Source organism: Cryptosporangium sp. NPDC051539 (genome assembly GCF_044454545.1).
In the GTDB taxonomy this organism is placed as follows: Bacteria; Actinomycetota; Actinomycetes; order Mycobacteriales; family Cryptosporangiaceae; genus Cryptosporangium.
Window position 1 is genome coordinate 88,498 of the sequence record NZ_JBITDV010000001.1, and the last position, 225,206, is coordinate 313,703.

The 225,206-nt window shown below is 72.8% G+C and carries 211 protein-coding genes, 5 pseudogenes and 2 riboswitches (1 of these 218 running past the window's edge); of the genes and pseudogenes, 119 read left to right on the forward strand and 97 right to left on the reverse strand.

From position 1 onward, the window contains the following. Positions 1–279: 279 nt before the first annotated feature. Positions 280–1,359 (reverse strand): DNA alkylation repair protein, encoded by a 1,080-nt coding sequence (locus ACIBZJ_RS00430; protein WP_395923859.1) that lies wholly within the window; start codon positions 1,357–1,359, stop codon positions 280–282. Positions 1,360–1,379: 20 nt separating this feature from the next. Beyond that, on the reverse strand, positions 1,380–1,865 hold the full coding sequence (locus ACIBZJ_RS00435) for a carboxymuconolactone decarboxylase family protein (protein WP_395923861.1): 486 nt from the start codon (positions 1,863–1,865) through the stop codon (positions 1,380–1,382). A gap of 115 nt (positions 1,866–1,980) precedes the next feature. On the opposite strand from ACIBZJ_RS00435, the gene ACIBZJ_RS00440 reads away from it, so the two are divergent. Next, on the forward strand, positions 1,981–2,391 hold the full coding sequence (locus tag ACIBZJ_RS00440; protein WP_395923863.1) for a DUF6069 family protein: 411 nt from the start codon (positions 1,981–1,983) through the stop codon (positions 2,389–2,391). Positions 2,392–2,552: 161 nt separating this feature from the next. On the opposite strand, the gene ACIBZJ_RS00445 is transcribed toward ACIBZJ_RS00440, so the two are convergent. From ACIBZJ_RS00445 to ACIBZJ_RS00460, 4 genes are read right to left on the reverse strand one after another with little or no spacing between them, the layout of a single operon-like run. After that, positions 2,553–3,515 carry an NAD-dependent epimerase/dehydratase family protein gene (locus ACIBZJ_RS00445; RefSeq protein WP_395923864.1) on the reverse strand — a complete coding sequence of 321 codons (963 nt, stop codon included), beginning with the start codon at positions 3,513–3,515 and terminating at the stop codon, positions 2,553–2,555. A 4-nt stretch (positions 3,516–3,519) separates the two neighbouring features. Then, on the reverse strand, positions 3,520–4,176 hold the full coding sequence (locus ACIBZJ_RS00450) for a response regulator (protein ID WP_395923866.1): 657 nt from the start codon (positions 4,174–4,176) through the stop codon (positions 3,520–3,522). Next, positions 4,173–5,342 carry a sensor histidine kinase gene (locus ACIBZJ_RS00455; protein ID WP_395923868.1) on the reverse strand — a complete coding sequence of 390 codons (1,170 nt, stop codon included), beginning with the start codon at positions 5,340–5,342 and terminating at the stop codon, positions 4,173–4,175. The genes ACIBZJ_RS00450 and ACIBZJ_RS00455 overlap by 4 nt, the downstream gene beginning before the upstream one ends. Beyond that, positions 5,329–6,822, reverse strand: a complete 1,494-nt coding sequence (locus ACIBZJ_RS00460) for an alpha/beta hydrolase (RefSeq protein WP_395923870.1) — start codon at positions 6,820–6,822, stop codon at positions 5,329–5,331. Before ACIBZJ_RS00460 ends, ACIBZJ_RS00455 begins: the two co-directional genes overlap by 14 nt. Before the next feature lie 131 nt (positions 6,823–6,953). Here ACIBZJ_RS00460 and ACIBZJ_RS00465 point away from each other — a divergent pair, with 131 nt between their 5' ends. Next, the gene (locus ACIBZJ_RS00465; protein ID WP_395923872.1) at positions 6,954–9,038 is read left to right on the forward strand and encodes an MMPL family transporter; all 2,085 of its coding nucleotides are present in this window, start codon (positions 6,954–6,956) and stop codon (positions 9,036–9,038) included. Here the strand turns inward: ACIBZJ_RS00465 and ACIBZJ_RS00470 are convergent. Next, entirely contained in the window at positions 9,014–9,757 is a 744-nt protein-coding gene (locus ACIBZJ_RS00470) for an anti-sigma factor domain-containing protein (RefSeq protein WP_395923874.1), read from the reverse strand. The two genes, ACIBZJ_RS00465 and ACIBZJ_RS00470, sit on opposite strands and share 25 nt — an antisense overlap. Continuing rightward, the gene (gene sigK / locus ACIBZJ_RS00475) at positions 9,754–10,341 is read right to left on the reverse strand and encodes an ECF RNA polymerase sigma factor SigK (RefSeq protein WP_395923876.1); all 588 of its coding nucleotides are present in this window, start codon (positions 10,339–10,341) and stop codon (positions 9,754–9,756) included. The genes ACIBZJ_RS00470 and sigK overlap by 4 nt, the downstream gene beginning before the upstream one ends. A gap of 422 nt (positions 10,342–10,763) precedes the next feature. Here sigK and ACIBZJ_RS00480 point away from each other — a divergent pair, with 422 nt between their 5' ends. Continuing rightward, positions 10,764–11,405: a fasciclin domain-containing protein gene (locus tag ACIBZJ_RS00480; RefSeq protein ID WP_395923878.1), complete on the forward strand. Its 642-nt coding sequence runs from the start codon at positions 10,764–10,766 to the stop codon at positions 11,403–11,405. Between the two features lie 38 nt (positions 11,406–11,443). On the opposite strand, the gene ACIBZJ_RS00485 is transcribed toward ACIBZJ_RS00480, so the two are convergent. Then, positions 11,444–12,301, reverse strand: a complete 858-nt coding sequence (locus ACIBZJ_RS00485) for an alpha/beta fold hydrolase (protein ID WP_395923880.1) — start codon at positions 12,299–12,301, stop codon at positions 11,444–11,446. A 137-nt stretch (positions 12,302–12,438) separates the two neighbouring features. Here ACIBZJ_RS00485 and ACIBZJ_RS00490 point away from each other — a divergent pair, with 137 nt between their 5' ends. Continuing rightward, the gene (locus ACIBZJ_RS00490; RefSeq protein ID WP_395923882.1) at positions 12,439–13,932 is read left to right on the forward strand and encodes a hypothetical protein; all 1,494 of its coding nucleotides are present in this window, start codon (positions 12,439–12,441) and stop codon (positions 13,930–13,932) included. Here the strand turns inward: ACIBZJ_RS00490 and ACIBZJ_RS00495 are convergent. After that, positions 13,929–14,831 (reverse strand): alpha/beta hydrolase, encoded by a 903-nt coding sequence (locus ACIBZJ_RS00495; RefSeq protein WP_395923884.1) that lies wholly within the window; start codon positions 14,829–14,831, stop codon positions 13,929–13,931. The genes ACIBZJ_RS00490 and ACIBZJ_RS00495 overlap by 4 nt on opposite strands. Before the next feature lie 32 nt (positions 14,832–14,863). Beyond that, complete coding sequence (locus ACIBZJ_RS00500) at positions 14,864–15,466, reverse strand: TetR/AcrR family transcriptional regulator (RefSeq protein WP_395923886.1); 603 nt, start codon at positions 15,464–15,466, stop codon at positions 14,864–14,866. Between the two features lie 148 nt (positions 15,467–15,614). Between ACIBZJ_RS00500 and glyA the strand changes: the two genes are divergently transcribed. Genes glyA through ACIBZJ_RS00525 form a run of 5 tightly spaced genes read left to right on the forward strand, consistent with a single transcriptional unit; the run spans position 15,615 to position 21,698 of the window. After that, on the forward strand, positions 15,615–16,922 hold the full coding sequence (gene glyA, locus ACIBZJ_RS00505; protein ID WP_395923888.1) for a serine hydroxymethyltransferase: 1,308 nt from the start codon (positions 15,615–15,617) through the stop codon (positions 16,920–16,922). Further along, the gene (locus ACIBZJ_RS00510) at positions 16,919–18,151 is read left to right on the forward strand and encodes a sarcosine oxidase subunit beta family protein (RefSeq protein ID WP_395923890.1); all 1,233 of its coding nucleotides are present in this window, start codon (positions 16,919–16,921) and stop codon (positions 18,149–18,151) included. Before glyA ends, ACIBZJ_RS00510 begins: the two co-directional genes overlap by 4 nt. Positions 18,152–18,161: 10 nt before the next feature. After that, the gene (locus ACIBZJ_RS00515; RefSeq protein ID WP_395923892.1) at positions 18,162–18,407 is read left to right on the forward strand and encodes a sarcosine oxidase subunit delta; all 246 of its coding nucleotides are present in this window, start codon (positions 18,162–18,164) and stop codon (positions 18,405–18,407) included. After that, positions 18,404–21,202 carry a 2Fe-2S iron-sulfur cluster-binding protein gene (locus ACIBZJ_RS00520; RefSeq protein WP_395923894.1) on the forward strand — a complete coding sequence of 933 codons (2,799 nt, stop codon included), beginning with the start codon at positions 18,404–18,406 and terminating at the stop codon, positions 21,200–21,202. Before ACIBZJ_RS00515 ends, ACIBZJ_RS00520 begins: the two co-directional genes overlap by 4 nt. Further along, entirely contained in the window at positions 21,195–21,698 is a 504-nt protein-coding gene (locus tag ACIBZJ_RS00525; RefSeq protein ID WP_395923896.1) for a sarcosine oxidase subunit gamma, read from the forward strand. Before ACIBZJ_RS00520 ends, ACIBZJ_RS00525 begins: the two co-directional genes overlap by 8 nt. Here ACIBZJ_RS00525 and ACIBZJ_RS00530 read toward each other — a convergent pair. Next, positions 21,695–22,363 (reverse strand): GntR family transcriptional regulator, encoded by a 669-nt coding sequence (locus tag ACIBZJ_RS00530; protein WP_395923898.1) that lies wholly within the window; start codon positions 22,361–22,363, stop codon positions 21,695–21,697. The two genes, ACIBZJ_RS00525 and ACIBZJ_RS00530, sit on opposite strands and share 4 nt — an antisense overlap. 26 nt (positions 22,364–22,389) lie before the next feature. On the opposite strand from ACIBZJ_RS00530, the gene ACIBZJ_RS00535 reads away from it, so the two are divergent. From ACIBZJ_RS00535 to ACIBZJ_RS00545, 3 genes are all read left to right on the forward strand, one after another. Next, entirely contained in the window at positions 22,390–23,751 is a 1,362-nt protein-coding gene (locus tag ACIBZJ_RS00535) for an L-serine ammonia-lyase (RefSeq protein WP_395923900.1), read from the forward strand. A 61-nt stretch (positions 23,752–23,812) separates the two neighbouring features. Further along, complete coding sequence (locus tag ACIBZJ_RS00540) at positions 23,813–25,207, forward strand: NAD(P)/FAD-dependent oxidoreductase (RefSeq protein WP_395923902.1); 1,395 nt, start codon at positions 23,813–23,815, stop codon at positions 25,205–25,207. A gap of 78 nt (positions 25,208–25,285) precedes the next feature. Continuing rightward, positions 25,286–26,326, forward strand: a complete 1,041-nt coding sequence (locus tag ACIBZJ_RS00545; protein WP_395923904.1) for an alpha/beta hydrolase — start codon at positions 25,286–25,288, stop codon at positions 26,324–26,326. On the opposite strand, the gene ACIBZJ_RS00550 is transcribed toward ACIBZJ_RS00545, so the two are convergent. Next, on the reverse strand, positions 26,316–27,362 hold the full coding sequence (locus tag ACIBZJ_RS00550) for an acyltransferase (RefSeq protein WP_395923906.1): 1,047 nt from the start codon (positions 27,360–27,362) through the stop codon (positions 26,316–26,318). The two genes, ACIBZJ_RS00545 and ACIBZJ_RS00550, sit on opposite strands and share 11 nt — an antisense overlap. A 73-nt stretch (positions 27,363–27,435) precedes the next feature. Beyond that, positions 27,436–27,840: a hypothetical protein gene (locus tag ACIBZJ_RS00555; protein ID WP_395923908.1), complete on the reverse strand. Its 405-nt coding sequence runs from the start codon at positions 27,838–27,840 to the stop codon at positions 27,436–27,438. Between the two features lie 129 nt (positions 27,841–27,969). Between ACIBZJ_RS00555 and ACIBZJ_RS00560 the strand changes: the two genes are divergently transcribed. Continuing rightward, on the forward strand, positions 27,970–29,571 hold the full coding sequence (locus tag ACIBZJ_RS00560; RefSeq protein ID WP_395923910.1) for a GH25 family lysozyme: 1,602 nt from the start codon (positions 27,970–27,972) through the stop codon (positions 29,569–29,571). Positions 29,572–29,593: 22 nt separating this feature from the next. On the opposite strand, the gene ACIBZJ_RS00565 is transcribed toward ACIBZJ_RS00560, so the two are convergent. From ACIBZJ_RS00565 to ACIBZJ_RS00575, 3 genes are read right to left on the reverse strand one after another with little or no spacing between them, the layout of a single operon-like run. Further along, positions 29,594–30,244, reverse strand: coding sequence for an SDR family NAD(P)-dependent oxidoreductase (locus ACIBZJ_RS00565; RefSeq protein WP_395923912.1), 651 nt, complete (start codon positions 30,242–30,244; stop codon positions 29,594–29,596). After that, entirely contained in the window at positions 30,241–30,954 is a 714-nt protein-coding gene (locus ACIBZJ_RS00570; protein WP_395923914.1) for a TetR/AcrR family transcriptional regulator, read from the reverse strand. Before ACIBZJ_RS00570 ends, ACIBZJ_RS00565 begins: the two co-directional genes overlap by 4 nt. Positions 30,955–30,985: 31 nt before the next feature. Beyond that, on the reverse strand, positions 30,986–32,131 hold the full coding sequence (locus tag ACIBZJ_RS00575) for a hypothetical protein (RefSeq protein ID WP_395923916.1): 1,146 nt from the start codon (positions 32,129–32,131) through the stop codon (positions 30,986–30,988). Positions 32,132–32,222: 91 nt separating this feature from the next. On the opposite strand from ACIBZJ_RS00575, the gene ACIBZJ_RS00580 reads away from it, so the two are divergent. From ACIBZJ_RS00580 to ACIBZJ_RS00590, 3 genes are all read left to right on the forward strand, one after another. Then, positions 32,223–34,448, forward strand: coding sequence for a LuxR C-terminal-related transcriptional regulator (locus ACIBZJ_RS00580; RefSeq protein ID WP_395923918.1), 2,226 nt, complete (start codon positions 32,223–32,225; stop codon positions 34,446–34,448). Positions 34,449–34,517: 69 nt separating this feature from the next. Next, complete coding sequence (locus tag ACIBZJ_RS00585; protein ID WP_395923920.1) at positions 34,518–34,724, forward strand: hypothetical protein; 207 nt, start codon at positions 34,518–34,520, stop codon at positions 34,722–34,724. Beyond that, positions 34,718–36,139 (forward strand): FAD-dependent monooxygenase, encoded by a 1,422-nt coding sequence (locus ACIBZJ_RS00590; RefSeq protein ID WP_395923922.1) that lies wholly within the window; start codon positions 34,718–34,720, stop codon positions 36,137–36,139. The genes ACIBZJ_RS00585 and ACIBZJ_RS00590 overlap by 7 nt, the downstream gene beginning before the upstream one ends. Here the strand turns inward: ACIBZJ_RS00590 and ACIBZJ_RS00595 are convergent. Then, positions 36,075–36,539 (reverse strand): nucleoside deaminase, encoded by a 465-nt coding sequence (locus tag ACIBZJ_RS00595; RefSeq protein WP_395923924.1) that lies wholly within the window; start codon positions 36,537–36,539, stop codon positions 36,075–36,077. The genes ACIBZJ_RS00590 and ACIBZJ_RS00595 overlap by 65 nt on opposite strands. An 87-nt stretch (positions 36,540–36,626) precedes the next feature. On the opposite strand from ACIBZJ_RS00595, the gene ACIBZJ_RS00600 reads away from it, so the two are divergent. Beyond that, on the forward strand, positions 36,627–37,799 hold the full coding sequence (locus ACIBZJ_RS00600; protein WP_395923926.1) for an LLM class flavin-dependent oxidoreductase: 1,173 nt from the start codon (positions 36,627–36,629) through the stop codon (positions 37,797–37,799). 1,680 nt (positions 37,800–39,479) lie between these two features. Beyond that, positions 39,480–39,533 carry a hypothetical protein gene (locus ACIBZJ_RS00605; protein WP_395925966.1) on the forward strand — a complete coding sequence of 18 codons (54 nt, stop codon included), beginning with the start codon at positions 39,480–39,482 and terminating at the stop codon, positions 39,531–39,533. A gap of 63 nt (positions 39,534–39,596) precedes the next feature. On the opposite strand, the gene ACIBZJ_RS00610 is transcribed toward ACIBZJ_RS00605, so the two are convergent. Further along, the gene (locus ACIBZJ_RS00610; protein ID WP_395923929.1) at positions 39,597–40,475 is read right to left on the reverse strand and encodes an oxidoreductase; all 879 of its coding nucleotides are present in this window, start codon (positions 40,473–40,475) and stop codon (positions 39,597–39,599) included. 92 nt (positions 40,476–40,567) lie between these two features. Here ACIBZJ_RS00610 and ACIBZJ_RS00615 point away from each other — a divergent pair, with 92 nt between their 5' ends. Further along, complete coding sequence (locus ACIBZJ_RS00615) at positions 40,568–41,179, forward strand: TetR/AcrR family transcriptional regulator (RefSeq protein ID WP_395923930.1); 612 nt, start codon at positions 40,568–40,570, stop codon at positions 41,177–41,179. Here ACIBZJ_RS00615 and ACIBZJ_RS00620 read toward each other — a convergent pair. Then, on the reverse strand, positions 41,115–41,675 hold the full coding sequence (locus ACIBZJ_RS00620; protein WP_395923932.1) for a helix-turn-helix domain-containing protein: 561 nt from the start codon (positions 41,673–41,675) through the stop codon (positions 41,115–41,117). The genes ACIBZJ_RS00615 and ACIBZJ_RS00620 overlap by 65 nt on opposite strands. Positions 41,676–41,713: 38 nt before the next feature. Between ACIBZJ_RS00620 and ACIBZJ_RS00625 the strand changes: the two genes are divergently transcribed. From ACIBZJ_RS00625 to ACIBZJ_RS00650, 6 genes are all read left to right on the forward strand, one after another. Further along, on the forward strand, positions 41,714–42,880 hold the full coding sequence (locus ACIBZJ_RS00625; protein ID WP_395923935.1) for an alpha/beta fold hydrolase: 1,167 nt from the start codon (positions 41,714–41,716) through the stop codon (positions 42,878–42,880). 49 nt (positions 42,881–42,929) lie between these two features. Continuing rightward, positions 42,930–45,656, forward strand: coding sequence for an Hsp70 family protein (locus tag ACIBZJ_RS00630; RefSeq protein ID WP_395923937.1), 2,727 nt, complete (start codon positions 42,930–42,932; stop codon positions 45,654–45,656). A gap of 272 nt (positions 45,657–45,928) precedes the next feature. After that, complete coding sequence (locus tag ACIBZJ_RS00635; RefSeq protein WP_395923938.1) at positions 45,929–46,447, forward strand: PadR family transcriptional regulator; 519 nt, start codon at positions 45,929–45,931, stop codon at positions 46,445–46,447. Next, positions 46,444–47,175, forward strand: coding sequence for an ABC transporter ATP-binding protein (locus ACIBZJ_RS00640; protein ID WP_395923940.1), 732 nt, complete (start codon positions 46,444–46,446; stop codon positions 47,173–47,175). Before ACIBZJ_RS00635 ends, ACIBZJ_RS00640 begins: the two co-directional genes overlap by 4 nt. Next, a complete protein-coding gene (locus ACIBZJ_RS00645) occupies positions 47,172–48,956 on the forward strand; it encodes an FtsX-like permease family protein (RefSeq protein ID WP_395923942.1) in 1,785 nt (594 codons plus the stop codon). Before ACIBZJ_RS00640 ends, ACIBZJ_RS00645 begins: the two co-directional genes overlap by 4 nt. Positions 48,957–49,004: 48 nt before the next feature. Then, entirely contained in the window at positions 49,005–49,829 is an 825-nt protein-coding gene (locus tag ACIBZJ_RS00650; protein WP_395923944.1) for an SDR family oxidoreductase, read from the forward strand. Here the strand turns inward: ACIBZJ_RS00650 and ACIBZJ_RS00655 are convergent. Beyond that, entirely contained in the window at positions 49,816–50,769 is a 954-nt protein-coding gene (locus tag ACIBZJ_RS00655) for a DUF4352 domain-containing protein (protein WP_395923946.1), read from the reverse strand. The two genes, ACIBZJ_RS00650 and ACIBZJ_RS00655, sit on opposite strands and share 14 nt — an antisense overlap. A gap of 140 nt (positions 50,770–50,909) precedes the next feature. Then, entirely contained in the window at positions 50,910–51,647 is a 738-nt protein-coding gene (locus ACIBZJ_RS00660) for a GntR family transcriptional regulator (protein WP_395923948.1), read from the reverse strand. Positions 51,648–51,779: 132 nt separating this feature from the next. On the opposite strand from ACIBZJ_RS00660, the gene ACIBZJ_RS00665 reads away from it, so the two are divergent. The 10 genes from ACIBZJ_RS00665 to ACIBZJ_RS00710 all read left to right on the forward strand — a co-directional run bounded on the left by ACIBZJ_RS00665 (position 51,780) and on the right by ACIBZJ_RS00710 (position 65,224). Continuing rightward, a complete protein-coding gene (locus ACIBZJ_RS00665) occupies positions 51,780–53,210 on the forward strand; it encodes an FGGY family carbohydrate kinase (RefSeq protein ID WP_395923950.1) in 1,431 nt (476 codons plus the stop codon). Continuing rightward, on the forward strand, positions 53,207–54,568 hold the full coding sequence (locus ACIBZJ_RS00670; protein ID WP_395923952.1) for an NAD(P)/FAD-dependent oxidoreductase: 1,362 nt from the start codon (positions 53,207–53,209) through the stop codon (positions 54,566–54,568). The genes ACIBZJ_RS00665 and ACIBZJ_RS00670 overlap by 4 nt, the downstream gene beginning before the upstream one ends. Then, positions 54,565–55,791, forward strand: coding sequence for an NAD(P)/FAD-dependent oxidoreductase (locus tag ACIBZJ_RS00675; RefSeq protein WP_395923954.1), 1,227 nt, complete (start codon positions 54,565–54,567; stop codon positions 55,789–55,791). Before ACIBZJ_RS00670 ends, ACIBZJ_RS00675 begins: the two co-directional genes overlap by 4 nt. Positions 55,792–55,948: 157 nt before the next feature. Then, a riboswitch (cyclic di-AMP (ydaO/yuaA leader) is annotated at positions 55,949–56,073 on the reverse strand. A 520-nt stretch (positions 56,074–56,593) separates the two neighbouring features. After that, positions 56,594–57,907, forward strand: a complete 1,314-nt coding sequence (locus ACIBZJ_RS00680; RefSeq protein WP_395923956.1) for a hypothetical protein — start codon at positions 56,594–56,596, stop codon at positions 57,905–57,907. Further along, complete coding sequence (locus ACIBZJ_RS00685; protein ID WP_395923958.1) at positions 57,904–58,920, forward strand: transporter substrate-binding domain-containing protein; 1,017 nt, start codon at positions 57,904–57,906, stop codon at positions 58,918–58,920. The genes ACIBZJ_RS00680 and ACIBZJ_RS00685 overlap by 4 nt, the downstream gene beginning before the upstream one ends. Before the next feature lie 2 nt (positions 58,921–58,922). Next, positions 58,923–60,032: a hypothetical protein gene (locus ACIBZJ_RS00690; protein WP_395923960.1), complete on the forward strand. Its 1,110-nt coding sequence runs from the start codon at positions 58,923–58,925 to the stop codon at positions 60,030–60,032. Then, on the forward strand, positions 60,029–62,290 hold the full coding sequence (locus tag ACIBZJ_RS00695) for a tetratricopeptide repeat protein (RefSeq protein ID WP_395923962.1): 2,262 nt from the start codon (positions 60,029–60,031) through the stop codon (positions 62,288–62,290). Before ACIBZJ_RS00690 ends, ACIBZJ_RS00695 begins: the two co-directional genes overlap by 4 nt. A 2-nt stretch (positions 62,291–62,292) precedes the next feature. Continuing rightward, positions 62,293–63,243: a protein phosphatase 2C domain-containing protein gene (locus ACIBZJ_RS00700; protein WP_395923964.1), complete on the forward strand. Its 951-nt coding sequence runs from the start codon at positions 62,293–62,295 to the stop codon at positions 63,241–63,243. After that, the gene (locus tag ACIBZJ_RS00705) at positions 63,240–64,532 is read left to right on the forward strand and encodes a VWA domain-containing protein (protein WP_395923966.1); all 1,293 of its coding nucleotides are present in this window, start codon (positions 63,240–63,242) and stop codon (positions 64,530–64,532) included. Before ACIBZJ_RS00700 ends, ACIBZJ_RS00705 begins: the two co-directional genes overlap by 4 nt. A 26-nt stretch (positions 64,533–64,558) precedes the next feature. Next, on the forward strand, positions 64,559–65,224 hold the full coding sequence (locus ACIBZJ_RS00710) for an FHA domain-containing protein (RefSeq protein WP_395923968.1): 666 nt from the start codon (positions 64,559–64,561) through the stop codon (positions 65,222–65,224). A 110-nt stretch (positions 65,225–65,334) separates the two neighbouring features. Here the strand turns inward: ACIBZJ_RS00710 and ACIBZJ_RS00715 are convergent. Further along, positions 65,335–65,504 (reverse strand): annotated as a pseudogene (locus ACIBZJ_RS00715) (leucine zipper domain-containing protein); the annotation flags it as partial. 171 nt (positions 65,505–65,675) lie between these two features. Between ACIBZJ_RS00715 and ACIBZJ_RS00720 the strand changes: the two are divergent. Then, complete coding sequence (locus tag ACIBZJ_RS00720; protein ID WP_395923970.1) at positions 65,676–66,827, forward strand: phosphotransferase family protein; 1,152 nt, start codon at positions 65,676–65,678, stop codon at positions 66,825–66,827. Positions 66,828–66,839: 12 nt separating this feature from the next. On the opposite strand, the gene ACIBZJ_RS00725 is transcribed toward ACIBZJ_RS00720, so the two are convergent. Continuing rightward, positions 66,840–68,102 (reverse strand): glycosyl hydrolase family 8, encoded by a 1,263-nt coding sequence (locus ACIBZJ_RS00725; protein WP_395923972.1) that lies wholly within the window; start codon positions 68,100–68,102, stop codon positions 66,840–66,842. 151 nt (positions 68,103–68,253) lie between these two features. Here ACIBZJ_RS00725 and ACIBZJ_RS00730 point away from each other — a divergent pair, with 151 nt between their 5' ends. Both ACIBZJ_RS00730 and ACIBZJ_RS00735 read left to right on the forward strand, forming a co-directional pair. Further along, positions 68,254–68,610: a hypothetical protein gene (locus tag ACIBZJ_RS00730; protein WP_395923974.1), complete on the forward strand. Its 357-nt coding sequence runs from the start codon at positions 68,254–68,256 to the stop codon at positions 68,608–68,610. Between the two features lie 54 nt (positions 68,611–68,664). Next, positions 68,665–69,135, forward strand: coding sequence for a PPOX class F420-dependent oxidoreductase (locus tag ACIBZJ_RS00735; RefSeq protein WP_395923976.1), 471 nt, complete (start codon positions 68,665–68,667; stop codon positions 69,133–69,135). A 36-nt stretch (positions 69,136–69,171) separates the two neighbouring features. On the opposite strand, the gene ACIBZJ_RS00740 is transcribed toward ACIBZJ_RS00735, so the two are convergent. Continuing rightward, positions 69,172–70,305, reverse strand: a complete 1,134-nt coding sequence (locus tag ACIBZJ_RS00740) for a glutathione-independent formaldehyde dehydrogenase (RefSeq protein WP_395923978.1) — start codon at positions 70,303–70,305, stop codon at positions 69,172–69,174. A gap of 155 nt (positions 70,306–70,460) precedes the next feature. On the opposite strand from ACIBZJ_RS00740, the gene ACIBZJ_RS00745 reads away from it, so the two are divergent. Continuing rightward, positions 70,461–70,853, forward strand: coding sequence for a VOC family protein (locus ACIBZJ_RS00745; RefSeq protein WP_395923979.1), 393 nt, complete (start codon positions 70,461–70,463; stop codon positions 70,851–70,853). On the opposite strand, the gene ACIBZJ_RS00750 is transcribed toward ACIBZJ_RS00745, so the two are convergent. Both ACIBZJ_RS00750 and ACIBZJ_RS00755 read right to left on the reverse strand, forming a co-directional pair. Next, positions 70,846–72,087, reverse strand: a complete 1,242-nt coding sequence (locus ACIBZJ_RS00750; RefSeq protein WP_395923981.1) for an MFS transporter — start codon at positions 72,085–72,087, stop codon at positions 70,846–70,848. The two genes, ACIBZJ_RS00745 and ACIBZJ_RS00750, sit on opposite strands and share 8 nt — an antisense overlap. After that, a complete protein-coding gene (locus tag ACIBZJ_RS00755; RefSeq protein WP_395923983.1) occupies positions 72,084–72,509 on the reverse strand; it encodes a MarR family winged helix-turn-helix transcriptional regulator in 426 nt (141 codons plus the stop codon). Before ACIBZJ_RS00755 ends, ACIBZJ_RS00750 begins: the two co-directional genes overlap by 4 nt. Before the next feature lie 1,428 nt (positions 72,510–73,937). Here ACIBZJ_RS00755 and ACIBZJ_RS00760 point away from each other — a divergent pair. From ACIBZJ_RS00760 to ACIBZJ_RS00795, 8 genes are all read left to right on the forward strand, one after another. Next, the gene (locus tag ACIBZJ_RS00760; RefSeq protein ID WP_395923985.1) at positions 73,938–74,231 is read left to right on the forward strand and encodes a hypothetical protein; all 294 of its coding nucleotides are present in this window, start codon (positions 73,938–73,940) and stop codon (positions 74,229–74,231) included. A gap of 99 nt (positions 74,232–74,330) precedes the next feature. Beyond that, positions 74,331–74,969, forward strand: a complete 639-nt coding sequence (locus ACIBZJ_RS00765; protein ID WP_395923987.1) for a DUF4232 domain-containing protein — start codon at positions 74,331–74,333, stop codon at positions 74,967–74,969. Positions 74,970–75,086: 117 nt separating this feature from the next. Continuing rightward, positions 75,087–76,001, forward strand: a complete 915-nt coding sequence (locus ACIBZJ_RS00770; protein WP_395923989.1) for an ABC transporter ATP-binding protein — start codon at positions 75,087–75,089, stop codon at positions 75,999–76,001. Further along, the gene (locus ACIBZJ_RS00775) at positions 75,998–76,741 is read left to right on the forward strand and encodes an ABC transporter permease (RefSeq protein ID WP_395923991.1); all 744 of its coding nucleotides are present in this window, start codon (positions 75,998–76,000) and stop codon (positions 76,739–76,741) included. The genes ACIBZJ_RS00770 and ACIBZJ_RS00775 overlap by 4 nt, the downstream gene beginning before the upstream one ends. After that, positions 76,734–77,942 carry a sensor histidine kinase gene (locus tag ACIBZJ_RS00780; protein ID WP_395923993.1) on the forward strand — a complete coding sequence of 403 codons (1,209 nt, stop codon included), beginning with the start codon at positions 76,734–76,736 and terminating at the stop codon, positions 77,940–77,942. The genes ACIBZJ_RS00775 and ACIBZJ_RS00780 overlap by 8 nt, the downstream gene beginning before the upstream one ends. Then, positions 77,939–78,544 carry a response regulator gene (locus ACIBZJ_RS00785; protein WP_395923995.1) on the forward strand — a complete coding sequence of 202 codons (606 nt, stop codon included), beginning with the start codon at positions 77,939–77,941 and terminating at the stop codon, positions 78,542–78,544. The genes ACIBZJ_RS00780 and ACIBZJ_RS00785 overlap by 4 nt, the downstream gene beginning before the upstream one ends. Before the next feature lie 98 nt (positions 78,545–78,642). Next, positions 78,643–79,320: a hypothetical protein gene (locus tag ACIBZJ_RS00790; RefSeq protein ID WP_395923997.1), complete on the forward strand. Its 678-nt coding sequence runs from the start codon at positions 78,643–78,645 to the stop codon at positions 79,318–79,320. Next, positions 79,317–81,731, forward strand: a complete 2,415-nt coding sequence (locus tag ACIBZJ_RS00795; RefSeq protein WP_395923999.1) for an AAA family ATPase — start codon at positions 79,317–79,319, stop codon at positions 81,729–81,731. The genes ACIBZJ_RS00790 and ACIBZJ_RS00795 overlap by 4 nt, the downstream gene beginning before the upstream one ends. Before the next feature lie 51 nt (positions 81,732–81,782). Here the strand turns inward: ACIBZJ_RS00795 and ACIBZJ_RS00800 are convergent, their stop codons facing one another. After that, positions 81,783–83,009, reverse strand: a complete 1,227-nt coding sequence (locus tag ACIBZJ_RS00800; protein WP_395924001.1) for an alpha/beta hydrolase family protein — start codon at positions 83,007–83,009, stop codon at positions 81,783–81,785. A 169-nt stretch (positions 83,010–83,178) separates the two neighbouring features. Between ACIBZJ_RS00800 and ACIBZJ_RS00805 the strand changes: the two genes are divergently transcribed. Continuing rightward, entirely contained in the window at positions 83,179–83,406 is a 228-nt protein-coding gene (locus ACIBZJ_RS00805; protein ID WP_395924003.1) for a hypothetical protein, read from the forward strand. A gap of 165 nt (positions 83,407–83,571) precedes the next feature. Further along, positions 83,572–84,603: a hypothetical protein gene (locus ACIBZJ_RS00810; RefSeq protein ID WP_395924005.1), complete on the forward strand. Its 1,032-nt coding sequence runs from the start codon at positions 83,572–83,574 to the stop codon at positions 84,601–84,603. Between the two features lie 2 nt (positions 84,604–84,605). Here ACIBZJ_RS00810 and ACIBZJ_RS00815 read toward each other — a convergent pair whose 3' ends face one another. The 3 genes from ACIBZJ_RS00815 to ACIBZJ_RS00825 are packed head-to-tail and all read right to left on the reverse strand — an operon-like array spanning position 84,606 to position 87,747. Beyond that, positions 84,606–86,138, reverse strand: coding sequence for a class I adenylate-forming enzyme family protein (locus tag ACIBZJ_RS00815; protein WP_395924007.1), 1,533 nt, complete (start codon positions 86,136–86,138; stop codon positions 84,606–84,608). Beyond that, on the reverse strand, positions 86,138–86,941 hold the full coding sequence (locus ACIBZJ_RS00820; protein ID WP_395924009.1) for a crotonase/enoyl-CoA hydratase family protein: 804 nt from the start codon (positions 86,939–86,941) through the stop codon (positions 86,138–86,140). Before ACIBZJ_RS00820 ends, ACIBZJ_RS00815 begins: the two co-directional genes overlap by 1 nt. After that, positions 86,938–87,747: an enoyl-CoA hydratase/isomerase family protein gene (locus ACIBZJ_RS00825; RefSeq protein ID WP_395924011.1), complete on the reverse strand. Its 810-nt coding sequence runs from the start codon at positions 87,745–87,747 to the stop codon at positions 86,938–86,940. Before ACIBZJ_RS00825 ends, ACIBZJ_RS00820 begins: the two co-directional genes overlap by 4 nt. A 119-nt stretch (positions 87,748–87,866) precedes the next feature. On the opposite strand from ACIBZJ_RS00825, the gene ACIBZJ_RS00830 reads away from it, so the two are divergent. The 6 genes from ACIBZJ_RS00830 to ACIBZJ_RS00855 all read left to right on the forward strand — a co-directional run bounded on the left by ACIBZJ_RS00830 (position 87,867) and on the right by ACIBZJ_RS00855 (position 92,735). After that, a complete protein-coding gene (locus ACIBZJ_RS00830; RefSeq protein WP_395924013.1) occupies positions 87,867–88,799 on the forward strand; it encodes a Zn-ribbon domain-containing OB-fold protein in 933 nt (310 codons plus the stop codon). Between the two features lies 1 nt (position 88,800). Next, positions 88,801–89,859, forward strand: a complete 1,059-nt coding sequence (locus tag ACIBZJ_RS00835; RefSeq protein ID WP_395924015.1) for a lipid-transfer protein — start codon at positions 88,801–88,803, stop codon at positions 89,857–89,859. Continuing rightward, complete coding sequence (locus tag ACIBZJ_RS00840; RefSeq protein ID WP_395924017.1) at positions 89,856–91,025, forward strand: thiolase domain-containing protein; 1,170 nt, start codon at positions 89,856–89,858, stop codon at positions 91,023–91,025. Before ACIBZJ_RS00835 ends, ACIBZJ_RS00840 begins: the two co-directional genes overlap by 4 nt. A gap of 8 nt (positions 91,026–91,033) precedes the next feature. Then, on the forward strand, positions 91,034–91,618 hold the full coding sequence (locus ACIBZJ_RS00845; protein WP_395924019.1) for a TetR/AcrR family transcriptional regulator: 585 nt from the start codon (positions 91,034–91,036) through the stop codon (positions 91,616–91,618). Between the two features lie 365 nt (positions 91,619–91,983). Further along, the gene (locus ACIBZJ_RS00850; protein WP_395924021.1) at positions 91,984–92,289 is read left to right on the forward strand and encodes an ArsR/SmtB family transcription factor; all 306 of its coding nucleotides are present in this window, start codon (positions 91,984–91,986) and stop codon (positions 92,287–92,289) included. Beyond that, positions 92,286–92,735: an SRPBCC domain-containing protein gene (locus ACIBZJ_RS00855; protein WP_395924023.1), complete on the forward strand. Its 450-nt coding sequence runs from the start codon at positions 92,286–92,288 to the stop codon at positions 92,733–92,735. The genes ACIBZJ_RS00850 and ACIBZJ_RS00855 overlap by 4 nt, the downstream gene beginning before the upstream one ends. Positions 92,736–92,811: 76 nt before the next feature. Here the strand turns inward: ACIBZJ_RS00855 and ACIBZJ_RS00860 are convergent, their stop codons facing one another. Beyond that, complete coding sequence (locus ACIBZJ_RS00860; protein ID WP_395924024.1) at positions 92,812–93,528, reverse strand: GntR family transcriptional regulator; 717 nt, start codon at positions 93,526–93,528, stop codon at positions 92,812–92,814. A 77-nt stretch (positions 93,529–93,605) separates the two neighbouring features. On the opposite strand from ACIBZJ_RS00860, the gene ACIBZJ_RS00865 reads away from it, so the two are divergent. After that, complete coding sequence (locus ACIBZJ_RS00865) at positions 93,606–94,334, forward strand: LysR substrate-binding domain-containing protein (RefSeq protein WP_395924026.1); 729 nt, start codon at positions 93,606–93,608, stop codon at positions 94,332–94,334. Positions 94,335–94,374: 40 nt separating this feature from the next. On the opposite strand, the gene ACIBZJ_RS00870 is transcribed toward ACIBZJ_RS00865, so the two are convergent. From ACIBZJ_RS00870 to ACIBZJ_RS00900, 7 genes and pseudogenes are all read right to left on the reverse strand, one after another. Continuing rightward, on the reverse strand, positions 94,375–95,166 hold the full coding sequence (locus ACIBZJ_RS00870; protein ID WP_395924028.1) for an SAM-dependent methyltransferase: 792 nt from the start codon (positions 95,164–95,166) through the stop codon (positions 94,375–94,377). Between the two features lie 56 nt (positions 95,167–95,222). Then, positions 95,223–95,982: pseudogene (locus tag ACIBZJ_RS00875) on the reverse strand (SDR family NAD(P)-dependent oxidoreductase). 64 nt (positions 95,983–96,046) lie between these two features. Further along, positions 96,047–96,766 (reverse strand): SDR family oxidoreductase, encoded by a 720-nt coding sequence (locus ACIBZJ_RS00880; RefSeq protein WP_395924030.1) that lies wholly within the window; start codon positions 96,764–96,766, stop codon positions 96,047–96,049. Continuing rightward, positions 96,763–98,325, reverse strand: a complete 1,563-nt coding sequence (locus ACIBZJ_RS00885) for a DHA2 family efflux MFS transporter permease subunit (protein ID WP_395924032.1) — start codon at positions 98,323–98,325, stop codon at positions 96,763–96,765. The genes ACIBZJ_RS00880 and ACIBZJ_RS00885 overlap by 4 nt, the downstream gene beginning before the upstream one ends. After that, positions 98,322–99,647 carry a dihydrolipoyl dehydrogenase family protein gene (locus ACIBZJ_RS00890; protein WP_395924034.1) on the reverse strand — a complete coding sequence of 442 codons (1,326 nt, stop codon included), beginning with the start codon at positions 99,645–99,647 and terminating at the stop codon, positions 98,322–98,324. Before ACIBZJ_RS00890 ends, ACIBZJ_RS00885 begins: the two co-directional genes overlap by 4 nt. Next, complete coding sequence (locus tag ACIBZJ_RS00895) at positions 99,640–99,831, reverse strand: bleomycin resistance protein (RefSeq protein ID WP_395924036.1); 192 nt, start codon at positions 99,829–99,831, stop codon at positions 99,640–99,642. The genes ACIBZJ_RS00890 and ACIBZJ_RS00895 overlap by 8 nt, the downstream gene beginning before the upstream one ends. Positions 99,832–99,836: 5 nt before the next feature. Then, positions 99,837–100,280, reverse strand: a complete 444-nt coding sequence (locus ACIBZJ_RS00900) for a VOC family protein (RefSeq protein ID WP_395924038.1) — start codon at positions 100,278–100,280, stop codon at positions 99,837–99,839. A gap of 113 nt (positions 100,281–100,393) precedes the next feature. Here ACIBZJ_RS00900 and ACIBZJ_RS00905 point away from each other — a divergent pair, with 113 nt between their 5' ends. Both ACIBZJ_RS00905 and ACIBZJ_RS00910 read left to right on the forward strand, forming a co-directional pair. After that, the gene (locus ACIBZJ_RS00905; RefSeq protein WP_395924040.1) at positions 100,394–100,624 is read left to right on the forward strand and encodes a hypothetical protein; all 231 of its coding nucleotides are present in this window, start codon (positions 100,394–100,396) and stop codon (positions 100,622–100,624) included. Between the two features lie 21 nt (positions 100,625–100,645). Continuing rightward, complete coding sequence (locus tag ACIBZJ_RS00910) at positions 100,646–101,200, forward strand: hypothetical protein (protein ID WP_395924042.1); 555 nt, start codon at positions 100,646–100,648, stop codon at positions 101,198–101,200. On the opposite strand, the gene ACIBZJ_RS00915 is transcribed toward ACIBZJ_RS00910, so the two are convergent. Together ACIBZJ_RS00915 and ACIBZJ_RS00920 are read right to left on the reverse strand one after the other, a co-directional pair. Next, a complete protein-coding gene (locus tag ACIBZJ_RS00915) occupies positions 101,182–102,147 on the reverse strand; it encodes a 2-hydroxyacid dehydrogenase (RefSeq protein WP_395924044.1) in 966 nt (321 codons plus the stop codon). The two genes, ACIBZJ_RS00910 and ACIBZJ_RS00915, sit on opposite strands and share 19 nt — an antisense overlap. Next, on the reverse strand, positions 102,108–103,424 hold the full coding sequence (locus tag ACIBZJ_RS00920) for an enolase C-terminal domain-like protein (RefSeq protein ID WP_395924046.1): 1,317 nt from the start codon (positions 103,422–103,424) through the stop codon (positions 102,108–102,110). Before ACIBZJ_RS00920 ends, ACIBZJ_RS00915 begins: the two co-directional genes overlap by 40 nt. Before the next feature lie 124 nt (positions 103,425–103,548). On the opposite strand from ACIBZJ_RS00920, the gene ACIBZJ_RS00925 reads away from it, so the two are divergent. The 3 genes from ACIBZJ_RS00925 to ACIBZJ_RS00935 all read left to right on the forward strand — a co-directional run bounded on the left by ACIBZJ_RS00925 (position 103,549) and on the right by ACIBZJ_RS00935 (position 109,823). Beyond that, on the forward strand, positions 103,549–104,871 hold the full coding sequence (locus ACIBZJ_RS00925; RefSeq protein WP_395924048.1) for an LLM class flavin-dependent oxidoreductase: 1,323 nt from the start codon (positions 103,549–103,551) through the stop codon (positions 104,869–104,871). Positions 104,872–104,917: 46 nt separating this feature from the next. Further along, on the forward strand, positions 104,918–107,920 hold the full coding sequence (locus ACIBZJ_RS00930) for a BTAD domain-containing putative transcriptional regulator (protein WP_395924050.1): 3,003 nt from the start codon (positions 104,918–104,920) through the stop codon (positions 107,918–107,920). Positions 107,921–108,113: 193 nt separating this feature from the next. Beyond that, on the forward strand, positions 108,114–109,823 hold the full coding sequence (locus ACIBZJ_RS00935) for a cholesterol oxidase substrate-binding domain-containing protein (protein ID WP_395924052.1): 1,710 nt from the start codon (positions 108,114–108,116) through the stop codon (positions 109,821–109,823). Positions 109,824–109,854: 31 nt separating this feature from the next. On the opposite strand, the gene ACIBZJ_RS00940 is transcribed toward ACIBZJ_RS00935, so the two are convergent. The 10 genes from ACIBZJ_RS00940 to ACIBZJ_RS00985 form a co-directional block, all read right to left on the reverse strand. Then, a complete protein-coding gene (locus tag ACIBZJ_RS00940) occupies positions 109,855–110,628 on the reverse strand; it encodes an MOSC domain-containing protein (protein ID WP_395924054.1) in 774 nt (257 codons plus the stop codon). Between the two features lie 10 nt (positions 110,629–110,638). Further along, positions 110,639–110,718: riboswitch (S-adenosyl-L-homocysteine riboswitch) on the reverse strand. Positions 110,719–110,758: 40 nt separating this feature from the next. Beyond that, a complete protein-coding gene (locus ACIBZJ_RS00945; protein ID WP_395924056.1) occupies positions 110,759–111,676 on the reverse strand; it encodes an NAD(P)H-dependent flavin oxidoreductase in 918 nt (305 codons plus the stop codon). Continuing rightward, positions 111,666–113,243, reverse strand: coding sequence for a class I adenylate-forming enzyme family protein (locus tag ACIBZJ_RS00950; RefSeq protein WP_395924057.1), 1,578 nt, complete (start codon positions 113,241–113,243; stop codon positions 111,666–111,668). Before ACIBZJ_RS00950 ends, ACIBZJ_RS00945 begins: the two co-directional genes overlap by 11 nt. Then, complete coding sequence (locus tag ACIBZJ_RS00955; RefSeq protein WP_395924059.1) at positions 113,227–113,616, reverse strand: nuclear transport factor 2 family protein; 390 nt, start codon at positions 113,614–113,616, stop codon at positions 113,227–113,229. The genes ACIBZJ_RS00950 and ACIBZJ_RS00955 overlap by 17 nt, the downstream gene beginning before the upstream one ends. Beyond that, complete coding sequence (locus tag ACIBZJ_RS00960; RefSeq protein ID WP_395924061.1) at positions 113,613–115,328, reverse strand: class I adenylate-forming enzyme family protein; 1,716 nt, start codon at positions 115,326–115,328, stop codon at positions 113,613–113,615. The genes ACIBZJ_RS00955 and ACIBZJ_RS00960 overlap by 4 nt, the downstream gene beginning before the upstream one ends. Positions 115,329–115,346: 18 nt before the next feature. Beyond that, on the reverse strand, positions 115,347–116,630 hold the full coding sequence (locus tag ACIBZJ_RS00965; protein WP_395924063.1) for an ABC transporter substrate-binding protein: 1,284 nt from the start codon (positions 116,628–116,630) through the stop codon (positions 115,347–115,349). Positions 116,631–116,767: 137 nt separating this feature from the next. Then, on the reverse strand, positions 116,768–117,844 hold the full coding sequence (locus tag ACIBZJ_RS00970; protein ID WP_395924065.1) for a branched-chain amino acid ABC transporter permease: 1,077 nt from the start codon (positions 117,842–117,844) through the stop codon (positions 116,768–116,770). Next, positions 117,841–118,737, reverse strand: coding sequence for a branched-chain amino acid ABC transporter permease (locus tag ACIBZJ_RS00975; protein ID WP_395924067.1), 897 nt, complete (start codon positions 118,735–118,737; stop codon positions 117,841–117,843). Before ACIBZJ_RS00975 ends, ACIBZJ_RS00970 begins: the two co-directional genes overlap by 4 nt. A 9-nt stretch (positions 118,738–118,746) precedes the next feature. Continuing rightward, positions 118,747–119,469, reverse strand: coding sequence for an ABC transporter ATP-binding protein (locus ACIBZJ_RS00980; protein ID WP_395924069.1), 723 nt, complete (start codon positions 119,467–119,469; stop codon positions 118,747–118,749). Beyond that, positions 119,466–120,212: an ABC transporter ATP-binding protein gene (locus ACIBZJ_RS00985; RefSeq protein WP_395924071.1), complete on the reverse strand. Its 747-nt coding sequence runs from the start codon at positions 120,210–120,212 to the stop codon at positions 119,466–119,468. Before ACIBZJ_RS00985 ends, ACIBZJ_RS00980 begins: the two co-directional genes overlap by 4 nt. A gap of 104 nt (positions 120,213–120,316) precedes the next feature. Here ACIBZJ_RS00985 and ACIBZJ_RS00990 point away from each other — a divergent pair, with 104 nt between their 5' ends. Genes ACIBZJ_RS00990 through ACIBZJ_RS01010 form a run of 5 tightly spaced genes read left to right on the forward strand, consistent with a single transcriptional unit; the run spans position 120,317 to position 124,827 of the window. Beyond that, entirely contained in the window at positions 120,317–120,850 is a 534-nt protein-coding gene (locus ACIBZJ_RS00990) for a nuclear transport factor 2 family protein (protein ID WP_395924073.1), read from the forward strand. Further along, positions 120,847–121,617 (forward strand): SDR family oxidoreductase, encoded by a 771-nt coding sequence (locus ACIBZJ_RS00995; protein WP_395924075.1) that lies wholly within the window; start codon positions 120,847–120,849, stop codon positions 121,615–121,617. The genes ACIBZJ_RS00990 and ACIBZJ_RS00995 overlap by 4 nt, the downstream gene beginning before the upstream one ends. Continuing rightward, positions 121,614–122,663, forward strand: coding sequence for a dihydrodipicolinate reductase (locus tag ACIBZJ_RS01000; protein ID WP_395924077.1), 1,050 nt, complete (start codon positions 121,614–121,616; stop codon positions 122,661–122,663). The genes ACIBZJ_RS00995 and ACIBZJ_RS01000 overlap by 4 nt, the downstream gene beginning before the upstream one ends. Continuing rightward, positions 122,660–124,237, forward strand: coding sequence for a long-chain-fatty-acid--CoA ligase (locus ACIBZJ_RS01005; RefSeq protein ID WP_395924079.1), 1,578 nt, complete (start codon positions 122,660–122,662; stop codon positions 124,235–124,237). Before ACIBZJ_RS01000 ends, ACIBZJ_RS01005 begins: the two co-directional genes overlap by 4 nt. A 20-nt stretch (positions 124,238–124,257) precedes the next feature. Next, positions 124,258–124,827 (forward strand): carboxymuconolactone decarboxylase family protein, encoded by a 570-nt coding sequence (locus tag ACIBZJ_RS01010; protein WP_395924081.1) that lies wholly within the window; start codon positions 124,258–124,260, stop codon positions 124,825–124,827. Here the strand turns inward: ACIBZJ_RS01010 and ACIBZJ_RS01015 are convergent. The 4 genes from ACIBZJ_RS01015 to ACIBZJ_RS01030 form a co-directional block, all read right to left on the reverse strand. Continuing rightward, a complete protein-coding gene (locus ACIBZJ_RS01015; RefSeq protein ID WP_395924083.1) occupies positions 124,813–125,649 on the reverse strand; it encodes a GH25 family lysozyme in 837 nt (278 codons plus the stop codon). The genes ACIBZJ_RS01010 and ACIBZJ_RS01015 overlap by 15 nt on opposite strands. A gap of 154 nt (positions 125,650–125,803) precedes the next feature. Then, positions 125,804–126,766, reverse strand: coding sequence for a permease prefix domain 1-containing protein (locus tag ACIBZJ_RS01020; RefSeq protein ID WP_395924085.1), 963 nt, complete (start codon positions 126,764–126,766; stop codon positions 125,804–125,806). 3 nt (positions 126,767–126,769) lie between these two features. Further along, the gene (locus tag ACIBZJ_RS01025; RefSeq protein ID WP_395924087.1) at positions 126,770–127,117 is read right to left on the reverse strand and encodes a PadR family transcriptional regulator; all 348 of its coding nucleotides are present in this window, start codon (positions 127,115–127,117) and stop codon (positions 126,770–126,772) included. A 72-nt stretch (positions 127,118–127,189) separates the two neighbouring features. Further along, a complete protein-coding gene (locus tag ACIBZJ_RS01030) occupies positions 127,190–128,749 on the reverse strand; it encodes an alkaline phosphatase D family protein (protein ID WP_395924089.1) in 1,560 nt (519 codons plus the stop codon). An 81-nt stretch (positions 128,750–128,830) separates the two neighbouring features. On the opposite strand from ACIBZJ_RS01030, the gene ACIBZJ_RS01035 reads away from it, so the two are divergent. After that, positions 128,831–130,630, forward strand: coding sequence for a sensor histidine kinase (locus ACIBZJ_RS01035; RefSeq protein ID WP_395924091.1), 1,800 nt, complete (start codon positions 128,831–128,833; stop codon positions 130,628–130,630). 4 nt (positions 130,631–130,634) lie between these two features. On the opposite strand, the gene ACIBZJ_RS01040 is transcribed toward ACIBZJ_RS01035, so the two are convergent. Together ACIBZJ_RS01040 and ACIBZJ_RS01045 are read right to left on the reverse strand one after the other, a co-directional pair. Further along, positions 130,635–132,188, reverse strand: a complete 1,554-nt coding sequence (locus ACIBZJ_RS01040) for an alkaline phosphatase D family protein (RefSeq protein WP_395924093.1) — start codon at positions 132,186–132,188, stop codon at positions 130,635–130,637. Between the two features lie 21 nt (positions 132,189–132,209). Continuing rightward, positions 132,210–132,830, reverse strand: a complete 621-nt coding sequence (locus ACIBZJ_RS01045) for a TetR/AcrR family transcriptional regulator (protein ID WP_395924095.1) — start codon at positions 132,828–132,830, stop codon at positions 132,210–132,212. A 113-nt stretch (positions 132,831–132,943) separates the two neighbouring features. Here ACIBZJ_RS01045 and ACIBZJ_RS01050 point away from each other — a divergent pair, with 113 nt between their 5' ends. Next, positions 132,944–134,458, forward strand: a complete 1,515-nt coding sequence (locus ACIBZJ_RS01050) for an MFS transporter (RefSeq protein ID WP_395924097.1) — start codon at positions 132,944–132,946, stop codon at positions 134,456–134,458. 50 nt (positions 134,459–134,508) lie between these two features. On the opposite strand, the gene ACIBZJ_RS01055 is transcribed toward ACIBZJ_RS01050, so the two are convergent. The 3 genes and pseudogenes from ACIBZJ_RS01055 to ACIBZJ_RS01065 form a co-directional block, all read right to left on the reverse strand. Next, positions 134,509–135,243 (reverse strand): ABC transporter permease subunit, encoded by a 735-nt coding sequence (locus tag ACIBZJ_RS01055; protein WP_395924099.1) that lies wholly within the window; start codon positions 135,241–135,243, stop codon positions 134,509–134,511. Then, positions 135,240–136,763, reverse strand: a complete 1,524-nt coding sequence (locus ACIBZJ_RS01060) for an ABC transporter permease subunit (protein WP_395924101.1) — start codon at positions 136,761–136,763, stop codon at positions 135,240–135,242. The genes ACIBZJ_RS01055 and ACIBZJ_RS01060 overlap by 4 nt, the downstream gene beginning before the upstream one ends. Before the next feature lie 80 nt (positions 136,764–136,843). Next, positions 136,844–137,494, reverse strand: a pseudogene (locus tag ACIBZJ_RS01065) (ABC transporter ATP-binding protein); the annotation flags it as partial. 105 nt (positions 137,495–137,599) lie between these two features. Here ACIBZJ_RS01065 and ACIBZJ_RS01070 point away from each other — a divergent pair. After that, positions 137,600–138,253, forward strand: a pseudogene (locus ACIBZJ_RS01070) (response regulator transcription factor); the annotation flags it as partial. A gap of 194 nt (positions 138,254–138,447) precedes the next feature. Further along, positions 138,448–139,566, forward strand: a complete 1,119-nt coding sequence (locus ACIBZJ_RS01075; protein WP_395924103.1) for a sensor histidine kinase — start codon at positions 138,448–138,450, stop codon at positions 139,564–139,566. Positions 139,567–139,651: 85 nt separating this feature from the next. On the opposite strand, the gene ACIBZJ_RS01080 is transcribed toward ACIBZJ_RS01075, so the two are convergent. Further along, positions 139,652–140,491 carry a ketose-bisphosphate aldolase gene (locus tag ACIBZJ_RS01080; RefSeq protein WP_395924105.1) on the reverse strand — a complete coding sequence of 280 codons (840 nt, stop codon included), beginning with the start codon at positions 140,489–140,491 and terminating at the stop codon, positions 139,652–139,654. Next, entirely contained in the window at positions 140,485–141,441 is a 957-nt protein-coding gene (locus ACIBZJ_RS01085; protein WP_395924107.1) for a 1-phosphofructokinase family hexose kinase, read from the reverse strand. Before ACIBZJ_RS01085 ends, ACIBZJ_RS01080 begins: the two co-directional genes overlap by 7 nt. Before the next feature lie 75 nt (positions 141,442–141,516). On the opposite strand from ACIBZJ_RS01085, the gene ACIBZJ_RS01090 reads away from it, so the two are divergent. Beyond that, the gene (locus ACIBZJ_RS01090; protein WP_395924109.1) at positions 141,517–142,446 is read left to right on the forward strand and encodes a carbohydrate kinase family protein; all 930 of its coding nucleotides are present in this window, start codon (positions 141,517–141,519) and stop codon (positions 142,444–142,446) included. A 25-nt stretch (positions 142,447–142,471) separates the two neighbouring features. Here the strand turns inward: ACIBZJ_RS01090 and ACIBZJ_RS01095 are convergent, their stop codons facing one another. The 4 genes from ACIBZJ_RS01095 to ACIBZJ_RS01110 all read right to left on the reverse strand — a co-directional run bounded on the left by ACIBZJ_RS01095 (position 142,472) and on the right by ACIBZJ_RS01110 (position 147,166). After that, the gene (locus tag ACIBZJ_RS01095) at positions 142,472–143,293 is read right to left on the reverse strand and encodes a carbohydrate ABC transporter permease (RefSeq protein ID WP_395924111.1); all 822 of its coding nucleotides are present in this window, start codon (positions 143,291–143,293) and stop codon (positions 142,472–142,474) included. After that, the gene (locus tag ACIBZJ_RS01100; RefSeq protein ID WP_395924112.1) at positions 143,290–144,240 is read right to left on the reverse strand and encodes a carbohydrate ABC transporter permease; all 951 of its coding nucleotides are present in this window, start codon (positions 144,238–144,240) and stop codon (positions 143,290–143,292) included. Before ACIBZJ_RS01100 ends, ACIBZJ_RS01095 begins: the two co-directional genes overlap by 4 nt. Next, entirely contained in the window at positions 144,237–145,571 is a 1,335-nt protein-coding gene (locus ACIBZJ_RS01105) for an ABC transporter substrate-binding protein (RefSeq protein ID WP_395924114.1), read from the reverse strand. The genes ACIBZJ_RS01100 and ACIBZJ_RS01105 overlap by 4 nt, the downstream gene beginning before the upstream one ends. A gap of 302 nt (positions 145,572–145,873) precedes the next feature. Beyond that, positions 145,874–147,166 carry an alpha-glucosidase/alpha-galactosidase gene (locus ACIBZJ_RS01110; protein WP_395924116.1) on the reverse strand — a complete coding sequence of 431 codons (1,293 nt, stop codon included), beginning with the start codon at positions 147,164–147,166 and terminating at the stop codon, positions 145,874–145,876. A 92-nt stretch (positions 147,167–147,258) separates the two neighbouring features. On the opposite strand from ACIBZJ_RS01110, the gene ACIBZJ_RS01115 reads away from it, so the two are divergent. From ACIBZJ_RS01115 to ACIBZJ_RS01130, 4 genes are all read left to right on the forward strand, one after another. Next, on the forward strand, positions 147,259–148,041 hold the full coding sequence (locus ACIBZJ_RS01115) for a DeoR/GlpR family DNA-binding transcription regulator (RefSeq protein WP_395924118.1): 783 nt from the start codon (positions 147,259–147,261) through the stop codon (positions 148,039–148,041). A 21-nt stretch (positions 148,042–148,062) separates the two neighbouring features. Beyond that, complete coding sequence (locus ACIBZJ_RS01120) at positions 148,063–148,842, forward strand: maleylpyruvate isomerase family mycothiol-dependent enzyme (RefSeq protein ID WP_395924120.1); 780 nt, start codon at positions 148,063–148,065, stop codon at positions 148,840–148,842. A gap of 73 nt (positions 148,843–148,915) precedes the next feature. Then, positions 148,916–149,179 carry a hypothetical protein gene (locus tag ACIBZJ_RS01125; RefSeq protein WP_395924122.1) on the forward strand — a complete coding sequence of 88 codons (264 nt, stop codon included), beginning with the start codon at positions 148,916–148,918 and terminating at the stop codon, positions 149,177–149,179. Between the two features lie 71 nt (positions 149,180–149,250). Beyond that, the gene (locus ACIBZJ_RS01130) at positions 149,251–151,107 is read left to right on the forward strand and encodes a DUF4062 domain-containing protein (protein WP_395924124.1); all 1,857 of its coding nucleotides are present in this window, start codon (positions 149,251–149,253) and stop codon (positions 151,105–151,107) included. On the opposite strand, the gene ACIBZJ_RS01135 is transcribed toward ACIBZJ_RS01130, so the two are convergent. After that, entirely contained in the window at positions 151,089–151,631 is a 543-nt protein-coding gene (locus tag ACIBZJ_RS01135; protein WP_395924126.1) for an RNA 2'-phosphotransferase, read from the reverse strand. The genes ACIBZJ_RS01130 and ACIBZJ_RS01135 overlap by 19 nt on opposite strands. A 29-nt stretch (positions 151,632–151,660) precedes the next feature. Between ACIBZJ_RS01135 and ACIBZJ_RS01140 the strand changes: the two genes are divergently transcribed. The 12 genes from ACIBZJ_RS01140 (at position 151,661) to ACIBZJ_RS01195 (ending at position 162,183) form a co-directional block, all read left to right on the forward strand. Continuing rightward, positions 151,661–152,200: an AAA family ATPase gene (locus ACIBZJ_RS01140; RefSeq protein ID WP_395924128.1), complete on the forward strand. Its 540-nt coding sequence runs from the start codon at positions 151,661–151,663 to the stop codon at positions 152,198–152,200. 119 nt (positions 152,201–152,319) lie between these two features. Beyond that, the gene (locus ACIBZJ_RS01145; protein WP_395924130.1) at positions 152,320–153,336 is read left to right on the forward strand and encodes a 1-phosphofructokinase family hexose kinase; all 1,017 of its coding nucleotides are present in this window, start codon (positions 152,320–152,322) and stop codon (positions 153,334–153,336) included. Beyond that, entirely contained in the window at positions 153,333–154,349 is a 1,017-nt protein-coding gene (locus ACIBZJ_RS01150) for a LacI family DNA-binding transcriptional regulator (protein WP_395924132.1), read from the forward strand. Before ACIBZJ_RS01145 ends, ACIBZJ_RS01150 begins: the two co-directional genes overlap by 4 nt. Further along, positions 154,346–155,698 (forward strand): L-fuculokinase, encoded by a 1,353-nt coding sequence (locus ACIBZJ_RS01155; RefSeq protein ID WP_395924134.1) that lies wholly within the window; start codon positions 154,346–154,348, stop codon positions 155,696–155,698. The genes ACIBZJ_RS01150 and ACIBZJ_RS01155 overlap by 4 nt, the downstream gene beginning before the upstream one ends. 105 nt (positions 155,699–155,803) lie before the next feature. Further along, positions 155,804–156,724 (forward strand): hypothetical protein, encoded by a 921-nt coding sequence (locus ACIBZJ_RS01160; RefSeq protein ID WP_395924136.1) that lies wholly within the window; start codon positions 155,804–155,806, stop codon positions 156,722–156,724. Continuing rightward, positions 156,724–157,482, forward strand: a complete 759-nt coding sequence (locus tag ACIBZJ_RS01165; RefSeq protein ID WP_395924138.1) for an ATP-binding cassette domain-containing protein — start codon at positions 156,724–156,726, stop codon at positions 157,480–157,482. Before ACIBZJ_RS01160 ends, ACIBZJ_RS01165 begins: the two co-directional genes overlap by 1 nt. Next, complete coding sequence (locus ACIBZJ_RS01170) at positions 157,479–158,573, forward strand: ABC transporter permease (protein WP_395924140.1); 1,095 nt, start codon at positions 157,479–157,481, stop codon at positions 158,571–158,573. The genes ACIBZJ_RS01165 and ACIBZJ_RS01170 overlap by 4 nt, the downstream gene beginning before the upstream one ends. Then, complete coding sequence (locus ACIBZJ_RS01175) at positions 158,570–159,547, forward strand: ABC transporter substrate-binding protein (RefSeq protein ID WP_395924142.1); 978 nt, start codon at positions 158,570–158,572, stop codon at positions 159,545–159,547. Before ACIBZJ_RS01170 ends, ACIBZJ_RS01175 begins: the two co-directional genes overlap by 4 nt. A gap of 205 nt (positions 159,548–159,752) precedes the next feature. Then, positions 159,753–160,037, forward strand: a complete 285-nt coding sequence (locus ACIBZJ_RS01180) for a hypothetical protein (RefSeq protein ID WP_395924144.1) — start codon at positions 159,753–159,755, stop codon at positions 160,035–160,037. A 41-nt stretch (positions 160,038–160,078) separates the two neighbouring features. Next, positions 160,079–161,074: an RNA polymerase subunit sigma-70 gene (locus ACIBZJ_RS01185; protein WP_395924146.1), complete on the forward strand. Its 996-nt coding sequence runs from the start codon at positions 160,079–160,081 to the stop codon at positions 161,072–161,074. Positions 161,075–161,087: 13 nt separating this feature from the next. Beyond that, positions 161,088–161,375: a hypothetical protein gene (locus ACIBZJ_RS01190; RefSeq protein WP_395924148.1), complete on the forward strand. Its 288-nt coding sequence runs from the start codon at positions 161,088–161,090 to the stop codon at positions 161,373–161,375. 46 nt (positions 161,376–161,421) lie between these two features. Then, positions 161,422–162,183 carry an isocitrate lyase/phosphoenolpyruvate mutase family protein gene (locus tag ACIBZJ_RS01195; RefSeq protein WP_395924150.1) on the forward strand — a complete coding sequence of 254 codons (762 nt, stop codon included), beginning with the start codon at positions 161,422–161,424 and terminating at the stop codon, positions 162,181–162,183. A gap of 42 nt (positions 162,184–162,225) precedes the next feature. On the opposite strand, the gene ACIBZJ_RS01200 is transcribed toward ACIBZJ_RS01195, so the two are convergent. From ACIBZJ_RS01200 to ACIBZJ_RS01215, 4 genes are all read right to left on the reverse strand, one after another. After that, positions 162,226–164,217 (reverse strand): serine hydrolase, encoded by a 1,992-nt coding sequence (locus tag ACIBZJ_RS01200; protein ID WP_395924152.1) that lies wholly within the window; start codon positions 164,215–164,217, stop codon positions 162,226–162,228. A gap of 66 nt (positions 164,218–164,283) precedes the next feature. Then, positions 164,284–164,877, reverse strand: a complete 594-nt coding sequence (locus ACIBZJ_RS01205) for a GNAT family N-acetyltransferase (protein WP_395924154.1) — start codon at positions 164,875–164,877, stop codon at positions 164,284–164,286. Between the two features lie 88 nt (positions 164,878–164,965). Further along, a complete protein-coding gene (locus ACIBZJ_RS01210) occupies positions 164,966–165,496 on the reverse strand; it encodes an AAA family ATPase (protein ID WP_395924156.1) in 531 nt (176 codons plus the stop codon). Between the two features lie 72 nt (positions 165,497–165,568). Then, on the reverse strand, positions 165,569–165,889 hold the full coding sequence (locus ACIBZJ_RS01215) for a nuclear transport factor 2 family protein (RefSeq protein ID WP_395924158.1): 321 nt from the start codon (positions 165,887–165,889) through the stop codon (positions 165,569–165,571). Between the two features lie 75 nt (positions 165,890–165,964). Between ACIBZJ_RS01215 and ACIBZJ_RS01220 the strand changes: the two genes are divergently transcribed. Further along, positions 165,965–166,729: a GGDEF domain-containing protein gene (locus tag ACIBZJ_RS01220; RefSeq protein WP_395924160.1), complete on the forward strand. Its 765-nt coding sequence runs from the start codon at positions 165,965–165,967 to the stop codon at positions 166,727–166,729. A 183-nt stretch (positions 166,730–166,912) separates the two neighbouring features. After that, positions 166,913–167,329, forward strand: a pseudogene (locus ACIBZJ_RS01225) (EAL domain-containing protein); the annotation flags it as partial. A gap of 34 nt (positions 167,330–167,363) precedes the next feature. On the opposite strand, the gene ACIBZJ_RS01230 reads toward ACIBZJ_RS01225, so the two are convergent. The 7 genes from ACIBZJ_RS01230 to ACIBZJ_RS01260 form a co-directional block, all read right to left on the reverse strand. Continuing rightward, complete coding sequence (locus ACIBZJ_RS01230; RefSeq protein ID WP_395924162.1) at positions 167,364–169,436, reverse strand: protein kinase; 2,073 nt, start codon at positions 169,434–169,436, stop codon at positions 167,364–167,366. 92 nt (positions 169,437–169,528) lie between these two features. After that, positions 169,529–170,965, reverse strand: a complete 1,437-nt coding sequence (pntB, locus tag ACIBZJ_RS01235; protein ID WP_395924164.1) for a Re/Si-specific NAD(P)(+) transhydrogenase subunit beta — start codon at positions 170,963–170,965, stop codon at positions 169,529–169,531. Positions 170,966–170,982: 17 nt separating this feature from the next. After that, positions 170,983–172,497 carry a Re/Si-specific NAD(P)(+) transhydrogenase subunit alpha gene (locus tag ACIBZJ_RS01240; protein WP_395924166.1) on the reverse strand — a complete coding sequence of 505 codons (1,515 nt, stop codon included), beginning with the start codon at positions 172,495–172,497 and terminating at the stop codon, positions 170,983–170,985. A gap of 320 nt (positions 172,498–172,817) precedes the next feature. Next, entirely contained in the window at positions 172,818–173,072 is a 255-nt protein-coding gene (locus ACIBZJ_RS01245; RefSeq protein WP_395924168.1) for a hypothetical protein, read from the reverse strand. A 63-nt stretch (positions 173,073–173,135) separates the two neighbouring features. Then, the gene (locus tag ACIBZJ_RS01250; protein WP_395924170.1) at positions 173,136–173,732 is read right to left on the reverse strand and encodes a winged helix-turn-helix domain-containing protein; all 597 of its coding nucleotides are present in this window, start codon (positions 173,730–173,732) and stop codon (positions 173,136–173,138) included. A gap of 98 nt (positions 173,733–173,830) precedes the next feature. Beyond that, entirely contained in the window at positions 173,831–175,429 is a 1,599-nt protein-coding gene (locus ACIBZJ_RS01255; protein ID WP_395924172.1) for an alkaline phosphatase D family protein, read from the reverse strand. Beyond that, positions 175,429–176,106, reverse strand: coding sequence for a fatty acid desaturase (locus ACIBZJ_RS01260; RefSeq protein ID WP_395924174.1), 678 nt, complete (start codon positions 176,104–176,106; stop codon positions 175,429–175,431). Before ACIBZJ_RS01260 ends, ACIBZJ_RS01255 begins: the two co-directional genes overlap by 1 nt. 98 nt (positions 176,107–176,204) lie before the next feature. On the opposite strand from ACIBZJ_RS01260, the gene ACIBZJ_RS01265 reads away from it, so the two are divergent. From ACIBZJ_RS01265 to ACIBZJ_RS01275, 3 genes are all read left to right on the forward strand, one after another. Next, positions 176,205–178,361 (forward strand): MMPL family transporter, encoded by a 2,157-nt coding sequence (locus ACIBZJ_RS01265; protein WP_395924176.1) that lies wholly within the window; start codon positions 176,205–176,207, stop codon positions 178,359–178,361. Positions 178,362–178,451: 90 nt separating this feature from the next. Beyond that, positions 178,452–178,643 carry a ferredoxin gene (locus ACIBZJ_RS01270; protein ID WP_395924178.1) on the forward strand — a complete coding sequence of 64 codons (192 nt, stop codon included), beginning with the start codon at positions 178,452–178,454 and terminating at the stop codon, positions 178,641–178,643. 142 nt (positions 178,644–178,785) lie between these two features. Next, positions 178,786–179,637 (forward strand): HAD family acid phosphatase, encoded by an 852-nt coding sequence (locus ACIBZJ_RS01275; RefSeq protein ID WP_395924180.1) that lies wholly within the window; start codon positions 178,786–178,788, stop codon positions 179,635–179,637. An 81-nt stretch (positions 179,638–179,718) separates the two neighbouring features. Here ACIBZJ_RS01275 and ACIBZJ_RS01280 read toward each other — a convergent pair whose 3' ends face one another. The 4 genes from ACIBZJ_RS01280 to ACIBZJ_RS01295 form a co-directional block, all read right to left on the reverse strand. Further along, on the reverse strand, positions 179,719–180,393 hold the full coding sequence (locus tag ACIBZJ_RS01280) for a DUF3618 domain-containing protein (protein ID WP_395924182.1): 675 nt from the start codon (positions 180,391–180,393) through the stop codon (positions 179,719–179,721). Next, positions 180,369–180,779 (reverse strand): phage holin family protein, encoded by a 411-nt coding sequence (locus ACIBZJ_RS01285; protein WP_395924184.1) that lies wholly within the window; start codon positions 180,777–180,779, stop codon positions 180,369–180,371. Before ACIBZJ_RS01285 ends, ACIBZJ_RS01280 begins: the two co-directional genes overlap by 25 nt. Continuing rightward, the gene (locus tag ACIBZJ_RS01290; RefSeq protein ID WP_395924186.1) at positions 180,776–181,804 is read right to left on the reverse strand and encodes a hypothetical protein; all 1,029 of its coding nucleotides are present in this window, start codon (positions 181,802–181,804) and stop codon (positions 180,776–180,778) included. The genes ACIBZJ_RS01285 and ACIBZJ_RS01290 overlap by 4 nt, the downstream gene beginning before the upstream one ends. A gap of 116 nt (positions 181,805–181,920) precedes the next feature. After that, the gene (locus ACIBZJ_RS01295; protein WP_395925968.1) at positions 181,921–181,998 is read right to left on the reverse strand and encodes a hypothetical protein; all 78 of its coding nucleotides are present in this window, start codon (positions 181,996–181,998) and stop codon (positions 181,921–181,923) included. 250 nt (positions 181,999–182,248) lie between these two features. On the opposite strand from ACIBZJ_RS01295, the gene ACIBZJ_RS01300 reads away from it, so the two are divergent. After that, positions 182,249–183,499 (forward strand): FAD-binding protein, encoded by a 1,251-nt coding sequence (locus ACIBZJ_RS01300; protein WP_395924188.1) that lies wholly within the window; start codon positions 182,249–182,251, stop codon positions 183,497–183,499. On the opposite strand, the gene ACIBZJ_RS01305 is transcribed toward ACIBZJ_RS01300, so the two are convergent. Next, positions 183,496–185,166, reverse strand: a complete 1,671-nt coding sequence (locus tag ACIBZJ_RS01305) for a cation:proton antiporter (RefSeq protein ID WP_395924190.1) — start codon at positions 185,164–185,166, stop codon at positions 183,496–183,498. The two genes, ACIBZJ_RS01300 and ACIBZJ_RS01305, sit on opposite strands and share 4 nt — an antisense overlap. A 34-nt stretch (positions 185,167–185,200) precedes the next feature. Between ACIBZJ_RS01305 and ACIBZJ_RS01310 the strand changes: the two genes are divergently transcribed. Together ACIBZJ_RS01310 and ftsH are read left to right on the forward strand one after the other, a co-directional pair. Next, a complete protein-coding gene (locus tag ACIBZJ_RS01310; protein ID WP_395924192.1) occupies positions 185,201–185,518 on the forward strand; it encodes a hypothetical protein in 318 nt (105 codons plus the stop codon). A gap of 47 nt (positions 185,519–185,565) precedes the next feature. Beyond that, positions 185,566–187,464: an ATP-dependent zinc metalloprotease FtsH gene (gene ftsH / locus ACIBZJ_RS01315; RefSeq protein ID WP_395924194.1), complete on the forward strand. Its 1,899-nt coding sequence runs from the start codon at positions 185,566–185,568 to the stop codon at positions 187,462–187,464. On the opposite strand, the gene ACIBZJ_RS01320 is transcribed toward ftsH, so the two are convergent. Continuing rightward, positions 187,452–187,940 (reverse strand): SRPBCC domain-containing protein, encoded by a 489-nt coding sequence (locus ACIBZJ_RS01320; protein ID WP_395924196.1) that lies wholly within the window; start codon positions 187,938–187,940, stop codon positions 187,452–187,454. The genes ftsH and ACIBZJ_RS01320 overlap by 13 nt on opposite strands. Next, entirely contained in the window at positions 187,918–188,283 is a 366-nt protein-coding gene (locus tag ACIBZJ_RS01325; protein WP_395924198.1) for a metalloregulator ArsR/SmtB family transcription factor, read from the reverse strand. The genes ACIBZJ_RS01320 and ACIBZJ_RS01325 overlap by 23 nt, the downstream gene beginning before the upstream one ends. Positions 188,284–188,360: 77 nt before the next feature. Here ACIBZJ_RS01325 and ACIBZJ_RS01330 point away from each other — a divergent pair, with 77 nt between their 5' ends. After that, positions 188,361–189,386 carry a DNA topoisomerase IB gene (locus ACIBZJ_RS01330; protein ID WP_395924200.1) on the forward strand — a complete coding sequence of 342 codons (1,026 nt, stop codon included), beginning with the start codon at positions 188,361–188,363 and terminating at the stop codon, positions 189,384–189,386. A gap of 36 nt (positions 189,387–189,422) precedes the next feature. Next, on the forward strand, positions 189,423–190,103 hold the full coding sequence (locus tag ACIBZJ_RS01335; protein WP_395924202.1) for a peptidyl-tRNA hydrolase: 681 nt from the start codon (positions 189,423–189,425) through the stop codon (positions 190,101–190,103). Between the two features lie 12 nt (positions 190,104–190,115). Here ACIBZJ_RS01335 and def read toward each other — a convergent pair whose 3' ends face one another. Then, a complete protein-coding gene (gene def, locus ACIBZJ_RS01340; protein ID WP_395924204.1) occupies positions 190,116–190,778 on the reverse strand; it encodes a peptide deformylase in 663 nt (220 codons plus the stop codon). Between the two features lie 71 nt (positions 190,779–190,849). Here def and ACIBZJ_RS01345 point away from each other — a divergent pair, with 71 nt between their 5' ends. Further along, complete coding sequence (locus ACIBZJ_RS01345) at positions 190,850–191,137, forward strand: hypothetical protein (protein WP_395924206.1); 288 nt, start codon at positions 190,850–190,852, stop codon at positions 191,135–191,137. A gap of 38 nt (positions 191,138–191,175) precedes the next feature. On the opposite strand, the gene ACIBZJ_RS01350 is transcribed toward ACIBZJ_RS01345, so the two are convergent. Next, on the reverse strand, positions 191,176–191,805 hold the full coding sequence (locus tag ACIBZJ_RS01350; RefSeq protein ID WP_395924208.1) for a TetR/AcrR family transcriptional regulator: 630 nt from the start codon (positions 191,803–191,805) through the stop codon (positions 191,176–191,178). A gap of 69 nt (positions 191,806–191,874) precedes the next feature. On the opposite strand from ACIBZJ_RS01350, the gene ACIBZJ_RS01355 reads away from it, so the two are divergent. The 8 genes from ACIBZJ_RS01355 (at position 191,875) to ACIBZJ_RS01390 (ending at position 199,252) form a co-directional block, all read left to right on the forward strand. Then, positions 191,875–192,852: an ATP-binding cassette domain-containing protein gene (locus ACIBZJ_RS01355; protein ID WP_395924210.1), complete on the forward strand. Its 978-nt coding sequence runs from the start codon at positions 191,875–191,877 to the stop codon at positions 192,850–192,852. Further along, a complete protein-coding gene (locus tag ACIBZJ_RS01360; protein ID WP_395924212.1) occupies positions 192,849–193,709 on the forward strand; it encodes an ABC transporter permease in 861 nt (286 codons plus the stop codon). The genes ACIBZJ_RS01355 and ACIBZJ_RS01360 overlap by 4 nt, the downstream gene beginning before the upstream one ends. Before the next feature lie 217 nt (positions 193,710–193,926). After that, a complete protein-coding gene (locus ACIBZJ_RS01365) occupies positions 193,927–195,399 on the forward strand; it encodes a hypothetical protein (protein ID WP_395924214.1) in 1,473 nt (490 codons plus the stop codon). Continuing rightward, positions 195,392–197,242 carry a sensor histidine kinase gene (locus ACIBZJ_RS01370; protein ID WP_395924216.1) on the forward strand — a complete coding sequence of 617 codons (1,851 nt, stop codon included), beginning with the start codon at positions 195,392–195,394 and terminating at the stop codon, positions 197,240–197,242. The genes ACIBZJ_RS01365 and ACIBZJ_RS01370 overlap by 8 nt, the downstream gene beginning before the upstream one ends. 28 nt (positions 197,243–197,270) lie before the next feature. Beyond that, on the forward strand, positions 197,271–197,714 hold the full coding sequence (locus tag ACIBZJ_RS01375; protein WP_395924218.1) for a roadblock/LC7 domain-containing protein: 444 nt from the start codon (positions 197,271–197,273) through the stop codon (positions 197,712–197,714). 6 nt (positions 197,715–197,720) lie between these two features. Further along, positions 197,721–198,101 carry a DUF742 domain-containing protein gene (locus ACIBZJ_RS01380; protein ID WP_395924220.1) on the forward strand — a complete coding sequence of 127 codons (381 nt, stop codon included), beginning with the start codon at positions 197,721–197,723 and terminating at the stop codon, positions 198,099–198,101. Continuing rightward, complete coding sequence (locus tag ACIBZJ_RS01385; protein ID WP_395924222.1) at positions 198,082–198,675, forward strand: GTP-binding protein; 594 nt, start codon at positions 198,082–198,084, stop codon at positions 198,673–198,675. The genes ACIBZJ_RS01380 and ACIBZJ_RS01385 overlap by 20 nt, the downstream gene beginning before the upstream one ends. A gap of 13 nt (positions 198,676–198,688) precedes the next feature. Further along, a complete protein-coding gene (locus ACIBZJ_RS01390; RefSeq protein ID WP_395924224.1) occupies positions 198,689–199,252 on the forward strand; it encodes a GAF domain-containing protein in 564 nt (187 codons plus the stop codon). A gap of 93 nt (positions 199,253–199,345) precedes the next feature. Here ACIBZJ_RS01390 and ACIBZJ_RS01395 read toward each other — a convergent pair whose 3' ends face one another. Next, positions 199,346–200,614 (reverse strand): acyl-CoA dehydrogenase family protein, encoded by a 1,269-nt coding sequence (locus ACIBZJ_RS01395; RefSeq protein WP_395924226.1) that lies wholly within the window; start codon positions 200,612–200,614, stop codon positions 199,346–199,348. Positions 200,615–201,022: 408 nt separating this feature from the next. Here ACIBZJ_RS01395 and ACIBZJ_RS01400 point away from each other — a divergent pair, with 408 nt between their 5' ends. Further along, positions 201,023–202,249, forward strand: a complete 1,227-nt coding sequence (locus ACIBZJ_RS01400) for an EAL and HDOD domain-containing protein (protein ID WP_395924228.1) — start codon at positions 201,023–201,025, stop codon at positions 202,247–202,249. Here the strand turns inward: ACIBZJ_RS01400 and ACIBZJ_RS01405 are convergent. Beyond that, a complete protein-coding gene (locus ACIBZJ_RS01405; protein ID WP_395924230.1) occupies positions 202,235–204,622 on the reverse strand; it encodes a HelD family protein in 2,388 nt (795 codons plus the stop codon). The genes ACIBZJ_RS01400 and ACIBZJ_RS01405 overlap by 15 nt on opposite strands. A gap of 212 nt (positions 204,623–204,834) precedes the next feature. Here ACIBZJ_RS01405 and ACIBZJ_RS01410 point away from each other — a divergent pair, with 212 nt between their 5' ends. Next, on the forward strand, positions 204,835–205,458 hold the full coding sequence (locus ACIBZJ_RS01410) for a hypothetical protein (protein WP_395924232.1): 624 nt from the start codon (positions 204,835–204,837) through the stop codon (positions 205,456–205,458). A gap of 69 nt (positions 205,459–205,527) precedes the next feature. On the opposite strand, the gene ACIBZJ_RS01415 is transcribed toward ACIBZJ_RS01410, so the two are convergent. Next, entirely contained in the window at positions 205,528–206,670 is a 1,143-nt protein-coding gene (locus ACIBZJ_RS01415) for an HDOD domain-containing protein (protein WP_395924234.1), read from the reverse strand. A 79-nt stretch (positions 206,671–206,749) separates the two neighbouring features. On the opposite strand from ACIBZJ_RS01415, the gene ACIBZJ_RS01420 reads away from it, so the two are divergent. Further along, positions 206,750–207,910: a response regulator gene (locus tag ACIBZJ_RS01420; protein WP_395924236.1), complete on the forward strand. Its 1,161-nt coding sequence runs from the start codon at positions 206,750–206,752 to the stop codon at positions 207,908–207,910. Positions 207,911–207,915: 5 nt separating this feature from the next. On the opposite strand, the gene ACIBZJ_RS01425 is transcribed toward ACIBZJ_RS01420, so the two are convergent. Then, on the reverse strand, positions 207,916–208,752 hold the full coding sequence (locus tag ACIBZJ_RS01425) for a pentapeptide repeat-containing protein (RefSeq protein WP_395924238.1): 837 nt from the start codon (positions 208,750–208,752) through the stop codon (positions 207,916–207,918). Further along, positions 208,749–212,021, reverse strand: coding sequence for a BTAD domain-containing putative transcriptional regulator (locus ACIBZJ_RS01430; RefSeq protein ID WP_395924239.1), 3,273 nt, complete (start codon positions 212,019–212,021; stop codon positions 208,749–208,751). Before ACIBZJ_RS01430 ends, ACIBZJ_RS01425 begins: the two co-directional genes overlap by 4 nt. Positions 212,022–212,154: 133 nt before the next feature. Here ACIBZJ_RS01430 and ACIBZJ_RS01435 point away from each other — a divergent pair, with 133 nt between their 5' ends. Further along, positions 212,155–212,553 carry an ankyrin repeat domain-containing protein gene (locus ACIBZJ_RS01435; protein ID WP_395924241.1) on the forward strand — a complete coding sequence of 133 codons (399 nt, stop codon included), beginning with the start codon at positions 212,155–212,157 and terminating at the stop codon, positions 212,551–212,553. A gap of 129 nt (positions 212,554–212,682) precedes the next feature. Next, positions 212,683–213,669, forward strand: a complete 987-nt coding sequence (locus ACIBZJ_RS01440) for a malate dehydrogenase (RefSeq protein ID WP_395924243.1) — start codon at positions 212,683–212,685, stop codon at positions 213,667–213,669. Positions 213,670–213,721: 52 nt separating this feature from the next. On the opposite strand, the gene ACIBZJ_RS01445 is transcribed toward ACIBZJ_RS01440, so the two are convergent. Then, on the reverse strand, positions 213,722–214,882 hold the full coding sequence (locus tag ACIBZJ_RS01445) for an HD domain-containing phosphohydrolase (RefSeq protein ID WP_395924245.1): 1,161 nt from the start codon (positions 214,880–214,882) through the stop codon (positions 213,722–213,724). Positions 214,883–214,939: 57 nt separating this feature from the next. On the opposite strand from ACIBZJ_RS01445, the gene ACIBZJ_RS01450 reads away from it, so the two are divergent. From ACIBZJ_RS01450 to ACIBZJ_RS01475, 6 genes are read left to right on the forward strand one after another with little or no spacing between them, the layout of a single operon-like run. After that, positions 214,940–216,631, forward strand: a complete 1,692-nt coding sequence (locus tag ACIBZJ_RS01450) for an ATP-binding protein (RefSeq protein ID WP_395924247.1) — start codon at positions 214,940–214,942, stop codon at positions 216,629–216,631. Continuing rightward, on the forward strand, positions 216,628–217,824 hold the full coding sequence (locus ACIBZJ_RS01455; protein WP_395924249.1) for an HDOD domain-containing protein: 1,197 nt from the start codon (positions 216,628–216,630) through the stop codon (positions 217,822–217,824). The genes ACIBZJ_RS01450 and ACIBZJ_RS01455 overlap by 4 nt, the downstream gene beginning before the upstream one ends. A 27-nt stretch (positions 217,825–217,851) precedes the next feature. Then, positions 217,852–218,313, forward strand: coding sequence for a helix-turn-helix transcriptional regulator (locus ACIBZJ_RS01460; RefSeq protein WP_395924251.1), 462 nt, complete (start codon positions 217,852–217,854; stop codon positions 218,311–218,313). A 5-nt stretch (positions 218,314–218,318) separates the two neighbouring features. Beyond that, complete coding sequence (locus ACIBZJ_RS01465; RefSeq protein ID WP_395924253.1) at positions 218,319–218,726, forward strand: VOC family protein; 408 nt, start codon at positions 218,319–218,321, stop codon at positions 218,724–218,726. 8 nt (positions 218,727–218,734) lie between these two features. Beyond that, positions 218,735–221,107, forward strand: coding sequence for an ATP-binding cassette domain-containing protein (locus ACIBZJ_RS01470; protein ID WP_395924255.1), 2,373 nt, complete (start codon positions 218,735–218,737; stop codon positions 221,105–221,107). A gap of 60 nt (positions 221,108–221,167) precedes the next feature. Beyond that, the gene (locus tag ACIBZJ_RS01475) at positions 221,168–221,332 is read left to right on the forward strand and encodes a hypothetical protein (RefSeq protein WP_395924257.1); all 165 of its coding nucleotides are present in this window, start codon (positions 221,168–221,170) and stop codon (positions 221,330–221,332) included. 3 nt (positions 221,333–221,335) lie between these two features. Here the strand turns inward: ACIBZJ_RS01475 and ACIBZJ_RS01480 are convergent, their stop codons facing one another. Beyond that, positions 221,336–222,100 (reverse strand): alpha/beta fold hydrolase, encoded by a 765-nt coding sequence (locus tag ACIBZJ_RS01480; protein WP_395924259.1) that lies wholly within the window; start codon positions 222,098–222,100, stop codon positions 221,336–221,338. Positions 222,101–222,214: 114 nt separating this feature from the next. Beyond that, positions 222,215–222,610, reverse strand: a complete 396-nt coding sequence (locus ACIBZJ_RS01485) for a hypothetical protein (RefSeq protein ID WP_395924261.1) — start codon at positions 222,608–222,610, stop codon at positions 222,215–222,217. Between the two features lie 246 nt (positions 222,611–222,856). Here ACIBZJ_RS01485 and ACIBZJ_RS01490 point away from each other — a divergent pair, with 246 nt between their 5' ends. Then, positions 222,857–223,465: a TetR/AcrR family transcriptional regulator gene (locus tag ACIBZJ_RS01490; RefSeq protein ID WP_395924263.1), complete on the forward strand. Its 609-nt coding sequence runs from the start codon at positions 222,857–222,859 to the stop codon at positions 223,463–223,465. 4 nt (positions 223,466–223,469) lie between these two features. Here the strand turns inward: ACIBZJ_RS01490 and ACIBZJ_RS01495 are convergent, their stop codons facing one another. Next, a complete protein-coding gene (locus tag ACIBZJ_RS01495; RefSeq protein WP_395924265.1) occupies positions 223,470–224,210 on the reverse strand; it encodes an SRPBCC family protein in 741 nt (246 codons plus the stop codon). A gap of 69 nt (positions 224,211–224,279) precedes the next feature. On the opposite strand from ACIBZJ_RS01495, the gene ACIBZJ_RS01500 reads away from it, so the two are divergent. Continuing rightward, positions 224,280–224,897, forward strand: a complete 618-nt coding sequence (locus tag ACIBZJ_RS01500) for a pyridoxamine 5'-phosphate oxidase family protein (protein ID WP_395924267.1) — start codon at positions 224,280–224,282, stop codon at positions 224,895–224,897. Here ACIBZJ_RS01500 and ACIBZJ_RS01505 read toward each other — a convergent pair. After that, positions 224,894–225,206, reverse strand: the end of a protein-coding gene (locus tag ACIBZJ_RS01505) for an MFS transporter (RefSeq protein ID WP_395924269.1). It continues 830 nt past the right edge of the window; only the last 313 of its 1,143 coding nucleotides appear in the window; its start codon lies beyond the right edge, outside the window; the stop codon is at positions 224,894–224,896. The two genes, ACIBZJ_RS01500 and ACIBZJ_RS01505, sit on opposite strands and share 4 nt — an antisense overlap.

Genomic DNA, 225,206 nt, shown 5'->3' on the forward strand with positions numbered 1-225,206 from the left:
CGGCCTGCGGCCCGGTGCCTGCGGCCTGCGGCCCGGTGCCTGCGGCCTGCGGCCCGGTGCCTGCGGCCTGCGGCCCGGTGCCTGCGGCCTGCGGCCCGGTGCCTGCGGCCTGCGGCCTGCCGCCCCAGCGCCTGCGGGTCTGCCGCCTGCCACCCCGCCGCCGGGCGCCTGCCACCCCGCCGCCCGGCGCCTGCGGCCCGCCGCCCGGCGCCTGCGGCCCGCTGCTCGGCCGCCCGGTCGAGGGCCGCCGGGTGTGGCCGGCGGGGCACCTCGGGGGCGTCAGCGCAGCTCGAAGGTCGCCATTGGAGTGGCGACCCCGTTGACCTGCAGGGCGATCGCGTGCGGGCCGGGGTAGTAGCGCCGGGTGGTGATCACCCGGAACGAGTGGGCGCGACGGATCTCCGCGGCCTCGCCCGGCTGGAGCGTCGCGGTCGTGAGCTTGAACGTCTTCGCGGTCTGGGAGCCGTTGGCCTTCCGGTGGTACACGAGGTAGTCGATCGCCAGCCGGGCGGCTTCGTCGCCGGTGTTGCGGACGGTCGCCCGGAACTCGATCGCGTCGCCGATCCAGACGACGTCGGCGTCGAGGGTCGGGCCGTCGACGTGAACGGAGGCTTTGCCGTACCCGAGGAGCGCGAGCGCCCCGGGATCGCCCCGCTTGACCAGCGTGCGGAGGCCGTGCCGGACGACCTGGGCGGTGCGCGCGTCGGGCGCTTCCAGCCACCGCGCGGCCGTCGTGACGACCAGCTCCGGATGATCGCGGCTGAGGTCGTTGAGGTGGTTGGCCACCGAGCGGCGGACGTAGTCACTGGGGTCGCGGTAGAGCGCGTCGAGGATCGGGATCGTCTGCGCGGACAGCCCCGGGACACGGACCGCCCACGGCAAGTACGGCCGGGTGCCCTCGGACGCGAGCCGCCGGACGTCGGTGTCGTCGGAGCCGGCCCAGCGCAGGGCGATGGCCAGGGCGCGGCCGAGGTCGTGGCGGAGCAGCGTCCGGATCGCGAACTCGGCGGTGAGCAGGCCGGTGAGCCCGGCCAGGATCGCCATCGCGTCGTCGAAGGCCTCGTCGCTGCCGTCGTCGACGGCCCGGGCCGCCACGGCGGTCGTGACCGGCCAGACCATCCAGCCGGCCAGGTGCGGCGTCGCGGTGCGGACGACGTCTGCGAGCTCGCGGTAGCCGCCGGGGACGTCGGCGAGCAGCGCGTCGCGGAGCAGGTCGGCCCGGGCGCGCAGCGCGAGCCCGCCGAGCCCGGACGCCGCCGCGTGCACCGCGGTCAGCGGGTTCCGCGGCGCGGCGGTCGCGAGGGCGCGGGCCAGGTTCTCGGCCGTGGCGGCACTGAGGAGTTCGTCAGCGAAGGGCACGCACTCTGACTACCAGGGCCCTACGACAAATAGCCGTTCGCCGCCAGCGCGCGGGCATGCGCCGCGTAGTGGGCCGGGTCGCTGGGCCGGACCGTGGCCAGGCCGTCGACGTATCGGTTGAACATCGAGAACGCGGCCGCGATGAGCACGGTGTCGTGGATCGCACGGTCGTCGGCGCCGGCCTCCCGGGCCCGGGCGACGTCCTCGCCGGTGACCGAGCGGCCGTCCACCCGCACCTTGTCGGCGATCGCGAGCAACGGCTCGAGTGCGGAGTCGGCTCCCGTGGCACCGAGCTCGCGGGCCACCGCGCCGTGCGTCTCGGCGCAGAACGTGCAGCCGTTCCCGCGCGACACGTGCGCGGCGATCGTCTCGCGCTGGGCCGGGGACAGCGGCGACGGGCCGCGCAGCAGCGTCTCACCGAGGGCGTTGAGATGCACGGCGACGTCCGGGCGGGCGGCGAGCAGGCCGACGATGCCGGGCAGCGGCGGGAGTTCGATGTGGGGCATGGTGCCAGGCAATCAGAAAACTCTTCCGGCGGGTGTCGTAGTGGCGGTCGCGGCTTCGTAGTGGGGATGAGAGACCGGCACGGAGCCGGTTCGCAGGAACCCACGGAGGCTCGACATGACCACCACCACGATCACCCCGGCCACCAGCACGTCGGCCCGTTTCGTGCTCGTCACCGGGTTGCTCGCCACCGCCGCGGCCAGCGTCGCCACCGCCTCGGTCGCCGCCGCCGGCTCCGCCGCGGGGATCAGCCTCGACGTCTCCGGTGCCCCGATCCCGGTGCCCGGCTTCGCCACCCTCACCGCGATCTTCTCACTGGTCGGCGTCGTGATGGCCGTCGTGATGGGGCGCTTCGCCCGCCGTCCGCGCCGCGTCTTCGTCCGCACCACGCTCGTGCTGACCGCTCTGTCGCTGGTCCCCGACGCGCTGGCCGACGCGGCCCCCGCCACCAAGGCCCTGCTGATGCTCACGCACCTGGTCGCGGCCGCGATCGTGATCCCCGCGATCGCCCGCCGCCTCGCCGCCTGACCCCGCCGCCCCCCAGGCGGCCCCGCCTCCCAGGCGGCCAGGCGGCCCCGCCTCCCAGGCGGCCAAGCGGCCCCGCCTCCCAGACGGCCAAGCGGCCAAGCGGCCCCGCCGCCAGACCCAGAACCTGGCCCGGAGCCCGCGGCTCCGGGCCACCGGGCGTCCTACTCCGGCAGGGCCGGGACGCCGTGCACCTGGCCGTTCTCGATCAGCCACGGCAGGGCCTCGCGCAGTGCGTCCAGCGACGAGTACTTCGGGACGTAGCCGAGCACCTCCCGGGCGCGGCCGATGCTCGCCGCGATGCCGCGCTCGATGTGGTCGCGGGTGATGGCGGCGTGCTCCGCACCGACGCGGCGCTCGAACTCGTCCCACTCGACGAAGTCGAGGACCGGTTCGCGGCCGTACCAGCCCGCCACCCCTGCGGCCAGGCCGCGGGACGTCATCGCCCGGTCGGCGACCACGTGGAAGCTCGACCCGACCGCCTCCGGACGGCTCAGCGCGAGCTCGAAGGCCTGGGCGACGTCGTCCGCGTGCACGTGGTTGAGCACGCCGAGGCCGAGCGCGGGGAGCGCGAGCGGCTCGCCGGTGGCCAGGCGCCGCCAGACGTCCGGGTCGAGGTTTCCGGCCGGGGTGATCACCGGCCAGCCGGGGCCGGAGATGTGCCCGGGGTGCAGAACGACGCTCGGCACCTCGGTCTCCTGCCGCAGCAGGGCCTCGATCGCGACCTTGCCCTCGCCGTACTCGCCGTAGCCGGTCCGGGGCTCGTCCTCGGTGACCGGCACCCGCGCCACCCGGCCGTGGACCCAGATCGTGCCGCAGTGCAGCAGCAGCGGCCGAGCCGGGCGGAGCGCGTCCAGCAACTGCCTCGCCGACGAAGGGGTGAAACAGATCAGGTCGACGACCGCGTCCGGCTCCAGCGCCGCGATCCGGGCGCCGAACGTCCCGGCCGCGTCCTCGGCGTCCCGGTCGACGGCCAGTCGCTCGGCCGACCGCCACTCCGGCGCCTCGTGGTACGGCGCCCGTTCACCCCGGCTGATCGCGACGACGTCGTACCCGGCGCGCACCAGCCGCGGCACCAGGTAGCTGCCGATGTGTCCCGTCGCCCCGATCACCACTACTCGTCGCATGCCCCTATTCCAGCAGACTGTTCTCGTAGGCGTAGATGACGGCCTGGACCCGGTCGCGCAGGCCCAGCTTCGTCAGCAGGTGCGACACGTGCGTCTTCACGGTCTGCTCGCCCACGTACAGGCGGGCCGCGATCTCCGCGTTGGACAGGCCCCGCGCGAGCTCCAGCAGGATCTCCCGCTCCCGGGCGGTCAGTTTGTCGAGCCCGTCGGGCGCGGACGGGCGCGGAGCCGGCGCCATCCCGGCCGTGAACGTGCCGACCAGCCGACGGGTCACCGACGGATCGATCAGCGCGTCCCCGCGGGCCGCGATCCGGATCGCGCCGAGCAACTCTTCGGTCGGCATGCTCTTGAGACAGAAGCCGCTCACCCCGGCCCGTAGCCCCCGGTAGACGTAGCTGTCGTCGTCGTAGGTCGTCAGCAGCACGACGCGGGTGCTCCCGCCGCGCGACAGCACGGCCTCCGCCGCGGTGAGCCCGTCCAGCCGGGGCATCCGGACGTCGAGCACGGCGACGTCGGGGCGGAGGCGTTCGATCTCGGCCACGGCCGCCTGACCGTCGCCGACGTCGGCCACGCACTCCAGGTCGTCCTGGGTCTCGAGCGCGCTGCGGAACCCGGAGCGGAAGAACTCGTGGTCGTCGGCGAGCAGGACACGGATCGTCACGGGGCCTCCGGTAGGGGCAGCGACAGGCTGGTGCGCCAGGTGCCGTCGGGCTCGGGCCCGGCCGTCACCGAGCCGCCGAAGAGGCCGGCCCGGTGCCGGATCCCGTCGACGCCCCGGCCGGTGCCGGCGGTGCCGGCGCCGTTGCCCACCCCGTTGCACGCGGTGACCCGCAGCTCGGTGGGCGTCCGGACCACGGACAGGTCGAGCGTGCCGTCACCGTGGCGCGACGCGTTGGTGAGGATCTCCTGCACGATCCGGTAGGTCGCCAGGTTCACCGAGTCCGGCAGGTCGTGCGGCGACAATCCCTCGACCCGCAGGTTCACCGCGAGGCCGGCGCGCCGGCTGCCTTCGACGAGTTCGTCGAGCGCGTGCAACCCCGGCTGGCGGACGCCGTCGGACTCCTCGCCGTGCAGCAGATCGAGCATCCGCCGCAGATCGGCCAGGGCCGCCCGGCTGGACGCCTCGACCTGCTCCAGCGACGCCGTGGCGCGTCCCCGGCCGGTTTCCATGCCCAGGCGGGCCGCGGCCGCGTGCACCCCCATCGCGCTGACGTGGTGCGAAATCGTGTCGTGGAGGTCGCGGGCGATCGCGGTCCGTTCGGCCTCCACCGCCGCCGCCAGCCCCAGTGCCACGGTGCGGCGCTGCTCGTCCGCTTTCCGGCGGACCTCCGCGATGTAGCCGCTGCGACCGGTCGTGTGCCGCCCGAGCAGCCAGGGCAGGAACGTGTTGGAGAACGTCAGCAGGACGTTCTCGGTGAGCCCGTCGTACCCCTGTGCGTATTGCGCGGCGAACATGCCCGCGATCAGCGCGGCCAGCTGCGCCCAGGACCGGCGGCCGTCGACCCAGGCGCCGGCCCGATAGGCGGCGAACACCAGCCCGACGCCGTTGTCCATCCCGGTTTCGTGCTGCCCGGTGGCCCACAGGAGCAGGAGCGGTACCGCCAGCCGCACCACCGCGTGGGCGACCGCCACCGACCCGGCCGTCCGGGCCGGCAGCGCGAGCGCCAGGTCGGTGACGAGGACCGCGACCCCGGCCACGACGAGGCCCGCTCCGAGCGGGAAGTCCGACGCATGGATCACGAACGGAATCCCGTCGGCGATCACGCAGCCGATCGCGATCAGCAGCGAACGGCGGCGGAGCACCGCGGTCTCGTCATCGCCGCGCATCGCGAATGAACCGGACGATGGTGGCGGCTCCCTCCGGCGTGGACGCGGGGGTGTGGCCCGCCCCGGCGATCTCGACGAAGGTCGCCCGGGGGAATTGTGCAGCAGCCGCCCGGCCCGACTCGCTCGGGGTGTTGGCGTCGAGGTCCCCGTTGAGCACCAGCACCGGCGCGCCGGGCATCGCGGCACCGGCCGGGAACGGCGACCGCGCGGTGCGGTCGTCCGGCCAGTTCAGGCAGGCGCCGCTGTCGAAGTCCGCCCGGCTGACCCAGGCCCGCGCGGAGAAGGGAGCGGACGCGGCGTCGTCCAGACCGGCCACCGAGGCGTCGTAGTCCGCGCGGCGGGCCGCCGTCCCGTCGGCGTAGGAGTACGCGCGGAGGTAGTCGTGGCAGGTCGTCGCCCACTGCTGTGCGTCGGACAGCACCGTCGGGCCGTACGCGTAGATCGTGGCCTCCTCGATCAGGCTGTCGGCGACGAGCTCGCGCACCGGCCCCAGGTCACCGTGGCGCGCGGCCGCCACCGCGCCGGCCAGCCTCAGCTGCGCGCCGGTGTCGGGCCGGCTGGAATACACGCGACCGGCCACGGACGTCAGCTGCCACTCGTCCAGAGGAAGGGTCTGCACGGTGCCGTGGAACGTGACCGGCACCGTGGAGGGGTGGGCGCGCAGGCGTCGCAGCACCGCGGCGAGGTCGGCGAGCACCTGATCGCCCGAGCATTGCGCGGTCCGCGTGCAGACCAGGCGGACCGCGCGGCGGAAGGCCGCGGCCGCGACCTCGCCGTTGGGGTCGACGTTCACCGCGTACGCACCGGCCAGCGTGACCGTCCGGACGTGGGTCGGATGGCGCTGGGCGTACACCGCCATGAGGTAGGTGCCGTAGGAGACGCCCAGCAGGTCGAGGCGTCCCAGGCCGAGCGTCGCGCGGACCGCGTCGAGGTCGTCGGCGACGGCGGCGGAGCCGTAGTCGTCGGCCCGGTCGCCGAGTTGGCGGCCGCACTCGCCGATGAGCGTCCGCTGGCGCTCGAGCGACGCGAACGCCCGCACCGGGCCGGCCAGCGCCGGGCAGCTCAGCGGCGACGAGCGGCCGACCCCGCGCGGGTCGATCAGCAACAGGTCACGGCGGTCGAGCAGCGGGGCGAGCGCGTCGTCGAACGACTTCCCGCCCACGTCGATCGTCGAGGTGCCCGGCCCGCCGGGATTCGGCACGATCGTGCCCAGGCCCGGCCGCGTGGTGTCGGTATGCGGGACCAGCGCGAACGACACGGTGAGCGTGCCGTCGGCCGGATGGCGGCGGTCGCGCGGAACCGTGACCTGCCCGCACCGCGCGGTCGGCAGGGCGGGCAGCCCGGGACACTCGGCGAGGGCCCCGAACGTCGTGCGGGAGACCACCGGGGTGGGCTGGGCACCGGCCGCCGGGGCGGTGGAGGAGACACCGCATCCGGCGGTGGCTGCGACCGCGGCCAGAGCCGCCACGAATTTCTTCATGGGACCCGACGGTAGGCAGCTCCGCGGTCCGCGTCGTCCGTCGCGGGCGGGAGCCGATCTCACGCTTGCGGGTGAGACGAAACCCTCGGCCGTGTGACGACCCCGGGCCCGCCGGCCGAGACGCTGAGCGGGTGAAACCGAACACCATCGCGGCGTGGAGCATCCGCCGTCCCTGGCTGGCCGTCGGCCTCTGGCTCGCGTTCGTCGCCGTCTGCGTGACGCTCGGGAGCGTCGTTCCCGGTCGCTCCGCGACCCCGCTCGAGACCGGCGTCGGCGAGTCGGCCCGCGCCGGTCACATGCTGCGCGACGCCGGGCTCGCCGACGCGGCGACCGAGAACGTCCTGATCACCTCCCGGAGCGGTCGCCTCGATGCGGACGCCGCCCAGGCGGCCGCCGCGGCCGTCGGCGGGCGGATGAGCGGCCTCGGCGAGGTCCTGCAGATCGGTGTGCCGGTCCTCGCGAAGGACCGCGACGCGGTGCTGCTGCCGGTGTCGATGCGAGGAGACCCGGACACGGCGGTCGATCGCCTGCCCCCGCTGCGGGAGGTCACGCGCGCGGTGGCCGCGGAGTTCCCCGCGCTGCGGATCGAGCAGGTCGGCGACGCGTCGATGGCCGCCGGGCTGAACGAGCAGCGGGCGGCCGACCTCGACCTCGCCGCCCTGGTCAGCCTGCCGATGACGCTGCTGATCCTGAGCGTCGTGTTCGGCGCGCTGGTCGCGGCCGGTGTGCCGGTGCTGCTCGGACTGTCGGCGGTGGCGGCCGCGTTCGGGCTCTCGACGCTGGTGTCGCACGTCATCCCGACGACCGGCACGACCGCGGCGATGGTGCTGCTGATGGGTATGGCGGTCGGCGTCGACTACTCGCTGTTCTACGTCAAGCGGTACCGCGACGAACGGGCCCGCGGTGAGGGACACCTCGACGCCGTGCAGATCGCGGTCGAGACGTCGGGCCACTCGGTGATGGTGTCCGGGGTCGCCGTGATCGTCGCGATGCTCGGGCTGTTCTTCGTGCAGGACGTGACGTTCTCGTCGCTGGCGGCCGGATCGGTGCTGGTGGTGGCGGTGGCGATGCTCGGGTCGCTGACCGTGCTCCCGGCGCTGCTGGCGGGACTGGGCCGGGCCATGGACCGGCCGCGGGTGCCGGTGCTCTGGCGTCTGACCGCCCGGCCGGGCCCGCCGCGGCTCTGGCCCGCGCTGCTGCGGCCGACCCTGCGTCGTCCGGTGCTCGCGCTCACCGTCTCGGTTCTGGCCCTGCTCGCGGTGGCGGCCCCGGCGCTGGGGATGACGCTGCGCAACCCGTCCGTCGACGAGCTGCCGCGTGGTGTCCCCGAGGTGGTGACACTGCACCGGATGATCGACGCGTTCCCCGGCGACGAGACCACCCACCAGGTCGTGGTGGTGGCGCCGGCGGCGCAGGCGTCCGCGGTCGACGCGCGGTTGCGGACGCTCGGCGACTCGATTCGGGTCTCCGACGACCGGCGGACGCACGAGCTGACCGTGACCCTCGACGCGGACGCCGAGTCGGTGCGCGCCCGTGCGCAGGTGACGCGGCTGCGCGAGCGGCTGCCGTCGGTCCTGCGCGGCCTCGACGCCCGGTGGGCGGTCGGCGGGGAGACGGCGGCGTCGGTGGACTTCACCACCAACGTGAACCGGGCCCTGCCCTGGGTGGTCGGGTTCATCCTGCTGGCGACCGCGGTCGTGATCGTGGTCGCGTTCCGGTCACTGGTGCTGGCGCTGGTGACCGCGGCGAGCAACCTGCTGTCGGTCGCCGCGGCGTTCGGGGTCATCGCGCTGGTGTTCCAGGTCGTCGGCGGCGGAGCGGTGGTGAGCTTCATCCCGCTGTTCGCGTTCGCGGTGCTGTCCGGGCTGTCGATGGACTACCACGTGTTCGTACTGACGCGGATCCGCGAGCTGGTGGCGTCCGGGCTCCCCGCGCGCCTCGCCGTAGCGCGGGGAATCACCGAATCGGCCGGAACCGTGACCAGCGCGGCCGTGGTCATGGTGTCGGTGTTCAGCATCTTCGTGCTGGGACACGGAGTGGAGTTCAAGCAGCTCGGCGTCGGGTTGTCGACGGCGGTGCTGATCGATGCGCTGCTCATCCGGGCCGTGGTGCTGCCCGCGGTGCTGACGCTGCTGGGCCGGTGGGCGTGGTGGCCGTCGCGCCCCGGCCCGGCCGCCCAGGCGCCCGCCGGTCAGCTCATCGGCAGTACCGCGTAGACGTTCGTCGGGGTTGCCGATCCGCCGGCCTTCTCGACGCTGACCGCCACCCGGTCGGTGTCGGTGAGGTCGTGGACGAGCAGCGAGCCCAGCCGGGTTCCGACCGGCAGGGCACCGAGCGACTCGGCCGGGCCGCTGGTCAGGTGCCAGACCTGGTAGGTGTGGCCGGCCGGAGGGTCTCCGAGGCCGCCGAACGTGACCACGGCGGTCTTGCGCGACGGGGAGTAGACCGCGGTCAGGCGGCCGGAGGGCACATCGGTCGCGACCCGGAAGCGGGCATCGGCGGCCGAGAGCACGGCACGCATCGACGCGTTCTCCTGCTCGGCCGCGACCACCCGGGCGTGCTCGTCCGCGACCCGGTCCTGCTGCACCCACCAGGTGCCGCCGACCGATCCGGCGAGCACGACCGCCGCGGCGGCGACCCGGCTCCAGCGTGCGGTCGGCCGCTGGGACGGGCCGGAGCGACCGTGACGCTGCGAGGTGCGGCGGGCGGCGGCCAGCACCCGCTCGCGCAGGTGCGCCGGTGGGGTGGCGAGCTCGGCGCTGCCCAGGCGGGCGGCGGTCGCGGTCAGCTCGGCCGCCTCGGTACCGCACGTCGGGCAGGTCCGCAGGTGCCGTTCGACGGCGGCCCGCTCGACGTCGTCCAGTGCGTTCAGGGCGTAGGCGCCGATGAGCTGGTCGACATGGCCGTCCTGGCCGTGGTTCGGGAACGTGGTCATCGGGTCACTCCGAGGCAGTCGCGCAGCCGGATGAGGGCGTCCCGCATCCGGGTCTTGACGGTGGGCAGGGGAAGGCCGAGGTTCTCCGCGACCTGGCGGTAGCTGCGTCCGCCGTAGTAGGCCAGCGTGATGGCCTCCCGCTGCACGTCGGTGAGGCCGCGCAGGCAGCGGAGGACCTGCTGGCGTTCGAGCCGTCCGTCGACGGTCTCGGTGACCACGTCGTAGGCCGGTGTCTCGGCCGCGGCCACCCGTTGTTCCCGGTCGGTGGCGGCCTGCGCGCTGCGGACCCAGTCGACCGCGCGGCGATGGGCGAGCGTCAGGATCCAGCTCGACGCCGAGCCGCGCGCCGGATCGAATCGCGGCGCGGTCCGCCAGACCTCGACCAGGACCTCCTGCGTGACCTCTTCGGCCTGGGCCGGGTCGCGGACGACCCGGAGTACCAGCCCGTACACGCGCGGAGCGACCGCGTCGTAGAGGCTCGCGAAGGCCGCGTCGTCACCCCGACCGGCCTGCGTGAGCAGCGCGGACACCGCGTCCGGAGGGGGAGACGCGGGTTCGGCCGCTTGCCTTTTCAGGCGGTCCATCGGCGGGGCCTCCTCGGCGTGGGACGACAGGGTCACCGGTAGTTCGGAGCCACCGGTCCGGCGGATTGGTCATCCGGGTCGTGAACCGACATCCCGGCCATCCATTCAAAGATTTCCCCGGATCGACCAATCCGGTCGCCTCGCCGCTCCGAATACCTGATGTGACACGGACAGACCGACTCGCGTTCGGCGCCCCGATCGGGGAGGCCGCCGCCGGCGCCGCCCCCGGGACGGCCGAGCCGGCGGCGACAGCGGCCCCGGCCGCGCCGTCGCCGCTCGGAGCGGCCGCTGCGGTGACGGTGCTCTTTTTCCTGGAGGGGAGAGCACCGCGCACCGCAGCGGCTCCGGGCGTGGAGGTTCCGCCGGACCGCTCAGTCGTCGTCACCGTTTCCTGATTCACTCCCGATCGGAAGGACCTTTCCATGACTCGCATCCGTACTCGGCTACTCGGAGTCACCGCAGCGTCACTGTTCGCGCTGAGCCTGGCGGCTTGTGGCGGCTCCGACGACACGGCCTCGTCGTCGGCGGCGACCAGCGCGCCCGCTCCCTCGGCCAGCGAGATGACCTCCACCGGTACCTCGGGCATGGACCAGCCGTTCGGCGCCGCCTGCTCGGCCGTCCCGGCCTCCGGCTCGGGCAGCTTCAGCGGCATGGCCCAGGACCCGGTCGCGACCGCGGCCAGCAACAACCCGGTGCTGTCGACGCTGGTCACGGCCGTGAAGACGGCCGGACTGGTCGACACGCTCAACGGCGCGAAGAACATCACGGTGTTCGCGCCGACGAACGACGCGTTCGCGAAGCTCCCGCCGGCGACGCTCAAGGCCGTGCTCGCCGACAAGGCCATGCTGACGAAGATCCTGACCTACCACGTGATCGGCCAGAAGGTGACTCCGGAGCAGCTCGGCACGGCCGGGCCGTTCAAGTCGCTGCAGGGCGGCGAGGTCACGGTCAGCGGCAGTGGTGAGGACTTCACCGTGAACGGCGACTCGAAGGTCGTCTGCGGGAACGTCCAGACCGCGAACGCGACCGTCTACCTGGTGGACACCGTGCTCATGCCGAAGTGACGCCGACCGGGAGCGCCCGCACCGGGCGCTCCCGGGCTCTACCCGAGGACTTCGCGCAGGCAGACCGCGAACTCCTCGGGTTTACCCGTGTATCCGAACTCGCCGCCGGTGAAGCCGCCGTGGTGGCTCGGGAACACCGCGGCCTCCTGCCCGAGCAATGCGGCCGTGGCGCGGGCCGTCCGTGCGGTGTAGGTGTCGCCGGTTTCCTCGCCGACCGCGATCACGATCCGGCTCGTCGCCGCCTTCAGAGCCTCGGCGTCGGGCCGGTAGTCGCTGACCGCCCAGGAGTTCTTCGACAGCAGTGGGTTGTCGCGGGTGCCGTCGTCTTCGGTCGGCAGGCCGAACGCGGCCGGGTCGGGCGTCGGCTGGGCGAAGTACTCGTCGGTGAACTCGCCCGGCCAGGACGTCACCCGGAAGAATTCGGCCATGCCCGCTCCGGTGCCACCGGTCTCGTACGCGGTGTTGAAGGCGGCCCGCGCGCGGTCGGCGGCCTCGGCGTCGGGGAGCACGGGGTTGATCGGGGGCTCGTGCGCGACCAGCGTGCGGACGTCCCCGGGGTGGGTCGCGACGAGTTCGAGCCCGGTGACCGCGCCACCGCTGCTGCCGAACACGTCGACCGGGCCCGCGTCGAGGGCCTCGATGAGCAGATGCAGGTCGGCGGCCTGTTGCTGGGGCGTGTGGTCGACCCGGCCGTCGCTGCGGACGCTGCGGCCCAGACCACGCGGGTCGTACGTGACGACCGTCCGGTCGGTGAACAGCCCGGCGAGCGTCGCGAAGCCCTCCGCCGTCATCGGCTGCCCGATCATCAGCAGCACCGGACGTCCGCCGGCCGGGGGAAGCGGGCCGCGGACGTCGTAGACCAGGTCGACGCCCGGAAGGGCGAGCAGGTGCGCCATGCGGGCAGCCTAAGTCGTCAGGTCGCAGCGGGTGGGGCCGACTAGGGAATCGAGGTGCGCGCGAAAGGCTGGACGGGGTGGCGGATCTGCTTCCGGATGCCGGTCGGTCACCGGCGGGACAGGTGGCCCCCCGACGCGTGCCCGCGGAGAGCGGCTCCCCGGAGGGCGGCTCGGCGGCAGGCGGCTCGGCGCGGGCGGACTGGCGGGTGGCGCCGGCGTGGGCCGGGCTCGCGATCTACGCACTGGTGGGTGCGGTGCGGGCCGGATGGTTCTCCGAGGGCGACACGTTCTGGCAGGTCCGGACCGGCTTCGCACTCCGGGCCGAGCGCACGGTGTTCCTGACCGACACGTTCTCCTGGACGGTCGCGGGCCGCGGGTGGCACCCGAACTCCTGGCTGTTCGACGTCCTGTTGTCGTGGGCCTACGGACGCGGTCACCTCGTCGGGCTGGCGCTGGTCGTCGCGTGCTGCGTGGCGGTGGTCGGGGTCGCCGCGGGCGTGGCCGGCCGGGCGCTGGGCACGCGCACGGACACGTTCGCGGTCTGTGCGACCGCGCTGGTGCTCCCGATGACGGTGTGGCTGAGCGCCCGCCCGCAGACGCTGACGTATGCGCTGCTACCGATCGTCGTGCTGCTGGCCGCGCGGGTGATGACGTGGCGCGGGCGGACGCTGGGGTTCGGGCTGGCGGGGCTGTACCTGCTGGTGGCGCTCTGGATGAACCTGCACCTGGCCGCACTGGCGGCGATTCCCGCGGTCGCGGCCGGGCTCGGGCTGCTGGTACTGAGCCGCCGTCGGGACGGACGGCATCGGCTGCTCCGCGTGGTGCGGGCCGCGGCGGCGCTGGCGGCGGTGGTGCTCGGGTGTCTGAGCTCGCCGTTCGGCGTCGGCGCGGTGGAATCGGCGCTGGCCACCCGTGACGCGTCGGACGAGTTGATCCCGGAGTGGGCGCCGTTGTGGGGCGCGGGTTCGTTGCCGCTGTTCACGTGGATCGCCGCGGTGCTGGCGTTCGTGCTCACGGCGGCGGCGTGGCGCCGGCGACCGCGGGACCCGCTGCTGCCGGTCTGGACCGGCGCGGTCGGAGTGCTGCTGCTCGGCGGCGTCGAGGCGGCCCGGTTCTCGCCGATGGCGCTGATCCTCGCGCTGCCCGCGGTCGCGTCCTGGGCGTCCGACGTCGACTGGAGGGCCGGACCGGCCCGGCGGCGGGTCGCGTTCCTGACCGGAGGGACCGCGGCAGGGTTCCTGGTGACGCTGGCGGTCGTGGCCGTGGTGCGGATCCCGTACCTGGGACGCCCGACGCCGGCCAGCTATCCGGCCGAGGCGACCGTGCGGGCGATCCCGGACGGCTGCCGGGTGCTCAACGAGTACGACGACGGCGGGTACCTGATCATGCTCCGGTCGGACGACGGGGTGCGGGTGGCGATGGACGGCCGCAACGACGTGTACGGAGCCGGGCAGATCAGGTTCGTGCAGGACCTGATCGAGGGACGGGCGGGTGCCCTGGACGAACTGGCCCGCCGCGACGTGCGATGTCTCTTGCTGATGCCGCGGCGGGCGCTGGTGGAGCAGGCGAAAGCCGCCGGGTGGCGCGTCGCGGCCACCGACCGCAACCGAGTCCTGCTCGTGCGCCCCTAGCGAGCCAGGCGACGCTCCAGGAACGACACCTCCGCCGCCACCACGGCCTCGTGCCCGGCCAGGAACGGGGCGTAGTGGCCGCCGGGGACACGGACGAGTTCGGCGTCGGGTGCGCTCCGGGCGGCGGCGACGCCGGGCTCGGCGAGCGCCGTGCGGTCGTCGTCGGCCACCACGACCAGGAGGGGGCACCGGGCCCGGGCGGCGTCGCGTCCGGGGCGGTAGACCGGGAGCGTGAGCACCGCCCGCGCCGCCACCGTTCGCGACCAGCCGGCGTAGGCGCCGTCGGGGTCGAGGGCGGCGTCGCCGTCGAGGGCGTCCGGGGTGGAGAGCATCGCGACCGTGCCGGGAGGGCCGGTGAGGGGCAGCAGACGCGGAGGACGGCCGAAGAGCCCGCCGATCGCGTCGAACAGGCCCCGGCCGGTGACGCGGGCCAGCGCGCGGCCGGTGGTGAACGTGCCGGCGTTGCGGGTGGCGGCCAGGCCGTCGGCGTTGGGGGTTTGGGCGACGGCCGCCGCCAGGCCGGGCAGCGTGGCCGCGAGCCGGAACACGTGGCCGCCGGCCAGCGAGAACCCCCAGATCGCGATCCGGTCCGGTGAGACATCCGGCAGCGTGCGCGCGAACGCGACGGCGGCGGCGAAGTCGTCGAGCTGATCGGCGATCCGGCCGACCTGACGTGGTTCGCCGCCGCTGGCGCCGAAGTGCCGGAAGTCGAACGCCAGCACGGTGAAGCCGGCGGCCGCGAACGCCGCCGCGAAACGGTCGGTGCCCGGCTCCTTCGTGACGCCGTAGCCGGGGCCCATCACGACGCAGGCCCCGTTCGTCCCCGGGTACAGCCAGGCCGCGCAGGTGTCGTTGCCGCTGGAGAACCGGACTTCGCTCCGGAGTGAGGTAGCGCTCATGGAAAAAGTGAACCACGTGGTTCTCATCGTGTCTACGGACCGTCGGCGGCTTCCCGGTCCATGGCGCGGGCGAGCGCCTCCAGCGCCGACTCGATGCGCGTGGTGTCGGACGTCGTCCGCCAATCCATGAGGAAGCCGCGGAACGTCGCGAGCAGAAGGTTCGCGACCTCCTCGCGGCGGGCCGAACTCCACTCCGGCGGGAGGAGCCCGGTCAGGGGAGCGAGGTACTGCTCGGCGGCCTCGCGGGCGAGGTGCGCGTAGCGGGCCGGGTCGTACATGGCCAGCCCGATCGCCTGGTCGATCACGCGCAGCCCGGTGGCGTCCGCTTCGAGCATCGGCCAGATCGCGCGGATCCGGTCGCCGAGCGTGCCGGACGGCAGGGCGGCCACCGCCTGCAGTGCGTTGCCGACGCGCTGGCCCCGGAGCCGGAGCAGAGCCTGGGCGAGCAGGTCGTCGCCGTCGGCGAAGTAGTAGAGCAACACCTTGTGCGTGGTTCCGGCGGCCCGGGCCGCCCGCCGGAGCGAGAAGTCGACGAGCCCGTGCTCGGCCAGATCCCTCGTCACCGATTCGAGCAGTTCGGCCCGGCGCTGCCGTCCCTTCGCCGAATCCGCGGAGCGCCGATAGGTCTCCTGCACGTCAGCCGGGCCGGAGCGGCGTGTCTGCGGGATCGTCGCGCATGGCGCCACAGTAACGCCGGTGCTCGTACCACCGGCCGACCTTGACGCGGGGCAGCGGCGCGCCTACCGTCGACGACAACTGATATACCAGTGCACAGGAGTGGATATGTCTAGCCTGGTCACGTCGACCGTCCCCGACCTGCACACTCCGCTCGCCGAGGCCGATCCCGAGGTGGCCGCGGCCATCACCGCCGAACTCCACCGCCAGCAGACGACGCTGGAGATGATCGCCAGCGAGAACTTCGCGCCGGTCGCCGTGATGCAGGCGCAAGGCTCGGTGCTGACGAACAAGTACGCCGAGGGCTACCCCGGCCGTCGGTACTACGGCGGCTGCGAGAACGTCGACGTCATCGAGCAGCTGGCCATCGACCGCCTCAAGGCCCTGTTCGGCGCCGAGTACGCGAACGTCCAGCCGCACTCCGGCGCGCAGGCCAACGCCGCCGCGATGGCGGCGCTGCTACAGCCGGGCGACACGATCCTGGGCCTCGACCTCGCCCACGGCGGTCACCTCACGCACGGCATGAAGCTGAATTTCTCCGGCAAGCTCTACGACGTGGCCGCCTATCACGTCGACCGCGAGAACCACCGGGTCGACATGGCCGAGGTCGAACGGTTGGCCCACGAGCGAGGTCCGAAGCTGATCGTCGCGGGCTGGTCGGCGTACCCGCGGCAGCTCGACTTCGCCGAGTTCCGGCGGATCGCCGACGAGGTCGGCGCGTACCTGATGGTCGACATGGCGCACTTCGCCGGGCTGGTCGCGACCGGCCTGCACCCGTCGCCGGTGCCGCACGCGCACGTGGTCACGTCGACCACCCACAAGACCCTCGGCGGCCCGCGCGGCGGCTTCATCCTGTCGGCCGCCGACCTGGCCAGGAAGTTCAACTCGGCGGTGTTCCCGGGGCAGCAGGGCGGCCCGCTCGAGCACGTCATCGCGGCCAAGGCGGTCGCGTTCAAGCTCGCCGCCGAACCCGCGTTCCGCGAGCGACAGGAGCGGACGCTGGCCGGCGCGCGGCTCCTGGCCGGCCGCCTGCTCGCCGACGACTGCCGGCAGGCCGGCGTCGGCGTGGTCAGCGGTGGCACCGACGTCCACCTGGTGCTCGTCGACCTGCGGGAGTCGCCGCTCGACGGCAAACAGGCCGAGGACCGGCTGCACGAGATCGGAATCACCGTGAACCGCAACGCGGTCCCGTTCGACCCGCGCCCGCCGATGGTGAGTTCCGGGGTCCGGATCGGAACCCCCGCGCTGGCCGCCCGCGGGTTCGGCACCGAGTCGTTCACGGAGGTCGCGGACATCATCGCGGCGGCGCTGCAGCCCTCGCCGGAGATCGACGCGCTGCGCGCCCGGGTCACCACGCTCGCCGGGCGCCACCCGCTCTACACCGACGGCCCGGTCTCGTCCGGTGGCACCGCATGACCCGGCCCGGCCCGGGCGCCGGCCTGCCTGACCACCCCGACTTCCTCTGGCGCGATCCCGAGCCCCGGAAGTCCTACGACGTGGTGATCGTCGGCGGTGGCGGCCACGGCCTGGCCACCGCGCACTACCTGGCCGCGAACCACGGCATCACGAACGTCGCCGTGCTGGAGAAGGGCTGGCTCGCGGGCGGCAACATGGCCCGCAACACCACGATCATCCGCTCGAACTACCTCTGGGACGAGAGCTCGGCGATCTACGAGCACGCGCTGAAACTCTGGGAGGGCCTGGAGGACGACCTCGGCTACCCGATCCTGCTCAGCCAGCGCGGCGTGCTGAACCTGGCCCACAGCCTGCAGGACGTCCGCGACAGCGTCCGCCGGGTCGAGGCCAACACGCTCAACGGCATCGACGCCGAATGGCTCGGCCCGGACGAGGTCCGCACGATCTGCCCGATCGTGAACACCTCGGCCGACATCCGCTACCCGGTCATGGGCGCGACCTATCAGCCGCGCGCGGCGATCGCCAAGCACGACTACGTCGCCTGGGGGTTCGCCCGCCGCGCCGACGAGGCCGGGATCGACCTGATCCAGGACTGCGAGGTCGTCGGGTTCTCCACGGCGGCCGATCGGGTCACGACCGTCAAAACCACCCGAGGCGACATCGCGGCGGGGAAAGTCCTGCTCTGCGCAGCCGGGCACACCAGCGTCCTCACCGGGCTGCTCGGGTTCCGCGTCCCGCTGCAGAGCCACCCGTTGCAGGCGCTCGTCTCCGAGCTGCTCGAACCCGTGCACCCGACGATCGTCATGTCGAACGCGGTGCACGTGTACGTGTCCCAGGCCCACAAGGGTGAGCTCGTCATGGGCGCGGGCGTCGACTCCTACAACGGGTACGGCCAGCGCGGCGCGTTCCACGTCATCGAGCGGCAAATGGCCGCCGCGGTCGAGCTGTTCCCGATCTTCGCCCGCGCCCACCTGCTGCGCAGCTGGGCCGGCATCGTCGACGTGAGCCCGGACGCCTCGCCGATCGCCGGCCGGACCCCGTACGCGAACGTCTACCTCAACTGCGGCTGGGGGACCGGCGGGTTCAAGGCCACCCCGGGCATCGGCTGGTGCCTGGCCGACACGGTCGCCAACGACGAACCCCACCCGTACGTGGCGCCGTTCTCGCTCGACCGGTTCGTCACCGGTGCCCTCGTCGACGAGCACGGCGCCGCCGCCGTCGCGCACTAAGGAGCCCGCTGTGCAGCTGATCGAATGCCCCTGGTGCGGGCCCCGCGAGGAGGTCGAGTTCTCCTACGGCGGCCAGGCCGGGGTGGCCTATCCGGCCGACCCGGCCGCGCTCTCCGACGAGGAGTGGGCGCACTACGTGTTCTACCGCGACAACCCCAAGGGCCGGTTCGCCGAGCGGTGGAGCCACGCCGCCGGGTGCCGCCGCTGGTTCAACGCGGTCCGCGACACCGCCACCTACCGGTTCGAGGATCGATGAGGACCCCCGCCGGAGGCCGGATCGACCGCGACCGCACGTGGACGTTCACGTTCGACGGCGAGACCTACACCGGCCACCCCGGCGACACGCTCGCGTCCGCGCTGCTGGCCAACGGCCGCCACGGGGTCGCCGGCAGCATCAAGCTCGGCCGCCCGCGCGGCTTCACCGCCGCCTGGGCCGAGGACTCGGGCGGTCTGGTCCAGATCGAGGAACCGTTCCCGGAGCCGATGCTGCTCGCCACCACGGTCGAGCTCCACGACGGCCTGTCGGCCTCGGGCCTGTCCGGACAGGGCCGCCTGGCCGACGTCCCCGACGTGGCCCGCTACGACGCCAGACACCACCACGTGGACGTTCTGGTGGTGGGGGCGGGACCGGCGGGTCTCACCGCGGCACTGGCCGCGGCCCGTGGCGGGGCCCGGGTCGCGCTCGTCGACGAGCAGTCCGAGGCCGGCGGCGCGTTGCTCTCCGCCCCGCCCGGATCCGACGGTCCGGCGGCAGGCTGGGCCGAGGCCGCCGTCGCCGAACTGGCGAGCTACCCCGACGTACTGCACCTGCAGCGCACGACCGCGTTCGGCAGCTACGACGACGGGTTCGTGCTCGCACTCGAGCGCCGCACCGATCACCTCGGCGCGGCGGCACCGCGGAACATCTCCCGCCAGCGGATCTGGCGGCTGCGCGCCCGCTCGATCGTCGTCGCGACCGGCGCGCACGAGCGGCCGATCGTGTTCGCCGACAACGACCGGCCCGGCATCATGCTGGCCGGGGCGGCCCGGACGTTCCTGAACCGGTACGGCGTGCGGGCGGGCCGGGAGGCCGTGGTCTTCACGACGAACGACAGCGCGTACGAGGCCGCGCTCGACCTGCACCGTGCGGGTGTCCGGGTGCGGGCACTGGTCGACGCGCGCCCGGCGGTCGGGTCGCGGCTCGCCGACGCGTGCGCCGCGGCCGGCATCTGGGTGGTACGCGAGTCCGTGGTCACCGGCACCCGGGGCGTCGAGCGGATCACGCACGCGCTGGTGGCGTCCGGTGACGACTCAGTCGCGTCCCCGGTCGCCTGCGACCTGCTGCTGGTCAGCGGCGGCTGGAACCCGGCCGTGCACCTGTTCAGCCAGGCCCGGGGGAAGCTCCGGTACGACGACGCACTCGGCGCGTTCGTCCCGGGCGAGCAGCTCGACGGCCTGATCGTGGCTGGCGCCGCCAACGGCGTCTTCGACCTGCCCGGCTGCCTGGCCGACGGGGCCAGGGCCGCGCGGGAGCTCGGCTTCGAGCCCGGGGACCTCCCGGCCGTGCCGGCGGCCGAGCCACCGGCCGCGCCGCTGGTGCTGTGGCGGGTACCGGGCGACGAGTCCGTCCAATTCGTCGACCTGCAGCGGGACGCCACCGTCGCCGACCTCCGGCACGCGGTCGGCGCCGGACTGCGGTCGATCGAGCACGTCAAACGCTTCACGACGATCGGTACCGCTCACGACCAGGGCAAGACGTCCGGCGTGCTGGCCTCGGGGATCGTCGCCGGGCTGCTCGGCGTCGGCGTGGAGGAGACCGGAACCACGACGTTCCGGCCGCCGTACACGCCGGTGGCGTTCGCGGCCCTGGCCGGCCGCGACCGCGGCCGTCTCTTCGACCCGGAGCGGTACACCGCGCTGCACGAGTGGCACGTCGGGGCGGGAGCCGTCTTCGAGGACGTCGGCCAATGGAAGCGCCCGCGCTACTACCCGCGGGCGGGCGAGGACATGGAGACCGCGGTGCTTCGCGAGTGCGCGGCCGCGCGAACCGGTGTCGGCATCCTCGACGGCTCGACGCTCGGCAAGATCGACGTCCAGGGCCCGGACGCCGGCGTGCTGCTCGACCGGCTCTACACGAACCTGATGAGCACGCTGAAACCCGGCCTGGTCCGGTACGGCGTGATGTGCGGTGCCGACGGCATGGTGATCGACGACGGCACCGTGATGCGGACCGCCGCCGACCGGCTCCTGGTGATGACCACCACCGGCGGCGCGGCGAAGATCCTCGACTGGATGGAGGAATGGCTGCAGACCGAGTGGCCAGGGCTGCGGGTGCGCACCACGTCGGTCACCGAGCAGTGGTCCACGTTCCCGGTTGTCGGCCCGCGCTCCCGGGACGTCGTCGGCGCGGTCTTCCCGGACGTCGACGTCTCGAAGGAGGCGTTCCCGTTCATGGCGATCCGGGAGACCACACTGGACGGCGTGCCGGTCCGGCTGGCGCGGATCAGCTTCTCCGGCGAGCTGGCCTACGAGGTGTACGTCAACTCGTGGTACGCCGGGGCGGTGTGGGAGCGGCTGCTGGACGCCGGGCGCCCGTACGGCATCACGCCCTACGGCACCGAGACCATGCACGTGCTGCGGGCCGAGAAGGGCTACCCGATCATCGGGCAGGACACCGACGGCACGGTGACGCCGCAGGACCTCGGCATGTCGTGGGTGGTGTCGAAGAAGAAGCCGGACTTCGTCGGCAAGCGCTCGTTCTCCCGCGCGGCCAATCAGGATCCGCTGCGCAAACAGCTGGTCGGGCTGCTGCCGCTGGACCGCGAGACCGTGCTGCCGGAGGGCTCGCAGATCATCGAGGAACTCACCGAGCCTCCGGTGGCGATGCTCGGCCACGTCACGTCCAGCTACCGCAGCGCCGAGCTCGGGCGGCCGTTCGCGCTCGCGCTGGTCAAGGGCGGCCGGTCGCGAATCGGTGACACCCTCCAGGTCCCGGTGGGTGGCACGCTCGTCCCGGTCGAGGTCACCGGTTCCGTGCTCGTCGACCCGGAAGGAGCCCGCCGCGATGGCTGAGCTGCTGCGCACGCATCCGTTGTCGTCCCGGGCGGACGCGCTGGCGGCGGCCGGAATCAGCGTCGAGCCGTACGTCGCGATGGTGAACGTGCGGGCGGACGCGGGTCACCCGTCGGAGCCGAACACCTGGGTCGAGGTCAACGGCGGCCGGGAGATCTGGCGCGGCCCCGACGAGTGGCTGCTCACCAACCCGGCCGAGGACCCCGGGGACTACGAGGCGCGGATCCGGGCCGAGGTCGAACCGCGGGGCGGCGTCGTCACCGACGTGTCCGCGCAGCGGATCACCCTGCGGCTGACCGGTGCGCAGGCGAGGGAAACCTTGTCGCACGGGTGCGCGATCGACCTGCACCCGCGGGTGTTCACGCACGGGCAGTGCGTCCAGACGCGGGTCGCGCAGGCGGTGGTCGTCCTGCTCCGCGATCGCGACGACTACGTGCTCCTGGTCCGCTCGTCGTTCGCGGGCTACCTCGCCGACTGGCTGCTGGACGCCGTTTAGATGACCGCCCGGATCGCCCGCTCGAACCCGACGACGTGTGCGCGGGCCAGGTGGTCGGCGCGGTCGCCGTTCCCGGCGGCGATCGCGCGCAGCAGCTGGACGTGCTCGGCGACGACGTCGAGGTCGGTCGTGTCCAGCCGGTCGAGGAACAAGCAGTGAATGCGCGTCGCCAGGTTGTGGTAGCGGATCAGGACGTCCTCGAGGTGCGGATTGCCCGCGGCCCGGTAGATCGCCCGGTGCACGCCGAGGTCCCACCGCATCACGTCGGTGCGGTTCGTGTGGTGAACGTCCAGCCGCTCGGTGCCGACCGCCAGGTCTTCGAGCTCGGCCCGGGCCGCGCGGGGAGCCCGTTCGGCGGCCCGGCGGGCGGCCAGCGGCTCGAGCTGGACCCGGATCTCGGAGAGGTGCGCGAGGTCGGCGATGTCCATGCCGGTCGCGAACGTGCCGCGACGGGAGTAGGAAACCACCAGCCGGTCGACCTCCAGCCGCTTCAGCGCCTCGCGCACCGGGGTACGCCCCATGCCGAGAGACTTCGCGATCGCGTCGTCGTCGATCGGCTCGCCGGGGCGGATCGTCAGCATGATCAGCTGATCCCGGAGCGCGAGGTAGGCGCGGTCGGCCATCGAGGCCGGAGCCGGGTCCGACCCGAGCGGGACTGCGCACATGACACTAATATATCAGGAGCCCGGCGATGACGATCAGCGCCTTCGATCTGTTCACGGTCGGGATCGGTCCGTCCAGTTCGCACACCGTCGGCCCGATGCGCGCGGCCCGCTCGTTCGCCGACCGGCTGGCCGCGCTCGGGGTGCTGCCCCGGGTCGCCCGGGTGCGCTGCGAGCTGTTCGGGTCGCTCGGCGCGACCGGTCACGGGCACGGCAGCGTCAAGGCCGTGCTGCTGGGGCTGGAGGGCGAGCGTCCGGAGCTGGTCGACCCGGCCGCGGCCGATCCGCGCGTCGGCGCGATCCGGGGAGGCGGAAAGCTGCTGCTGGCCGGTGAGCACCCGATCGAGATCGCGGTCGACGACGACGTGATCCTGCACCGCCGCGAGCGGCTGGACTTCCACACCAACGGCATGCGGTTCCACGCGTACGACACCGCCGGCGGCGAGCTCGACCGGCGCGAGTACTACTCGGTCGGCGGCGGGTTCGTCCTGGACGAGGACGAGTCCGGGCAGCCGCTGATCGTCGAGGACGCGACCCCGGTGCGCTACCCGTTCCGGACCGGCCGGGAACTGCTCGATCACGGCCTGCCGATCAGCGAGGTCATGCTCGCGAACGAGCTGTCCTGGCGCACCGAGGACGAGATCCGCAGTGGGCTGCTGCACCTCTGGTCGGTCATGCAGGAGTGCGTCGACCGCGGCTGCTCGACGCCGGGGGTGCTGCCGGGCGGGCTGAAGGTCCGCCGGCGGGCGGCCGCGCTGCGCGAGACGCTCGAGACCAGCCAGGACCACTCCGACCCGCTGCGGGCGATGGAGTGGGTGACGCTCTACGCGCTCGCGGTCAACGAGGAGAACGCCGCCGGCGGGCGCGTCGTCACCGCGCCGACGAACGGCGCCGCCGGCATCATCCCGGCGGTGCTGCACTACTACCGGGACTTCCTCGACTCCTACAGCGAGGACGGTGTCGTGCGGTTCCTGCTCACCGCGGCCGCGATCGGGCTGCTGTTCAAGGAGAACGCCTCGATCTCGGGGGCCGAGGTCGGCTGCCAGGGCGAGGTCGGCTCGGCCTGCTCGATGGCGGCGGCCGGGCTCGCGGAAGTGCTCGGCGGCACGCCGGAGCAGGTCGAGAACGCGGCCGAGATCGGCATCGAACACAACCTCGGGCTGACCTGCGACCCGGTCGGCGGGCTGGTGCAGATCCCGTGCATCGAGCGGAACGCGGTCGGGTCGGTCAAGGCGATCACCGCGGCCCGGATGGCACTGCGCGGTGACGGCCGGCACCACGTGACCCTGGACAAGGCGATCAAGACCATGCGTGAGACCGGCGCCGACATGAAGGACAAGTACAAGGAGACCGCGCGCGGAGGGCTCGCCCTCAACGTGGTGGAGTGCTGAGCGCACCGGCCTTATGACAACACGGTTGACGCCGGAGCGCGCCCCGGTTTCGATCGAGGTCATGGACCCGCGGAAGTCCCTGGCCGACGTCCAGCACGGTGTGTACTGGCTCGAGGACCCGGGCCGCCCGGACGCACGGCCGGCGCTGACCGCCGACACGTCGTGCGACCTCGCGGTGGTCGGGGGCGGCTACTCCGGCCTCTGGGCGGCGCTGATCGCCAAGGAGCGCGACCCGTCGCTGGACGTCGTCCTGCTGGAAGGATCCCGGATCGGGCACGCCGCGTCCGGCCGGAACGGCGGGTTCTGCGCCGCCAGCCTGACCCACGGGCTGGGCAACGGGCTCTCGCGGTGGCCGTCGGAGTTGGCCGAGCTGGAGCGGCTCGGCTCGGCGAACCTGCGCGCGATCGAGGACGCGCTGACCCGCCACGGCATCGACGCGGAGTGGGAGCGTACCGGCGCGCTGAACGTCGCGACCGAGCCGTACCAGGCCCGTGAGCTGCAAGACGAGGTCGCGGTGGCGGCCCGGTACGGCGTCGCGCTCGAGTACCTGGACGCCGACGCGGTGCGCGCCGAGGTCGACTCTCCGACGTACCTGGCCGGGACGTGGGACCGGGACGGCACGGCGCTCGTGCACCCGGCCAAGCTCGCCTGGGGCCTCGCCGACGCCTGCCGGCGGCTCGGCGTCCGGATCTACGAACTGACGCCGGTGCTGGGGCTGACCTCGGCCGGAGCCGGGTTGTCGCTCCGGACGCGGAACGCGACCGTGCGCGCGCGGCGTGCCGCGCTGGGAACGAACGTGTACCCGTCGCTGGTGCGGCGGATCCGGCCGTACACGGTGCCGGTGTACGACTACGCGCTGATGACCGAGCCGCTCGGCGACGCGCAGCTGAACTCGATCGGCTGGCGGAACCGGCAGGGGCTGGGCGACTCGGGCAACCAGTTCCACTACTACCGGCTCACTGCCGACCACCGGATCCTGTGGGGCGGGTACGACGCGATCTACCACTTCGGCGGGCGGGTCCGGGCCCGCTACGAGGGCCGGCCGGAGACGTCGGCCCGGCTCGCGGGCCATTTCTTCGAGACGTTTCCGCAGCTGGAGGGCTTGCGGTTCACGCACGCCTGGGGCGGGGCGATCGACACCTGCACGCGCTTCTCGGCGTTCTTCGGCACGGCCCACGCGGGGCGGGTGGCCTACGCGGCCGGCTACACCGGGCTCGGGGTGGGAGCGACCCGCTTCGGGGCCGAGGTGATGCTCGACCTGCTGGCCGGCGAGACCACCGAGCGGACCGCGACCCGGATGGTGCGCACCAAGCCGCTGCCGTTCCCGCCCGAACCGCTGCGTTACGCGGGCGTCGAGCTGACCCGCCGGTCGCTGGTCGCGGCCGACGCCAACGGCGGGCGCCGCAACCTCTGGCTCCGGGCCATGGACGCGGTGGGGTTCGGCTTCGACAGCTGACGCGTTGCGACCAAAGTCGGAGCCAGGGTAGCCGGTGGCCGGAAGCGTGGGCCGGTGCGGGCCGGGATGCTCGCCGGCATGCCCTACGGATATCTGTTCACGGTCGCGGTGCTGGCGTTCGTGACCGCGACCGCGGTGATCGGCCCCCGGCCTGCCCACACCACCCAGAATTTCTGGGGGTTCTGGGCGACGTTCCTGATCAACGAACTCCCGTTCCTCGCGCTGTACGTGCTCGCGGCGTCGAGCGTCCTCGCCCTGGTGCAGGGTGACCTGCTGTCGCCGGGTGGTCTGGCCGGGCTCGCGGTCGCGGTATTCACCGCGGGCGGGCTCGTCGTCCTGATCCGGCGTGCGCTGGCGACGCGGGCGGTGCTGGCCGGGATCGGGCTCGCGCCCGGGCCGGTGCGCTGGGCCCACGTCCTGCTGGCGCCGCTGGCCGTGCGGCGCTGGGACGTCACGCGTGCCGGGAAGATCGCCTACGGCGACGCGGGCCGCCGCAACCTCCTCGACGTCTACCACCGCCGTGACCGTCCGACCGGCGGGCCGGTCCTGGTCTACTTCCACGGCGGCGGGTTCCACTCCGGGCACAACCGGCGGGAAGGCCGGGCGCTGTTGTACCGGCTGGCCGCGCGCGGCTGGGTCTGCGTGAGCGCGAACTACCGGTTCAGCGGCTACCCGGACGCCCACGCCGACGCCGAGCGGGTGGTCGCCTGGGTGCGTGCGCACGCCGCGGAGTACGGCGGCGATCCGGCGACCGTGTGTGTGTCCGGCAGCTCGGCCGGTGGCCACCTGGCCGCGATGACCGCGCTCGCGGATCCTTCGATCTCCGGCGCGATCGGCTTCTACGGCTACTACGGACGCGTGGCCGGCCCGGGCTCGTCGCCGCTGGATCTCGTCCGGGACGCACCGCCGTTCCTGTTCCTGCACGGTGACCTGGACTCCTCGACGCTGGTGGAGGACACCCGGGAGTTCGTCTCCCGGCTCCGCGAGGCGAGCCGCGGACCGGTGTTCTACGCCGAGCTGCCGGGAGCCCAGCACTCGTTCGACCTGTTCTATTCGCTGCGCTACAGCCAGCTCATCGACGCGGTCGAGGCGTTCGGCGCCACGCTGGTCAAGGCCTGAGCGGGACGAGCCGGGGGCGCCGGCGGGCGGCCAGGTCCTCCAGCCAGCCGAACAGCACCACCGCGACGCCGATCAACACCCAGGCGGCCGGGAACCAGATCAGCGGTGAGCCGCCCAGCCAGGTGCTCGCGATCAGCAGCGCGACGCCGTGCCAGAGGAAGATCGTGACCGCCCTGGCGTTGATCACGCTGATCGCCCGGTCGAGCCAGGGCACACGATCGAGCCACTCCAGGCGGAACGAGAAGCGCATCAGGATCAGCACCGTTCCGAAGTAGTACAGCGCGATCGCGAGATCGCTGTCGAGCAGGGACGAACTCCGCGCCACCCCGGCCAGCCACGCGATCCCGGCCAGCGCGATCACGCCGCCGAGCGTGAGCAGTTTGGCCGGCGAGGCCCGGCGCAGCTGCCCGTCCGCGTGGGCGAACCCGATCAGCCAGCAGCCCAGGTACGTCAGGACGTCGTTTATCGAGTTGCCCCACCAGCCGGCCAGCGGAACGACGTCGAGCTCGCCCAGCGTCAGCAGGAGGAACGGCGCCGCCACCGTGGGCCCGGGCGCGCGCCGGAACGCGGGCAGCAGTACCGGCGAGAGCACGACGAAGAGCAGGTACGTCTTGACGTACCAGAGCACGCCCCAGCCGACGACCCCCCACCCGCTGCCGACGGGGTTGCCGATCGGCAGGATCCAGAAGAGCAGCTGCCAGGGGTCGATCGGGCTGCCGTCCGGGGTGACCCAGTCGCCCGGCGGACCGTCGTGCCAGATCATCACCGGCACCCAGATCAGGCCGAACGCCCAGAGAACCGGGAGGAGCCGGCGGACCCGGGTGCCGACCGCCCGGCGCGGGGACCGGCTCATCGACCGGGCCATGAGCGACCCGCCGATCGCGAACATGATGCCCATCGAGGGCAGCCATTTCAGCCAGAGCCAGCCGAAGGCGTGGAAGACCGTGACGCGGACGAGCGCGGCGGCGCGCAGCGCGTCGAGGTAGCGGTCGCGGTGGGTGACACGGGGTTGGTCGGTGACGGCCGGGAGGTTCATCGGCGGGGTCCTTCGCGGTTTCCCGGCGGCATGGGGGCTCGCACGGGTGGGAGGGGCGCGGACAGGCGCCGATCTAGATGCGAAGGGATCCGAGTTCGTGCAGGCCGGCGCCGTCTCGTTCGGCCGGCGCCGGTGGTGGGCAGCGGGTGTCGGGCGCGGTCGTGCGGTCGGCGGTGGCGGTGGCGGAGGCCGGGGTGGTGCCGGTTTTGGACGCCGCCACCGCGACGGGCGCGGCCTGGTGACACCCGTCCGGCGCCGCCAGCAGGCCGGCTGACACCGGGAAGCCCGCTGCCGCCAGGACGTCGGTTGTCGCCAGGACGTCGGTTGCCGCCACGACGTCCCCCGCGGCCGTCGCGACGGGTTCGTCGTCCAGGCAGTGCGGGAGCACGAGCAGCGCCAAGGCGGCCAGGACGACCGCGACGAACAGGGCCCGGCGGCCGGGTCCGGCGGCCGGGGCACCGGCCGCCGGAGAGTTCATGCCGCTCAGCATAGGTGCCCCGCGCTCGGGAGCGCCTGAGGAGCGGCGCCTGCGGACCCCTCCGGATCCCTCCGCGGACAGCGATGTGGTTCGCGTCGACGCGGGGGCGTCGGTAAGGGGGTTTTGCCGATGTCGTCCTTCGTCCGTCGAGTCGTGGCGTGTGCCGCCGCCGCCGTCACCGCGCTCGTCCTGACCGCGGGCACCGCCCGGGCCGGCGACGTGCGCGGGTCGGACGTGTCCGGATGGCAGCACCCCCGCGGCGCCGAGGTCGACTGGACCGCGGTCCGCACCGACGGCGAGGCGTTCACGTTCATCAAGGCGACCGAGGGCTCGGACTTCGTCAGCCGCACGTTCACCACCGACTGGAAGGCCAGCCGGGCGGCCGGCCTGCTCCGCGGCGCGTACCACTTCGCGCGGCCGTCGGTCGGGTCCGCGGTGGCGCAGGCCGATCACTTCGCCCGGACGGTCGGCAGCCTCGGCGCGCCCGGTGACCTGCCGCCGGTGCTCGACCTGGAGGTCTCCGGCGGCCTCACCCCGGCGCAGCTCGCGACGTGGACGTCGCAGTGGCTCGTGGAGGCCCGGGCCCGCACCGGCCGGACGCCGCTGATCTACACGTCGCCCAACTTCTGGCAGACGTCGATGGGGAACTCGAAGGCGTTCCTCGGCTACCCGCTGTGGGTCGCCCGCTACGCGTCGGCGCCGAGCGCGATCGTGTGGCCGCGCTGGACGTTCTGGCAGTACACGCAGACCGGCACGCTGGCCGGCATCAGCACCGCGGTCGACCGCAACCTGTTCAACGGATCGCTGGACCAGCTGCGCGCCCTGGCCAACCTGGCCCCGCTGACGGGCGCGCCGCGTACGGACGCGGCCGTGACCGGCCCGTCGGCCCCGACCGGCCCGTCGGCCCCGTCGGCTTCCTCCGGCTCGTCGGCTTCGTCCGGCGTGATCGGGTCGGCCGCCGGTCGTCTGCCGGGCGCCGTGCTCGGCGCGCCGGGTGCGTCCGTCCGCGCCGACGGCAGCGTCGTGGTCGCGGCCCGTAGCCGGTCCGGCCTCCTCGTCACCGAATACTCCGGCGGACGCTGGGGGAGCTCGCGTCCGCTCGCCGGCCGTCTCGGGTCGGACCCCGCGGTGGTGAGCGGGTCCGGCGGACGGGTCGACGTGCTGGCCCGTTCGACGTCCGGCGCGCTCGTGCAGCGCTCGCGGGTCCGGGGCGGGTGGAGCGCGTGGAAGAACCTGGGCGGCCCGATGGCCGGCACCCCGGCGGCGGTGGCGGCCGGCGGTGACCTGGTCGTCGCGGCCCGGGGGAGCGACCAGCGGCTGTGGGTCCGGCGCTACCACGCCGGGCAGTGGGCGGCCTGGACGCGGACGACCACCGTGCTGACCGGCGACCCCGCGCTGGCGAGCGTCGGCGGCCGGCCGGTGCTGGTCGCCCGTACCCGCGCGGCCGGGCTCGCGACGGCGGCACTGGCCGGAACGCGTCCGGGCCGGTGGACCGCGCTGAAGGGGACGGCCGGCCCGGTGTCGGCGTCCGCGGCCGGGAACCGGGTCGTGGTGGTGGTCCGCGACGCGCGGGGCGCCCTGCACCGCCGGGCGAGCGTGTCCGGACGCTGGGGAGCCTGGCAGAACGTGCCCGGCCCGTCCGGCGCCGGAGCCGCCGTGGTAACCGCCCCGGCCGGTGACCTGGTGGTGACGCGGGTGGGCCCGAGCGTCACGGTCGCCGCTCTGCGCTAGCGGCGGCGACCCCGGCGTCCTCCTACAGCGGGCGGGCGAAGACCCGGAACTCGTCGCGGGACGTGTGCATGCCCCACAGCGTTCCGGCCAGCACCGCGGGATCGGTCCGGGGGTCTCCGGCCGTGATCGCGCCCGGGATGATCAGCTGACCGACGTGCACGTTCTCCGGCGCCAGGACGGTGTGCAGCATCGTCGCGTACGCGCCTTCGCCGGCGAACGCGATCGAGGTTCCGGCGACCGCCGGGTTGGGCCGCGCGCCGCTGCCCCCGTTGGCGAACAGGATCGTGCCGCGGCCCAGCGCCCGCATCCCGGGCAGGACCTGCCGCACCGCGGTCAGCGGGCCGAATATCGAGAACTCGACCGCGCCCGCCACGTCGGCGGCGGTGGTGTCGAGCACCGGGCGCAGGAAGTCCCGGTGCGGGATCGGACTGTACTCCAGCACCTCGATCGGGCCGAGCTCCTGGCCCGCCGAGTCGAGGGCGCCGGCCAGCGCGTCCCGGTCCCGCACGTCCGCGGCGTACCCGCGGGTGTCGAGGCCCTCCCCGGCGAGCGCGGTGGCGAGCGCGCCGGGACTGCGGGAGATCAGCGCGACGGAGAAGCCCTCGGCGCCGAACCTGCGCGCGACGGCGGCCCCGAGGCCCGGTCCGGCACCGATGATGGCGATGGTGGTCATGACGTCATCCTGCGCGCCGGCCGGTCCAGCCGGGCCTCCACCCCGTCCAGGAACAGCTCCAGCGCCATCGGGTACGCGCTGGCACGCATGGTTTCGGCCAGCGCCGCCGAGCAGGCCGCGATGTTCGGGTGGGTCGATCGCGGCAACCCCGCGTAGACCGTGTCCCAGACCGCGTCGTCGGCCGTGTCGGTGTCGTGCGGGAGCGCCGCCGCCGACGCGTCGAGCGCGGCGAAGCCGAGCGTCAGGTCGATGAACGCGTGGTAGTGCCTGGCCGCGTCGCCGGGGGCGAAACCCGCGTCCCGGAGGATGCCCAGCCCGAGCTCGATCGTGCTGATCTCGTGGGGCCGCCCGGTGACCCGAGATGCGGTCAGCGCCGAGATCCGCGGCTCGGCGACCAGCGCCGAGTGGATCCGCAGCCCGAGTTCCCGCAGTGTGCCGCGCAGCTCACCGCTCGGAGCGAAGTCGGCCAGATACTGGCCGATCAGATCGTCCGCCACGGCCCGGATCAGCTCGTCGGTGTTGCGGAAGTACCGGTAGACCGACGACGGATCCGCGCCGAGCGCGATGCCCAGCCGCCGGACGCTGAGCCCCTCCGAGCCGTGCTCGTGGATCAGCCGGATCGCGGTCCGCACGATCAGTTCGTGGCTGAGCACCACCCCGGTCTTCGTCGGACGCCGCCGCCGTCGTTCACCCACCACGCGCTTGGTCATGCCCCGATGACAACACCCGTGCTTCCGGCGATCAACCGGTGGTGACGTCGGCGAGGCGCCGGCGCGGGCTGAGACCGGCCGTCCGCTCCGGGTGCCCGATCCGGAACGACACCAGCCCGGTGGACGCGGGACGGCCGAGGATCGCGCCCCAGCGTCCGGAGAACGTGTCCGGCCCGCCGGTGGCCCGGTCGCGGTCGATGCGCTCGGTGATCTGGTTCATGTGGTGGAACCCGAGACCGAGCGCGGTGGCCGCGAGATGCATCCGGGCCAGCAACCGCCCGCCGGTGACCTGCGCGGCCCGATCGGTCACGTCGTCCACGGTGATGACGCCGTAGGCCGCGGCGGTGGCGGTGTGCACTTCGCGGGTGGCCTTCACCCAGAACGCGTCGCCGTCGGCCCGGGACTGGGCGGGCAGCATTTTCGCGGCGAACAGCGTCAGGCCTCCGAGGCCCTGGCCGTCGAGCGTGAGCCCGTCGCGGTGCTCGTCGACGTCACCGCGGTCGCTGCGGAACCACGAGAATGCCTCCGCCGACTGCTCGTCGTCGGCGACGATCGCCTCGGTGGCCTCGACGTAGAGGTCGCCGAGCCGGTCGCGATCGGTCACCCACCGCACGTCGGCGCCGTCGATACCGGCGGGCAGCCGGCTCACGTCGACCGGGGCCTTCGTGTACGGCCCGCGATTCGTGTGGCGCCGCGGGATCGCGTCGGCCAGCTCGCGGTCGCGGGACGATCCGCCGGGCGCCAGGACGATCCGGGCCACCAGGTCGGACCCGGTGCCGTCCGGGAACAGGCTCACCGCCGGAGTGAAACCCGCGGGCCCGGCCGCGATCGCCATGTTCTCGACCGCGCAGCCCAGCCCGGCGAAGTGCTCCCGGCCGCTCGCGTCGTTGCACGGCATCCGCCGGGCCGGGTCCGAGTGGACGTCGATCACGCCCCCGGACACCGCGATCCGCCAGGGCTGGGTGTTGTGCGGATTGCAGGCCAGGACACCCGCCCCCACCACCCGGTCGACGCCGGACATCCCGGCCCAGTCGTGCCAGAGGTCGTACGGGTCGCCCGAGCCCGCACGGAAAACGCCGTTCGTGCCGGCCCGGAGCGCGGTGGCGCCCACCGCGACGGATCCGATGCCGGCCCCGGCCAGTTTCAACGCGGACCGTCGACTCAGTTGTGTGGTCATGCCCGCAGGCTCGCGCCGGACCGGGTGCCGGCGCACCACCCCGCCCGGCGCTGTACCCGGGGTACCCGCGTACCGCACAATCGACAACGCCATGGCGATCTCGAGCGTCCGTCCCCTGCTGACCGTGAAACGGGTGATCCCGCCCGTCCGCGACGGCGCGGTGGCCCGGGCGGGGCCGGTGGGCCGGCTGCGTGCGGCCCGGACCCGGCTGACGGTCGTGGTGGCGCCCGCCGGGTGGGGCAAGACGAGCACGCTGAGCGGCTGGGCCGCCGACCCGGACGAGGAGCGGCGCATCGCCTGGGTCTCACTCGACGAGAGTGACGACGAGCCGGCCCGGTTCTGGACCTATGTGCTCACCGCGCTCCGGGAGGTCAGCGACGAGATCAGCGAAGAACCGCTGCGCTCGCTCGGCGCGGCCGACGTCTCGCCGGTCGACCTCGCGCTGCCGGTGCTGCTCAACGAACTGGCCACCGCCACCCAGCAGCACGTGCTGGTGCTGGACGACTACCACGTGCTCACCGATCCGCGGATCCACGAGGCCGTCGAGTTCCTGGTGTCCTATCTGCCCCCGGCACTGCGACTGGTGATCGCCGGGCGGGCCGATCCGCCGCTGCCGCTGGCCCGGCTGCGGGCCCGTGGTGACCTGACCGAATTGCGGGCCGGTCACCTGCGGTTCTCGCCCGACGAGACGGCGGCGCTGGTGTCGGCCGTCGCGGGCGTCCCGCTCGACGCCGACGCGGCCGGTGCGATGTGGAAGCGCACCGAAGGCTGGGCGGCCGGCGTCCAGTTGGCGGCGCTGGCGCTGCGGGCCGACCCGGGCCGTCTCGACGGCGACGACCGGCACCTGCTCGACTACTTCGCCGCCGACGTCCTGCCCGGGCTGGCGCCGCGCCAGCGTGAGCTGCTCGTCCGGTCGGCGCCGCTGGAGCTGCTGTCGGGCCCGCTCTGTGACGCCGTCCTGCGGACGACCGGCTCGGCCGACGTCCTGGCCGAACTCGAGCGGGCGGACCTGTTCGTCGCCGCGCTCGACGCCGACCGGCAGTGGTACCGGTGCCACCGCCTGCTCCGCGACGCGTTGCGGCACGAAGCCGGCGCCGACCCGGACGACGTCCTCGCGCGCGCGGCCGACTGGTTCGCGAGTCACGACCGGATCGACGACGCGGTGAGTCACCTGGTGCGGGCCGGCCGCACCGAGGCCGCCGCCGCCCTGCTGACCGAGACCGCCCAGCCGTGGTTCTTCGAGCGGGGCGCGGCGGCGACGTTCCTGCAGCTCGGCGAGCAGTTGCCCCGCTCCGTGATCGGGCCGGTGCTGGGGCACACGCTGGGCTACGCGGCCGCGCTCTGCGGCCGGCAGGAGAGGGTGATCCACTGGCTGGACGAGAGCGCGGCCGGGGTCCGCCCAGACACCGAGCTGGCGGGATGGCACAGCTTCCGGGCCGCGGCACTGTGCATGCGGTGCACGTTCGGAGTGCCGGACGCCGACCCGGGCCTGGCCGTCGAGCTCGCCCGGGAGGCCCTCGCGCTGGAGACCGCCGGGGGCGGGGGCAATCCGACGGTCGGGCTCGCACTGGGCGCGGCGCTGGTCCGCGACGGCCAGTTCGACGAGGGCGTCGCGATCCTGCTGCCGCTCTGGCGGCGCGATTGGGCCGGCTGGCCGCCGTGGCTGGTCCTGCAGGTCGCCGGCACGCTCACCGTGGGCCTGGTCGAGCTCGACCGGGGCCCGGAGTGCGATCGGGTGGCCCGGGACGCGGCACCGGTGGCCGCGGTCGTGGAACGTGAGGGCCGGGAGGCGGCCACCCCCGGGCTGGCCCACCTGCGCACCGCCGAGGGGCGTCGTCGCTACCGCGAGGCCGACCTCGGCGGTGCGGTCGAGTCGCTGCGGCGCGCGGCCGCGCTGGCCGAGCTGCATCCGCGGTCGATCATGCTGGTCGTGGCCCTGGTCTACCTGGCCGACGCCGAACTCGCCTGCGGTGACCGCCCGGCCGCCCGGGCGGCGCTGGCCCGGGCCCGTGACGTCGTCGACGAGGAGGGGCTGACCGGCTTCGCCGCGTCCCGGCTCGCGGAGGCGGAGGCCCGGCTGGGGCGCCGCTCCGCCCGCGCGGCCGTCCGGTCCGGCGCCGTCCTGGAGGAGCTGACCGACCGCGAGCTCTCGATCCTGCGCGCACTGCAGGGGACGGCGAGCCAGCGCGAGATCGCGTCCGCACACTTCCTCTCGATCAACACGGTGAAGGCCTACACCAAGGGCCTGTACCGCAAGCTCGGCGTCGCGTCGCGTCAGGACGCGGTGGCCACCGGCCGGGAGCTCGGCCTGATCTGAGCGGGTACCCCGGGTGCTTCCGGCCGCGGGGTGGTGCGCGGGCACCCGGGTGATCGGTTGCCTGTGGTCATGCCCACTCAGCTGACCCTGCGTCACCCCGTGTCGGAAGCGCTGCTGCGTCTGATCCGGACCCGATTCGATCGGGTCTCGACGCCGGACGCGACGGTGCTGGTCGTCGAAGACCTCGACCAGGCCTCGATGCGCGCGCTGCTGACCCTGCTGTGGGACGCCGGCCAGGAAGTCCTCTCTCTGGACAACAGGAGCTCATCATGCTGAAGCAGACCACCGTGGCGATCGTCGGAGCCGGGCCCACCGGGCTGCTGCTCGCCGGCGACCTCGCACACGCCGGAGTCGACGTCACCGTGCTGGAGCGGCGCGGCACGGAGTCGAACCTGACCCGCGCGTTCGGCGTCCACGCCCGGACGCTCGAGCACCTCGACGCCCGTGACCTGGCCGACGACCTGGTCGCGGGCGGCGCCCGGGTCGAGCACCTGCGGCTCTTCGACCACCTGCAGGTCGACCTGTCGCGCCTTCCGTCGCGGTTCCCGTTCCTGCTGATCACCCCTCAGTACAACGTGGAGGCGGCGCTCGAGCGGCGGGCGGTCGCGGCCGGTGCCCGCCTGGTGCGGGGCGCCGAGGTGACCGCGCTGCGCCAGGATGCCGAGGGCGTCGACCTGACCGTCGACGGCGCGACGGTCCGGGCGGAGTACGTGGTCGGTGCCGACGGGGTGCACAGCGTCGTGCGGGAGGCGCTCGGGCTGCCGTTCCCCGGTAGGTCGGTGCTGAAGTCGATCATGCTCGCGGACGTCCGGCTCAGTCGTCCGCCGGAGAACGCGCTCGCGGTCAACGCGGTGGGTGACGCGTTCGCGTTCATCGCGCCGTTCGGCGACGGGTGGCACCGGATCTTCGCCTGGGACCGGCTCCACCAGGCCCCCGACACCGCGCCGCTGGCGCTCGACGACATCCGGGACGTGACCCGGCGCGCGCTCGGCACCGACTACGGCCTGGAGGAGGCCCGCTGGTTGTCGCGCTTCCACAGCGACGAGCGGCAGGCGCCGCACTACCGGGCCGGCCGGGTGTTCCTGGCCGGGGACGCGGCCCACGTCCATTCCCCGGCCGGTGGTCAGGGCATGAACACCGGTCTGCAGGACGCGGCCAACCTGGGCTGGAAGCTCGCGGCCGCGGTGCGGGGCTGGGCCCCGGACGGGCTGCTCGACACGTACGAGAGCGAGCGGCACCCGGTCGGGCGGCTGGTGCTGCGCAGCAGCGGCGCGATCATCCGGATGGCGATGGTGCGGTCGCGGGCCGGTCGCTTCACGCGCAACACGGTCGGCGGAGCCGCGTTCCGGCTGCCGGTCGTCGCGCGCAAGGTGTCCGGGACCATCTCCGGCCTCGGAATCGACTACCCGGGTGCGCCCCGGGCCGCCGACCTGCCGCTGGCCGGGTCGCGACGGCTGTACGAGGAGCTGCGCGCCGGCAAGTACGTGCTGGTCGCCCCGGAGTCGACGGACGCAGGCGACCGGGTGGTCGTCGCGTCACCGCAGAAGCCGGGGACGCCGTGGACGCTGGTCCGCCCGGACGGTCACGTCGCCTGGAGCGGCGATCGGGCCGGTCTCGACGCCGCGCTCACCGGCTCGCTCGGTGGTGGATGGCACGCATCCGCTCGTCGAACGGGGGCACCGGGCCGGTGACCGGCGTCCCCGGGGCGACGTCGGTGATCCCCAGCGCCCGCACCGGTGGCGCCGGCAGGCCCCACGACTCGCGCCACTGGGCGAGCTGCGCCCCGGAGGCCGCGTAGACGATCGCGCCGAGCCCGACCCAGGCGTGCGCGGCCGCGCACATCGGACAGTGCTCGCCCGAGGTGTAGACGGTCGCGCCGGCCCGCGCCTCCGGGGAGAGGTTGGCGGCCGCCCACTGCGCGAGCGCGAGCTCCGGGTGGGCGGTCGGGTCGTTCGCGCTCGTCTCCCGATTGCCGTCCTCGTGCAGCACGTCCGAGTCGGCGCCGACGAGAACGGACCCGAACGGGGCGTCCCCCCGGGCCAGCGCCTCTTCGGCCAGTTCGACGCACCGTTGCAGAAACTCGGTTTTCACGACCCGCAGTGTGTCAACTTTCCGAACACCGCGCTCGCGGCGACCTGGGTCATGCTGAGGCTCCGACATCGTGGTCGAGGAGGTTTCGTGAGCCGTCTCCGTTTCGGCGTCTTCCTGGCGCCCTTTCACAAACCCGGTCAGAACCCCACCCTGGCGCTCCAGCGCGACCTGGAGCTGATCGAGCATCTCGACACCCTCGGCTACGACGAGGCCTGGATCGGCGAACACCACTCGGCGGGCACCGAGCTGATCGCGTCGCCCGAGATCTTCATCGCCGCGGCGGCCGAACGGACGCGGCGGATCAAGCTCGGCACCGGCGTCACGTCGATCGCGTACCACAACCCGCTCTGGGTGGCCGACCGGATGGTCATGCTCGACCACCTCACCCGGGGCCGGGCGATGCTCGGCTGCGGGCCGGGCTCGCTGCCGACCGACTCGGCGATGATCGGCCTCAACCCGACCGACACCCGCGAGCTGCTCGGGGAGAACCTCGACATCATCATGCGGCTGCTGCGCGGCGAAACCGTGACCCGTCGGACCAAGACCCACGACCTGGTCGACGCCCAGCTGCAGCTGCGTCCGTACACCGACCCGTGCTTCGACGTCGCGGTCGCCGCCGTCGCGTCGCCGACCGGGCCGCGGATGGCCGGCCAGCACGGCGTCGGGTTGTTGTCGATCGGGGCGACGCTCACCCCGGACGGCTTCGACGCGCTGGCGCACCACTGGAACGTGGTCGAGGAGCGCGCCGCGCACTACGGGCAGCCGGCGCCGGACCGGTCCGGCTGGCGGCTGGTCGGCCTGATGCACATCGCCGAAACCCGGGAGCAGGCCTACCGGGACGTCGAGTACGGCATCGAGCACTGGTTCACGTACTTCCAGAAGGTGGCCGCGTTCCCGCAGATGGACGTCGGGAGCAGCGCGGACGTCAAGGGCATGATCGACTTCATCAACGAGGCCGGCATCGGCGCGATCGGCACGGTCGAGGACGCCAAGGCCCAGGTCCGCAAGCTGCGCGACCAGGCCGGCGGTTTCGGCGCGTTCCTGCTGCTCGGCCACGAATGGGCCAACCCGCAGGCCACGAAACGCTCGTTCGAGCTGATCGCCCAGCAGGTGTTCCCCGAGTTCCAGGGGCAGGCGCAGAGCACGCTCGCGGCCAAGGACCGGGCGACCGGCACCCGGCAGGCCCACGCGCAGACCCAGCTGGACGCGGTCGCGCACATGAGTGAGAAGTACGAGCAGGAGAAGGCCGGGAATTCCTGACCCGCGGCCCTCCCTCCGGCGCAGAATGAGCGTGCGGAGGGAGGGTTTCCATGGAGGCCAGCTCTGCGTGGGCCCTGTTCCAATCCGGGCAGGAGCCGCCGGGCGTCCGCGACGAGGTACTCACCTCCTGGCGGCGCTCCCGGTCGAGCGGGGTCGACCCCGAGTACGCCGCGGTTCCCTACGTGGAGACCGACGTCGATTCCCCGTTCTCCCGCGTCGCGGTTCCGGTGATGACCGCGATGGCCGACCTGCTGGTCGGAGACCGGTCCTGTCTGGCTCTGTCGGACGCGGCGGGAAGCGTGATCTGGCGCTGGGTGTCCGAACCCATGCTCCGCAACACGCTCGACGACCTGTTGGTGGTCGAGGGGTTCAACTTCGGTGAGGAGTCCGTCGGCACCAACGGGCTCGGCACCTCGCTGGAGACCGGCGGGATCGCGATCGTGCGCGGGGCCGAGCATTTCGTGCAGCGCTTCCACGACGTCACCTGCGTGGCCGCCCCGGTGCGGCACCCGATCACCCGCCGGACGATCGGCGCGGTCAACGTCACCTGCCGGGCCACCGACACGAACTCGCTGCTCGCGGTGATCGTCGGCAAGCTCGTCGACGAGATCCAGCAGGCCCTCCACGAGGCCGCGACCGTGCGCGAGCGGCAGTTGCTGTCGGCGTTCCTGCGCGCGCAGCGGGCCACCGCCGGGCCGGTCGCGGTCGTCGGCGACGGCCTGATCATCGCGAACCCGCAAGCCGCCGCCCTGGGCCTCGACCAGCTCGGGCTGTGGGACGAGATCCGCGCCGGCCGCCACGGACCCGATCGCACCCACCTCGCGCTGCCCGCGGAGCTGACCGCCGACGTCCGCCTGGTACGCGCCGGCGGGCGGCCGGCCGGTGCGGTGGTGACGGTCCGCGACCCGGCCGGGCGCCCGTCTCCGGCGGCCCGGCGGAGACGGGCACCGGGCCCGGCCCAGCCGCGGGTGGCGGGGCTCGCGCCGGTGCAGCGCGTGGCCGCGCTCGCGGCCGACGGCCCGGTCGCCGTGCTGGGCGAGCCCGGTACCGGCAAGGCCACGGTCCTGCGGGGAGCGCTCGGGGACGGCGCGGTGCTGGACGCGGCCACCTACGCGCTGGACCCGGTGCGCTGGCTCGATCGGCTGCGTCGCCGGCTCGCGAGCGGCGCCGCCACGATCGTCCGCCATGCCGAAGCGTGGGAGCTCGGCGACGTCCGGAGGGTCGTTGCCGTCGTGGGGGAGGTGCCCGGGCGCGGGACGCTCGGCTTCACGGTGACGGTCTCCGACGCGGACCCGGTCCCGGCCGTCACCACCCGGCTGCTCGATGCGCTCGCCGCGGGCACGCTGGCCCTCCCGCCGTTACGCCGTTCTCCGGACGCGGTGAGCGCGGCCGCCCGGGCCGAGCTGCACCGGCACGACCGGCGGTTGTCGTTCACGGCGGACGCGCTGGCCGCGATGCGTCGCTACTCCTGGCCGGGGAACCGGGCCGAGCTCAGCCGGATCGTGCGCGATCTCGCCCGGGACGCGGACGGGCCGAGCATCAGCGCCGCCGACCTGCCGGCGGAAGTGCGGCAGGCCGGCGAGCGCCGGGCGCTGACGCCACTGGAGGCGGCCGAGGCGTCGGTGATCGCGTCGGTGCTGCGGGGAGCACCACGGGAACAAGTCGACGGCGGCGCGGGAGCTGGGGATCTCGCGGACGGCGCTGTACGCGAAGCTCCGCACGTACCGGATCTAGGAGTCGTACCCGCGGATCACCGTCATTCCGACCGTGAGACGATTCCGGTTGAGATGTCCAAGGCTACGGCCGACGCTCGAGCGCGGGGAAGCGGACGTGCGTCAGCTCCTCGGAGCGCGACCAGAGCCGGGCGGCCAGCTCCGGATCGCGCGCGGCGGCGGAGCGCGGGATGAGTTCGGGCGCCCCGCGCATGTGGGCGAGGTGGCTCGGCCCGGCGAAGCTGTTGCCGGGCAGGTCGGCGACGGCCGCGTACAGCACCGGCAGCGCGCCCGCGTCGGGGGTCTGTGCCAGCAGCCGGACGAGTAACCGGGTGGCCGTGCCGGTGCCGGCGTAGATCTCGGTCGCGACGAAACCCGGGTGCGCGGCCTGGGCCAGGACCGGCGATCCGGCTCGGTCCAGGCGACGCTGCAGCTCGGCGGTGAAGAGCAGGTTGGCCAGTTTGGAGCGGTTGTAGGCCTGGGACTGCCGGTACGGGCGGCGCTCCTGGCCGAGGTCGTCGACGTCGAGGCGGCCCAGGCGTTCGGCCTGTGAGGACAGCGTCACGACCCGGCCGGTGACGTGCCCCAGCAGCAGGTTCGTCAGCGCGAACGGGCCGAGGTGGTTGGTGCCGAGCTGCAGCTCGAACCCGTCGGCGGTGGAGCGCCGCTCGGGGACCGAGATCCCGGCGTTGTTGATCAGCAGGTCGATCGGGCCGTGCCAGCCGGCGGCGAAGGCCCGCACCGAGCTGAGGTCGGCGAGGTCGAGCGTGCGGACCTCGGTCTCGCCGGGGATCGTGCGCGCGGCGGCGCGGCCCTTCCCGGCGTCGCGCACGGCGAGCACGACCCGGGCTCCGGCTCCGGCGAGTGCCCGGGTGGTCGCGAGTCCGACGCCGGAGTTGGCGCCGGTGACGATCGCGGTTCTCCCGGTCAGGTCGGGAAGGTCGGCCGTAGTGAACGTCGGCATGGAATCCGTCCTCGGATCGCGATTGATTGCACTCAGTGGCATCACGCTACGACTGCGATGCCACTGAGTGCAATCACGGGTAGGCTGCCGGAGTGGCCAGATGGGAACCGGATGCGTTCGGACGCCTCCGCGACGCGGCGTTGGCGCTCTTCGTCGAGCAGGGGTTCGAGAAGACGACGGTGGCGCAGATCACCGAACGCGCCGGGCTGAACCGGCGGACGTTCTTCCATCACTTCAGCGACAAGCGCGAGGTCGTCTTCGCCGGCCAGGACAGCGCCGACGGGCTGATCGCGGACGAGATCCGCGCTCAGCCTCCGTCCGTGGATCCGCTGAGTGCCGCGGTGGCCGGGCTGCAGTGCGCCGCGGACACGAGTTACGAGCAGTACCGGGAGGGCGCGATCGCGCTCGGCCGCGTCATCGCGGAAAGCCCGGAGCTGCGGGAGCGCGAGCTGGTCAAACGCGCGGCCCTCGCCGGGACGATCGCGGCCGCGCTCCGGGAGCGCGGGACGGCCGAGGCGGCGGCGGTGGTCGCCGCGTGGGCGGCCGTGGCGGTGTTCTTCGTCGCGCGCAACCGGTGGAATCAGCCCGGCAACGAGCGGACGCTGGCCGGGCTCATGGACGAGGCGCTGGACGAGTTCGTCAGCGAGACCCGGCCGTCGGCGGTTCCGGCGCCGCGGGCTCGGCCGGGAAGAGGATCGGGCTGAGCAGGTAGCGGGTGCGGGCCGGGGACCGCGCGTTGCCGAGAGCCGGGACGATCGCCGCCCGCAAGCCCTCGATCAGGGCTTCGAGCTCGTCGGGAGTCAGCCACAGTGCGTGCTGGCGATAGCCGACCGGGTCCTTCGACAGGTCGGCGGCCTCCCGGTCGAGGTATCCGTTGAACTCGGCGCTCAGCGTCGCCATCGCGATGGCGAAGGCCCGGCGGTGGTCGTCGGGGGAGAACGCCGCGAGCCTGCCGGGATCGATCGAGGCGGTGGCCCGGTTGAGCCGGAACCGGCGCTCGACCGCGCCACGGACCCGGCGTTCGTCGGCGACCTCGAGAACGCCTGCGGTGGCCAGCGCCTCGACGTGGCGGTACACGGTCGCCTTCGAGACGTCGGGGAGCCGGTCGGCGAGCTCGGCCGTGGTGAGCGCCCGTGCGCCGCGCAGGGCGTGCACGATCCGGAGCCGGGCCGGGTGGCCCAGCAGTTCGAAGACGTCCATAGCGGAATGATCTCATTCGCTGCTACCGTTCGCAAACTATGAGAACGATAGTTCACGCGCTGGTGGATGAGCGGTTCGACGAGGTCGAGGCGTCGTTCGCGCCGCGGCTGCGCGCCGTGGTGTCGGCCCGGACGCTCGCCGCGGCCTGGCGCGCCGAGACGGCACGGATCGGCACGGTCGTGGCCGTCGGTACCGCCGAACCGTCGGCGGTACCGGGGGAGCCCGCCCTGACCCGCTACCAGGTACCGGTCACCGGTGAGCACGGCGGCCTCACGGTCGTGATGTCGGTCGATGCCACCGGCGCCCTGCACGGCCTCCGCCTGGCCCCGGCCGTCGCCGCCGAGTGGGTCGCCCCGCCGTACGCGTCGCCGGACCGGTTCGTCGAACGGCCGGTGCTGGACGGGGCCGCAACGGTGTCGGTGCCGGTCGCGCCGGGGCCGTGGCCGGGTGCGGTGCTGCTCGCGGGCGGGGGACCGTTCGATCGGGACGGCACGAGCGGGGTCAACAAGCCGCTGAAGGACCTGGCCTGGGGGCTGGCGTCCCGGGGAGTGGCGGTGGCGCGGTTCGACAAGCCCACGGTCGGGCCGGGCTGGACGATGACCGACGAGTACGTGCCGCTCGCACTCGCCGCGGCGGGCGCGCTGCGCGACGACGTGCGCTGCGACCGCGTGTTCGTGGTCGGCCACAGCATGGGCGGCCGGGTGGCGCCGCGGGTCGCTGCGGCCCTGACGTCGATCGCGGGGTTGGTGTTGCTGGCCGCGGACGCGGAGCCGGTGCACCACGCGGCCGTCCGGGTGGCCCGCCACCTCGGGTGGGACGCGGCCGCGCTCGCGCGGCAGGCGTCGTTCCTCGACTCTCCGGCGCTGACGGCGCGCACCCCGGCCGCGGACCTGCCGTTCGGGTGGCCCGCGTCCTACTGGCTGGACCTCCGGGAGGACGACCCGGTCGCGCGCGCGGCCGGGCTCGGCCAGCCGATGCTGGTCCTGCAGGGCGGCCGCGACTACCAGGTGACCGTGGACGACGACCTGGCGCGATGGAAAGCCGGTCTGTCTCGCGAGAACGTGACGTTCCGGGTGTACGAGAAGGACGATCACCTGTTCTTCCCCGGGACGGAGCCTTCGACGCCGGCCGGATACGTGCCGCCGCAGCATGTGGATTCGACCGTCGTGTCGGACATCGCCGACTGGCTGGACCGTCTTCGCTGATAACGGATGGTGAGCCTGGGGCCGGTGGGGGCTGGCTAGGCTAGTGGGCATGCCGTCAGCCGGGTACCTGATCGGGATCGATTTCGGAACGTCGAACACCGTCGGTGTCCTCCGCTACCCGGACGGGCGGACCGAGTCGCTGCTGTTCGACGGTTCGCCGGTCTTACCCTCGGCGGTCTGCCTGGACGAGGACGGACATTTCCTGACAGGACGCGACGCCACGCACGTCGCACGGACCCGGCCGGACGCCTACGAGCCGAACCCGAAGCGCCGGATCGACGACAAGACCGTGCTGCTCGGCGGCCGGGACGTGCCGGTCACCGAGTTGCTCGGCGCGGTGCTGTCGCGGGTGATGAACGAGGCGACGCGGGCCACCGGCCGGCCGCCGGAGCGGGTCGTGCTGACGCACCCGGTGGCGTGGGGCCCGCGCCGGCTGGACGTGCTGGACCAGGCCGCCCGGGTGGCCGGGATCTCGATGCCGCTGATGGTGCCGGAGCCGGTCGCGGCGGCGTTCAACTCACTGACGTTGCCGCGGATGAACCTGGTGCCGGGGCAGAGCGTCGTCGTGTACGACTTCGGCGGCGGGACGTTCGACGCGACCGTCGTGCGGCGGAGCAAGTCGGGATTCGACGTGTCGTCCTACCAGGGGCTCGACGACGTCGGTGGGCTCGACATCGATGCGGCGGTCGTGAACTACCTGGGGTCGGCGCTGGGGCACCGGGCCGCGGACGTGTGGGAGCGGCTGAAGGCGCCGGAGTCGGGGGCGGACCGGCGCGCGTCGCGGTTGCTGTGGGAGGACGCACGGCAGGCGAAGGAGACGTTGTCGCGGACGTCGACGGTGCACATCCACGTACCGCTGCTCGACGACGACCTGCCGCTCGGGCGCGAGCAGCTGGAGGAGCTCGCGCGGCCGTTGCTGGCCCGCACCGTGACCGTGACGCGGGACGTGATCCGGGCTTCGGCGGTGCCGCCGGAGAGCATCACGACGATCCTGCTGGTCGGTGGGTCGAGCCGGATTCCGCTGGCGGCCACGCTGCTGCATCAGCAGCTGGGGATCACGCCGACGGTGGTGGAGAACCCGGAGCTGGTCGTGGCACTGGGGGCGATCGCGGTGGGTGAGGCTTTCATCCGCTCGGGCGCGTCGGTGCCGAACGCCCGGGGCGCGGCCGGGGCGGCCGGACCGGCGCCGTCGCCCCCGAGCGCGGCGGGGTCGCGGGCGGGGGCAGCAGGAGCGGTTCCCGGGGCGGTGGGGCCGTCCGCGGCGGGTTCGCCGCCCGGCGCGGCCGGGGCCGCTGGGGCGCCGGTGTCCGGAGGCGGTGCGGCGCACCCGGCCGGTAGCCCCGGATCCGGGGCCGGTGGGCCCGCGCACGTGTCGGGTGGCGGCGCACACGCGCCCGGTGGGTCTGTCCACGTGTCGGGTGGTGGCGCACACGCGCCCGGGCCCGTGCACGTGTCGGGTGGTGGGGTGCACGCGCCCGGTGGGCCCGTGCACGTCTCGGGTGGCGGAGCGTACGGACCGGCCGCGCCGCCGTCGGGTGGCGGCGCCCCCGTACCGGTCGGCCGGCCCGGTGGTCCGGTCAAGCCCCGGTCGAAGGTCTGGATCATCTGGACGATCGTGGGCCTGGTGTCGTTGACGCTGCTGGGCTGCTGCGGGTCCTGTGCGCGGGACCTGGCCCACAGCGTCACGGTGACCGACTCGTCGACGGACGCGGCCGGTTCGGTGCCCTCGGCGCCGGCGTGCGAGCAGCGCCTCGCGTACCTCGGTCCGCAGACCGGCAAGGACCGCGACCTCGGCGTCCGCATCGGCCACGGTGCCCGGCTCGCGGTCAGCGAGTACAACTCCTCGCACGTCGGCTGCGACATCGAGCTCACGACCTACGACACCGCCAGTGACCCGGCCAAGGCCGGCCGGCTCGCCGCCCGGATCGCGAGGGACACCACCACGCTCGGCGTCATCGGCCCCGTGACGCCCGCCGACACGGCGTCCGCCGGAGAACTGTTCGACAACGCCGGGTTGCCGTTCCTCTCCCCGGTCGGGGACGCGACCGCCCTCGCGACCTGGAAGCTCTACCACCAGGTCCTCGGCGACGAGGACTCCGCCAACATCCTGGCGCCGGACTACCTCACGAAGACCCTCGCGCTGACGAAGGTGTACCTGGTCGACGACGCCTCGGCCCACGGCGCCAAACTGTCCGGCTACCTCAACGGCAGCCTCGCCGAGGCCGCCGCCGGTCGCGACTCGATCCGGCCCGACGTCACCGATCCCGCCGTCTACGCCGCACTCGCCGCGCGCATCACCGCGACCGGCTCGACCGCGGTGGTCTACGTCGGCGATCCGGCCGTGGCCGGGCGTCTGCGGAAGGCGCTGACCGCCAACGGCGGGTCCGGCATCCGGATGTTCGGAACGTCCGATCTCGATGCGCCCGCGTTCTTCCGGGAAGCCGGTGACGCGGCCGAGGGCACCACGATGTTCGGGCAGTTCTTCCCTCCGGGCGACGCCCCGGCCACGTTCCTCACCGGCTACGAGGACGCGTACGGCAAGAAGCCGGGCCGGTACTCGGCCGAGGGCTTCGACGCCGCGAAGATTCTCGTCGACGGGATCGAGGCCGGTGCGGGCGACCGCGCGGCAATGGCGGAGTTCGTCAACGGCTACAACGCCGAGGGTGTCACCAAACACCTGAAGTTCAACGACCTCGGCGACCTGGAAACCCCGGCGATGTGGCTGTACGAGGCCAAGAGCGGCCACTTCGTCAGCGGTGGCAAGGTGTCGCCCTGATCGCGCCGGTCGCTGACAGGAAAACGAAGTCCCACCGGTCGGCCGAGCAGAGCACGGACATGATGGCCGGCCGGGCCGGTCCGCCAGCACACCGGCCACCGTGTGCTCCGTCGGCCAGGTGCCGGACGACGTGGCCCCCGGAGCGCGCGGCCGACCGGCCGGCGGCGCTGCCGACGATCGGGACGACGAGGATCGCGCGCGCGTCGCCAGCAGTGGCGCGGCCCATGGATAACCGTTATATTCACGGCTAACCGTTAGCTAGGGGTGGGCCCATGCAGCAGGAAGTCGTGCTCGCGATGCTGGCCAAGGAGCCGTCGCACGGCTATCAGCTCCGCGCCCGTCTCCGCGGTGCCCTCGGCCCGCTCGGCGACGCGATGAACGCCGGCCAGATCTACGTCACGCTGACCCGTCTCGAAAAGGCCGGCCTGCTCACCGTCGAGCAGTCCGAAGCGCAGAACGACCGGAAGGTCTACGCGCTCACCGCGGCCGGCCAGCAGCGCGTCGCGGAGTGGATCGCCGAGGTCGGCTGGCCGAAGCCCGATCTCGCCGAGTTCCACCTCAAGCTGATCGCGGCGGCCGCGGCCGGTCTCGCCGACCCGATCACGATCGTCGACACCCAGCGCCGCGAGTTGCTGCGCCGGTTGCGTGAAGCCCAGCGGGCGGCGATGTCCGAACCGGACGGCTCGGACGCCCGCCTGCTGCTCGAAGGCATCGTGCTCCGCCTCCAGGCCGATCTGCGCTGGCTCGAAGCCTGCGAGCAGAGCTGGACCCACCGAAGGAGTGACAAGTGACCGTGTTACGCGCCCGCGGCCTGTACAAGGCGTACGGCAAGGGCGACGGGCTGGTGCGTGCCGTCGACGGCGTCGACCTCGACGTCGGCGCGGGGGAGACCGTCGCGGTGATGGGGCCGAGCGGTTGCGGGAAGTCCACGCTGCTGCACCTGCTCGGTGGCCTCGACCGGCCGTCCGGGGGCGCGGTCGAAGTGAACGGCCGGCGGATCGACGACATCGGCGAGAACCGGCTGGCCCGGATGCGCCGGACCGACGTCGGCTTCGTGTTCCAGTCGTTCCACCTGATGGAGGAGCTCACCGCGGTCGAGAACGTCGAGCTCTCGGCGTTGCTGGCCGGGCGGTCACCCCGGGCGGCCCGGCGGCGCGCCCTCGACCTGCTCGACCAGGTCGGGCTGGCCGACCGCGTTCGGTTCCTGCCGGCCGCGCTCTCCGGTGGCCAGCGCCAGCGCGTCGCGATCGCCCGCGCGCTGAGCAACGAGCCGCTGATCGTGTTCGCCGACGAGCCCACCGGAAACCTCGACAGTGCGGCCACGATGGACGTGCTCCAGCTCTTCGACCGGCTCCACGAGGCCGGCCAGACGCTGGTCATCGTCACCCACGACTCCCGGATCGCGGCCACCGCCGACCGGCTGATCACGATGCGCGACGGCGCGTTCGTCGACGAGACCCGGCTGTCCGGCGGAACGACCGGCCGGCTCGGCGCACTCCTCGGATTCGAGGACCGATGATCTGGCTGATCGGCCGCCTCGCGGTGCGCGACCTGCGGCGACGTCGCGGCGAAGCGATGCTCCTGTTCGTGGCGCTGCTCGCCGCCACGACCACGCTGACGCTCGGGCTCGTGCTGCGCGACGCGGCGAGTGACCCGTACGAGCGCACCCGCGCGGCGACCGCCGGGCCCGACGTCGTCGCGACCGGCACCGAGGCCCAGCTCCGCGGGCTGACCGACGGCGTCACCGCCCGCAGTGGGCCGTTCCCCGCCGCCGGAGCGACCCTGCGGCTCAGCGGCCGGACGTCCGACGTGCAGGCGATCGGCCGCGACTCCGCGGCTGCGTCGGTCGACCGGCCCGAGGTCCGCCGGGGCACCTGGGTCCGTGCCGGTGGCGTCGTGGTCGAAGGTGCTTTCGCGGACGCCTTCGGCGTGCGGGTCGGCGATTCCGTGACCGTCGACGGCCGGTCGTTCGACGTCGTGGGCATCGCGGTCAGCGCGGCGATGGCGCCCTACCCCGGAGGCTCGTGTCTCGTGCCCTGCGCGCACGGCACCGCGACCGACCTGCCGCCCGAGGTACTGCGCAACCCCGGGCTGATCTGGCTCACCCGGGCCGACCTGGAGAGCATCGGCGCCGACGTCTACGTGATGAACCTGCGCCTCGCCGATCCGTCCCGGGCCGACGCCTACGTGGCCGCGCACCTCGCACCGCCGCCGGGCGGGATGGGCCTGGAGTCCTGGCAGACCGTCCTGGCCGGTGCGACCGAACTCGCCGGAGACACCCGGATCCTGCTGCTGATCGGGGCCTGGTTGCTCGGCCTGCTCGCGGTGGCCGGGCTGTCGGTGCTGGTCGGCGGCCGGATGGCGGACCAGACACGCCGGGTCGGGCTGCTCAAAGCCGTCGGGGGGACGCCACGGATGGTCGCGGCCGTGCTGCTCGCGCAGTACCTGCTCGTGGCCCTGATCGCGGCGGTGGCCGGGCTGGCGCTCGGAGCCCTGCTCGCGCCGTTGCTGGCCGGTTCGACCGCCGGGCTGCTCGGCAGTGCCGGGACACCGTCGATCACGCTGGCGACGGCGGGGATCGTCGTAGCGGTGGCGCTGGGCGTGGCGGTGCTGGCCACGTTCGTCCCGGCCGTGCGGGCCGCCCGGCGGAGCACGGTGGTCGCGCTGGCCGACTCGGCCCGGGCGCCTCGGCGCACCGGCTGGGTGATCGCGGCCTCGGCCCGGCTGCCGGTGCCGTTGCTGCTGGCGGTCCGGGTGGCCGGGCGGCGTCCGCGGCGGGTCGTGCTGGCGGTGGTGAGCGTGGCGATCACGGTCAGCGGCGTCTTCGTCGCGCTGGTGCTGGACGCGTTCCTCACCGGTGCGCCGATGGCCGCCGGGTACGACGTCGCCCAGGTCGGGCAGTTGCGGCGGGTACTGCTCGTCGTGATGGGAACACTGGCCGTGCTGGCGGCGGTGAACACGATCGTGCTGGCCTGGGTCACCGTGCTCGACAACCGGCGGTCGTCGGCGCTGGCCCGGGCGCTCGGGGCGTCGCCGGCGCAGGTGAGCGTGGGGCTGGCGGCGGCCCAGGTGCTGCCGGCGGTGCTCGGCGCGGTGCTGGGGATCTTTCCCGGTGGGGTCCTGCTGTTCGCGGCGCTCATGACGATCACCGGCGGCGACAGCAGCCGGGCGACGTTCCCCGGCGGGTGGCAACTGCTCGCGCTGGTGGTGCTGAGCGGCGTGGCCGTGGCCGCCCTCACGGCGGTACCGGCCGGGCTCGCGGCGCGTCGCACGGTCGGCGCCGCGCTGCGCGCCGCCTGAGTCCGCCGCCTGAGCCCGGGGCCCGGCCCGACTGCCTATCGTGGGCGGGTGGAGATCCTCGTCGTGGGTGGCAGCGGGTTTCTGGGGCGGGAACTCGTGCGGCTGGCGCTGACGGCCGGGCACCGGGTGGTGGCCACGTACTTCGACCACCCGGTACCGCTGGACGTCGCCCAGCAGCGGGTCGACGTCCGGCGCCGGGACGACGTGCTGACGCTGGCCCGGGCCGTGCGCCCGGACCTGGTCGTCAACGCGGCCTACCGGCAGGCCGACTGGGCCACCACCGCGAACGGAGGCGCACACGTGGGGGTCGCGGCGGCGGCGGCCGGCGCGCGTCTCGTGCACGTGTCGAGCGACGTGGTGTTCTCCGGGGCGGCCTCGTCGTACGACGAGACCGCGATGCCGGACCCGATCACCCCGTACGGGGCGGCGAAGGCAGCGGCCGAGACCGCGATCGCCGCGGTGGCTCCGTCCGCCGTCATCGCCCGGACGTCGCTGATCGTCGGCCACGGCGCGTCCCAGCACGAGCGGTTCCTGCACCGGCTGGCCGCCGACCCGGCCGGCGGCGTCCTGTTCACCGACGACGTCCGCTGCCCGGTCCACGTGACCGACCTGGCGTCCGCGCTGCTCGAACTGGGCCGGTCGTCGCACGCCGGCGTCCACCACGTGGCCGGCGCCGACGCGGTCAGCCGCCACGAGCTGGGCACACTGATCGGGCGCCGCGACGGCCTGCACACCGGCCACCTGCGCACCGCCCGCCGCGCCGACGTGGGCCCGCCCGCTCCCCTGGACGTGCGCCTCGACGGCACGAGCACCCAGGCGAAACTCACCACCCGCCTGCGCGGCGCCCGCGAGTTCCTGGCTAGGCGACCGTGACGTCCACCCCGGTGCTGGAGTACGACTCGTGCAGTTCGATGCGGGAGATCGTCTGACCCTGGGGCAGATCGAAGACCCAGGTGATCGGCGTGGTGTTGCCCGGGTTGAGCTCCTCCAGGAACCGCGACGAGTCGTCGTTCGCCGAGATCGTGGCGCCGATGTCGGCCCGGAACTCCTGGCCGCTGGCGTTGAACGCGGTGTTGGTCGTCGACGAGATCGTGAGCGGCGAGCTGCCGACGTTGTGGATCTTGGCCTGGACCGCGCAGAACTGGCCCTGCGGCGTCTTCTTCGTGTACTTGCCGCCGACCGAGGTGACGTTGCACTTCACCGAGTTGATCGTGAACTCGGCGTTGCCTTCGCGCACCGGCTTGTTGATCTTGCTCGAGTCGGCGACCTCGTTGCCACCGGCGATGAGCGAATCGTTGCCGGAGCTGGAGCCCGAGCCCGAATTGGAGTCGAGTTTGGAGATGAGGATCGCGCCGACGATGCCGAACGTGAGGCATAACGCGACGATGCCTCCGACGATCGCCAGCGCGATCTTGCCGCCGGACGACGATCCCTTGGGCGGCGGCACGGTCGCGTAGGGCGGTTGCCCGAATCCGGCCCCGTACGGCTGCCCCACGCCCGGCGCCGGCTGCCCGTACGCCGGTTGCCCGTAGGCGGGCTGCCCGGAGGCCGGGTCCCCGTACACCGGCTGTCCGTACGGCCCACCGGACCCCGGATCCGCGTATCCGGGCTGCCCGTAGACCGGCCCGCCCGATCCTGGTTGCCCGTAGGCGGGCTGTCCGTATCCCGGGTCGCCGTATCCGGGCTGGCCGTATTGGGGCTGCCCGTACTCGGGCTGTCCGTACCCGGGCTGGCCGTATTGGGGCGGGGACCCGGGCGGTGGCGGAAGCTGCGGCTCGCCGTACGGCTGCTGCGGGTCGTGAGGGAACGTCATGTGGAGCGACGCTACCGGCGACCGGCCACCCCCATCTCACGGATTCGTGTCAACCACCGTGACGGACGAGGAGGAAGTCGGCCCGGCCCGGCCCCCGGCCTCCCGCTGGGGCCACCGCGGGCGGGAGCCCCGGACCGTGGCTACTCGTCGAGCGGCACCGGGATCCGGGCCTCGACCTCGAACGAGGCCCGGTCGGCGCGGTAGACGTCGCGGGCGAACTCGATGCACCGGCCCGGCTCGTCGTGGGTCCAGCGCGTGATCAGGATGCCGGGTGACGCCCCTCTCACCTCGAGCCGCGCGCACGACGCGTCGTCGATGACGATCGACTGGATCGTCGCCCTGGCGTCCGTGGGCACGATCGCGTACTGCCTGCGCAGCACCTCCCACAGCGACCCGGTCAGCGGCTGCTGCAGCAGCCCCGGCGTCAGCTCGCTCGGGAAGTAGGTCGTCTCCAGCGCGATCGGCTCGTCGTCGGCGAACCGCAGCCGGTGCAGCGCGTGCACGGTCGCGCCCGGCGCGAGGTCGAGCGCTTCCCGCGCGGACGGGCTCGGCTCGCGCTCCTCGGCCCAGACCACCTGCGCCGCCGGCCGGCGCCCGACCCGGGTGATCTCGTCGGAGAAACTGCCGATGTGGAACTGGACGCGCGGCTCGGCGACGAACGTGCCCCGCGGCGGCCGCCGGTAGACGTACTCGTTCTCGAGCAGTGAGAGCGCGTGCCGTGCGGTCATCCGGCTCACGCCGTACTGGTCGCTGAGCTCGCGCTCGGACGGGATCAGCGTGTGCGGCGCGAGCTTCTCGGTCGTGATGCGGTCGCGCAGTTCACCGGCGATCGCGATGTACCGGGGCGCGGCCGCGGACGGGAGTTTTCTCGACGCCACGGTTGACAGCCTAACCGGGAGTGACGATACCTTCCGGTCCGCACCACGTGGTCTATACAAAAGGAGTCGCCATGGCAGGTGGCAGGCCGTGATCTGGCCGGTGGTCGCGGAACTCGACCGGAAAGCGAACGCGTGAGCATCCTCGCCCTCGACCAGGGGACGTCCGGCACGAAGGCGCTCGTCGTCGACGAGGCCGGGCGGGTCCTGGCGATCGCCGAGGAGCCGCTCCACCCGCGGTATCTCGACGGCGGGGGAGTCGAGCAGGACCCGCAGGCCCTGCTCGACTCGGTGCTGACCACCGGGCGGCGTGCGGTCGCCTCGGCCGGGGTGCCGCTGAGCGCCGTCGCGCTGGCGAACCAGGGGGAGACGGTCCTGGCCTGGGACCGGTCCTCCGGCGAGCCCCTGACGACGGCGATCGTCTGGCAGGACCGGCGGGCCGAGAACGTGTGTGCTGCCCGTGCCGCTCATGCCGCCGCGGTCGCCGACCGCACCGGCCTCGTGCTCGACCCGTACTTCTCGGCGCCCAAGATGCGCTGGATCCGCGACTCGCTGACCCGGGCCGGCGTCGTCACCACGACCGACACCTGGCTGGTGCACCGCCTGTGCGGCGCGTTCGTCACCGACACGTCGACCGCTTCGCGGTCGCTGCTGCTCGACGTGGACGCGGTCACCTGGAGCGACGAACTGCTGGACGTGTTCGGGCTCGGCGGCGAGGAGCTGCCCGCGCTGGTCGCGTCGGACGAGATCGTCGGCACGACGACCGCGTTCGGCGGCGAGGTGCCGGTGACCGGCCTGATCGTCGATCAGCAGGCCGCGCTGCTGGCGGAGTCGTGCCTGGAAACCGGGTCGGCGAAGTGCACGTACGGCACCGGGGCGTTCCTGCTCGCTCAACTGGGCGGGGTGGCGACCCGGTCGCGGGCCGGGCTGGCCACCTCGGTGGCGTGGTCGTTGCGGGGTGAGACGTCGTACTGCACGGACGGGCAGGTGTACACGGCCGCGTCGGCGATCCGCTGGCTGGTGGAGTTGGGGCTGATCGGCGGGGCCGACCAGCTGGACTCCGTGTCGGCCCCCGACTCCGACGGGGTCCTGTGCGTGCCCGCGCTGGCCGGGCTGGCCGCGCCCTGGTGGGACGCGGGCGCGACCGCCACGTTCACCGGCCTGCGTCTCTCGACCGGCCGCGGTCACCTCGTCCGCGCGGTGCTCGAAGGGGTCGCCGCGCAGGTCGCGGCGCTGACCGAGCTCGTCGCCGCCGACCTCGGTGCCCCGCTGACCCGGCTGCGGGTCGACGGCGGACTGACCCGGTCGCAGGTCCTGGTGCAGGCCCAGGCCGACCTGGCCCAGCTCCCGGTCGACGTGTACCCCTCGCCGCACGCCACGCCACTGGGAGCGGCCGCCTGCGCGCGGCTCGCGCTCGATCCCGGCGCCGTCGTGGCCGACGTCGTCGGTGGGTGGCGGCCCTCGGCCACCGTCGAACCCCGGTGGACGCCCGACCGCGCGGCATCGCACCTCGCGCAGTGGCGGGACGCCGCCGCGTTCTCGCTGGCGGAGCGGACCCGCGCGTGACCACGTACGACATCGCCGTGATCGGCGGCGGCATCGTCGGTGCCGCCGTCGCCCGCGCGCTCGGCGGGACGTCCCGCTCGGTCGTGCTGCTCGAAGCGCGGGCGGACGTCGGCGACGGCACGAGCAAGGCGAACACCGCGATCCTGCACACCGGCTTCGACGCGTCCCCGGGCACGCTGGAGTCGAGGCTGGTCGCGCGCGGATATGCGCTGCTGGGCGCGTACGCGGCCGAGACCGGTATCCCGATCGAGCGAACCGGTGCGCTGCTCGTCGCCTGGACGACGGAGCAGCACGAGTCATTGCCGTCGTTGAAGGCTAAAGCGGAGAGCAACGGTTACACCCACTGCCGGATCGTGTCGGCGGACGAGGTCTACCGGCAGGTGCCCGACCTCGGGCCGGGCGCGCTCGGCGGCCTCACCGTGCCGGACGAATCGATCATCTGCACCTGGACGACGAACCTGGCGCTGGCCACCGACGCGGTGAACCGGGGCGTGACGCTGCTCCGGGACCGCCGGGTGACGGGGGTCCGCGTGGGAACGTCGTCGACGGTCCTCGCGACGACGTCGGGGGACGTGTCGGCGCGCTGGGTGGTCAACGCGGCCGGGCTGGGCGCGGACGTGCTCGACGGGTGGTTCGGCCACGACCGGTTCACGGTGACGCCCCGGCGGGGCGAGCTGCTGGTGTTCGACAAGCTGGCCCGGCCGCTGGTGCCGGTGATCGTGCTGCCGGTGCCGTCGAAGGTGGGCAAGGGGGTGCTGGTGTCGCCGACGATCTACGGCAACGTGATGCTCGGCCCGACGGCGGAGGACCTGCACGACCGGACCGCCACCGGGACGTCCGAAGCCGGTTTCGAGTTCTTGCGGGAGAAGGGTGCGGGTCTGATGCCGCGCCTCCTCGACGAGGAGGTGACCGCGGCCTACGCGGGCCTGCGGGCGGCGATCGACCGCGGCGACTACCTGATCGACGTGGACGAGGGGCAGCGGTACGTGCTGGTCGGCGGGATCCGGTCGACCGGGCTGACCGCCGGGATGGCGATCGCGGAGCACCTGTCGTCGTTGCTGGGCTTGCCGCCCCGGGAGGATCTGCCGTCGCCGCCGCGGATGCCGAACCTGGGCGAGGCCGGGGTGCGTCCGTACCAGGACGGCGCCGCGATCGCCGCGGACCCGGAGTACGGGCGGATCGTCTGTTTCTGCGAGCGGGTCACCCGGGGAGAGATCCGGGACGCGTTCGCGTCGGTGATCCCGCCGGTGGATCTCGATGGGCTGCGGCGGCGGACGCGGGTGATGAACGGCCGCTGCCAGGGCTTCTACTGCGGGGCGCAGGTGGCGGAACTGGTCGCCCGGGGAGCGTCCCGGTGAGCGCGCGGGTCGTGATCGTCGGCGGCGGACCGGCCGGCCTGACCGCGGCGGCGGCGCTCGCACCGAGCGCCGAGGTGCTCGTGCTGGAGCGCGAGGCCGAGACCGGCGGGATCCCGCGGCACAGCGACCATCCCGGATACGGGATGCGCGACCTGCACCGGTTCCTCTCCGGCCCGGCGTACGCACGGAGGCTGACCGAGCGGGCCCGCGACGCCGGCGCCACGCTCGAGACCGAGGCGATGGTCACCGGCTGGACCGCGGGCCGTGCGCTGGAGGTCACCTCGCCGCGCGGGCGCCGGGTGATCACCGCCGACGCGATCGTGCTCGCGACCGGAGCCCGCGAACGACCGCGCCCGGCGCGGCTCATCCCCGGCGACCGGCCGGACGGCGTCTACCCGACCGGGCAGCTGCAGAACCTGGTGCACCTGCACCACCGGGAGGTCGGCGCCCGGGCCGTCGTCCTCGGTGCGGAGCCGGTCAGCTGGTCGGCGGTGCTGACGCTGCGCCGAGCCGGGTGCCGCACGGTGCTGATGACCACCGAGTACGAGAAGTCCGAGTCCTACGCGGCGTTCCGGGCGTTCGGGACAGCGGTTCTCGGGGTGCCGGTGCGCCCCCGTTCGCGGGTGGTGGCGATCCACGGGAAGCGCCGCGTGACGTCGGTGGACGTCGAGGACCTGGACACCGGCGAGCGGCGCCGGGTGCCCTGCGACACCGTGATCACGACCGGGGACTGGATCCCGGACCACGAACTGGCCCGCACCGGTGGCCTGGAGATGGATCGCGGGACCCGCGGCCCGCGCGTGGACACCGCTCTGCGGACCAGCGTCCCGGGTGTCTTCGCGGCCGGCAACCTGCTCCACCCGGTCGACACCGCGGACGTCGCCGCGCTGGACGGCCGGCACGTGGCCCGGGCCGTCTCGGAGCACCTGAGCCGGGGCGGCCCGCCGGCCCACGGGCTCGAGCTCGCCGTGGACGCCCCCCTGCGCTGGGTCGCCCCCCAGCTCTTCGAGCCCGGCGGTCCGCCGCCGGCCCGGGGGCACCTCCTGCTCCGGTGCGACGTCTTCCGTACGTTCCCGGCGGTGACGGCGACCCAGAACGGCCGCCCCCTCGGCACGGCCCGCCCACCCTGGCCCGCCGCCCCCGGCCGGGTCTTCCGGGTCCCGTACTCGGTGCTCGCCGACGCCGACCCCACCGCGGGCCCGGTACGCCTCACCCTCCGCTAGCACCGGAGGCGGCGGGAACCAGGGCCACGTGAAGGCCCGAACGAGATCGGCGGTCGCGCGAAGGATGTCCGAGCGGTCCTCGGGCCGCGTTCCGCGGATGGCGATGTGCACCACGACGCACACCCCGACGAGCACTGCGACAACGGCGGCGAGCAAGAGTGTCCTTCTCGTGCGCCTCCGAGGTTGGCTGTCGGGTTCGGACCGTGCCCGGCCGCGTGCAGCGGCTTCACCCCGAGGAGCGCGTGGCCCCACCTACCTCACGCAGAAAGACATCGGACCCGGCCGCGTCGTCATGGCCGTTGCGGAGGACCTGTCGAACCTTCGACCGACTCGCTCGGTCGGCCGGAGGACGGGAGGGTGCGGAATCGCCCGAATCAGGCTCCGCTGACGCGTCCGGAAATTCGCTGAGGCCTCCGCCCCCGAGAAACCCGAGAACGACGACCAGGGCCGCGGCGACCGCGAATGACCGCCTCAGGTTCGTCGAGCGTGGAAGTCTCGGAGGCAGCACCTCGACCAGTGACGCCCGAGGCTCGGGCGCCGATGCGGGCCGAGGGCTTTGATCTTCGACGTGAGGTGGGGACCGTTGCCTGCCTGCCTGCCGGCCGCTTCCGCGAGAGACCTCATCCACCGACCGGCGGAGGCCGCCCGGTCCGAGCCGCCCGCCGGTCGGGCCCGGGATCTCGGCCGGCAACAGCCGGATGTCCTCGCGCCGCATATTTCGCAACGCAACTTGCGCGGCGGCCCTAGCCTGAAACGTAGTCGCTGCTCGGGTCGTGATCGGGGGCGGACCGTGGTCGTGCAGATGCCTACTCGAGTGACCGCCTCACCCGCGGTCCGCCGGGCCAGAACCACGCCCGGTCTCCTATTGATCCTCACCGTCGTCCTGGTCGTGCTCGGACTTCTCTGGGCCGCGGTCAGCCTCTTCGCCACCCGCGACCGCGCCGGCCAGGTCGAGGACATCCGCACGGTCAGCGGCCCGCTCAGCGTCGACGCGCTGGACATCTACCGCTCGCTGTCGGACGCCGACGCCTCGGCGGCGTCCGCGTTCCTCTCCAACGGCGCCGGCACGCCGGCGCTGCGCACCCGGTACCAGGACGACATCGCCCGGGCCGGTTCGGCGATCGCTCGGGCGCTGCGGGCCACCAACAGCGCGAGCGATCCGGACAGCCGAAGCGAGCAGCGCCTCCGCTCGCTCGCGGTGGGCCTGCCGGTCTACACCGGACTCGTCGAGACCGCCCGCGCCTACGACCGCCAGCAGCTTCCGCTCGGCGCGGCCTACCTGCGCGAGGCATCCGTACTGATGCGCGGCACGCTGCTGCCCGCCGCGCAGGACCTGTTCACGCTGGAGACCGACCGGCTCGCCACGTCCCAGAAGACCGGCGCGGACTTCCCGGTGCTGGTTCCGATCCTCGCCCTGCTGCTGCTCTTCGGCCTGCTGTACGGCCAGGTCTTCCTGATGCGGCGGACGAACCGCGTCGTCAACCCCGGCCTCGCCCTCGCGTCGCTGGCAACCGTCGTCGGCCTCGTCTGGACCACGGTCGCGATCGGATCCGCCGTCGGCGGGCTCGACCTCGGCCGGGAGCGCGGGTCGGAGCAGTTCATCCGCCTCGCCGAGGCGCGGGTGCTCGTGCTCCAAGCCCGTGCGGACGAGTCGCTGACGCTCATCGCGCGCGGTGACGGCGCGGCCGACGAGCGGCACTACGTGTCGCTGCTCACCGCGCTGGTCGGGCCGGACGGACGGCACGGCCTCTTCGCCGACGCCGCCGACCGGGCCGGGGACGGCGCCGACCGGGCCCGGATCGAGGGGATGGCCGCGCTGACGCGGGACTGGCTGGCCCAACACAAGAAGGTCCGCGATCTCGACGACCGGGGCAGCTACGCCGAAGCGGTCGCGCTGGCGACCGGGTCGGCGGCCGACGGCCCGGCCGGCCGCTTCGAGAAGCTCGACCGGACGCTCGCCGACTACGTCGACACCACCGGCCGCCGGTTCGACTCCCGTGCCGACGACGCCGCCGGACAGCTCGCCTCCGCCCGCGCCGCGATCGTCCTCCTCGGCCTGATCATCGTCGCCACCACCGTCCTCGGCACCCGCAAGCGCATCGGGGAGTACCGATGAAGCCTTCCGTTCCGGCCCCGGCGCACGGCTCGGCTCCGCGGGCGATCGTCCGGCGGGCCGTGGCCGCCTTCGCCGGGCTCGCGGTGCTCGCCGCGTGCAGCGCCACGCCGACCGGCACGTCCGACGACCACCCCGCCGCCGTCGTGCCGAAGCCGTTGAACGTCGTCGACCCGGCGGCCGTCCCGTCGCCGTCTCCGCAGCCGGCCTGCAACCCGGTGGCCAGCTACCGGCCGCCCGCGACGCTGCCCGCGCCCCGCCGGATGCCCGCCGGCTCCACGATGGCCAGGATCGTGCAGCGCGGCCGGCTGATCGTCGGCATCGACCAGAACGCCTACCTGCTCAGCTACCGCGACCCCACGACCGGCGACCTGGCCGGATTCGAGATCGACCTGGCCCGGGAGATCTCCCGCGCGCTCTTCGGCGACCCGGACCACGTCCAGTACCGGCACATCACCACCGCCGACCGTATCCCGGTGCTCGTCAAGGGCGAGGTCGACATGGTCATCCGCACCATCACGATGAACTGCACCCGCTGGGAACAGGTCAACTTCTCCACCGAATACCTGCGCGCCCGCCAGAAGATCCTCGTCAACAAGGGCTCCGGCATCACCAGCATCGAGGACATCGCGGCCCGCCACGGCAAGGTCTGCGCGACCAAGGGCAGCACCAGCATCGCCAAGGTCGCCGCGATCGCGGGCGTCGTCCCGGTGTCCACCGACATCACGCTCGACTGCCTCGTTCTGCTCCAGCAGGGCCAGGTCGACGCGGTCTCCACCAACGACACGATCCTGCTCGGCGTCGCCGCCCAGGACCCGGGCACCGAGATCGTCGGCCCCCCGATGAGCAGCGAACCCTCCGGCGTCGGCATTCCGACGAAGAACGTCGACCTGGTCCGGTTCGTCAACGGCGTCCTCGAACGGTACCGATCGAGCGGCGCGCTGGGGCGCAGCTACCAGCGCTGGCTCGGCGCGCTCGGCCCGGCCCCGACTCCCGTCGCCGTCTACCGGGACTGACCGTGCCGGCCACTGCGAACCGGGTGGTGATCACCCGGCGGCTGACCGAACTGGCCGGGGAGCGTCACCGCGTCGCGGACGCGTTGTTCGCGATGGACACCTCCGACAGCGGCCTCGCGTTCCTGCGCACGGCCTCGCTCGAGGGAGCGACGCTGGCGCTGTGGGAGCGGCTGCGGCCGCGGATCGACACGCTCTGGGGCGTCTTCCGTGCGTTCGGCGGCGCGCTCGACGCGGCCGGGCCGCCGGATTCCCGGCCGGGCCGGGCGCAGCTCGGCGAGATCTCCGCGCTGCTCGGGGCGCCCCTCGCCGACGACTCGCTTCCGGCCTCGCTCCGCCCGGTGCCGGTGGCGCGGATCGGCCAGTGGCTCGAGGAGGAATGCCGACAGGTCAGCGCCGCACTGGCTCAGGTCGGCACCCGGCTCTCCGCCGTCGCCTCGCTCACCGACCTCGAAGCGCGTCTGGACGACCCGGAGCACCCGGCCGGCGCCGCGCTCCGGGCGCTGCGGGCCCGTGCCGCCACCGATCCGATCGGAACGGACCCGGGGGCTCCAGGCGCGGTCGCGGTGATCGCCGCGGCCGAGGCGGAAGCCGACCGGCGGCAGCGGCTCGCGGTGCTGCGGGCCGGGTATCCGGCACGGGTGGCCGCGCTGGGCCAGGCGCTGGAGCGGCTGGCCGAGGCCGAAGCGGCGGTGGGCGACGCGAACGCGCGGGCCACGGCGACGATCCGCGACCCGCGTCTTCCGGCCGACACCCCGCGGATCGGCGCGCTCCGCCACCGGCTGGCGGCCCTCGACCGGCTCGACGGCGCCGCGCTCGACCAGGCCCTCCCCGCCCTCGAACAGGCGGTCACCGCCGCCCACACGGCCGCCGTCGACCGCCGTGCGTTCGCCGACGGTCTGTACGAGCGCCGCGACGAACTCCGCGGACGGCTCGAGGCCTACCTGATGAAAGCGGTCCGTTCCGGCGTCGGCGAGCGCGAGGATGTGCTCTCCGCGTACGACACCGCCAGAGCCCTGCTCTGGTCCGCGCCCTGCGACCTCCCGGCCGCGACCCGCGCGGTCGTGGCCTACCAACGGTCCCTGCTGACGAGCCCCGGAGGCGGTACGGAATGAGTGGCTCCTGCACCAGGGCCGGCTGCACCGGCCGCTACGACCCTGACGGTTACTGCGACGAGTGCGGACGCAAGGCCACGGCCGTCCAGCCGGTGCTGGTCGGTGCCGGGACGTCCGGGAGCCCGGTCGTGAGCGGCGCGGCTCCGGCCGGCGCCACGACGTCCGCCAACGGGTTCACCGGAGGGACGGGACCGTCCGGCAAGACCGGGCGCTCCGGCCGGTCGAGCCGGGGGACCGGGCGCGGACGCCTCGGCGGCGGGATGCTCGACCTGCCGCGGGTACCGCTGCCGGACCCGGCCGGCGCCGTGATCGCGGACCCGCAGGTGCCGGAGAAGGGGAGGTTCTGCGGGAAGTGCGCGGCGGAGGTCGGCCGGGCGCGGAACGGGCAGCCCGGCCGGGCCGAGGGGTTCTGCCCCGCCTGCGGGACGCGGTTCTCGTTCCGCCCGTCGCTGGCGCCCGGAACGCTGGTCAGCGGGCGCTACGAGGTGCTCGGTTGTCTGGCCTACGGCGGGCTCGGCTGGATCTACCTGGCCCGCGACAAGAACGTGGGCGACGACGTCAGCGACCGGTGGGTCGTGCTCAAGGGACTGATCGACTCCGGTGATCCGGACGCGATGGAAGCCGCGGTGTCCGAACGGCGGTTCCTGGTGACCGTGGATCATCCGACGATCGTCAAGATCCACGACTTCGCCCTGCACCCCGACCCGCGGACCGGCGACGACGTCGGGTACATCGTGATGGAGTACGTCGGCGGGCGGTCGCTGCGTGACCTGCGGGTCGAACCGCCGGAGCCCGGCGCGGTCCCGCGGCCGCTGCCGCTGCCGCAGGTGCTCGCGTACGGGCTCGAGATCCTGCCCGCGTTCGGGTACCTGCACGACCGCGGGCTGCTGTACTGCGACTTCAAGCCGGACAACGCGATCCACACCGACGACCGGCTGAAGCTCGTGGACCTGGGCGCGGTGCGCCGGATCGACGACACCGCCAGCGTGGTCTGGGGCACGAAGGGCTACCACGCGCCCGAGGTGGCGGGCCCGGACGCGGCGCCGTCGGTGACGTCCGACCTGTACACGGTGGCCCGGACGATGGCCGTGCTGAGCCTCGAGTTCACCGGGTTCACGACGACGTACGCAGACCGGTTGCCGCCCGCGGCCGAGCATCCGGTGCTGGCCGGGAACGAGCCGTACCACCGGCTGCTGCTGCGTGCGACCGACGCGAACCCGGACCGGCGGTTCGAGTCGGCGGCCGACATGTCCGAACAGCTGGTCGGCGTGCTGCGGCAGGTGCTGTCGTCGGCCGACGGGAAGCTCCGGCCGGCGGCGTCGGTCCGGTTCAGCGGAGAGGGGTCCGCGTTCGTCACCACGACCGCGCAGGGCGCGTTCGACGGCGCGGCGATCGCGGCGGCGCTGCCGGCGCCGCAGGTCGACCCGACCGACCCGGGCGCGTCGTTCCTGCTCGCGACGCGTGACCTGGGGGCGGACGACCTCGCGAAGGCGGCCGGGGGAGCGCCGGCCGGGAGCGTCGAGGTGCCGATCGCGCTGGCCCGGGCGCACCTGCTCGAGGGCGGCACGGCGGCCGGGCGCACGGTGCTGGCCGGGCTGGCGGACTCGGTGCCGCTGGACTGGCGGCTCGACTGGTACCGGGGGCTGGCCGCGCTGATCGACGGTCAGCCGCGGGCGGCGATGGCCTCGTTCGACGCGGTGTTCGAGGCGCTGCCGGGCGAGCTCGCGCCGCAGCTGGCGCTGGCGGTGGCGGAGGAGTGGGCGGGTGAGCCGGCCCTGGCCTATCCCCGGTACCGGCGGGTCTGGAGCTGCGACCACGCGTTCGTGAGCGCGGCGTTCGGGCTGGCCCGGATCCTGCTCGGGCGCGGGCAGCACGGCGACGCGATCGAGGTGCTCTCCTCGGTGCCCTCCTCGAACGTGCAGCACACGTCGGCACAGGTCGCGGCGGTGCGGGCGCGGCTGGCCGGTCCTCCGTCGGCGGCCGTGTTCACCGACCTCTCGGCGCGCGTCACCGCGTTGACGATCGACGCCGAGGCGCGGGGGCACCTGTCGGCGCAGGTGCTGGGCGCCGCGCTGGAGTGGGTGCGCGGCGGGGGCGGCGGTCCGGGCACGGTGCTGGAGCATCCGCTGACCGAGCGGGGCCTGCGGCTCGGGATGGAGAAGGTGTACCGGGCGCTGGCCAAGACCGCGCCGACCCTGGACGAGCGGATCGCGCTGGTGGATCGGGCGAACGCCGTGCGTCCGAGGACGCTGGTGTGACGATGACCCGCTCCTGTGCCGAATGCACCCACGAGGCCGCCGACTCCGACGTCTACTGCGAAGCCTGCGGAGCCCACCTGGCCGCTCCCGAGGAGAGCGGGTCGCACGTGTGGACCACCTCGGCGTCGGTGAGCGGGGAGTGCGGGCACTGCGGTGCGGCCCTCGGGGACGACCGCGGCTTCTGCGAGGAGTGCGGCCGGAGGCAGGGAGCCGGCCTCGACCGGGCCGAGTTACGGCTGGACGGGGTGGCCGCGGTCACCGACCGCGGCCACCTGCGGCACCACAACGAGGACGCGATCGCGATCGGCATCGACGGCGGTGGCACCGTGGCGATCGTCTGCGACGGCGTCTCGACGTCCCCGCGCGCCGACGTCGCCGCGATGGCCGCCGTCGAGGCCGGGCTCCCGGCCTCCCTCCGCGCGGTCACCGGTGGCATGCCCGCCGACGGCGCCCTGCGCGCCGGGTTCGCCCGCGCGTTCACCGCCGTCGACGCGCTGACCCACCCGTCCGCGGCCGATCCGTCGCCGTCCGGCATCCCGAGCTGCACCTACGTCACGGCGCTCGTCACCGCGGACGCGATCGCGGTCGGCTGGCTCGGCGACAGCCGCGCGTACTGGGTGCCGGTCGACGGCGATCCGCGCTGCCTCACGATCGACGACGCCCTGCCGGCCGACGACGGCGGAGCGCTCACGCACTGGGTCGGCGCCGACGCACCGGACGACGATCTCCACGTCGTCACCGAGCAACCGGACGGGCCCGGCAGCATCGTGCTCTGCTCCGACGGCTTCTGGCGCTACCTCGCCGGCCCCGCCGACCTCGCCCCGGTCGCCGCGCTGCCGCCCGCGGTCGCCGCGCTGTCACTCGTCCAGCAGGCCTTGGACGGCGGCGGGGCCGACAACGTGGCGGTCGCCGTTCTCGCAGTCCGTCAACCGGGAGGAGAGACCGCACCATGACCAGTCCCTCGCAGATCAGCGTCGAGACCCACCAGAACGAGTTCCTCCCGGCCGGAGGCCGGACGGTCGACGCCATCGTGTCGGTGACCGGATCCGGTGCCCCGAGCGCCGCGCAGCCGCGGCGGCCCGGTTCGGTGGCCGAGATGATCCTGATCGACGTGTCCGCGTCGATGAGCGGACGCAAGCTGCGGGCCGCGAAGCAGGCCGCGGCGGCGGCGATCGACGCGCTGCCGGACGGGGTCTCGTTCGGGATCGTCGCCGGTGACACCACGGCCTGGCCGGTCTACCCGGGCGGGAAGTACCTGGCGACGTCGACCCGGGCCCACCGCTCCGCGGCCCGCGACGCGGTGTCCGGCCTGCAGACCAGGGGCGGCACCGCGATCGGCGCCTGGCTCTCGCTGGCGGCCCGGATGTTCACCGAGCAGGGCGCGGCCCTGAACCACGCGATCCTGCTCACCGACGGCGCGAACGGCGAAGACGAGCGGACGTTCGAGGCCACGCTGGCGCGGTGCGAGGGCCGGTTCGTCTGCGACAGCCGCGGCATCGGCGAGGGGTGGGTGGCGCGAGACCTGATCAAGGTGTCCGAGCGGCTGCTCGGCACCGCGTCCGGGATCGTCGACCCGGCCGCGCTGACCGCGGACTTCCTCGCGATGACCCAGGCCGCGATGGGCAAGACCATGGCCGACGTCGTCCTGCGGCTGTGGACGCCCGCCGGGGCGACGGTGCGGTTCCTCAAACAGGTGTTCCCGGAGATCGTCGATCTCACCGGGCGGCGGACCGACACCGGGAAGCGGGTCGGGGAGTACCCGACCGGGTCGTGGGGCGCGGAGAGCCGGGACTACCACATCCGGATCGACCTGGAGCCGGGCGGGCTCGGCGAAGAGGTGCTCGCGGCGCGGCTCAGCGTGGTGCACGGGACCGACGTCCTCGGGCAGAGCCTGGTGCGCGCGGTGTGGACGAACGACCTGTCGTCGACGACGACGATCAACGGGCGGGTCGCGGCCTACACGAACGCGTCCGAGCTGGCCGAGGCGATCCGGGAGGGCAACGAGGCGCAGAAAGCCGGTGACGTCGAACGGGCCACGGCCAAGTTCGGGCGGGCGGTGCAGCTCGCGTCCGCGTCGCCGGAGTACGAGGGGACAGCGAAGATGCTGCGCGAGACCGTCGAGGTGGTGGACGAGAAGACCGGGACGGTGCGGCTGCGGGGCCGGTCGACGTCCAGCGTGTCGGAGCTGCTCGAGGTGACGTCGCGGAAGACCCAGCAGGTTCGCCCTGGCCGGCCGGGGTGAGCACGGCGGTGTGTCCGAACGGTCACGTGTCCGGGACGGGTGACTACTGCGACGAGTGCGGCATCCGGATCGGCGCCGTCGGGCCGGACGACGGCGAGCCCCCGGAGGTGGTGGCGGCGACCGCGGTGGCGGCGGCGCTGTGCCCGGGGTGCGGCGCGGAGGCGACCGGCCGGTTCTGCGAGGTGTGCGGGATCGACCTCGCGGCCGCGGCGGCCGGCCCGATGCCGGTGCCGGTGCCGGTGCCGCCGCCGGACGACTCCGGACCGGTGCCGGTGGTGTGGTGGCTGGTCGTCAGCGCCGACCGGGAGTACTTCGACCGGATGCGGGCGATGGACGGGCCCGACGCCGGGGACGTCGACTACCCGGTGTTCTGCCCGGACCGGCGGTTCGCCCTCGACGGCGGTCAGCTCCTCATCGGCAGGCGCAGCCGGACCCGCGGCATCTACCCCGACATCGACCTGATCGGGCCGCCGGAGGACGCCGCGGTCTCGCACACCCACGCGCTGCTCGTGGCCCAGCCCGGCGGCGGCTGGGCGGTCATCGACCTGCGCTCGACGAACCACACGTACGTCGACGGCAGTTCCGACCCGATCGACGCCGAGCTCCCGACGCCGCTGGCCGACGGCACCTACGTCAACGTCGGTGCGTGGACCCGGCTGACCCTCCACACCGGCCCGATGCCGGGTCCGTGACCCGCCGCGGCTCGCCCGGCGCCCCGCACGACGGGGTCAGCCGACGTCCCTGCGCACCGACACCCACACGCCGGCCAGCGCGAACGCCCCGGCCCAGGCCACCAGCACCAGCCCGCCGCCCCGGCGATGCGTGCTGGTCCGAGGCGTTTCGTGACCCGGATCTTGATGATGCGCCGCTCGGTCGGGCGGTGCGGGCCGGGGACCGGTGCGGGCGGCCGGCCCGGTCGGTCACCCCGGCCGCACTGGTGTGCCGGTAGCGGGTCGCCCAGCGGGCGGCGGTGTGTGTGTGCTCGGCAGCTACACACCCGCCCGGAGGTCCTCCTCCACGTCGACCCCCTCGGTCACAGGCGTCCGTGGGCACTACACCTGGTTCGCCCGGGGGCATTGACGGGCGACGTCCACATCGGAGACGTTGGCGACCGGCGTTCGAACGCCGCCCTGGAGGTGGACAGTGCCGTCGTTAGCCCTCATCGTGGTCAGCGCTGCGATCGTGGCCCGCGAGTCGGCCCGCTGCGGCGTGAGCCGGCTGGTCCGCGGCCGGCTTCCCGACCGCGGCAGCCGGGTGACGGCCCGATGGCTGGAGTCCGCGATGGGCCTGGCCGAAGGCAAGATCAACACGGTCGAGATCCTCGGGGAGAACTCCGGCACCGCGGCGCGGGTCCGCCTCGCCCTCGACGCGGACGCCGACGTACCGGCGCAGGTGTTCCTCAAGCTGGCGCCCCGCAGCTTCCTGCAGCACGTGATGATGAACGTCGTCGGGCTGGGGATGCGCGAAGCGACGTTCTACGGCGAGGCGGCCGCCGACGTGCCGATCCGGGTACCGGAGTGCCACGGCGTGCACGTCGAGCCCGGCCTCGGGCGGATCGCGCTGGTGCTCGAAGATCTGACCGGCCGGGCGACGTTCCGCGACGTCCGGGCCGGGGTGTCTCCGGCCGAGGCCGAGGCGGTGGTGGATGCCTTCGCCGATCTGCACGCGGCGTTCTGGCAGTCGCCGCGCCTGGCCGCCGAACTGGCCCCGCTGGCTCCGTTGCGGCGTAGCGCCCCGGTCGTGAGCCTGGCCGGGAGCACGCTCGTCCGCCGTGCGCTGGCGAAACCGGCCGAGCCGGTCGCAGACCTGATCCCGGCCGACCTCGTCCGGCGCAGCCGGGTCCTGTCCGAGCACCTCACCGACGTGGACGCGTTCTGGGCCGCGCAGCCGCCGACGCTCACCCACGGAGACCCGCACCTGGGAAACCTGTTCTTCGAGGGGCCGCGGCCCGGGTTCCTCGATTGGCAGGTGGCCACCGTCGGGCCGGGGATCCGCGACGTCGCGTACTTCGTGAGCACGTCGATGCCGGTCGCGGACGCGCGCGAGCACGAGCGGGGCCTGGTCGCGCGGTACGCCGCCCGTCTCGAGTCCGCGGGCGTGGCCGTGGACGCCGAGCAGCAGTGGACGTTCTACCGCGCGCTCGCCTCGGAGGCTTACGTGGCCGCGCTGGCCACCGCCGGAGCCGGCGAGCGGATGCAGCCCCGGGACGTGGCCCGCTCGGGGGTCGAGCGGGCGGCCGCCGCGGTGCAGGCGCTCGACACGTTCGACGTCCTGGAGTCCCTGGTCCTGCCGTGAGCGGCGGCGCGCTCAGATCGTCAGGTACCGGCCCGCGACCAGCGTCATGACCTGCAGCTGGATCGTGTCGCCGTAGTAGTTGCCGCGCTCGACGTCGTTGTCCGCCAGCTTCGTCCAGAGCCGGTCGAGCCACTTCTGCGCGCCCGGATCCGTCATCGCGCTCACCGCCAGCGGCGCCCAGAACGCATTCTCCGGGCTGGCGTTCAGGCGGGTGCCGTCGAGCCGATAGCCCGAGCCGACCCGGTCGGGGTTGCCGCCGGTCGACGAGCGGAACCACGCGTCGACCTTGCGGGCGGCAGCGGTCGATTCCGCGTCGCCGGAGATCAGCGCGTCGGTGCCGATGCGCCACGGGGTGCGGCAGGCGTTGAACGAGTAGTCGCCGTCGTTCTTCGTCTCCAGCACCTTGCCGGCGACCGGCCGGAGACCGCTGCCGCTGGTCCGGGCGAAGTCGGGCAGCAGACCGGTGTCGTCGTCGCCCTGGAGGCCGGCGATCGCGCGTTCGTGCGCCTCGCGGATGCCGGACCAGGCCGGGTCGCCGGTCACGTCCTCGAAGACGCGGAAGTAGTACGGCATCCAGTCCGACGTCCGGGTCGTCGCGTAGAGGGTCGCGTTGGACGCGGTGCTCCAATCGCCGAGCAGCATCAGGCCGGACGACGGGTTGACGGTCTTGGCCTTGATCGCCTGGATGCGCCGCAGGGCGAGCTGCCGGTAGTCGTACTCGCCGTCGCTGCCCCAGAGCTTGTCGGCGAGCAGGAGGCCGTAGGCGATGTCCAGATCGCCGTCGGTCGCCGAGTCGCCGCCGGACCGGTCGTCGCAGTCCTTGTTCTGCTCGGCCGCCATCAGGTCCGGGGTTCGGGTGGAGGGATGGGCGAGCACGTAGGCGAGCAGCCGGTCGAACGTGGGTTTCGCGTCGGGGTCGGCGGGCGACATCGTCGCGGTGACGACCAGGCCGTACCCCTGCGCCTCGGCGACGAACGGATACTTCGCGTCCGGTGAGTAGACCTGGACCGTGTCGCCGTCGCAGTCGGTGCGGAGGTATGCGTCCTTCCAGGAACGGTAGAACGCCAGGAGCGCGCGGTCGAGATCGTCCTGGGAGGCCGACGGGCGGATCGCGGCGTGCGCGGTCGCGGACCTGCCGGGCGCGGCCGGGAAGCTGAGGTCCTCGTCGCCGGTGAGCGCGACGATCGCGGCGCCGGTGGCGATCAGGACGACGACGAACGCGGCGATCAGGACGAGGAGCGTCCGGCGGCGCAAGCGCGGGCGCGCGGATTTCATGGGTGATCCGTTCTGCGGGAGTGCGGAGGCGGTCGCGGCGCCGGGCAGTCAGCGCCGGGCGGCCGCCTGTACCCGCTGAACGCAGAGCTCGCGTCGTCCCAGCGTACGGCCCGGGCCGGGGCGGCGATCGCGTGGGCGCGTCTACGAACGCATGGCACCGTCGAGGGACCGGGCCGGACTCCTGGAGCACCGGCAACGGCTCGTCGCCGGGCTGACCGGGCGCGTGCTCGAAGTCGGCGAGATCCGGCGGGTCCTGCGCCCGGGCGGCCAGTTGCGGTTCCTCGAGCACGTCGCCGCCGATCAGCCGGGCGCCCTGCGCTGGTCGCAGAAGATCGCGGACGCCACGGTCTGGCCGCTGCTCCTCGGCGGCTGCCGCACCGGCCGCGACACGCTCGCCGCGATCACCGCGACCGGCTTCACCGTCGAGGAATGCGACCGTTTCCGCGTCCCCGCCGAGGGCCCGGCCGGCCCGTCCGCCCCCACGCTCCGGGGCCGCGCCCTCCGCTGAGCACCGACGCCGAGGCTACGGTAGCGGTCGAGACCGAGATCGGAGCACAGACAGATGAGCCCTCGCACCATCGCATCCAGCCGGCGTGTCGACCAGGAGGATCTGCTCGCGTTCATCCGGACCCGCCACCAGGCGGTGCTGCTGACGCACCGGGCCGACGGCTCGGCGCAGATGTCGCCGGTCACCGCCGGGGTCGACGACGCGGGCCGGATCGTGATCGCCACCTACCCGGAGCGGGCCAAGGCGACGAACGTCCGGCGCAACCCCGACGTCAGCGTGCTGTTCCTGTCTGACGGGTTCTCCGACCCGTGGGTGCAGGTCGACGGCGACGGCGAGGTGCTCGACCTGCCGGAGGCGCTGGAGCCGTTCGTGGAGTACTTCCGGAACATCTCCGGCGAGCACCCGAACTGGGACGAGTACAAGGAGGCGATGGTGGCCCAGGGCAAGTGCCTGATCCGCGTCACGCCCCGCCGTTCCGGTCCGGTCGCCACCGGAGGGTTCCCGGCCCGCCTGGCTGACTCCTGAGCGGACCGGGCCCCCGGTTCCGGGATCAGGCCCGGGTCAGGGCTTGAGCAGCACCTTCGTCCAGCCCTCGGCACGCTTGTCGAAGTTGTCGTACGCGTAGGCGGCTTCGTCGAGCTTGAGCTCGTGGGAGACGATCGCCGAGGGCTTCGCGCGGCCGTGGATGATCAGGTCGCGCAGCTCCCGGTTGTACTTCTTGACCGGGCACTGGCCCGACGCGATCGAGATGCCTTTGAAGAACGCCTCGCCGTAGTTGAACGCGATGCGGCCTTCCTTGGCGCTCGCGGTCGCGGCCTCCGGGTCGGACGGGTTGTAGACGCCGACGACGCCGATGTGCCCGGTGGCACGGACGGCCTTGACCAGGTTGTCGAGCACCATCTCGGGGTGCTCCTCGCCGGTCGCGTCGTGCGCCTGGTACCCGACGGCCTCCACGCCGCAGTCGACGCCGAAGCCGTCGGTCCGGTCGAGGATCGCCTCGGCCGGGTCGACGTCGGCCAGGTTGATCGGCGTCGCGCCCAGCTGCCCGGCCAGCGCGAGGCGGTCGGTCTCCTTGTCGACGACGAAGACCTGGTAGGCGCCGCGCAGCAGCGCGCTGTAGGCGGCCATCAGCCCGACCGGGCCGGCGCCGAACACCGCGACGGAGGTACCGGGACGGACCTGGGCCAGTTCGGTGCCGTGGTAGCCGGTGGGGAAGATGTCGGAGAGCATCGTGAAGTCGTTCTCGAAGTCGCTGCCGGGCGGGAGCTCCAGCAGGTTGAAGTCGGCCCAGGGCACGCGCAGGAACTCGGCCTGGCCGCCGCGGTAGCCGCCCATGTTCGGGTAGCCGTACCCGGCGCCGGGGTCCCCGGACGGGTTGGCGCGCAGGCAGGCGGACGTGTATCCGTCGTTGCAGTTGCGGCACGTGCCACAGGCGAGGTTGAACGGCACCGACACGCGGTCGCCGACCTTGATCCGGTCGACGCCGGGCCCGACCTCCTCGACGATGCCCATGTTCTCGTGCCCGAGGACCATGCCGGACTCGAGCGGAGCGCGGCCCTCGTAGGGGTGCAGGTCGGAGCCGCAGATGTTCGCGGTCGTGATGCGGACGACCGCGTCGAGCGGCGCTTCGATCGTGGCGTCGGGCACGATCTCGACCGCGACCTCGTACGGGCCTTTGAAGACGACGGCTTTCATGGATCTCCTCTGGTCGTGATCCGCGGGCACTACCCGGGAGGAGCCCGGCCATACGTGGCCGCGGGCGAGTATCGGGCGTCGGGGCGGGTAGGCGGTGGCAATGCAGACGGCTCGCCGGGCTGGGCGCGCTGTCCGGGATCCTCACCGGCGTCGCCGTGGGCGCGGCGGCCGGCGTCCTCTACGCCGGTGGTCTCCGGCGGGTACCCGGGGTCGTGGGCTCCGTGCCGATCGGCGGTGCGGCGATGGCCGCGACCGACGTGTTGATGGCGCGGCTGGCCTCAGCGACCCCCGGAAGCACGGCGCCGACGATCTGGCTGCAGGACACCGGCGGGTCCGAGCGCGGGAAGAACCGCTTCCACCCCGACCTCGTCACCACCGAGGATCCCGATGCCGAGGTCGCCCGTCTGCTCGCGCTGGGAGCCCGGCGCACCGACGTCGGTCAGACCGGCACGGAGCGGTTCATCGTGCTGGCCGACCCGGAAGACAACGAGTTCTGCGTCCTCCGCGGCGACCCGCGCCGGAGGATCCCGATGAGCGAGATCACGTGATCGCTTCGGCGGGCTGACGGCGGCGGTCGGCGGCGCGGCGGTCGATGGCGCGGAGCGCCGGCAAGGCCGCGAGGCCGACCAGGATCGTCGGGACCCCACCGGCGATCAGCGACCAGCGGGCGCCGAACGTCTCGCCGATCCAGCCGACGAGCGGCCCGCCGATCGGGGTGCTGCCGCCCCAGGCGAGGGTCCAGAGCGCCATCACCCGTCCGCGCATCTCCGGCGCGGCGGCCAGTTGCAGCGCGGTCTTCGCGATCGAGTTGAACGAAATGCTGCCGTAGCCGACGAACAGCATCGTGAGCAGCACGACCCAGAACGCGGGCGCGACCGCGGCGGCGGTGATCGCGACACCCCAGCCGATCGCGGCGACCGACATCGCGGCGGCGCGGCTGCGGTTGCCCCGGTACGCCGTGATCAGGCCGCCGACGACCGCCCCGACGCCCATCGTCGACGCCATCGCGCCGTACGTCCCGGCATCGCCGTGGAACACCTCGCGGGCGATCAGCGGGAGCGTGACCTGGAACTCCCACGCCAGCGTGCCGATCACGGCGATGAGCAGCAGCGGGACCATCAGCTCGGGCGTGCTCGTCGCGTAGCGGATCCCGGCCCGGACCTGCCCGCGTTCTTTCTTCGCCGGCTCGGCCGGGTTCAGGTCGCGCGTGCGCATCAGCCCGAGCGTGAGCACGACGGCGCCGAACGAGGCCGCGTTGAGCGCGAAGCAGGTCGCGAAACCGAGCGCGGCGACGATCGCGCCACCGGCGGCCGCACCGAGGACGCGGGAGATGTTGATCGAGACCGAGTTGAGCGTGACCGCGTTCGCGAGCTCCGCACGCGGGACGACTTCGGGGATGAAGCTCTGGCGGGCCGGGTTGTCGAACGCGGTGAGGCAGCCGAGAGCGGCCGAGAGGAGGTAGACGCTCCAGAGCCGGATCAGGCCGGTGGCGACCAGGGCCGCGAACACGGCGGCCAGCACGCCCATTGCGGTCTGGGTGACGAAGAGCAAGCGCCGCTTGTTCGTGCGGTCGGCGACGACCCCGCCGAGCGGGCTCAGCAGCAGGACCGGCAGGAACCGGATCGCGGTGGCCAGTCCGAGCTGGGTACCACTGCCGGTGAGATGCAGGACGAGGAACGCGAGCGCGACCGCCTGCATCCAGGTGCCGGCCATCGAGATGAGCTGGCCGGTGAAGTACAGGCGGTAGTTGCGGACTCGCAGGGAACTGAAGACGCGGTTCACGGGCGGTCGGCGAGGCGTTGGAGCAGGGTGCCGGCGTGGATCAGGATCGCTTGCTCCTCGGCGCTGAGCGTGGCGTCGATGGCCTGGCCGAGCCAGGCGTCCTTGCCCCGGCGGTGTTCGTCGACGGCGCGGTCGCCGTCCGGGGTCGTCCGGAGCAGGACCCGGCGGCCGTCGGTCGTGTCGCGGTCGCGGGTGATCAGCTGGGCGTCCTCGAGCTCGCGGAGCGAGGCGGCGACGTTGGAGCTGGTCATCTGGAGCTCGGTGGTCAGCTCGCTGGGCGTCACCGGTACGCCGGCCCGGGCGATGGCGAACAGCACCTGCCGCCCGGTCCGGGAGACCGGGCCACCGCCGGTCTCGCGCCGCAGCCGCCGCTGCACCGCGTTGAGTTGCCCGCGCAGCGCACGGATGTCGTCTTCGGTCATGATGGCTATGTTACATAGCTATGTGGCGTAGCTATTGCGGCGGCGGTCCGGCACGCTCAGAGCATCCCGGAGTGGCGCGGTGCGTCGCGGAGTGGCGCGGTGCGTCGCCGGCCCGGCCGGTGCGCAGCGCCGGCAACCCCAGGCTGCGGGCAGTGACGTCGCCGCCGGCATCGGATCGGCCGCGGACTGCCCGACCTCGTCGGCGGACCGCAGCTGCGTGATCGCTTCGCCGCCGTCACCGCGGCAGACGTGCGCGCGACCCGGGCTCCGGGCGGCGTAGCCGAGTGCCAGCCGGTCGCCCGATCGCTGCGCCGAGACCCGAGCGAGGTCGGACGCGCGTGCGCCTGGCCGGCCGGGCGGAGCAGGATCCGTCGCTCTGCGGAGAGCGACACCAGCGGTTGCGTGCCGGCCACCGCGCTCTCGGTCGCGGCGGCCACGAGGCGCTCCACCACCGGGTCGGCCAGCGGCCCTCTGACCGTGCCTCGGCCGCCGCCGGACGCCCGAACTCCGGACGGCCTCCCGCGGCCGGGCGGGCTGCCTCCTGGCGGGCCTCTGGTTCCGGGGCGGTGGTCGCGGACCGGTCCGCGACCAGCGTCAGTGCGGCGACGACGGCACGATCGCCTGTCGTGCTCTCGCCGACGGTGCCGAGCTCGTGGAGCACACGGCCTCCGGCCCGTACGCGATCGTCACCTGCCGGGACCGCACCCGACCCATCCAGGGCGACCGTCACCAGACGGCCCAGACGGCCCAGACGGCCCAGACGGCCCAGACGGCCCAGACGGCCCAGACGGCCCAGACGGCCCAGACGGCCCAGACGGCCCAGACGGCCCCAGACGGCCCAGCCGGCCCCGGGTGGCCCCGGTGGCCCAGACGCCCTCGGTGGCCCAGACGGCCCAGACGGCCCCGGGCGGCGCTGACGGCCCCAGGTGGCCCCGGCGGCCTAGACGGCCCGGGTGGCCCCGGCGGCCCGGGTGGCCCCGGCGGCCCGGGTGGCCCCGGCGGCCCGGGTGGCCCCGGTGGCCCCGGGTGGCCCCGGTGGCCCCGGTGGCCCCGGCGCCGCGGCGGCTTGCGTGGCTTCCGTAGCGCCGGTGGAAGGGTGTACTCCCGCGGGCGGCGAGTAACTGACCGCAGCCGGTCGGGGTAGCTGGCGGCGCCCGCGTCGAACACGGGTCCGTCGTGGCCTCGTCCGGTCTCGGACGGCGCACCGGGGTTCCACCGTGGTCGCGGCGGGCGGCGCCATACCCCCGGCGTAGCGGCGGCGTACGAGCGCGACCCTCGACTGCGTCCGGACGAAGAGGAGGGCAAGATTATCCGCGCGTCTTGGAACTTGTGATTCACAAATTCAAGCGCAGCGTCCATACTCGGAGAGGCCACGACCCCTCTGCATCGGGAGGACGGATCATGCCGACTCGCTCACTCTTAAACCTCGTGGACACGTCTGTCCCGAGTGTGCGGTTGCAGCAGATCCTGCGGACCTACTGCCGCAATCTGAACCCCACCGGCATCGCCGATCTCCGGGTGAGCCTGGCCGACGGCCGCTACCGCTGGCTGCACGACGAACTGGCGGACGCGCTCGCCGGTCCGGTCGCCACGGCGACCTGGTGGCAGGAGGCAGTGTCGGACTCCACAGTGGAAGTCGCCGCGGCCGGTTCGGTGGCCGACGAGCAGCGCCACCTGTGGCGATCGCTCTTCCCGGGCGAGGCGATCCCGCGCCGGGCGTAGCGGGTGTCGGATTCCGTTCAGTGACTTCTCACTCGCACTGAACACTCCGCTGGGAATACTCCGGGTGGCCGGACCAACCCATGGAGAGAGAGTCACCTGATGCGGAATCGCTCCGCCCTTCTTCCCCTCGCCGTCGTGCTCGGCATCGGCGTCGTGCTCACGGCGGCTTGCTCCGGCGAGGGTGCCGGCACCGCACCCGCCTCCGCCGAGGCGGCTCCCACCACGGCCGCTCCCACCACGGCGGCCCCCACCGCGACGGCGTCCGGGGCCTCCGCCGTGACGGCCTCCGTTCCCGTCTGCACCAACGGCGACGTCAAGGTGGACGTCACGCTGCAGCCGAAGACGGACGACGGGAACACCGAGCGGGGGCTCCTCGCGCTGACCAACGCGTCCGACCACGCGTGCTCGGTGAAGGGCCGGGCCGCGGTGTCGCTCACCAACGCGGCCGACGAGGTCGTGACCGTGCCGACCCGGAAGGTCGACCAGCCCGGACCGGCCGAACGCATCGTGCTGAAGCCCGGCGTCACCGCGTTCGAAGGTCTGAAGTGGACCCCGTGTGACAAGGGCTCGGCAACCTGCGCGGCCGGCAACGGGATGCGGTTCAACCTCCAGGCGTCGACCGACGGTCCGGCGGTGACGCTCTCGGGCTTCCCGGCGCCGGAGAAGAGCGCGATCACGATGGCGTCCCTGCAGATCGGCACGTTGCAGGCCAGCCACCAGGGTGCGGTGGCCTGGTAACGGGTCACCCCGGACGGGACACCCGTGACGTTCGTCATGGGTGTCCCGTGAACGGCTCCCGAATCCTCGTGCATCCGTGCACGGGAGCAGCGCCCCGCCCGCCCTCACGCTGGACTCATGAACGCAGTCGACGTGCGGGAGCTGACCCGCACCTACCGGTCCGGCGCCGAGGCGGTCCGGGGCATCAGTTTCGCCGTGCCACCGGGCCGGGTCTTCGGCCTGCTGGGCACGAACGGCGCGGGCAAGACCTCGACGATGGACGTCATCGCCGGGCTCGCCGCCCCGACGTCCGGCTCGGTCCGCGTCCTCGGGCACGACCCGATCCGCGAGCGCCGCGCCGTGCGTCACCGCACCGGTGTGGTCCTGCAGTCCGGCGGCTTACCCGGTGAGCTCACGGTCGCCGAGGCCGTCCGGATGTGGGCGGGCACCATGCGCCGGCCCCGCCCGGCGTCCGAAGCGATCGACGCGGTGGACCTGACCGCCAAGGCCCGCGTCCCGATCAAGAGTCTGTCCGGCGGGGAGCGCCGCCGTCTGGACCTCGCCGTCGCCCTCCTGGGCCGGCCGGAGCTCCTGATGCTCGACGAGCCGACCACCGGCCTGGACGCCGAGAGCCGGCGTCAAGTCTGGACCCTGGTCCGGGGGCTGGTCGACGGCGGGACCGCGGTGCTGCTCACCACCCACCACCTCGAGGAGGCCGAGGAGCTCTCGGACTCGCTGGCGATCCTGCACCGCGGCCGGATCGTGGCCGAGGGCACCCTCGACGAGGTCGTCGCGACCCACCGCGCCGAGATCCGCTTCGGCGCGCGGGCCGGTCGGCCTCCGGCCGGGGTCCTCGACGCCGGCGAGGCCGTCGAGATCGAAGGCCGCCACGTCGTCATCCGCACCGGCAGCCTTCAGCGGACGCTCGGCCGCGTACTGAACTGGGCGGACGCCGCGGAGCTCGCCCTGCCGGAGCTGCGCGCGACACCCGCCTCACTGGAAACCGCGTTCCTGTCGTTGGCCCGCGGCCCGGAGCCGGAGGCAGTCCGATGATCGCCAGGACCTATTCGCTCGGGCGCGCCGAAGTGCTGCTGCTGAGCCGGAACAAGACGCTGCTGTTCACCGCGCTGGTCGTGCCGATCGCCCTGGTCGCGGCACTCGCCAGTGCGCAGGACGGCGACCTGGACGACGAGTCCGCACGGGGCATGGTCGGCCTGTTCACCGGCATGGTGCTGCTGTTCGTCGTCTTCTACACGGTCCTGAGCAGCTCGGTCGCGCGCCGGGAGGAGGGCGTACTGCAGCGGCTGCGGACCGGCGAGGCGACCGACGCGGAAATCCTGACCGCGATGGCGCTGCCCGGGGTCACCGTCGCACTCGTCCAGATAGTGCTGTTCGGCGCCCTCGGCGGCGCCGTGCTCGGGATGCCGGTCCCGTCGAATCCGGTGGTCGTCCTGGCCGGTGCGGTGCTCGGCGCCGCCGTCCTGGCGATGCTCGGCCTGCTGACCGCGGTGATCTCCCAGACCGTGGAGTCGGTCCAGATCACCAGCCTGCCGGTGCTGGTGGCCTGCCTGGCCGGCGCGGGCGTGGTGGTGCCGCTGGAGTCGATGCCGGACGTCCTGGGGCGGATCTGCGCGTTCACGCCGCTGGCGCCGGTGCTGGCGCTGGTGCGCGACGGCTGGGTCGGGCCGCTGGACTGGGCCGGCGCCGCCGGTCGGGCCGCGATCCTGGTGGCCTGGATCGTGCTCGGCGCGGTCGCGATCCGGATGTGGTTCCGCTGGTCGCCGCGTGACTGAGCAGCGGCGCGGCATGATCGTCGTCATGAATCCCCTGCGGTGGTGGCGCGACGCCGACGATCTCACGCGTGTCCTGCTGTACACGCGGGCGTCGATGCCGCCGCTGGTCGCGGTCGGGCCGTTCGTCGTCCTGGCCGCGGCCGGAGCCGAGGTCGAGGAGATCGGGACGGCGCCGCTGATCGTGCTGGCCGGCGTCATCCTGGCGGTGACGCTGACCGCGCTGTACGTGCTCGACCGCCAGGTGATGGGGCGGCTGCTGACGCGGCGGGACATCGGGCTGTGGGCCGGGTCCTGCGTGCTGGCGACGGTGGTCCTCGTAGTGGTGCCGGTCGGCGACGCCCGCGGGCCCGGCCTGCTGACGATCGGCGCGTTCGTGATCGCTCCGCTGGGCGCGTTCGGGGCCCGGTTCTACGTCCCGGCCGGGCTCGTCGTCGCGCTGGCGATCGCGCTGCGGTCGAGCGTCCGGGACCAGCCCGCGACCGTCGCCTCGCTCGTCGTCCAGATGCTCTGTCTCTTTCTGGCCTTGGCCTGGGCGGTGCAGGCGTCGCTGTGGCTGGTGGGGGTCGTCCGGCGGCTCGCCGACGCGGATCGGACGCGGGCCGAGCTCGCGGTGGCGGAGGAGCGGCTGCGATTCTCGCGGGACCTGCACGACATCGTCGGGCGGGACCTGTCGGCGATCGCGGTGACCAGCGATCTGGTCGCCGAACTGGCCCGGCGGGGGAGGCCGGAGGCGGCCGAGCGGGCCGAAGAGGTCCGGACGATCGCGCAGGAGTCGTTGCGGCAGGTCCGGGCCGCGGTGCGCGGGTACCGGGCGATCGACCTGCGGATCGAGCTGGAGGGGTCGGCCGCGCTGCTGCGCTCGGCCGGCGTCACCAGCCGGGTGACCGCGCAGGTCGGCGAGCTGTCGGACGACGTCCGGACGGCGGCGGCCTGGGTGGTGCGCGAGGGCGTGACGAACGTGGTGCGGCACGCGGCCGCGACGAGGTGCCGGATCGACGTGCGGGACGAGGGCGGACGGGTGCGGGTGCGGATGGAGAACGACGGGGCCCGGGGCCCGATCGGCAGCGGTTCCGGCCTGGCCGGTCTGGCCGAGCGCCTGCGCCCGCTCGGCGGCTCGCTGAGCTTCGAACAGCAGGACGACGTGTTCGTGCTCTGCGCCGACCTGCCCGCGACCGTGACGGTCGAGGAGGTGCACGCGTGATCCGGGTGTTGCTCGCGGACGACGAGAACCTCGTGCGCAGCGCGATCGCCGGGTTGCTGGAGTTGCAGGACGACCTGCTGGTCGTGGCGCAGGCGGCGTCCGGGACCGAGGCGATCGCGATGGCGGCCAAGGAGCTGCCCGACGTCGCGGTGCTCGACCTGCAGATGCCCGGCGCCGACGGCCTGGCCGCCGCCGCCCGGATCCACGCCGACGTCCCGGGCTGCGCGACGATGGTGCTGACCAGCCACGGCCGCCCGGGCTACCTGAAGCGCGCGCTCGAGATCGGCGTCCGCGGGTTCCTGCCCAAGACGTCGTCGGGTGCGGTGCTCGCCGCCGCGATCCGGACCGTCGCCGGCGGCGGCCGGTACGTCGACCCGGAACTCGCGGCCGACGCGATCGCGGCGGGGGAGAGCCCGCTGACACCGCGCGAGTCCGACGTCCTGGAGCTCGCCGCCGACGGCGCGACGATCGAGGAGATCGCGGTGCGCATCTCGCTCTCGCCCGGCACGGTCCGGAACCACCTGTCCTCGGCGACCGGCAAACTCGGCGCCCAGAATCGTCACGAAGCTGTCGCAACCGCCCGCCGTTCCGGCTGGATTTAGGCTCCCTGTCAATTGAGTGAGAAGAAAGCCACGATCGCGTAACAATTTCCGGCAATACTGAGGTCGCGATCCGGGCGTCAGGGCGGTGGGGTGGCGGCATGCTGAAACGGGCAGTCCACATCGGAGCGGCGGCGGTCGCGGCGTTAGTCCTCCTCGCTACCGGCGCCTGTGCCCAGCCGGAGTTCACCTACGTGAAGAACTCCGGCCAGAAGACCTACTTCAAGGTCCCGCACGCCTGGCACGCGACCGCGACGAAGAGGCTCGACGACGCGTTGAGCGGTACGAACACCGACTCGGCGGCGGCGGCGATGCGTCAGCAGTCCTGGTGGTCGGTCGCGTACGACGCGTCCGAGGATCCGGCCGCCGACCACCTGGTCACGGTGGGCCTCACCGACGAGCCGATCGTCTACGCGCGGATCGCGCCGCTCTCCGAGCAACAGCAGAGCAAGGTCTCGCTCGACCTGTTGCGCAACGCGTTCCTCCCGGTCACCGCCGACGCCCGCGAGGCCGCCGCGCAGACGCTGCCGCTCACCGGGTTCGAGCTGGTCCAGAACGAGGTGCTGACCCGGTCCGGCGGCCTGCACGGCGTCCGGGTGGTCTTCGACTACGAGCTGGCGAACGGCGTGCTGCACACGTTCGACCAGACCGCGCTGGTCAACAACGCGGGAACCAGGCTCTACCTGCTGATCATCCGGTGCTCGACCAGCTGCTACCGAGAGCGGGCGGGCGAGCTGGACACGATCGCGACGTCCTTCACGGTAAGGAGCGACTCATGACCGAGACCGTCGAAGGTCTGCGGCCGCCGGAGGCGGGCCCGGGCGAGCGCGTACGCGAGACCCGCAAGCGGTTGCCGCTCTGGGACCGGATCAAGTTCCTGGCTCTGTTCGCGGTCGCCTGGTTCGCGCTGGTGTGGGCGGCGATGGCCGACAACCCGATCCTCCCGTTCGACGACGCGCTGCGCGCCGAGTTGCGGGCCGGTGCCGGCCTCGCGCTCATGGTGCTGTTCGGACTCGAGCTGCTGCGGCAGATCCACTTCCTGGTCAGCGAGCACTGGTCGGGCTACCACCGGCTGTGGACGCGCGGGATCTTCGGCGGCACCGAACGCCTCTCGCACCGGATTTTCTCCGACTGGACCCGGTTCCGGCTGATCCGGGTGGTCAAGTGGCTGGTGTTCATCGCGGTCGTGTCGGTCGTGCTCGCCTCGGTGCTGGACACCTCGCCGCTGATGGCGCTGTTCGCGATCCCGGCCATCCTGTGGCAAGCCGCGCCGATGTTCCTGCAGGTCATCTTCATCCTGTTCATCGCGGTCGGGCAGTTCGCCGCGATCTTCTGGTTCCTCTCGCGCGGCGGCGTCGAGGTGTACTACCCGGACGACGTGAAGACCCGGTTCTCCGACGTGTGGGGCCAGGACCACGTGCTCGAACGCGTCAAGGAGAACATCGTCTACCTGGAGACCCCGGAGGCGATCGAGTCCAAGGGCGGCTACGTGCCCGGCGGCATCCTGCTGTGGGGCCCGCCCGGTACCGGCAAGACGCTGATGGCCGAGGCGGTCGCCGGCGAGACCGGCAAGCCGTACGTGTTCGTCGACCCGGGCGCGTTCATCAACATGTTCTTCGGCGTCGGCGTGCTGAAGGTGAAGGGGCTGTTCCGCAAGCTGCGCAAGCTCGCGCTGCGTTACGGCGGCGTCATCGTGTTCTTCGACGAGGCCGACTCGCTGGGCAACCGTGGTGCGCTCGCCCAGGGCGGTGGATCCTTTCCCCGAGGCGGCATGACGCCTCCCGCGCCGTTCGCGACCGACGGTTGCCACGGCTTCTCCTACCTGTCGGACGATTCGCAGCTGCGGCTGACCCGGCAGGCGATGCAGGACAGGGTCGTCATGGGCGGCGGCATGGGAGGCGGCGGCGGTGGCATGGGCACGCTCGAGGCGCTGCTCACCGAGTTGTCCGGCCTGAAGAAGCCCCGCGGGTTCATCAACCGGGTCGTGCGGCGCGCGCTGGGCATGCGTCCGAAGCCGCCACCGAAGTACCGGATCCTGGTCATGATGGCGACCAACCTGCCGGAAGCCCTGGACGAAGCGCTGCTGCGGCCGGGCCGCATCGACCGCATCTACAAGGTCGGCTACCCGAGCAAGGCCGGCCGGGTACGCACGTACCTCGGCTACCTCGACAAGGTCAAGCACGAGCTCGACGCCGGCCAGATCGACAAGCTCGCCACGATCACCCCGTACGCGACCGGCGCCACGATCAAGGACATGGTGAACGAGGCCCTGATCACCGCCGTGCGCGACGGGCGCGACACGATCACCTGGCGCGACATCATCCGCGCCAAGCAGCTGAAGGAACTCGGCCCGGCCGAGAACGTCGAGTACATCGAGCGCGAGCGGCACGCGGTCGCGGTCCACGAGGCGTGCCACGCGGTGGTGGCCTACCGCACCCGGCACCACATGGAGATCGACATCGCGACGATCGAGAAGGGCAGCGGCTACCTGGGCATGGTCGCCAGCATCCCGCCGGAAGACCAGTTCACGACCTGGCGCAGCCACTACGAGTCCGACATCTACGTGTCGCTGGCGTCGCTGGCCGGTGAGCGGATGTTCTTCGACGGCGACAGCTCGTCGGGCGTCTCCGGCGACCTGGAGTCGGCGACCGCGGTGGCCACGAACATGGAGGGCGTCTGGGGCATGGGGACGACCGTGTCCTCGTACGGGTACTCCAGCCAGGTCGGCCTCGGGGCACCGGGCGGGCCGGGCAAGGGCGCGGAGAAGGAACTCAACGCCCGGAAGGCGCTGGCCGACCGGATCGAAGACAACCTCGGCCAGATGCTCGTGCGCACGGCCGAGATCCTCGAGGCCAACCGGCGCGAGGTGCTGGCACTCGCGCACGCCCTGGAGACGCACAAGACGCTCACCGGCGAGGACGTCATCGCGGTGATCGAGGGGATGCCGGGCCCGCTGGTCGACGGCTCGATCTATGCCGACGATCAGTTCGCCGACGAGCTCGAGACGTACCACGTGGCCGCACTCGCCGCCCACCGCGGCCACGGCAAGCTCACCGCGTTGATGCCCGACTCGTCCGGGCGGGAGCCGGTCGGGGTGGGTGCGGGCGACCAGGCCGCCTCGTCCGACGGAAGTATCTGGCGGCGCCCGCCGTCCCGGAACGGGTCCGCGCCGGAAACCCCGGAACCCTGACCTGAGCGTCCCGTCCCGCGAGGGCGGGACGGGACGCTCAGGTCAGGACGCTCAGCTCAGGGAGCGGAACCAGCGCACGATCGGGACCGTCGACCGGGCCACCGAGCCGAGGTGATCGGTGGGCCCGACCTCCACGACCGGAGCACGGACGCCGCGGTCGGCGAGGTCCGACCGGCAGGCGAGCGTGTTGGAGTAGGCCGCCTGCTCGTCCGTGCTGGTGGCGTAGAGCCGGATCGGCACCCGCGGCGCCCATCCGGCGCAGGTCCGGTCCGACTCCCGCAGCGCCGCCGCGAACGGCGCCGACGGCTGCCGGAGCAACCGGACCCCGGCCGGGGTCAGCAGCTCCGACGGCGACGCCGGGAGCGCCGACAGCAGCTGCTCCCCGGGATGCTCGTTGTCGAACAGCGGCGGGAGCGTCCGGTCGTACGGTGCCCGGAACACCTCGGACGGCGAGGCGTACAGGTCGTGCAGCCGGTTCCAGGAGATGAGCAGGTAGGCCACGTACGCGGTGCTCCACCGCGAGTCGAGCCGGCCGTCGAGCATCGCCGGGATCTCGGAATCGCGCAGGTGGTAGGCGCCACTGACCGGGGCGACCGCGGCCAGCCGGAGCCCTGACGGGCGGTCCGACTGCAGCTCCCGGGCCAGGCCCATCGCCGCCGAAGCGCCCTGCGAGAAGCCGGTGACGAACACGTCGCGGCTCAGCGTCGCGCCCACGGTGGGAGCGAACTCCCCGGTGGCCCGGAGCAGGTCGACGGAGGCGGTGGTCTCCGAACTGACGTCCAGATAGGGGTGGGGACCGGGTCCGAGCCCGAGGCCGAGGTAGTCCGGCGCCACGGTGGCGAAACCCGCGGACGCGTACGAGACGGCCGGCGCGGTGGTCCAGCGGTCGTCGGTGACCGACGGGGCGTCGCCGCGGAAGACCTCCGACCCGTGGGCGTAGGAAACGACCTTCAACGTGGTTCCGGGCCGGGAGCCGGGCAGCGTGACGAGCCCGCTGGCGGTCGTGGGCCGGCCGGTCGGGCCGACGGTCCGGTAGGTGAGCCGATAGAGGGTCACTCCGTAGCGGGTCTCGGCGGAGGAGAAGCCCTCCGACGCGAGCTCGGACTTCGCCTGGGCCGGGGTCAGGGTGCGCAGACGGGTCGCGGAGATCAGGTCGCCGCGGTCGGACCCGGTCGCGGAGGCGGGGGCCGGGGAATCGGTCGCGGAGGCGGGGATCGCGGAGGTCAGGGTGAGGGCGACGGCCGCGGCGGTCACCAGGGAGAGTGCGCGGAATCTCATGCTCGAACGGTAGGAAAACCGGGCCTGGCCGTCGTCACGCGACGGTGGCGATCGGACCTAGCGCTCAAGTACTACGGGGAGCGCCCTCTCCGGCCGACGCGCCTGCGTCAACGCGCCTCCGGGCGGGTACCACCGAAGGAGCAACGACCCCTCAGCATCGGAGACGATCATGCCGAAGACCTCCCAGGCCCGCAGCTCGGTCACCGGACGTTTCGTGAAGAAGTCCACGGCCGACCGGCACCCCAAGAAGACCGTGGTCGAGGACGGCGCCAAGAAGTCGGCCGCGAAGAAGAACCGCAGCGCGGTCAGCGGCGAGTTCGTGAAGGACGCCACGGTGAAGCGCCACCCCAAGACCACCGTCACCGAGGGCAAGAAGAAGACCACGAAGAAGAAGTGAGCCGCAGGCGGAGGCGCGTGCCACCCTTCCCGTCCGGGAAGGGTGGGCCGCCCGCCGGCAGCCGTCGTGAACCTCTCCGGTCGCGCTCGCGTGCATCTCCCGAGCCTTTCGGACGACGCCGCGTCCCGGGTCTCCCCAGATCGAGATTCGACGCGAGGAGATGTCGTGACCACTTTTCTGCCGCACCCCGATGCCCCGCCCCCGACCCGACCGGCCACGACGACCGGTCTGGGTACCGCTCCGGTCGTGACGCTGATGGCCCTCGGGACCGTCCTGGTCGCCGGAGGAGTGCTCCTCGTGCACGCCGGCGCCGGCTACACCTGGGACGGATCCGCGCCGACCTGCGCCGGCGAGGTCATGTCACCCGGCGACCAATGCCTCTCCTGGGGGCGCCGCGGCAGCTACGACTTCCAGGAGGGCATCCTCAACGCCGTCGCGAGCGGACGGTTCCTGCGAGGCGTCGGCGGTGTCCTGGCCGGGGGCCTCGGCGCGGGCCTGCTCTACGCCGCCGGGACCTTCGCCCGCCGCCCGGCCGGCCGGATCTCGGCCGCGTTCGGGCTGGTCACGCTTTTGACGGCCGCGCTCGGACTGCTCCGGATCGACTCCGGCCCCGCCCTCGTCGCCGGGCTCGGCGCGGCCGTCGCGGGCGTCCTGCTGAGCGTCGCGGTCGCCGTGCCGGTCGGGCGGGTCGTGTACTACGCCGCCGGCGTCGGGCTGCTCGGTGGCGCGGCCGCGCTCGTCTCCTCCGGCGCCACGTACTCCTTCGGCGGACGCCCAGCCGGCGCGGGCCCGGGCGATTCGCTGACCCTCTTCCTGGCGGACGCGTTCCGCGAGCACGGCGCGGCCCTGCGGTACGCCGGCGCGGTGCTCGCGCTGGTCGTCGCGTGGCGGTTCCTGTGCACGGGCCTCGACGGGCTCCCGCGCGAGGCGGCCGGCGACGACGCGAAGCCGGCCCTCTCCGACCGTGAGCTCGAGGAGCGTCACCACCTGATCCTCACGCCGGTCGAGCCGCTGGCCGCACGGGCCGGTCTCTGGTGCGGCGCGGCGCTGGTGATCTGGGGCGCCGCCGCGTATCTGGCCACCCGCGGCGCGGCGGTCGCGTCCGTGGGCGCGGTCGTGCTGACGCTTCTCGGCCTGGCCGCCGCCGGCCGCCTGACGACCCGCCTGCGGGTGGTCGTCCACACCCCGGACGTCTGAGGTCAGGCGGGGAGCTCGTACGTCTTGGCCTGGTCGCGGAGTTGGTTCTTCGCGACCTTGTCGAGCGTCGCCCGCGGGAACTCGTCGACGAAGTACACCGCGCGGGGAACCTTGAAGTCGGCCAGGGCGGCCCGGCACCGATCGATCACGCTGGTGCCGAGCAGCACCTCGTCGGCGCCGGGGGCCTTGATCACGAACGCGACCGCGACCTCGTCGAGCATCGGGTGGGGTGCACCGACGACCGCGACGTCCGCGATTCCGGGGACGAGCCGGCAGACGTCCTCGACTTCGCGGGCCGACACGTTCTCCCCGCCCACCTTCAGCAGGTCGGAGTCGCGCTCGCAGTAGAACAGGCTGCCGTCCTCGCCGAGCCGCACGATGTCGCCGGTGCGGAACCAGCCGTCCTCGGTGAAGCTCTTCGCCATCGCCGCCGGGTCGTCGAGGTACTCGGCGAAGAGCTGGATCCCGCGGGTGCCGCGGATCCACAGCTCGCCCGGGCGTCCGTCGGCGCAGATCTCGCCGGTGACCTGGTCGACGACGAGCGTCTCGTACCCGGGGGTGGCGGTGCCCATCGCGCGCGGCGGCGGCGGGAAGCCGGGGCCGGCGGTGATCGCCGGGGTGACGGTCTCGGTCATGCCGAACGCGGGCAGTACCGCGAACCCCAGCAGCGACTCGAGTTCCGGCACGACCGCGCCGAACACCCCGGCCTTGAGCCCGTGCTCGGGCACTTTCCGGCTGAGGATCCCCTGGATGACGAACGGGATGAGCGAGACGTGCGTGACGCCGTGCCGGGTGACGACGTCCCAGAACCGCGTGGTCGAGAACTTCGGCTGGAGCACGATCGTGCCACCGGCGCCGAGCGTCGTCCAGATCGACCAGCTCTGCGCGTTGACGTGGAAGAACGGCAGGTAGACGAGGTAGACGTCGTCCGAGGTCATGCGCAGCGTCGTGGGCGCGACCCGCGCGGCCCAGAGCGCGTTGGCGTGGGTGTGCACCACCGCCTTGGGGCGCGACGTCGTGCCCGACGTGAACAGGATCCCCACCGGGGCGAGCGGGTCCGGGACGCGCGCGGGCGGCTCCCCGTCGTGGAAGAGCTCGCCGAACGAGTCGGTGCACAGTACCCAGTCCAGCCCGGCCGGGATCACGTCGGCGAACCGGGGCTGGGTCACCGCCGCCCGGCAGCCGGTCTTCGTCACGAAGTAGTCGAGCTCGGCCGCCGTGCTGCGCGTGTTCGTGGTCACCGTGACCGCGCCGAGCGTCGCGCAGGCGTACCAGGTGAGCACACCTTCCGGGCAGTTCTCGGCGTGCAGCAGGACGGTGTCGCCGGGTCCGATACCCCGGGCGGCGAGCCCGGCGGCGACCCGCCGCACGTCGGTCCAGAACTCGGCGTACGTCCAGGTACGGCCCTCGCCCTCGAACGGGGCCCAGACGAGGAACGGCTTGTCGGGACGGCGCTCGGCCCAGGACGCGAGCAACCACGGAATGTCCTGCCCGGCGAACTGGAACGCGACGCCGTCTCCCGCCGGCGGTGTCATCACGCCCCCACGAAGTTCGGCGGACGCTTCTGCAGGAACGCGGCCGGACCTTCGACGGCGTCTTTCGAGGCCATCACCGTGCGCCCCAGCGCCTCCTCGATCTCGAACGCCTCCGGCTCGCGCAGGCACTCGGTCTCGCGGAGCGTCGCCAGGATCGCCGTGACCGCGAGCGGCCCGTTGGCGGCGATCCGGTCGGCGATCTGCCGCGCTTTGGCGGCCGCTTGCCCGTCCGGCACGACGTGGTTGATCAGCCCGAGCTCGTAGGCGCGGGCGGCCGTGATGTCCGCACCGGTCAGCAGCATCTCGGCCGCCATCGCGTAGCCCATCTGGCGCCGCAGCCGCACCGCGGAACCGGCCATCGGGAACAACCCGCGCTGGACCTCGGTCACCCCGAACACCGTGCTCTCGCCCGCGACCCGGATGTCGGTGCCTTGCAGGATCTCGGTGCCGCCGGCCCGGGCCACGCCCTCGGCAGCCAGCAGGATCGGCTTGGTCGGCCGGTACGTCTTGAGGTACGCGGCCAGCGAGATGCCCGGCTCGTCCTGCAGCCGGGCGATCCACTCGTTGTCGCGGACGCCCGCGCGCAGGCGTCCGATCTCGGCCAGGTCCATCCCGGCGCAGAACACCGGGCCCCGTCCGGTGAGGATCGCGACCCGGAGCGTGTCGTCGGCGTCGAGGAGCTTCCAGGCGTCGAGCAGGCGGCACAGGATCTCGGCGTTCGTCGCGTTGCGCTTCTCGGGCCGGTTGAGGGTGACGGTCAGTACCGGCCCCTCGGCCTCGACGAGTACGAGCGGCTCGGTCATGAAGCACCTTTCTCACCGGCGAGGTGGTTGCGGATCGCGTTCCCCATCGCGGGGGAGCGCAGGATGTCGGCGAACGCGGCGCCTTCGCGACGGCGGGCCTCGCTCACCGCGTCCCGCCGGGACGCGGTGAGCAGCGCCTTGGTCGCCCGGACGGACCCGGCCGGGTGCGCGGCGATCGCCTGCGCCAGCGCGACTGCCTCCGGCAGCAGGTCGTCCGGTGCGTACTTGCGCAGCGCCAGCCCGCTCGCCACGGCGTCCTCGGCCGAGATCCAGCCGGAGGTCAGGAGCGCCTCGGCCGCCCGCTGGTCGCCCATCCGGCGGGGGAGCAGGTAGCTGCTCGCCGCCTCCGGGACCACGCCCATCTGGGTGAACGGCGCCTTGAGCCGGGCGTTCTCGGAGACGAGCACGAGATCGCAGTGCGCCAGCAGGGTCAGCCCGAGACCGACGCCTGCTCCGTTCACCGCGGCCAGCAGCGGTTTGCCGAACCCGACCACGGCGTCCAGGAACGCGTCGAACGGATGCTCCGGCCGGTCGCCGGCAGCGCCCGGGGTGGTCCGGTCGACCGGACCCGGCCCGGCGTCGGCGGTGTCGGCCATCTCGGCCAGGTCCGTGCCGGCCGTGAACGTCCGGCCGGCCCCGGTGAGCACCACGGCGCCCACTCCGTCGTCCAGATCGGCCCCGGTGAGCCCGGCCGCCGCGGCGCGGTACAGCGCGGCGTCGAACGCGTTCGCCCGGCCCGGCCGATCGAACGTGAGCACGCGCACCCGACCGTGGTCCTCGGTCCGGACCCGACCTTCGACAGCCAATCCGACCTCCGGAGAACGTTGTGATAACAGCAGGATCACACTGTAATCTAGAACGCGTTCTTGTCGGGACGGAACTGCCGAACGGAGGGCCGGATGTGACAACGTTCGTCGAATCGACGGTGAGATTCCCCTATAAGCGCTCGTTGGGGCCGGTCATCGGGTACTTCATGACCAGCCTCACCGACAAGCGCATCGTCGGGATCCGCAACGGGGAAATGGTGCTCGTTCCACCTCTGGAGTGGGACCCCGATACCGCCGAAGAGCTCGAACCCGACTTCGTCGACGTCGGACCGGCCGGCACCGTCAGATCCTGGACCTGGGTCGCCTCCCCGAGCGAGCAGCACCCGCTCGGCCACCCGTTCGCGTTCGCGCTGATCGAACTCGACGGCGCCTCCACCACGCTGATGCACGCGGTCGACGCCGGCGACATCGCGGCCATGGAGACCGGCATGCGCGTGGCCCCGCGCTGGCGGGCCGAGCGCCGCGGCCACCTCACCGACATCGAGGCGTTCGTCCCGGGTGAGGAGCCGGTGCACCCGGAGAACGACGGGGGGCCGGCCACCGAGCCGGTCACGATGATGAACTACGACGCGTCGATCTCGTACACGACTCCGGTTCCCGAGACCCAGCTGATCTTCGGCAAGGCGTTCGCCGAGGGACGCCTGGTCGGGCTCGAGTGCCCGAACTGCCACCGCGTCTACACCGGTCTCCAGCAGGCCTGCCCGGTGTGTGCGATCCCGCTGACCGCCGCGCACGAGGTCGAGCTGCCGCAGACCGGCACGCTCACCACGTTCACGATCATCACGCCGGTGCAGTACCCGGGCCAGACCGAGACCGAGCCGTTCGCCCGCGTCCACGTGCTGACCGACGAGATCGACGCCGTGCTCGCGTACCAGCCGGTCGTCGACTTCCCCAACGGCGACGTCCACCCGGGCGTCCGGGTGAAAGCGGTCTGGACGACGGATGCGAGCGGGAAGCAGGAACTGGCCGGCTGGACCCCGAGCGGTGAGCCCGACGTCGATGACCCTTCGATCGTGAATCGGATCTTCTGACATGGAACCTGTCGCCATCGTCGGCTGGGCGCTGACCCCGATGGTCCGCCGTACCGACAAATCCGAGGCCCGGCTGCTGTTCGACGTCGTCAGCGGCGCGTGCGAGGACGCCGGCATCACCCGCGCCGACGTCGACTTCTCCTGCGCCGGGAGCTGCGACTACGTCGCCGGGCAGGCGTTCTCGTTCGTGCAGAACATCGACGCGGTCGGGGCCTGGCCCCCCAAGCGCGACTCGCACGTCGAGATGGACGGCGCCTGGGCGCTCTACGAGGCCTGGGTCCGCCTCCAGCTCGGTGACCTCGACGTCGCGATCGCGATGGGCTCCGGCCGGTCGTCGACCGCTGACCCCGCGACGATCTATCCGATGGAGATGGACCCGTACTACCTCGCTCCGCTCGGCGCCGACGCGGTCTCGATGGCCGCCCTCCAAGCCCGGACACTTCTGGACGCCGGTCTGGTGACCGAGCGGCAGATGGCCGGCGTGGCCGCCCGCACCCGTGCCGACGCGCGTTCCAACGAGTACGCCCAGGTCTCCGGCGAATACGACGTCGACGCGCTGCTCAAGGAGGACTACGTGCGGGCGCCGCTGCGGCGGCACGACCTCTCGCCGATCACCGACGGAGCCGCCTGCGTGGTGATCGCCCGCGGTGCGAAGGCCCGGGAGCTCACGGCGAACCCGGTCTGGATCACCGGCTTCGCACACTCGGCCGAGCCGCACCAGCTGGGGGTCCGCGACCTGCGGGTCTCGACGTCCACGGCGCGGGCGGGCAAGGCGGCCGGCGTCGATCAGGGCCCGATCGACGCCGCCGAGCTGCAGACCGCGTTCACGCACGAGGAACCGGTGCTCGCGGCCGCGCTCGGGCTCGGACCCGACGTCCCGATCAATCCGTCCGGCGGGCCGCTGGCCGCCAACCCGGTCATGGCGACCGGTCTCGTCCGCATCGTCGAAGCGGCCAGGCAGATCCGCGACAACGGAAAGCGCCGGACGCTGGCGCACTCGACGTCCGGCCCGTGTCTGCAGCAGAACCTGGTCGCCGTGCTGGCGGGAGGAACGAAATGACAACGGCCCGTCCGTGCGCCATCGTCGGAATCGGACAGACGAATCACAAGACCCGCAGGTGGGACGTCTCGCTCGGCGGGCTGGTGCGCGAAGCCGCCACCCGCGCACTCGAGGACGCCCACCTGACCTGGGCCGACATCGACGCGGTCGTGCTCGGCAAGGCGCCCGACCTGTTCGAGGGCGTCATGAAGCCCGAGCTGTACCTGACCGACGCGCTCGGCGCCGCGGGCAAGCCGATGTTCCGGGTCCACACGGCCGGCAGCGTCGGCGGGACCACCGGCATCGTCGGGTCGCACCTGGTCGAGTCTGGTATCCACCGGACCGTGCTCTCGCTGGCGTACCAGAAGCAGTCCGAGGGCAACGCCCAGTTCGCGCTCGGCTCCGGCCGCGGTGCGTCGCTGGGCGCCGGCGGTGCGTTCGCCCCGTACATGCGCTCGTACATCACCCAGACCGGCGCGCCGGCCGACGTCGGCCCGATGGTCGCGGTGAAGGACCGGCTCAACGCGCTGAAGAACCCGTACGCGCACCTGAAGCTCAAAGACATCACGGTGGAGAAGGTGAAGGAGTCGCCGATGATGTGGGAGCCGATCCGGTACCTGGAGTCGTGTCCCTCGTCCGACGGCGCCTGTGCGGTGATCTTCACCGACGAGGACGGCGGGAACGCGGCCGCGGCGGACGGACGCGCACCGGCGTGGGTGCTGGCGTCGTCGTACCGGTCGGAACCGTCGTCGTTCCCGGGACGGGATCCGGTCTGGTCGGCCGGGGCGGCGGACTGCGCGGCGGAGATCTATCGCACGGCGGGCATCACCCGGCCGCGCGAGCAGATCGACTGCGCCGAGCTGTACGTGCCGTTCAGCTGGTACGAGCCGATGTGGCTGGAGGCGCACGGCCTGGCCGACCGGGGTGAGGGCTGGAAGATGGTCGAGCGGGGCGACACCGCGCTCGACGGGTCGTTCCCGGTCAACATGTCCGGCGGCGTGCTCTCGTCGAACCCGATCGGAGCGTCCGGGCTGCTCCGCTTCGCGGAGGCCGCGATGCAGGTCCGCGGCACCGCCGGCGAGCACCAGGTCGACGGGGCGAAGGTCGCGCTGGCGCAGGCGTACGGGGCGTCCGCGCAGTACTTCAGCATGTGGCTGGTCGGTAGCTCGCTCGACGCTGTGGGCTAAGTTCAGCCATGGCGAGTGGATCGGCGTTCGAGCTCACCGCGGACGAGATCGTCCGCGCCGCGGTCGCGATCCTCTACGACCAGGGTCTGGACGCCGTGAGCATGCGCACGGTCGCCGCCCGTCTCGGGGTGTCGCCGGTGCCGCTCTACAGCCGGGTCGGCAACAAGGAGGCACTGCTCGACGCCGTCGCCGACACCGTGCTGGTGGACGTGGCACCGGCACGGGGGGCGGGCGAGACGTGGCCGGAGTACACGACCCGGTGGGCGTCCACGCTGCGGGACCGGCTGATCACGATTCCCGACATCCGGCGGCTGCTCACGCTGCGCCGCTCGCCGTTCGTGCCGGCGGCCACCGTCCTCGTCGCGATCCTGCGCGACGAGGGCGGGTTCGGCGGCCGGGCGGCGGTGGAGGCGGTGCAGCTGCTGTCGTGGGCGGTCATCGGGTACGCGGTGCTGGAGTCGGGCACGGTCGAGTCGAGGCCGAGCCAGGGCGGCTCCGATCCGACGTCAGTGAGCCGCGAACAGGCCGACCACCTGTTCGAATTGCACGTGCGGTACCTGGTCGAGGGGCTGGAGCGAGACCGGGCCGGCTGACGGTAGCCGGACCAGGACGGTATCGGGCGCCGGCGGCGTGACCGGGCGTGTCGGCCGGCCAGGCCGGGAACGTCGGAGAAGGCGCGCGGAACGCTGTTGCCCGCGTGCCACGATCCCGGCTCGCCGTAGGTGCCGGGCCGGGGAACGTCCCCCACGGCGTCGTCGTCGACGACGACGGTGTCACCCCCGATCCGGGCGCGGCCCGCGGAGAGCACCGGTTGCCGGGGGACGCGGCTCGGTGGCGCCGAAAGCCGATCTGGTGCCCGAGCGTCCGGCGGGACCGACCATCCGGCGGACCCGGCCCGCACCGGTCCGCCCATCGCGTGGGGTTGACACGGGCGCCGGGCGCCGCAACAGTAAACCGTATGGTTCACCGTCAGTTCGCGGCCTTGGGCGACCCGACCCGCCTGGCCATCGTCGAGCGGCTCGCCCGCGGGCCGACGTCCGCCGGCGACCTCGCCGCGCCGACGTCGATGTCGCTGCCCGCCGTCCTCAAGCACGTCCGCGTGCTCGAAGAGGCGGGCCTGGTGACGACGGTCAAGCGCGGCCGCGTCCGCGAGTGCCGGCTGCGCGACGACGCGCTCGTCGCCGTGGCCACGTGGACCGCTCAGCAACAGGCGCTCTGGTCGGCCCGGCTGGACGCTCTCGGAACTCTCCTGGAGGAAACGTGACCGCACCGCTCCTGTCCTTCGACCTCGACCGCACCTACCCCGCGCCGCCCGAGCGGGTCTGGGCCGCCTTCACCCGCGCCGACCTGCTGGAGCGCTGGGTCTGCCCGGACCCGGACTGGCGCGTCGCGAGCTGCGAGGTCGACGCCCGCGAGGGTGGCGGCTACCGGGTCCGGTTCGGTCCCCGCCCGGCCGGCGACTCGTACGCCGAGACGGCGACGTTCGCGGTCTTCGAGCCGGTGGAACGGCTCGTGTTCGACGTGCTCACGACCGGCGAAGGCACCGACGAGCGGTCCCGCTGCACAGTGCTTTTCCGGTCGGTCGACGCCGGGACGCGGCTCGAGCTCACCGTCGAGGGCCTCTCGGGCGAGGAGGTGGCCGGGCACCTGCGGGTGGGCTGGCAGTGGTGCCTGGAGGGCATCGCCGCCCAGCTCGACGCACCGGCCTGACCGCGCCGTCCGCAGCCGCGGGGACTGAGCGCGCCACCGACCGCCGTAGCCGGCGGCGGGTGCCGGGCGGCGGGCCTCAGAGGACGGGTGGTCGGCCGTGGGGTTCGGCGCGATAGGCGAGTTCGACGCGGTCGGCGGGGAGCACGATGTCGACGGCCGCTTCGACCGGACGGTCGCCCGCGTACATCGTGCGGGTGATCGTGAACACCGGCGTGCCGGTCGGGACGGCCAGGGCGCGGGCCTCGTCGGGATGGGGCATCCGGGCCCGGACGAGTTCGTGGATCTCGGTCACCTCGACGCCGGCGCTCGCCAGCGCCGCGATCGTGCCGGTGGCGCACGGTTGCCGCTGGAAGACGGCGGTCGCCAGGTCGAGAGGAACGTACGAGGCGCTGGTCTCCTGCGGAAGGCCGCCGTCGTGGCTGGACGTCCTTCGCTCGAAGACCGGTGTGCCGACGGCCACGTCCAGCAGCCCGGCGACGCGGGTGTCGGCCCGGACTTCCCGGTCGGTCGCGTCCGTGCGGAGACCCGGCGGCACCGCCGAGACGGCCCGGCGGCGGACCGGCACCGCGCTGCGGACGAACGTGCCGCGCCCCTGGCGGGTGACGACCAGCCCCTCCTGGCGCAGCAGGCCCATGGCGAGGCGCACGGTATTGCGGGAGACGTCGTAGCGCTGCCCCAACGCCACCTCGGAGGGGATCGCCGCTCCCGGCCGGTACCGGCCTCGGCCGATGTCGGTGCGGAACTTCTCGGCTAGCTGCCGGTAGGCCGGCCGGTCGCTGTCCAGGTCGATCATGGACACCACCATACTCATTAGAACGAGTATTCGTCACCACGTTGGCATGAGAAGCGGTCAGCGACCCAGTCCGCGAGGTGACGCCACTGGCCGTGCAGCTCGCCGCGAGGACGCCCCCGGCCATCGAGAGCGTCCGCCGGGTGTTCGACGTCCGGGCCGAGTTCGACCCGGCGACGATCGAGCGGGAATTCACGATCATCACGTCCGACTACGCGACGGCGATCCTCGGGCCGGTGGTGATGACGCTGATCGCGCAGCGGGCGCCCGGGATCCGGCTGCGCCTGCAACAGACTTCGCCCGAAGCGGTGAACCAGTCGGCCGACATTTTGCGGACCGTCGACGGGTTCATCCTGCCGCACGGGTTCCTGACCGAGACGCCCTACACCGACCTGTACGAGGACCGGTGGGTGTGCATCGTCGCGAGCGACAACCCTTCCGTCGGCGACGCGCTCACGCTGGGCCAGCTCGCGGAGATGCCGTGGGTGGTGCTGTTCAACCGGCCGACGGCGTTCGCGCCGGCCGCGCAGCAGTTGCGGATGATCGGCGTCGAGCAGCGGATCGAGATCGTCGTCGACGGGTTCCTGCAGATGCCGTTCCTGGTCGCGGGCACCAACCGGGTGGCGCTGGTGCAGCAGCACCTGGCTCGTCGGATGGCGCCGCTGACCGGGGTGCGGGTGCTGGAGTGCCCGTTCGACGCGGTGCCACTGGCCGAGGCGTTCTGGTGGCATCCGATGTATCGCACGGACGTGGCGCACGCCTGGCTCCGCGACCTCCTCGTCGAGGCCGGCGCCCTCCTCAACCGCTGAGGCCGCGTGCGCCGGCCGGGAAGCCGTCGTCGACCGGAGGTCAGCGCTTCCGGCCCACCGCGCCGTAGTTACCGCACCACGCGGAATCGCCCTCGACGGCGTCGGGCCAGTCGGGCCGCCACTCGGTCACCCAGGTCAGCCCCGGATCCACCAGCTCCCACGGCGCCATCAGTTCCTCGAGCCGGGCTTTCGTCCGGAACGTGGTCGGGTTCGCGCTCTTCGAGTAGATCGCGGTCAGGCGTTCCATCTCGGCCGGCCGCCCGTCGAACGTCACGTGCGCCATCGACAACGCGCTCCCCACCGGCAGAGCCGACCGGAACGCCCCGATCACCCCGGCCGGATCGTCGTCCTCCGACACGAAGTGCAGCACCGCCACCATCAGCACGCCGATCGGCCGGGAGAAGTCCAGCAACCCGCGCGTCACCGGCGATTCCAGCACCTCCTCCGGCCGCCGGATGTCCGCGTGCACGATCCCGGCCCGGTCGACCCCGGAAAGGATCGACTCGCTGTACGCCACCGCCACCGGATCCAGATCGACGTACACGACCGTCGACTCCGGCGTGGCCTCGTGCACGTTGCCCGCGGTCGGGATGCCGGATCCGAGGTCGATGAACTGGCGGATCCCGGCGTCGACGAGGTAGCGCACCGATCGGTGCAGGAACGCCCGGTTCGCCTGCGCCATCAGCGGGACGTCCGGCATCACCTCCAGCACCTTCGCCGCCGCCTCGCGGTCGGCGGCGAAGTTGTGGGATCCGCCCAGGTAGTAGTCGTACATGCGGGCGGCTGCGGGCCGACTGGTGTCGATCTCCGCGGCCGGGTCCGGTTTGTCCACGCGCGCTCCCCGATCGTGGTTCTCGCACCGATCGTAGGTCTACACAGGCCGTTCGGTCACCAGGTCTGATCGCCCGCTCGCACCAGCATCTCGTTCACCGCGACCCGCCGCTCCCGCGTCACGATGTACGCGATCGCGTCCGCGATGTCCTCCGGCCGCATCGCCTCGATCGACGACGTCTGACGCCGGGCCGCCTCCCGGATGCCGTCGCCGAGGTGGTCGGTCAGCTCGGTGTCGACGGTGCCCGGCTCCACCACGCTGACCCGTACCCGCTGGCCCACCAGCTCCTGCCGGACCGCGTCCGAGAACGCGACCAGGCCGGTCTTGGTCAGGTTGTAGACGCTGCTGCCCGGCCGGGCCACCCGGCCCGCCGTCGAGCTGATGTTCACCAGATCCGCGACGCCGCGCGGAGAGTCCGCCGCCGCGCGCGCCAGGTGCGGCAGAGCCGCACGGGTGACGTAGAGCAGCCCCTGGACGTTGAGCGCCACCATCTGGTCCCAGTCGTCCAGGGAGGCCTCCAGCGCCGGGCCGAGCAGCATGATTCCGGCGTTGTTGACGACCGTGTCGAGCCGCCCGAGCCGGGCGACCGTGTGGTCGACGGCGCCGATCGCCCCGGCCCGGTCCGTCACGTCGGCCTGCACGACGAGGGCGATGCCGCCCTCGTCGCCGATCGTCGCGGCCAGCTCGTCGAGCCGCTCCTGCCTCCGGGCGACGAGCGCGACCGCCGCGCCCTCCCGCGGCCAGCCGCCGCGCGGTGGCCGCGCCGATCCCGCTGCTCGCGCCGGTGACCAGCGCGACGGTGTCCTTCAGAATCATCGGTGTTCCCTCACGAGTCCGGATCACAGCGACGTCGATCGCCGTACGGCGTCCCGCGGCCCGATCAGGCCCGCACGAATTGCTGGCCGCCGTCGACATCGTAGGTCGCTCCGGTGAGCGCGGTGTTCGTCATCAGGTGCAGGGCCAGCGCCGCGACGTCCTCGGGGCCGACGACGCGGCCGATCGGGAGCGTGTCGCGCAGCTGCCGGCGGCGCTCGTCGAGCTCGTCGCCGAGCAGGCGGGCCGACAGCGGCGTGTCGACGAACCCGGCCGCGATCACGTTGACCCGGACCGGCGCGAGCTCGATCGCCAGGCCCGCGGCCAGCGCGGGCAGCGCGGCGGTCATCGCGGCCGCGAGGATCAGGCCCCTGGCCGGGCGGCGGGCGCCGGTACCGCCGACGAAGAGGAGCGCGCCGGAGGGCCGCAGGTGCGGCGCCACGGCCTTGGCCAGGTGCAGCTGAGCCCAGAGGTGCTCGTCGACGTTGCGGCGGGCCTCGGCGAAGTCGAGCTCGTCGAGCGGGGCGTAGTAGGCACCACCGGCGGTGGTGAGGACGTGGTCGATCGGTCCGAGGTCGTCGAAGAAGCGGTGCAGGGCGTCCGGGTCGGCGGCGTCGAACGCGGCCGTCCGGCGCGCGCCCACGCCGGCGGCGGCCGCCGCCAGGCGCTCGGGGTCGCGGCCGGTGAGGACCACCTCCGCTCCTTCGGCCCGCGCCTGCCGGGCCGTCTCGAGCCCGATTCCGCTGCTCCCGCCGATGAGGACGACGGTCTGGCCGGTGAGTTTCACGCGAGGGTCCCTTCAGGAGCCGGAGGCGGCACCGGAACCGGCTCTGCCGGTGTGCCGGGCGCGGGTGTGCCGGGCGGGGGCGTTTCGGGGTCGGGGGCGCCCGCCAGCGCGGGGGCGCACCCGTGGTGCGGGCCCGGCGGCACCACGGCCGGAGCCGGGGTGGCGGGGCGCGCGTCGCTCACGAACAGGGCGGTCACCACCGCGGCGGCGGCGCAGACCGCGGCGAGGACGAGCATCGCGGGGCGGTAGCCGTCGGCCAGGGCGGGGCCGAGACCGTTGGCGCCGCTCGCACCGGCCGGGCCGTGCCGGCCCAGGAGCAGGGGCACCGCGGCCACCGCGAAGAGGCCACCCAGGCGGGAGGCGGCGTCGTTGACCGCGGACGCCTCGCCCAGGTCGGCGTCGGGCACCGCGGCCAGCACGGCGGCGGTCAGCGGCGCGACCGCCAGACCGATGCCCAGCCCCCACAGCAACGCCGACGGCAGGATCACCGCGACGTACGACGAGCCCGGCCGGGCGAACGACAGCCACCCGAACGAGCCCCCGACCACCACGATCCCGGCCACCATCAACCACCGGGGCCCGAACCGCGACACCAGCGCACCGCTGGCCGGCGACACCGCCAGGAACACCACCGACGACGGGATCAACGCCGCACCGGCCGCAGCGGCCGAGTACCCCAGCTGCAGCTCGCACTGCAGCACCAGCAGATACCCGGCCGCCGCCAGCCCGCCGTAGAACAGCACGGTCGTCACGTTGATCGCGTCGAACTGCCGCGAGGCGAACAGCGACAGCCGCAGCATCGGCGCCCGGAGCCGCCGCTCCACCGGCACCAGCGCGGCCAGCGCCACGACCCCGACCACCACCGGCACCAGCGCCGACGCACTACCCCACCCGGACGCCGACGCGGTGTTCAGCCCGTAGAGGACGCCACCGAGCCCCACCACCGTCAGCAGCGCACCGGCCGCGTCCAGCGACAGGGCCCGCCGGGCCTGCGGTGTTTCCGGCACCCATCGCAGCACGATCAGCCCGGCGAAGATCAGCGGCACGTTGAGCAGGAACACCGACCGCCAGGACGCGTGGTCGACGAACCACCCGCCCGCGTACGGGCCCAGCGTCGTGCCGATCGTGGCGATCGCCGCCCAGATCCCGATGCCCCGGGCCCGGTCGGGCACCCGCAGCGCGCCGTTGAGCAGGGCCAGGCTCGTCGGGACGACCAGCGCCGACCCCGCACCCTGGAGCACCCGCGCCGCGATCAGCGCACCGACGTTCGGCGCGACCGCGCACAGGACCGAGGCCACGAGCATCACCGTCAGCCCGATCGCCAGCACCCGGCGGCGTCCGAACCGGTCGGCGAGGGCGCCGCTGAGCAGCAGCAACGCGGCCACGGACAGCAGGTAGCCGGTGAGCGTCCACTGCAAGCCGGCCAGACCGGCGCCGAGGTCCCGGCCGATCGCCGGAACCGCGACGTTCACGACGTTCGCGTCGAGAAAGCTCACCATCGAGGCCAGCACGGTCGCCGCGATCAGTGCGACCCCGGCCCGGCTGCGCAGCGCGATCATCGCCGGATCGCTTCGCGCAGCGCGAGGAGCGCACCGACGTAGATCTCGGAGAACGTGGGGAACGGCTGGATCGTGTCGCGCAGGACCTCCAGCGGCACCGTGGCCCGGATCGCCAGCGTCGCCTGCTGGAGCCACTCGCCGGCCTCCGGGCCGAGCGCGTACGCGCCGGTCAGCCGCTCACCGTCGGAGAGCAGCGTCAGGAAGCCGTTCGACTCGGCGTAGGCCCGCGTGTACGTCTCGGTCTTGGCGATCTCGTTGAGCGGCACGGTCGCCGAGTACCGGGCCGACGTGGCACCGACCGCCGCGGCCGCCGGGTCGGTGTAGACCACCCGCGGCACCGCGTCGTAGTTCGCCTCCCGCGGTTCGCCGAGCAGGTTCGCGGCCACGACGTCCCCCTGGTATTTGCCGACGTGGGTCAGCAGGAACAGGCCGGTCGCGTCGCCGACGGCCCAGAGCCGCTCCGCGGCGCGCAGCCGGGCGTCCACCGGAACGCCGTGACCGCCGGCCGGGATCCCGACGGTCTCCAGACCGAGCCCCTCGGTCCGCGGCCGGCGGCCGGTCGCGACCAGCAGACGGTCACCGCGCAGCTCACGGCCGTCGTCGACGACCAGGACGTAGGTCTCCCCGTCGAGACGGGCCGCGGTTGCCCTGGACCCGAGGACGACCTCGATGCCGTCGCGGCGCAGGACCTCGGCCAGTGCCGTGCCGAGCGGTGCCGGTTCGCGCGCCAGCAACCGCTCGCCCGCGACCAGCACCACCTCGCCGCCGAGGCGGCGCACGGCCTGGGCCATCTCGACGCCGACCGGGCCGCCGCCGAGCACCAGTAGCCGCCGTGGCACCTCCTTCATGCCGGTGACCTCGCGGTTGGTCCAGAGACCGGACAGCTCCCGCAGGCCGGGGATCGGCGGGACGATCGGGTCGGCGCCGGTGGCCAGCACGACGTCGCCGGCGGTGTAGCGGACGCCGTCGACCTCGACCGCTCCGGTTCCGGCGAGCCGGCCGGTGCCGCGGATCAGATCGATGCCCCGGGACGCGAGCCAGCGCTCCTGACCGGCGTCGGAGTAGTCCGAGACCATGAAGTCGCGCCAGGCCAGCGCGGCGGCGACGTCGATCTCGGCGGTGGCCCGGGCCTCGCGCGCGGCGTGCACGGCCTCGCCCGGGCGGAGCAGGGTCTTCGACGGGATGCAGGCGTAGTACGAGCACTCACCGCCGACGAGTTCCCGTTCGACCAGCGCGACCCGCAGCCCGCCGGCGGCGATCGCCCCCGCGGTGTGCTCGCCCGGGGACCCGCCGCCGACGACGATGACGTCGTAGTCAATCATCGAGGACCGCCTCCGTGTGCTTCCCGGCGTCGGCCACGGCCCGGCCGGACGCGTTCCCGTCGGCGCGGGACACGACGTAGGCCGCGTACCAGTCCCACCAGTGGTGCGGCGGGGCCACGGCCTCGTAGGCACCGTGGTGCTGCTCGGCTTCCTCGAGCAGGCTCGCGAGCGCGCCGACGTCCATGGGCGTCACCGGCCGGGCAGCCGGGTGGTGATCTCCTGCAGGACCCACTCGTTGCCGTCCGGGTCGGCGAACGACGCGAACGAGCGATAGCTGGCGTGCTCGGGCGCGGGCCCGGGGACCTGGTGCTCGGTACCGGCGTGATGGAACACGCCGCCCGCGTCGTGGAAGACGCCGCTGACGTTCGCCCCGTGGGCGGCCACCTCCGCGCGCGCCGCCTCGATGTCGTCGACGACGAGGTGCAGGCCCTGCACCGAACCGGGAACCGCGCTGCTCAGACCGGTGCCGAAGATGACCGAGGCGGGGGAGCCGGGCGGAGTGACCTGGACGACGCGGAACTGGTCACCGGTGGCGAAATCGGCGTCCAGGCGCCAGCCCAGGCCGGTGTAGAAGTCCTTGGCCTTGTCGACGTCGGAGACCGGGATGACGAGTACTTCGAGCTTGAAGTCCATGCGACCAGCGTGTCGCTCGTGGGCGGTTTCCGACCCAGGGAGAGTCCCTGGTCTCGGCAGAATTCGCGGTGTGAGCGGGGGGTGCTCGCGGGTAACTCCCCACCATGGAAATCGTGCTGATTCTCGTGCTGGCGGCGCTGGTGTTCTTCGCGGTCCGGCGCTGGCAGATCGCGATCCGCGGACAGCGCCTCGCAGACCCGCATCCGCCGACCGAGTCGTGGTTCCCGCTGAGCCCGCGGCGCCAGGTGCGCCGGGCCACCGACGCGAGCACCGTGCACGTCCGGAACGAGCCGGGGCGCACCGAACCGCTGCCTCCGGCGGGGGACGGTCCCGCTCCGTTCTGAGGCCGGTGCATACTCCTGCGTGTGCGCGTGGGGATAGCTCATCACTTCGGGTGGGCGGTGGCGGTGACGGCGGACGAGTCGTTCGCGGTCGTCGACCGGCGGCGGATCGAGCTCGTGGAACCGGGCGTGGAGGCGGCGCCGGTCCACGGGCTCAGCCATTCGACGGCGGTGCTGGACGACGCCGCGGTGGCGGCGCTGGTCGCCAGGGTGCGGGCCTCCGCGGTGCGGGCCACGTCCACGGCCCTGGACGGGTTGCCGCCCGGGATCGTGTCGATGTCGCTGCGCGCCTGGCCGCCGGATTTCCCGGTGGACGTCGCGGTGCTGCGGCGGGTGCCGTACGAGGCGCGGGCCGACTCGGTGATGTACCGGCAGGTGCTGGCCGACGCGGCGCGGGAGCGCGGGTGGCAGGTGCACCTGTTCGAGGCCCGGGACGTCGAGAGCCGGGCCGTCGGTCTGGTCGGCGACGCCGATTTCCTGAGCCGTCCGCGCGAGCGGCTGGGGCCGCCCTGGGGCAAGGACCATCGCCTCGCGCTGGCGGCGACCGTCCTGGCCGGTGGCTACCCGCTCACGTCGTAGGGCGTGACCAGCGTTCCGTCGCGGAAGAACTGAGCCACGTTCGCCAGCACCAGGTCGGCCATCGCCTGCCGGGTCTCGACCGTCGCGCTGCCGACGTGGGGGAGCACCACGACGTTGTCCAGGCCGAGCAGCGCCGGTGGCACGTGCGGCTCGTTCCGGACGACGTCCAGCCCGGCCCCGGCCAGGCGCCCGCCGACCAGCGCCGACACCAGCGCGTCCTCGTCCACGACCGAACCGCGGGCTACGTTCACCAGATACCCGCCGGGCCCCAGCGCCGCCAGCACCGCCTCCGACACGAGGCCGGCGCTGGCCGGGCCGCCGGCCGCGGTCACCACCAGCGCGTCGGCCCACGAGGCCAGGTCTTCCAGCGACGCCACGTACCGGTACGGCGCCTCGGGCCGCTCCCGCCGGTTCGTGTACGCGATCGAGCACCCGAACGCGGTGAGCCGCGAGGCCACCGCCGATCCGATCCGCCCCAGCCCGAGGATCCCGACCTTCGAGCCGCTCACCCGGCGGGTCAGCGGGTACGAGCCCCCGGCGGCCCAGTGACCGGCCCGGGTCCAGCGTGCTACCGCGCCGAACCCGCGCATCACGTCCACGAGCAGCGCGACCGCGGTGTCCGCGGTGTCGTCGGTGAGCACGTCCGGCGTGTTCGACAACAGGATTCCGCGCCGGCGCACGGCGTCCAGGTCGGTCCGGTCCACCCCGACACCGAACGTCACGATCGCCCGCAGCGACGGCAGGGCGTCGAGGAGCTCCGCGGTCAGTCCGCTGTGACCCCCCGTCACCGCCAGCACGGCGTCCCGTTCGGCGCCGGACGGAGCCGGCTGAGCCATCTTCACCGCCCCGTACTTCGAGGCGAGCGTCGACGACAGGCCCGCACCCAGCGGGCCGACCTGCAGTACCGTCACCGCACCAGGGCCGGCTTCTTCGGATCGAACGTCCATCCCGGTATCAAATACCGCATGCCCTCGGCGTCGTCCCGCGCCCCCGGTGCCAGCTCCTGGTGGAGGGCGTGCGCGGCCGCGAGCCGCTCCTGGTCGAGCGCGATCCCGAGGCCGGGGCCGGACGGCACCGACACCGCCCCGTCCCGGATCGCGAGCGGTGCGACCGTCAGCCGCTCCCGGCCCTCCTGCCAGATCCAGTGCGTGTCGAGCGGCGTGTACTCGCCTATCGCGGCCGCTCCGACGTGCACGAACATCGCCAGCGATATGTCGAAGTGGTTGTTCGAGTGCGAGCCCCACACCAGCCCGTTGCCCGCGCACACCTGCGACACCCGCACCGACCCCTGCATCGTCCAGAAGTGCGGGTCGGCCAGCGGGATGTCGACGCTGCGCAGCGCGATCGCGTGCCGCAGCTGACGCCAGTCGGTCGCGATCATGTTCGTGGCCGTCGGCAGACCGGTCGCCCGGCGGAACTCGGCCATGATCTCCCGCCCGGAGTACCCGTCCTCGGCGCCGCACGGATCCTCGGCGTACGCGAGTACGTCGCCGAGCCCGTCGCAGAGCGAGATCGCCTCGGCGAGCGACCAGGCCCCGTTCGGATCCAGCGTGATCCGCGCGTCCGGGAACCGCGCCTTCAGCGCCCGGACCGCCGCGATCTCGTCGGGGCCGGCGAGCACTCCGCCCTTCAGCTTGAAGTCGCGGAACCCGTACCGGGCCGCGGCGGCCGAAGCCTGCGCCACGATCGCGTCCGGCGTCAGCGCCTCCTGGTCGCGCACCCGGTACCAGGGATCGCCGGCCCCGGCCCCGGCTCCGGTCCCGGGACGGTTCCCGACGTAGAACAGGTAGCCGAGCATCCGCACCGAGTCGCGCTGCTGCCCGTCCGGCCCCAGCAGCGCCGCGACCGGCAACTCGAGGAACTGCCCGAGCAGGTCCAGCAGCGCCGACTCGACCGCGGTGACCACGTGGATCGTCGTCCGCAGATCGAACGTCTGCGGTCCCCGCCCGGCGGAATCCCGGTCCGCGAACGTCGACCGGATCCCGGCCAGTACCGCTCGGTAGTCCGCCACCGAGGCCCCCACCACCAGCGGCGCGCACTCCTCGAGCGTCCGGGTGATCGCCGGCCCGCCCGGCACCTCGCCCAGCCCGAGACGCCCCGAGGAGTCTTCGGCGACCACCACGTTGCGGGTGAAGTAGGGCGCGTGCGCGCCGCTCAGGTTGAGCAGCATGCTGTCGCGCCCGGCCACCGGATACACCGAGAACCGCACCACCCGAGGAGGCATCGGGCTCACCCCTTCCCGAACGGAACCGGGCCGATCGCCCGCCCGCGCCCTTGATCTTCCCCCCGCGTCAAGGGCCCGTTCGGTAGTACATATGGTCGACGAAGCGGGTCAGTAGAGTGAGTTCGTGTCGGCGAAATCCATGATTCTGGGCGCGATGATCTTCTACCCGGGTGGCGAGCACCTGGCGAGCTGGCGCCTCCCCGGCGCCCAGCCCGAGCGCTACCTCGACCTCGGCTACTACCGGGACTTCGCCCGTACCGCCGAGCGCGGCGGTTTCGCCACCGCGTTCGTCGCCGACGAGCTCTACGTGTGGGACCGCTACCGCTCCGGGATCGACCACGTCGTCAACACCCGGCTCGAACCGTTCACGCTGCTCGGCGCGCTCTCGCAGGTCACCGAACAGATCGGGCTGGCCGCGACGGTCTCGACGACGTACAACGAGCCGTACCACATCGCCCGCAAGCTGGCCTCGCTCGACTTCCTCAGCGAGGGGCGGGCCGGCTGGAACGTCGTCACCAGCGCCAGCAACGAGGAGGCCTGGAACTTCGGCCGGGACGCCAACCTCGACCACGAGGTCCGCTACCGCCGCGCGGCGGAGTTCATCGACGTGGTGAACGGTCTCTGGGACTCCTGGGAGGACGGCGCGCTCCGCCACGACAAGGAGTCCGGGTACTTCGCCGACGCGTCCAAAGTCCACCGGCTCGACCACCGGGGCGAGTTCTTCACGGTCCGCGGCCCGCTGAACATCGTCCGCCCGCCGCAGGGCCGCCCGGTGATCTTCCAGGCCGGTGCCTCCGAGGCCGGCCGGGCGCTCGCGGGCGCCACCGCCGAAGCGGTGTTCACGCTGGACGGCGGTGGTCTGAAAGGGTCCCAGGCCCTGTACGACGACTACAAGGCCCGCGCCCGCGCCAACGGCCGCGACCCCGATCACCTCAAGGTGCTGCCCGCGCTCTCGCCGGTCGTCGGCCAGACGAAACGCGAGGCCGAGGAGTACCTCGACCTGATCGAGGAACTGACCCCCGACCGGCTCTCGCTCGACTGGCTCTCGCACTACCTGGAGTTCGACGTCAGCGAGTTCGCGATGGACGAGCCGTTCCGGCCCGATCTGTCGGTGCCGACCAACCAGGTCCAGTCGGTGTTCGAGCGGATCCGGAAGGTCGCCGGCGACGGCACCCTGACGCTCCGCGAGATCAACCGCCTGCTGCTGCGCAACCGGTTCCTGGTCGGCACCCCCGACCGCATCGCCGACTGGATGACCCGGCGTTTCACCAACGGCGCGGCCGACGGCTTCATGCTCGCGTTCTCGTCGATCCCGGTCGGCATCGAGCAGTTCGTCGAGCTCGTCGTGCCCGAGCTGACGAAGCGCGGTGTCTACACCGGGGAGTACCGGGGGTCGACGCACCGTGAGAACCTCGGACTACCGACACCGCCCAGCCGGTACAGCTGATGCCCGATAGTCTCGTGTAGACACACGCCTTCCCGGAGGTTTCTTCTTGTTCCGCCTGCTCGGCGACCTCGATGTCCGGGCTGCCGACGGCCGCCCGGTCGCCGCTGGGCGGCGCAAACAGCGCGCGCTCCTGGTGATGCTCCTGTTACGAGCCGGTACGGTCGTCCGGGCCGACGAGATCATCGATGCGCTCTGGGACGGCGACCCGCCCTCTTCGGCACGGGCGAACCTCCACTCGTACGTGTTCGGGGTGCGGCACGTGCTCGACGAGGTGGCGCCCGGCGGAGCGTCCACGCTGGTCACGTCGTCGGCCGGCTACCGCCTCGACCTCGGCGACGGTGAGTGCGACGTCGGCGTGTTCGACGCGGCGGCGGCCGACGGCCGGCGCGCGCTCGACCGGGGCCGCCCGCGGGAGGCGCTCGACCGCCTGACCGTGGCCCTCGGCCTGTGGCGGGGCCCGTTCCTGCCCGACCTGGCCGACCTGGGCTGGGTCGTGCCGCACGCGGCGCGGCTGACCGAGAGCCGGCTGGCCGCGATCGAAGATCGCGCCGAGGCCTGCCTCGCGCTCGGCGAGCACGCCGGGCTGGTGGCCGACCTGGCCGTCGCCACCGCCGGGAACCCGCTGCGCGAGCGGCTCTGGGCCCGGTACGTCCGCGCGCTGCAGGCGACCGGCCGGCGGACCGAGGCGTTGGCCGCCTACGAGACGATCCGGGCCGCGCTCGCCGACGAACTGGGCGTCGACCCCGGCCGGGAGCTGCAGGAACTGCAGGCCCAGCTGCTCGACGAGCCGGTCCACCGCCCGCCGGCGCTGTTGCCGCCCGCGGTGGCCGACTTCACCGGCCGCGCGGAGGAGGTCCGCCGGCTGCGCAAGGCGCTCTCACCGCACACGCCCCCGTCCGGTCTGACCGTGCTGGGCATCACCGGCATGGCCGGCGTCGGCAAGACGACGCTGGCGCTGCACGTCGCGCACTCCGCCGCGACGGCCTATCCGGACGGCCGCCTCTACGCGAACCTCGCCGGAGCCGGTCCGAACCCGGTGCCGCCCGCCGACGTGCTGGCCCGGTTCCTCCGGGCGCTGGGTGTGCCGAGCCCCGCGATACCGCCCGACCCGGACGAGCGCGCCGAGCTCTACCGCACGCTGCTCGACGGGCGCCGGGTCCTCGTCGTGCTCGACAACGCGGCCTCGGAGGCGCAGGTCCGGCCGCTGCTGCCGGGCACCGCGGGGTGCACGGTGCTGCTCACCAGCCGGGTCCGGCTGTCCGGGCTGGAGGGCGCCCGCTGGTCGGAGCTCGACGTGCTCACCGAGGACGACGGCGTCCGCCTGCTGGCGCGGATCGTGAACGACGCCCGGGTCGGCGACGACAGCGCGCACGACACCGCGGCGGCCGACGTCGTGCAACTGTGCGGCGGCCTGCCGCTCGCCGTCCGGATCGCGGGCGCGCGGCTGACCAGCAGGCCCAGCTGGACGCTGAGCCGTCTGGTCGCGCTGCTGCGCGACGAGAAGCGCCGCCTCGATCGGCTGGACATCGGCGACCTGCAGATCCGCGCGTCGCTCGCGCTCAGCGAGGACGCGCTGCGGCCGTCCGCCCGGCGGCTCTTCCGGGCGCTCGCCACCGTCGACGGGCCGGACTTCGGAGGGTGGCTCGCCACCGTCCTGTCGGACCAGCTTCCCGAGCGCGCCTCCCTCGACCTCGACGACCTGGTGGACGCTCACGTGCTGAGCGCCGTGGGCACGGACTCCGCGGGTCAGACCCGGTACCGGTTCCACGACCTGGTCCGGCTCTACGCGCGGGACGAGGATCCGGGTGACGTCGTGCGCACCGCGATCGGCGGGTGGCTGGCGGTGGCCGAGCGGCTGGAGCCGGCGCTACCGGGGCCGTGTTACGCGCCGATCCCGGGGTCGGCGTTCCGGCCCGACGTGGCCGCGGTGCTCGACGACCTACGCGGGGTGGAGCCGCTGGACTGGTTCGACGCCGAGCAGGCCGGCGTTCGCGCGGTGATCCGGCAGGCCTGTGCGGCTGGGCTGCACGAGGCCGCGTTCGACCTGGCCCAGCGGATGGAGAAGTACTTCGACGTCCGCGGCATGTACGCCGAGTGGGCGACGACCAACCGGCTGGTGCAGGCCGCGTGTGCGGGTGCGGGCAACCGGCGCGGCGAGGCCGTCGTCCGCCGGGGTCTGATCGACGTGAACACCTGGATCAGCGACGACCACGGCACCGAGGCGATGGCCCGGTCGCTGGACGAGGCGCTCGAGCTGCAGGACCTGTTCCGGGAGCTCGGAGAGCTCGGGGGAGCGGCGGACGCCGCGGTCATGCGGTCGTGGGGGCTGACCGCGTCGGGACGGCGGGACGAGGCGATCGCCGCCGCCCGGGACGCGTTGCGCTGGGCCGGGGAGACCGGTCACCTGGGCGGGCAGCTCCGGGCCCACATCTCGCTGGCGCTCGCGCACCGGGAGCAGGCGGAGCTCGGCGAGGCCCTCGAGCACCTGTTCCAGGCCCTCGACCGGGCCCGCGAGCTCGGCAACCCGCGGCAGGTGGCGAGCGTGCTGCAGTTCCTCGGCATCGGGCACAGCGAGTACGGCGCGCTCGACGAGGGCGAGGCCTACCTGACCGAGTCGCTGGAGATCTCCGAGCGGCACCGCGACGGGTACACCTCGGCGCTGACCCGGATCGGCCTGGCCCGCCTGCACCTGCGGCGGGGCGACGCCGAGGCGCGCCCGGCGGCGGAGGCCGCGCTGGCGCACGCCCGCGAGTACCGGATGCCCCACCACATGGCCGACGCGCTGGGCATCCTCGGGGAGATCGAGCTGAACGCGGGGCACCCGGCGGAGGCCGCCGAGTACCTGCGCGAGTCGGTCGCGCTGTGGCGGACGCGGGGGTGGCTGCGGTTCCAGGCCGCGGCACTGGTGCTGCTCGGGCGGGCGCTGCACGAGCTCGGCGACCCGTCCGCCGCCCACGCGCTGCGTGAGGCGCAGACGCTGTTCACGGACGCGGGTGACGCCGACGGTGCCACCGGGGCGGCCGCGGTGTTGCGAGAACTGCGGGTCTGACTCGAGACGGTCTGACTCGAGACGGGGGGCGGATGCGGGCCGCCACCCGCACCCGCCCCCCGTTTCGAATCCCCCTCCGGGCCCGGCACGGGCCCAGGGTCACAGCAACCTCTATACGCGACCTACACATCTCCGGTACGGTGTGCGCCCCCAAGCAATTGCTTGTTAGGGATGACCCCCAGAGGAGGGGCACATGGGAGCTGCACACCCCGTTGGCCGCCGCACCGTCCTCAAAGGTGCCGCTGCGGTGATCGCCGCAGGCCTGGTAGCCGGCGAGTCGTTCGCGTTACCCGCTTCAGCCGCCACGATCGCCGCACCACCGGAGTTCCCGTCCGGTGTCGAGCTGTACCAGCAGGCCTATGTGAACTGGTCCGGGGAGATCGACCTGGACGGCGTCTGGACGTGCGCGCCGGCGACCACCGCCGACGTCGTCGCGGTCGTGAACTGGGCGCGGGCACACGGGTACCGCGTCCGCCCGAAAGGCATGAGTCACGGCTGGTCGCCGACGCTGCTCCCGGCCGGAGCGGACGTCTCGGCGGTGGTGCTGGTCGACCTGACCAAGCACCTGGCCGGGATCAGCGTGGGGTCCGGGACCGTGACGGTCCAGGCCGGGGCGACGGTCGACCAGCTCACGGTCGCGCTGGAGAACGCCGGGTACGGGCTGGCCGCGCTGACCGCACCCGGGAACCTCACGGTCGGCGGTGTGCTTGCGATCGGGGCCCACGGGTCGGCGGTACCGGCGACCGGCGAGACCCGGACGCCGGGCACCAGCTACGGGACGCTGAGCAACGCCGTGCTGTCGATCACGGTCGTGGCCTGGAACGGCTCCGCGTACGCGCTGAAGACGTACACCCGGACGCAGCCGGACATCGCCGCGTTCCTGGTGCACCTCGGGCGGGCGTTCGTGGTGAGCGTGACGCTGCAGGTGGGTGCGAACAAGCGCCTGCGGTGCCAGAGCTTCTACGACATCCCGACCGCGACGCTGTTCGGCCCCCAGGGCACGTCCGGGCGGACGCTGTCGAGCTATCTGAACTCCAGCGGCCGGGTGGAGGCGATCTGGTTCCCGTTCACCGACCGCCCGTGGCTCAAGGTGTGGTCGCTCGCGGCGTCGAAGCCGCTGCTGTCGCGGTCGGTGTCGTCGCCGTACGCGTACACGTTCGCGAACTTCCTGTCCAAGGAGCAGAGCGACTTCCTGTCGCAGGTCGTCAGCGGCAACACCAGCGGGACGCCCGCGTTCCAGAATTTGCAGATCTCGATCGTGGGATCCGGGCTGATCGTCACCGGGACCTGGGACATCTGGGGCTGGTCGAAGAACACGCTGCTGTACGTGCAGCCGACGACGCTGCGGATCGTCGAGGCCGGGTACGCGGTGCTGACGTCGAGGGCGAACGTGCAGCGGGTGGTGAACGAGTTCTACGTCAAGTACCAGGAGCGGATCACCGCGTACCAGGCCCAGAACAAGTTCCCGATGAACGGTCCGGTCGAGATCCGGGTCACCGGCGTCGACGCGCCGGGCGAGGTCAACGGCGGCGGCGTGAGCCCGCAGCTCTCGGCGGCCCGGCCCCGGCCGGATCATCCGGAGTGGAACACGGTGGTCTGGCTCGACATGGGCACGATCCCCGGGACGCCGGACTGCGACGCGTTCTACGCCGAGATGGAGGCGTGGATCGAAGGCAACTACACCGGTAGCTACGCGACCGTGCGGCCGGAGTGGTCGAAGGCGTGGGCGGTGACGCCGTCCGGGGCGTGGACCGACACCGGTGCGCTGACCGGGCGGATCCCGGCCAGCCTCCGGGCGGGCCAGCCGTCGGGTGACAACTGGGACACCGCCCGGGCGACGCTGAACGGTGCCGACCCGCACCGGGTGTTCAGCAACACGTTCCTCGACACGTTGCTGCCCTAGGACGGGTCGCGGCTCGCGGTCTCCGGGTGGATCACGATTCGATCCTGGTCCGCCCGGTGACCGGCCCGCCGGCCGCCGGGGGGTCCGCCGCCGGGTGGTCGGGGGTCGGGTGGTCGGGGGCCTCGACGACGACCGGGTCGCCGACCGCCAGGCGGCCGGGGAGTTCGACGGTGCCGTAGAGGCCGAAGGTGCCGGCCCGGTGGGTGGCGATCGCGCGCAGGACCTCCGGGCTGCGGCGGCCGGTGCGGGGGTCGATCGTGACGACTACGCACCGGCGGTCCCGGCGGTCGGCCCGGACGCGTACGCCGCCGAGCGTGACCGTGCCGCCGACCCAGTTCTCCTCCGGTTCGCCGGTCTCGACGAGGATGTTCGGGCGGAACCGGCCCGGGCCGGGCGGGGATCCGAGGAGCCCGGCCAGGTCGGTGAGCGATCGCGTGGTGAGCAGGGAGACCGGGGCGCTGTCGAACGTGCCGCGGTCGAGCTTCATCGGGTGGCCACCGAGTTCGGCCGCGAGCGCCGGATCGAGCACGTCCCGTTCGGTGCCCGCCGGTGTCCGGACCGTCACGCCGGACGCGTCGGGGCGGCCCGGGTCGGTCACCCGGGGCCGGTAGGTGCCGAGCTCGTGGTGCTGACGGAGGGTGAGCCAGGGAAACCCGTCCCCGCCGCTGTCCGGCCGGACGAACCCCCAGCGGCGGTCGCCGGCCAGGCCGTTCCACGAGACGTCGACGGAGTCGAGCGGCTCCGCGGCCATGGATTTGACGGGGTATCGATAGAGCGCGGCCACTCGGCCGACGGTGCGTCGCACGTTCGCCTCCCGAAGGGAGGCGCCCTTCGAACCGAAGGTGCCGGGCCGAGCGTGGCGGGGCCTCACCCCGTCGCAGCGCCCCTCGGCCGGCCCACCGACGGTAGCACCGGCACCCGGCCGGGGTTCGCCGTTATCTGTTCACCCGCCGGGCGAACGACGCCACGGCACCCTCGAACTCCTTCTCCAGGCGGTCGACCACGACCGCGACCGCCGGCGCGTCGCGCACCAGCCCCAGCCCCTGGCCCGCGGCCCAGAGGTCCTTCCAGCGCGACGCCGGTGCGGCACCGTCGTAGGTCCGGGCCACCGCCGCCGCCGGGTCGATGCCGTGGGCGGCCAGGCTCGGGCCGAGCCAGGACGCGGGCGTGCCGGTCACCGCGGAGCTGATCACCAGGTCGTCCGGGCCGTGATCCACCACCATCTGCTTGTACTCCGGCACCGCCCGGCTCTCGGCGGTCGCGAGGAACCGCGTCCCGACCGACACCAGATCCGCGCCGGTCGCGAGCCCGCCCGCGATCCCGGCGCCGTCCGCGACCCCGCCGCCGACCACCAGGAGCCCGTCGAAGAACGACCGCACCGCCGGGACGAACGCCAGCGGCGACAGGGACCCGGTGTGCCCGCCGGACCCGGCCGACACCAGCCCCAGCCCGTCGGCCCCGGCCGCCACGGCCTTCCGCGCCAGCCGGAGGTCGATCACGTCCGCGATCACCAGCCCGCCGTACGCATGCACGGTCTCGACGGCCGGCGCCGGCGATCCGAGCGCGGTGATCACGATCGGCGGACGATGTTCGGCCACCAGCCGCAGGTCGTCGGGAAGGCGGGTGTTCGTCCGGTGCGTCACCAGGTTCAGTGCCCAGGGGGCGTCGCCGACACCGGCGCGGATCGTCCCCAGCCACTCGTCCAGCTCCGCGCTGGTCCGGCAGTTCGGCGCCGGGAACGAGCCGAGCACGCCCGCGTTGGTCGCCGCGATCACCAGCTCGGGACCCGACACCAGGAACATCGGGGCACACAGCACCGGCAGCCGCAGGCCGGACAGCACGTCAGGAAGCATCGAACCTCTTCCGCAACTCGTCTTTCCGAACCTTCAGACTGGCCGTGCGCGGCAACGCGTCCACCACGTGGATCGCGGTCGGCTTCTTGTACGACGCCAGCCGGCTCCGGACCAGGGTGTCGAGCGCGCTCGTGTCCACGGTGACGCCCGGCCGCGGGACGACCGCCGCGGTCACGGTCTCACCCCACCGCGGGTGCGACACCCCGAACACCGCCACCTCCGCGACCCCGTCGCCGAGTGCCAGCACCTGCTCCACCTCGGCCGGGTACACGTTCATGCCCCCGGTGACGATCATGTCCTTGAGGCGTCCGCGCACGTAGAGGAACCCGGCCTCGTCGAGCGACCCGAGGTCGCCGGTCCGGAGCGCGCCGTCCGCCAACGCCTCCGCGGTCGCGGCCGGGTCGCCGAGGTAGCCCTCGAACAGCGTGTCGCTCCGGACGACGATCTCGCCGGTCTCGCCGGGCGGCAGGCGCGTGCCGTCTCGTCCGACGATCGAGACCGACGCGATCGGGACCGCCCGTCCGGCCGAGGCGAACGGGTCGTCGGCCGCGCAACCCGGGCGCCAGTCGTCCGGGACGGTCGCGGTGACCGGTGCACCGGTCTCGGTCATGCCGTACGTCTCGACGTACCGGGGCCCGATCGCGTCGACCAGGCCGGCCACCGTGTCGCGGTCGGCGAGCGAGCCGGAGTGCAGCACGCCGTCGAGGTGCGTCAGCACCTGCGGGCGGCGGCGGACCTCGGCGGCGAAGGCGGACATCAGCGGCGTCGGGGCGTAGGTGAAGTTCGTGCGCTCGCGGATCATCGCGTCGACCCAGCGGTCGGGCGTGAACCCGGCCAGGAACGAGATCTCGCCGCCGACGTAGAGGTGGGGGAGCACGACGCCCCAGACTCCGGCGACGAACGCCAGCGTCCCGGTGAATCCGCACCGGCTACCCCAGCGCAGCCCGTCGTGCGACGGCAGGTGCCGCACGATCCGGGCCAGGTTGCGATGCGTGTGCACCACGCCCTTGGCCCGTCCGGTGGTGCCGGACGTGAACCCGACGATGCCCGGCAGATCGGGATCGATCGGCGCGTCCGGTGTCGCGGTCGACCCGGCCGACACGAGCCGCTCGTAGGAGACGAACCCGGCCCGGCCCGGAGCACGCCCGTCGCCGGCCGGAGCGGGCCCGCCCAGCCCGATGACGTCGAGGCCGGATCCCCGGAACAGGTCGTCGAGACGGTCGGCGTGACCCGCGGTCACGCAGACGGTGCCGGCGTTCGCCCGCGACAGGACCTCGGCGATCTCGGGCCCGGCCAGACGGTCGTTGACGTGGACGGCGGTGGCGCCGGTGAGGCCCACGCCCAGGTAGGCCTCGACCGCGTCGGCGCGGTCCTCGACGACCAGCGCGACCCGGGACCCGGGGCCGATGCCCCGGGCCGCCAGCGCGTGCGCGAACCGCACGGCCCGGTCGCGCGACTCCCCGTGCGTGCGCACCAGGCCGTGCCCGCGGAACGCCACGTCCCGGGGCCGGCGTCCCATGGCCGCCACCACCAGATGGGCCCAGGACACGTCAGTCGGCGACGTCACTGCCCAGGCCCATCCCGCGCAGCAGCGTGGCCCGGTCGTAGTACTCCAGCCATTCGGTGACCAGTCCGTCGGCGATCCGCAGGATTCCGACGACCGGTACCTCGCCCAGGTGCCCGTTGAACGTGAACCGGTCGACCCGCTCCACGAACACCCGCCCGTCGATCACCCCGAGCGCCTTGACGTCGAGGTGGATCCAGGTCGCGCCCGACGCCAGCTGCCGGAGCCGCCCGGCGATGGCTTCCCTGCCGACGAGAGGCTCCTGCATGACGCTGTGCAGCACGGCGTCGTCGGCGAAGAGGCCGATCGCGGTGTCCCAGTCGAGCGCGTCCCAGGCGTCGAACATCCGCCGGGCCACGGCTAATTGATCCGTCATGCCGGAGCCTCCGATTTCGCCCGCCGAAGTTCACGCTTCAGGACCTTGCCGACCGGGTTACGCGGGAGCGCCTCCCGCACTTCGAGGCGCTCCGGCAGCTTGTACGAGGCGATCTTCTCCGCGCGCAGGAACGACACCAGCTCGTCGAGCGTCAGCGTCGCCCCCGGTGCCAGCACCACGATCGCCGCCACCTTCTCGCCCAGCACCTCGTCCGGATCGCCGACCACCGCGACGTCCGCGACCGCCGGGTGGGCCCCGATCAGGCCTTCGAGCTCGGCCGGGGCGATGTTCATCCCGCCCCGGATCACCAGGTCCTTGGCCCGGTCCAGGAACCGGAGGAACTGGCCGTGGTCGCCGGCGATCTCGAAGATGTCGCCGGTCTCGAGCATTCCTTCGGCGTCGAACGGCGACCCGCCGTTCAGGTAGCCCGCGAACACGGTCGGGCCGCCGAGATGCAGCTCGCCGGGCCGGCCCGGGTCGGTGATCTCCACACCGGTCTCCTGATCGACCAGCTTGATCGACACCCACTCCGAGATCCGGGACGACCAGGTCACGCCGGGTGCGCCGTAGCGGGGGAAGAACCGGGCCCGGTCGGCCGGATCCGGGAAGTCCTCCGGGCTGGAGAGCAGGCCGATGCCCTCGTTCGACCCGAAGAAGTTGATGACGCTGATCCCGAACCGTTCCTGCCAGCCCCGCACCATGTCGGGCTGGAGCGGTACCGAGCCGGATCCGATCCGGGTCAGCGACGAGAGGTCGGCGGCCTGTCGCAGTCGCTCGTCGGAGAGCAGCAGCCACAGCATCGCGGGCGGCGCGACCGTGTACGTGACCCGTTCGTCCGCGATCTGTTCCAGGAAGACGCCCAGGTCGAACGGGTGGTGCTGGACGAGCAGGCAGCCGGTCCGCAGCCAGGGCAGGAACATCCCGTTGAGGCCGGCCATGTTCACCATCGGGAACGGGTTCAGCAGCACGTCGCCGGCGACCATCCGGGGCGCGTCCACGGTGGCCCAGCAGATCGCCAGCCAGTCCAGATGGCACCGGGGCACGCCCTTGGGGACGCTCTCGGTCCCCGACGTCCAGCAGATCGTGAGCGCGTCGTTCGCGTCGTTGGGATCGGCGGTCCGGTGCGCCTCGACCCGCTGCCGGTCGGCCTCCGACGCCGAGGCCGGCACCCACGCCGCATCCGCGCCCGAACCACCCTCGGCGGGCAGGCCGAACGTGACGACGGCCGTCAGCGACGGCAGCCGGTCGCGGACCGCGACCACCTCGGCGGCGGGGGAGCGGCCGCCGAACGCGGCCACGGTGACGAACGCACGGAAGGAGGCCTGCCGCGCCATCTCGACGACCTCGCGCTCGCGGTACTGCATCGGCAGCGGCGAGACCACCACGCCGAGCGTCCAGGCCGCGAGGTACACCTCCGCGAGCTCGATCGTGTTCGGTAACTGCACTCCGAGCACGTGACCGCGCCCGAGCCCGAGGTCGAGCAGCCGGGCCGCCAGCCAGGTCACCTCCGAGTCGAGCTCCGCCCAGGTCAGGCGTCGGGGCTCCGCGCCGAGCAGGGCGGCCCGGTTGGCCGGATCGGCGATCGCCGGATGCGAACCCCGGGCCGCGACCGTGTCGCGGAAGATCTGATCGACGGTTTCCTCGCTCCACCAGCCCCGCGCGACGTAGTCGGCGACCTTCTCGGGCGGATGGAGACCACGACTGACAGCCACTGCTGCTCCTTTCAGGCCTCAGGCCGCGTTCAGGACATCGCCGGACGCGATGAACCGCTTCTGGCCGGCGTGCCACGTGAACGGCTGGAACGCCTGGATGCCCAGCGACTTCTGCTCGGTCATCGTGAACTTAATCCCGTTGATGAACATCGGAGGCTGGTAGTCCTGGGTCCGTGCCGCCTGCATGATCGAGAGCCGCGACAGGCCGCCGGACGACTTCGCCGCGTTCGTGAAGACGTCGATCATCAGATCGGCGATCGCCCAGCCGTTCAGCGTGTACGTGTTCGTCGGCGAGTCGGCCCCGTTCGCGGCGACCTTGGTCAGGTAGTCCTTCACCGCCGGGTCGGCGGCGAACGCCGCGTCGGCCGGGTCCTTGAGCCAGCGCATGATCTGCTGCCCGTCGGCGGCGGCACCGGCCGGCGCGTAGAGCGTGGCCCCGTCCGCGCAGTTCGACGGCTGGATCACGGTTTCCGGCTTCCAGCCGACCCGGCCGATCGCCTGGGTCAGCGCCAGGCAGTCGGTCGTGACCCCGGCGTCGACCAGGATCGGCGCGCCGGACGCCTTCAGCGCCGAGGCGGCGGTGTTCGGGTCGGTCAGCGGGGCTTCCTTGGCGAGGGTGAAGTTCGTGCCCTCGATCGCGTTCTTGAATCCGTTCGCGTAACCCTGACCCGACTCGGTCTGGTTGGCGGCGAGCGCAACCTTCGCCCCCTGCGGGTACTTCTTCTTCAGGCCTTCGACCACCGCCTTCATCTCGACGTCGGCCGACGGCAGATATTCGGTGGTCCACGGGAACTTCGTCGCGTCGCGGTAGGCGGGGACGCTGGCCTGGCCGAACAGCAGCGGGACGCAGGCGTCGTTCTGGGCGTCGGACATCGCGTCGAGCTGGCCGGAGCCGAACGTGTCGAGCACGTCGACCTTGTCCTTCTCGATCAGCTCGCCGACGTTGGTGCGGGCCCGCTCCGGGTTGAACGCATCGTCCTTGACGACGACCGCGAGCTTCACGCCGCCGACGCCGCCGGCCGCGTTCTCCACCGCGAACCGGGCCTCCATGCCTTCGATGACGTTGCCGACCGCATCGGCCAGCGGCCCGGAGGTGGGGGCGGACCAGCCGACCTTCAGCGTGCCGGTGATCTTCGTGGTGACGGCGTCCGGGTCGGCGCAGTTGTCGACGTCGATCGAGCCCTTCTTCGTCGACGCGGCGTCCGCCGTGTCGCCGCCGGACGAACTGTTGCTCCCGCAGGCGGCCAGGGTGCCCGCGGTGACGGCCGCGAGCACGAACGAGGTCACGAGTCTGCGCTTCATAACGTTCCTTCCGGGGTGGGGGTACACCACGCGGCCGCACCGGGCACGGTGCGGGCACGTCAGGGCAGGGGGAGAGAAGGTGGCCGACGGCGGAGCCGGATCGGCGGTCGGCGGGGCGGCGGGGCGGCCGGGCCGGATCAGCCCGGGGGTGATCCGAGCGCCGGATGGTCCGGGGGCACGACGGTCACGAATTTGCGGATCAGCAGTCCGAGCCGACCGGCGATGCCCTCGGGCATCAGGAAGCAGAGCGCGATCAGCACGGCGCCGAACACCACACCGGACAGCGGCCCGGTCGTGAACGACGCGGTGTAGTAGGGGAGGAAGACCACGGCCAGCGCGCCGATCAGTGGCCCGAGCTGGGTCGCGACCCCACCCAGCACCAGGCCGGTGACCAGCTCGATCGACTTGAGCAGGGTGAACGACCCGTCCGGCGAGAGCGCGCCGATGTACATCGTGAACAGCGCCCCGGCCAGGCCGGTGACCGCGCCCGAGAGGCCGAAGACCAGGATCTTCGTCCGGGCGATCCCGACGCCGTTCGCGGCCGCGGCGATCTCGTGATCGCGGACCGTGCGCATCCTCAGCCCGAACCGGCTCCGGACCAGGCCGCGGGCCGCCAGCATGACCACGACCAGCACGAACGCCGAGAGCCAGAACGTCCAGATCCCGCGCTGAGCCCGGACCAGCCCGGTCCACTCGGGGGGAGCCAGGTACCGGGACCGCACCACCATGCCGGCCGCGCCGCCGGTGAGCGATTCCAGCTTGCGCACGATCTCCGGGAACGCGACCGCCACCGCGAGCGTCACCAGCGCCAGGTACAGGCCGTGGATGCGCAGCGACGGCAACCCGACCAGCAGGCCGAGGACGAACGTCAGCGCCATCGCGATCGGGATCGTGGCCAGCGGGGCGAACTCGAGCTTCACGATCAGCACGCCGGTCGTGTACGCGCCGAGCCCGAAGAACGCCGAGTGCCCGATCGAGAGCAGCCCGGTGTAGCCGGTGACCAGGTTCAGGCCGATGATCGCGATCGCCATGACGAAGACGGTCGTGAACTGTCCGACCCGGAACGGCGTCAGCTGCGAGGCCCAGAGGACGCCGAGCGCGGCGAGCGCGAGGCAGGCCGCGCGGATCGCGTGGTGCGGCCAGGAGTTCTCGACGAGGACGTATCGGGTGCGGGTTTGCGGTCCGGCCGGTCGGGCCGGCGCCAGGGTGGTCATACGCGCACCGTCCGCTTCGAGCCGAACAGGCCGTTCGGGCGGATGAACAGGATCGCGACGATGATCAGCAGCGCCGAGGTCTGCTGCAGTTCACCGCCGAGGAACGAGACGTAGCCGGAGAGCATGGCTTCGAGGACGCCGATCGTGAGGCCGCCGACCACGGCCCCTTGCAGGCTGTCGAGGCCGCCGAACAGCGCCGCCGCCGAGGCCGCGATGAAGATGTGGAACATTGTGGTCAGGCCCAGCTGCTCGGGTGCCAGCGGCGTGACCAGGACACCGGCCAGCGCGCCGATCGCGCCGGAGAGGCCCCAGCCGATCATCAGGATCCGGCCGGTGCGGACGCCGGCCAGCGCGGCCGACTCCGGGTTCGCGGCGACCGCGCGCATGTGCAGGCCGATCCGGGTACGCCGGAAGAGCAGCGTGATCAGTCCGAGCAGGACGATCAGCGCCCCCCAGACGCCCAGTGCGTCCCCGTAGAGGCGGGCGCCGAACACGCTGACGTAGTCGTCCAGGCCGTTCGGGAACGGGCTCGGCATGATCTTGGTTTCCGAGTTCCACAGCAGCCCGGCCAGCGAATTCAGCCCGGTGAACAGGCCGAGCGCGACGATCAGCACGGCCATGTCGTTCTTGCGCTGTACCGGCCGGATCAGCAGCCGTTCGATCGCCGCACCGAGGACGAATCCGACGATCAGCGCGGCGACGATCGCCACCCAGACCGGCGCGCCCAGCGTGGTGATCCACCACGCGACGAACGTCGTGAACAGCGCCAGCTCGCCCTGGGCGAAGTTCAGCGTCCCGGTCGCGCGGTACACGACGACCAGCGCGAGCGCGAGCAGCGCGTAGACCGATCCGTTGGTCAGACCGGCCAGCAGGCGTTCGACGAAGAGCTCCACCTTCTGCTCCTAGTAACCGAGGTAGGCGCTGCGGACGGTGTCGTCCTGGCGGAATCGTTCGGCCGGGCCGGACGCGGCGATCGTGCCGACCTCCAGCAGGTAGACGGTGCCGGCGATGTCCATCGCGAGCTCCGCGTTCTGCTCGACGATCAGCAGCGCGGTGCCGTCGCTGCGGTTGAGGGACGCGAGCGTGTCGAACAGTTCCTGGACGACGATCGGCGCCAGGCCGAGGCTCGGCTCGTCGCAGAGCAGCAGGCGGGGGCGGCTCATCAGCGCGCGGGCGACCGCGAGCATCTGCTGCTCGCCGCCCGACAGCGTGCCCGCGCGCTGGCCGGCGCGGCGGGCCAGCGCGGGGAACGTGGTGCACCAGCGCTCGATGTCCTCGGCGATCGCGGCGTGATCCGTGCGGACCGCGGCGCCGACGCGGAGGTTGTCGAGCACCGAGATGTCGAGGGTGCCGCGGCCCTGGGGGACGAGGCTGATGCCCTGGCGGACGATCTCGTCGGGGCGGCGTCCGAGCGGTGCGCCGCCGACCGTGGCCGTGCCGCGGCGCCCGATCAGCCCCGCGAGCGCGCGCATCGTCGTGGTCTTGCCCGCGCCGTTCGCGCCCAGCACCACGACGACCTCGCCCGCGCCGACGCTCAGGTCGAGGCCGTGCAGCACGTCCCGGCCGCCGTACCCGGCCCGCAGCCCGGTGACCTCGAGCAGCGGGGTCACGTCCGGCGCGGTCATCGGGCCGCCCCGGGAGATTCCGCGGGGCGGGCACCCGGTTTCGGGCGGCCCAGATAAGCGGCTACCACCGCGTCGTCGTCCCGCACGCCGGCCGGTGTCCCCTCGTAGATCTTCCGGCCGAAGTCGAGCGCGACGACGTGGTCGCTGATGCCGAGGACGAGTCCCATGTGGTGCTCCACGAGTAACGCGGCGAAGCCGTACTCGTCCCGCAGCGAGACCAGCAGTTGCCCGAGGTCGTCGACTTCGCTGTGGGTGAGCCCGCCCGCGGGTTCGTCCAGCAGCAGCAGGCGGGGGCGCGCCATCAGGCCCCGGGCCAGCTCGACGCGCTTCAGCGTCCCGAACGGCAGCCCGGCGGCCGGTCGCAGAGCGACGTCCATGAGGTCGAGGCGCTCGATGATCTCCCAGGCCCGCGACCGCAGGCCCCGGCTCTTCTGGGAGAGCCCTCCGGACATCGTGTTCTCGAAGACACTGAGCGTGGGGAAGAGCGCGAGGTTCTGGAACGTGCGCGTGATGCCCTTCCGGGCGAGGCGGTGCGGCGCGATCGTCAGCAGGTCCTCGCCGTCGAACCGGAGCGTGCCCGCGGACGGCCGGTAGATACGGGTGATGCAGTTGAACAGGGTGGTCTTGCCGGCGCCGTTCGGCCCGATGAGCCCGCAGATCTGGCCGGGCTCCACGCCGAACGTGACCCCGTCGAGGGCGCGCACACCACCGAACCGGATGGCGACGTCGGTGACTCGGAGCAAGTCCCCTCCCCTGGTGAACACGGTTCTGATGACACTTCAGTTAACGGTGTGATACGGATTACTACAGGAAGCAGAGCAACTCGTCAACGACTCGGAGGCGGCCCGTGGAGCCCACCGCGCTCGACACTTTGCTGGCCAAGCAAGACATCCATGACCTGCTCGTTCGGTACCTCCGGGCGATCGACCGGGGTGACGTGGCCGCCCTCGAGGCCTGTTACCTGCCGGGTGCGACCGAAGACCACGGCGGGCTCTTCTCCGGGTCGGCGAGCGACTACGTGGCCTCGATCGCCCGGACGATCACCCACCCGAAAGGCGTCTCCACGCACGCGACGACCAACGTCCTGATCGAGGTGGACGGCGACCGCGCCCGGGCCGAGTCGTACGTGCTCGCGTTCGCGCGCGTGCGGCGTCCGGACGGGCGGATCGGCGACTCGCTCACGTCGGCGCGGATGATCGACGACCTGGAACGGGTCGGCCGGCGCTGGGGCATCCGCCACCGTGCGCTGCGCTGGGACTGGAACCACGACATGGAGCCGTCCGAGACCTGGGTGTTCGGCATGCTGGGCGACACGTCGGCGATGAAGCACGGCGGCAAGTTCCCGGACGACGTGGTCTACGCATCGAAGGGTGCCGAATGAGCGTTCTGCGTGGGGTGCCGGTGGCCGGTGCGCGGGTCGTGGTGACCGGCGCGAACCGCGGGATCGGCCTCGCGTTCGTCCAGGAGGCGCTCGCGCAGGGTGCCGCCACCGTGTACGCGGGCGTGCGGGACCCGCAGGACGTCACCGGGGAGCTGTCCGCGACCGGCGCCACGGTCGTGCGCCTGGACGTCACCTCGGATGCCGACGTGCGAGCAGCCGCGGCGGAGTGCGGCGACGCCACGGTCGTCGTCAACAACGCGGGCCTGCACGCCGGCGACCGGCTGGTCGAGGCCACCGATCCGGACGCCGCCCGGGCCGAGATGGAGGTCAACTACTTCGGCCCGCTCCGGATGATCCGGGCGTTCGCGCCGGTGCTCACCCGGGCCGGGCACGGCTCGTTCGTCAACGTGCTGTCGGTCGCGGCGATCGCGCCGACCGCGTTCATGGGCGGGTACTCGACGTCCAAGGCGGCCGCCCTCTACCTGGGCGGGATCGCCCGGGGCGAGCTCGAGCGCCACGGCATCAGCGTCACCTCGCTGATCGTCGGGTCGGTCGACACCCGGATGGCCGCGCACGTCGCCGGCCACAAGGAAGACCCGCGGGAGATCGCCCGCACCGGGCTGGCCGCGATGACGCGCGGTGAGTGGACCTGCGACACCGACCTGATGGCGGTGGAGTCCCGCGCGCGCCTGGCCCGCGACCCGATCCGCTACGAGAAGGGCCTGGCCAAGCTGATGTTCGTGAGCGAGTTACGGACGGGCAAGTGATCCGGGTCGCGCAATGGGCGACCGGGGCGGTGGGCAAGACGATCCTGCGCGGGGTCCTCGACCGCGACGACCTCGAGCTCGTCGCGCTGCTCGTCTACGGCGACCGGAAGGCCGGCCGCGACGCCGGAGACATCGCCCGCCGTCCGCCGACCGGGGTGCTCGCCACGAAGGACATCGAGGACGTGATCGCGGCCCGCCCGGACGTGGTGATGCACTCACCCCGCCTGCAGGTCCCGTACGAGACCCACGACGCCGACCTCGTCCGCCTGCTGTCGGCCGGGATCAACGTCGTGACGACCGCCGGTCACCACTTCCCGCGTGCCCACGGCCCCGCCCGCGAAGAGCTTTTCGCGGACGCCTGCCGGCGCGGCGGCTCGACGTTGTTCGGGGTCGGCATCAGCCCCGGGGTGATCGGGGAACGGCTCGCGCTGTCGCTCTCCGGCGTCAGCGTCACGCTGGACCGGATCACGATCGACGAGGTGCTCGACGCCCGCGCGATGCCTGACCCGGACTTCCTGTTCACGGTGATGGGGATGGGGTCGGATCCCGGGAAGCTGGACGGGACCGGGCCGCTGCCGACGCTGTACGGGCTGCTCTACCGGGAGACGATCGCGTTCCTCTGCGACCGGATGGGCGTGGTGCCGGACGACATCGTGCCCGACCACCGGATCGTGCCGGCGCTGACCGACCTGACCGTGGCGGCCGGGCCGATCGCGGCCGGGACGGTCGCCACGACCGAGTGGCGCTGGCACGCGCTCGTCGGCGGCACGCTGTTCCTGACGCTGGCGATCATCTGGACGTGCGAGCCCGACCGGCCCGAGTACGCCGGTCGCGACCACTGGCGCGTCCACGTCCGGGGCAGGCCCGAGATGGTGATGACCCTCAACCTGGTCGAGCCGGACGAGCCCGGCGTGCGGACGACCGCGGCCCAGTACGTCACCGCGGGCCCGGCGCTGCGGGCGATCGAGCACGTGGTGGCCGCACCGCCCGGGGTGTTCGCCGCCCCCGTGTTCGGCCCGTACCACGCGTCGCGGGCGGCGCGATGATCCTGCTGCCCACGCCGCCCGAGTACGCCGACCCGCACTACGCGCTGCACGCCGACGGGACCCGGGTCGAGCGGCTCGAGGACGTTCTCCGCCGGAGGGCGGCGCAGACGCCGCACGCGTCCGCCGTGGTCACGACGACCGCGACCACCACCTACGCCGAGCTGGACCGCGAGGCCGGCCGGGTCGCCAACGCGCTGCGGGACGCCGGGGTGGCCGCGGGCGACCGGGTCGCCTACCTGGGCGAGAACTCGGCACCGTTCCTCGCGACGCTCTACGGTGCGAGCAAAGCCGGTGCGATCCCGACCGCGCTGAACTTCCGCCTGGCGCCGCCGGAGGTCGAGTACATCCTCCGGGACGCCGAACCGGCCGCGCTCGTGCTCGGCGCGGGGCACGAGCACCTGGCGACGGTCGCCCGCGACGCGGGGGTCGGCTGCGTCGTCACCGCGGAGTCCTACGGCCCCTGGACCGAGGCCGCCTCGGACGTGGATCCCGGGTACGCCCGGGACCCCGGCGACACCGCGCTGATGTTCTACACCTCGGGCACCACCGGCCGTCCCAAGGGCATCGAACTCACCGGCGCGAACCTCGGCCAGGCCGTCGCGGCCATGCACTACCTGCTGGAACTCGACACGACGTCGGTCGCGCTCGCGCCGGTGCCGTTCTTCCACGTCTCCGGTCTCGGCCTGGCGCTGGTCGCCGCGATCAACGGGGCCTCGCTGCTGCTGCGCAACCCGGCGTCGCCCGCGGACCTGTGCCGGATCCTGCAGGACCACCGGGTCTCGCACGCGGTCGCGGTACCGACCGTGATCCAGTTCCTGGTCGGGCTGCCCGAGGCGCGCGCCGGCGACTGGAGCGCGCTGAAGTACCTGGTCTACGGCGCCTCCCCGATGCCGGAACCGGTGCTGCGCGAGGCGACCGAGGTTTTCGGCTGCAAATTCCTGCAGTCCTACGGGCTGACCGAGTCGACCGGCGGCGTGACCATGCTGAGCCCGGACGACCACCGGACGGCGCTGCGGCTGCGGTCGGTCGGGCGGCCGATGCCGAACGTGCCGGTGCGCGTCGTCGACCCGGACACGCTGGCGGACCTGCCGCCCGGCGAGCGCGGCGAGGTGCTGATCGGCGGCGGTCACGTGATGCGCCGCTACTGGCGCAACCCGGAGGCGACGGCCGCGGCGATCACACCGGACGGCTGGCTGCGCACCGGCGACGGCGGCTCGTTCGACGCCGAGGGCTACCTGTACCTGCACGACCGGCTCAAGGACATGATCGTCTCGGGCGGCGAGAACGTGTACCCGGCCGAGGTCGAGAGCGTCCTGACCGGGCATCCGGCGGTGGCCCACGTGGCCGTGATCGGGGTGGCGTCCGAACGGTGGGGAGAGACGCCGCTGGCGGTCGTCGTCCCGGTGGCCGGACGGACCGTCGGCGAACGCGAGCTGATCGCCTGGGCGCGGGAACGGATGGCGCACTACAAGTGCCCGACCGTGGTGGTCACGGTGGACGCGCTGCCGCTGACCGCGAGCGGGAAGGTACTGAAGACGTCTCTCCGTGGTGAGTACGGAGGCGCTCCGCGCTGATCGTTGCGACGATCGGTCGCATGGTCGGTTACCTCGCCGATCCGCCGTCCTCGGAGGAGAGCAGAGCGCTCTTCGACGAGGACGTGGCGGACGTCGGCTACGTGATGAATCTGACGCGGTTGTGGGCGTATCAGCCGGCGTCCCTCGACGGGCTGTTCGGGCTGCTCCGCGCGGCCACGCCGTCGCTGACGTTCCGGCAGAAGGCGATCCTGGTGTCGGCGGCCGCGTCGGCGTTCGGCGACCCGTACTGCTCGCTGGCCTGGGGGTCGCGGCTGGCGCGGGTCGCGGGAGACACCGCCGCCGGCGCGGTGCTGGAGGGCGACGACGCGGGGCTGGACCCGGCCGAGGCGGCGATGGCCGGGTGGGCCCGGTCGGTGGCCCGGAGCCCGTTCTCGGTGTCGCCGGCCGACGTCGACGCACTCCGGGAAGCCGGGTTCGCCGACGCCGACATCTTCGCGATGACGGTGTTCGTGGCGCTCCGGCTGGCGTTCTCCACCGTGAACAACGCGCTGGGCGCGACCCCCGACGACCGGTTGCGCGCGGAGGCTCCGGACGCCGTCCGCGCGGCGGTGGCCTCAGCCGAGGGCTAACGCGCGCAGGTCGGCCGGGCTGCCGTTGAAGACGTTGGAGTCACCCGGGAACGGGCCGGTGGACGAGTGCTGCCAGAACGTGTACTTCGTCCACCCGGCCGGCAACGGACCGGCCGTCGTGCTCCGGTACCGGGCGATCCAGAGCGGGTTCGTAGCGGCGAACTCCCGGTCGTTGCCCGTGCACGACGTCCACCAGCTGGTCGTGGTGTACAGGACGGCGTGGCGGCCGGTCCGCTGGTGGTAGCGCGCGAGGAACGCGCGGATCCAGCCGCGCATCGCGGCCGGGGTGAGGCCGTAGCACTGGTTCTTGCGGTACTCCGGGCGTCCGGGTTTGGCCGAGTACGGGTTGAACTCGATGTCCAGCGCGCCGGGCAGCGTCCGGCCGTCACGGCTCCAGCCACCGCCGTGGTCGGCGAAGTAGTCGGCCTGGCGGGCGCCGCCGCTACGCAGCGGCAGCCCGAAGTGGTACGCACCCCGGACGAGGCCGATCGCGGTCGCGCCCCGGTACTGCTGGGAGAAGTACGGACTGCGGAAGTCGGTGCCGAGCGTCGCCTTGATGTAGGCGAACCTCGGGCCCTGCCGCTTGACGCCGGTCCAGTTGACGTTGCCCTGCCAGTTCGAGACGTCGAGCCCGCGCAGCGGGGCCGCGGCGGCGACCTCGGCGGCGGGGGAGGGTGCGGGCGAAGGCCGGGCCGGGGCCGAGCAGCCGGCGACGGTGGCCGCCAAGGCCAGGGCCAACCCCGTCGAAGCCAGGGCCGACCGGGTCGAAGCCAGGGCCAACCCCGTCGAAGCCAGGGCCGACCGGGTGCGGGAGCGTGTCATCGAGTGCGGATCCCCGTGAGTGTGAGCGATTCGCGGCACGGTAACAAGGGAGCACGGGCCTCAGGTGCCCCTGGCGTCCCTGATCCCCCGGCCGGACCAGGCCCGCGCCGTCCGTCCGGTGGATCGGTCCGACGGAAGAAGCCGGTACGGACGGTCAGACCGTGATCGGCGCCGTGCTCGGCAGCCCGCGCCGGGTGCGCTCGGCCCGGATCGCCACGTCCACGATGTCCCAGACACCCGCGACCAGCGCGAACAGGACGCCGGAGACGGTCAGCCAGTGCCGGGCGTCGGCCGTGCCCCAGTCCAGGCTCGACACGTACCGCGGGTTGTAGAACGCGTGGTCGGCCAGCAGCCAGACGACCGGGACCCAGAACGCGATCGCCAGCACCGCGTTCACCGCGGTGACCGTGTGGTCCCAGGCCGCGCGGCGGAACACCCACACCGCGTAGCCGCACTCGAGGACGAGCACGACCAGCAGGTACGGCCACCAGAACGTCCAGTTGGCCGGGTCGAGAACCGGCACGTCGGTGAACGTGAACTGCTGCAGGACCAGCGCGACCGCCAGGGCGAGCGGCCAGATCAGCGCCATCGCCAGCGTCGCGACGTCGCGGTGGTGGTTCTCGTACCGGGGCAGTTTCGCCGGCGTCCACTCGCCACCGAGTTCGTCCCGGCCGACGCCGGTGCGCTCCAGGATCGCGAACACCGCGGTCGTCCAGAACCCCATGTGGGCGGCGGTGGTGATCAGCGTGCCGATGCCGACGCCGATCGCCTTGCCCACCCCGCCGCCGCCCAGGAGCGTCCCGATCACGCCGACCGCGACGACGATCGGCAGCACGATGCTGACGAGCAGGGTCAGGATCCGGCGCCAGACGCCGAACAGTTCCGGCCCGATCAGGTACTGCCTGCGGCCGGCGTAACCGTCGGCGAGCCGCTCGGGATCGCCGAGTTCGAGCAGCGTGGCCTCCAGCGCGGCCTCCGGGGGGTCCCCACCGCCGACCCGGGCGTCGACGGCGTCGGCGATCGAGGCGCGCAGCTCACGGTCGATGTCGGTGCGCTGCTTCTCCGGGACGCGGCGCAGCACGGTGAAGACGTAACGGTCGAGAAGGGTGGCGGCCATGGTTCACTCCGAGGGGGTGGCGGGGGCGGACAGGTCGGCGATCGCGGCGGTGAGGCGGGCCCATTCGTCGCGCAGGGAGCCGGCCATCGCCTCGCCCGGCGCGGTGGTCCGGTAGAACTTGCGCGGCCGCGCTTCGTCGGTGTTCCAGGAGCTGGTCAGCAGGCCCTGGGCCTCGAGACGCCGCAGCAGCGGGTAGAGCGTGTTGGCCTCCACCTCGAACCCGGCCGCGCTCAGTGTCTCGAGCAGCGAGTATCCGTAGCCGGGCGTGCGCAGGACCATCAGGCTCGCGACGACGACCGTGCCGCGGCGCAGCTCCTGGAGATGAGTGGAGAGCGTCGCATCCATTGTCATGTCCAACACTATAGTGTGTGTCACACACTATAGCAACGTGTTACAGCGTCGTGTGAAGAAGAGCTTTGTCGCTCAGCTTTCGGTCGCGGCCACGCCGGGGCGGCCGTCGCTGACCACGAACGTCGCGGCGGTCCGGGTCGTCGTCGCGGCCGGGCTGCGGACCGTGTCCACGACCTGCAGCCGCACCCGCAGCTCCGACCGGGTCAGTTCGCCGAGCAGATAGCCCCGCCGGTTGTCGCAGTACGCGAAGTGCGGGTTCCGGGCGAACTCGGGGTCGTGCTCGCGGTGGAACTCCGCGATCGCGGCCGGGTCCGCGTCCCCGCCGGACGTGATCGACGTGCCGACGAACTCCGCCGCCACCACCGGCGACGACACGTCGCCGAAGTCCGGCCGGAGGTCGCTGACCCAGGTCGCGTGCTGGTCGCCGGTGAGCACGACCGGGTTGGCCACCGCGCCGGTGGCGAGGAACTCGAGCAGGCGGCGGCGCTGGGCCCGGTAGCCGTCCCAGGCGTCGAAGTTGCGCCGGCTGCCCTCGGTCGCGGCCATCATGACCTGGTTCGCGAGCAGGTTCCAGCGCGCACCCGACCCGGCCAGCCCGCGCACCAGCCAGCGCTCCTGCTCGGCGCCGGTCATCGTCCGGGCCGGCTGGCTCGCGGCGCGCAGGCTCCTCGGCTGCATCGACCGGTACGACCGGGTGTCGAGGACGTGCAGCGTCGCCAGGTCCCCGAACCCCAGCCGCCGGTACATCCGGCCGCCCGGGCCGGTCCGCATCGGTAGGTGCTCGGCGTACGCGCGCAGCGCCGCCGCCTTCCGGGCCGCGAACGGCACCGGCTCGACCAGCGCCGGGTCGGCCGGCCACTCGCCGGCCCAGTTGTCGTCGACGTCGTGGTCGTCGATCGAGACGATCCAGGGCGCGGCCGCGTGCATGCCGGCGAGGTCGGGGTCGGTGCGGTACTGGGCGTGCCGGATCCGGTACTCGTCCAGCGTGTACGGTTGACCGGCGCCGACGTGGTCACGCAGCCGGGTCGGCCCGCCCACGGCCTCGTAGACGTAGTCGCCGAGGAACGCGACGAAGTCCAGTTCCGCGTCGGCCATCGACCGGTACGCGGTGTAGAAACCGTCCTGCCAGTTCTGGCACGACGCGGTCGCGAACCGCAGCGAGGCCGGGCTGCTGCCCGCGGCCGGTGCGGTCCGCGTCCGGCCCACGGCCGACACCTGGCCCGCGACCACGAACCGGTAGTAGTAGGTGGCCGCCGGGCGCAGCCCGCGCACGTCCACGTGCACCGTGTGGGCCGCCGCCGGGCGGGCCACCCGGACACCGCTGCGGACGCTCCGCCGGAACCGCTCGTCGTGCGCGATCTCCCAGCGGACCGCGACGGGCTCGTCGGGCATGCCGCCGCCGGGCTCCAGCGGGCGCGGCGCGAGCCGGGTCCAGAGCACGACGCCGTCCGGCAGCGGATCACCGGAGGCCACCCCGAGCGTGAACATCCCGCCCGGCACCGAGCGCCGCCGGAACCGCCCGGTAGGGACGCCGGAGGTCCGCCCGTCGGCGCCCAGCAGAACCGGGGCGAGCAGGCCCACCGAGCCGGCGGCGAGGAAGCGGCGCCGGGGCACCGGAAAGGACAGTGACACGTGACTACTGTGACAGGAGTAAATAAGTGCCCTCCGAACGGAGGACAGCGTCCGGGTTCGGCAGTCCGTAGCATGCGGCGGGTGCCGCGTATCCCGTTCCTCCGGCACGAGGCGGTCCGCGCCGTCCTCTGCGCGGTGGGCTCCGGGGCGCTGGTCCTGCTCTTCGGCTCGCCGTACTGGCGCGAGCACCCCGTCCACGGCGCCGTCGCGGCCCTGGCCTGCGGTGGGTTCGCCGCCTCGGGCGCGCTGCTGGCCACCGGGGGCCGCCGCCGCCGGCTGACCGGCTGGCTGCTGATCGCGGCCGCGTACTGCTGGCCGTTCGCCTGGCTGGTGTCGCGCGAGCACGGTCTCGGCCCGTCGATCTCGTTCTTCGGCCTGTACGGGTTCTTCGTCCTGTTCGGCACCGCGATCCTGTCGTACCCGGCCGGGCGGCTGCGCGGCCGCGGCGACCGGGTCTGGGTCGTCGCCGCGGCGATCGTCCTGGTCGGGGGCGAGGTGGTCTTCCAGGTCTTCACCGAGCCGGAGTGGGCCGGCCTGCCGCCGACCGTGACCTGGCCGAGCGGCCCGCCGATCCGCGCGGTCTGGGAAATCGGCATGCGCGCCCAGGCCGCCGGGCAGATCGTGCTCGCGCTGTGGTTCGCCGCGCTGCTCTGGCGCCGGTCGCGCTGGCTGTCGAACCTCGACCGGCGGATCGCGATCCCGGTGCAGGTCACCGCGGCGGCGCTGGGGCTGATCCCGTCGATCCAGGCCGCGCTGGAGCCCGGCACCTGGACCGATATCGAGACCCTGCAGTCGTTCTACTTCACCGAGGGCGTGATCGCGCTGGTGGTGGCGATCGCCCTGGTCTCCGGCGCCTTGCGCGACCGCTGGTGGGAGCTGAGCGCGCCGCACCGCGTCGTCCGGATCACCTCGTCCGGGACATCGGTCGCGACGGTCCGGATCGCGCTGGCCGACGCGCTGCGCGACGGCACGCTCCAGCTGTACTTCTGGGCTCCGTCCGAGGACGGCTGGGTCGACGCCGGTGGGGTGCCCGAGGTGGCCCCGGCCCCGGCCGCCGACGACGCGCGGTGGCGGATCCCCATCTCCGGCGATCCCGTCTCCGGGGACCCGCGCTCCGGGGGGCAGCAGCCGCTGGCGATCGTCGACGTCGACGGCTCCCTGCGCCGCCGTCCCCTGCTGGTGGACGCCGTGCTGCGCGCCGGGGGACAGGCGCTGCTCACCGCCCAGCTCCAGGCGGCCGTGAGCGCCAACCTCACCCAGATCCTGGCCGCCAAGGCCCGGCTGGAGGAGAAGCGGCTGGCCGAGCGTCAGCGCCTGGAGCAGGAACTGCACGACGGGCCCCAGCGGCAGCTCGGCGACCTGGCCCGCCGTCTGGAACGGCTGACCGGCCAGGTGTCCGACCCGCTGGTGGGCTCCGTCGCGGGTGAGTGCCGGGACGAGGTGCTGGCGACGGTCGGCGAGCTCGAGGAGCTCGCGCACGGGCTGCTGCCCGCGGCCCTGCGCGAACTGGGCCTGCACGGTGCGCTGGCCGCGGTCGCCGACCGGCTCGGCCTGCCCGTCCGGCTCCTGGTCGTCCCGGGCCGGTATCCGGCCGCGATCGAGGCGACGCTGTACTTCGCGCTCTGCGAGGGCCTGACGAACGTCGCGAAGTACGCGCCCGGCGCCGCGGTCCGGATCGAGGTGACGCTGGCCGACCACTGGCTGCGCGGCGTCGTGATCGACGACGGGCCGGGCGGCGCGCGGATCAAACCCGGTGGCGGGCTGGCCGGGATCGCGGAGCGGGCACGGAGCCTGTCCGGACGTGCGTCGGTCGAGAGTGCGCCGGGGGAGACCCGGGTGGCGATCGCGGTGCCGCTGGACAGCGCGCTGGTCGCGTCCTGAGTGGTCAGGGCAGGAGGCCGCCGGGGGCGCCGGACAGGTTGGGTGGCCCCTCGAGGTGGACGCCGGGCCGATCGCTCTCGACCGCGAACCGGGCCACGCTGCGGGCCGCTCCGGCAGTGGGATCGGTGACGCTGTCCACCACCCGCAGCCGGACGCAGAACTCGTCCGGCGTGACGTCGGCCAGCAGGTAGCCGCGCTGGTTGTCCAGGTAGCGGCAGTGCGGGTTCTCCTGCTGCAGCGTCGCGCGCTGGTGCCGGAACCGGACGAGGTCCGGGTCGCCGCCGGACGTGATCGAGGTGCCGACGAACTCGGACGCGACCAGCGGCGAGGACTCGTCGCGGAAGTCGGTCCGGAGATCGTTGATCCAGGTGGCGTGCTGGTCGCCGGTGAGCACGACCGGGTTGCGGGTCGCGCCGCTGCCGAGGAACTCCAGCAGCCGCCGCCGCTGGGCCCGGTAGCCGTCCCAGCCGTCGAAGCTGTACTTCTCGCCCGGTCCGGCCTTGCTGTCGCCCGCGGCGATCATGACCTGGTTCGCGAGCAGGTTCCACCGGCTCCCGGACGTCGCCAGACCGGACGTGAGCCAGGACTCCTGCGCCGGGCCGGTCATCGTCCGCCAGGGTTCCCGCGCCTCGGCGACCGTGGTCGGATGCGGCGAGCGGTAGGAGCGGGTGTCGAGGACGTGCAGCGTGGCGAGGTCCCCGAAGCCGAACCGGCGGAACATCCGTCCACCCGGGCCGAGGCGGATCGGCAGGTGCTCGGCGAACGCCCGCAGCGCGGCCGCCTTCCGGGCGGTGAACGGTACCTTCTCGACCGCCCGCGGGTCGGCGGGCAGGTCGCCGGTCCAGTTGTCGTCGACGTCGTGGTCGTCGATCGAGACGATCCAGGGCGCGGCCGCGTGCATGCGGGCCAGGTCGGGGTCGGTGCGGTACTGGGCGTGCCGGATCCGGTAGTCGTCCAGCGTGTACGGCTGGCCGGTGCCGGCGTGTTCCCGGATCAGCCCGGGCCAGGGCGCGGACTCGTAGAGGTAGTCGCCGAGCCAGACGACGAAGTCGAGGTCTTCGGCAGCCATCGACCGGTACGCGGTGTAGTAGCCGTCCTGCCAGTTCTGGCAGGACGCGGTGGTGAAGCGGAGACGGCGCACGGCGGCACCCGGCGCCGGTGCGGTGCGCGTCCGGCCGACCGGTGAGGACTGGCCGCCGGCCCGGAAACGGTAGAAGTAGCCGCGGGCGGCGTCCAGCCCCCGGACGTCCACGTGGAGCGTGTGGGCGTTCGCGGCGCGCGCCACCGCCACACCGGTCCGGACGACGCGGCGGAACCGCTCGTCGGCGGCCACCTCCCAGCGGACCTCGACCGGCCGGTCGGGCATCCCGCCGCGCGGTTCGAGCGGACGCGGAGCGAGACGGGTCCAGAGCAGCACGCCGTCGGGTAACGGATCACCGGACGCGACGCCCAGCGTGAACGCGCCGGCCGGGACCGGACCGCGGGAGGGGAGCAGGACCGGGCCGCCGAACGCGGCGGCGGTGAGAGCGAGGAAGCGACGTCGGGGAACCTCCGGCATCGGCGCTCCCGGTAAACGTCGTTATCCGCCCGTGACCTCAGTGTCGGTCTTGCGTACCGCTGGTAGCAAGACCTCGTCGACGATCGAAAGCAGGAAATCGCGGTCGACCGGCTGACGCAGGATCATCGTGCGGTAGAACACCATCGACGCGCTGACCTGGGACAACATCTCGACGTTGCAGTCGGCGCGGATCTCGCCGCGGTCGATCGCGCGGCGCAGCAGGGTGCGGTTGGCGGTGGCGCGGGGCTCGACCATCGCGGCGCGGAGCGCGTCGGCGAGCTCGGGTGACTTCTCCAGCATCGAGACGACGCCGGACATGATCCGGATCTTCTTCTGGGCGTCGGCCATCGTCGGCGGACGTATCATCGCGAGCAGGTCGCCGCGGAGCGTGCCGGTGTCGGGCAGCGAGTCGAACGTGTCTTTCTTGAGGCAGCCGACCGCGTCGATGACCAGCTCGGCCTTGGACGACCACCGCCGGTAGAGCGTGGCCTTGCCGGCCTTGGCGCGGGCGGCGACCTGATCGATCGTCATGCAGTCGTAGCCGGTCTCGGCGAGGACCTCGAGGGCCGCGTCGAGGATCTCGGGATCGCGCGTGTGATCGCGCTTGCGTCCCGGCTTGACGACGGGTGCGGCGGACGTCATTGTTGCCGACCCCCTTCTGACTAGTGACCTGTCACAGTACTTCAACGTTCCGAAACTTTCCAGTTCCGAAACTCTTAGTTTCGAAACTGCCAAGTTCCGTATATGGTGGTTGCATGACCACGGCAACTATCTCCCCGCCTAACGAGGCGGCTTCTTCCCGGCGCTGGTGGGCGCTGGTCACCGTCGGGCTGGCTCAGCTCATGGTGGTTCTCGACGCGACCGTCGTGAACATCGCTCTTCCGTCCGCCCAGGCCGACCTCGGGTTCTCCGACGGCAACCGGCAATGGGTGATCACCGCGTACTCGCTGGCGTTCGCCAGCCTCCTGCTCCTCGGCGGCCGGATCTCCGACCTGATCGGCCGCAAGCGGACGTTCATCGTCGCGCTGATCGGCTTCGCCGCCGCGTCCGCCCTCGGTGGTGCGGCCCAGAACTTCGGTTCTCTCGTCGGCGCCCGCGCGCTGCAGGGTGTGTTCGGCGCACTGCTCGCTCCGACCGCGCTGGCGGTTCTGACCACGACGTTCACCGTCGCGCGTGAGCGTGCCCGGGCGTTCGGTGTGTTCGGTGCCGTCGCCGCGGCCGGCGGTGCGATCGGCCTGCTCCTCGGCGGTGTGCTCACCGAGTCGCTGAGCTGGCGCTGGACGCTCTACATCAACGCGTTCATCGCGGTGATCGCGATCGCCGGCGCGCTGGTCTTCATCGACACGCACGTGCGGATCGGTCCGCGTCCTCGGCTGGACGTCCCCGGAACGCTGCTGGTCTCCGGTGCCCTGTTCACGCTGGTCTACGGCTTCTCGAACGCCGAGACCGACGGCTGGGGCTCGGTCTGGACGTGGGGACTGCTCGTCGTCTCGGCCGTGCTGTTCGCCGCGTTCGTGACCTGGCAGCGCCGGGCCTCGCACCCGCTGCTCCCGCTGGGCATCGTGCTGAACCGCAACCGCGGCGCCGCGTACCTGTCGGTGCTGATCGCCGCGACCGGCATGTTCGGTGTGTTCCTGTTCGTCACCTACTACCTGCAGGGGACGCTCGGCTACACGCCGATCAAGACCGGTCTCGCGTTCCTGCCGATGGTCGTCGGGCTGGCGATCGCCGCGCAGCTCTCGACGAACATCTGGGTGCCGCGGTTCGGGCCCAAGATCGTCGTGCCGGTCGGGCTCGCGCTCGGTGGCCTGGCGATGGTGGCACTGACCCGGCTCGGCGTGCACAGCACGTACGCGTCGGACCTGCTCGGGCCGCTGGTGGTGCTGGGGCTGGGCATGGGTACGACGATGCCGGCCGCGATGCAGACCGCGACGCTGGGCGTCGAGCGGCACTTCGCGGGCGTGGCGTCCGCGATGGTGAACACGTCGCAGCAGGTCGGTGGCTCGATCGGCACCGCGCTGCTGAACACGCTCGCTGCGACCGCGGCCACGAACTACCTGGCCTCGCACGGGCCGCTGACGTCCTCGTCGGCCGCGGAGGCGGCGGTGCACAGCTACGCGACCGCGTACGCCTGGGGTGCCGGCTTCTTCTTCACCGGCGCGGTGCTGGCCGCGGTGCTCTTCCGCCGCCGCCAGGCCCCGCAGACGGCTCCGTCGCCGGACCTGGCCCCGGCTCCGGCCGGTGACCCGGTTCCGGTCGTCGCGCACTGAGTGCTCCCTCTCGTCGCCCCGGCCCGCTCAGCGGGCCGGGGCGACGTGCGTCAGGCGTCTCTCCGGTGCAGGACCACGGCGCCGGCGGCCAGGGCCGCGACGGCCCAGAGCGCGACCACCCCCAGGCCCGCCCAGGGGGAGATCGGGAGTTTGTCGAGGCCGGTGGTGGCCTGGACCGCCAGGCCCGCGTCGGCCGGGCTGATCTGGCGCAGGTGCCGCCTCCAGGCCGGATCCGGCATCACCGCGGCGACGATCGGCGCGACGTAGAGCAGGCCGAGGACCAGCCCGGTCGCCGCCGCCGGGCTCCGGGTGGCGGCGGTGGCACCGAGCCCGAGCAGCGCGATCAGTACCAGGTAGACGACGCTCCCGCCCACCGGCCGCGCCACGACGTGCGGCAGGTCGTCACCGAGCAGGGCCCGTCCGGCCAGGTAGGACAGTCCGACGGCGAGCGCGCCCGCGGTGCCGGTCACGAGCGCGACCAGCGTGGCTTTCGCGGCCAGCACGGTGAGGCGGGACGGCATCGCGGTCAGCGTGACCGTGATCATCCGGGTGCTGTACTCGCCGCCGAGGACGCCGACCGCGAGGAGGGCCGCGACGGCCTGGCCGAGCTGGATCCCGGTGAGCGCGAGTTTCATCGTGTCGGTCGCGCACGGGCAGGTCACCGACCCGGAGGCGTAGAGGCTCAGTCCCGCCGTGGTGACGATCAGCGTGATCGCCGACCACAGCGCGGCCCTGGTGGTGCGCAGCTTGGTCCACTCGGCCCGGAGGGCATCGGCGTACGTCACGCGTCCCTCCGGCGCAGGAGGTAGGCGGCCAGCACGAGCGCGGCCGCCGTCCAGGCGGCGAGCACCGCCAGCCCGGCCCCCGGAGGCAGCGGGAAGTACCCGTTCGGTGGCGTGTAGAGGTTGTCGACCTGTGCGTACTGCACCGCGCTCTGCTGCACCGCGAACGCCGCGGCCGGGGTGACCCGTAACACCCACTGGGCCGCGCCCGACGGCAGCACGGTCATCGCCAGCAGGTACGGCAGCACGGTCAGCGCGAGGACGACCACCAGCGCGGGCGCGGATTTCCGGATCACCGACCCGACCGCGAGCGCCAGCACGGCACACAACGCCAGCAGCAGCCCGGTCCCGAGGACGAGCCGCGACTCGGTGACGAACGGCACCGGGTTGACGTAGACGCCGTTGCCCCGGAGCACCGCGCGGCCGAGCGTCACCGCCGCGGCGGCCGCCGCCGCGCCCAGCACCCCGGCGACCGCCGCCAGGACCAGGGCCTTCGCCGCCAGCACCCGCCCGCGGGCCGGGGTCGCGGTGAACGTCGTGGCGATCAGGCCGCGCCGGTACTCGGCCGTGAGGAAGAGCGCGCCGAGCGCGACCAGCAGGATCAGCCCGACGAACGTCCCGATCAGGGTCTGGGTGAGGCTGGTGCCGAGCCCGTTCACGCCGGAGACCGCGGGGGCGACGTCGCCGCTTCCGGTCAGCGTGAACACCCCGCCGGCCTGATGGGCGTCCGCCTCCGGGCCGGCCGACCCGGCCCGGCTGCCGTCGCCCGGGGCGTCCGCCGGAGGGGCGCCGGCCGGGTCGTCGCGCACCCCGCCGACCTCGCCGGTCCGCCACCGCGCGTCGGACGTGTGGCCGTTCAGGCTGACGTGATCGAAGACCGCGGTCGCGGTGCTCGGGCCACCGAAGGCGCCGCTGGTACCGAACGTCTGCGTCGACACCTGGCTGTACTGGGGCGACGTGGTGAACAGGCCGGCTTCGACGGTGCCGGGCAGATTCTTCACGGTCGCCGACCCGACCGCGTGCCAGGTGCTGCCGTCGGTGGACGCGGCGGCGGTGACCGTGTCGCCGGCCCGGCTCAGGCGCAGCCATCGCGGGTTCCCGGCCGGGCCCGGACCGTCGTGCACGTAGTCGTGCTGGAAGCGGACGCCGTGGGCGCCGGTCAGCATCACCGCGGCGTAGGAGGATCCGGGCTTCGTGCCGTCCTTCAGGATGAGCCCGGCCTTGGCCCACGGGACCAGGCCTGCCGTCGGCGGGCCGGCCTCCGACGGCCGCTCGCCGGTGAACGCGGTGATCCGGGCCGTGATCGAGCCGTCGCCGGTCAGCGTGCGGTGCACGAACTCGAACCGGTCGGTGACCTCCTGGCCCTCGGGGCCGCGGGGGAGCGCGCACCGGGCGCTGCAGGTGCCTTGCTGGCCCGGCAGCACGCCGAAGCCGACGATCAGCAGAGCACCGAGCAGGGCGGCGACGAGCCACCCGCGGATCGTGCGGAACTTCGTCCACTCGGCGTGCAGGAGGGTTTTCACCGGAGGCCACCCTCGGGCGTCCGGAACTCGACCGCGTCGCGGGTGAGGTCCACGTAGGCCTGCTCCAGCGAGTGGTGCACGGCGAGCAGGTCGGGCAGGGCCGCGTCGGCGAGCACCCGGCCGCGACCGACGACGACCAGGTGGTGGGCGGTGTCCTGCAGCTCGCCCATCAGGTGGCTGGAGACCAGGACCGCGCGGCCCTCCGCCGCCAGCGTCTTCAGGAAGCCGCGCATCCAGATGATGCCGTCCGGGTCCATGCCGTTGAACGGTTCGTCGAGCATCAGCGCCGGGGGGTCGGCGAGCAGGGCGGCGGCGATCCCGAGGCGTTGCCGCATGCCGAGCGAGAAGCCGCCCGCGCGGCGGCCGGCCACCGAGGTCAGGCCGGTGAGCTCGAGGACCGTGTCGGCGCGGGCGCCGTCGAGGCCCTGGGAGTGGGCCAGCCAGAGCAGGTGGTTGCGGGCGGTGCGACTGGGCTGCAGCGCGGCCGCGTCGAGCAGTGAGCCGAGCTCGTGCAGCGGGCGCCTGATCGTGCGGTAGGGCCGGCCGCCGACCAGCGCGGTGCCTTCCTCGACCGAGTCCAGGCCGAGGATCACCCGCATCGTGGTGGACTTTCCGGCGCCGTTGGGGCCGACGAATCCGGTGACCAGGCCCGGGCGGACCGTGAATGTCATCCCGTCCAGGGCGAGGGTGGATCCGAACCGCTTGCGGAGGTTCGTCACTTCGATGGTCATAACTGTCTCCTCTCGTCGGTGCACCGGTCTACGCGGTGGGCGGTGTCGCGCCGGTGTCGTGTTCCGACACGCTTCTGACACCCGGGGGCTGGCATCGTGGTGCCGGTGAGAGTGCTGGTCGTGGAGGACTTCGAGATCCTGGCCCGGACCGTCGGGACCGGGTTGCGCCGCGAGGGGTTCGCGGTCGACACCGTCCTGGACGGGACCACCGCCCTCGAGTACCTCGCGGTCACCGACTACGACGTCGTGGTGCTCGACCGCGACCTGCCGGGCGTGCACGGGGACGAGGTGTGCCGGCGGATCGTCGCGGGGCATCCGTCGTGCCGGGTGCTGATGCTGACCGCGGCGTCGGCGGTGCGCCAGCGGGTGGAGGGGCTCGGGCTGGGGGCCGACGACTACCTGCCCAAGCCGTTCGACTTCGGGGAGCTGGTCGCGCGGATCCGGGCGCTGGCGCGGCGGCCGGGGGCGTCGTTGCCGCCGTCGCTGGCCTTCGGCGACCTGACGCTCGACCCGAACGCCCGGGTCGCGACCCGCGGCGGCCGCCGGCTGACCCTGACGCCGAAGGAGTTCGCCGTGCTGGAGTACCTGCTGGCCGCGCCGGGGCGGGTGGTGCCGGCCGAGGAGTTGCTCGAGCACGTCTGGGACGAGGCCGCGGACCCGTTCACCACCGCGGTCAAGACCACGATCAAACGCCTGCGGACGAAACTCGGCGAACCGCCCGTGGTGTTCACGGTGCGTGGCGGTGGATACCGGCTCGGCGGGTACGGCGACGCGGCCCGGGACGATTCGTCCGCGGGCGGGTCGCCCACGGCCGGTTCGGCCGGGGGCGGGTCGTGAACGCGCGGGTCGTGAACGCGCGGGTCGTGAAGGGGCGGGTCGTGAAGGGGCGGGTCGTGAACGGGCGGCTCGTGAACGGGCGGGGTGGGAGGGGGCGGGGTGGGAGGGGGCGGGCTTTGCGGGGTCTGCGGGGGCAGCTGACGGCGTTGTACGCGGCGGCGTTCGTGTTGTGCGGCGGGGCGGTGCTGAGCGCGGCGCTGCTGCGGTCGCGGTCGTCGTCACCGGTCGGAGGCGGCTTCGCTCCGCCCGGGCCGACCGAGGCCGAAGTCGCGGCCCGGCACGACCTGATCGTGACGTCGCTGACCGGGATCGCGGTGATGGCGCTGGTCGCCGTGGTCCTCGGGTGGCTGATCGCCGGGCGGTTCCTGCGTCCGCTGCGCACGATCACCGAGACCGCGCAGGACATCTCGGCCTCCAACCTGCACCGCCGGCTGGGCGTTTCCGGGCGCGACGACGAGTTCAAGCAGCTGGCCGGCGTGCTCGACGATCTGTTCGCGCGGCTGGAGGCGTCGTTCGACGCACAGCGCCGGTTCGTCGCGAACGCGTCCCACGAGCTGCGGACGCCGCTGACCGCGGAACGGACACTGCTGCAGGTGGCGCTGGCCGACCCGGACGTGTCGGTGGAGACGCTGCGGGCGGCCTGCCGCGAGGTGCTCGCACTCGGGGTCCAGCAGGAGCGGCTGATCGACGCGCTGCTGACGCTGGCGAGCTCGGAGTCGGGGATCGAGGAACCGTCCGCTCTCGACCTGCGGGCCGTGGCGTCGTCGGCACTCGAGGCTGCGGCCGCACCGCCGCCGCCCGCCGCCGCGCCCGCCGCCGCGGCCGACGGGACCGGCCGGACCGGGCCGGCGGTGAGCGGGGAGCTGGCGGCGGCGCCGGTGGCCGGGGATCCGCACCTGGTGGAGAGCCTGGTCGCGAACCTGGTCGGCAACGCGCTGCGGCACAACGTGCCCGGCGGATGGGTGCGGATCACCACCGGCGCGCCGGCCGGGCGCGCGGTGCTGACCGTGAGCAACAGCGGCCCGGTGATCCCGCCGGACGAGGTCGCGCGCCTGCTGGAGCCGTTCCAGCAGCTGGGCGGCCCCCGCCTGCGTACCGGCGGCGGGCACGGCCTGGGCCTGCCGATCGTCCGGGCCATCGCCGACGCCCACCGGGCCGCACTCGACGTCCGCGCCCGCCCGGACGGCGGCCTGGACGTCACGGTGACGTTCCCCGGGCCCCGGACGCCCCGGTGACCGGCGGATACCGGGCCGCGTCGGAGGCGGCCGCGGTGCCCTCGGCGACCTCTCGTCCGGGTGCCGCCGCGGCGCGGGCGCGGTGTCAGTCCCCGGCGAGCAGGGTCGTCAGGCGTGCGACGACGGACGCGATCGCGTCCCGGGCCGGTGCCAGGTACTTGCGCGGGTCCACCAGGGACTCGTCGGCGGCCAGGGTCTCGCGGACCGCGCCGGTGAACGCGGTGTTCAGCGCGGTGCCGATGTTGATCTTGACCATTCCGGCCCGCACCGCGGCCGTGAGCTCGCCGTCGGGCACGCCGGACGAGCCGTGCAGCACCAGCGGGATCGCGATCGCGTCGCGGAGAGCCGTGATCAGGTCGTGGTCGAGGCGGGCGGTGCGGCTGGTCATCGCGTGCGACGAGCCGACCGCGACGGCCAGCGCGTCGACGCCGGTGGCGGCCACGTAGCGGGCGGCCTCGGCCGGGTCGGTGCGGACACCCGGCGCGTGCGGGTCACCGGCCTTCCCACCGACCTCGCCGAGCTCGCTCTCCACCCAGAGGCCCTGCGCGTGCAGCCGCTCGACGGCGGCCGCGGTGGTGGCGACGTTCTCGTCGTAGGGAAGCCTCGACGCGTCGACCATGACCGACGAGAAGCCGTGCGCCGCCGCCTGGTCGAGCAGATCGAGGTCTTTGACGTGGTCGAGGTGCAGCGAAACGCCCACACCGGCCGTGGCCCCGATCGCGGCGGCGGCGGCCGCGACCGGCGCGAGGCGGTTGCCGTGGAACTTCACCGCGTTCTCGCTGATCTGCAGGATCACCGGCAGCCCGGCGGCCTCGGCGCCGGCGACGATCGCCTCGGCGTGCTCGATCGTGATGACGTTGAACGCCGGGATCGCACGCCCGGCCGCCCGGGCGTCGGCGACGAGGACTCCGGTGGGGATCAGCATGCGGAACGCTCCGATTCGGGGGAAGACGCGGCGGCGGCCGCGAGCGGGCTGACGGCGACGGCCGGGCGGAACCGGTCGGCGAGCGCGAGGTCGGCCGAGCCGGCGATCGGGGAGGCCACCGCGGCGGCCGAGAGCGCCACCGCATCGGCGAGGAGCTCGGGCCAGGGGGCGCGGTGGCGGAGACCGCGGGCGAGCCCGGCGACGGCCGCGTCCCCGGCGCCGGTGGGGTTGCCGTGCACGACCTCGGGCGGCCGCGCCTGCCAGCCGCCGTCGCCGGTCACCGCGACCAGCCCGTCGGGCCCGGCCGACGCCACCACCGCACCGGCTCCGAGCGTCCGTGCGGCCCGCGCGGACTCCACGAGCTCCCCGTTCGTGCCCACCAGGGCGGCGAGTTCCTCGGCGTTGGGCTTGATCAGGGCGGGACCGGCCCCGATGCCCAGACGCAGGGGTTCGCCGCTGGTGTCGAGGATGACCGGAACGCCGGCCGGTCCCGCGTCCAGAACGAGTTGGGCGTAGGCGTCGCCGGGCAGGCCGCGGGGGAGGGAGCCGGACAGGACCACGACGTCGGCCTCGGCCACCAGGAGCGCGAAGCGGACGCGGAACGCCTCCCACTCCTCCGGCGTGACCTCCGGGCCCGGCTCCCAGAAACCGGTCGCGCCGCGGCCGTCGGAGACGGCGAGGGTGCGGCGGGTCTCCCCGGCGACCGGCTCGAACGCGGACGGGACGCCGTCGGCGTCGAGCAGGCGGGCGAGGCGGGCGCCGGTGTCGCCGCCGAGCAGTCCGGTCGCGAGCACGGGCTCGCCGAGCGCGTGCAGGACCCGGGCGACGTTCAGGCCTTTGCCACCGGCCCGCTCCTCTGGCGGCGCGACCCGGTGGGTGCCGTGCGGCACGAGCGCGTCGACCCGGTAGGTGACGTCGAGCGCCGCGTTGAGCGTCACCGTCAGGATCATGCTTGCTCGCTCCTTTGCGCGACTATGCTCGATTCAAGTACCTAACGAATGTAAACGATCATCAGGAGCGCGCTGATGCCAGTCGCAGATCTCGACGTGCTGATCGTCGGCGACGCCAACCCCGATCTGGTGCTCCGGGGAGACGTCGTGCCCCGGTTCGGGCAGGTCGAGCAGTTGCTCACCGACGCCGATCTGGTGCTCGGGGGGTCGGCGGCGATCACCGCGTCGGGCTGCGCGCGGCTCGGGCTGCGGACGGCGCTGCTGGCGCGGGTCGGCGACGACGTGTTCGGGACGGTGACGCGGGGGTGGCTGCGCGATCGGGGCGTCGCGCTCGAAAACCCGCGGCCGGGTACGGCCGAACCGACCGGGCTGTCGGTGATCTTGTCCAGTCCGGACGACCGGTCGATTCTGACGCTCCCCGGGACGATTCCGACGTTGGCGCCGGACGACGTGTCCGACGAACTGCTGGCGCGGACCCGGCACCTGCACGTGGCGTCCGTGTTTCTCCAGCCGGCGCTAGCCGAGGGACTGGCCGGGGTGATGGCACGGGCCCGGGCGGCGGGGGTGTCGACGTCGGTGGACACGAACTGGGACCCGGCCGAGAAGTGGGGAGGGATCCGCGAGGTGCTCGCGGCGACCGACGTGTTCCTCCCGAACGCGGCGGAGTTGCTCGCGGTGACCGGTCTCACCGACGTGACGGAGGCCGCGGCGGCGCTGGTCGCCGGGGGGACGACGGTCGTGCTCAAGGACGGGGCCCGGGGCGGCCGGGTGTGGGCGCCGTCGGGGGAGTTCGCGGCGCCGAGCCTCGCGGTGGACGTCGTGGACACGACCGGGGCCGGGGACAGCTTCAACGCGGGGTTCCTGGCCGCGCGGCTAGGTGGGTCGACGCTGGCGGAGGCGGTCGCCTGGGCCGCCGCCGCGGGCTCTCTGAGCACGCGGGCCCCGGGAGGCACGGCGGCGCAGGCGACCGCCGGGGAGGTCCGCGCGGCCCTCGCGACCCGCTGACCGCGCGGCCCGCCCGCGGCGGCGGCTATCCCTTCAAGCCACTGAACGTCATCGTCGCGATGAACCTCCGCTGCGCGAACAGGAACGCGACGATCAGCGGCACCGTCGCGATCACGTTCCCGGCCATCAGCTGACCCCACTCCGTGCGCCGCATCCCCTGGAACGACGCCAGCCCCACCTGCAACGTGTACTTCTCGTCGTCGGTGATCGCGATCAGCGGCCACAGCAGGTCGTTCCAGCTCGACAGCAACGTGAACACGGCCAGCGTCGCCAGCGCGGGTTTGGCCAGCGGCAGCACCACCGACACGAACGTCCGCAGCGGCCCGGCGCCGTCCAGGAACGCGGCCTCCTCCAGCTCCACCGGCAGCGACAGGAAGAACTGCCGCATCAGGAAGATGCCGAACGCCGACGCCAGCCACGGCACGATCGCCGCACCCAGCGTGTCCACGATCCCCAGCCGCGCGAACATGATGTACGTCGGGATCATCAGCAGCTGGATCGGGATCATCACGGTGGCCAGCACCACGAGGAACGCGATCCCGCGGCCGGGGAACCGCAGCCGCGCGAATCCGTACCCGGCCAGCGAGCACAGCACGAGGTGCGACAGCACGGTCACCGCGGACACGAACACCGTGTTGACGAACCAGCGCACGATGTGCGACTCGTCGAACAGCTTCCGGTATCCGTCGAGGTGCAGGCCGTGCGGAACGAAGTCCGGCGGGAGCTGTGTGATCTGCGACTCCGGCATGAACGACGTCAGCACCATCTGCACCAGCGGCAGCACGAACAGCAGTGCCAGCGGCATCAGCAGGAGATGCCACGGGGAGAACGGCAACTTGCGCCTCAAAACGCCTCCGATCCTCGGCGCCGGTTGTAGACGATGACGGCCGCGGTCAGCACCAGCGTCACCAGGAAGAGCAGGTACGCGAGCGCGGCGCCGTACCCCAGCCGTCGCGTCTGGAACGCGAGTTCGTACACGTAGTACACGACCGTCTGCGTCGTGTTCAGCGGCCCGCCGCGGGTCGTCGTGTAGATCAGGTCGAACAGCTGGAGCGCGGTGATCGTCTGCCAGACCGTCGCGAAGACGGTGACCGGCCGCAGGTGCGGCAGCGTCACGTGCCGGAACACCCGCCACGGCCCGGCGCCGTCGACGACCGCGGCCTCCACCAGTTCGGACGGGATGTCCTGCAGCGCGGCCAGGTACAGCACGGTCGTGAACCCGACCTCACCCCAGAGCGCGATGACGACGAGCGTGAGCAGCGCCTGGCTCGGGCTCTCCAGGAACTGCTGGGCGGGCAGCCCGAGGTGGCGCAGCGCCGCGTTCACGATGCCGAACTGCGGGCTGAACACGTACCCGGCCAGGATTCCGGTCGCCGCCGCCGAAGCCACGTACGGCACGAAGATGCACGTCCGGTAGAACCCGATGAACCGGATCTTCCGGTTCAGGGCGACCGCGATGAGGATGCCGAGAATGATCGAGCCCGGCACGAACGTCACGGTCAGCAGCAGCGTCTGGCGGGCCGCGTCGATCGCGCCCGGGTCCTCGGCGAGCCGCTGGTAGTTGCGCCACCCGACGTCGGTGGCCGGAGCGATCCCGTTCCACTTCGTCCGGGAGATGAAGAACGCCCAGACCGCGGGAAACAACGACAGGCCGATCACGATGAACGTCGCCGGGCCGGCGAAGGCCCAGCCGGTGAGCGCCCGGCGCACCCCGCGGCCGCGGGGCGGCCGGTTCACGGTGGCGGGCGCACGTCCGCCGACCGCGAACCGGGGCTTGTGCGCGACCTGGGTCATGAGTCTTCGAGCGCGCCGGCGGACTTCTTCGCGGCGGCGTCCAGCGCGTCCTTCGGCTTCGCCTTGCCCTGCAGGACCTGGGCGATCGAGTCGCCGACGTTGCGGGACATCTCCTCGTAGCCGGCCAGCGTCGGGCGGGCCTGCTTGGCGTTCTTCAGGTTGTCGAAGAACTTCTGGCCGCCCGGGTACTGCTTGACGTACGCGGTGAACTGCGGCGTGCTCTGCTCGGACGTGCGCAGCGGGAGGTTACCGATCGCCAGGTTCCACTTCGCGTCGGTCTCCTTGCTGGTCAGCCACTTGAGGAAGTCGCGGGAGGCGCCGGCGCGGTTCGGGTCGTCGTGGTTGTAGGCGACCCAGAGGTCGGGGCCCGAGACGGTCTCGTGGTTGCCGTCGTACCCGGGCAGCTGGGCGACGCCGTAGTTCGTCTTGTGGTTGGCCAGCTCGAGCAGCTCCCAGGGGCCGGACATGATCATGCCGATCCGGCCGCTCCAGAACAGCGGGCTGTACTTCTCGTCGGTCTGGTCGAGGTACATCGACTTGTCGTCGACCGCGATCGCGCGCAGCGTCTCCAGCGCGGCCACCCCGGCGTCGCTGTTGAACGCGGGCTTCTTGCCGTCGAGGATCTTGCCGCCGTGCTGCCAGAGCAGCGGCCAGAGGTGCCAGGTCGTGTCCTCGCCGCCGGAGACCGAGTACGCGGTGCCGTAGAAGTTCTTCGCCGGGTCGTTCAGCTTCTTGGCCGCGGCCCGGAAGTCGTCCCAGGTCCAGTCGTCGGTCGGGTACGCCAGCTCCGCCGCGTCGAACATCGTCTTGTTGTAGATCAGCGCGAGGTTGTCGACCAGCGCGGGGACGCCGATGACCTTGCCGTCCGCGGTGGTCGCGGTCTCGCGGGCGGCGGCCGGGAAGTCGTCCCAGCCGAACGCCGGGTCCTTCACGTAGTCGGAGAGGTCCTGGGTGCGGCCGCTGTTGGCCAGCTCACCGGCCCAGCTGCCGTACGCGTACGAGACGTCCGGGTAGTTGCCGCCGGTGAATCCGGCCGACAGCTTCGTCAGCAGGTCGTCGGTGAGCGTGGCCCCGGGTGACGTCTTCACGGTCACGTTCGGGTGGAGCGCGTGGTACTGCGCGCCGAGCTTCTCGGCGGCCTTTTCGGCCTCGGTGGTCTGGCCGGTCCACCAGGTGATCTCCACGGTCGCCTTGGGGTCGTACCCCTCGGCGGCGTCCTTGCCGCTGCTGGAAGGCGTCGAGCCGCTGCAGGCCGACAAGAACACGGCGGCGGCGGCCAGCGCGGCGCAGAGCGCCGTGGCCCGGCCGGTGGCCGTTCGGGAGTACCTCATCGCTGTACCTCTTCGAAGGGTGGGAGGAGTTGCGCCGGATTATGCTCAGTCACGCACGAGCGCACAGCATCCGAGCGAAAACGTGCAGTGTGGATTGCACGAAAATTCGCTTGACCAGGCGTCTTCTCACTGCGTCCGGCGCCGTTCGCGCGGGCGGAGACACGAACGGCCCCGGCGGGGAGCCGGGGCCGTTCGCGGACCAGTGCAGGTTCGGGGCAGCGTCGCAGGGCTCGCGAAGCCGCATGCGCCACACCCGTCAATCCGTCACCGAGGGAACACCTCGTGACTGACGGACAAGGCGGTTACCGCAGTGATTCCGGGATCAGGTCGCCGTGCGCGGCGGTCAGTTCGTCGCACAGTTCCCAGATCTTGTCGACGGTCAGCGTCGACGACGTGTTCGGGTCGACCATCGCGGCCTGGCGCACCATCCGCTTGTCGCCGGTGACCGCGGCGCGGACCGTGAGCTCACCCACGCTGACGAACGGACGGTTCACCGCGGCGCACTGCGCGGGCAGGTCGCCGACGTACTCGGGGCGGACGCCGAGCCGGTCGACCACACAGGGCACCTCGACCGCGTAGCCGTCCGGCAGGTTCGTGAGGTATCCGCGGTTGGCCACGTTGCCGTGGATCCGGCGCATCGTGCCGGTCTCCATGCTGTGGATGACCTGCGGCGCGTACTCGGTCGCCTCGCGGGTGAGGTCCAGCGGCCGGCCGGCCAGCACGTCGCTGCGGACCTGCTGGTACTCGTCCAGGTTGTCCTGGCTGATCCGCAGGTAGTCGCCGACCGGGATGCGCAGGCGCTCGACCTCGCCGTCGTCGTGCAGGTACCACGGCACGTACTCCGACGAGTGCTCGCTGGTCTCGGTCGGGAACCAGCCGAGCCGCTGGTACATGTCCATCCGGACCCGGCGCTTGAGCTGGTCGTCCTTCTCCAGCAGCGCGTCGAGGCGGGGGTAGAGGCTCTCGCCGCGGTGTTCCCAGCGCAGCAGCCAGGCCTGGTGGTTGACGCCGGCGCCGAGGTAGTCGACCTCCTCGAGCGGGACGTCGATCAGCGCGCAGAGGTCGTGGACGGTCCAGTAGACCGAGTGGCACAGGCCCACGGCGTTCACGTCGGGGGCGGTCGCGGCGAGGTAGGCGACGTTCATCGCCATCGGGTTGGTGTAGTTGAGCAGCCACGCGTCCGGGCAGATCTCGCGGATGTCGGCCGCGATCCCGTCGAGCACCGGGAACGTGCGGAGGGCCCGGAAGATCCCGCCCACGCCCAGGGTGTCGCCGATCGTCTGGCGCAGCCCGTACTTCGCCGGGATCTCGAAGTCGCGCTTGGTCGCCGGGAACATGCCGACCTGGATCGCGTTGATGACGTACTTCGCGCCCTCGAGGGCGGCGCGCCGGTCGAGGCTCGCGGTGATCGTGGGCGTGACGCCGAGTTGGTCGGCGGTGCGGCGGGCGATCGCCTCCGCGGTCTCCAGTCGCTCCGGATCGATGTCGTGGAGGCTCAGCGTGACGCCGCGCAACTCGTCGAAAGCCAGCAGGTCGGCCAGCAGCTCTCGGGTGAAGACGACGCTGCCCGCGCCGAGGAACGTGATCACGGTCATGAGCGATCCTGGTCATCTCGCTCAGAAACGCGCAAGGGTTGCGTCCAAACGAACTATTCTGGGTGTTCGTTTGAATTGCGGAGAGGGCGAAAATGCCGCGAAGTTCCTTGCGCCGGGCCGAGCGGGTGTCGGCGATCCTCGAGCGGCTCGCTGCCGACGGTTCCGTCGACGCCGGGCTGCTCGCCGACGAGTTCGCGGTCTCGGCCGCGACGATCCGTCGCGATCTGCAGGTCCTCGAGGACCAGAAACTGCTCTCGCGGACGCACGGCGGCGCGGTCGCCGTCGACGTGGCCTACGAGCTCCCGGTCCGGTACCGGGCCGGGCAGAACCGCGAGGCGAAGGCCGTCGTCGCCCGCCGAGCGGCGGATCTGCTCCCGCGTGGCCCGCTGACGCTGGGGCTCTCCGGTGGCACCACGACGCACCTGCTGGCGCGCCTGCTCGCCGAACGGGTGGACCTGACCGTCGTGACGAACGCGCTGAACATCGCCTCCGAGCTCGCGTTGCGGCCGCGCCTGAAGCTGGTGATGACCGGAGGGGTGTCCCGGACGCAGTCGTACGAGCTGGTCGGGCCGATCGCCGACCGGGCGCTCGAGGGGCTGAACATCCAGATCGCGGTCATCGGCGTCGACGGGATCAGCTCGCGGGGCGGGCTGACGACGCACGACGAGATCGAGGCGCACACGAACGCCTGCATGATCCGCCGGTCCGACCGGGTGATCGTGGTGGCCGACGGCTCGAAGGTCGGACGCGTGCACCTGGCGGCGATCTGCCCCGTCGCCGCCGTGTCCGTGCTGGTCACCGACTCGTCCGCCGACCCGGCCGGCGTGGACGCGATCCGCCGGGCCGGTACCGAGGTCGTGATCGCCGCGCCCTAGGCGCGGGCCTAAGCTCACCGCATGAGTAACTCGAACGCCGAGGCGGTCGCGCGGATCGCGGCGCTCCGTGCCTCCCACGACCACCTCCGCGACGTCGCCGGTGGCCTCACCTCCGAACAGCTGCGCAGCCCGGGCTACCCGTCGGAGTGGACGATCGCCCAGACGTTGTCGCACCTCGGTTCCGGAGCCGAGATCAACGGGCTGATCTTCGACGCGGGCGTCGCCGGTGAGGCGCCCCCGGTACAGGAGAACTTCCAGGCGATCTGGGCGGTGTGGGACGGCAAGGCGCCCGAGGACCAGGGCCCCGACGCCCTCGCGGCCGACGACGTCCTGGTGAAGAAGTTCGAGGCGCTCGACGACGACCAACTCTCCACGCTGGAGTTCTCCAACTGGAGCGGCCCGGTCGACACCGCGACCCTCGCGGCCTTCCGCCTCTCCGAGCACGCGGTCCACGCCTGGGACGTCGAGGTGATGCTCGACCCGTCGGCGACGATCCTGCCCCAGGCCGTCGGCGCGGTCCTCGAGGTCGCCCGGGGTCTCGTCGGTTTCGCCGGCAAGCCCGGCCCGGCCGGGCGGATCCACGTCACGCTCACCGACCCCGCTCGCGAGTACGCGCTCAACCTCGGCGAGAAGGTCTCGCTCGAGCCCTGGGACGGCGGCGACGCCACCGGCGAGCTCGGCCTTCCGGCCGAGGCGTTCCTCCGGTTGCTCTACGGCCGTCTCGACCCCGCCCACAGCCCGTCCGTCACGGCCCGCGACATCGATCCGGACGCGCTGCGCGCGGTCTTTCCCGGCTTCTAGCCGATCGCCGGGACAGACCGCGCGAACGGCGGCATGATCCGGGAAGACATCGTTGTCGAAGGGATGACCGTTCATGCCGTACTCCGACGACTCCGGACGCTGCTGCGGCTGGTACGCACGCGTCGAATCCGCCCGCACCGCGAAGGACCTCTACGCGGCGATGGAGCAGATTCCGTGCGCGTCCTGTAGCCGGCACCTCGCGGCGAGCACCGTGCCGGAGCCGTTACGCCCGGCCTGGGAGCAGTACACGACCCAGAGCAGCCCGCGGCGCCTGCCCCGGGCCCTCGGGTTCTGGCTCTACCGTCACCCGAACGTGCCGGTGGCCCAGGTCTCATAGCGGCTGCGCCGGGTCGCCTCCCGTCCGTATCGTGGTCGCACGATCGGGGTGAGTACGGGCTGGGGGCGACGATGGCCGGACGAACCGTGCCACTGCGGGTCTTCCTGTCGTGCACGAGCGAACTCGCCGAGCCCCGCGGCGAGTCGTTCGTGGAGGCGGCGGTCCGGGCGATCAACCGGGCCGGTCACGCGCCGCACCACATGCAGTGGTTCGGCGCGTCGGCGGGCACCCCGGTCGAGGAGTCCGAGCGCCGGGTACGCGAGTGCAACCTGTTCGTCGGGCTGCTCGGCCACCGGTACGGCACCGAGGCACCCGGCCGGTCCGGCGTCTCCTACACCGAGGCCGAGTTCGACGCCGCGGTCGAGTCCGACATCCCGCGGCTGATCTTCATCCGCGACGGGGCCAGGGCCGACCGCGTCGACGAGCGCCAGGTCGCGTTCCAGGCCAAGGCTTCCGACGGCGTCTTCGACCGCTTCGGCTCGCTGGAGCAACTGGAGTACCGGCTCTTCGCCGCGCTGAAGAAGCACGAGGAGGAGTTCGACGACGCCTGGGTCGACCGGCTCGTCCGGATCATCCGGCGCGACCCGGTCGCGGACGCCGCGGAGGCCGTGCTGTCGTTACCGGCCGAGCGGGCCGCCCTCGCGCTGGCCGACGCGGCCGCCGACGACGTGGCCGAGGTGCTCGACCACCTCGCGACGGCCGGGAACGACACCTGGGCCGGCACCGCGCTCGCGGCGATGAAGCACCGCCGGGCCGAAGACATCCTCGACGCGCTCGGCCCGGCGCCGGCGATCCGGCTCGCGCGGCGGGCGGCGGCCGCGATCGCCGCGATCGCCACCGCGCAGGCCCCGCTGCTCGGCGGCCCGGCCGGCCCGCTGGCCCACGCCGGTCCGTCACCCCGCAACACCAGCGGGTTCGTCCGTCCGTTCAGCGGCGGCACCGTCACCTGGACGCCGGGCGGCGCCTACGTCCTGGCCGCCGACATCGCGGAGTGCTTCGACCGGCACGGCGGAGCGGGCGGCGTCCTCGGATTCCCGATCAGCGGCCCGCAGGCGGCGACCGAATCGCCCTTCGGCACCCGTGGCAACTTCCAGGAGTTCGAGGGGAACACGAACGGGACCGGCATCGTCTACCGCAGCGAGCACGGCGCGTTCGCGAGCTGGGGGCCGGTGCCCGACCACCACTGGGACGCGCGCGGCGAACTCGGCTTCCCGCTCGACGACCTGGTGGTGGTGCACGGGACGACGAAGCCCGGCTACTACCAGCGGTACGAGGGGGGAATCGTCACCCACAGCGACTTCGCGGGCACCCAGGTCCTGCGCGGCAACATCGCCGACGAGCACCTCAGCAACGGTGGCGGGATCGTCTTCGCGGCCGGGCCCGAGGAACCGAGCCCGGATTCGCCGCAGGGCACGTCGGGCGTGCGGCAGCGGGTCGAGGTCGCGTACGGGGCCTACGAGGAAGGCTTCGCGGTGCGGCTGTTCGAGCGGCGTCCGAAGGTCGTGCGCCGCACGTCGCTCGAGACCATGGTGACCGCGCTCCCGGCGACCGTGTACGCCTCCGACGAGTGTGGTACCGCCGTGCTGAACGTCCAGCTCAACGGCCAGTACGGGGCGGCCGGCGGCAGTGGCGGGCCGCTGGGCTTCCCGCTCGGCCCCAGCGACTCGCGGGCGCGCTGGCCCTGGGTCGCGCAGTGGTTCGAGGGCGGCGTGCTCTCCCGGAACGACGTCGTGGTGCTCGGCGACGTGTTCGCGCTGCTCCGCGACGATCCGATGGTCGTGGCCACGCTGGGTGAACCCCGGCGGGCCGAGCAGCCGATCGGTGCGCCCGGGTCGGGTGAGGCGATCCAGTACTTCGCCGACGGCGTCGTGACCGTCCGCGACGGCGTGGCCGAGGCCTGGTTCCGGGCTCAGGCCTCGCGCAGGTAGGCCGGTGGGACCGCGTCGGTGAGCCAGACGTCGTTCGCGCTGCGGTAGAACGTGTGGCCGTCGCGGGCCATCCCGGCGGCGTCGATCTCGAGGAGGGCGACCGTGCCCGGGCGCCGGGCCCCGACCCGCCGGGCGGTCTCCCGGTCGGGGGAGAGGTGCACGTGGTGACGCCGGCCGCGGATCAGGCCCTCGGCCCGGATCGCCGGGAGCACCGCGGCGCCGGTGCCGTGGAACAACGTGCCCGGCGGGGTGGCCGGCTCGAGCCCGAGGTCGACCGCGACCGAGTGCCCCTGGTTGGCCCGGACGCGCTCGACGCCGTCCGGGCCGGCCCGGACCGCGAATCGCTGCTTGTCGCTCGTCGCGACGATCGTGTCGAAAACGTCCCGTTCGAGGCCGAGTGCTTCGAGGAACGACGGCACCTCGACCCAGCCCCCCTCCTCGAGGGTGAGCCCGAACGTGCCGGGATCGTGCCGCAGGGCCAGCGACATCTTCTTGCTCAATCCGGTCAGTCGTGATCTTTCCATGCCACCAATTGTGTTTAGGCTGCCGGATCATGTCGACTCAGATGCGGGCCGTGTTGATGACCGGTGCGCCGGCCACCGGCAAATCCACCGTCGGGCGGCTGGTGGCCCGGGCGTTGCGTGCCGCCCTCCTCGATCAGGACGTCGTCACCGGGCCGTTGGTCGAGGCGATGGGGGCCGACCTGGACGGGCCGTCGGGCGCGGCGCTGCGCCGGGCCCGCTACGAGTCGATCGTCGCCACCGCGGAGGACTGCCTGTCGGTCGGCGTCGCCGCGGTCCTGGTGGCTCCGTTCACCACGGAGCGGTCGTCGGCGGCTGCCCTGCGTGCCATCGCGAGCCGTTTCGCCGCCGTGGAGGCGACGACCACGCTCGTCTGGCTGACCGCGCCGGCCGAGGTGCTGGTGCAGCGGATGCTCGACCGCGGCGCCTCCCGGGACCGCGGAAAACTGACTGATCCGGACACCTACTTCGCGTCGGCTCTGCTGGCCCCGCCCACCGTGCCCCACGTGGCGGTTGATGCCACTGTGGACCCCGAGACACAGCTCGACAACATTCTGGCTTCACTCCCTTGACATCTCTGCGTCGCCTGGCGCACAGTTTCACCACCTCGCCGTGACAACGATTACCTATAGAGAAACCACAGCATGTGACGGCAGTTGCTCCAGTGGTTCAGGCCCGATTAGGCCCAGCCGTGACAACGATTACCTCCAGCGGAAAGGAGCTGTCGGCCATGCTCGTCGCGAACCCGAACCTGGCTATCGACCGGCTGGTCACGCTGGCCGAGATCGTTCCCGGCGCCGTGATGCGTTCCCGCCGGACCGAGCTCTCCCCGGGCGGCAAGGGTGTGAACGTCGCCCGGGTGCTGCGCGCCCACGGCGTCGACGTCCCGTTACTGGGCCTGCTGTGCGAGGGTGACGGCGCGCTGCTGGCCGGCCTGCTGGCCGACGAGGGCGCGAACCTGGTCGCGGTGGCGACACCGGGCACGGTCCGGCAGGCGCTGGTATTCCGGGAGGCCGACGCCGGGCGGATCACGGTCGTGAACGAGCCCGGCGACCCGGTGCCGGCCGCGGCCTGGACGTCCTACCTGGACGCCGCCGCCGTCCGGCTCGGCGCGAACGACCTGCTCACGGTCTCCGGCAGCCTCCCCACCGGCGTTCCGGTCGAGGGTTACCGCCAGCTCGTCGAGCTGGCGCACGCCCGCGGGGCGGTGATCGTGGTCGACGCGGCCCCGGCCCCGCTCGCGACCGCACTGCCCGCCCACCCCGACCTGGTCTGCCCGAACCTGGAGGAGGCCGAGGCCGCACTCTCCGGCGCGCCGGTCGACGTCCTGCCGATCCCGGACGGCGCCGACGTCCGCGACCGGGCCGAGGCCGCCGCGCAGGCCCTGGTGGCCGCCGGGGCGCAACGGGCGGCCGTCACCGCCGGTGCGGCCGGCACCGCGTTCGCGACCGCCGGGACGGTGTCGTGGATTCCGGCCGTCCCGGTCGAGGTCGTCTCCCCGGTCGGTGCCGGCGACTCGTTCGTCGGTGGCCTCGCGCTGGAACTGCTGCACCACGGCCCGGACGCCTGGCGCGCCGCCGTCGTCCGCGGAGTGGCCACCGCCAGCGCGTCCTGCGAAACGCCGCTGGCCGGCGGGGTGGACCCCGCGCGGGCCGAGGAGCTGCGCGGCAAGATCGAGGCACTCCTCGACGAAGTAGGTGCCTCATGAACGCGGTGAAGCCTCAGCAGGTCCGCCTCAAGGACGTGGCGGAACTGGCGTCGACCAGCACGAAGACCGCCTCCCGGGTGATCAACGGCGACCCCCGCGTCGCCGAGGAGACCCGGGTGCGCATCCTCGCCGCCGTCCGCGAGCTGGGCTACCGTCCGGACCCGACGGCCCGATCGCTGCGCAAGGGCACCGACGACACGCTCGGCGTGGTCATCGACTCGATCGCCGACCCGTTCTTCGCCAACATGACCGGCACGATCGAGCGCCTGGCGATCGCCCGCGGGCTGCGCGTCATGATCGCCAGCACCGGCCGCGACCCGCGGCTGGAGACCACGGTGGTCGACGACCTGCTGGCCCGCCGCGTCGCCGGGCTGATCGTCGCCCCGGCCGCGACCGGCTACGGCCACCTCGCGCACGCGGCCTGCCCGGTGCTGTTCGTCGACCGCAGGCCCGAGGGCTTCGACGGCGAGACCGTGCTGGTCGACGACAACGAGGGCGCGCGCCAGGCCGTCACGCACCTGGCCGCGCAGGGCCACCGGCGGGTCGGCTACGTCGGCGGCAAGATGGACGTCGCGACCACCCGCGGCCGGCTGGAGGGTTACCGCGACCAGGTGCGGTCGTCGGCCCTGAGCCAGGAGGAGGAGCTGGTCCGGACCGGACGCAACACCGCCGACGAGGGCCGCGCCGCGACCGAGGAACTGCTCGCGCTCCCGGAGCCGCCGACCGCGATCTTCTCCTCCAACACCCGTTGCTCGCTCGGTGTCGTCGCCGCACTGCACGCCTGCAACCGCACCGACGTGGCGCTGGTCTGCTTCGGCGACTTCGGGCTGGCCGACGTCCTGCAGCCCGGCGTCACGGTCATCGACCACGACCCGGACGCGATCGGACGGGTGGCGGCCGAGACGATGTTCGCCCGCCTGGCCGGGCAGCCCGCCCAGGAGAAGAACGTCGTGCTGCCGCTGCGGCTGGTCATGCGTGGCTCCGGTGAACAACCACCGGCGGTGCGCAGATGACCGGACTGCTACTCGGTGTCGACCTCGGCACCTCCGACACCAAAGTGCTGGTGCTGCGGGCCGACGGCACGCGGGTCGGCACCTGGCGCCGCCCGACGGTCTGGCGCCGGTTACCCGGCCGCCGGGTCGAGACCGAGGCGACCACCCTTCTGGACGGCGTTCTCGGGGTCGTTTCGGACGCGCTGCGCGAGCTCGACGAGCCGGTGACGTCGCTGGGTCTCACCGGCCTGGCCGAGTCCGGCGTCGTGATCGACGAGCACGGCCTCCCGCGCTCACCGGTGATCGCCTGGCACGATCCCCGCGGCGCCGAACAGCTCGCCCGGGTGCCGGCGTCGTTCCGGGACGCGTTCCCGGTCGCCACCGGCCTCCCGCTCCATCCCCAGTGGACGATCGCCAAGCTGCTCTGGGCCGCCGACCACGGCCTGGAGCTCGGCCCGGCCTCCCGCTGGCTCAACGTCCCCGAGTACCTCGCGTTCGCGCTCGGCGCGGACCCGGTTGCCGAGCCCTCGCTGGCCTCTCGTACCGGGATGCTCGACCTCGACACCGGAGCCCCGTGGACCGCGGCGCTCGACCTGCTCGGCGTACCCGGCCGCTTCGTTCCCGAGCGACGCTACGCCGGTGAGCCCGCCGGCACCGTGCGGAACCCGGACGCCCCGAAACCGCTGCGGGGCGCGACGATCTCGGTCGCCGGTCACGACCACCCGGTCGCGGCGTTCGGCGCCGGTGCGGTCGGCGGCGACGACCTGTTCAACTCGTGCGGTACCGCCGACACGCTGCTCCGGGCGATTCCGCGGGTGGTGACCGCCGACGAGCGGCGGCTGCTCACCCGGGCCCGGGTCGAGGTCGGCCGGCACATCCTGCCCGGGACGACGCTGGTCAACGCCCCGTCGCGGGCCGGTCTCGTGCTGAAACGGGTGCTGACCGTGCTGGGCGTGGCCGACCCGGCCGGCCTCGACGCGCACTACGCCGCCGCCGACCCGTCCCGGGCGACGGTCACCGGCGCCGACGTCGAAGCCGACGACGTCGTGATCGGACTGCGCGAGGGAGCCGCTCCGGAGGACCTCTGGGCCGCCGCGGTCGACGCCAACGCGCGCTACACCGCGGACTTGCTGGCCCGGATCGCGCCGGTGGCCGGACCGTACGGGCGCGCGGTGGCGGCCGGGGGCTGGCTCCGCCTGCGGAGCGTCCGCGCGAGCAAGAGTGCCGTCCTCCAGGGGCTGTCGGTCAGCACGATCGACCAGCCGGGTGCGTTCGGCGCCGCCGTGCTCGCGGCCTGGGCGGCAGCCGGGAGCCCGGGCACCGTCGCCGAGTTCTCCGACCGGCTGAGGCCTCCCCTACCCGTGTCCTGACCCCGTTCGGTTTTGTCCATGAATATCGCACACCGTGGAAGGTAATCGATTACCTCGTCACGCGACGTGCCCTCAGACCTCCGCTAGATCGACGAAGGGAACACCATGACGACCGAATCGGTCGCTGCCACCACCACACTGGACGACATCGCGGACGCCGACGGCGTCTTCTCGATCATCGCCATGGACCAGCGCAACACGCTGCGCCGGATGTTCACCGCGGTCGGCATCGAGGCCACCCAGGACGACATGGATCGGGCCAAGGTCGACGTCGCCGCGGCCCTCACGCCGCTGGCCAGCGGCATCCTGCTCGACCCGACGATCGGTGTACCGGCCGTGCTGGAGGCCGGTGCGCTGGCCGGGAACTGCGGCCTGCTGATCGCGGCCGAGCCGGAGAAGCGTCCGACCTACCAGGGCGAGCCCCGCGCCGCCCGCGACCCGCAGCAGGGTGGCGCGTGGGTGCGCGGCCTGGGTGGCCACGCGGTCAAGTTCCTGATCCAGGTCCGCCCGCACCGCACGTTCGCCCCCGGCGAGCCCGACCTGCAGGCCGAGGCGATCGACGTGGTCCGCCAGGTCGTCGCGGACTGCCGCGAGGCCGGCATCCCGTCGGTCGTCGAGAACCTCGTCTACGCCCAGCCGGGCGAGGAGCTCTCGGCGCAGGCACGCGAAGACCTGATCGTCGAGTCGGCGCTGCTCCTCGACCACCTGGGGCCCGACCTGCTCAAGCTCGAGTACCCGGGCTCCGCGGCCGGTGCCAGGCGCCTGGCCGCGAACCTCACCCGCCCGTGGGCGGTCCTCTCGGCCGGCGTCGCGTTCGACCAGTTCCAGGAGGTCGTGAAGGTCTCCTGCGACGAGGGCGGCGCGTCCGGCTTCATCGCCGGCCGCTCGGTCTGGAAGGAAGCGATCGGCCTGGACGCCGCCGAGCGGCCGGGGTTCTTCGCGGAGCAGGCCCGCCCGCGCCTGGAGACCCTGCTCCGCGCGGTCGGCGGCCGCGCGCGTTCGTGGCGAGAGGCGGCGCGGAGCTGATGGCCCCGATCCTGGAAGCCCGGGGGATCACCCGGGAGTACGGACACGTCACCGCCCTGGCCGGCGCGGACTTCGACATCGAGGCCGGTGAGGTCGTCGCGCTGATCGGCGACAACGGGGCGGGCAAGAGCACGCTGACCCGGATCCTGTCCGGGACCGACACCCCGACCGGCGGCGAGATCCGGTTCGACGGCGCGCCGGTGTCACTGAGCTCGCCGGTGGACGCGCGCCGCCTGGGGATCGAGACGGTCTTCCAGGATCTGGCCCTCGCACCCCACCTGTCCGCGGTGCAGAACATGTACCTGGGGCGGGAGGTCATGAGGCGCGGCCTGCTCGGCCGCCTGGGCTTCATGGACAAGGCCGCGATGCGGGCCGGCAGCCGCAAGGCGTTCGACGACCTCGGCGCCACGGTCGGTGAACTGGACGGCACGGTCGGCGGCATGTCCGGCGGCCAGCGCCAGGGCATCGCGGTCGCCCGCGCGGCGGCCTGGGCGAGCAAGGTGATCTTCCTCGACGAGCCCACGGCCGCGCTCGGGGTGGTCCAGACGAAGAACGTGCTGGACCTGATCCGCCGCACCGCCGCCAACGGCATCGCGGTCGTGTTCATCAGCCACTCGATGCCGCACGTCATCGACGTCTCCGACCGGGTGCAGGTGATGCGCCGCGGACGGCGCGTGGCGACGTTGCGCACCGCGGACACCTCGATGGAAGAGCTCGTCGGAGCCATGACCGGCGCACTGGAGGGGAGGGCAGCGTGAGCACCGTCGCCACGAAGCCCCGGGAAGTTCACCGGCCGCCGGGCAAACCGCCCACGCGCCGGATCGTCACGGTGCTCGGCACTCAGCAGTTGCAGATCGTCTTCGTGCTGCTGGTCATCTACGCGATCTTCGCGGCCCTGCGCCCCGAGACGTTCCCGACGCTCTACAACCTGCGCGGCATCGTCGTGAACACGTCGATCCTCGCGGTGCTCGGCGCCGGCATGACGCTGGTGATCATCACCGGCGGCATCGACCTCTCGGTCGGCAGCGTGCTGGTCTTCAGCGGCGTCATCGCGTCGAAGACCATGGTGGCCGCGGGCGGCCAGGGCTGGGGCGTCGCGTTGCTCGGCATCCTGGTGGCCTGCGCCTGCGGTCTCGGCTGGGGTCTGCTCAACGGTCTGCTGATCGCGAAGCTGAACATCCCGCCGCTGATCGTGACGCTGGGCACGCTCGGGATGGCGCTCGGCTTCTCGCAGATCCTCACCAAGGGCGTCGACCTCCGGGACGCGCCGGACGTCCTGGTCGACAACGTGGGCTTCGGCAACGTCTTCGGCCAGGTGCCGTGGATCTCGGTGATCGCGCTGGTCGTCGTGTTCCTGGTCGGCGTCCTGCTGCACCGGACCCGCTGGGGCCTGCACGTCTTCGCGATCGGCTCGAACTCCGAGGCCGGGCGTCGCGTCGGGCTCAAGGTCGACCGTCAGCTGATCGGCGTCTACGCGCTGGCCGGTCTGCTCGCCGGGTTCGCGGGCATCCTCAACCTGGTCTTCTTCCAGTCGACGACGATCGGCGGGCAGACCCAGACCAACCTCAACGTGATCGCCGGCGTGGTCATCGGCGGCACCAGCCTCTTCGGCGGGGTCGGCACGATCTTCGGCACGATCATCGGCCTGTTCATCCCCGCGGTGCTGCAGAACGGCTTCGTCATCCTCGGCGTCCAGTCGTACTGGCAGCAGGTCGTCGTCGGCGCGGTGCTCATCGTCGCCGTCTACGCGGACCAGACCCGGCGGACCCGCGCCCTGCGCGGCCGCAAGTCCCGCCTCAGATTCCCCTCTCTCTCCTCGGCACGCGTTCCCACGAAGGAGCAACAATGAAGAGAACCCGGACCACGGCGGCCCTGGCCGGCCTGGCGGCGGTCGCGATGCTGGCCGCGGGCTGCGGCGGCGGCGACTCGGCGAGCGGCAGCGACGGCACGTATCGCCTGGCGTTCATCGAGGGCGTCACGGGCGACGCGTTCTACGTGACGATGGGCTGCGGCATCCAGCAGAAGGCGAAGGAGCTCGGCGCGACCGTTTCGATCCAGGGCGCGCAGAAGTTCGACCCGACGCTGCAGACGCCGGTGCTGCAGTCGGTCGTCGCGTCCCGCCCGGACGCGATCCTGATCGCCCCGACCGACGCCAAGTCGATGGAGCAGCCGATCAAGCAGGCCACCGCGGCCGGCATCAAGGTCGTGCTGGTCGACACCACGCTGGAGAACACCGGCGACGTCGTCTCGTCGATCGCGTCCGACAACCAGGGCGGTGGCGCCGCGGCGTTCAAGGCGATCCAGCAGCTCGCCCCGAACGGCGGCAAGGTTCTGGTGATCGACAACCAGCCGGGTATCAGCACGTCCGACGCCCGCACCAAGGGCTTCGACGACGCGGCCAAGGCCGACAGCAAGTACGTCAACCTCGGTGTGCAGTACGTGCAGAACGACCCGGCCAAGGCCGCGCAGATCGTCACCGCCGCGCTGCAGAAGGACCCCGACATCGTGGGCATCTTCGCGACCAACCTGTTCGGCGCGACCGGTGCCTCCACCGGTGTCCGTCAGGCCGGCAAGCAGGGCGCGGTGAAGATCGTCGGCTTCGACGCCGGGTCGGACCAGGTCAAGGCGTTGCAGGAGGGCACGATCCAGGCCCTCATCGCGCAGCAGCCGGCCACGATCGGCACCGACGGCGTCGACCAGGCGATCAAGGCGCTGAAGGGGGAATCGACCGAGAAGGCGATCCAGACCGGCTTCACGATCGTCACCAAGGACAACCTGAACAGCACCGAGGGCCAGGCCGCCCTGTACAAGTCCAGCTGCTGAGTCTGCTGCGGGGAGCCGCTGACCGGTCCGGGACCGGTCAGCGGCGGCCTCCTGCTGGTGCGCACTGGCGACCGGCCCGGTGGCCTTGATCGCGGCTCGTGCGGTGCAGGGAGCCGGATCCGCCGCCCTCGTGCCACTGGCGCTGGCCGCCGAGTCTCTTCCGGATCGGGACCTTCACCGCCGGCGGCGTCACCGTATTCTTCCTGTGAGGCTCCGCACTGGGGTCGATCTACTCATGGCCCAGTTCTTCCAGAGCGCCCAGGGTCTCGACGCGCTGTCGGCCGGGGTGCGGATGATCGCCTGGGGAGCGACCACCGTGTTCGTCCCCCGGCTGGCCGGAAAGCTCATCCCGGCCCACGGGGCCGCGATCTTCCTCGTCGTCGGGATGACGCTGCACGGGGCCGTGTTCGCGGTCGCCGCGGGAGCAGCCGGGAGCGGCCTCCTGACATTCGCCGGGAGGCGACCAGTTCGGCCGGAGCCCGGGGTCTAACCCAGTGAGGACCGGATCAGCGATCTCGAGGAGGGACCCTCATGCCGGATCAGCACCTCGATCGGGCCGGTGACCGTGACCGAGCGGCGTTCGACACGCTCGTCGCGCCCTACCGGGCCGAACTCCAGGTCCACTGCTACCGGATGCTCGGCTCGCTGCAGGACGCCGAGGACGTGGTCCAGGAGACGCTGCTCGCGGCCTGGACCGGTCTGGACGCTTTCGAGAACCGGTCCTCCGTCCGGACGTGGCTCTACCGGATCGCCACGAACCGGTGCCTCAACCACCGGCGCGCCGCCACGCGTCGCCCGCGCGCGGCGGTGCCCGCCGGCTGGCCCGACCCGGCGAGCCTCGGTGAGCTGCCCTGGCTGCAGCCGTTCCCGGACAGCGTGCTGGACGGGCTCCCCGATCACCACCCGGGTCCGGAAGCCCGCTACGAGTCCCGCGAGGCGATCACCCTGGCCTTCGTCACGGCCATGCAGCGGTTGCCGCCGCGGCAGCGGGCCACGCTCATCCTGCGCGACGTCCTCGGGTACCCGGCGGCCGACACGGCCGGCCTGCTGGGGATCACGGTGACGGCCGCCAACAACGCGCTGAAACGCGCGCGCGCCTCACTCAAGCAGTACGGCCCCTCCGGGGACGATCGGACCGCCACGACGCACACCCAGGAGGACGAGGCGCTGCTGCAACGCTTCATCGACGCGTTCCTGGAGTTCGACGTCGACGCGATGGTCGCTTTCATGTCGGAGGACGTCTGGCTCCGGATGCCGCCGGAACCGTTCGAGTTCCGCGGACGCGAATCGGCGCGGCAGTTCTTCACCGCGGTCCGCGCGCGCCACCGGCCCCCGGGGAGGTTCGTCCGGACCCGGGCGAACGGCCGCCCGGCCTGGGGGATGTACCGCTCGGATCCCGCGACGGGGCTGCTGCGGCTCGCGAGTATCGAGGTCGCCGCAATCGCCGACGGCGCGATCTCCGAACTGACCCGTTTCGACGCCGTGGTCGCGCCCTGGTTCGGTCTTCCCCGGACGCTGGCCCCGTGAGCGCGGGCCGGTCGTGACCGACCCCGAGTTCCTGTTCCGCCAGGCCCGGGACCTCCCCGGATGCACCAGCACCACGACCAGCGTGCCGCCCGCCGGGAGCCTGGAGTACGACGCGGCCGACTGGGCGGGCGTCGTCGTCGTGGTGGTGAGCGGCCGCCTGTGCCTGGAGTGCCGGTCGGGGGAGCAGGCCTCGTTCGACGAGGGCACGGTGCTGCTCCTCGCCGGGCTCGATCTCCGGCTGATCCTGAATCCCGGTGTGACGCCGCTGGTCCTCAAAAGAATCACCCGCCGCGAGCGATGACGTGCGCGCCCACCACGAATTCCGAGCAGAGAGCGAAGGTCCCGGCATGAACACCACGACCGATCAGGAACGACTCGCCGGCCTGGCGGGGGCGCTGCGGCGCCTGCACGGCGGGGACCTGCTCGTCTTGCCCAACGCCTGGGACGCGGCGAGCGCCGGGGTCGTCGAAGGCGCCGGATTCCCGGCCGTCGCGACCGCCAGCGCGGCGATCACCGCGATGCTGGGTTATCCGGACGGCGAAGGTGCCCCGTGGCAGGAGATGTTCGCCGCCGGCGCGCGGATCGCCAGGGCCGTCGCCGTGCCGGTCACGATGGACGCGGAAGGCGGCTACGGGCTGGCCCCCGCCGACCTGGTCGGACGTCTGCTGGACGCGGGGGTCGTGGGGTGCAACCTGGAGGACACCGACCATCGCGACGGTGGTCTCAAGGATCCCCGGCGGCAGGCCGACTGGCTCGCCGAGGTCCGCGCGGCGGCGGACGCCACCGGCGTCCCGCTCGTGATCAACGCCCGGGTCGACGTGTTCCTGCCGGCCGGCCGGGTGCCGGAGGAGGACCGGGCCGACGAGGCGGTCCGGCGGGGCCGCCTGTACCGGGAGGCGGGTGCCGACTGCGTCTACCCGATCGGGGTCGGTGACCCGGAGGTCCTCGCGACCCTGGTCGCCGGGATCGGCGGCCCGATCAACGGCAACACCGGCCCGCGTCTGCCGCTCGCCGCGCTGCGGGAGATCGGCGTCGCCCGGGTCTCGTACGGCCCGCGTTTCTACCGGGCCGGTCTGGCCGACTTCGGACGCGCGATCCGCGACCTCTGACCGAGCGCCGCCGCCCGGACCGTCCGGCCCGGCCCGGCGGGCTCAGAGTTCGGCGTCCTGGGGCCAGTAGTCGACCTGGCTCCGGATGCGCATCAGCAGCCGGTAGAGGCCGTCCACCGTGTTGGCGGCCGGGTCTTTGCGCTCGTTGTAGTTGGTGAGCACGACCAGGCACAGGTCGTCGCCGGTGCGTTGCAGGAGCGCGGTCGCGCCGGGCAGCACGCCGGTGTGACTCCAGGTGCCCGGGTCCCGGCTCGTGCCGGGATTGATCGCCCACCCGGCCGCGTAGCCGTCGCTGCCGGTCAGCGCGCTGGGCGTCGTCATCGTGGTGATCGACGCGGGGGTCAGGACGTCCGCGCCCCGGCCGTCGACGCGGACCGCGAACCGGAGCAGGTCCTGCGCGGTGGCCTGCCACCCGCCGTGGGAGTCCATCCGGTCGATGCGGTGCCGGTAGGGGTCGATGTCGTCGTCGGCCGCCGGGTAGCAGCGGATGACGTCGCCCGCGGGCCGGCCGTCGTTCGCGATCGACATGTCGGAGATGCCGCACTGAGCGAGCAGCCCGTCCCGGACGTGCGTTTCGTAGGTCTGGCCGGTCACCGCCTCGATCAGCCGCCCGAGCAGGCAGTAGCCGAAGTTCGAGTAGGCGTAGGCGGTTCCGGGGGCGTCGTCGAGGGAGCGTTCGGCCAGCACCGTGCGGACGAGATCGTCGGTGGAGAGGTCGGTGCCGGTGAACATCGGGTCGTCGTGCGCCGCCGGCCAGCCACCGGCGCCGTGCTGGAGGAGGTTCAGCACCGTGATGTCGCGGATCCGCGCGTCGGCCGGCGCCGGGGCGAAGTGGGCGAGCGCACCACCGGGGGCCAGCACCCGGTCGTCGAGCCGCAACCGGCCGGCCTCGACCAGGCGCATGATCGCGGCCGCGGTGATCGGTTTGGTCAGGCTCGCGATGCGGAACAGCGTCCGTTCCGGCCGGACGGGATGGGTACGGACCGGAGTGGGCACCGGGATCGGGAACGTCTCGCCGCCGGTGTCGACGACGATGACGCCGGAGGTCGAGACGGTGTCGGGGCGTACCAGCTCCCCGTAGCCGTAGGTGTACGCCAGCCGGCCGCGGCGGGCCACCGCGAGTGAGACGGCCGGGAACTGGTAGGCGGCGGCGAAGTCCGCGACGAGCGCGGGAACGACGTCGGCGGCGTCGCGGCGCCGCCACACCGGGCAGTGCCTGGCGACGGCCGGGGTGCCCCGGGAGAACGAGTCGAGTTGATCCGGACGCAGGCCGTCGGCATCGCGGTCGGTCAGTGCGGTGCCGAGGTCGGCCGACGACACGGCGCGGCGCGCCTGGAACGTGGACGGCGTCATCTCCCAGAGCCGGACGTACTGCGTCCCAGTCGATGTCCCGGCCGGCGTGGCGCAGCCGCTGGTCCGAACCAGGCGCCAGCCCGCGCCGGTCATCGAGTCGAACTCGACCTGGGTGCGGTCGGAGTCGGACGGGCCGGTGATCGCCCAGTCCGTGAGGCCGTCGTCCTCGTCCTCGATCGTCGCGAACTGCACCGGGTTGGTGGCGAACGGATTCTCGTACACCGACACGTCGACGATCCGCCGGCCGCGGGCGCGAGTGCGGTCGGCGCGCGACTGCAGGTCCGCGATCGCCAGGTCGCGGTGGAGCGAGCGTTTCGAACCCGGCATCGGCTCCCAGACCCAGGCGAAGCTTCGCCCGGCCGAGCTGCGGTACCCGCTGAAGAGCACCGGACGCTGCCCGTCGGCCGCGTGGCCCACCCGGCCCACGTCGACGTCCTCCTTGGTCAGATTCACGGTGACGATGCCGCCGAGGGGGCCCTTCTCCCGGGTGAAGACGACCGAGAGCCGGTCGACGCCGCCGTCGAGGTATCCGTGCAGGTCGGACACTCGATAGTCGCCTTTGAAGCGGGTGAAGGCCGCATCGAAATCCGCGCCGGTGAGGTCGTAGTGGACCTGCTCGACGTCGCCGGACATGTCGTGCGCGGCCTTCTGTGCGTCACTCGGGTACTGAGAACCGGACACGTCATCTCCCGATCGTCGAAACGTCGTTCGCCAGGACAAACTACGAACGTCGGATCGGGGTTGTCATCAGTGCTGGCACGGATCTGGGGTGGCGCCTTCGCGGGCCGCCCACTGCTCCTCGGTGATTTCGTACCGCAGGCCCCCGAATTCGGAACCTTCGATCATCCGCATGTCCGGCGGAGTGTCGAGGGTCTCCGCCACGGTCATCCCCACCTTCTCCATGACGTTCCGGGAGCCGTGGTTCACCGACATCGTCTCGCCCCAGACGAGGCGCACGCCGAGCCCGGTGAAAGCCTTGTGGAGCAGGGCCCGCGAGCCCTCGGTGGCGTATCCCTTGCCCCACTCCGCCCGGCGCAGCCGGTAGCCGAGTTCGGCCTCGTCCGTCGGGCTTCCGGGTTCCGGACGAAGGAGGAACCAGCCGACGAAAGCACCGCTGTCCTTGTCGTGTGCGGCGAACACCCCGAACGTGCCGTCCCATCGCTCGTAGCCGGCGAGGACGCTCGGCAGGTCGCGTCCGCGGACGTCTTCCGGTGCGGTCGGCCGGCCGCCGGTCAGGTGCCGCATGACCGCCGGGTCGCTGTCGAGTTCGATCAGCAGGTCCGCGTCGTCGGTGGTGAAACGGCGCAGGATCAGGCGCTCGGTGTCGAGGTAGACGGTCACCAGCGCATGGTGGTCCCGGCCGGAAGATATGGCCACCGCATTCCGGCCGCGCCGGTGGGGGCAGGCGGCGAAGACCTCGCCACGGGTGTCAAGGCCGGCGGAGCCCGGCGGCTTCGAGCACGGCCTCGGCGACCGCGTCGAGCGGCCGGGTGGCGTCGATGATCGTCGCGCCGGAGTCGCGGTACGCGGCTTCGTCGGTGGCGTTCGCCCGTACGGCGGCGGCCAGTTCCTCCGGGTGGGCGCCGAACGCGTTCTTGGTGCGGTCCGCCAATCGGCTGATCAGCGTGTCGACGTCGATCACCAGGCAGATCACGACGTCGAAGAGGTCTCGGACCTCGTTCTCGTTCTCCACCGAGCCGCAGAGGAACACCGTCCGGCCGGCGGCTCGTGCGGCGAGGGCTTCGACGTCCGCGCGAGTGATCTTCCAGCCGTAGCGGTGTAGCCATCCGCGGGGCACGGGGTACGGCGGATCGACGACGACCTCACCGGTGAGCCGGTCGACCCAGCGGTTGTAGCCCTCCCAGTCGGCGTCGATCGCCTCGTGCCCGCGCTGCTCGAGCAGCTCGCAGACCGTGGACTTGCCGACACCGGAATTTCCCGTCACCCAGACCACGGTCACGGGTCGAAGCGTCGCACGACGGTGCGAGGCCGAGCCACCGCGTGAGGCGGCCGTTCGGGCTCGCGCGGCGGATTATTGCCTGATCGTCATTCGGCGGATCTGCCCGCCTCCGACGTCGAAGGTGAAGTGGCTCGGGCCGTTGAAGCCGTCGCCGCCCACGGTGGCTCCGATCGTCCAGGAGTCGTCCTGACGGGTGACGGTGCCGACCTCGAGCGTGACTCGGACGCCGATGAACTCGGCATCGCTCCAGCGCTGGATCGCGGCTCGTCCGGTGAATTCGCGTCCCCAGTCGTCGACCACGCCGTCGGCGGTGAAGGCGTCGAGGAAGGCCTCGGTGTCGTGGGCGTTCGCGGCGGCCAGCAGGGCCTGGACGGGGTTCGGGAGGTCGGCCACGGTGGGAGGGTAGGTGCCGTCGCCTGCGGTGCCGCCCTCGGGGGCGGGGCAGACCGGGAGTCAGGAGCCGTCGTCGTGTCCCCGGAGGACTACTGCGCGGACCTCGATCAGTTGTTCCGGTCGCGGGACTCGCTGACGGTCGTCGTCGTGCGCGATGCGGCCCGGCGCACCGGCCTGATCATGCGGTCCGGTTTCGAGCTGGTGATGTCCGGCCGGTTCGGGTACGGACGGGCACTGTGGGGGCGGCGGCGGGTCGGCGTGATGGCCGACTGGACGCCGGTGATCCTCTCAGCCACCGATCACCGACGCGTCGCACCGGGTCCGGACCCGGGGCCGGCCGAACCGGTACGACGACCTGCTGGTCACCTGGCCGGGCGGTCGGCTCGGCCGGGTCTCCGCGGCCCGGCTGTTCGACGCGCTGGCCCGCCGCCTGGTCGAGCAGGCCACTCGGGACGCGCTGACCGGCCCGGCCAACCGCCGCCACTTCCTGGACGAGCTGAGCACGGCCTGCGCCGGGGCGATCCGGGCGGCTCGGTCGCTGTCGTTCTCGTCGATCTGGACCGGATGAAGCAGGTCAACGACACCCTCGGCCACGGCGTCGGCGACCAGCTGCTGGTGTCGGTGGCTCGGCGCCTGGTAGCCACGTGCGAGCCCGGGGACGTCGTCGCGCGGCTCGGCGGTGACGAGTTCGCGGTGCTGCGCAGAGCGTCCGCCGAGAGAGCCGCACCCGCGTACGGGGAGCGGCTGCGGGCCGCGGTCGACGCGACCGATCCCTGGTCCGCTGGCGTCACCCGCGCCGCGGTCCGCTCCGGCCGGACGAGTTCCCGGCCGACTCGCTGACCGGGCTGTCGCGGATCGACGGCTGGGCGCTGCGGACCGCGTGCGCGGACCTCGCGTACTGGATCAGCGTGGTCGGCGACCGGGCTCCGGAGCACGTGAGCGTCAACGTGACCGCGGCCGCCCTGCGCGACGGCGGGCTCGAGGACGCGGTGCTGCGGGCCACGGCGCAGGTCGGGCTGCGGCCATGGCAGTTTGCACCTGGAGCTCCCGGAGCCGGCCGATCTGTCCCTGCTCACGGACGCGGTCGGCAACCTCAACACGCTGCGTAGACACGGTGTCGGCGTGGTGCTGGACGACATGGGCGCGGGCTCGTCGACGCTGCGTCACCTCTCGGTGCTGCCCGTGTCGGGACTCAAGATCGACCGGTCGTTCGTCGCCGGGATGCTCGTGAACGCGAACGACCGGCAGGTCGTGAAGCTGCTGACCGGCCTCGGGACGAACCTCGCGCTGCCGGTGATCGCCGAAGGGGTCGAGCGGCCGGACCAGCTGGCCGAGCTGGTCGCCCTCGGTGTTCCGTACGCGCGGGGCTACCTGCTCGGGCGCCCGGCCCCCGCGGTGCAGTTCAGCCGTCGCCTGGTCGACGCGGTCGCGGCCGGCTGACGTCCGGCGTCCGGGAGGCGAGCGGCGCGCCGGGTCACGGCACCAGGATCGCGTTTCCCCAGGCTATGGCCGCGTCGGTGCCGCCGTCTTCGCAGTAGTAGTCCGAGCTGGCCGACACCGCCAGGCGGACCGTGCTCGCACCGGCCGGGAGCGAGATCATCAGCTGCTTGGGCGCTCCGGCGTAGAGCGTGTCTTCGGCGACCTGGTTGCCGTCGACCGTGACGATGTAGTGGAGCGAGCCGATGCCGCTGTCGTCGGCGCGGTCGTCGAGGCCGACGTAGGCCTGGAGGCTCCGGTACGAGCCCGGGATCTCGAAGTCGGCCCAGGCGGCGTCGCGGGCCTCGCCGTCGTAGGTGGTGCAGGCGGGTTTGATGCGGACGCTCTCGTTGTACTCGGTGCCGTTGATCTGGGCGCGGCCGCGGGAGACCGACGCGTCGTCGTCGCCCTTGTGCGCGTTGAGGAACTCGGCGCCGGTCGGCTTGTCGTCGCCACTGCCGACGACGAACGACGGGGACGCCGAGGGCGGCGCGGACGTTTTCGGGGTCGAGCCCTGGGCCAGCGGGGTGGGTGAGTCGTGAGTGCCGGGCTCGCCGTTGCCGTTCGTCAGCACGATGCCGACGATGATCGCGAGCAGCAGGATCACCGCGGCGGCGGCGCCCGGGATCAGGTACCGGCGGTACCGGGTCAGTGGGCCCGGCGGCGGGGGGCCTTCCGGGGCGCCCCACGGTGCCCCGCCACCGGCCGTCCCGCGGGGAGGAGGACCGGAGGGAAGGGCGCCGGTGGGGAGGGGGCCGGGGGGCAGGGCGGGCCGCGGGGGCGAGGCCACACCCGGCGCGAACGGCCCGGCAGCCCCAATCGGCCCGGCGGGCGCTCCGGGCGGGCCGGCGGCAGCGGAGCCCGGCGCGACGGGAGATCCCCCGGCCGCGAAGGAAGCGGGACCGGCAGGGGAAGCGGGGGCGACGGGCGAGCCCGGAGCGGCGGGGGAGCCCAAGCCCACCGGCCCGACGATCCCGCCGGGTACGCCCAGGGCGCCCGGGACCCCGGAGATCGGCGCCCCGGAGATCGGGGCGCCCGGGATCGGGGCGCCTACGGCCGGGGCGCCCGGGATCGGGGTGGCCGGGATCGGGGCTCCGGCTCTCCAGGCGGCGGCGCCCGCTCCAGGCACGAGGGCGTTCGGCGCCCCGGCGGGCAGCGGCTCCACCCGGGTCGGGTTCAGCGTCGCGGCCGGTCCGGTCAGGCCGGGGTTGGCGCGCATCAGGGTGGCCAGTGCCGCCGGGCTCGCGTCCGGGTTCCCCTCGACCAGCGGACGGAGCTGATCACGGGCCTCGGCCGACGTGAGCCGCTCGTCCGGCTCCTTGGCCAGCAGCCCGTCGAGCACCGGCCCGAGCGGACCGGCCTTCTCCGGCTCCCGGTGCGGAAGCGTCGCGCTCGCGAACAGGCCCGACAGTGCGTCGGTGGTGTCGAACGCGTCGACCCCCTCGACCGCCGCGTACAACGTCGCCCCGAGGCCGAACAGGTCTCCGGACGCTCCGGCCGCGGCCCGCAGCACCCGCTCCGGCGCGATGAACCCGGGCGTCCCCATGACGACGCCCGGCAGCGTGCGCGACCCGACCCCGAGCACCGAGGCGATCGAGAAGTCGGTCAGCAGCACCGTGCCGTCGGGCTGCACCATCACGTTCTCCGGCTTGACGTCCCGGTGCCAGACCCCGGCCTCGTGGGCGGCGTCCAGAGCGTCGAGCAGCATCAGGCCGATCCGGGCGACCAGTGCCACCGGCAGCGGCCCGGCGACGTTGACGACGTCGAACAGGGGCCGTCCCTGCACCAGCGGCATGACGATGAACGGCGTCCCGTGATCTTCGACCACGTCGTGCACCGCGACGATGTTCGGGTGGTTGAGCTTCCCGGCGGTCCGGGCCTCCCGCATCGCCCGATCGACCAGCTCGGCGCGTTCGACGTCGGTGCTGGTCGGCGGTATGCGCAGCTCCTTGACCGCGACGGGGCGGTGCAGCCGCAGGTCGAAACCCCGCCAAACCACACCCATACCGCCCGAACCGATGACGGAATCGAGCCGGTATCGCCCGTCCACGATCCGCCCTGGTGCGCTCATGCTGCTGCTACTCCCTTACCGTCCGGCCAAGGCGACGGTATCGCCTTCCGCCTAACGGCTCGGTTCGCCGGACGACAGACCGGCCCGCCCGCTCAGTGGGTGCCGGCCGGCTCGCGCGACGGCGTCGTCGTGCTGGTGCTGGTCAGTGCCCGGATGATGTCTTCAACGCGCGCTTTGGCGTCCCCGAAGAGCATTTGGGTGTTCTCGCGGAAGAAGAGCGGGTTCTGTACGCCGGCGTAGCCGGCCGCCATCGATCGTTTGAAGACGACGACGTTCTCGGCCTCCCAGACGTGCAGCACCGGCATCCCGGCGATCGGGCTGGCCGGATCCTCGGCCGCGGACGGGTTGACGGTGTCGTTCGCGCCGATCACCAGGACGACCGACGTGTCGGAGAAGTCGTCGTTGATCTCGTCCATCTCCAGGACGATGTCGTAGGGGACCTTGGCCTCGGCGAGCAGCACGTTCATGTGACCGGGCAGACGTCCGGCGACCGGGTGGATGCCGAACCGGACCGCGACCCCGCGGTCGCGCAGCAGCCGGGTGAGCTCGGCGACCGGGTACTGGGCCTGGGCGACGGCCATGCCGTAGCCCGGGGTGATGATCACGGACGAGGCTGCGGCCAGCAGGTCGGCGGTGCCTTCCGCGGTGACCTCGCGGTGCTCGCCGTAGTCGGTGTCGGACGCGGGACCGGCGGCGATGCCGAACCCGCCGGCGATGACCGAGAGGAACGACCGGTTCATCGCCTGGCACATGATGTAGCTCAGGTAGGCACCGGACGAGCCGACCAGCGCGCCGGTGACGATCAGCAGGTCGTTGGAGAGCAGGAACCCGGAGGCCGCGGCGGCCCAGCCGGAGTAGCTGTTGAGCATCGAGACGACGACCGGCATGTCGCCGCCGCCGATCGACGCGACCAGGTGCCAGCCGAGCACCAGCGCCAGCACGGTCAGCGCGATCAGCAGCCCGAGGCTCGGGGCGGCCACGAACCAGACCGTGAGCGCGACGAACACCACGAGCGCGCCGATGTTCAGCGCGTTCTTGCCCGGCAGCATCAGCGGGGCCGATTTGATCCGGGCGCTCAGCTTGAGGAACGCGACGATCGAGCCGGTGAGCGTCACCGCGCCGATGAACACGCCGATCGCGACCTCGGCGTGGTGGATGCCGAGCAGCGAGCCGGTCAGTTCCTGGTGTTCCAGGTAGCCGTTCCAGCCGACCAGCACCGCGGCCAGGCCGACGAAGCTGTGCAGCAGTGCGATGAGCTCCGGCATGCCGGTCATCTCGACGACCCGGGCCCGCCAGAGGCCGATCCCGCCGCCGACCGCCATCGCCGCGAACAGCAGCGCGATGCTGTTGCCGTTGAGGTTGCGGTCGATCGCGAGCACGATCGTCGCGACCAGAGCGATGCCCATGCCGACGATGCCCGAGGTGGCGCCCGCGCGGGACGTCTCGTGTTTGGACAGGCCGGCCAGGCTGAGGATGAACAGCAGGGCGGCGAGCAGGTACGCGGCCTGCGCCGCGGAGGTGACCGTCATGTCAGCTCCCCTTCCGATCAGCTACGGGAGAACATGCCGAGCATGCGGCGGGTCACGGCGAAGCCGCCGACGATGTTGATGCTGGCCAGCAGAATGGCGATAGCCGCCAGGACCGTGACCGACACGTCGTCGTGGCCGATTTGGAGCAACGCCCCCACCACGATGATTCCGGAGATCGCGTTCGTCACCGACATCAGCGGCGTGTGCAGCGCGTGGTGGACGTTGCCGATCACGTAGTACCCGATCACGATCGCCAGCACGAACACCGTGAAGTGCGCGGTGAGCGCGGCCGGGGCGAACGCCACGATCACGAACAGCGCGACCGCGGCGAGCGCGGCCGGGACGAGCCGGCGGACGGGGCTCTTCGCCGGGGGCGCGGCCGGTTTCACCGGCTCCGGCGGCTTCGCGGCCGCGGGGGCCGCGCTCACCGCCACCGGGGGCGGCGGCCAGGTCTTCTCGCCGTCGCGCACGACGGTCATCGACCGCTGGACGATGTCGTCGAAGTCCAGGACGAGCACGCCGTCCGCGGCCGGGGTCAGCAGCTTCATCAGGTTGACGAGGTTCGTGCCGAACAGCTGCGAGGCCTGCGCGGGCAGGCGGCTGGCGAGGTCGGTGTAGCCGATGATCGTCACGCCGTTGTCGGTGACGACCGCGCGACCGGCGACGCTCCCGGCGACGTTGCCACCCTGGGCGGTGGCCATGTCGACGACCACGCTGCCGGCCTTCATCGAGGCCACGTGCTCGGCGGTGAGCAGCAGCGGTGCCGGGCGTCCGGGGATCAGCGCGGTCGTGATCACGATGTCGACGTCGGCGGCCTGGGCCGCGTAGAGGGCCGCGGCGGCGCGGTCGTAATCCTCCGAGGTCGCCTTCGCGTACCCGTCGGTGGACGCCGCGACCTCGACGTCGACCGGGAGGAACGCACCGCCCAGCGACCCGACCTGCTCGGCGACCTCGGGGCGCGGGTCGGTGGCCCGGACCACCGCGCCGAGGCTGTTCGCGGCCGCGATCGCCGCCAGACCGGCCACGCCGGCGCCGGCGACCAGGACCTTCGCGGGCGGCACCTTGCCCGCCGCGGTGACCTGCCCGGTGAAGAACCGGCCGAACGCGTGCGCGGCCTCGATGACGGCGCGGTAGCCCGCGATGTTGGCCATCGACGACAGGACGTCCATCGACTGCGCGCGGGAGATGCGCGGGACCGCGTCCATGGCCAGCACCGTGATCGGGCGGGTCGTCAGCGAGTCCAGCAACGCGGGGTTGGTGGCCGGGCTGACCAGCGAGACGAGCGTCGCGCCGTCGGCCACGGTCGCGATCTCCTGCGGCGACGGCGCGTTGACCTTGAGGAGGATCTCGGACTGCCAGACCTCGGCCGGGTCGCCGATCCGCGCTCCGGCGTCCACGTACGCCTCGTCGGAGAAGCTCGCGGCCGCACCGGCACCGGCCTCGACGACCACGTCGTACCCGAGCGCGAGAAGCTGTCTGACCGTGGCGGGCGTCCCGGCGACGCGGGTCTCGCCGGCCGCGGATTCGGTCACGATTCCCAGGGTCTGAGGGCGGAGCGTCTCCCCGCGGACGGGCTCGCTCCCACTCGACGACTGCGCTGTCGGTTCCAACGGGCGTCCTTCCTCGTCGGCACTGAGCTCTGCCGCCGGAAACTCAGCCGCCGTACTGCGGCCCGTGGCGGGCGCGGCTGATTCCGATGGCACCGATCAGCGCGGCGACCACGACCTGCGGAATGCTTACACGGATTCTCCGGGCTCGAATACCGATGTAACGAACGCCTCAGGGAGATCGGTTCGTGAGTGGGACTCTCGATCAATTCAGACTAACGAACATGACAAAAAATGACGGCCGATCAGGACACCGAGTCCTCACCGGGCTCGCGGCCGGGGCCGGAATCGTCGCCGGTGCTGCGGATCCACAGATCCTCGGCGATGAAGAACTCCAGCAGAGAGGCGATCTCCGCCGGGGAATCGCCTTCGACCACGATCTGGTCATTGATCTTGATCGTGACGTCGTTGATCAGTTCGAGTGTGCGGATCTCCGGGGTCGCCTGCATTAAGACGGCGATCACCTGGGTCAGGCTGGCATCGTCGAACGCGCGCTCCATGAATGCTGTCCTCTCGCTGGACGGTCCGAGAAGACAGAGCGGCGAGCGCGGGCGTTGATACCGTCAGTCGACGCCGGGCAGCACGGCGACCCGGTCGGCGTGGTCCAGGCGGTAGCCGACGCCCCGGATCGTCACGATGCTGGGGCCGGTGCCCGAGAGCTTCGCGCGGAGCCGCCGCACGTGGACGTCGATCGTCCGTTCGCTGGAACGGAAGCGGGTGCCCCAGACCGCGTCGATGAGCTGGCGGCGGCTGAACACCTGCCGCGGGTGGCGGGCCAGGTACGAGAGCAGGTCGAACTCACGCCGGGTGAGCGTGAGGTCGTTCCCGTCCTGTACCGCCACCCGGCGTCCGGCCAGGATCCGCAGCGGAGCCTTCCGCTCGTCCGGCCCGTCGAGCCTCTCCGGCCCACCCGATCCACTGGGCCTGCTGGGGCCGCTCGGCGACGGCAGGAGCGGCGCGTCCCCGAATCCCAGGGAGACGTTCGCGCTGACCGCGGTGTCCGACGTGCGGGCGTGTGCGGCGAGGAGGTCGCTGATCTCCGCGCACAGCGCCGAGGCGATCCCGGTGGCCTCTCCGCCGGTGAGGTCGATCTCGACCAGCACCCGCGCGGCGGGTTTTCCCGTGGATGGGTCCACGTCGAGCTCCGCGTGCGCCGTCATCGAGTTCCGTCCTCCTGCCGAACAGACGTCCTGCTTAGGCCACCCTAATCAGGTCCCGCCACTTCGCGCTGCCGTGCACCACCTACCCTCACGCTCACTCACGCGGGCGTGAGCCCGGGTTGGCCCGCGACCGTGGCCCACGACGCGGTGGTCGTCACCGGTGACGACCGGACCGCGATCGAGTCGACCGTGCGCGCTTCCGCCAGCCAACGCTCCGGCGTCACGTCGAACCGGAGGTAGCCCCGCCGCGAACCGTCGAAGTACCGCACGTGCGGATTGAGCGACGGGTTCGCGGACTTGAGGGGCGCGTCGAACGCGGCCGGGAAGTCCGAGCTGACGCTCGTGGCGGTGAACTCCACCGCGACCGGCGCCGACGCCAGGTCGTCGCGGTTGATCCGCAGATCGGAGAACCAGGACGAGTGGATGTCGCCGGCCAGCACGACCGGGTTGGCGATCGTTCGCGCGGCCAGGAAGTTCAGCAGCCGGGCCCGGGCCGGGTCGTAGCCGTCCCACTGGTCGAGGTTCGCGATCGGCGGTAGCGGGTGCGCGGCGTCGAGGAAGTTCGGGAACCGGATCTGGCTCATCATCACCTGCTGCGCGATGACGTTCCACCGGGCGTGTGACCCGGCCAGCTCCGAGAACAGCCACTTCTCCTGGGCCGAACCGGTCAGCGTCCCGGTGGTGTTGCCCAGGCCGGACGCTATCGGCCCGAAGTCCGACGCGGTGCCGGGCGGCTGGTCGGTGCGGTACTGCCGGGTGTCGAGGACCGCGATCCGGGCCAGCCGGCCGAAGTCGAACCGCCGGTGGAACCGGTAACCGGGCGAGCCGGGGCGCACCGGGCGGCGCAGCGGCAGGTGTTCGTAGTACGCCTGGTACGCGACCGCACGCTGGGCGGCGAACAGCGAGGGCGACTGGTACTTCGGCGTGTTCAGATCGTCGATCTCGTCCAGCAGCCCGGCGTAGTTGTTCTCGACCTCGTGGTCGTCGGGCGTGAGGATCCACGGGAACGCCGCGTGGGCGGCCCGGAGGGCCGGGTCGGTCTTGTAGAGCGCGTGGCGCGCGCGGTAGTCGGCGAGCGTGCGCAGCTGGTCGAGCCCGGCGGTCTGGGGCAGCGTGTGCATGCGGTCGGCGTAGAGGCTCTTCGGGTCGTACTCGTAGATGTAGTCGCCGAGGTGCAGGACGACGTCGAGGTCCTCGGCGGCGAGCCCGTCGTAGGCGGGCCAGTAGCCGTTCTGGTAGTCCTGGCAGTTGACGACGCCGATCCGCAGCCGGTCGACCTGGGCCGAGTAGCCCGGCGCGGTGCGGGTGCGGGCGACCGGGCTCAGGTGACCCGCGGCCCGGAACCGGTACCAGTACTGGCGGCCCGGCCGCAGGCCGCGGACGTCGACGTGCACCGAGTGGGCGAGGCCGGGGTGCGCGGCCGCGGTGCCGTGCCGCACCACGTCACGGAACCGGGCGTCGGTCGCGACCTGCCACTCGACCGGGATCGGCCGGCCGGGCAGCGAACCGGCGTTGAGCGGGTCGTTGACCAGGCGGGTCCAGAGCACGACCCCGTCCGGGAGCGGGTCGCCGCTGGCCACGCCCAGCCCGAACGGATCGGAGGTAAGGGGAGCGGCGTGGGCGCTCCGCACATCGGCGAGCTGGAGCAGCGCGGCACTCGCGGCGGTACCCAGCAGGAAACGTCGGCGATTGATCATCAATGCCTCCGAACACCAGGGGAGTAGACAGTCAGTGTTCCCGCGGACACGGGCCCGCGGAGCTGTTTGCCGACGGCACTGAACCAGCCGTCGTGACAGGTGTCGCCGTCGGCGACGAACGCGGCCGCGTGCACGACGACGATTGCCAGGGCGTCCACCCGGAACTGACGCAGGGAACGACGGCGGACCCGGTCGAGGAGCAGGCCGGCGACGGTGTCGGGCCGGTCGCTGCGCCGCGCGAGCGCGGCCCAGGCGCGGGACGGCAGGACCGTGAGCAGCACGGACGCGACCTCGGCCAGGTACAGGCCGCCGAACAGCCGCAGGTAGTACCCGGGCGCGTGCGACGCCCAGCTGCCGGCCGTGTAGATCTCGGTGCGCTCCCGCGGCGTCCGGCTGTACCGGTGGTGCACCAGGTGACCGGCCTTGAGCAGCGCGAACGGCGCGCCGTAGCCGATCGCGAGCACCCGGCCCCACGCGTCGTTGGCGCGCCGGCCGGGGAGCAGGCCGCCGTGGATGGCCTCGTGCAGCAGCGACCACAGCGGGGTGGTGAGCAGCGTCAGCGGAACGAGCGCGTATCCCCAGGTGGGGCTGGCTCTCAGGCCCAGCGGGACGAGCCCGAGCCCGGCGGCCGGCACGGCGACCGCGGCGGCGGTCAGGACCGCGGACAGTCGTCGCATGCCGCGCACGGTACGGAGTCCAGCTGACCGCACGCCGAAGCGCAGGTGAAAGCTTAAGACCTCACCTAACGGGCAAAACGGGTGTTAGGGGGTGTGTCGTGGCGGGTTTGCTCCATCGGCTGGGTGTGGTGGCGTTCCGGTACCGGGTGCTGATGTCGGTCGCGTGGCTGATCGTGCTCGTCGGCATCGGTGTCGCCGCCGCGACGCTGTCCGGGGCGACCGTGAACACGTTCCGCATTCCGGGGCAGGAATCGACGACCGCGCTCGACACGATCGGGAAGCGGTTCGGCGCGGCCGCGAACGGAGCCTCGGCGCAGGTCGTGTTCGAGTCGCCGGGGAGGATCAGCGAGTCGGCCGCGGACGTGGCGTCGATCGTGGCCCGGCTGAAGGTCCTGCCCGGCGTCGTGAGCGCGACGAATCCGCTGGACCCGGCGTCGCGGGTGGTCTCGAAGGATCAGCGGGCCGCCTACAGCACCGTGACCTACGCGGTGCCCGCGACCGACCTGACCGCGGCACAGCGCGACGCGCTGCTCGGCGCGGTGGCGTCGGCCCGGTCGACCGGGCTGACCGTGGAGGCGAGCGGCGAGGCCACGCAGGCCCAGGGCGGGGACGTCGGCGGGCCCGCCGAGGCCGGCGGTGTGCTCGTCGCGCTGATCGTGCTCGCGATCACGTACGGCTCGCTGGTCGCGGCCGGGATGAACTTGCTGACCGCGCTGGTCGGGGTCGGGATCGGCTCGCTCGGCATCACGACGCTGACCGGCTTCGTCGAGCTGCAGGCCACGACGCCGGTGCTGGCGATCATGCTCGGTCTCGCGGTCGGGATCGACTACGCGCTGTTCCTGTTCACCCGGTTCCGGCACGAGTTGCTGGAGGGGCGTCCGGTGCCCGAGGCGGTGCCGACGGCGGTGGGGACCGCGGGATCGGCGGTGGTGACCGCCGGGCTGACCGTGGTGATCGCGCTGGCCGGGCTGTCGGTGGCCGGGATCCCGTTCCTCACCGAGATGGGCCTGGCCGCGGCGGGCACGATCGTGGTCGCGGTGCTGATCGCGGTGACGCTGGTGCCGGCCGTGCTCGGGTTGATCGGGGTCCGGGCCCTGCCGCGGCGCTCGCGTTCCTCGGCCGGGGCGGTGCCGCGCGCGGACCGGGGGTTCGTGTCCGGGTGGGCGCGGCTGGTCTCCGGGCGGTCGTGGGTCTCGCTGGTGGCCGCGGTGGTCGTCCTCGGCGTGATCGCGATCCCGGTGCTCTCCATGCGGACGTCGTTGAACCAGCCGTCGCCGCCGGGCAGCACCCAGGCCCGGGCCGCCTCGATCATCGCCCAGCGCTTCGGGGCCGGGTTCTCCGGTCCGCTGCTGGTGCTGGCCGACGGCGCCGACGCGCCGTCCGTCGCGTCGTCGGCGGTGGCCGCGGTCCGCGGACTCGACGGGGTCGCGGTCGTCGCCGGTCCGGACGTCAACGCCGAGGGGGACGCGGCGCTGGTGACCGTCGTCCCGGTGTCGGGGCCGGACAGCGCGGCGACCGTGGCGCTGGTGCATTCCCTGCGCTCGGTGCTGGCCGGTGTCGGGGGGAGGGCGTCCCTGTCGGTGACGGGCCAGACCGCGGTGAGCGTCGACGTCTCGCAGAAACTCAGCCAGGCGCTGCCCCGGTACCTGGTGCTGGTCGTCGGGCTGGCGCTGGTGCTGCTGGTGCTGGTGTTCCGGTCGTTGCTCGTGCCGGTGACCGGCGTTCTCGGGTTCCTGTTCACGATCGGGGCCGCGCTCGGGGCCACGACCGCGGTGTTCCAGTGGGGCTGGCTCCGGCAGACGGTGAACGCGGAAGTGACCGGCCCGCTGATGAGCCTGTCGCCGATCATCGTGGTGGGCATCCTGTTCGGGCTGGCGATGGACTACCAGGTGTTCCTGGTGTCGCGGATGCACGAGGCGCACGCGCACGGTGCCTCCCCGCGGTCCGCCGTCGTCACCGGGTTCCGGCAGGCGGCGCCCGTGGTGGTCGCGGCCGCGTCGATCATGTTCGCGGTGTTCGCGGGCTTCATCCCGCAGGGCGACCAGACGATCAAACCGATCGCGTTCGCGCTGGCCACCGGGATCCTGTTCGACGCGATCCTGGTGCGGATGATCGCGATGCCCGCGGCGCTGACGCTGCTGGGCCCGGCGGCGTGGTGGTTGCCGTCGTGGTTGCGGTGGCTGCCGGTGGTCGACGTGGAGGGCGCGGCGCTGGAACGGGCTCCGGATGGGACACCGGAATTTGCCCACCATTGACCGACGTGTGCCCTAGCGTGCTCTCCGGAGAGAATCCGGGTTCTGGTTTTCTCGACGGGTGGGCTGAGCCCCGTTCAGAAGGTGGGCGTCGTGAAGGTTCGGGTCGACAACGAGCGCTGCGAGGCGCACGGGCAGTGCTGGATGGTGGACGAGGATCTGTTCACCCTGGACGACGACGGCTACAGCACGCTGGGCGCCGGCGTCGACGTGCCGCCGGGCAAGGAAGCGGTCGCGAACGCGGGCGTGGACGCGTGCCCGCTGCAGGCTCTGCGCATCGAGTGAGCGGGCCCTCGTCACCGGAGTGTTATCCCCAGGGCGCGCCGTCGCCGCGCGCCGGGCGGCTCACGGGTCTAGCGTGACGGCCGTCAGATGTTCATCTGACGGCTGAGTGGCTGGACGGCTGGGAGGTTCGGTGGAGGCTTCGGTGGAGATCGAGAAAGTGGGCAGACGCTCCGGTCCGCGGCGGGCGTTGATCGCGATCGCCGCGCTGGTCGGCGCGCTCTCGCTGGTCGGCGGCGGCATCGCGCTCGCCGACACGCCCGGGCCGGCGATCAAGACCAAGACGCCGCGCTCCGAGAGCGACGTGACCAACATCGACATCGTCCGGCAGCAGATCAAGAACTACTACGGCGACGCGCTGGGCTCCGGGAAGTTCGGCGCGGACAGCAACTACGCCAAGGAGGCGGCGAAGGTCGCCTCGTCCGGGCAGCAGTACCTCGCGCGGCCGTACCGGAGCGCGAAGAAGAAGGCGATCCTGATGGACGTCGACGACACCACGCTGAACACCTGGAACTACGAGATCGCGTCGAACTTCGCGTTCAACCCGACGACGAACGGCGAGTACGTCACCGGGCAGCTGTTCCCGGCGGTGCCGGGCATGGTGAAGATGGCGACCGCGGCGCAGAAGGCCGGGTACGCGATCTTTTTCCTGACCGGCCGGGGCGCGGCGCAGGAGGCCGCGACGCTGGGCAACCTGACCAGTGACGGCGTGGGCGTGGACGCCGGTTACCCGAAGCCGACGACGCTGCCGAACGGCGAGGACGGGCTGTTCACGAAGCCGGCCCTCGCGGACTACCCGGCGTACCTCAACACCGCGTGCGCGAGCGACCCGAACGGGGCGTGCACCACGACCCACTACAAGACGGCGACCCGGGCGCACATCGAGTCGCTGGGCTACGACATCGTCGCGAACTTCGGCGACCAGTACAGCGACCTCAAGGGCGGCTACGCGAACCGCACGTTCAAGCTGCCCAACCCGACGTACTTCCTGCCCTGATCCCGGCACCTCGACCAACCGAGGCCACGGCACCGAGGACACGACACGGGGCCCGGACCGAAGTCCGGGCCCCGTGGGCTCTCAGTGCCGGGCCGTGTCCTGCACGGATCCGGCGCGGTCCTTCGCGTCGCCCTTCAGGGAGTCGGCGTGACCGCTCGCGGTGTCCTTGACCTCGTGGGCGGCACCGGTGGCACTCTCCTTCACCTGCTGGGCCGCCTGCTGAGCCGGCTCCTTCAGGTGCTCGCCGACCTCCTTGGCCTTCTCGGCCGCCGCCTGGCCGGCCCGCCGGACGGGTTCCTCGGCGTGCTCGCGCAGCGCGGCACCGGCCCGCCGCTCCGGCGTCGACGCCGGGAACAGGCTGGACGCCAGCCAGCCGACGCCGAACGCGATCAGCCCGGCCGCGAGCGGGTTGCCCTCGGCCTTCCGGCGGGTCGCGTCGGCGGCGGAGGACGCGGACTCGGCGACGGAGTCCTTCGCGCTCGACGCGGTGTCGGCGAGGCCGTGGCCGGCTCCCGCGGCCCGGTCGTGCGTGCTGTGCGTCAGGTCCGCGGCCTGGTCGCGGGCCGTCCCGGTGACGTCGGACGCCGTTCCCATGATCCGCTCCTTCGCCGTCGACGCCGCCTGGCCCACCCGTCCCACCTGGCGGCGGGCCGCCTGGCGCGGGCTGACTTTCTCGACCAGCGCGTCGACGTCGTCGCCGAGCCGCATGCGCTGGCGCATGATGTCGCGCTCTATGCGTTCCTGTTCCGGACCCACTGAACGTCCTCCTTCACCGTCTCGACCGTCCGCTTCGGGACCGGGTTGACCTGCTTGACCTTGGTACGTCCGTAGGCCGCGAGCGCGGCGGCACCGGCCGCCCAGAGCACGCCGACGATCAGTGCGGCCCACCCGATCGGCATCAGCGCGTCGAGCCCGTACATCAGCGCCAGCGAGAGGAACAGCAGCGCGAGCCATCCGGCGACGCCGGCGCCGCCGAACGCGCCGCCGGCCTTGCCCGCCTTGACGACCTCGTCCTTCGTTTCCGCCTTGGCCAGCGCGATCTCCTGGCGGACGAGCGTCGTCAGGTCGTTGGCGACGTCACGGACGAGGTCTCCCACCGAGGCGGCGCCGACGTCCGGCCGGGGGCCGTCGGCGGCCGTCACCGCGGACCGCCGTCGCGGTACCGCGGGTCGTCGTACGGGTCCACCGGGCGTCCCTCGGGGTCGGTGACCGGTGCCGAGGGCGGCGCCGGGAGATAGCCCGCGTCGGCCGGCGGGTAGCCGCCGTCGGGCGGTGCGTACCCGCTCTCCCGGCCTCCGGGCCCGTAGGCCGGGTCGGACGGCACGTAGCCGGGTTCGGCCGGAACGTAACCGGGCTCGCCCGGGATGTCACCGGAACCGGGGAACGGGTCCGACGCCGGCGGGTACGGGGCCGTCGAGTGCGGCGCGGTCGAGTTCGGGGCGGTCGAGTTCGGGGCGGTCGAGTTCGGGGGCGTGCCGAACGCGCCCGGCGTGGGCGGCACCTCGGCGACGCCGACCGCGACGTCCTCGGCGTACGCGGTCTCGGCGTAGGTGGCCACCGGCGGCACCGGCAGTGCCTCGCTGGTGCCGGCGCCGAGACCCGAGTACGTGCCGTCGGAGCGGGGCGTCTCGTCCGCGAAGGAGTTGCGGGAGGACGGCGCGGACGGCCGGTCGGAGTCGTCGGACGCGGCGGCCACACCGCGGAACACCCGGCCGGCCACGACGCCGGCCACGCCCGCGAGCAGCAGGAACGTGCCCGGACGACGGCGGGCGAACGACCGCACGTCGTCCAGAATGGCGTCCGGGCCGCGCTGGTCCAGGTAGTCGGCGAACCGGCGGGCGTACTCGCCGGTCCGCTGGGTGACCTCGGCGGTCAGCCGCGAGTGGTCCTCGTGCCCGGAGCCGAGTTCCTGGCCGGTCGTGCGCAGTGCGCCCGCCAGTCGCTGCCGCTGGGCGTCGACCTGGCCCTTCACTTCGTCTTTCGTGGTGCGGAACAGATCGGCCGCCTGCGTCTTGGTCTCGGACGCGACCTGCGAAGCTCCCGCGCGGGCGGTCTGGGCCACGTCGGACCCGGCGTCTTTGGCGTGGGACGCGAGTGCGGCACCTTCTTGCTGCGCCGTGCCCGCGGTCTCGCGGGCTCGGTCCGTCGTGCTGGGCGTGCTCGTCATGGCCACCCCTGGGGGGACTCGGGGGATCCTGTCCAGCGCAGGGTGACCGCTGATCGTGCGGAGAAACCTCCGACGGCGTGACTATCGGTGAACGATGTGCGGTGATAACCGGACACTTAGGACGAGAGCCCGAACGGAACCGGCGGGAGGCCGGCACGACGCCAGGCGAGCCACCCGGCCAGGGCGATCAGCACGTAGAGGACGGTCCAGACCGGCCCGAGACCCCGCTCGGCGGCGCCCAGGCCGGCCGGTCGAGCCCGTCGTGGTACTCCCCGGCGCCGACGCTCGCCAGCCCGCCGACCGCGGCCGTCGCGAACGCCGCCGCGCCGGACCCGGCGAGCGCGAGCCAGGGCCCGGGCCGGTGCGCCAACCCCTGAGTAGCCAGGAGTCCAGCCTGCGAGATGCCCTGCTCACCGGCAACTCGGGGCGTGCGAGGCTGGACACATGGCCACTGCACTCACGAACTGGGCCGGCAACGTCGAGTTCTCCACGCACACGCTGCACCGCCCGGTCAGCGTCGAGCAGCTCCAGGAGGTCGTCGCCGCCGGCGACCGCCTGCGGGTGCTCGGCACCGGGCACTCGTTCAACACGGTGGCCGACACCACCGGTGCGCTGATCTCCGTCGCCGACCTGCCCCGCCGGATCGAGATCGACGCCGCGCAGCGCGCGGTCACGGTCAGCGCGGGCACCCGCTTCGGCGAGCTCACCCAGGCGCTCGAACCGGCCGGCTGGGCGCTGCACAACCTCGGTTCGCTGCCGCACATCAGCGTCGGCGGCGCGGTGGCCACCGGCACCCACGGCTCCGGCCTCACGAACGGGACGCTCGCGACCGCGGTCCGGGCGGTGGAGTTCGTCACGCCGTCCGGCGAACTGCGTACGGTGACGCGCGGGGACGACGACTTCGACGGTTCGGTCGTCACGCTCGGCTCGATCGGCGTCACCACCGCGCTGACGCTCGACATCCAGCCGAGCTTCCAGGTCGAGCAGCGCGTGTACGACCGGATGTTCCTGTCCGCGCTGCGGGTCAACCTGCACGAGGTGCTGACCGCGGCCTACAGCGTCAGCGTGTTCCTCACCTGGACGCGCCCGTTCGCCGACCAGGTCTGGGTGAAGCACCGGGTGGACGCCGGTGAGTGGCCGCACGGCCGGGACTGGCTCGGGGCCACGCTGGCGTCCGGCCAGCGCAACCCGGTGCCGGGCCAGGACCCCGGGTTCACGACCGAGCAGGGCGGCGTCCCGGGGCCGTGGAACCAGCGGCTGCCGCACTTCCGGCTGGAGTTCACGCCGAGCGCCGGCGACGAGATCCAGAGCGAGTACCTGCTGCCGATCGAGCAGGCGGTGCCCGCGCTCGACGTGCTGGCCTCGCTGGCCGACACGATCGCGCCGATCCTGCACGTCAGCGAGTTGCGCACGATCAGGGCCGACGAGTTGTGGCTGTCGGAGTTCTACCGGCGGGACAGCGTCGCGCTGCACTTCACCTGGCATCCGGACCCGGTCGCGCTGGCACCGGTGCTCCGGGAGCTCGAGGCCGGGCTGCGGCCGCTGGGTGCGCGTCCGCACTGGGGCAAGGTGTTCGCGATGGAGCCGGCCGAGGTCGCGTCGCTCTATCCGCGGTTCGCCGACGCGCGGCGGGTCGTCCGCGGCCACGACCCGGACGGAAAGTTCCGGAACGCGTTCACCGAGCAGTACTTCTAGAGGGACTCGGCGGCGGCCTGCTGGCGGTCGAGGCGCTCGAGGACGACCTCGGCGGCCTCGTCCTCGAGGTCGCGCTGGACGACCGCGAGCGAGAGCGAGACCCGCTGCCGGTCGAAGTCGTTGAGCGGCGGCCCGTCGTCCGGCGCGGCGGCCTTCTGCACCGCGCGCTCCTCCCGGCTGCGGCGGCGGGTCCGGCGCCCGTTCTCCCGCCCGTTCTCCCGGCCGGGGCGGTTGCGTTCGTGGACGGGGTACTCGTGGCCCGCCGCCGCGTCGGCGGCGATCTTCTCGGCCAGCGCGAGTTGCTCCAGCGCGGCGCGGTCTTCCTCGCCGGTGTCGATCTTCAGCCGCCGGGCGAGCAGCGACAGCGTCGGCGCCTGCAGCAGCAGCGTCCCGAACACCACGAAGTACGCGAGGAACTGGAGCGTGTCGCGGTGCGGGAACGGCGCGCCGTCTTCGGTGAGCAGCGGGATACCCGCGGCCGCGCCGAGCGTCACGATGCCGCGCATGCCGGTCCAGGACAGCAGCACCTGTTCCTTCCAGCCGAGCGCCTCCGGCAGCTCCCGCGGCGGACGCCCGGCCTCCTTCAGCCGGGCCTGGCCCTCGTCCCAGCGTTTGCGGAACAAGGGGTCCTCGAGCCGTTTGCGGACCGCCTGGTTCGCCAGCAGGCGTCGCCCGAACACGATCGCCACCCAGGCGAACCGGGCCAGGACCACCAGGACCAGCAGCGCGACGCCGGTGAGCACGGTCCGGCCCAGCGGATCCCCGGACTCGCGCAGGTCGTCGATGACGAACCTCATCTGCAGGCCGGTGTAGGCGAAGACGAACGACTCCAGCAGCGCGCCCAGTACCGGCCAGACCTCGCGTTCGGTCATCCGGGTCCGGTAGCCCAGCCGCTCGCGCTTGCGGTTGCCGTACGCGGACTCGACCGCGACGTTGAACCCGGCGCACACGACCGCGAGGACACCGGACGCGTGCGCCTCCTCGGCCGCCAGGTACGCGGCGAACGGCAGCACCAGACCGATCGCGGTGCCCAGCGTCGGGTCGTTGAGGCGGCGGCGCAGCACGGTCGCGATGTTGCCGAAGAGGAACCCGATCAGGATCCCGACGACCGCGGACCAGAAGAACAGCAGCACGCCGTTGTCGATGAACGTCTCCTCGCCGCCCACGCCGGCCAGCGCGATGCTGAACAGCGTCAGCGCCATCGCGTCGTTGACCAGGCTCTCGCCGGTGAGGATCGCGGTGACGCGCCGGGTGAGCCCGATCTCCGCGCCGTGCGCGGTGATCGTGACCGTGTCCGGCGGTGCGACGATCGACCCGAGCAGCAGCGCGACCCCGGCGCCGAGGCTCGGCATGAGCCACTGCGTGGTCACGCGTCCGGCGAACGCGGTGATCAGCACGAGGACCACACCGAGGCCGAGGATCGCCCGGATGTTGCGCAGGAAGCTGAAGAACGAGAACTCCAGCGTGGCCGCGTAGAGCAGCGGCGGCACGACCAGGCCGAGGATCAGCTCCGGGTCGAGCTCGAGCCGGGGGAGCCCCGGGATGAACGACGCGCCCGCCGCCGCCACCAGGATCAGCAGGCCGGGCTGGGCGTTCAGCCGGCGTCCGAACGCGGAGATGGCGATCGCGCCCAAAGCGAGCAGTACCAGCAGGATCCCGGCGTTCACGCCCGCACCTTATCGAGTCAGTAGAGTGGCGCTCGTGGCGGATACCAGGACCAAGGGTCGGTTGATGCTGGTGATCCTGCTCGGGGGCGGTCTGTTCGCCGCGGTCGGGACGCTCGGGGCGGTGTTCGTGAACCGCGATTCGGGGTCGCCGCCCGCGCCCGTCACGACCACCGCGCCCGTCACCACCGCCGCGTCCCCGATGAGTAGCGAAGAGGCCAGGGCCGAGTTCTACCGGCAGCATCCGCGGGCGACCGGATGGTGGCAGTGGATCCTGATCGGCGGCCTGGTGGCCGCGCTGGTCGTCGTCGGGCTCCTGCTGATCACGAAACCCCGACCGGACCAGCGAACCTAGTTCACCGCCTGGAACACTTGCGGCGTGAGTCGACACTTGGTGCGCCGATGAGCGCCACCGCGAAGTCCGGGCCGCCGAAGGATCGTCCGGTCGCGCCGGCACCCCCACCCCCGCCGGGCTGGCGCCGCTTCCTGATCCCGATCGGCGTCGCGCTGACCCTGCTCCTGCTGTTCTTCCCGTTCGGCGGCATGAACGTCAAGACCGTCGACTACGGCACGCTGAACGAGCAGATCGCCGCCAAACACGTCGACAGCCTGCAGCTGAAGGCCGACGGGACGATCTCCGGGACGTACCGGTCGAATTTCGAGAAGGGTGCGGACTTCACGTCGCACTATCCGACCGGGCTCAACGGCCCCGACGACGCGTTCCTCACCGCGGTGAAGGACCCGGACGTGGTCCCGCACTTCACCGCGACCGGCGCCAGCAGCTCGTTCTGGAGCGTCCTGTTCTCGTTCCTGCCGTTGCTGCTGTTCATCGGCTACTTCTGGTGGATCGGGCGCCAGGCCAAGCGCGGGGCCCAGCTCGGCGGCTTCGGCGGCATGCTCGGCGTCGGCAAGTCCCCGGCGAAGGTGATCGACGCCGAGCGCCCGGAGACCACGTTCGCGGACGTCGCGGGCTACGAGGGCGTCAAGCGGGACGTCACCGAGGTCGTCGACTTCCTGAAGAACTCCGACAAGTACGCGGCGGCCGGCGCGGTCGGGCCCAAGGGCATCCTGATGTCGGGGCCGCCCGGCACCGGCAAGACGCTGCTCGCCCGGGCGGTGGCGGGGGAGGCCTCGGTGCCGTTCTTCGCGGTCACCGGCTCGTCCTTCGTCGAACTGTTCGTCGGAGTCGGTGCGTCCCGCGTGCGTGACCTGTTCGCCGACGCGCGGAAGCGGGCGCCGTCGATCATCTTCATCGACGAGATCGACGCGATCGGGCAGCGCCGCAACACCGGCGGGTTCGCCGGCAACGACGAACGCGAGCAGACGCTCAACCAGCTGCTGGCCGAGATGGACGGGTTCGACCCGTCGACCGGCGTCGTGGTGATCGCGGCGACCAACCGCCCGGAGACGCTCGACCCGGCGCTGCTGCGCCCGGGCCGGTTCGACCGGCAGGTCGCGGTGCCGCTCCCGAACGCCGCGGAACGGGAAGCGATTCTCCGGGTCCACGCCCGGGGCAAGCACCTGGCCGCGGACGTCGACCTGAACGCGACCGCCCGGGCCACCCCCGGCTTCTCCGGTGCGGATCTGGCGAACCTGCTCAACGAGTCGGCGATCGTGGCGGTGCGGGACGGGCGGTCCGAGGTGAGCGCGGCCGACCTGTCGCAGGCCCGCGACCGGGTGCTGCTGGGCCAGCGGCTCGGATCGAACTTCCTGCTGCCGAACGAGAAGCAGAGCGTGGCCGTGCACGAGTCCGGGCACGCGCTGGTGGCGGCGTTCTCGCCGGCGGCCGACCCGGTCGACAAGGTGACGATCCTGCCCAGCGGGATGGCGCTCGGCGTGACCGAGCAGCTGCCCGAGGCGGAGCGTCACCTGTACTCGATGGACCAGCTCACGACGACGCTCTCGGTGCAGCTCGGCGGTCGTGCGGCCGAGCTGGTGGTGTTCGGCCAGGGCTCGACCGGCGCGTCGAACGACCTGGCCAAGGCGACCGAGCTCGCGACGAGGATGGTGCGCGAGTTCGGGCTGTCGCCGAAGCTGGGACCGGTCGGGTACTCGAGCGACCAGCCCCAGTACCTCGGGGTCGGCGGCCGGGACCACGATTACAGCGAGGAGACCCAGCGGGTCGTGGACGAGGAGGTCGCGCGGCTGCTGCGGGAGGCCGAGGCGCGCGCGATCGACCTGCTCACGACCCACCGGGCGGCTTTGGACGAGCTGTCGGGCGAACTGCTGGAGAACGAGACGGTCGACGGCCGCACCGTGCACGCGATCGCCGACCGGCACCTGACCCCTCAGGGCGCGTAGGACTTCCAGGGTGGCATCGGGTCGCCGGCGACGGCGGCCACCAGGCGGTCGAGGTACCAGCGCCACCCGGGCTCGACCTCGGAGGCCGGGTACGGGAAACCGGCGGGGAGGCGCTGCTCGAACAGCAGCGTCGTCCCGCCGGCGTGCTCCGACAGCGTGGCCGCGAGGTGCCACGTGCCTTCGCCCTCGGGGGCCATCTCGACGACGAGCCGGTGCGGCGGCACGCATTCGAGGATCGAGACCGTGACCGGGTCGCCCTCCTTGCCGCCGGCGTCGACCTCGCCGGTGATCGTGAGCTCGACCGTGCCGCCGGTACCGCCGGTGCCTTCGTAGTGGCCGTACCAGCGGGCCAGGCGGTCGGAGTCGGTCAGCGTGGCCCAGACGTCTTCGATCGGGTCGGGGAACGTCCGGTGGAACACCAGCGTCCCGGTACCGTCGTCGTCGGTGCGGGCCTCACCCAGCGGACCGGTTGTCATCCAGGTTCTCCTTCGCTTTCGTCCTGCGTCCACGACGTAGTTCGGTGTCGAACGCGTCCAGCCGGGAGGCGGGCGTGGGGAACGCGGCCGGGCCGCGCTCCACCCGGCGCAGCCAGGCGTCGACCTCCCGGAGCGGGGCTGCTTCCAGGCGGTAGAGCCGTTCCTGTCCGTGCGGTGCCGAGCCGACCAGCCCGGCCTCGCGCAGCACGCGGAGATGCCGGCTGACCGCCGGGCGGCTGATCGCGAACCGCGCGGCGATCGTGCCCGCCGTCGCGTCCTCGCTGTTCAGCATGCCCAGGATCTCCCGGCGCACCGGATCGGCCAGCGCGTCCCAGATCGACACGCGGCCGAGCGTAACACGTCGCTTATATAAGTTACAGGTTACGGCTAGAGGGCCGGGATTCGGGTAACCGGCCGCGCATGGCTCCAGTACGGTTGCGGCGCAGCGACCTCTCCCGGCCCGGCTACACCAGGCGCAGATCCGGCAGCGGGTTCCGCTTCCTCGACGTGGACGGCTCGTCCCTGACCGACCGGGACGAGGTGGCCCGCGTCAAGGCGCTGGTCATCCCGCCGGCCTGGCGCGACGTCTGGATTTCCCCGTACCCGAACGGGCACATCCAGGCCGTCGGCACCGACGACGCCGGCCGCCGCCAGTACCGCTACCACGACGTCTGGCGGCAGAAGCGGGACGCCGAGAAGCACGACCGGGTGCTGGAGGTCGCGCGCCGGCTGCCGAAGCTGCGGCAGACCGTCGAACGCCACCTGGCCCACCGCACGCTCGACCGGGAGCGGGTGCTCGCGGCGGGTGTCCGGCTGCTCGAGCTGGGGCTGTTCCGGATCGGGGGTGAGGTCTACGCGGCGGAGAACGGCAGCTTCGGCCTGACCACGATCCGCAAAAAGCACGTGCGGCTGCACCGGGGCACGATCCATTTCCAGTTCCCGGCCAAGAGCGGCGTCCAGCGCACGATCGAGGTACGCGACGACGCGGTCCGCCGGGTGGTGATGAGCCTGCGGCGGCACCAGGACGACGAAGACGACCTGCTCGCGTACCGCAGCGGCGGCCGCTGGTACGACGTCAAGAGCGAGGACGTCAACGACTACCTGCGGGACAACGCCGGGGTCACGCTCACCGCGAAGGACTTCCGTACCTGGCACGCGACGGTCCTGATGGCGGTCGAGCTCGCGCTCGCCGGTGACCCGCCGGAGTCCGGGCGCGCGCGCCGGAAGGTGGTCCGGTCGGCGGTCGAGGGCGTCGCCGAGTATCTCGGCAACACCCCGGCGGTGGCGCGTGCCTCCTACGTCGATCCGCGGATCGTCACCGCGTACGAGAACGGCCGGTCGATCCGGCCGACGCTCGACCGTCTGGGTTCCGCGGACGCCGGTCGGCTCACCGCGCTGCCCGCGGTCGAGCGGGCGGTTCTGCGGGTGCTGACGCCGGGCCGGTAGCGCGTGACCGGCCGTCCGGCGAAATAGGCTGGGCGCATGGACGACGCTGGTCTGGTGGAAGACGGGGAGGCGCCCGCGGAGCGGGTGCTGCCGCTGGTGGTCCGGGTGGAAAAGGCGGAGCCGCCGCCCCGGACCGACGCCCTGGAAGCGGCCGCGCGGGCGGTGCTGCTCATGGTGACGACGGCCGAGCCCGCGTGGCGCGAGGCGGTCGATGCCTGGCAGGGCAACCGGATCCGGAAGGTCGTGCGGCGGGCGCGCGGGGCCGAGTGGCGGCGGGCGTCGCAGTTGCCGGGCCTGACCGTGGCGCACGGCCACGCCGCAGTGCGGGTCTACCCGCCGATCCCGCTCGACGACTGGCCCCGGGATCTGTCGCGGCTGCAGGTGAGCGGCACCGAGCTGGCGGATCCGTCGCCGCCGGCGGACCCGCGTCCCGGCCTGCCGCTCGTGCTGCTCGCGCCGGACGTGACGATGACCGCCGGAAAGGCCATGGCGCAGGCCGGGCACGCGGCCCAGCTCGGGCTCTGGTCGCTGGGACCGGACGAGGCCGCACGGTGGGCCGCGACGGGTTTCGATCTCGCCGTCCGGACGGCGAGCGAGTCCCAGTGGCTGGCCGCGCTGCGATCGGGCGCGCCGGTCGTCCACGATGCCGGTTTCACCGAGGTGACGCCCGGCAGCGCGACGGCCACGTTCGTGCCCCCGGCGGTCAGCCTGACCTGACCGGGGGAGGGGTCAGGACTGCCGGGGCTCGCCTTCCGACCAGCGAGGCATCTCGCCGGACTCGATCCGGGCCGCGTTCGCGGCGAGGACCGCCTCGCGCTCGTCCGGGCCGAGCCGGTCGACGTAGACGATGCCGTTGAGGTGGTCGGTCTCGTGCTGCAGGCAGCGCGCCAGCATGCCGGTTCCCTCCACCCGGATCGGGTTGCCCTCGAGGTCCTGCCCGGTGACCGACGCCGTCACCGGGCGGGCCAGGGGCGCGAACTCCAGCGGCACCGACAGGCAGCCCTCTTCCTCCTTGTCGAGCTCGGCGTCGGGTTCGAACGGCTCCAGCACCGGGTTGACGATCGCTCCGACGTGGTAGAAGCCGGTGTCGTCCGGGCAGTCGTACACGAACACGCGCGCGTCGACGCCGATCTGGTTCGCGGCCAGGCCGACGCCGTCGGCGGCGTCCATGCTCTCGAGCATGTCCGCGACGAGCTGTTTCAGTTCGTCGCCGAATTCGGTGACCTCCTGGCACGAACGGTGCAGTACCGGCGTGCCGTGCACGGTGATCCGGCAGGCCCGGCCCTCGGGGAGGCCGACCTTCTCCGCCCACTCATCGATGTCGAGTTCTTCTGTCGCCACTCCGGCATTATCCCGATCCGGTTCCCCGGCTGCGGATTCACCCGCACTCACTCAATGAAATCGTGCTCGGCTCCGATCCGGAGCCCGACTGGTCCGGAGGGCGACTGGGTACAGGGGGACGCATGACTGAGACTCCGCGAGACCCGGCCGTGCACGACCGCAGCGGCGCCGACGTGGCCGAGGCCGTCGGCGCGGCCGAGCACGACAGCGCACTCCACGAGACCCACACCCACCCCGAACGCACGAAGTCCGGGGAGGCCCACGTCGAACGGGCCCAGGGTGATCCCGCCCTGACCGGCCCCGAGACGGCCGGGCCGAACAACGGCAGCGAGCCCGAGCGGGGCTCCTCCGCCGCGTCCGCGCAGTCCGTGCGCGGCGCCCGCGTCTCCGACCAGGTCGCCGGCGACTGATCCGTCAGCGCCGGGCACCAGCGGCGTGATCCGTGCGGTTACCGCTCGGCGGGGTAGCCGGCGAGGCCGGTGGCCAGGCGGTCGTAGATGCGGTCGATCTGCGGGCGCAGCCAGGCGGCGGCCGCGGTGGGGCCGGCTCCGGCCCGCAGGCGCATCGCGGCGGCGCGGCGGACCGCGCGTTCGGCGCCGAGCAGCGCTGCCGCGACCGCGGTCGGCAGCGGGTCGTCGGCCTCCGCGCCCGCCTCGGCCGCGAGCTCTCCGGCGAGGACCTCGAGGTAGTGGTTGCGCAGCTGGTGCCAGCGCCGCGCCAGCACCGGCGACTGCTCGATCAGGGCGAAGGCCCGGCCCCGTTCGGTGCCGGGCGCGGCGTCCGCCAGCCGATCGCAGTAGGTGAGCGACGACGCGCGGAAGGACTCCAGGACGCTCCGGCCGGGGGGCCGGCCGCGGACCGCGGCGATCAACTCGTTCTCGCGCTCGTCGAAGCGGCTGAAGACCAGGTCTTCCTTCGCGGGGAAGTAGTTGAACACGGTCTTCTTGGAGACGCCGGCGGCGTCGGCGACCTCTTCCACGGTGACGTCCTCGAAGCCGCGCGCAGCGAACAGGTCGCCGGCGGCCGTGAGGATGTCGTCGCGGACCTGCCGCTTCTTCTGTTCTCGCAGGCCGGTCACGCTGCCCAGATTACCTCTTGACTTCACCCGGTAGAAGTTTACGCTCGGTGTAAATATCGGGAGGCGCGGATGGTCGCAGTCGAAGCGATCGGGCTGGAGAAGCGGTACGGCGACGTCGCGGCCGTCCGCGGCATCGACCTGACCGTGCGCACCGGCGAGATCTTCGGTTTCCTGGGCCCGAACGGGGCCGGCAAGTCCACCACGATCAGCATGCTGTGCACGCTGATCCGGCCCACCGGTGGCACGGCCCGGGTGGCCGGGTTCGACGTGACGGCCCAGCGGGACGCGGTGCGCAGGCACATCGGGCTGGTGTTCCAGGACACGACGCTCGACACCTACCTCTCGGCCGAACGCAACCTGCGCCTGCACGCCGAGCTCTACGGCGTGCCGCGGGCACTGCTGGACGACCGGCTGCGCTCGGTGCTCGAGATGGTCGGGCTGTGGGAGCGGCGGTCGCACAAGGTGCAGACGTTCTCCGGCGGCATGAAACGCCGGTTGGAGATCGCCCGCGGTTTGCTGCACTCGCCGCGGGTGCTGTTCCTGGACGAGCCGACGGTCGGGCTCGACCCGCAGACCCGCAGCTCGATCTGGCGCTACATCCGCGAGCTCAAGGAGGCCGAAGACATCACGATCTTCCTGACCACGCACTACATGGACGAGGCCGAGTACTGCGACCGGATCGCGATCATGGACTCCGGCCGCCTCATCGCGCTGGACACGCCCGAGGCGCTGAAGGCCGGCGTCGGGGAGGACCGGGTCCGGATCGAGACCGACGACCACCCGGCCGCGATCGCGGCCCTCGACGCGGTGTTCGGGGTGCGGGCGTCGGTCTCCGAGGGCGCGGTCACGTTCGGGGTGGCGCGGGGTGAGCAGTTCGTGCCCCGGCTGTTCGCGGAGTTCCCGCTGCCGATCCGCGCGGTCAGCGTGGCCCGGCCGAGCCTGGACGACGTGTTCCTCTCCTACACCGGATCGACGATCCGCGATGCGGAGGCGTCGTCGTCGGAGAAGTTCCGATCGAGTGCGTTCGCGCGGATGGGGCGACGATGACCACCACGGCGGTTCCGGTCGCGGTCCGGGTGCCGCAGCGGTCCTTCGGCGGCGAGCTGCGGGCGGTCAAGATCGTCTGGCAGCGGGAGATCATCCGTTTCTCCAGCGACCGGCTGCGGATCGTCACGTCGCTGATCCAGCCGATCCTGTTCCTGTTCGTGCTGGGTAGCGGCCTGTCCCGGCTGACCGGCGGCAGCACCGAGGGCGTCGACCTGCGGACGTTCATCTTCCCCGGCATCCTCGCGATGTCGGTGATGTTCACCGCGATGTTCTCGGCCGCGTCGATCGTCTGGGACCGGGAGTTCGGGTTCCTGCGCGAGATGCTGGTCGCGCCGGTCCGGCGCAGCTCGATCGTGATCGGGAAGTGCCTCGGCGGGGCGACCGTGGCCGGGTTCCAGGGGCTGGTCGTGCTCGCGCTGGGCGGGTTCGTCGGGGTGCCGTACGCGTTCTCGCTGCTGGTGTCGGTGTTCGCGCTGCAGATGCTGCTCGCGTTCGCGATCACCGCGTTTGGCGTCATGATGTCGGCGCGGGTGAACCAGATGCAGTCGTTCATGGCGCTGACGCAGATGCTGATCATGCCGCTGTTCTTCCTGTCCGGCGCGTTGTTCCCGGTGTCGGGGCTGCCGCGGTGGCTGACCGTGCTCAACCGGATCGATCCGCTGACGTACGCGGTCGACCCGATGCGCCGGGTGGTCTTCTCCCACCTCGACCTGCCCGCGGTGGCGGTGGCGCGGCTCGACCCCGGCGTCACGTGGGGTGGGTGGCCCGTGCCGGGGTGGCTCGAGGCGGTCGTCGTCCTGGTGCTCGGCGTGGTGTTCCTGGGAGTGGCCATCGTGGAGTTCAACCGGCCCGAGTGAGCACCGGCGGGGTGGGCCGCGGGCGTGATCCGCACCACTGATTCCCTCGCTGATTCGCCCCGCGCGGTCGGCTGGCTACCCGGTGTGACACCAGGCGCGGATGTGACGTGAGCTACTGAACGGTACGTACGCGCTCCCTCGTGACTTCCGTATATTCCACTGTGGTGGGTGACACGGTCGTGTCACGCCTTCGGAGTCGCGACCCGTGAAGGGGCTCATGGCTGAGCGGACGCTGCTGCGAGCCGTGCTGGAACAGCGCGGCTGGGTGAGCTGGCCGGTGTTCGAGATGCAGTTCTCGGACGCCGCCCGCCGCGTCGCCGAGCGCACGGCGGCCGCGCCGATGAGCATCTCCCAGGCGACGTTCAAGCGCTGGCTGTCGGGCGAGCGCGACCCGCGGAGCCTGGCCGGTGTGGTGCTGGAGGAGATGCTCGGCGTCGAGACCGAGCTGCTGTTCCGCCCGGCGCCGAGCCACGACGTCGTGCTGCCCCGGCCGCTGGGCCTCTCGTCCCGCGCGGCGGCGCTCGCCCTGGACGCCCGCTGGGGGAACTCGCTGCTCTGGCCCTCCTCGCCGGCGGCCGGGGTGGACGGGTCCTGGCGAATGGACGGCCTGGGCCTCTTCGACGGCACGACGGTGGCCGTGCAGGCCTACGAGGCGTCGGCGTTACCGGGCGATCTCGTCGGCATCGGGCCGGACGACGTCGCACACCTGCGGACGTTCGTGCGGCCGCTGCGGCGCGGACTGGTGCTGGCCGCGCTGAGCGGAGCCGGTCTCTACGCGCTGGACGCCGCCCACGTCCGCCGGTACCTGGCCGTCGACCGCCCCGAGGACGTGCTGCCGATCCCGGCCGCCTACCGCCTGGACGACCTCACCTACGGGCTGATCTGGGCGCTGACCAACCTGGACGACGGGCTGTCGGCGGACGACGCCGCGCTGCGCCGGGCGGCCGCCGATCTGGACGGCGCGGCCGACCGTCCGCTCTCGGCGGTCGCTCGGGCGGCGCTGCCGGGCCTGTCGGGCGTGGGCGCGGCCTGGCTGGGATCGCGGTGCTGCGCCCGGCACGCCGTGCGGTGGCTGCCGGACGAGATCGGCACCTGGGCGCTCTGGAACCGGGAGTGCCGCGGCGAGGAGGCCGCGTCCTGGCTGTTCTTCCGGCACCAGCACGCGCTGCTCCGGCAGGCGGCCCACCGGGCGTCCGACGGGGTGGCCGCGTTCTGTGTCCCGGCCGCCGCGGTGAAGGGCAGCCCCGGGTTCGAGCGGCTGCTGTTGTTCCTCGCGGTCGCGTGGGCCGAGTGCGCGGGCGTGCCCGCGCTGGTCTGCACCGAGCCGGAGTACGCCCAGATCGACGGCTTCCTGCTGGTACCCGGGAGGCGCGCGGTGGTCACGAACTGGCTCCGCGTCCCGGACGTGTGCCAGGTGGACGTCACCGACCGCAAAGCCCAGCTCCGCGCGTACACCGACGCCGTGGAGCACGCCCGCGCGCACACCGTCGCGACCGGGCCGACCCCGGGCCGCCGCCTCCGGGCACTCGCCGACTACCTGCAACTCGACTGGTCGTGGCTCGTCCGGCGGGCCCGCGAGCTGAGCGAGTACGGACTCGTCGACATGCTGCACGCGCGCAGCCGCCTCCTGACGCTGAGCCAGGCCGATTCCGTCCTGGCCTTCCTCGGAAAGCTGGATTCCGATGTATGACACACCTTCGACCGGCGCGTTCGACGGGCCCCCGCCACCGGGCGACACCGAGCAGCCCAAGACCGAGCGCAAGACCGAGCAGCTCAGAACGCTGCCTCCGGACGCCGCACCCCCGGGGCTGCGCGCCCGGCTGGTCTGGATCGTCGTGGTCTCGCTGGTACTCGTCGCGCTGATCGGCGCCGGAGCGGCGGTGACGGCCGCGGCCGTCGGCGCGTCGGTCTGGGTCGGGGTGGGCGCGGCGGCCGGGTGGCTGGCCGTGCTGCTCGGCGCGCTGCTCGCCGTCAACCGCGCGATGCGTGCGGTCGGGCTCCGGATCGCCGACGAGCGGGCGAGCCGGATCAAGGCCGAGCACGCCGCCTGGGAAGCCCAGTGGCGGGAGAACTCCGGCCGCTCCGCGCTCGACCAGCGGCAGCGGGCGATCGACGAGCAGCAGCACGCCACGGTCGTCGCGGTCGCGCAGGTCAACGCCGCGCTGGCGGAATCGGTCGAGGAGCTGGGCCGGGTCGCGGTGGCGATCCGCCGCGGCGACGAGCCGGACGCGCAGGTGCCCGCCCTTCCGGCCACGGACGCCTGGCCGGCGCCGCTCACCGAGCTGCAGGCCGGCGTCCGGGAACTGATGCAGGCCTCGTTCGGCGTGGCGACGATGACCACCTCGAACCAGCCCGTCGGCGTCCTGATCACGCTGGCCCGGCGGCTGCAGCCGCTGATCCACCGCGCGATCAAGGAACTCGACGCGCTGGAGAGCCAGGTCGAGGACCCGGACCTGCTCAACGCGCTGTTCCAGCTCGACCACCTGGTCACCCGGGCCCGGCGGCAGGCCGAGAGCATCGCGGTGCTCGGCGGTGCGACCGCCCGGCAGATCCGCAAGCCGGTGCCGGTCTACACGGTCCTGCGGCAGGCGATCGCCGAGATCGAGCACTACGGCCGGGTGAAGGTGCTGCGGCCGGTGCACGGCACGATCGTCGGCCACGCGGTCACCGAGGTCATCCACCTGATCGCCGAGCTGGTCGAGAACGCGACCGCGTTCTCGCCGCCGGACTCCCGGGTGCAGGTCCAGGTCGACCTGGTGCCCGACGGGCTCTCGATCGAGATCGACGACCTCGGCTTGGTGATGGCGGCCGACCTGCGTCAGCGGATGAACCAATTGCTGACGACACCGGAGCGCCTCGACGTGGGGGAGCAGCTCAAGGACGGCCGGATCGGGCTGATCGTCGTCGCCGCGATCGCGCGCCGGTACCAGATCCGGGTGCGGCTCGAGCGCAACGAGCGCGGCGGCAACCGGGCCCTGGTCGTCCTGCCGGAGAAGCTGCTGGCCGAGGAGCCGCTGCGCCGCACCGACCTGGGGCCGTCCGCGCTGCCGCCGGCGCCGGTAGGCACGGTAGGCACCGTGACCGGTACCGCCGTGGTGGCGGGTACCGTGACCGCCCCCGCGCCGAGCGTCAACGGCAGCGGCGGGCTGCCGCGCCGGGCCGGGGACGCCCGGCCGCACGGCGACGAGGACACCGGGGCTCTCGGGCTGAGCGAGGACGACCGGCGACGGCTGGCCGACCTCGGCCGGGCCGCGTCCACCGGCTACCCGCAGACCCGGGTCCCGGCCGACGCCGAGGCTCCTCCCGCCGACCCGGGAGCCGACCCGGCGGAGCTGCCGCCGGGTGACGTGGTCCGCCCGCCGCTGCCCCGGCGGGACGGCCAGCACATGGTCCCGGAGCTGCGCACCGCCGCCGGGCCCGAGCCGGCGGCCGATACCAGCGAGCCGGGCGCCCACAACCCCGGTCTGTTCGCCTCCTACCAGCGCGGACGCGAACGAGCCGACACCGAGGAGACCCCGCCGTCGGCGGGCTGACGTCAGCGTCCAGGAGAGAGTTCCACCGATGACCGATATGACCAATGGCTTCGCCACCCCCGCGACGCCGAACCTGTCGTGGATCCTCGACGAGTTCAAACGGGACACTCCCGACGTCCAGACCGCGGTCGCGGTCAGCATCGACGGCATCTCGACGTACGCCAACACCGGACTCACCACGGCGGACAACGAGCGGCTGGCCGCGATCACCTCGGGCTTCCACAGCCTGGCCCTCGGGCTCGGCACGCAGTTCGAGGGCGGACGTGTGCGGCAGGTCGTGGCCGAGCTGGACAACATGCTGTTCTTCGTGGCCGCGGCCGGGCGCAACACGCTGCTCTCGGTGCTCGCGGCGCCGCACGCCGACGCGGGCATCGTCGGCTACGAGATGACGCTGCTCGCCCGGAGGGTCGGTGACTACTTCGCCACGGCGGGCCGGGTCGGCAGCCATCGCCTCGACGGCTTCGCGGGCTGACGACCGGTGACCGAAGACCAGTGGCCCGGAAGCAGACCGTGGGTCGAGGACGACGACACCGAGGCGGTGCGCCCGTATGCCGTGACCGGGGGGCGGACCGCTCCGGCCGTCCCCATCGACCTGATGGCACTGGTCCGGTCCACCGGTGCGGTCCCGGAGCACCATCTGGACCCCGAGCAGCTGCACGCGGTGACCGTGTGCTCGGCGGAGCCGCGCACGGTCGCGGAGGTCGCGGCCGCGCTGCGCCGTCCGGTCCAGGTCACCAAGATTCTGATCTCCGATCTGATCGGACTGGGTGCGGTGCGGTTGCGCACCGCGGCGGCCGCCGAAGGGCGGAACCGCGAACGTCTCCTGGAGAAACTGCTCGATGGACTCGAAAACCTCTGACACCGAGGGCTCTGATGAGGCCTTTCCGTTCATCCCGCTCAAGATCCTGGTGGCCGGCGGCTTCGGCGTCGGCAAGACGACGCTGGTCAGGTCGATCAGCGAGATCACTCCGGTGACCACCGAGGCGCTGATCACGGCGGCCAGCGCCAAGCTGGACCACCTCGAGGGCATCGAGGGCAAGACCACGACGACCGTCGCGATGGACTTCGGCCGCATCTCGTTCCCGGCCCAGAAGCTCCGGCTCTACCTCTGGGGGACGCCCGGGCAGGACCGGTTCTGGTTCATGTGGGACGAGCTGGCGCTGGGTGCGGTCGGCGCGGTCGTCCTCGTCGACACCCGGCGGCTGGCCGACAGCTTCGCGGCCGTGGAGTACTTCCTCGATCGCGACCTGCCGTTCGTCGTCGCGGTGAACGAGTTCGACGGCTCGTACAGCTACACCGGCCCGGAGATCGGTGAGGCGCTCGACCTGCGGCCGGGGGTGCCGGTCGTGCACTGCGACGCGCGGCTCGCCCGATCGGTGACCGACGTGCTGATCACGGTCGTGAAGCACTCTCTCGCTGCCACTGGCACCTGACCAAGGAGCACGTATGCCTTTCGACGAGGAAACCGGGCTGGACCTGCCCCGGCCCGACGTCCACGCACCGGAACGGGTGGCCCGGCTGCGGGAACTCGGTCTCTACGACACGCCGGACCAGGGTTTCGACGCGCTCGCGACGAAACTCGCGCAGGACGGCGCGAACCTGGCCGGCATCGAGTACGCGCCGTACGCGATGGTGAACTTCCGGACCGACCGGCACCAGTTCTTCGCCGGTCTGCACGTGCCGTCGGAGTCGCAGCCCGCGGACGGCGACGGTGTCTCCCGGGTGATGGACCTCGAGCACGGGTACTGCCCGGAGGTCGTCGGCCGGGGCAAGGCGCTGGTGCTCGACGACGTCTGCGCGCACCCGCGGTTCGAGAGCAACGAGGTCGTCGACCTGATCGGGATCCGCAGCTACCTCGGTGACGTCGTGCACGATCCGCGCAGCGGGCTGGTGCTCGGGACGGCGTGCATCGTCGACACCGAGCGGCGGATGTGGGGCCGGGCCGGGCTGAAGCTGATCAAGGACGCGGTGTCGCAGATCGAGCAGCGCGTCTGGGAGCTGGGCCGCTGACGGCAGGGGAGAGCCCCGGACCTCGTCGTTGAGGCCCGGGGCCGCGGGAGCGGCGCCCGGGGAGCGGCCCGGCGCCCGCGACGCCGGGAGGTCTCAGACCGCTTCGGCCTCGACCAGCGCCTCGGCCCGGGGCGCGGGGAGCAGCGTGGCCAGGGCGTCGTCGGTTTCGGCGGCGTTCGACGAGAGGAAGCGGGTCGACCAGGGCGCGCCCTTGACCTGGCTGAGCGCGTACTCGGCGAGCCGGAGCCGCTGGACCGCCGAGGTCCCGGCGGGCGGCAGGATGTGGAACGCGTCGCGCTGGTAGCGGGCGATCGGCGAGTCGTCGGGGAACAGCACGTGGGCCCCGTGGATCTCGACCGCCAGCCGGGCCGAGTCCAGCGCGTACTCGGCGTTGATCAGTTTGGCGTTCTGCAGTTCGGCGTCGCATTCTACGCCCTGGTCGAGCAGGTGCGCGGCGTGGTACGCGGCCAGCCGGGCGGTCATCAGCTGCGACTGCATGCGCCCGATCTGGTCGCGGACGGTCGGTAGTTCGGCGACCGGCCGGCCGTAGCGGCGCTGCCAGCCGGCGAACCGTACGGTCTCGGCGACCACCGCCTCGTGGATACCGAGCGAGACCGCGGTCAGGTTCGGGCGCCCGACCAGGATGCTGGAGGAGTAGGCGACGTCGAGCCCGTCTCCTTCGGCGCCGAGCCGGTTCGCGGCCGGGATCCGGCACTCGTCGAAGATCAGCTCGCCGAAGCTGAACCCGGGCAACCCGACGGCGGGGCGGTGGGGCGCCGCCGAGAAGCCCGGGCGGTCGGCCTCGACGAGGAACGCGGACAGGCTCCGGCGCCCGGAACCGGCGCCGGTGCGGGCCACGACCCCGTGCAGGTCACCGACGTGGCTGTTGCCCACGTAGGCCTTGCGGCCGTTGAGGACGTAGTCGTCGCCGTCGCGCCGGGCGGTCGTCGACATGCCGAGGACGTGACTGCCGGACGTCAGCTCGGTGACCGCGATCGTCGGGAGACAGGCGCCGCCGGCGACGGCGGGCAGCCACTGCTTCTTCTGCGCGTCGGTGCCGAAGTGCTGGATCTTCGCGGTGCCCAGCTGGGAGGCCTGGACCATCGCGCCCATCGCGCCGCTGACGCGGGAGAGCTCCTCGATGATGATCGTCTTGGCGACGTGGCCGGCGTCCATGCCGCCGTAGTCGGCGCCGATCGTCGCGCCGATCCAGCCCTGCCGGGCGATCAGCCGGGACAGCTCGTGGGCGACGCCCCGGTCGTTCTCCATCGCCGCGACCCGGGGCGCGACCTCCGTCTCGGCGAAGGACCGCACGTCGGAACGGATCCGGTGGTGACGATCGGTGCTGAAATAGCCGTCCATACAGCCTCCGTGACGACGAGGTAGCTGGTCGGGAAGCAGGCAGCTCTGCCGGTCAAGTCAAATGACACCAGCCGTCCGTATATGGCGCCGTACTCAACCCTGGCGCGTCTCCCGAGCCGGCGCAGTAGGCGAGGGGGGTCATTCGGGGGTCACTTCGGGTATTCCCGTCCCGCGTCCGGGCCCGCGTTTCCCCACGATTACCCGGCAAGGCCGATCTATCGGACACCGGTGCGATTCGATCCGTGAGCCCGGAATGATCCTCTGCGGGCCTCGTACCTCCCTGTTGGTAGTCATTCGGTGATCCTCGGTGGTGTAGACGGGTACGCGGAGGGCTCCCGCGAAGAAACTTCAGTCGCGCGTCGGCCGTGACCCATTGGTAGCTATGCGGCATTTAGGTAGCTTCTAGGGGTGCTCAAGCAGTTCCCCGACGCCTCGGCGCCGCCACTGATCCACGTCGGCCGGCAGCCGATCTACAACCGCGGCGGAGACGTCGTCGCCTACCAGCTCGTGTTCCGCGACACCGCCGAGGGCGGCGCCGACACCCGGGCCCGCACCGACGCGCTCACCCAGCTGATCGTCGCGGCGTTCACCGAATTCGGCGTCGAGGAACTGGTGGGGGAGGCGGCGTGCTTCGTCACGGTCAACCGCGACTTCCTCGCCGGCGTGGTGCCGGTCCCGTTCGATCCCGGGCACACCGGGCTCTCGGTCAGCGCCGCGGTACGGGTCGACGACGAGGTCGCCGCCGGCGCCGCCGAGCTGGCCGGCCGCGGGTTCACGTTCGTGCTCGACCCCGGCCTGGAGCTCGGCTCCCAGGAACGCCTGCTGCCGTTCGCCGGGTACGTGACGCTCGACCTGCGCGGTGCGTCGCGGCCGGCCGTCGAGGCGGCCCGGCGCACACTGCTGCCGTACGAGCACGTGCACGCGATCGCCGGGCACCTGACCACCGAGGAAGAGTTCCTCACCGCGAGCGAACTGGGGTTCGAGCTGTTCGCCGGCCCGGCCGTGGGCCGCGCGCACACGGTGTCACGACCCCGCCTGTCGAGCACCGCGGCTGCCCGGCTGCGCCTGATCGCGCTGCTCTCGGCCGAGGACGTGGCCGTCGACGAGGTGACCGCCGCGGTCTCCCAGGACCCCGCGGTCAGCTACCGGCTGCTGGCCGCGGCCGGAGCGGCCGCGTCCGGGCAGACCCGGGAGGTCGCCGGGCTGCGCGAGGCGGTCGTGCTGCTCGGCTTCAACCGGATCCAGGGCTGGGTGACGCTGATGCTGATCAGCGACGGCGCCGCACTCGACGAGCACGTGGCGTCGCTGGTGCTCAGCCGGGCCCGGTTCTGCCAGGACCTCGCCGCGGTGTTCGGGGCCGGCCCGGACGCGGCGTTCACGGTCGGGCTGCTCGACGGATTGTCCGAGCAGCTGGGCCTGCCGATCGGCGCTCTCGTCGGGTCGCTGCCGCTGGCCCCGCCGCTGCGCGGTGCGCTCCTGTCCGGCGCCGGAACCCTCGGCCTGGTGCTGCGCATCGCCACCCGCTACGCCGACGGGGTGGTCGAGCGCCTGCCCGGGGTCTTGGGCCCGTCCGACCTGTCCCACGCCCAGTTCCATGCCCTGCGCTGGGCCAACCTCCTCCTAGCGTCCGCGTAGCCCGGCGTCGCGCAGTTCGGGCGGGAGCGCTCCCGGGTGCAGGATCCCGAGACGCTGGGTGGCCCGGGTCAGCGCCACGTACAGATCGTTGCGGCCCCGCGGGGACGCGGCGATCAGGCCCGCCGGATCCACCACCAGGACGACGTCGAACTCCAGGCCCTTCGCCTGCGCCGCCCCGAGCACCACCGCCCGCTCGGTCAGGTCCGGTGCGTCACCCGAGGACGCCTCGGGCAGCGCCTTCGCGACCACGTCGGCCAGCGCGTCCGGCGTGATCACGGCCAGCCGCCCGGACCCGAGCCCGGCCAGTTGCTCGCGGGCCACCGACGCGACCTCCGCGGCCAGCGCCGCGGCCGGCACCGGGCGGTGCCACGGCGCCTCGCCGGTCTCGCGCACCGACGACGGCGGCTCCGCGTCCACGTCCAGCGTCGCCAGCAGCGGCTCCGTGACCCGCATGATCTCGGCCGGGGTGCGGTAGTTCACCGACAGCCGGCTCAGCCGCCAGCGGTCGCCCACGTAGGGCTCGAGCGCCTCGTCCCAGGAGCGCAGCCCGGCCGGGCTGGACGTCTGCGCGATGTCACCGACCAGCGTCATCGACCGGGTCGGGCAGCGGCGCATCAGCAGCCGCCACGCCATCGGTGAGAGCTCCTGCGCCTCGTCGACGATCACGTGCCCGAACGTCCAGGTCCGGTCGGCGGCGGCCCGCTCGGCGACCGTGCGGCCGTCGATGCTGCGGTGCCGCTCGGCCAGGCGCCGCGCGTCGAGCAGGTCACCGACGGTCAGCACCTCCTTGTCCTCGGTCTTCGAGCCGACCGCGACGTCCAGAACACCCTGCGCGTACGCGATCTCCTCGTCCCGGGCCCGGGCGGCCTGCGCCCGGGCGGCCCGGTCGTCGGCGCCGAGCCGATGCGCGGCCTCGTCCAGCAGCGGCACGTCGGCCACGCTCCACCCGCCGGGGTATCCCGGGCGGCCGGGCTCCCGGCGCAGCAGCGCCTGCTCGCCGGCCGTCAGCAGCCCCGCGGACGCGGTCTCCAGCCGGTCGGCGTGCGCGTACAGCTCCGCCAGCAGGCGGTGCGGCGTCAGGTGCGGCCAGAGCCGGTCGCAGGCGTCGGTCACCTGCTCGTCGGACTCCGCGACCGCGCGGTAGTCGACCGCGGTCTCGCCGTAGGCGTCGGTACCGCCGGCCTCGCCGAAGCCCAGTTTCTCCAGGTCCGCGGCCGCCGCCGCATCCAGGTCGGTGTCGCCGAGCAGCGTCGCGGTCTCGGCCTCCAGCCGGTCGGCCAGGCCTCTGGCCTGCGCCTCCAGCTGCCGCGCCACCTCCGCCACGACCAGCCGGACGAACGCCGGGCGGGCCTGGTTGTGCGGACGCCCGGTCGCCCGCGCCCGATCGGCCGCCGCCGTCCAGAACGCCGGTTCCAGCCGGACGACGTCGTCGCCGACGCGCACGTCGAACCCGGATCCCTCCGGTGCCTGCCGGTCCCGGACCGCGGCCGCCACCAGACCGGCCATCCGCGCGCTGCCCTTGAGCGCGACGGTCGCGGCCGGCTCGTCGCGATCGGCGACCACCCCCGGGAACAGCTCGCCGACCGTCGACAGGAGCACGCTGGTCTCCCCGAGACCGGGCAGCACCTGCCCGATGTAGCGCAGGAACACCGGGTTCGGCCCGACGACCAGCACGCCGCGGGACGCGATCCGCCCCGAGTGGTACAGCAGGTACGCGGCTCGGTGCAGCGCCACCGCGGTCTTGCCGGTCCCCGGGCCGCCCTGGACGACCAGCACGCCCTGCGCGTCGCTGCGGATGATCGCGTCCTGCTCCGCCTGCAGCGTCGCGACGATGTCCTGCATCCGGCCGGTGCGCCCGGTGGTGACGGCCGCGAGCAGCGCCGCCGCGCCGGCGAGGTGCTCCCGGCCGGCGTCCGGCGCGCCGTCCAGGACCTCGTCGTCGAGCGACACCACCCGCCGGTCCCTGGTCCCGATGTGCCTGCGGCGGTGGACGCCTTCCGGCGCGGCACTCGTGGCGACGTAGAACGGGCGGGCGGCCGGGGCCCGCCAGTCGAGCAGCAGCGGGTCGGCGTCGGCGTCGGCGTCCGGGAGCCCGACCCGCCCGATGTAGTGGCGCACGCCGTCGGTGCGGTCGAGCCGGCCGAAACACAGGCCCTGCTCGGCGGCGTCGAGACGGCTCAGCCGCGCGGAGTACTCGGTGAACGTCGCGTCCCGCTCGCTGCGGGCCTGGGCGGTGCCGCCGGTCTGCGCGGCGACGTCGGCCAGCCGGCGGCGGGTGGTGCCGCGCACGGCGTCGAGGCGGTCGTAGAGCCGGGTGAGGTGTTGCTGTTCGCCGGCCAGCTCGGACTGGGGGGCGGGGTCGGACGGGGTCACAGTCCACCTTTGCGTCGTACGGACGAACCGGGCTACAGCCTGCGGGAGCCCAACACGCAATAACAGTCTTGTTCTTCCCGGGAACTCGTATCGGGCCGCTCCGGGCTTCCCGCCCGCACGGATCGGGGGCCCGGCGGTCCGCGGTCGCGCGGCCTAGGCTGGGTCCTGATCGGCCGGTCGGGCCGGTCGGGTACAACGGGGAGAAGGCGCGGATGACCACCGTGTTCCGGCTGGATCGCGGCACGCACGAGCGGTACCTGCAGCTCGTCCGGTTCCACCACGATTTCTTCGCCGGCGCCTGGGGCGACATCGCGCCGGTCGAATTCGCGGCGGTCGCCTGGCGGATCGCGGTGCCGCCGCTGGCGACCCCCGGCTACGTCCGCTGGCACCGGCGGGTGCTCTCGGCCGAGGTCGTCCGCAACCGCTGGGACGGGACGCTGATCGGCCGGGTCCAGGTGGTGACGCCGCCGCCGTTCGACATCGGGACGCTGCCGCGGGTCACGTCCGACACGCCGCCGACCAGCCCGTTCGGTGACGATCACGTGAAGCAGGGTGAGGGGATCTGGCGGAACTGGGCGAACACGTTCGGCCAGTTCGTCGCGCCGACCGACCGTGACATCGCACGAGGCCCGTTCCTGCGGGCGAGCGCGCTGGTGGAGGCGCCGCTGCCGCTGGCGGGGCTGCCGGTGGCGCCGGACGGCCCGGTCGAGGGCTTCGAGGAGGACGCGGTGCGTGCGGTGACCGTGCTGGCCCGGGGCCTCGACCGCGTGCTGGCCCCGATCGTCGCCGCGCTGGAGGCCTCCGGACCGGGTCTCCCGCTCGACCGCCCGTCCTGAGGCGTTTCTCACGGCCGCCGGCCGTCGGAACCTAGACGCAATAACAAGCCCAGACGCACCGGATACGCCTCACGACGGAACACCGGCGTCCAGGACGGCGGCGGTGACGGCCTCCCAGGCCGCAGGTCCCTCGGCCGGCCGGCCCGCGGCGGCGTTCCGGGCGTAGGCGAGCAGACGCGCGGGCAGTTCGGCGTCCGGGCCGGGGCCGGGCTGGGCCAGGATGATCCGCAAGACCTCGTCGGCGAAGCCCCAGAGTGCGAGCAGGTAGGCGCTGGCCTGGGCGGTGGTGCATCCGAACGCGGCGACCTCGGCGGCGGCCCGGTCGGCGGCGCCGGAGCCGCAGGTGTGGCGGAGCGCGGCCCAGCCGTCCGGGCGGGCGGTGATCTGGGCCAGCAGGCCGATGTCGTGCAGTACCGCGGCGAGGAACAGCGCGCTGGTCGCGGCCCGGTCGAGGCTTTCGGCTCCGGCCAGGCGGCGGGCCAGCGCGGCCGTGAGCAGGCTGTGCGCGGTGAGCCGGTCCAGGTCGAATCCGGGCGGGAGTGGCGCGGTGGTGCGGTAGGCGGCGCCGGCCAGCGCGAGCGCCTGGATGCTGTCGACGCCGAGCAGCACGACGGCCTCCGCGAGCGTCACGACCTCGTTGGGCGGGCAGAACAGCCCGGAGTTGACGAGTTTCAGCACGTCGGCGGCGGTGGTGAGATCGCGTGCGAGCACGGCGGCGAGGTCGGCGGCGGTGCAGCCGGGCCGGGCGGCGGCGTCGGCCAGCTCGGTGTAGACGGTGGGGGCGCTCGGGAGCGACCGGGCCGAGCCGAGGAACGAGGAGATCGCGCCGCCGACCTTCTCGCGGGCGGTGGCGACCTCGTCGATGGCCGTGATCAGGGCGTCCGGGCGGCAGGGCTTGAGCAGGAACCGGTGGGCGACCGCGAGGACGGAGAGCAGCGCGGTGCGGTCGGTGCTGCCGGAGAGCGCGATGCGGGCGGTAGCGGGTGAGTGGTCGCGCGCGGTGCCGAGGAGCCGGAGGCCGTCGAGGCCGGGTCCGGCGGCGTCGCAGACGAAGACGTCGATCGGCGCGCCGGTCCGCAGGTGCGCGAGGCAGTCGCCGGCGGTGGCGGCGAACTCGAGGGTCCAGTCGGGCCGGGCGCTGCGGAGCAGGCGGCGGAGCGCGGCCAGGGCGTTCGGTTCGTCGTCGGCGCACAGCACCCGCAACCCTGGCACCGGTCCTCCCTGAACGTCTCTCCGCTAAGATAATGCCTAATCGGGCAATACCGGCATTCGGCTCGTATCGGGGGGCGCGGTGGCCGAGCGGATCCTGCTGGTGGACGACGAGCCGGGAGTGCTGGACGGGCTCCGCCGGACGCTGGCCGCCAAGTACGTGGTCGAGGCGGTGCTGTCCCCGGTCGAGGCGCTCAAGAAGCTCGAGCACAGCCGTGGGGGATCGAACCCGTTCGCCGTGATCGTCTCGGACATGATGATGCCGGAGATGAACGGCGCCGAGTTCCTGGCCGAGGCGGCCGGGATCAGTCCCCGGGCGGTCCTGCTCCTGCTCTCCGGCAAGGCCGACATGCGCTCGACGATCGCGGCGGTCAACACCGGGCGTCTGTTCCGGTTCATCGCGAAGCCGTGCAGCCCTCGTGACCTGCAGAAAGCCATCGACGACGCGCTGGCGGCGTACCACGCGTCGAAAGGCGAGAGCGACCTGCTGGAGAAGACGCTGTCCGGCTCGGTGAAGGTGCTCGCGCAGGCGCTCGCGATGGCCAGCCCGGAGATCGGTGGCCGGACGAACAGCGTGATCGACCTGGTCGGCGGCGCGGCCCGGATGCTCGGGCAGAGCCACAGCTGGGAGCTGCGCATGGCCGCACGGCTGAGCCAGCTCGGGCTGGTGTCGATCCCGCCCGAGGTCCTGCACCGGGTCGAGGGCGGCATCGAGGGCAGTCCGGGGGAGAAGGCGATGTACCGGGAGCATCCGGCGGTCGCGAAGGACCTGCTGGCCGACGTCCCGATGCTCGAGCGGGTCGCCGCCTGGATCGGGGGTCAGGTGTCGGACGCGACCGCGCCCCCACCGAAGCCGGAGCCGGACCCCGACCAGAGGGCCGAGCTGCAGCGCCAGATCTTCACCTGCGCGACGGAGTTCCTGGCGGCGAAGGACATCGGCGAGTGGCCGCCGGAGTGCGCGGCGCGGCTGACCGCCGGGGGGCGCTACCGGACGGACGTGATCCAGGCGGTGCTGAAGACCGCCCAGGAGCGCGACAAGGCGCCGGACGCGGTGTCGGTGACGATCAACCAGCTCAAGGTCGGGATGCGGTTCGTCCGGGACGTGAAGGCCACGACCGGGGCGACGCTGGTCCGCAAGGGCGACACGGTCACCGACGCGGTCCGGGTGCGGCTGCAGAACTTCCGGACCTACGTCGGGGTGATCGAGCCGCTGCGCGTGTCACCGGTCAAGGAGACGTTCTAGACCCGTCAGAGCCAGTGGCCCGGCCGGTCCAGGTGGGACGGCAGCGCGGTCCCGAGGTCGCCGCGGGCGGCGGCGAGCTGGGGCGGGACGAGGAACAGCGCACCGGACAGGTCGGCGCCACGCAGGTCGGCGTCGCGCAGATCGGCTCCGGTGAAGTCGGCCGCCCGCAGGTCGGCGCCCCGCAGCGAGGCCCGGATCAGGTAGGCGCCGCGGAAACTCGCCCCGCGCAGCGTGCGGCCACCGAGGTCCGCGCCGATCAGGTCGGCCCCCGCGTGGTCGGCGAGCCGGGCCGGTGCACCCCGGCGTCCGGACCGCCGGCCGCCGGCCGAGGCCTCGCGTTCCCGCGTGCTCGCCCGGCGCAGCAGCGGCACGACCGCGGCCCGGTGCGCGTCGACGTCCAGGGCCCGCAGCTCCTCGGCCGGTGCGTCGGCCAGTGCCCGGGTCCGGGCCAGCGCGTCGGTCAGGCCGGCGCGGACCGGCGCGACCGTCCGGAACGTGAGCGCCTCCTGCAGGTACCAGCGCAGCTCGAACAATTGCCGCACCAGCGGGAACACCGCGAACATCGGCTCGGCGACCGGCGGGCCCTCTCGCCACGTGCGCCCGCCGAACGTGTGCTGGGTGACGTGCTGCCCGGCGCCGAGGCAGTCGAACACCGTGCACCCGGCGAACCCCGACGGCCGGAGCCGGTCGTGGATGCCGCAGCCGAAGTCCTCCCGCAGGTTCAGGCAGGGACGCCCGGCCGGTTTGTCGAGCGCGAAGTCCGACGAGGCGGCGAACGGCAGCGCGACGCAGCAGAGCGCCGCGCACTGCCCGCAGTCGGGGCGCAGGTCGGAGGTGATCACGGGGCCAGCATCCGCTCCGGTTCGTCGAGCGCCGTACCGGCCCGCCAGTACCGGTCGAAGCCGGTGTCGCCCAGCACCGCCCGGCAGCCTTCCCGGGCCACCGCCGCGTCCGGTGACGCCCCCTCCGCCGTCACGCCCTCCGGCGTCGCCCCGGGGTGCCGGGCGCCCGGGTGCCGGAGTGCCCAGGCGGCCCCGAGGGCCCGTGCGCCGCGACGTGCCTGCACCCGGGCGTCCCCCGAGGGGCTGGTGGCGCACCAGGCCGCGAACCGTTCCAGCACGTCGGCGCGGAGCGGCGCGTCACCGGTGAGCCCGGCGCGCCCGAGCGCCTCCGCGTGCCGCCCGGCGGCGGCGGCCGACCCGCGCTCGGCTTCGACCCGCCCCAGGCACGACAGCAGCTGGGCCGAGAAGCGGGTCGACGCCGGTGCCCCGCCGGGGACGGCCTCCAGCACCTTCAGTGCCGTGTACAGCTCGGCCGCGGCCAGGTCGAGGTCACCGGCGTGGCGGGCGACCTCGCCGCGGGCGTGCCGGATCCGCGCGGCCAGCAACGGGTCGCCGCTCTGCTCGACGAGCGCCTCCGCGCGATCCAGCGCCCCGGCTGCCCGCGCCTGCTCGCCGAGCCGCCCGGCGAGCGTCGCGATCTGCACCAGCAGTTCCGGCACCTCGGAGAGCCCGTCGAGTTCCTCGGCCATCCGCTCGGCCTCGAGCAGCGCCTGCAGGGCGGCCCGCGGGTCGCGGACCGTGGTGGCCATCGCGACGCTCGACAGCGACAGCAGCATTCCCCAGCGCTCGCCGATCGTGGCGAACCCGTCGCGGGCGGCCGCGAACGCCGCGGTGGCACCGGCGGTGTCTCCGGCGTCCCAGGCCGCGTGCCCGGCCAGTAACGCGCTCGCGGCCCGGCACCACGGATCCGCGTGGCCGGCGAACCGCTCCGCCGCGACCAGCATCCGCGCCTTCCGGCGGCCCTCGTCCAGCTGCTCACCGGTACCGGCCAGCCAGGCCGCCGCGAACACGCCCACCGGGTGCCGCAACTCCTGCAGGCCCTCGAGGAGCGACGGCGAGAGCGCCCAGGGCGTCTCCAGCGGACGCCGGGCGGTGGCCGCCGCACTGAGGACGCAGAGCCCGATCGTGTCGTCGAGCGTGTGACCGTCCCAGCCGGCCAGGGCCTGCTCGGCCCACGCACCGGCGGCGCGACGCTGGCCGGTGAGCCACCAGAACCAGGTCCGGGCCGCGACCAGCCGGCGTGCGGCCCGCAGTTCGCCGGCAGCCAGGGCGCGGGTGCCGGCGGCGTCGAGGTCGGCGTGCCAGGCCTGGAAACGGGCGATCGCGACCAGCTGCCCGGCCGTACGGAGCTGCGGTTCGGTGCGTTCGGCCACGTCGAGCACGTACGCGGTGTGGGCGGCGGCGAGCAGGTCACGTTCCCCGGCCTCGTCGAGGCGCTCGGCCGCGTACTCGCGGACGGTCTCCAGCAGGCGGTAGCGACGCCCGTCCGGGCCGTCGACCGGCACCAGCAGCGACCGGTCGACGAGGTCGCCGACGAGGTCGAGCAGCTCGTCACCGGGCAGGCCCGCCCCGCACACCGCGTCGACACCCTCCAGCGACGGTGCTCCGGCGAAGATCGCGAGCCGGCGCAGGAGCACGCGCTCGGGGCTGCTGAGCAGCTCCCAGCTGCCGTCGAGCACCGCACGCAGCGTGCGGTGGCGCGGCACGCCGCCCCGGGAGCCCCGGCCCAGCAGCGCGAGCCGGTCGTCGAGGCGGGACGCGACCTCGCGCAGGCTCAGCGACCGCAGCCGCGCGGCCGCGAGTTCGATGGCCAGCGGCAGCCCGTCGAGCGCCCGGCAGATCCGCACGACGTGGGCGGCGGTGTCGTCGGTGAGGACGAACCCGGGCCGGACCGCGGCCGCCCGCTCGGCGAACAGCCGCACGGCGGCCGAGCCCGCGGTGTCGACCGGCAGTGGCCCCACCGGGCCCAGCGCCTCGCCGACCACGCCCAGGGGCTCGCGGCTGGTGACCAGGGCCCGCACGCCGGGCGCCGCGGCCAGCACCGCGGTGACGACACCGGCGACCGCGTCGGCGACGTGTTCGGCGTTGTCGAGCACCAGCAGCAACCGGCGTCCGCCGAGCAGTTCGCCGAGCCGGGCCACCGGATCCGCGTCCGGCTCGGTCACCGGACCCGGCCAGCTGAGCTCGGGACGGCTGAGCTGGGGACGGGCCAGCACGGCGAGGGCCGCCTCCGCGACCGCCCCGGCCGGTGCCCGGGGCGGGAGCCCGGCCAGCTCGATCAGCCAGACCCCGTCGGGAGCGGGGTCGGCGGCGCCCGCCTCGAGGGCCAGCCGGGTCTTCCCGGCCCCGCCGGGCCCGGTGAGCGTCACCAGCCGCTCGCTCGCGAGCAGCGAGGCGAGGCGTTCCAGCTCGTGCTCGCGCCCCACCAGGCTGGTCAGCGCGGCCGGCAGTGCCCCCCGCCGCACCGGTGCGGGCCTGCGGTCGCCGGCCCGGCCCGCGACGTCCGGCCGGGCGGGCCCGTCGTCCTGCAGCGCGGCCAGGTGCGCCGCCCGCAGCTCGGCGCCGGGGTCGACGCCCAGTTCGTCGGCGAGCGTGCGGCGCACGGCATCGTAGCGGCGCAGCGCCTCGGCCCGGCGGCCGTCGGCGGTCAGGGCCCGCACCAGGCGGGCGGCCAGTCCCTCGGCCAGCGGATCGGCCGCGCACGCCGCGGTCAGCTCGTCGACCAGCCCGGTGGCGTCGGCACCGCGGGTCAGGTCGGCGTCGACGCGGGCCTCCAGCGTCGCCCGGCGCAGCGCCTCGGCGCGCTCGGCCGCGACCGGGGCGAACGGTGCCCCGACCGCGTCGGCCAGTGCCGGGCCGTGCCAGAGGGCCAGGGCTTCGCGCAGCAGCCGCGCCGCGGCGTCCGCGTCACCGGAGCGCAGCGCCGCGGTGCCTGCGGCCGCCAGCCGCGCGCACTCGTGCAGGTCGACGTGGCCGGGGGAGAGGTCGAGCCGGTAGCCGGCCGGATGCGAACGGATCGTGTCGCGGCCGGGCGGCCCGGCGCGGTCGAGGTCGCGTCGCAGACGCGACACCGCCGACTGCAGCGCGTTCGCCGGTGACGACGGCGCCCGGGCGCCCCACAGGTCGTCGATCAGCCGGTCGACCGTCACCAGCCGGCCGGGGTCGAGCGCCAGCCGGCAGAGCAGCGCCCGCTGGCGCACGCCGGTCACCGGCACCGGCCGGTCGGACGCGTCCCGGAGCTCCAGAGGGCCGAGCAGCCGGATACGCATGGGTCCATTCTGGCGCTCCGCCCCGACAACTCCTACTCAAAATAACAAGCCCATACGCCCGAAAACACCCCACCCACCGATCAAACCCTCACCAGAGGGGAGGGGGCCGCCGCGCAGGGTTAGGGTTACCGCCGTGGCCGACGAACTGGACGAGGAAACGCTGGCCTTCGCGCACCGGATGTTCGACGCGGCCCGCGAAGGCCAGTCCGACGTGCTGGCCCGCAACATCGACGCGGGCCTGCCGGTGGACCTCACCAACGACAAGGGCGATTCGCTGTTGCTCCTGGCGGCCTACTACGACCATCCGGCGACCGTGTCGGCGCTGCTGTCGCGGGGTGCCGACGCGAACCGCGTCAACGACAAGGGCCAGACGCCCCTGGCCGCCGCGGTGTTCCGCCGCTCGGAGACCAGTGTCCGGGCACTGCTCGGTGCGGGTGCCGATCCGCTCGCGGGCGGGCCGTCCGCGCTCGACACCGCGCGCTTCTTCGGGATCCCGGAAATGCTGGAGATCCTGGAAGACCCGCAGGCGTAGTAACAAGCCCATACGTCAGAGCGCGACCTCCGGAAAGCCAAACGCGTCACACCGGCGGGACCGGTCCGCCTCGCTCCCGGGGAGCGGGGGTAGCGTCCCCGTAACAGGAATCGAGACGTGGGAGGCGCAATGGCGCAGGGACCAGTGACGGTCACGGTCACCGGTGCGGCGGGACAGATCGGCTACGCGCTGTTGTTCCGGATCGCGTCCGGGCATCTGCTGGGGCCCGACGTTCCGGTCAAGCTGCGGTTGCTGGAGATCACTCCGGCGCTGAAGGCGGCCGAGGGCACCGCGATGGAGCTGGCGGACTGCGCGTTCCCGCTGCTGCACGGCGTCGACATCTCGGATGATCCGCGGGTGGCGTTCGACGGGGTGAACGTGGCGCTGCTGGTGGGTGCCCGTCCCCGCACGAAGGGCATGGAGCGCGGTGACCTCCTGGAGGCCAACGGCGGGATCTTCAAGCCGCAGGGCGAGGCGATCAACGCGGTCGCGGCGGATGACGTGAAGGTGCTGGTGGTCGGTAACCCGGCGAACACCAATGCGTTGATCGCGCAGGCGCATGCGCCGGACGTGCCGGCGGAGCGGTTCACCGCGATGACCCGGCTGGACCACAATCGGGCGATCTCGCAGCTGGCGAGCAAGCTGGACGTGCCGGTGACCGCGATCAGGAAGCTGACGATCTGGGGTAACCACTCGGCGACCCAGTACCCGGACCTGTTCCACACCGAGGTCAACGGGAAGATCGCGGCGGAGCAGGTGGACGAGGGCTGGCTGAAGGACACGTTCATCCCGACGGTGGCCAAGCGTGGTGCGGCGATCATCGAGGCGCGGGGTGCGTCGTCGGCGGCGTCGGCGGCGAATGCGGCGATCGATCACGTGCACACGTGGGTGAACGGGACGGCGGAGGGTGACTGGACGTCGGCGGCGATTCCGTCGGACGGTTCGTACGGTGTGCCGGAGGGTTTGATTTCGTCGTTCCCGGTGACGGCGAAGGACGGGAAGTTCTCGATCGTGCAGGGGCTGGAGATCGATGAGTTCTCGCGGGCGCGGATCGATGCGTCGGTGGCGGAGCTGGGCGAGGAGCGGGACGCGGTGCGGGGTCTCGGTCTGATCTAGCCGGGGGTTGACGGCGAAGGGGGCGGCCTGCGGGCCGCCCCCTTCGGCGTGTTCAGTCGGTGTCGGTTTCGCCGTCGGTTTCGGTGACGCGGACGGGTTCGCGGATGCCGACGGTGTCGGCGAATTTGGTGAGGCGGATGCGGAGGGCTTCGGTGACGGGGTCTCCGCGGCGGACGAGGGTGGCGCCGGTGAGGGTGCAGACGTCGTCGAGGAACGTCATGCCGATGCGGAGGTCGCGGATGGCGATGGTGGAGGTGTCTTCGTCGGTGGGTGTGCGGGCGGCGGCGAGTGCGGCGTGGTGGACGGCGGTGAGGACGTCGGGGCGGTGGCGGCAGGTGCCGGTGAGGCGTCGGGCGGTGGTGTCGGGGGTTTCGGTGGTGTTTTTCCGGGCGGTGGTGAATTTGGTGGCGACGGCGAGGACGTCGATGCAGCGGCTTTCCTGGTCGTCGTCGCCGGGTTGGCCGCCGTCGGTGTTCTGGAGTGCGATCCAGCGGGCGACGCGTTCGAGCCGGGGGATGCGGGCGAGGAGGTCGTGGGCGGCTTGGGGGTGGGTGGCGTAGGCGGCGCGTTCGGCGTCGGTGGCGTCGGGGGTGTTTTCGACGCGGTCGACGAGGGTGGGTGGGAGGGCGACGAGGCCGATTTGGCTGAGTTTGGCGGCGGTGCGGAGTTCCCAGAGGTGGTCGAGGAGGAGGGTTTTGGCGGCGGTGTCGACGAGTTTGCTGGTGTGGCGGGCGCGGCTGTAGGCGTCGGGGTTGCCGAGTGAGAGGAGTTGGGTGAGGACGTCGACGGCTCCGGCGAGGGTGTGGTGGAGGAGTTCGCGTTCGGTGTGCAGGAGTTGGTATTGGCGGAGGGCGTCGTCGATGGCGGTGCGCAGGGCGTGGGGGCTGCAGGGTTTGCCGATGAATCGGAAGAGGTTGCTGTGGTTGACGGCGGCGATGGTGGAGGGGAGGTCGGCTTGGCCGGAGAGGATCATGAGGACGGCGTCGGGGGTGATTTCGTGGGCTTTGGCGAGGAATTGGGCGCCGTTCATGTGGGGCATCATCATGTCGGAGATGACGACGGCGAACGGGTCGGTGGCGTGGCGGTTGTGGTCGAGGATGGTGAGGGCTTCGTCGCCGGAGAGGGCGACTTGGAGGGTGTAGTGCTGGGCGAGGTTGCGTCGGACGCCGTCGAGGACTCGGGGTTCGTCGTCGACCATGAGGATGCGCGGCATGGGCTCACCTGACCTGACTTATACCTTTTACGGAGTTTTCGCCGTATCTTATCGGTTATGACCGGTCCTTCCTCGGAGATGACGCGGAGGCTGGCCCAGGGGGCCCTGCTCACGCCGCTGGGCCTGGCGATGACCGACGCGACCAGGCAGATCATCTGGATCAACCCCGCGTTCAGTTCGTGTACCGGCTTCAGCGAGGCCGAGGCGCTCGGCGCCGATCCGCTGGTGCTGCTCGCCCGCGGGCCGGTGGCGGACGCGGGCACGCTGGCCGGCTGCGAGGCCGGTCTGGAGCCGGGCGGGTACGTGGCCGCCGAGTTCGAGACGGTCACGAAGGACGGCCGGCCGTACTGCGTCGCGTTCTCGCTGTCGACGTTCGAGGACGGCGCCGGGCGGTACTCGGTCGTGTCGCTGGAGGACGTGACCGAGCGGCGTCAGATCGCGGCGGAGGCGCAGCGGACCGCGGCGCGGGCGGAAGCGGTCGCGCGCGAGTTGTGGGGGGAACGGGAGTTGCTGGCCGGTGTGCTGGCCACGATCCCCCACGTGGTGTTCTGGAAGGATCTGTCGCACCGGTACCTGGGGGGGAACCGGGCGTACGCGCGGTTGCGCGGGGTGGGCGACGAGGGTCTGCTGGTGGGCCTGCGGGAGACCGACCTGGACGGCGACGACGGGCTGGGCCCGGTGATCGCGGATCTGGAGCAGCAGGTGCTCGAGAGCGGGTCGGCGGTGACGGACCGGTCGGTGGCGGTGAAGGACGCCGACGGGCAGCCGCGGACGCTTCTGCTGAGCGTGTTGCCGCGGCACACCGAGGGTTCCGGGGCGGCCGGGGTGATCGGCGTCGGTGCCGATGTCACCCGGATCACGGCGCTGGAGCGGCAGCTGGCCCAGGCGACGCGGCTGGAGTCGATCGGTCAGCTCGCGGCGGGTCTGGCGCACGAGATCAACACGCCGGTGCAGTACGTGTCGGACAACGCGATGTTCCTCGCGGATTCGTTCACCGACGTGCTGGAGGCGTTGCGGTCGATCGCGAACGTGGCGCGGGGCGCGGAGCAGGATCCGCGGGCCGGTGGTCAGGCGACGGTGGAGGATCTGCGGGCCCGGTTGCGTCTGCTGGTCGACGGCCTCGACCTGGATTTTCTCGGTACGGAGATTCCGAGCGCGCTGGAGCAGACGCTGGAGGGCATCGGGCGGGTCGCGGAGATCGTCCGGGCGATGAAGGAGTTCTCGCATCCGGGGCAGGGGCGGGTGGAGACGGATCTGAACCGGGCCGTGGAGTCGACGGTGCAGGTGTCGCGCAACGAGTGGAAGTACGTCGCGGAGATGGATCTGGATCTCGACGCGGATCTGGGGCTGGTGCCGTGTTACGAGGGCGAGCTCAAGCAGGTGGTGCTGAACCTGGTGGTCAATGCGGCGCACGCGATCGAGGAGCGGCAGCGGGCGACCGGGGCGCGTGCGCAGGGCCGGATCGGGATCGCGACCCGGCGGCGGGGCGACACGGTGACGATCAGCGTGTCCGACACCGGTACCGGGATGGACGAGGCCACGAAGATCCGCATTTTCGATCCGTTCTTCACGACCAAGGAGGTCGGGAAGGGCACCGGGCAGGGCTTGGCGATGGCCCACAACTGTGTGGTGGGCAAACATGGCGGGTCGATCGACGTGGAGTCGGAGATCGGGGTGGGGACGACGTTCCGGCTGAATCTGCCGGCGATGGTGGAGGCGCCGGAGCTGGAAGCCGTGCTGGGCTGGTGAGCGTGTTGCGCGCGATGTTCATCGACGACGAGCCGAACATCCTGTCCGGGTTGCGGCGGATGTTGCGGGGGCAGCGCGGCGAGTGGGAGATGGTGTTCGCGAATTCGGGCCCGGAGGGTCTGGCGTTGATGGACGCGCAGCCGGTGGACGTCCTGGTGTGTGACATGCGGATGCCCGGCATGGACGGGGTGGCGGTGATGGCCGCGGTCCGTGAGCGGTTTCCGTCGACGGCGCGGATCATTCTGACCGGGCAGACCGATCGGGAGTCGGTGATCGCGGCGCTGGGTCTGACGCAGCGGTTTCTGCTCAAGCCGTGCCGGCCGGAGGACCTGGTGGCGGCGATCGAGCAGGTCGTGGAGGTGCGGCGGGCGGTCTCGGAGGGGCAGATCCAGGCGTTTCTGGGGTCGGTGCACGCGTTGCCGCGCCCGCCCGCGGTGTATACGCGGATCGTGGAGGTGTCGTCGCGGCCGGATTGTGAGGTCGCGGACCTGGTCGAGGTGATCGAGGGGGACATCGCGACCGCGACCGAGGTGCTGAAGCTGGTGAATTCGGGGGTGTTCTGCACGCCGCATCCGGTGGACACGCTGGACGGCGCGGTGGTGCTGCTGGGGTTCGACGCGATCCAGGCGCTGGCGCTGGCCAGTTCGGCGTTGCGGTCGGAGGTGCCGGTGCCGGTGAGTTTCGACCTGGACGCGGTGGCTCACTACAGCACGGTGGTGGCGGCGATGTGCCGGCGGATCGCGGCCGGTGAGGGCGGCGACCGGGGTGGGGTCAGCGCCGCGTTCCTGTCCGGTCTGCTGCACACGGTGGGTCTGCTGGTGCAGATCGGTGCGAATCCGGCGGGTTGGGAGCGGGTGCGGGAGGCGTCGGTGGATCCGTGGAGTCAGGCCGCGGCCGAGCGGGAGGCGTTCGCGTGTACGTCGACGCAGGCCAGTGCGTATCTGCTGGGGTTGTGGGGGTTCGCGGAGCCGATCGTGCACACGGTGCTGGAGCAGCCGGTGTGCCCGGAGGATCTGCTGGCGACGCCGGCGGCGTGTGCGCTGACGTACGCCCGGGTGCGGGTGGGGTGGCCGGGTGCGGCGTTGCCGGAGGACTCGGGGGGTTACCTGACGGCGGAGCGGGCGGCGCGGTGGGACGAGTGGTGCGCGGAGCTGCGGGAGGACGCGGTGGTGTGGCCGCCGGTCCGCGGTTAGTGCTCCGGGTCTGGCACGATCACGCAGGTGAGCAGCCGAGAGGATGAGCATCTGCGTGACCTGGTGCGGCTGCGCCGGGTGAGGGACCGGATCGATCGTGAGTACGCGCAGCCGTTGAACGTGGAGGCGCTGGCGCGTGACGTGCATCTGTCGGCCGGTCATTTGAGCCGGGAGTTCCGCCGGGCGTACGGGGAGTCGCCGTATTCGTATTTGATGACGCGGCGGATCGAGCGGGCGATGGCGTTGCTGCGCCGGGGTGACCTGAGTGTCACCGAGGTGTGTTTCGCGGTGGGGTGTTCGTCGCTGGGCACGTTCTCGACGCGTTTCACGGAGCTGGTGGGCGTCCCCCCGAGTGCGTTCCGGAAGGAGCCGTCGGAGACCGACGGGATTCCGTCGTGCGTGGCGAAGCAGGTCACCCGTCCGGTCCGGCTGCGTCCGTCATCGGTCACGAATCAAGAAGCGTCGCCGGCCGGTGGCCACGTAGCGTGACCGGCATGGAGATCACGATTTTCAATTCGTTCCTGCCGCAGAACGACCCCGAGGCCGCGATCGCGTTCTACCGGGACGTTCTCGGGTGGGAGGTGCGCCTGGACGTCGGGTACGGCGACATGCGCTGGATCACGGTGGGTCCGAAGGGCCAGCCCGACACGTCGGTGGTGCTGCATCCGCCGGCGGCGGACCCGGGGATCACCGAGGACGAGCGGCGGGTGATCGCGGAGATGATGGCGAAGGGTACGTACGGGGGTCTGAACCTGGCGACGAAGGACGTCGACGCGACGTTCGCGCAGCTGGTGGAGGCCGGTGCCGAGGTGGTGCAGGAGCCGACCGACCAGCCGTACGGGGTGCGTGACGGTGCGGTGCGTGATCCGTCGGGGAACCTTCTGCGTATCCAGCAACGATAGGGAGATTCATGAGCGGGCCCCGGAGAGACTCCGACGTCGCGGACAGTCATGACCTGATCCGGGTGGTCGGGGCTCGGGTGAACAATTTGAAGGACGTCAGCGTCGAGATTCCGAAGCGGCGTCTGACGGTGTTCACCGGGGTGTCGGGTTCGGGGAAGAGCTCGCTGGTGTTCGGGACGATCGCCGCGGAGTCGCAGCGGTTGATCAACGAGACGTATTCGACGTTCGTGCAGGGGTTCCTGCCGTCGCTGGCGCGTCCGGAGGTGGACGTGCTGGAGGGGCTGACGACGGCGATCATCGTCGATCAGCAGCGGTTGGGTGCGGATCCGCGGTCGACGGTGGGGACGGCGACGGACGCGAACGCGATGCTGCGGATCCTGTTCTCGCGGCTGGGCCGTCCGCACATCGGGTCGCCGCAGGCGTTCTCGTTCAACGTGGCGTCGGTGAGCGGCGCGGGTGCGGTGACGAGGGAGAAGGCCGGGCGGACGGTGAAGGAGCGCCGGGAGTTCTCGGTGACCGGGGGGATGTGCCCGCGCTGCGAGGGCCGGGGGTCGGTGTCGGACATCGAGTTGTCGGCGCTCTACGACGAGACGAAGTCGTTGAACGAGGGCGCGATCATGATCCCCGGGTACAGCATGGAGGGCTGGTACGGGCGGATTTTCCGGGGCTGTGGGTATTTCGATCCGGACAAGCCGATCGCGAAGTACTCCCGGCGGGAGCGGGACGACCTGCTGTACCGGGAGGCGACGAAGATCAAGGTCGACGGCATCAACCTGACCTACAGCGGGCTGATTCCGTCGGTGCAGAAGTCGTATCTGTCGAAGGACGTCGACGCGCTGCAGCCGCACATCCGGGCGTTCGTGGAGCGGATCGCGGTGTTCCGGACGTGCCCGGAGTGTGCGGGGGCGCGGCTGTCGGAGGCGGCGCGGTCGTCGACGATCGCGGGTGTGAGCATCGCGGACGCGTGCCGGATGCAGATCAGTGATCTGTCGGAGTGGGTGGGGTCGCTGGCCGAGCCGTCGGTGGCGCCGTTGCTGGCGTCGCTGCGGGCGTTGCTGGCGTCGTTCACGGAGATCGGTCTGGGGTATTTGTCGCTGGAGCGGGCGTCCGGGACGTTGTCGGGCGGTGAGTCGCAGCGGGTGAAGATGATCCGGCACCTGGGGTCGGCGCTGACCGACGTGACGTACGTGTTCGACGAGCCGACGATCGGGTTGCACCCGCACGACATCCGGCGGATGAACGATCTGCTGGTGCAGTTGCGGAACAAGGGCAACACGGTGCTGGTGGTCGAGCACAAGCCGGAGGCGATCGCGATCGCCGAGCACGTGGTGGATCTGGGGCCGGGGGCGGGTTCGGCCGGTGGTGAGGTGGTGTTCGAGGGCACGGTGGAGGCGTTGCGGCGCAGCGGGACGCTGACCGGCCGGCATCTGGACGACCGGGCCCGGTTGAAGGAGTCGGTGCGGGAGCCGTCGGGGGCGCTGGAGATCCGCGGCGCCGGTACCCACAACCTGGTCGATGTCGACGTGGACGTGCCGCTCGGGGTGCTGGTCGTGGTGACCGGGGTGGCGGGGTCGGGGAAGTCGTCGCTGATCCACGGGTCGGTGTCGTCGCGTGAGGGTGTGGTGGCGGTGGACCAGACGGCGATCCGCGGGTCGCGGCGGAGTAATCCGGCGACGTACACGGGGTTGCTGGAGCCGATCCGGAAGGCGTTCGCGAAGGCCAACTCGGTGAAGCCGGCGTTGTTCTCGCCGAATTCGGAGGGCGCGTGCCCGGTGTGCAAGGGCGTCGGGGTCATCTACACCGACCTGGCGATCATGGCCGGGGTCGCGACGGTGTGCGAGGAGTGCGAGGGGAAGCGTTTCCGGGCCGCGATTCTCGACTATCGGTACGCGGCGAAAGACATCAACGAGGTGCTGGGGATGTCGGTGGCCGAGGCGGAGGAGTTTTTCGCCGGTGGTGCCGGGAAGCTGCCGGCGGCGCACGTGATCCTGTCGCGGCTGGCGCAGGTGGGGCTGGGGTATCTGCGGATCGGGCAGCCGCTCACGACGCTCTCGGGTGGGGAGCGGCAGCGGCTGAAGCTGGCGACGCGGATGGGTGAGAAGGCCGGGGTGCTGGTGCTGGACGAGCCGACGACGGGTCTGCATCTGGCCGATGTGGAGCAGTTGCTGGGGTTGCTCGACCGGCTGGTGGATTCGGGGAAGTCGGTGATCGTCATCGAGCACCATCAGGCGGTGATGGCGCACGCGGACTGGATCATCGATCTGGGTCCGGGTGCGGGCCACGACGGCGGCCGGGTGGTGTTCGAGGGGACGCCGTCGGCGTTGGTGGCCGGCCGGTCGACGCTGACCGGTGAGCACTTGGCGGCGTACGTGGCGGGCTGAGCCGCTGCCGTCTCCGGTCCCCCCCGATAATGTGCATTATGTCAAGTTGAGGGGGCCGGGGTGCCCCCCGCCGCGGGTTTCTGGAGCTGCTGCTGCGCCGGACGCAGGACGCCGACGCTGATCGCGGTGCTCGTGGGTGCGGTGCAGGCGGTGCAGGCGGCCGGTGCGGACCCGGACCGGCGGGCCCGGGTCCTCACCGTGCTGCTCGACGGCTTGAAGGCCTGAGCCTCAGGGCGTGACGAGCGGGATGAGCTGCGGCGGGTGCTCGCCGCCGAGGAAGTCCAGCAGCAGCTGGTTGACGAGTGCGGGTTTCTCCATCGGCAGGCCGTGCGAGGTGCCGGGCACGACCGCGAGCTGCGCTTCGGCGAGCGTGCGGGTGACGTGTGCGCTGTGCTCGACGGTGACGAAGTCGCCGTCGCCCTGCATCACGAGGGCGGGCGCGGTGATCCGGGCGAGTTCGTCGGTGGGGATGCCGGTGTCTTCCCGCCACATCCGCAGCAGTTTGGCGGTGACGGCGTCGAAGTGGCCGGGTCCGTCCGGGGAGAGCGCGGCGTAGGACTCGCGGGCCCAGGCGGTCATCGCGACGGCGTCGGCGAGCAGCGCCTGCACACCGGGGGCGGCGCCGTCGGGGGTGAAGTACTGGCCGATGAGGACGATCTTCTCGACGAGTTCGGGGCGGTCGATCGCGACGAGCGCGGCGACCATCGCGCCGTCGCTCCAGCCGACCAGGTGTGCGGCGCTGACGCCGAGGGTGTCGAGGAGGCGGGCGGTCTCGGCGGCCATCAGCCGGTAGGTGTAGCGGCCGTCGGCGTCGGCGGTGCGTCCGTGGCCGCGCCGCTCGGGGACGATGACCTGGTAGTGCTTCGCGAGGTCGGGGATCTGGGCGGCCCAGGACTCGGCGGTCGCGAGGCCGCCGTGCAGGAGTACGAGCGGGTCGCCCGTGCCGTGTGTCTCGTAGTAGGTGTTCAGGCCGTCGACGTTCGCGTAGCTCATGTCACGACAACGTACGCCGGCCCCACCCGGAGCTGGGGGGCTTCCGGGTGGGGCCGGTTGGCGGGGCCGGCCGTGGTGGGCCGGCCCGCGGTTCAGGCGCGGTTCAGGCGGAGCTCAGTCGCAGTCCTCGGCGCGCAGCACCCAGACGCCGCGGTGGCGCCAGGTGTTGCCCTCCCAGTAGCCGCTGATGTTGTTGCCCCATTGCGTCTTCCAGTAGCCGCGGTAGCCGGTGCGCAGGAAGTCGCAGTCGTAGTCGTTCCAGTAGCCGCGGTACTCCCCGACCCGGCCGGCCCACTCGCACTGGCGGCGGCTGCCGAACACGGCGACGATGTCGCCCTCGTCGCCGTCCCAGCCGTAGTACCCGCCGCCGTAGCCGCCGTTGTAGCCGGTGGCGTGGTGGGTGGCCGGTGCGGCCGCCTGGGCGGTGCCGGCCATGCCGACGACCGCGCCTCCGGTGGCCGCCAGTCCGGCCAGGACCAGAGCCACGGTTCGTGCTGTCTTGCTTGCCATGTACGTCCCCTCCATTGGATGTTTCGGGCAGGGAGTACGAAACCACGTCACATGTGAGGTTTGTGAGAAAACGGTCCTGTGTGGCGTGGCCGGGCGCGCGCCACGCCCGAGTAATGCCCGTTCGGTGGAGGTCTGTCCCCGTTCGTTCGGTCCATAGAGAACTGGTGAACCTGTGATCCAAGGAATCCGTGTGACCGGACGTACCAGTGAGAAACGGGTGGGCAGACCGGACGGAGGCACGGATCCATGCCGAAACGGGTGGACCATCAGCAACGACGGCGCGAGATCGCGGACGCGCTGCTGCGAGTCGTGGGCGTCCACGGCCTGCACGGGATGAGCCTGCGGGAAGTGGCCTCCGAGGCCGGTGTCTCGCTGCGCCTCGTGCAGTACTACTTCCCCAGCAAGGAGCAGTTGCTGCTCTTCACCGCCGCGTACCTCAACCGCCGCCTGGCCGAGGAAGCCACGGCGCGGGTCGAGGAGGCCGGTCCGTCGCCGCGGACGGTCATCGAGGCGACGCTGGCCGCGCTGTTGCCGACCGATCCGGACACGCGCCGGTTCCACCTGGCCCACGCGGCGTTCGCGGTGCTGGCGATGACCGACTCCACGATCGCCGCGCAGGCCGTGCTGGCCGGTCCGGACGCCCGCGAGGAACTGCTCGTGCAGCAGTTGCGTATGGTGCTGCGCCCGCCGTCGGACCCGCGGGCCGAGGCCGTCGGCCTGCTCGCGATGTCGTCCGGGCTGGCCACCAGCGTGCTGGGCGGCTCGCGCAGCGTCGAGGAGGCGCTCGGCGTCCTGCGCAATCACCTCGACCGGCTGCTGCCGGCCCCGATGCCGGTCCGGGCCGGGAGCTGGTGACCGGTCAGCGGCGCCGCAGCTGCGCCGCGAGCTCGTCCAGCGCCCGCCGGGCGTCCGCGTAGGCCTGGTCGGCGGACGTGTCGGAGCCGGTCACCGTGAGCACGGCGCGGGCGCCGCCGGGGCCGGGGGTGAATTGCCAGTCGGCGTCCGGGAGCGGCGTCCGGCCGGGGGTCGAGGCCATGTCGGCCAGGACCTTCTCGACGACGTCGGCGGGCCGGGTGAGCTGGCGGACGAACCGGACGCGCCACCCGGCCGGGGTGGTCTCGAGGACGCCTTCGCGCAGGCCGAACGTGTCGAGGAAGCGGTCGTGGAGCTCGGCCGACCACCCCGCGGACGTCGTCGTGCCCGACAGGGCCGCGTCGAGGGCGCCGAGACAGGCGACCCAGCCGGCGGCGAAGCCGGCCGCGCCGGGACCGTCGTCGAACGTGTGGGTGAACGTGAGCAGGGTGCCGCCGCCGTCGGGCGCCAGTTCCCAGCGCAGGGTCTCGTCCTGCCAGGTGAACTCGAAGAGGTGCCCGGGTTCGAGCGCGACGACCGTGCCGCCGGAGGGCGGGGCCTCTCCCTCGCGGAACGTGAACGTGAGCACGCCGCCGGGTTCGAGCGCGCCGTCGAGGTCGGCCGGGAACCAGTGCCGCAGTTCCTCCGGTGTGGTCAGGGCACGCCAGACGCGGGCGGGCGGGTGCGCGAGGTGGCGTCGCAGGCGTAGGACGTAGCGGCCGTCGGCCTGGCTCAGGGTGACATCCATGCCCTTCAAGTTATATTCCTTGTCAAGCATGTACGGTCGTCGGTGGGTCCGCCGACGGACGATCGGCGTATGGGCAAAACGTACGAACGGATCGATGACCGGCTCCGGACGTTCATCGACGCGCAACCGGTGTTCTTCGTCGCCACCGCACCACTGTCCGGGGACGGCTCGGTGAACCTCTCCCCGAAGGGCCGGTCGGGGTCGCTCGCGGTCCTCGGCGAGAGGACGCTGGCCTACCTCGACTTCGGCGGCAGCCACGCCGAGACCATCGCCCACCTGCGCGAGAACGGGAGGATCACGCTCATGTGGTGCGCGTTCACCGGCCCGCCGACCGTGCTGCGCGTGCACGGGCGGGGCGAGCCGGTGTTCCGCGACGACCCGCGGTTCGCCGCGCTGATGCCCGCACTGGCCGGCGCCGACGCGGTCGGAGTGCGCGCCATCATCGTGGTCACCGCGGAACGGATCAGCGACAGCTGCGGCTTCGCGGTGCCGCTGATGGAGTACCGCGAGGAACGCACGATGCACGCCGAGTACTTCGGACGCAAGGGCGAGGACGGGTTCGCGCACTACTGCGCGAGCAAGGAATTCAACCGCGCGAGCGTCGACGGGCTGCCCGCGGTGCCGCTGCCCCTGCCGCCCCGCCCCGACGCAAACGCAGGCGCGGACGCGGGCGCCCCGGTGGGCTAGCGCGTCCTCCGGCGCCGGGCCGGGCCGCAGGCCAGGTGGATCGCGGCGGTGAGACCCCCGGTCGCGACGCACGCGATCCACAGCGGCGGCCCCAGCAGCAGACCGCCGGCCACCGGAGCCACGGCCAGCCCGGCCCCGGACGTCAGCCCGTAGACCCCCTGGTAGCGGCCCCGGGCGGTGGCCGGTGACAGGGCGGCCAGCAACGCCGAGACCGCCGGCACCATCAGGATCTCGGCGAGCGTCCACACCACGACCGTGCCCGCGTACCCGGGCAGGGAGCCGGCCAGGCCGGTGAGGCCGAACCCGGTC

Bases quoted from the DNA above. Each gene is read 5' to 3' on its own strand.
- ACIBZJ_RS00920 (WP_395924046.1), bottom strand. From the start codon at position 103,424: ATGCCTCCTCGGGTGGTGCGGTTCTCGGTGTATCCGGTGGCCGGGCGC.
- ACIBZJ_RS01025 (WP_395924087.1), bottom strand. From the start codon at position 127,117: ATGACAATGGATGCGACGCTCTCCACTCATCTCCAGGAGCTGCGCCGC.
- ACIBZJ_RS00730 (WP_395923974.1), top strand. From the start codon at position 68,254: ATGGCACCGTCGAGGGACCGGGCCGGACTCCTGGAGCACCGGCAACGG.
- ACIBZJ_RS00560 (WP_395923910.1), top strand. From the start codon at position 27,970: ATGTCGTCCTTCGTCCGTCGAGTCGTGGCGTGTGCCGCCGCCGCCGTC.
- ACIBZJ_RS00620 (WP_395923932.1), bottom strand. From the start codon at position 41,675: ATGGACGTCTTCGAACTGCTGGGCCACCCGGCCCGGCTCCGGATCGTG.
- ACIBZJ_RS00630 (WP_395923937.1), top strand. From the start codon at position 42,930: ATGCCGTCAGCCGGGTACCTGATCGGGATCGATTTCGGAACGTCGAAC.
- ACIBZJ_RS01360 (WP_395924212.1), top strand. From the start codon at position 192,849: ATGACCACCACGGCGGTTCCGGTCGCGGTCCGGGTGCCGCAGCGGTCC.
- ACIBZJ_RS00815 (WP_395924007.1), bottom strand. From the start codon at position 86,138: ATGACACCGCCGGCGGGAGACGGCGTCGCGTTCCAGTTCGCCGGGCAG.
- ACIBZJ_RS01365 (WP_395924214.1), top strand. From the start codon at position 193,927: ATGGCTGAGCGGACGCTGCTGCGAGCCGTGCTGGAACAGCGCGGCTGG.
- ACIBZJ_RS00570 (WP_395923914.1), bottom strand. From the start codon at position 30,954: ATGACCAAGCGCGTGGTGGGTGAACGACGGCGGCGGCGTCCGACGAAG.
- ACIBZJ_RS00795 (WP_395923999.1), top strand. From the start codon at position 79,317: ATGACCGAGACCGTCGAAGGTCTGCGGCCGCCGGAGGCGGGCCCGGGC.
- ACIBZJ_RS00470 (WP_395923874.1), bottom strand. From the start codon at position 9,757: ATGACCACGTTCCCGAACCACGGCCAGGACGGCCATGTCGACCAGCTC.
- ACIBZJ_RS00775 (WP_395923991.1), top strand. From the start codon at position 75,998: ATGATCGCCAGGACCTATTCGCTCGGGCGCGCCGAAGTGCTGCTGCTG.
- ACIBZJ_RS00445 (WP_395923864.1), bottom strand. From the start codon at position 3,515: ATGCGACGAGTAGTGGTGATCGGGGCGACGGGACACATCGGCAGCTAC.
- ACIBZJ_RS01040 (WP_395924093.1), bottom strand. From the start codon at position 132,188: ATGCCGGAGGTTCCCCGACGTCGCTTCCTCGCTCTCACCGCCGCCGCG.
- ACIBZJ_RS00980 (WP_395924069.1), bottom strand. From the start codon at position 119,469: ATGACCGCGCCGGACGTGACCCCGCTGCTCGAGGTCACCGGGCTGCGG.
- ACIBZJ_RS00995 (WP_395924075.1), top strand. From the start codon at position 120,847: ATGAGCGTTCTGCGTGGGGTGCCGGTGGCCGGTGCGCGGGTCGTGGTG.
- ACIBZJ_RS00610 (WP_395923929.1), bottom strand. From the start codon at position 40,475: ATGCCGACGTTCACTACGGCCGACCTTCCCGACCTGACCGGGAGAACC.
- ACIBZJ_RS01010 (WP_395924081.1), top strand. From the start codon at position 124,258: ATGGTCGGTTACCTCGCCGATCCGCCGTCCTCGGAGGAGAGCAGAGCG.
- ACIBZJ_RS01110 (WP_395924116.1), bottom strand. From the start codon at position 147,166: ATGACCGTGATCACGTTCCTCGGCGCGGGCAGCGTCGTCTTCACCCGA.
- ACIBZJ_RS01245 (WP_395924168.1), bottom strand. From the start codon at position 173,072: ATGGAGCGCGCGTTCGACGATGCCAGCCTGACCCAGGTGATCGCCGTC.
- ACIBZJ_RS00840 (WP_395924017.1), top strand. From the start codon at position 89,856: ATGACAACGGCCCGTCCGTGCGCCATCGTCGGAATCGGACAGACGAAT.
- ACIBZJ_RS00680 (WP_395923956.1), top strand. From the start codon at position 56,594: ATGCCTACTCGAGTGACCGCCTCACCCGCGGTCCGCCGGGCCAGAACC.
- ACIBZJ_RS01335 (WP_395924202.1), top strand. From the start codon at position 189,423: ATGGACGACGCTGGTCTGGTGGAAGACGGGGAGGCGCCCGCGGAGCGG.
- ACIBZJ_RS01130 (WP_395924124.1), top strand. From the start codon at position 149,251: ATGGCCGGACGAACCGTGCCACTGCGGGTCTTCCTGTCGTGCACGAGC.
- ACIBZJ_RS00755 (WP_395923983.1), bottom strand. From the start codon at position 72,509: ATGACCGAAGACGACATCCGTGCGCTGCGCGGGCAACTCAACGCGGTG.
- glyA (WP_395923888.1), top strand. From the start codon at position 15,615: ATGTCTAGCCTGGTCACGTCGACCGTCCCCGACCTGCACACTCCGCTC.
- ACIBZJ_RS00955 (WP_395924059.1), bottom strand. From the start codon at position 113,616: ATGACGGATCAATTAGCCGTGGCCCGGCGGATGTTCGACGCCTGGGAC.
- ACIBZJ_RS00765 (WP_395923987.1), top strand. From the start codon at position 74,331: ATGCGGAATCGCTCCGCCCTTCTTCCCCTCGCCGTCGTGCTCGGCATC.
- ACIBZJ_RS01385 (WP_395924222.1), top strand. From the start codon at position 198,082: ATGGACTCGAAAACCTCTGACACCGAGGGCTCTGATGAGGCCTTTCCG.
- ACIBZJ_RS01080 (WP_395924105.1), bottom strand. From the start codon at position 140,491: ATGCTGATCCCCACCGGAGTCCTCGTCGCCGACGCCCGGGCGGCCGGG.
- ACIBZJ_RS00705 (WP_395923966.1), top strand. From the start codon at position 63,240: ATGACCAGTCCCTCGCAGATCAGCGTCGAGACCCACCAGAACGAGTTC.
- ACIBZJ_RS00850 (WP_395924021.1), top strand. From the start codon at position 91,984: ATGGTTCACCGTCAGTTCGCGGCCTTGGGCGACCCGACCCGCCTGGCC.
- ACIBZJ_RS01150 (WP_395924132.1), top strand. From the start codon at position 153,333: ATGAACGCGGTGAAGCCTCAGCAGGTCCGCCTCAAGGACGTGGCGGAA.
- ACIBZJ_RS01260 (WP_395924174.1), bottom strand. From the start codon at position 176,106: ATGCGACGACTGTCCGCGGTCCTGACCGCCGCCGCGGTCGCCGTGCCG.
- ACIBZJ_RS00440 (WP_395923863.1), top strand. From the start codon at position 1,981: ATGACCACCACCACGATCACCCCGGCCACCAGCACGTCGGCCCGTTTC.
- ACIBZJ_RS01015 (WP_395924083.1), bottom strand. From the start codon at position 125,649: ATGACACGCTCCCGCACCCGGTCGGCCCTGGCTTCGACGGGGTTGGCC.
- ACIBZJ_RS01125 (WP_395924122.1), top strand. From the start codon at position 148,916: ATGCCGTACTCCGACGACTCCGGACGCTGCTGCGGCTGGTACGCACGC.
- ACIBZJ_RS01450 (WP_395924247.1), top strand. From the start codon at position 214,940: ATGACCGGTCCTTCCTCGGAGATGACGCGGAGGCTGGCCCAGGGGGCC.
- ACIBZJ_RS01140 (WP_395924128.1), top strand. From the start codon at position 151,661: ATGTCGACTCAGATGCGGGCCGTGTTGATGACCGGTGCGCCGGCCACC.
- ACIBZJ_RS01290 (WP_395924186.1), bottom strand. From the start codon at position 181,804: ATGACGAGCACGCCCAGCACGACGGACCGAGCCCGCGAGACCGCGGGC.
- ACIBZJ_RS01120 (WP_395924120.1), top strand. From the start codon at position 148,063: ATGAGTAACTCGAACGCCGAGGCGGTCGCGCGGATCGCGGCGCTCCGT.
- ACIBZJ_RS01255 (WP_395924172.1), bottom strand. From the start codon at position 175,429: ATGATCAATCGCCGACGTTTCCTGCTGGGTACCGCCGCGAGTGCCGCG.
- ACIBZJ_RS00845 (WP_395924019.1), top strand. From the start codon at position 91,034: ATGGCGAGTGGATCGGCGTTCGAGCTCACCGCGGACGAGATCGTCCGC.
- ACIBZJ_RS00585 (WP_395923920.1), top strand. From the start codon at position 34,518: ATGCCCACTCAGCTGACCCTGCGTCACCCCGTGTCGGAAGCGCTGCTG.
- ACIBZJ_RS01085 (WP_395924107.1), bottom strand. From the start codon at position 141,441: ATGATCCTGACGGTGACGCTCAACGCGGCGCTCGACGTCACCTACCGG.
- ACIBZJ_RS01495 (WP_395924265.1), bottom strand. From the start codon at position 224,210: ATGGATGTCACCCTGAGCCAGGCCGACGGCCGCTACGTCCTACGCCTG.
- ACIBZJ_RS00460 (WP_395923870.1), bottom strand. From the start codon at position 6,822: ATGAAGAAATTCGTGGCGGCTCTGGCCGCGGTCGCAGCCACCGCCGGA.
- ACIBZJ_RS00645 (WP_395923942.1), top strand. From the start codon at position 47,172: ATGATCTGGCTGATCGGCCGCCTCGCGGTGCGCGACCTGCGGCGACGT.
- ACIBZJ_RS00485 (WP_395923880.1), bottom strand. From the start codon at position 12,301: ATGGCGCACCTGCTCGCCCTTCCGGGCGTCGACCTGGTCTACGACGTC.
- ACIBZJ_RS01490 (WP_395924263.1), top strand. From the start codon at position 222,857: ATGCCGAAACGGGTGGACCATCAGCAACGACGGCGCGAGATCGCGGAC.
- ACIBZJ_RS00900 (WP_395924038.1), bottom strand. From the start codon at position 100,280: ATGGACTTCAAGCTCGAAGTACTCGTCATCCCGGTCTCCGACGTCGAC.
- ACIBZJ_RS00770 (WP_395923989.1), top strand. From the start codon at position 75,087: ATGAACGCAGTCGACGTGCGGGAGCTGACCCGCACCTACCGGTCCGGC.
- ACIBZJ_RS00935 (WP_395924052.1), top strand. From the start codon at position 108,114: ATGGGAGCTGCACACCCCGTTGGCCGCCGCACCGTCCTCAAAGGTGCC.
- ACIBZJ_RS01155 (WP_395924134.1), top strand. From the start codon at position 154,346: ATGACCGGACTGCTACTCGGTGTCGACCTCGGCACCTCCGACACCAAA.
- ACIBZJ_RS00890 (WP_395924034.1), bottom strand. From the start codon at position 99,647: ATGATTGACTACGACGTCATCGTCGTCGGCGGCGGGTCCCCGGGCGAG.
- ACIBZJ_RS01090 (WP_395924109.1), top strand. From the start codon at position 141,517: ATGCCAGTCGCAGATCTCGACGTGCTGATCGTCGGCGACGCCAACCCC.
- ACIBZJ_RS00535 (WP_395923900.1), top strand. From the start codon at position 22,390: ATGACGATCAGCGCCTTCGATCTGTTCACGGTCGGGATCGGTCCGTCC.
- ACIBZJ_RS01440 (WP_395924243.1), top strand. From the start codon at position 212,683: ATGGCGCAGGGACCAGTGACGGTCACGGTCACCGGTGCGGCGGGACAG.
- ACIBZJ_RS01185 (WP_395924146.1), top strand. From the start codon at position 160,079: ATGCCGGATCAGCACCTCGATCGGGCCGGTGACCGTGACCGAGCGGCG.
- ACIBZJ_RS00805 (WP_395924003.1), top strand. From the start codon at position 83,179: ATGCCGAAGACCTCCCAGGCCCGCAGCTCGGTCACCGGACGTTTCGTG.
- ACIBZJ_RS01160 (WP_395924136.1), top strand. From the start codon at position 155,804: ATGACGACCGAATCGGTCGCTGCCACCACCACACTGGACGACATCGCG.
- ACIBZJ_RS01195 (WP_395924150.1), top strand. From the start codon at position 161,422: ATGAACACCACGACCGATCAGGAACGACTCGCCGGCCTGGCGGGGGCG.
- ACIBZJ_RS01115 (WP_395924118.1), top strand. From the start codon at position 147,259: ATGCCGCGAAGTTCCTTGCGCCGGGCCGAGCGGGTGTCGGCGATCCTC.
- ACIBZJ_RS01445 (WP_395924245.1), bottom strand. From the start codon at position 214,882: ATGCCGCGCATCCTCATGGTCGACGACGAACCCCGAGTCCTCGACGGC.
- ACIBZJ_RS00885 (WP_395924032.1), bottom strand. From the start codon at position 98,325: ATGATCGCGCTGCGCAGCCGGGCCGGGGTCGCACTGATCGCGGCGACC.
- ACIBZJ_RS01390 (WP_395924224.1), top strand. From the start codon at position 198,689: ATGCCTTTCGACGAGGAAACCGGGCTGGACCTGCCCCGGCCCGACGTC.
- ACIBZJ_RS01375 (WP_395924218.1), top strand. From the start codon at position 197,271: ATGACCGATATGACCAATGGCTTCGCCACCCCCGCGACGCCGAACCTG.
- ACIBZJ_RS00590 (WP_395923922.1), top strand. From the start codon at position 34,718: ATGCTGAAGCAGACCACCGTGGCGATCGTCGGAGCCGGGCCCACCGGG.
- ACIBZJ_RS00835 (WP_395924015.1), top strand. From the start codon at position 88,801: ATGGAACCTGTCGCCATCGTCGGCTGGGCGCTGACCCCGATGGTCCGC.
- ACIBZJ_RS01370 (WP_395924216.1), top strand. From the start codon at position 195,392: ATGTATGACACACCTTCGACCGGCGCGTTCGACGGGCCCCCGCCACCG.
- ACIBZJ_RS00480 (WP_395923878.1), top strand. From the start codon at position 10,764: ATGACTCGCATCCGTACTCGGCTACTCGGAGTCACCGCAGCGTCACTG.
- ACIBZJ_RS00735 (WP_395923976.1), top strand. From the start codon at position 68,665: ATGAGCCCTCGCACCATCGCATCCAGCCGGCGTGTCGACCAGGAGGAT.
- ACIBZJ_RS00530 (WP_395923898.1), bottom strand. From the start codon at position 22,363: ATGTGCGCAGTCCCGCTCGGGTCGGACCCGGCTCCGGCCTCGATGGCC.
- ACIBZJ_RS00545 (WP_395923904.1), top strand. From the start codon at position 25,286: ATGCCCTACGGATATCTGTTCACGGTCGCGGTGCTGGCGTTCGTGACC.
- ACIBZJ_RS01050 (WP_395924097.1), top strand. From the start codon at position 132,944: ATGACCACGGCAACTATCTCCCCGCCTAACGAGGCGGCTTCTTCCCGG.
- ACIBZJ_RS00695 (WP_395923962.1), top strand. From the start codon at position 60,029: ATGAGTGGCTCCTGCACCAGGGCCGGCTGCACCGGCCGCTACGACCCT.
- ACIBZJ_RS00525 (WP_395923896.1), top strand. From the start codon at position 21,195: ATGGCTGAGCTGCTGCGCACGCATCCGTTGTCGTCCCGGGCGGACGCG.
- ACIBZJ_RS00555 (WP_395923908.1), bottom strand. From the start codon at position 27,840: ATGAACTCTCCGGCGGCCGGTGCCCCGGCCGCCGGACCCGGCCGCCGG.
- ACIBZJ_RS00580 (WP_395923918.1), top strand. From the start codon at position 32,223: ATGGCGATCTCGAGCGTCCGTCCCCTGCTGACCGTGAAACGGGTGATC.
- ACIBZJ_RS00520 (WP_395923894.1), top strand. From the start codon at position 18,404: ATGAGGACCCCCGCCGGAGGCCGGATCGACCGCGACCGCACGTGGACG.
- ACIBZJ_RS01020 (WP_395924085.1), bottom strand. From the start codon at position 126,766: ATGGCCGCCACCCTTCTCGACCGTTACGTCTTCACCGTGCTGCGCCGC.
- ACIBZJ_RS01500 (WP_395924267.1), top strand. From the start codon at position 224,280: ATGGGCAAAACGTACGAACGGATCGATGACCGGCTCCGGACGTTCATC.
- ACIBZJ_RS00725 (WP_395923972.1), bottom strand. From the start codon at position 68,102: ATGAAATCCGCGCGCCCGCGCTTGCGCCGCCGGACGCTCCTCGTCCTG.
- ACIBZJ_RS01105 (WP_395924114.1), bottom strand. From the start codon at position 145,571: ATGAGGTACTCCCGAACGGCCACCGGCCGGGCCACGGCGCTCTGCGCC.
- ACIBZJ_RS00540 (WP_395923902.1), top strand. From the start codon at position 23,813: ATGGACCCGCGGAAGTCCCTGGCCGACGTCCAGCACGGTGTGTACTGG.
- ACIBZJ_RS00655 (WP_395923946.1), bottom strand. From the start codon at position 50,769: ATGACGTTCCCTCACGACCCGCAGCAGCCGTACGGCGAGCCGCAGCTT.
- ACIBZJ_RS01395 (WP_395924226.1), bottom strand. From the start codon at position 200,614: ATGGACGGCTATTTCAGCACCGATCGTCACCACCGGATCCGTTCCGAC.
- ACIBZJ_RS01470 (WP_395924255.1), top strand. From the start codon at position 218,735: ATGAGCGGGCCCCGGAGAGACTCCGACGTCGCGGACAGTCATGACCTG.
- ACIBZJ_RS00625 (WP_395923935.1), top strand. From the start codon at position 41,714: ATGAGAACGATAGTTCACGCGCTGGTGGATGAGCGGTTCGACGAGGTC.
- ACIBZJ_RS00495 (WP_395923884.1), bottom strand. From the start codon at position 14,831: ATGAGCGCTACCTCACTCCGGAGCGAAGTCCGGTTCTCCAGCGGCAAC.
- ACIBZJ_RS00685 (WP_395923958.1), top strand. From the start codon at position 57,904: ATGAAGCCTTCCGTTCCGGCCCCGGCGCACGGCTCGGCTCCGCGGGCG.
- ACIBZJ_RS01100 (WP_395924112.1), bottom strand. From the start codon at position 144,240: ATGACCCAGGTCGCGCACAAGCCCCGGTTCGCGGTCGGCGGACGTGCG.
- ACIBZJ_RS00895 (WP_395924036.1), bottom strand. From the start codon at position 99,831: ATGGACGTCGGCGCGCTCGCGAGCCTGCTCGAGGAAGCCGAGCAGCAC.
- ACIBZJ_RS01485 (WP_395924261.1), bottom strand. From the start codon at position 222,610: ATGGCAAGCAAGACAGCACGAACCGTGGCTCTGGTCCTGGCCGGACTG.
- ACIBZJ_RS00965 (WP_395924063.1), bottom strand. From the start codon at position 116,630: ATGAAGCGCAGACTCGTGACCTCGTTCGTGCTCGCGGCCGTCACCGCG.
- ACIBZJ_RS00575 (WP_395923916.1), bottom strand. From the start codon at position 32,131: ATGACCACACAACTGAGTCGACGGTCCGCGTTGAAACTGGCCGGGGCC.
- ACIBZJ_RS00790 (WP_395923997.1), top strand. From the start codon at position 78,643: ATGCTGAAACGGGCAGTCCACATCGGAGCGGCGGCGGTCGCGGCGTTA.
- ACIBZJ_RS01250 (WP_395924170.1), bottom strand. From the start codon at position 173,732: ATGACGGCGCACGCGGAGCTCGACGTGGACCCATCCACGGGAAAACCC.
- ACIBZJ_RS00970 (WP_395924065.1), bottom strand. From the start codon at position 117,844: ATGACCACCCTGGCGCCGGCCCGACCGGCCGGACCGCAAACCCGCACC.
- ACIBZJ_RS01005 (WP_395924079.1), top strand. From the start codon at position 122,660: ATGATCCTGCTGCCCACGCCGCCCGAGTACGCCGACCCGCACTACGCG.
- ACIBZJ_RS01465 (WP_395924253.1), top strand. From the start codon at position 218,319: ATGGAGATCACGATTTTCAATTCGTTCCTGCCGCAGAACGACCCCGAG.
- sigK (WP_395923876.1), bottom strand. From the start codon at position 10,341: ATGGACCGCCTGAAAAGGCAAGCGGCCGAACCCGCGTCTCCCCCTCCG.
- ACIBZJ_RS00740 (WP_395923978.1), bottom strand. From the start codon at position 70,305: ATGAAAGCCGTCGTCTTCAAAGGCCCGTACGAGGTCGCGGTCGAGATC.
- ACIBZJ_RS01300 (WP_395924188.1), top strand. From the start codon at position 182,249: ATGGCCACTGCACTCACGAACTGGGCCGGCAACGTCGAGTTCTCCACG.
- ACIBZJ_RS01045 (WP_395924095.1), bottom strand. From the start codon at position 132,830: ATGACGTCCGCCGCACCCGTCGTCAAGCCGGGACGCAAGCGCGATCAC.
- ACIBZJ_RS01230 (WP_395924162.1), bottom strand. From the start codon at position 169,436: ATGAGCGCACCAGGGCGGATCGTGGACGGGCGATACCGGCTCGATTCC.
- ACIBZJ_RS00915 (WP_395924044.1), bottom strand. From the start codon at position 102,147: ATGGACGTTCGATCCGAAGAAGCCGGCCCTGGTGCGGTGACGGTACTG.
- ACIBZJ_RS01410 (WP_395924232.1), top strand. From the start codon at position 204,835: ATGACCACCGTGTTCCGGCTGGATCGCGGCACGCACGAGCGGTACCTG.
- ACIBZJ_RS00700 (WP_395923964.1), top strand. From the start codon at position 62,293: ATGACCCGCTCCTGTGCCGAATGCACCCACGAGGCCGCCGACTCCGAC.
- ACIBZJ_RS00860 (WP_395924024.1), bottom strand. From the start codon at position 93,528: ATGATCGACCTGGACAGCGACCGGCCGGCCTACCGGCAGCTAGCCGAG.
- ACIBZJ_RS01430 (WP_395924239.1), bottom strand. From the start codon at position 212,021: ATGCGTATCCGGCTGCTCGGCCCTCTGGAGCTCCGGGACGCGTCCGAC.
- ACIBZJ_RS01330 (WP_395924200.1), top strand. From the start codon at position 188,361: ATGGCTCCAGTACGGTTGCGGCGCAGCGACCTCTCCCGGCCCGGCTAC.
- ACIBZJ_RS00945 (WP_395924056.1), bottom strand. From the start codon at position 111,676: ATGCTTCCTGACGTGCTGTCCGGCCTGCGGCTGCCGGTGCTGTGTGCC.
- ACIBZJ_RS01135 (WP_395924126.1), bottom strand. From the start codon at position 151,631: ATGGAAAGATCACGACTGACCGGATTGAGCAAGAAGATGTCGCTGGCC.
- ACIBZJ_RS01175 (WP_395924142.1), top strand. From the start codon at position 158,570: ATGAAGAGAACCCGGACCACGGCGGCCCTGGCCGGCCTGGCGGCGGTC.
- ACIBZJ_RS00550 (WP_395923906.1), bottom strand. From the start codon at position 27,362: ATGAACCTCCCGGCCGTCACCGACCAACCCCGTGTCACCCACCGCGAC.
- ACIBZJ_RS01320 (WP_395924196.1), bottom strand. From the start codon at position 187,940: ATGACAACCGGTCCGCTGGGTGAGGCCCGCACCGACGACGACGGTACC.
- ACIBZJ_RS01165 (WP_395924138.1), top strand. From the start codon at position 156,724: ATGGCCCCGATCCTGGAAGCCCGGGGGATCACCCGGGAGTACGGACAC.
- ACIBZJ_RS00455 (WP_395923868.1), bottom strand. From the start codon at position 5,342: ATGCGCGGCGATGACGAGACCGCGGTGCTCCGCCGCCGTTCGCTGCTG.
- ACIBZJ_RS00510 (WP_395923890.1), top strand. From the start codon at position 16,919: ATGACCCGGCCCGGCCCGGGCGCCGGCCTGCCTGACCACCCCGACTTC.
- ACIBZJ_RS00800 (WP_395924001.1), bottom strand. From the start codon at position 83,009: ATGAGATTCCGCGCACTCTCCCTGGTGACCGCCGCGGCCGTCGCCCTC.
- ACIBZJ_RS00635 (WP_395923938.1), top strand. From the start codon at position 45,929: ATGCAGCAGGAAGTCGTGCTCGCGATGCTGGCCAAGGAGCCGTCGCAC.
- ACIBZJ_RS00435 (WP_395923861.1), bottom strand. From the start codon at position 1,865: ATGCCCCACATCGAACTCCCGCCGCTGCCCGGCATCGTCGGCCTGCTC.
- ACIBZJ_RS01480 (WP_395924259.1), bottom strand. From the start codon at position 222,100: ATGAGCTACGCGAACGTCGACGGCCTGAACACCTACTACGAGACACAC.
- ftsH (WP_395924194.1), top strand. From the start codon at position 185,566: ATGAGCGCCACCGCGAAGTCCGGGCCGCCGAAGGATCGTCCGGTCGCG.
- ACIBZJ_RS00565 (WP_395923912.1), bottom strand. From the start codon at position 30,244: ATGACCACCATCGCCATCATCGGTGCCGGACCGGGCCTCGGGGCCGCC.
- ACIBZJ_RS01355 (WP_395924210.1), top strand. From the start codon at position 191,875: ATGGTCGCAGTCGAAGCGATCGGGCTGGAGAAGCGGTACGGCGACGTC.
- ACIBZJ_RS01345 (WP_395924206.1), top strand. From the start codon at position 190,850: ATGACTGAGACTCCGCGAGACCCGGCCGTGCACGACCGCAGCGGCGCC.
- pntB (WP_395924164.1), bottom strand. From the start codon at position 170,965: ATGACGGTCACCTCCGCGGCGCAGGCCGCGTACCTGCTCGCCGCCCTG.
- ACIBZJ_RS00820 (WP_395924009.1), bottom strand. From the start codon at position 86,941: ATGACCGAGCCGCTCGTACTCGTCGAGGCCGAGGGGCCGGTACTGACC.